The organism is Ancalomicrobiaceae bacterium S20 (genome assembly GCA_040269895.1).
Classification (GTDB): Bacteria; Pseudomonadota; Alphaproteobacteria; order Rhizobiales; family Ancalomicrobiaceae; genus Methyloraptor; species Methyloraptor flagellatus.
Genome location: CP158568.1, coordinates 2,972,622 through 3,203,307 on the forward strand (window position 1 = coordinate 2,972,622; position 230,686 = coordinate 3,203,307).

Here is a 230,686-nt window from a genome sequence, read left to right on the forward strand (position 1 = left end):
TCGTCGCTCTCGCCGCCGATCCGACCGGCACCGAGGACATTCTCGCCGCGATCGATGCGACCACCTCCTGCGTCGTCGTGCAGTCGCCGTCGGTGTTCGGCCGGCTGATCGACCTGAAGCCGATCGCCGAGAAGGCGCATGCCGTCGGCGCGCTGCTGATCGCGGTGTTCACCGAAGTGGTGTCGCTCGGCGCGATCGAGCCGCCGGGCGCTCAAGGAGCGGACATCGTCGTCGGCGAGGGCCAGTCGCTCGGCAACCCGCTGACCTTCGGCGGCCCCTATGTCGGGCTGTTCGCGACCCGGTCGAAGTATGTCCGGCAGATGCCGGGCCGGCTCTGCGGCGAGACGGTCGATGCCGAGGGCCGGCGCGGCTTCGTGCTGACGCTCTCGACCCGCGAGCAACACATCCGGCGCGAGAAGGCGACGTCGAACATCTGCACCAATTCCGGGCTCTGCGCGCTCGCCTTCACGATCCACGCGACGCTGCTCGGCGAGGCGGGACTGACCCGGCTCGCGGCGCTGAACCATGAGGCGGCGGTGAAACTCGCCGACCGCCTCGCGGCCGTGCCGGGGGTCGGCGTTCTCAACGACACGTTCTTTAACGAGTTCACGATCCGGGTGCCGGGCGATGCGGCGGCGATCGTCGAGCGGCTCGCGGCGCGCGGCGTGCTCGGCGGCGTGCCGGTGTCGCGGCTCGCGCCGACCGCCGGTCTCGACGACCTGATCATCGTCGCGGCGACGGAAATCAACACGGACGACGACCGCGCGGCCTATGCGACGGCGCTGAAGGAGGTGCTCTCATGCTGAACAATCAGGGACGCCCGACCACGCCCGCCAACGACGCCGCGCCGGTCGATGCAGGCCGTGCCACCTTCACCGGCAATCGCGGCCTCGATCTCGAGGAGGCACTCCTGTTCGAGATCGGCCGCCGCGAAGTGACCGGCGTCGATCTGCCCGAGCCGGAAGGCGTGAAATCGCGGCTCGGCGCGCATGCGCGAAAAACCGCGATCGACCTGCCCGGGCTCTCCGAGCCGGAGACGATGCGCCATTACGTGCGGCTGTCGCGGCAGAACTACGCGATCGACAGCGGGCTCTACCCGCTCGGCTCCTGCACGATGAAACACAACCCGCGGCTGAACGAGAAGGCCGCGCGGCTCGCCGGCTTCGCCGACGTGCATCCGCTGCAGCCGGTCTCGACCGTCCCCGGCGCGATCGAGCTGATCGGCGAACTCGGCGACTGGCTGATCGAGCTGACCGGCATGAAGGCCGTGGCGATGAGCCCGAAGGCCGGCGCGCACGGCGAGCTCTGCGGCATGATGGCGATAAAGGCCGCGATCAAGGCACGCGGCGAGGCCCGCGACGTGGTGCTGGTGCCGGAATCGGCGCATGGCACCAATCCGGCGACCGCCGCGCTGATCGGCTTCAAGGTGAAGACGATCCCGGCGCGCGCCGACGGCACGGTCGATGTCGAGGCGGTCAAGGCCCTGCTCGGCCCGGACGTCGCCGCGATCATGCTGACCAACCCGAACACCTGCGGCATCTTCGAGCCGGAGGTGGCGGCGATCGCCGAGGCCGTGCATGCGGCCGGGGCCTACTTCTATGCCGACGGCGCCAATTTCAACGCGATCGTCGGCAAGGTCCGGCCCGGCGATCTCGGCGTCGATGCCATGCACATCAACCTGCACAAGACCTTCTCGACCCCGCATGGCGGCGGCGGTCCGGGCGCCGGCCCGGTCGTGCTGTCGGAACGGCTCGCCGCCTTCGCGCCGGTGCCGTTCGTGCGCAAGGGCGAGACGGGCTTCGAGCTGGTCGAGGGCTCGGATGCGGATGCGGCGGCGCAGCCGTTCGGCCGCATGACGGCGTTCCATGGCCAGATGGGCATGTTCGTGCGCGCGCTCGCCTTCATCCTCAGCCATGGCGCGGACGGATTGAAGCTCGCGTCGGAGACGGCCGTGCTTTCGGCGAACTACGTGCGTGCCGGCTTGCAGGATCTGATGTCGCTGCCGTTCCCGGATCACCCGTCGATGCACGAAGTGCTGTTCGACGATTCGTTCCTGGAGGGCACGGGTGTGACCACGCTCGACTTCGCCAAGGCGATGATCGACGAGGGCTATCATCCGATGACGATGTATTTCCCGCTCGTCGTCCACGGTGCGCTGCTGATCGAGCCGACCGAGTCGGAATCCAAGGCCTCGCTCGACCTGTTCGTGGCGACGCTGCGCGATCTGGTTCTCGCGGCCAAGCGCGGCGACCTCGCCCGCTTCCAGGACGCCCCGCGCTTCGCCCCGCGCCGCCGCCTCGACGAGACCCGCGCGGCCCGCGCGCCGGTCCTGAAGTGGGAGCGGCCGGAGCCGGCGGTGGCGCAGGCGGCGGAGTGAAGGTGATCGCCTGACCCGGACTTCAAGTGAAAACGCCGAGGTGGAGTTGATCCACCTCGGCGTTTTAGTCGCGTCGCCGATCGGCGGCGGCGGATCTCACTGGAACGCCACTTCCTCAAAGCTCCTGAGCTTGCGGGAGTGCAGCTTCTCGTTCGGCATGGCCCGGAGCTTTTCCATCGCGCGGATGCCGATCTGCAGGTGCTGATTGACCTGGCGGCGATAGAACTCGCTCGCCATGCCCGGCAGCTTCAACTCGCCATGCAACGGCTTGTCGGAGACGCAGAGCAGCGTGCCGTAGGGCACGCGGAACCGGAACCCGTTGGCGGCGATCGTCGCGCTCTCCATGTCGAGCGCGATGGCGCGCGACTGCGAGAAGCGCTGCACCGGCTCGCGATGGTCGCGCAGTTCCCAGTTGCGGTTGTCGATGGTGGCGACCGTGCCGGTGCGCATCACCGTCTTCAGTTCCCAACCCGACAGGCCCGTCACTTCGGCGACCGCCTCCTCCATCGCGACCTGCACCTCGGCAAGCGCCGGGATCGGCACCCAGAGCGGCAGGTCGGCGTCGAGCACGTGGTCCTCGCGGACATAGGCGTGGGCGAGCACGTAGTCGCCGAGCTTCTGCGTGTTCCTGAGGCCGGCGCAGTGGCCGAGCATCAGCCAGGCGTGCGGGCGCAGCACCGCGATGTGGTCGGTGATGGTCTTGGCGTTCGAGGGCCCGACGCCGATGTTGACCATGGTGATGCCGGAATGGCCCGGCCGGACCAGATGGTAGGCCGGCATCTGCGGCAGGCGCACCGGCGGCGTGCCGGAGACCGGCTCATGGGCGCCGCGCGGCAGGACGACGTTGCCGGGCTCGACGAAGGCCTCGTACTCGCTCGACGGATCCTGCATCTCGCGGCGGGCGAGTGCGATGAACTCGTCGATGTAGAACTGGTAGTTGGTGAAGAGCACGAAGTTCTGGAAATGCTCGGGCCGGGTCGCCGTATAGTGCGACAGGCGATGCAGCGAATAGTCGACGCGCGGCGCCGTGAAGGGCGCGAGCGGCTGCGGCTGGCCGGGAACCGCGATGAAGTCGCCGTTGGCGATCGCATCGTCGGTGACGGCCAGATCCGGCACGTCGAAGACGTCGCGCAACGGACGCCCGAGCCGCTCGTTGATGTCGAAGGCGAGGCTGACGTCATTCGACAGCGCGAAATGCAGCGGGATCGGCGCGCGGGATTCGCCGATCGAGACCGCGACGCCGTGATTGCGCATCAGGAGCTTCAGCTGCTCGGCGAGATAGTTGCGGAACAGATCCGGGCGCGTGACCGTGGTCGTGTAGGTGCCCGGACCCGGCACGAAGCCGTAGGCGAGGCGCGAATCGAGCCGCGCGTGGGTGTCGGAGGCGACGCGGATCTCCGGATAGAAGGCGCGGATCCGGCCCGCCGGCTTGGCGCCGTCGACGAGCGCCCGGAAGCGCTCGGTCAGATAACGGGTGTTGCGCTCGTAGATCTCGACGAGGCGCGCGACCGCCGCGGTCGCATCGGTGAATTCCTCGGCGGCGATCGGGGGCGGCGTCTCTTCGATCTGCGACATGATCCACTCTGCTTCTTCGTCTTTGGTCGAACGCAAGGTCGTCGCTCGCCCCCTCCGGGTCAAGGGCGGGAGCGGCAGCGCAGATACGGACGGGTTCGAAGAGCCGGAGCCGGCCGGGTCGAGGCCGGCGGTGCGGGGGATCAGGCCGCGATGCCGACCAGATAGTGGTCGACGACCTCCTCGGCATGGGCCGCGATCCAGGCGGCATCGGGCGGCGCCAGGATGCCGAGCGAGATCGCGATCACCGGCCGGTCGACCAGCATCGCGTAGAACCGGTCGGCGAGGCGGCTCGGGTCGCCGGCCCGGAACACGCCGGCCTTCTGCCGGCGGCCGATGTAGTCGGCGAGCAGTGCCGAGGCGGGACCGGGGCCGGCCTGCCAGAACCGGCGGCCGATCTCTGGAAAGCGAGGCGTCTCGGCGACCGCCAGACGGTAGAGCGCGGCGAGATCGGCGGTCAGGATCGAGGCGGCGGCGGTCCTGGCATAGGCGAGCAGCGCCTCGCGCGGCGGCAGCGTCTCGTCGAGTTGCACGGTGCCGGCGTTGTCGGCGATCTCGCGGTTGACCGAACCGATCAGGGCCTCGAACAGGCCCTCCTTGCTGCCGAAGGCGCGATAGACCGTCGCCTTCGAGCCGCCGGCGCGCGCGACGATCTCGTCGACGCTGACGGCGTCGAAGCCGCGCTCGACGAAGAGGTCGCGCGCGGCTTCGAGAATGGCAAGCTGCCGGCGCTCACCGCGCGGCGTCGACTTCACCAAGGCACAGGACCTCTTGCCTACGCGGGTCGGCCGCTGCGGTGTCCGCGACGGGAACACCTGACCGGAACACCTGGATCGCAAAGGCGATCATGCCGAGAAAGACGCCGATCGATCCGATGCCGGCGAGCGGTTCGCCCCGCCCCTGCCCGCCAGTCGTGATCAGCGCGATCCCGAGCGCCATTACAGTAACGGAAATAGCCCAGAACATCACCTGAAGGAAGGCGAAACGCCCCCGGTCGAGCATCGGGTTGAATCGGTAGAAGGCACCGAAGGCGAACAGGGACAGCCAGCCGAGCAGCAGGAGATGCGCATGGGCCGGCGCGACCGCGTGATCGTGCGAGATTCCCATGTAGAGCCCGACGCCGAAACCGGCGAGGGCGAGCAGAACGGCAATACGAAAGGCGAGCGTGGAAGCGGTCATGGCAATCATCCTCAGGGCCGCAAAGGGCGGTCGTGTGTCGAAGTGAAACGGAAACAGCGATGACGAAGACCCTGCTCCGCCAGCACGCGCCACGCCCGATCGGCAGGATCGGCTCGCGTGAGCGATTATGTTCTGTACCGTACAGTACATTTTGAAGCTCGTCAACGGGCCGCTTTGATGATGGCGAAGGGCCGGGTCGCCCCAGGCGGGCTCGCGTGTGCCCTGCCCGACCGGAGACTGCGGCGAGCGCCTCGGCCATACCCGGCGCGACGTCGAACGTCTCCTCGCCGAACCTGGTATCGCGGATGTGCTCCGCCCGCCCTGCCGGGGCGCGACCTGCCGACGACCGAGCAACGGGGAACGCTAAGTAGCAACCCCGAACGGCGGCGACCATTTACCGCTCGTTCAGCACGTCATCTGTAATTTCTGATTGACCCATCGATGTGTCACCGACGGCGACGTCGATGGAGGTCTGCGACATCCGTCGAAGCGGCAAGGCCGCCGAGACCGCGGGCCACCCGAGCCGGTCCCGCGTCCGATCCGAAGAGGTCAGCCGCATGCTTCGCTTTTCCGATCTGCGCATATCGACCAAGATTCTGGCGGTCGTGGTGGTGCTGTCCACGATCGCCGGCGCCATCGCCTTCACCGGCATCCGTTCGCTGCAGGGCATGAACGAGGCGGCCACGCGCATGAACCGCGCCTCGGATCTGTCGGTCACGGCAATCCGCCTCAACACCCCGATCCTGGCGATCGGTTCGGCCTTGTTCCGGGCGTTGTCCGAGCCGTCCGCCGACGTGCGGGCCGACTCGCTGAAGATCATCGCGGAGGAGAGCGATCTCTTCCGGAAACGGTCCGGCGATGTGTTGGCGGCCTCCACCGGCGAGTTGCGGGCGCGGGTCGCCGAGGTCCGGTCCCAGTTCGACACCTACGCCGATCTCGCCGCCACGCTGGCGCAGAAGGCCGAGGCGACGGCGAAGACCGGCAGCGAGGCCGAGCGCGCGGCGTTCCGTCATCAGGCGACCGCGGCCTACGAGGTGCAGCGCAAGCTGCGGCTCGCCAACCGCGAGGTGCTCGCCGCCTTCGCCAAGGCGGTCGACGCGGCCAATACCGAGGCGACCGAGATTTACGAGGCGAACGCGCGGACCATGACCGTCGTCGCGATCGCCGGCATCCTGTTCGGCCTCGGGCTGGGCGGCGCGATCGGGCATTTCGGCATTTCGAAGCCGACGCGCGCGATGGTCGAGGTGCTGCAGCGGCTCGCCGGCGGCGACTACACCACCGCGATCGCGCATGGCGACCGCAGGGACGAGATCGGCGACGTCGCCCGCGCCGCGGCGGTGTTCAAGGACAATCTGTTGCGCACCCGCGAACTGGAGGCCGAGGCGCAGCGCGCCAAGGCGGCGTCCGAAGAGCAGCGCCGGCAGATGATGCTCGATCTCGCCGACGAATTCGAAAAGGCGGTCGGCAGCATCGTCCAGATGGTCTCGGCCGCGGCGACCGAGATGCAGGCGACCGCCTCGCAGCTGTCGGCCTCGGCGCAGGCGACCTCCGAGAAGGCGACGTCGGTCTCATCGGCCGCCGAGGAGGCCGGCACGAGCGTGACCTCGGTCGCCAGTTCGACCGAGGAGCTCGGCGCATCGGTCGACGAGATCGGCCGGCAGGTCGAGCATACGGCGGGTCGGTCGACCGCGGCGGTCGCCGAGACCGAGGCCACGGTCCGGATCGTCGGCGAGCTCGATCATGCCGCCGGCCGGATCAGCGCGATCGTGCAGCTGATTTCCGATATCGCGTCGCAGACCAATCTGCTCGCGCTCAACGCCACCATCGAGGCGGCGCGGGCCGGCGAAGCCGGTCGCGGCTTCGCGGTCGTGGCGGCCGAGGTCAAGGGCCTCGCCGACCAGACCGCGCGCGCCACCGCCGAGATCGGCCAGCAGGTCGCCGAGATCCAGGCCTCGACCAACCGCGCGGTCGCGTCGATCTCGGGCATTTCGGGCACGATCCGGGCGATCGACGAGACGACCACCGCAATCTCCGATTCGATCCGGCAGCAGGCGGTCGCGACCTCCGACATCGTCCAGGCGGTGACGCAGGCCTCGCTCGGCACGCAGGAGGTGACCACCAACATCACCCATGTCGCGCGCTCGGCCGAGGAGACCGGCAGCGCGGCCTCGCAGGTGCTGGAGGCATCCGGCGAACTCGCCAAACAGGCCGAGACCCTGCGCCGTCAGGTCGAGGGCTTTCTGGTCACGGTCCGGGCGGCGTGAGGGGCGAGGCCGCATGAGGGCGGTACGGACCCGGCGCCGACGCGGATCGCTGCCGGCGCGGCGTGGCTGCCTGAACCGAGAAAGAACGGGCCGCCTCGAGGGCGGCCCGCAGCATCACTTCTTCGCCTTGCCCTTGCCCTTGGCGGGGCCGAGATCCTTGGCGTCCTTGCCGTCGAGGCCGGCGTAGATGGTGACGTCGCCGGAGCCGAGCACCGGGATCGTCACCTGATCGTCGATGATCGACCAGTTCGCCGCGTAGTCCGGCGCGTTGACCGGCACGGCGACGGTCGTGACCTTCGAATAGAGCACCTGTTCGCCGCGGACGGCGGCGATACGGACCGGCACCGACACCGTGCCGGTCGCGCCCTTCGGACCGGCCAGCACGCGGCCGGCGACACCGACGCGGGCGATCACCTTGTCGCCGACCACGTCGCAGTCGCGCGCGACCTTCTGCACCGTCAGCTGGAAGCGCAGTGCCGTCGGGTCGCCCTGCTTGCCGCCCTCGAACAGCGGCAGCATCTCGGAGCCGTAGCGGACCTCGGCGATCGGGCAGGTCGGCGTCTTGGCGATCTCGGCCGGGTCGATGCCCTTCGGCTCCTCGGCCGTGCCGCGCAGCAGGGCGTTGCCGATACCGTCGGACACGCTGCCGCAGCCGGCGAGCGACAGGCCGGCCAGAACCAGCCCCGTCACGGCGGCGATACGAGCGGCGGAGCGGGCGGTCGCGGGCGAGGTCGACATCGGAAAGGCCATGGGCGTGACACTCGGGAACTGGAGCGTTCCGCCCTCGACGAGGCCGGAACGCGGGACGGTCGGATCGGGCGGCCAAGGCCGCCGCTCGTGAACTGCCTGGCGGCCTGGAGCCACCGCGGCCGCCTTCTATAGCAGCGCTGCCACGGCATCGCCATGTTTCATGGCGGCAGCATGGCGGAGGCGCGGGGCGGCATCCGGATTTGCGATGGCTCTCGCACCGGGCATCGGCCGCGACGCCTTGACAGCCCACGCCCCCGCGCCTCATTTCGGGCGGGACGGTCCGGGACGATGCGACCGCCCGCGAGACCTGTCGCCAGGCCTCGCGCCGCGGGCTTCGATCCGTGGCCGGATCGTCCGCCCTTTCCGCCCGCCGCCGGCGGCCGTTTCGAACGCCCGGAACCCATGTCCGAGAAGCCTGCCCTCGAGATCCTGCTCGCCGCGCCGCGCGGCTTCTGCGCCGGCGTCGACCGCGCGATCCAGATCGTCGAACTGGCTCTCGCCAAGTTCGGCGCGCCGGTCTACGTGCGCCACGAGATCGTCCACAATCGCTTCGTGGTCGAAAGCCTGCGTCGCAAGGGCGCGGTGTTCGTCGAGGAGCTCGACGAGATCCCGGACACCGAGCAGCCGGTGGTGTTCTCCGCCCACGGCGTGCCGAAGTCGGTGCCGGCCGCCGCCGCCGCGCGCAACCTGTTCCACCTCGACGCCACCTGCCCGCTCGTCACCAAGGTGCATCGCGAGGCGGAGATCCATCACCGCAAGGGCCGCCACGTGATCCTGATCGGCCATGCCGGCCATCCGGAGGTGATCGGCACCATGGGGCAACTGCCCGAGGGCGCGGTCACACTGGTCGAGACCGCGGCGGACGTCGATCGCCTGACGCCGCCCGAGGGCGTGGCGCTCTCCTACACGACGCAGACCACCCTCTCGGTCGACGACACGCGCGGCATCATCGCCGCGCTGGAGCGTCGCTTCCCCGGCATCGTCGGGCCGCACAAGGAAGACATCTGCTACGCGACCACCAACCGCCAGGAGGCGGTCAAGGGCATCGCGCCGCGGGTCGATGCGCTGCTGGTGGTCGGCGCGCCGAACTCGTCGAACTCTCAGCGCCTGCGCGAGGTCGCCGAGCGCGAGGGCTGCACCAAGGCCGCGCTGATCCAGCGGGCGAGCGAGATCGACTGGTCGCTGTTCGGCAACATCCAGCGCCTCGGCGTCACCGCCGGCGCCTCGGCGCCGGAGGTGCTGGTCGAGGAGGTCATCGCCGCCTTCGCGGAGCGCTACGAGGTCACGGTCGAGACCGTGCGCACCGCCGACGAATCGATCACCTTCAACCTGCCTCGCGAGCTGCGCGGCGACGCCGCAGCGGAGTGAGGCGATGGCGGTCTACACGGAAGTCTCCGACGACGCGCTCGTCAGGTTCGTCGCCGGCTACGACATCGGCACGGTCCTGTCCTCGAAGGGCATCGCCGAAGGCGTCGAGAACTCGAACTATCTGCTGCACACCGATCGCGGCAACTACATCCTGACCCTCTACGAGAAGCGGGTCGATCCCGGTGACCTGCCGTTCTTCCTCGGCCTGATGGAGCATCTGGCCAGTCGCGGCATCACCTGCCCGCTGCCGGTCAAGAACCGCGCCGGCGAGGCGCTCGGCGAGCTCGCCGGACGGCCGGCGGCGATTATCTCGTTCCTGGACGGCATGTGGGTGCGCCGGCCGACCGCGGCGCATTGCGCGGAAGTCGGCGAGGCGCTGGCGCGCTTCCATCTCGCCGGCGCGGATTTCCCGATCCGGCGCCCGAACGCGCTGACACTGCCGTCGTGGCGACCACTGTTCGAGCGCTCGCGGGCGCGCGCCGATGAGGTCGCGCCGGGGCTGTCGGCCGACATCCTCGCCGAGCTCGATCACCTGGAAGCGGCGTGGCCGAGCGATCTGCCGGCGGGCGTGATCCATGCCGATCTCTTCCCCGACAACGTGTTCTTCATCGGCCAGGACCTGTCCGGGCTGATCGACTTCTACTTCGCCTGCAACGACTTCCTCGCCTTCGACATCGCGACCTGCCTCAATTCCTGGTGCTTCGAGCCCGATCTCGCCTTCAACATCACCAAGGGCCGGGCGATACTCTCGGCCTATGAGCGGGTGCGGCCGCTGACCGACCGGGAACGGACGAGCCTGCCGCTGCTCTGCCGCGGCTCGGCGCTGCGCTTCCTGCTGACGCGGCTCTACGACTGGCTGAACGTGCCGCCGGGCGCGCTCGTCAAGCCGAAGGATCCGATCGAGTATCTGCGCAAGCTGCGCTTCCACCGCACGATCGCCGATGCGAGCGGCTACGGGCTCGCGCTCGACGCGCCGCCCTCCGCCGGGGTGGTCCCCGCCGGGGCGGCCTCGTGAGCGAAACCCCGACGACGGTCCGCGTCTACACGGACGGCGCCTGCTCGGGCAATCCGGGCCCGGGCGGCTGGGGCGCACTGCTCCACTGGAACGAGCACGTCAAGGAACTGAAGGGCGGCGAGGCCGACACCACCAACAATCGCATGGAGCTGATGGCGGCGATTTCGGCGCTGGAGGCGCTGAAACGCCCGTGCGTGGTCGAGATCTTCACCGATTCGAATTATGTGAAGGGCGGAATCACCGGCTGGATCCACGGCTGGAAGCGCAACGGCTGGAAGACCGCCGACAAGAAGCCGGTCAAGAACGCCGACCTGTGGCAAAGGCTGGAAGACGCGCGCAATCGTCACCAGGTGACCTGGCACTGGGTCAAGGGCCACGCCGGCCACCCGGAGAACGAACGCGCCGACGAACTCGCCCGCGAGGGCATGGCCCCGTTCAAGGCCTCCCGGAGACCCGCATGAGCCTCGCCCTCCGCATGTCCGACGAGAACGCCTTCGATCCCTCCACCGTCCGCTCCGTGACCCTGCTGGTCAATCCGGCCGCCGGCGGTTTCCGGATGAAGACGATCCAGGCGCTGGCCGAGGCGCTGCGCGGCCGCGGCCTGTCGGTCGAGATCCGGATGAGCACGGCGCCGGGACATCTCGCCGAACTGGCCGCGACCGTCGAGACCGACGTGATCGCGGTCGCCGGCGGCGACGGCTCGGTCAACGAGGTGGTCGGCGCGCTGATGGCGCGGCCCGCGCCCGTGCCGACGCTGGCGGTGGTGCCGCAGGGCACGGCGAACGTGCTCGCACACGAGATCGCCCTGCCCTCCGATCCGCAGCGGCTCGCTGCGGTGATCGCGACCGGACGCCGGCGCGATCTGCACATCGGCCTCGCCAACGGCCGGCCGTTCTTCCTGATGGCCTCCGCCGGTTTCGACGCCGAGATCGTCCACGCGGTCGAGACCGGGCCGCGGCCGCGCTTCAAGAAGCTCGCCTTCGTCCACAACGCGCTGACACGCGCGCTCGGCCACGGCGGACCGGACCTTACCATCGAAGCCGACGGGCGGCGCCACACCGCGCGGATCGCGGTCGTCGCCAAAGCCAAACACTATGGCGGGCCGTTCGTGCTGGCGCGCGAGGCCTCGGCGGTGGCGCCAGGGCTCGTGCTGGTGGCGCTGAAGTCGGATCGGCCGTGGGCGCTGATGCGCGCCGCGGCCGCACTCGCGACCGGGCGACTCGGGCCGAGCGCCAATGTGATCGTCGAGCCGGTCCGGCGCGTCCGGATCACCTCTGAAACGCCGGTCGCGACCCAAATCGACGGCGAGGCGATGGCGACGACGCCGCTCGACGTGGTGGCGGCCGAACGCACGCTGCCGGTGCTGGTGCCATAAAGTACGCGATCAGCGCTTCAGATACGACGAAGCCGCCGGAACGGGCGTTCCGACGGCTTCGCTTTCGATGAGGTCAGATCAGAGCTGTTCGAGGATCTTGGCCGCGCCGGAGGCGACCGCCGTGCCGGGGGTGTCCTCGATGTTCAGCGACTTGACGACGCCGTCCTCGACGATCGCCGAATAGCGCTTCGAGCGGATGCCCATGCCGAAGGCGTTGAGGTCGATCTCCAGACCGACGGCCTTGGTGAACACGTCCGAGCCGTCGGCGATGAAGCCGAGCTTGCCGAGGCTGCCGGTGTGGGTCGCCCAGGCCTTCATGACCGAGGCGTCGTTGACGGCGAGGCAGATGACCTCGTCGACGCCCTTGGCCTTGATCGCGTCGAGGTTGTCCAGGTAGCCGGGCAGATGGTTGCCGGAGCACACGCCGGTGAAGGCACCGGGGACGCCGAAGAGCACGACCTTCTTGCCGCCGAAGACGTCGGCGGTCGACTTGTCGACGGGGCCGTCCGCCGTCACCACCTTGAGCGTCAGGTCCGGAAGCTTGTCGCCGATGCCGATCGTCATGGCTTTCCCTCTTGGTTCGCGCCGCGCCTGCCGGCATGTCGCCAGCGGCCTTGCGGACGCCCTTGTTTTCGCGCGGGCGGCTGCCCGCTCATTGCTTTTCCGCGCGGGCGGCTACCCGCGCACTGCGACGCCAGAGATAGGCCGCGCCCGCGCATCCGTCGAGGCGGGCAGACGTGAAATTGCGTAATTTCCCGTAACATGACCAACCATGCCCCGAGCCGCGTCTCAAGGCAGGCGGAGCGTCTGCTCGACGCCGCGGCCGGCGGTCACGACGGTGAAGCGCAGGTCCGCACCCGCGGCCTTGGCGCCGGTCGGCAGACCGTCGAGGGCGAAGCGAAAGCTCGCGAGCCCGCCGCGATCCGCCTCGCGGGCGGGCAAGGGCAGCGCCCAGCCCTCGGGACCTTCGACGAACAGGTCGAGCCCTTGGGCGCCGGCCGGCACGCGCACGGTGGCGATCACGCTCTCCGGCGTCGTCTTGGCGTCGCGCTCGATCGCGGCGACCGACAGCGGCGCGGTCGTGCCCGCCGGCAGCGGCTCGGGCACTCGCGCGAAGGCGGCGTCGAGCGCGGGGTCGGCCGGGGCGGTCGGCGCGAGCGGCAGCGACAGCTTCGTCTGCGCGGGCAGGCAGATGTCCTTGCAGATGCCCGCGAGCACGGTGACGTCGAGGCGCGCCGGCTTCGAGGGATCCGCGAGCGTCACCTCGATCGGCAGGATCACCGGGGCGGTGTAGCCGATCGACTCGAGGCCGTCGGTGCCGAAGCGGATCGGCGCCGGAAACCGCACCGCGACCGCCTTGACGTTCTCCGAGCCCTGCCAGTCGATCACCGGCGGGATACCCGCATCGCCGGGATAGCGCCAGTAGGTCTTCCAGTGCGGCGCGAGCGCGATCGAGACACCGGCTTTCTGCACGGCGCCATCGCGGGGCCCGGCGAGCAGCGAGAGCTCCACGCCTTCGAACCGCTCGACTTCCGCTGCGGTCGCCGCTCTCGGGACGGCGAGCGGGGCCAGCGGGAGCGTCACCCCCAAGAACAAGGCGGCGGAAACCCGTGCAAAACGTATTGGAGCGCGCACTTTCTCTCGGATCCTCTCGGACAGGGGCGTCGATTTCGTCGCCCCTTCTCTCATGGCCGCCGTTCGGCTGCCGCTCATTTCGACGTGAACGGTCGAGAGCGGGGTTAGCCGCGACATTATTCCTTGGAGAATATTGCAAAGAGAAATTGCCGCTTTACTCTTCTCGTCACAGGATCGGCACGATCGGGCGCGACGGTCGGAGCGGGTGGCGCCAGTGGTTCGGGGAAGACCGGGGCTCAGGCCGGTTTTGGCCGAACCGCCGATCTCTGGGGCGATCGGTGATCTCGGCGTCGACCGGGCGGACCGACAGCGGGAGCAGGATCGGAGTCCCCGACACGGAGACGATGATGGGAAGCGCCGACATCAAGGAGACGGGTTATCTGGACGGGCAGATCCTGATCGCCATGCCGAGCATGGAGGATCAGCGATTCTCGCGAGCGCTGATCTACGTCTGCGCCCATTCGGCCGAGGGCGCGATGGGCATCATCATCAACCAGCTCGCGCCGCAGATGTCGTTCGGCGAACTGCTCGTCCAGCTCGACGTGATCCCCAAGGCCGAACAGATCCAGCTGCCGCCGCTCGCCAAGCGCATGCGCGTGCACCATGGCGGCCCGGTCGAGAGCGGCCGCGGCTTCGTGCTGCACTCCTCGGACTATTTCATCGAGAACGCCACGCTGCCGATCGACCGGCAGGTGTCGCTGACCACGACGCTCGAGGTGCTGAAGGCGATCGCCGAGGGCCGCGGGCCGGAGAACGCCATCCTGGCGCTCGGCTATGCCGGCTGGGCGCCCGGCCAGCTCGAGAACGAGATCCAGTGGAACGGCTGGCTCAACTGCCCGGCCGATCCGTCGCTGCTCTTCGATCCCGATCTCGATTCGAAATACGACCGCGCCATGCGCAGCCTCGGCATCGAGATCGGCCTTCTGTCGCGCGACGCCGGCCACGCGTGAGCGGACGGCGGGGTCGTCCGACGTCCCGCATTTTTCGGTTCTCCCATGACTTGCCGCTCGGACGCGCGGCGACTACGGTCGCGTTCCTCCGGGGCGGCGCGGTGTTGTCGCGCGCAGCCGGCCCGAGCCGTCCTGACGTCGAGGTTCGATCCCGTGCAATACGTGTCCACCCGTGGCGAGGCGCCGGTCCTCGGCTTCTCCGATGTCCTTCTCGCCGGTCTCGCCCGTGACGGCGGCCTCTACGTCCCCGAGAGCTGGCCGCGTCTCCTGCCGAGCGAGATCGCGGCGCTCGCCGGCAAGTCCTACGCCGAGGTGGCGTTCCGGGTGATCGCGCCCTTCGTCGGCGATGCGATCGCCGAGGCGGATCTGAAGCGCATGATCGGCGAGGCCTATGCCACGTTCCGGCATCCGGCCGTGACACCGCTCGTCCAGCTCGACCACGACCACTTCGTGCTCGAGCTGTTCCACGGCCCGACGCTGGCGTTCAAGGACGTTGCCATGCAGCTGATCGGCCGGCTGATGGACCATGTCCTGACCGAGCGCAATCAGCGCGCGACGATCGTCGGCGCCACTTCGGGCGACACCGGCGGCGCGGCGATCGCGGCGTTCCAGGGCCGCGACCGCACCGACATGTTCATCATGTTCCCGCACGGCCGGGTGTCGGCGGTGCAGCAGCGCCAGATGACCACCGTCGCCGATCCGAACGTCCACGCGATCGCGCTCGAAGGCACGTTCGACGACGCGCAGGCGATCCTGAAGGGGATGTTCAACCACTTCTCGTTCCGCGACCGGGTGAACCTGTCGGGCGTCAACTCGATCAACTGGGCGCGCGTGGTCGCGCAGGTGGTCTATTATTTCTATTCGGCCGTCGCGCTCGGCAGCCCGCACCGCAAGGTGTCGTTCACGGTACCGACCGGCAATTTCGGCGACATCTTCGCCGCCTTCGTCGCCGAGCGCATGGGCCTGCCGATCGAGAAGCTGGTGGTCGCGACCAACGTCAACGACATCCTGCACCGGACGATCGCAACCGGCCTCTACGAGGTGCGCGGCGTGGTGCCCTCCTCGGCGCCGTCGATGGACATCCAGGTGTCGTCGAACTTCGAACGGCTGCTTTTTGAAGCCTATGGCCGCGACGCCGGCGCGATTCGCGGCCTGATGGCGCGGCTGACGCAGGCCAAGTCCTTCACCGTCGCCGACGAGCCGCTCGCGGAAATGCGCAAGCTGTTCGCCTCCGGCCGCGCCGACGAGGCGACCACGGCGGCGACCATCCGCGATACGCTGGAGGCGAGCGGCTACCTGCTCGATCCGCATACCGCGATCGGCTACGCGGTCGCCAAGGCGCATGTGACGCCGGGCGTGCCGATGGTGACGCTGGCGACCGCGCATCCGGCCAAGTTCCCGGACTCGGTCGAAGCGGCCTGCGGCATCCGCCCTGCGCTGCCGGCGTGGCTCTCGGATCTGATGACCAGGCCGGAATTGTACGACGTCGTTGCAAATGATCAGCTGATCGTCGAACGTTTCGTCGAAGAGCGGAGCCGATCGGTCAAGGTCGGCGGCTAACAAGAATCGGGAGGACGTCGAATGGGAGTCGAGGTGACGACGCTCGGCAACGGGCTGACCATCGCCACCGAGACCATGCCGCAGCTCGAAAGTGCGTCGGTCGGGGTCTGGGTGAATGCAGGGGCTCGTTCCGAGGCCGCCGAGGAACACGGCATCTCGCACCTGCTCGAACACATGGCCTTCAAGGGCACGCAGCGGCGCACGGCCCGGCAGATCGCCGAGGAGATCGAGGCGGTCGGCGGCGAGATCAACGCCGCGACCAGCGTCGAGCACACCAACTACTACGCCCGCGTGCTCAAGGACGACATCCCGCTCGCGCTCGACATCCTGTCCGACATCCTGACCGACTCGGTGTTCGACGCCGATGAGCTCCAGCGCGAGCAGCACGTCATCCTGCAGGAGATCGGCGCCGCGCATGACACGCCCGAGGACCATGTCTTCGACCTGCTGCAGGAGAGCGCCTTCCCCGGCCAGCCGATCGGCCGACCGATCCTCGGCACGCCCGAGACCGTGTCGTCGTTCGGGCCGGACGCGATCCGCGCCTATCTGAACCGGCACTATCGCGGCCCCAACATGGTCGTCGCGGCAGCCGGCAAGCTCGAGCATGCCGAGATCGTCGCGCTCGCCGAGGCGCGGTTCTCGGGCCTCGCCGGCGACCGGATCGCGACGCCCGAGCCCGCGCGATACGCCGGCGGCGAGAGCCGCGAGGAGCGCGAGCTCCAGGAGGCGCAGATCACGCTCGCCTTCGAGGGCCGTGCCCATGGCTCGGCCGACCAGTACGGCGCGCAGGTCCTGTCGGCCGCGCTCGGCGGCGGCATGTCCTCGCGGCTGTTCCAGGAGGTGCGCGAGAAGCTCGGGCTCTGCTACTCGATCTCGGCGTTCCACTGGGGCTACCGCGAGACCGGCCTGTTCGGCATTCATGCCGCGACCGGCGAGGCCGATGTCGACCGGCTGGTGCCGGTGATGATCGACGAGATCGAACGCATCGGCCGCGACCTCGACGAGGCCGAGGTCGCGCGCGCCAAGGCGCAGATGCGCGCCGGCCTGCTGATGAGCCTGGAGAGCCCGACGGCGCGCGCCAGCCAGATCGCGCGCCAGATCCTGATCTACGGCCGGCCGCTCACCGTCGACGAGATCACCGCCAAGATCGCCGCGGTGTCGGTGCGCGACGTGCGCCGGCTCGCGGGCGAGATCTTCCGCGACAGCGCCCCGACGGTGGCGCTGATCGGCCCGGTCGCCGGCGCGCCCGGTGCCGGCGAGGTCGCCCGGCGGCTCACCCAGGCCAAGCCTGCGGCCTGAGACGGAGGCGGCGATGGCATTCCTGAGGTCCGTCGCCTTCGATCCGCTGCCGATCCTGCGCGGCGACGGCCTCTATCTGCGCACGCCGGTGATGACCGACCATCCGGCTTGGGCGGAGCTGCGCGATCGCTCGCGCGGCTTCCTCGCGCCGTGGGAGCCGATCTGGCCGGCCGACGATCTCGATCGCACCGCGTTCCGTCGCCGGCTCAAGCGCTACGGCCAGGAGATCCGCAACGACACCGGCTACCCGTTCTTCCTGTTTCGCGCCGAGGATCACCAGCTCCTCGGCGGACTGACGCTCAGCCACGTCCGGCGTGGCGTGACGCAGGCCTGTTCGCTCGGCTACTGGATGGGCGAACCCTTCGCCGGGCGTGGCCACATGAGCGAAGCGGTCAGGACCGTGCTCGGCTTCGCCTTCGCCACGCTCAGGCTGCACCGGGTCGAGGCCGCCTGCCTGCCGCACAATGCGGCCTCGCTCAATCTCCTCGAAAAGGTCGGATTCACCCGCGAAGGCTACGCGCGCCGCTATCTTTGCATCAATGGGAGCTGGCAGGACCATGTCCTCTACGCGATCCTCGCGGAGGATCCGGTCCTGCGCTCGGCACGCCATCCGCCCAGAATCGCCTGACGGCCGCCCCTGGAGCGCATCCGGAAGCGCGGCCGGACCCTGGTCAGCCCGATCTTACGCAGCGCCCGCCGCCTGCTCGGGCTCGTCCGCGCTTGTGAGCGCGTCGGCGAACCGGTAACTCTGTCCGTCGCGCCACGCCCGCGCCACGAGGGATTCGGACTCTTGGATTTTCTGCGCTCCTTTCTCGTTTCGATCCTCGCCGGGTTCGCGATCCTCGCGGGCGTCGTCGCCGGGGCGAGCGTGGCCGCGGGTCCCGCACGGGCGGCCGAGACGATCACCGTGCCGCTCGACGTGCCGGCACTCGACCTCACCAATGTGGTCGAGCCGCATTTCAACGTCGGCGACAAGCTGCAGGTGTCGAGCGCGCCGGGCCCGGACGGCATCGTCCGGCGCATCGAGGTGCGCGCGACCCGGCCGGGCAGCTCGGACTGGATCGTCTTCACGCTGAAGAACAACACCGACGAGCAGATCGACCGCCTGCTGGTCGCGCCCTATTTCCGGCTCGCGGGCTCCGGCCTGATCAATCCGGACCTCGGCGCGACGCGCATCGTGGCGATCTCGACCTCGCAGGGTTTTGCGCCGGAACGGCAGGCGAGCCAGGAGGCCGACGTCTTCCTGATCACGCTCGATCCGCGCACGGTCGTCACCTTCGTGGTCGAGCTGCAATCGAGCAAGCTGCCGCAGCTCTTGCTCTGGGAGCCGGAGGCCTACAAGGACAGCGTCAACGCCTACACGCTCTATCGCGGCATCATCCTCGGCATCTCCGGCCTGCTCGCGCTGTTCCTGACCATCCTGTTCGTGGTCAAGGGCACGATGATGTTCCCGGCGACCGCGGCGATGGCCTGGTCGGTACTGGCCTATCTGTGCATCGATTTCGGCTTCTGGAACAAGGTTTTCATGGTCCAGGCCGGCAACGATCAGGTGTATCGCGCCGGCGTCGAGGTCATGCTCGCGACCACGCTCGTGCTGTTCCTCTATTCCTACCTCAACCTCAACCGCTGGCACGTCAGCTACAGCCATGTCGCGGTCGCGACCGTGGTCGTGCTGCTCGGCCTGCTCGGCGTCGCGGTGATCGATCCGACCACGGCGGCCGGCATCGCGCGGATCTCGCTCGCGGTGCTCGCCGTCGTCGGCGCCGGCCTGCTCGCCTATCTCGCCGCGCATGGCTACGACCGCGCGATCATGCTGGTGCCGACCTGGCTCCTGCTGATCGCCTGGCTGATCGCCGGCGGGCTGACGGTCTCCGGCGGTCTCGTCAACGATCTCGTCCAGCCGGCGCTCGCCGGCGGGCTCGTGCTGATCGTCATGCTGATCGGCTTCACGGTCATGCAGCACGCCTTCGCCGGCGGCACGGTCAGCCAGGGCGCGATCGGCGACATGGAGCGGCGCGCGCTCGCCGTGATCGGCTCCGGCGACGTGATCTGGGACTGGGACGTCGCGCGCGACGCGATCTGGACCAGCCCGGAGGCCGAGGACATGCTCGGGCTCGAGGCCGGCTCGCTCGAGGGCGCGGCGCGCGACTGGCTCGAATTCATCCATCCGCAGGACAAGGATCCGTTCCGCTCGACGCTCGACGCCGTGGTCGAACAGCGGCGCGGCCGCGTATCCCTGACCTTCCGGCTCCGCGCCGCCGACGGGCATTATCGCTGGTTCCAGCTCCGCGCCCGGCCCGTCCTCGGCTCGGACGGCGAGGTGGTGCGCTGCGCCGGCACGCTGCTCGACGTCACCGACGCCAAGACGGCCGAGGAGCGCATGCTCCACGATGCCGTGCACGACAATCTGACCGGCCTGCCGAACCGCGAGCTGTTCCTCGACCGCATCGCCTCGGCGCTGACCCGCACCCGCGCCGACGGCACCGGCAAGCCGTCGATCGTGCTGATCGACATCGACCGGTTCAAGCAGGTCAACGACAGCCTCGGCCTGTCGGTCGGCGACTCGATGCTGCTCACCGTCGCCCGTCGCCTGGCGCGCCAGATCAAGCCGCAGGACACGCTGGCGCGTATCAGCGGCGACCAGTTCGGCGTGCTGGTGATCTCCGAGCAGGAGCCCGAACGGGTCGCGGCCTTCGCCGACGTCATGCGCCGCGCGCTCCGGGCGCCGATCACCTTCGGCGACCGCGAGGTGTTTTTGACCGCCTCGATCGGCGTCGCGCTCTACGACGGATCCGGCAAGAAGGAAGACGACTTCGTCAAGGACGCCGAGATCGCGATGTACCACGCCAAGCGGCTCGGCGGCGATCGCATCGAGGCGTTCCGGCCGTCGCTGCGCGCGCATTCCGAGGACATGCTGGCGCTCGAATCCGATCTCCGGCGCGCGCTGGAGCGCGAGGAGATCAAGGTTCTCTATCAGCCGATCATCCGGCTCGCCGACGACACGGTCGCCGGCTTCGAGGCGCTGCTGCGCTGGGACCACCCGCGCCGCGGCCGGCTGCCGGCGGGCGAGTTCATCCCGCTTGCCGAGCGCACCGGCCTGATCATCCCGCTCGGCCTGTTCGTGCTCGAACGCGCCGCGCGCCAGCTCGCGCAATGGCAGGAGGAGCTGGGCTCCGAGCCGCCGATCTTCGTCTCGGTCAACGTGTCGAGCCGCCAGCTGATCCGGCATGATCTGATCAACGACGTGAAGGCCGTGCTGTCGCGCGTCGACATCGCGCGCGGCACGCTCAAGATCGAGATCACCGAGAGCCTGGTGATGGAGAACCCGGAATACGCCGCCAAGGTTCTGACGCGGATCAAGGAGCTCGGCGCCAGCCTCGCCCTCGACGACTTCGGCACCGGCTATTCCTCGCTCGCCTATCTGCAGCGCTTCCCGTTCGACAGCATCAAGATCGACCGCCAGTTCGTGCACGGCGACGGCAAGGAGCGCCCGGTGCTGCTGCGTTCGATCGTGTCGCTCGCCCATGACCTCGGCATGGAGGTCATCGCCGAGGGCGCCGAGAGCGATGCCGACGTCCACGAGCTGCGCGGCCTGAAGGCGGAGTACGCCCAGGGCTTCCACTACGGCCAGCCGATGACCACCGACGAGGCGCGCAAGCTGCTCGCCCGCAAGCTGCGGCAGGCGGCGCAGTAAGCGCCCTGCCCTTCAGCGACTGCCCGAGCGCCAGACCATGCGGCCGGCACAAGGCCGGATAGCTCAGCCGCGGCTCGCGGCCCGGATCGCCGACGCGGCAATCGCCAGCCGCACGCGGCCGCGCAAGAACAGCACGAACACCGCGAGAGCGCAGAGCGCCAGGCCCCACCAGGTGATCACGTAGCCGAGATGGCGGTTCTCGAAGCTGACCAGGGTCTCGCCGGCCTGCGGCAGGCCGCCGGGCGGCGTCGCAGCCGTGCCGGCATCGATCGTGTAGGGCGCGACCTTGCTCGCCGGCAGGCCGAGCGTGGCGGCCATGACGGCCGGGTCGCGCACGAACCAGATGTTCTTCGCCGGCGTATCGGCGGGCGTGAACCACGAGCGCGGTTCCGGGCGGCGCAGGAGGCCGGTAATCGTGACCGGCCCCTCGATCTGGCCTTCGGCGCGGGTCTTGATATCGATCCGGTCGGCCGGCACGAAGCCCCGGTTGACCAGCACGATCGCGCCGTCATCGCCCACAAGCGGCGTCACGATCCAGTAGCCCTGCCCCGAGAAGCGCCCGCGCGCTTCGCCGAGCACGGCGTAGACATGCAACTCCTTCGCATGGTCGAAGCGGCCGGAGGCGGTCACGGCGCGATAGTCCCAGGCGTCGGCGTCGAAATCGCCCCACGCCGACGGGCCGGGCGCGGCGACCGGCGGCGCCACGGTGCGCGCGGTCACGGCCTCGATCAGCGCCGTCTTCCACGACAGGCGATGGAGCTGCCAGGCGCCGAGCGCGACCAGCGCGGCGAAGACCGGCAGGAAGGCCAGCGTCGGCCAGAACACGGCGCGGCGGATCTCGGCCGACAGAGAGCCGGGCGTCGGAGCAGACATCTGGGCTGGGGCGGCCATCGCTTCCACCATTGAACGCGGATCAGGAATTTTCGGCGCGGGGCCGGCAGTGCAAAGCAGGCCGCGTTCGTCGACCGCTTCCGAAGGCAGGAAACGAGCCTGCAAAACCCATCAAGGCGGTGGCGCGCCACGGCGCTCGCGCGTCTGCCGCCCCGCCGGCGTCGCTCACTCGCGCGGATCGTCGAGTACGCCCTCGTTGGCCTTGTTCTGATACTGCAAGCCGATCATGGCGCCTTTGAGCGGCCGCAACAGGCCGAGCGACAGGCCTAGGATCAGCGGCAGCCACAGCACGGCGTGCAGCCACATCGGCGGCTGGTACTTCACTTCCGTGTAGAGCGCCGCGCCGACGACGATGAAGCCGACGATCAGGATCACGAACACCGCCGGGCCGTCGCCACTGTCGATGAACTTGAAATCCAGCCCGCAGACCTCGCAACGCGGCGCCGTGTTCAGGAAGCCGGACAGGAGCCGCCCTTCGCCGCAGCGCGGACAGCGGCCGCGCAGGGCGGCGGCGACCGGCGACGGCGTCTCGAACCAATGGTCGTGGCCCTGCGGCGCGGGATCGGTCATGGCGGCTTCCTCTTGCAAGACGGGTTCGCGGCGGTCCGGCCGGGTTCATGCCAGACCGGCACGGCCTTTCCAAACGAAAACGCCCGGGCTTTGGGCCCGGGCGTATTCTGCTTTCGCAGTGGCTCAGTGCGGGATCGCCGCGCCCCGGCCCCAGACATAGATCGAGGCGAACAGGAACAGCCAGACCACGTCGACGAAGTGCCAGTACCAGGCCGCGGCTTCGAAGCCGAAGTGCTGCTTGGCGGTGAAATGGCCGAGGTAGGCGCGGATCAGGCAGACGGCGAGGAAGATGGTGCCGACGATCACGTGGAAGCCGTGGAAGCCGGTCGCCATGAAGAAGGTCGCGCCGTAGATGTTGCCCGAGTAGGCGAAGTGCGCGTGGCTGTACTCATAGGCCTGGCAGATCGTGAAGATCACGCCGAGGATCACGGTGAGCCAGAGGCCCTTCTTGAGACCGTCGCGGTCGCCGTGCAGCAGCGCATGGTGCGCCCAGGTCACGGTGGTGCCCGAGGTCAGCAGGATCAGCGTGTTGAGCAGCGGCAGGTGCCAGGGGTTGAACGTCTCGATGCCGTGCGGCGGCCACACGCCGCCGGTCGCGGCGACGCGGGCGTACTGCTTGGCCTCGTGCACGAACAGCGCGCTGTCGAAATAGGCCCAGAACCACGCCACGAAGAACATCACCTCCGAGGCGATGAACATGATCATGCCGTAGCGCAGGTGCAGGCCGACCACGCGGGTGTGATAGCCCGCATGGGCCTCGCGCACGACGTCGCGCCACCAGGCAAACATCGTGTAGAGCACGATGGCGAGGCCGAGCACGAACAGCCACGGGGTGGCGATATTCAGGCCGGCGAGCACGACCGCCTCGCCCTTCAGCCAGCGGAACAGGCCGATCGCGCCGATCGCCATGATCAGGGCGCCGAGCGAGGCCGTGAACGGCCACGGGCTCGGATCGACGAGATGATAATCGTGGTTGGGCTTGCTGTGGGCTCCGGCCATGGTGGTCCCCCGGTTTGATATCCTGAACCCTGACGGGTCGTCTTTGTTGGCGAGGCTCGTTGCACGCCGACCCAGGGCCGGCGACGCAGGCGCCTCAGAGCTTGTCGGGCGCCTTGGTGCCGTCGACCGCCGCGAGCGGCTTGGTCGGGGTCTTGGCGGCGAAGAAAGTGTAGGAGAGCGTGATCGTCTTGGCGCCGCGCAGATCCTTGACCTCGTCGATCGACGAATCGACGAAGAAGGTCACCGGAACCCGGATCTTCTCGTGCGGCTTCAATGTCTGCTCCGAGAAGCAGAAGCACACGAGCTTGGTGAAGTAGTAGCCGGCGAGGCCCGGCGTCACATTATAGCCGGCGGTCGCCGAGAGCTCCTTGTCGGACAGGTTCTCGATCTCGTATTCGACCGTCTTCACCTCGCCGACGTGAACGTTGACCGACTTCTCGACCGGCGTGAAGCGCCAGGGCAGGCCGGCGAAGACGTTACTGTCGAACCGGATCTCGAACTCGCGCTCGCCGACCACGTTCGGCGCCGACGTCGCGACGTTGGTGGTGCCGTCGTAGCCGGTGGCCCGGCAGAACCAGTCGTAGAAAGGCACCGCCGCGAAGGCGAGGCCGAGCATGCTGAAGGTCATCGCCGTGCAGATCAGCGCGACGTTGCGCAGCTTCTTCGGGTCCGGCGGCACGGCCACGGTAATGGCCGCCGCGGAGGTCTGCTCGTCGGTCGGCTCGTCGGTCGCGATCGGAGTGGTGCGGTCGGTCATGGCGTCACCCGTGCGCGAGGTTGGGCGCCATCTTGACGATGGTGATCGCATAGAACAGCACCACGAGCCCGACGAGCACCACGGCGATCGCCGCGTTGCGACTGCGGCGGCGCTTCGCCTCCGTCTCGGTCAGTCGGACACCTTCGTCTTCGGTCATCACATCACCGTTCATCGTCGAGCCCCCGCCCGCCCCGTCACAGGTTGAGGAGACGCTCGCCCAGGAGGACGGCGTAGAGAAGGAAGAGATAGAGGATCGAGAAGCCGAACAGCCGCGCGGCCGCCTTGCGCGCCGGCTGGCCGTCGCGCTTGCGCCAGACCTCGAAGGCGAGCGCGAGGAACACCGCGGCGCCGCCGGCCGACACCACGCCATAGGCGAGATGGCCGAAGCCGAGCACATAGGGCGCCACGCAGACCGGCGTCATCAGCACCGAATAGAGCAGGATCTGGTTGCGCGTGGCCGTCTCGCCGGCGACCACGGGCAGCATCGGCACACCGGCACGCTGATAGTCGTCGGACTTCAGGAGCGCCAGCGCCCAGAAGTGCGGCGGCGTCCACATGAAGATGATCAGGAACAGCACGATCGACTCGACGCTGACCGTATTCGTCACCGCCGCCCAGGCGATCATCGGCGGGAAGGCGCCGGCGGCGCCGCCGATCACGATGTTCTGCGGCGTGCGCCGCTTCAGCCACATGGTGTAGATGACCACGTAGAAGAAGATGGTGAAGGCGAGCAGGCCGGCCGACAGCCAGTTGACCGCCAGTCCGAGGATCGCGACCGAGCCGGCCGACAGGGTCAGGCCGAAGGCGAGCGCCTCCTCGGGGCGCACGCGGCCGGCCGGGATCGGGCGGCCCTTGGTGCGCGACATCAGCCGGTCGATATCGGCGTCGTACCACATGTTGAGAGCGCCGGAGGCGCCGGCACCGACCGCGATACAGAGGATCGCGACCGCGCCGAGGACAGGATGGATGCCCGCCGGCGCGATCATCAGACCGACCAGCGCCGTGAAGACGACGAGCGACATCACGCGCGGCTTGAGGAGCGCGATATAGTCCGCGGGCTCCGCGTTCGACACGCTCGCGCGCGTCAGGTCGGCAGCGACCTCGGAAGCGGCACTCGACAGATCTGTCATTCCTCACCTCGAGCGGCCGTCGTTCACGACGGCTCGTGCTTGCATCACGCCCGGACGGCCCCTCCCGCCGGCCGGTCCCGTCCATCCGGAGCGGCACCGCGGCGTGCGGTGCCGTTCGAGATCGGCGGGGTCGAAGAACCGCGGATCGCTCCGCGGGTGGACCGGGCGGCGCCGACGAGGCGCCGCCCGAAATGCACTCAGTGGAGGTCGCCCTTGATGCGGGGCAGCGTCTCGAACTGATGGAACGGCGGCGGCGACGACAGGGTCCACTCGAGCGTGGTCGCCCCCTCGCCCCACGGATTGGCCGGGGCCTTCTCCTTGCGGACGAAGGCGTAGACCACACCCGCGAAGAAGATCAGCATGCCGAGGAACGAGATGTACGAGCCGATCGACGACACGAAGTTCCAGCCCGCGAAGGCGTCCGGATAGTCCGCGTAGCGGCGCGGCATGCCGGCGAGGCCGAGGAAGTGCTGCGGGAAGAACACCATGTTGACGCCGACGAACATGGTCCAGAAGTGCAGCTTGCCGATCGTCTCGGAGTACATGTAGCCGAACATCTTCGGGAACCAGTAGTACCAGCCGCCGAAGATCGCGAACACGGCGCCGAGCGACAGCACGTAGTGGAAGTGGGCCACCACGAAATAGGTGTCGTGCAGCACGCGGTCGAAACCGGCGTTGGAGAGCTGGACGCCGGTGACGCCGCCGAGCGTGAACAGGAAGATGAAGCCGATCGCGAACAGCATCGGCGTGCGGAACTCGATCGAGCCGCCCCACATCGTCGCGATCCACGAGAAGATCTTCACGCCGGTCGGCACCGCGATGACCATGGTGGCCGCCACGAAGTAGGCCTGCGTGTCGACCGACAGGCCGACCGTGTACATGTGGTGCGCCCACACGATGAAGCCGACGACGCCGATCGCGACCATGGCGTAGGCCATGCCGAGATAGCCGAACACGGGCTTGCGCGAGAAGGTCGACACGATGTGGCTGACGATGCCGAAGCCCGGCAGGATCAGGATGTACACTTCCGGGTGGCCGAAGAACCAGAACAGGTGCTGGAACAGGATCGGGTCACCGCCGCCTTCCGGCTTGAAGAAGGTGGTGCCGAAGTTGCGGTCGGTCAGCAGCATGGTGATGCCGCCGGCGAGCACGGGCAGCGACAGGAGCAGCAGGAACGCCGTCACCAACACGGACCAGGCGAACAGCGGCATCTTGTGCAGCGTCATGCCGGGCGCGCGCATGTTGAAGATCGTGGTGATGAAGTTGATCGCGCCGAGGATCGACGAGGCGCCCGAGATGTGCAGCGCCAGGATCGCGAAGTCCATCGCCGGACCGGGCTGGCCGGTCGACGACAGCGGCGGATAGATCGTCCAGCCGCCGCCGACGCCGTTGGCGCCCGGGGGGCCTTCGACGAACATCGACAGGAGCAGCAGGATGAAGGCCGGCGGCAGCAGCCAGAACGAGATGTTGTTCATGCGCGGGAACGCCATGTCCGGCGCGCCGATCATGATCGGCACGAACCAGTTGGCGAAGCCGCCGATCAGCGCCGGCATGACCATGAAGAAGATCATGATCAGGCCGTGTGCGGTCGTGAACACGTTGAACTGGTGCGGATCCGAGAAGATCTGCAGGCCGGGCTGCTGCAGCTCCATGCGGATGCCGATCGACAGCGACGCACCGATCAGGCCCGCGAACATGGCGAAGAACAGGTACAGCGTACCGATGTCCTTGTGGTTCGTCGAATAGACGTAGCGGCGCCACCCGGTCGGGTGATCGTGGTGAGCCGCGTCGGCGGCTGCGGAATGAGCCATGTCCTGCTCCCTTGGGTCTCGGCTCGGCGGGCATCCCGAGTGTCGGACATCACATGTCGGACGTCACGGGCGCCTCGGCCGCCGGATGGAATGTGCGGTTCGTCGGGGCCGTCAGTTGGCGGCCACGTTGGTCTTCTTGCCGTCGCGTTCGACCATCTCGGCGAGCACCTTGCCGGCGTTCTTGAGGTCGGTCTTCGCCGCCTCGGACCACGCCTTGTACTGCTCGTCGGTGACGACCTGGATCGCGATCGGCATGAAGGCGTGATCGCGTCCGCAGAGCTCGGAGCACTGGCCGTAGTACATGCCGACGTTGCGGGCCTTGAACCAGGTCTCGTTCAGGCGGCCCGGATTGGCGTCCATCTTCACGCCGAAGGACGGCATCGCCCAGGAGTGGATCACGTCGGCGCCGGTGACCTGCACGCGCACGATCTTGCCGACCGGGACGATCAGGTTGTTGTCGACCGAGAGCAGACGCGGCTGCTTCGCCGGGTCCTTGCGGTCCTCGTCGGCGAGCATGATGCTGTCGAAGGAGACCGGCTTCTGCTTGGCGTCGACGAGGTCCGGGTACTCGTAGCCCCAGTACCACTGATAGCCGGTGACCTTGATGGTCATGTCGGCCGGCGGCACCACCATCTCTTCATAGAGCAGGCGGAACGACGGGATCGCGATCATGACCAGGATCATGATCGGCGCGACGGTCCAGATCACCTCGATCAGGGTGTTGTGCGACGTCTTCGACGGGGTCGGGTTCGCCTTGGCGTTGAACTTGACCATCACGTAGATGAGCAGCCCGAGCACGAACAGCGTGATCACGGCCATGATCCACATGGTGAAGTCGGCGAACCAGTGGATGTGCTCGTGCACATCGGTGTTCGCCGGCTGCAAATAGACCTGCCACGGCTGCGGCTGCGTCGCACCGGCGACGCCGAGGGTCGAGATGAAGGCGACCGCGAGGACGGCCATGACCGCCAGTCCACGCGCCATCGGACGCTTCTTCGTCGGGATCACTGCTTTTGGCTCCCTTGCTCGCCGCGGCCGCGAGGCACGGCCGGCGCGCTCGTCGTTTTTATTCCGTCGTCGTCGTCCCGGAGATCCGCCCCTCGGGCCGGATCCGGGCCAACGTATCGGGCCCGTCCACGGCTCTGTGGTCGCGGCCCGGACTCGACGCACCCTTCTACTAGGCGCTTTTCCTTACGCAATGCTGCGCTGCGGCAAAAAGCGTCCTTCGATTTGATCGAGATCAAAGTCGAGGGATTCAAAAGCACAGCCCGCGCGTTGCCGCAACGGGTGCTCCACCCATCTCGTGCGGCATTTTTGCAGGGCGAGGCAATTTGGTCGCTGATCCGCCATGATCGGAGGCAACTCCTCGGACCCGTTCATGGCCGATGCCGCGCAGGGTCCACGCCTCTGGCGCCGCGGCCGGCCATGGGGCAACGTCAAGATCGCGCGCCGAGACCGATTCGCGCGACCGGGACCGCGCTGCGGCGCGCCGGCGTGGGTCCGGCGCCTCGCTGTTTCGGCAGCCCGCCGTCGGGCGGACCCTGTCTCGGCGGCTCTGGAGGTTTGAGATTTGAACGGCACGCGCGCCTTGGTCGTCGCGCTGATCGCCCTGGTGGTGGTCATCATCGGCGCTCTGATCGCATTCATGATGTTCGGCGGCCCCAGCCGTCCGGCCGGGTCGGGCGCGGACAGCGCGCAGACCGATCCGCGTCCGGCCGCCCAAGGCGGCGGACAAGCCGGCACGGCGGCGGTCGTCAACCAGGCCGACCGGCCCGGTCTCGGCCCGGTCAAGTCGCAGCACGGCGACTGGCAGATCCGCTGCAACACGCCGCCGGGCGCCCGCGCCGAGCAGTGCGCGCTGATCCAGAACGTCACAGCCGAGGACCGGCCGAACGTCGGCCTGTCGGTGATCGTGTTGAAGACGTCAGACAAGAAGACGCGCATCCTGCGCGTGCTGGCGCCGCTCGGCGTGCTGATCCCGTCGGGCCTCGGCCTGAAGATCGACGCCGCCGACATTGGCCGCACGCCGTTCGTGCGCTGCCTGCCGAACGGCTGCATCGCCGAAGTGGTGATCGACGACACGCTGATGGGCCAGCTCCGCACCGGCACCACGGCGACCTTCTCGATCTTCCAGACGCCGGAGGAAGGCATCGGCATCCCGATCAGCCTGGCGAGCTTCGGCGAAGGCTTCGACAAGCTGCCCTGATCTGCGCGCGCCGCGGCTGGTGCACACCCGCTGCGGCAGCCTAATCTCCCCTCGCCCGACGAGAGGCACACGAGGGGAAGCATGACCAGGGTGACGGATCTTGAGGCGCTGCGCGCGCTTTACGGCACTGTCCGCGAGCGCTCGCGGCGCAAGCAGCTCGACCGGCTCGATCCCCACGCCAAGCACATCATTTCGCTCGCCCCCTTCGTCGTGATCGCGACCGCAGGCCGGGACGGGCTCGGCGATGCAACCCCGCGCGGCGATGCGCCGGGCTTCGTCACCGTCGAAGACGACCGCACGCTCCTCCTGCCCGACCGGCCGGGCAACAACCGTCTCGACACGCTGCAGAACCTGATCGAGCGGCCCGGCATCGGGCTCCTGTTCCTGATCCCCGGCATGGACGAGACGCTGCGCGTCAACGGCACGGCCGAGATCCTGGCCGACCCGGCGCTCAATGCGCGCTTCGCGGTCGACGGCAAGCTGCCGAAGACGGTGCTGCGGATCACGGTGCGCGAGGTCTACATCCATTGCGCCAAGGCGCTGATGCGCTCGCGGCTCTGGGATCCCGCCGCGCAGATCGACCGATCGATCTTCCCGTCCATGGGCGAAATGATGCGCGACCAGATCGGCGTCGTCGAAGGGGTAAAGACCGAGACGCAGTCCGAGATGGTCGAACGCTACAAGCAGACGCTCTACTGATGGCGCCGCTCCTCGACCCGATCACGATCGCGATCATCCTGGGCGCGGCCGCCGCCGGCTTCGTGCAGGGGCTCTCGGGCTTCGCCTTCGCCATGGTGTCGAGCGCGATCTGGGTATGGGTGCTGCCGCCGCAGCTCTCGTCGCCGCTCGTGGTGTTCGGTTCGCTGGTCGGCCAGATCCTGGCGATCCCGGCGACGCGCAAGGGCTTCAGCGCGCGCCGCGCGGCGCCCCTGGTGGTCGGCGGGCTTCTCGGCGTGCCGATCGGCGTCGCGATCCTGCCGCACGTCGAGCCGGCCTGGTTCAAGGCCGGGCTCGGGCTTCTGCTGGTCGTCTATTGTCCGGCGATGCTGTTCTCGACGCGGCTGCCGCATCTCAAGATCTCCGGACCCGCGGGCGACGGCGCGGTCGGCTTCCTCGGCGGCGTGCTCGGCGGCATCGGCGGCATCACCGGCGTTTTGCCGACGCTCTGGTGCACGCTCAACGGCTGGGACAAGGTCACACAGCGCTCGGTACTGCAGGCCTTCAACCTGACCATGCACGCCACCACACTGACGCTCTATCTCGTCGCCGGCCGGATCACCTGGACGTCGGCATCGATGTTTCCGATCGTGCTGCCGGCCATGCTGGTGCCGACGCTGATCGGGCTCCGGCTCTACGCCCGGATCAGCGAGATGGCGTTCCGCCGCGTGGTGCTCGGGCTCCTGTTCCTGACCGGCATCGCGCTGCTGGTCGCGGCCGCGCCGGTGCTCGTCGGCAAGCTCGGCGGCTGAGAACGCCGCGGGGCGGAACCGGCAGGTTCGTGAACGCACGATCGGGAACTCGAGAACTCGACGGTTGATCGGGGCCGGCGCGGGTGCGAACCTGCGCGACGATCCCCATGTTGAGAGGAGCCGCCTTTCCCGCTCCCTCTCCTCGCGCGGCCGCCGCTCCGGCGCCCTCCGCGCCCATCAGGACGAACCGATGACCTCTCCCGCCGCCGACCTTTTCGCCGCCACCGGCCTCGACCTCGAAACCGCCCGCCGCATCACGGCCGAGGCGACGGCAGGCGCCGACGACGGCGAGCTCTTTCTTGAATATCGCCAGTCCGAAGGGCTCGTGTTCGACAACGGCCGGCTGAAGTCCGGCTCGTTCGACACGACACAGGGTTTTGGCCTGCGCGCGGTCGCCGGCGAGGCGGCCGGCTACGCGCATGCGGGCGAGATCTCGGAAAGCGCGCTGCGGCGCGCCTCGGATGCCGTGCGCGCGGTCACCGCCGGCCATTCTGGCACCTATGCCGCCGCGCCGGCGCGCACCAACGTCAAGCTCTACGGCGAGGAGAACCCGCTCGGCCTGCCGTCGTTCGAGGACAAGGCCAAGCTGCTCGCGGAGATCGACGCCTATGCCCGCCGCGACGAGCGCGTCCGGCAGGTCACGGTGTCGCTCGCCGGCACCTGGCAGGTGGTCGAGATCCTGCGCGCGGACGGCCACCGGGTGCGGGACGTCCGGCCGCTGGTGCGCTTCAACGTCTCGGTGGTCGCCGGCCACGGCGACCGGCAGGAGACCGGCAGCTACGGCATTGGCGGTCGCGAGGGCTTCGAGCGTTTCGTGACGCCGGACATGTGGCGCCACGGCGTCGACGAGGCGATCCGGCAGGCGGCGGTCAATCTCGAAGCGGTGCCCGCCCCGGCCGGCACCTTCGACGTCGTGCTCGGCCCGGGCTGGCCGGGCGTGCTGCTGCACGAGGCGGTCGGCCACGGGCTCGAGGGCGACTTCAATCGCAAGAAGACCTCCGCCTTCGCCGGCCTGCTCGGCCAGCGGGTCGCAGCACCCGGCGTCACCATCGTCGATGACGGCACGATCGCCGCGAAGCGCGGCTCGATCTCGATCGACGACGAGGGCACGCCGTCGAACTGCACGACGCTGATCGAGGACGGCATCCTGGTCGGCTACATGCAGGACCGCCAGAACGCCCGCCTGATGGGCATGAAGCCGACCGGCAACGGGCGGCGCCAGTCCTTCGCGCACATACCGATGCCGCGCATGACCAACACCTACATGCTGGCGGGTCAGAGCGATCCGGGCGAGATCCTCGCCTCGGTCAAGGACGGCATCTACGCCGTGCACTTCGGTGGCGGCCAGGTCGACATCACCTCCGGCAAGTTCGTGTTCGAATGCACCGAGGCCTACCGCGTGCAGAACGGCAAGGTCGGCGCGCCGCTCAAGGGCGCGATGCTGATCGGCAACGGCGCGGATGCGCTGACGCGGGTGAAGATGATCGGCAACGACCTCGAACTCGATCTCGGCGTCGGCACCTGCGGCAAGCAGGGCCAGGGCGTTCCCGTCGGCGTCGGCCAGCCGACGCTCCGGATCGACGCGGTGACGATCGGCGGCACCGAGGCGCGCTGAGCGCGGGCGCGCCGGGCGCGGCGCGCGGATCTCCCGCACGACGCCCCCGCCCACGCGCAGGGTTCCAGGTGGGTGCGCGGCGGCCGGCGTGCGGCGATCAGGCTCGCATCATGGACTGATCATGCCGGCCGCGATCCTGATGATCGCGGCCGCGCCGAAGATCATCAAGTCGTGAGCCCGCTGACGGTCGTGCTCGGCGCGACCGGTTCGAAGCTTCGCACGGGTCGATCTTCTCCGTTTCTCACCGACATTCTTGGCATTTCCGTCGATGTCGGCGTGGCATTCCCGCGCTTCGGAACACCGACTCGCGTGCTTGCGGCTCAGCTCAAGCTAACAATTTGCTGACGATCGACTTACGTAAACGTGATCGCAACGTCATATCGAGGCAATTGTTATTGAACGACAATGGCGTCGTATGGCTTGCCTGCAAGGCGTCATTTCACGAAAATCGCGGTAAGCTCAGGTCGAGGCGCCATGGGTCGCGACCGCGAGGCCATGAGAACGGGTTGTGTCGACACGATGAGAATACTTAAGACGATTATCCTGCTCGTTATCATTGCCTCCGCTCTTCTGTGGGGTTGGCTCGGTCGCGACGTCGTCGTCGACAAGATGGCCGCCGTGCTGCCCGAAAGTGCCGTCCGCCCGGTTCGCGCCGGCATCGAGGCGGTCGGACCGACCGTCGATCCGATCGCGCAGTCCGCCGCCGCCTTCCTGGAGAAGCACCTGCCGGCCGTCGCCGCCTATCTGCCGAGCGCGCCGAAGCCGGCCGGCGACAAGGGCGCCGCGGCGCCGGATGCGAAGGTGCCCGCCGCCAAGACCGCCGCGGCTTCCGCAGGCGCGACGCCGGCCACGGCTCCCGCCGCCACGCCCCGTCGCGAGACGCCGCCAGTTCCGGTCACCACGACCAAGGTCGAGAAGAAGGCGACCCCCGTCGTGCTCGACGTGGTCGGTACCGTGCAGGCGATCGCGTCGATCCCGATCAAGTCGCGCGTCGACAGCCAGATCGACAGCGTGCAGGTCAAGGAAGGCGATCACGTCAAACAGGGCGACGTGCTGTTCACGCTCGACGCCCGCGCGCTGCAGGCGCAGCTCGCCCAGGCGCGCGCCACGCTCGCCCGCGACGAAGCCCAGCTCCAGCAATACAAGAACGATCTCAACCGCGCCGAGACGCTCGCCCGCACCAATGCCGGCTCGCAGCAGACGGCCGAAACGTCGCGCACCCAGGTCGCGACCCAGCAGGCGGTGATCGCCGCCAGCCGCGCGGCGGTCGAGAACCTCGAGGTCCAGCTCACCTACTACACGATCAAGAGCCCGATCGACGGCCGCGTCGGCTCGCTGCCGCTGAAGGCCGGCTCGGCGATCCGTTCAGCCGACTCGGCCCTGCTCGCCACCGTCAACCAGCTCGATCCGGTCTATGTCTCCTTCGCCGCGCCGCAGGCGGTGGTGCCGACGCTGGTCGACGCCATGCGCGAGGGGCCGGTCAAGGTGCGCGTGACGCTCGGCGGCACGCGCGGCAAGACGCTCGACGGCACCGTGACCTTCACCGAGAACACGCTCGACACGACCTCCGGCACGCTGACCGCCAAGGCGACCGTCGGCGGCACCGAGGAGCGGCTGCTGCCGGGCGAATTCGTGCAGGTGCGCGTGATCCTGTCGGTCGAGCCCGATGCGCTCGTCGTGCCGGATCAGGCGGTGCAGATGGGTCAGGCCGGCGCCTTCGTCTACGTGGTCAAGCCGGACCAGACGGTCGAGACGCGGCAGATCCGCGTCGCGCGCACCGTCGATCGCCAGAGCGTCGTATCGAGCGGCCTCACCGGCGGCGAGACGGTCGTGACCGAGGGCCAGCTCCGGCTGTTCCCGGGCGCGAAAATTGCTCCGGCCGCCTCGAACCCGCCGGCGGCCGACACCGCCGCGCCGAAGAGCTGATCCGACCTCAAAGCGAGCAGGAAACGAGCGACCGCATGTCGATTTCCGCGCCATTCATCAAGCGCCCGGTCGCGACCATCCTGGTGATGGTCGCCTTCCTCGCGGCCGGCCTGTTCGGCTACCGGCAGCTTCCCGTCGCCGCCGTGCCGCGCGTCGACTACCCGACCATGTCGGTCAGCGCGAGCCTGCCGGGCGCCAGTCCACAGACGATGGCGAGTTCGGTCGCCTCGGTGCTGGAGCGGCAGTTCTCCGGCATCGCCGGCCTGTCGCAGATGGCGTCGGTGTCGACCTCCGGATCGAGCACCATCACGCTGCAGTTCGATCTCGGCCGCTCGATCGACGGCGCGGCGCTCGACGTGCAGGCGGCGATCGGCGCGGCCCAGCGCCAGCTGCCGCCCGAACTGCCGGCGCCGCCGAGCTTCAGGAAGGTCAATCCGGCCGACCAGCCGATCCTGTTCGTGGCGCTGAAGTCGGACGTGCTCAGGCTCTCCGACGTCGACGACTACGCCGAGAACAACATCGCCCAGCGCCTGTCGACGCTCCCCGGCGTCGCGCAGGTGTCGGTCTATGGCGCGCAGAAATACGCGGTGCGCATCCGGGCCGATCTCGACGCGCTGTCGGCGCGCGGCCTGACCGTCGCCGATCTGCAGAGCGCGATCGTGGCGGCGAATTCCAATTCGCCGGTCGGCTCGCTCAACAGCCAGAACCGCAGCGTCACGCTCGACGCCACCGGGCCGATCCAGAAGGCCGCCGGCTACGCGCCGGTGGTGGTCGCCTATCAGAACGGCGCGCCGGTGCGCATCTCCGACGTCGCCCACGCGATCGACAGCGTCGAGAACGACAAGGTCGCGAGCTGGCTGAACGGCACCCGTGCCATCATCCTGGCGATCCAGCGCCAGCCGGACGCCAACACGGTCGCGGTCGTCGACAGCATCCGCAAGGTCTTGCCGCAGATCACCGCCGACATGCCGCCGGCGATGCAGGTCGAGATCATGAACGACCGTTCGATCTCGATCCGCGACTCGATCAATGACGTGCAGGAGACGCTCGGCATCGCGATCCTGCTCGTGATCGGCGTCATCTACCTGTTCCTGAAGTCGGCGCGCGCCACGATCATTCCGGCCCTGGCGCTGCCGGTGTCGCTGATCGGCACCTTCGGCGGCATGTATCTGTTCGGCTTCTCGATCGACAACATCTCGCTGCTCGCGATGACGCTGGCGGTCGGCTTCGTCGTCGACGACGCGATCGTGATGCTCGAGAACATCATGCGCCACGTCGAGATGGGCAAACGACCGATGCAGGCGGCCTACGAGGGCGCGGCGGAAGTCGGCTTCACCATCATGTCGATGACCATCTCGCTCTGCGCGGTGTTCATTCCGGTCCTGTTCATGGGCGGTGTCGTCGGTCGCATGTTCTTCGAGTTCGGCGTCACGATCACCATGGCGATCATGATCTCCGGCCTCGTCGCGCTGACGCTGACGCCGATGCTCGCCGGCCGCATCATCTCGGAGAAGCATCTGCACGCGCGGCCGAACATCGTGATCCGCGCCTTCGACGTGTTCTTCGCCGGCCTGACCTTCCTCTACAAATGGTCGCTGCGCGGCGTCCTGAAGCTCAAGTGGCTGATGGTGGCCGTGCTGATCGGCACGATCTGGTGGACCGTCAATCTCTACGGCTCGATCCCGAAGGGCTTCTTCCCGCTCGAGGACACCGGCCAGATCACCGCGCTGACGCAAGGGCCCGACGACGTCGCCTTCCCGGCCATGGTCGAGCGGCAGAACAAGGTCGCCGACATCATCCGCCAGGACCCGGACGTGGTGAGCGTCATGTCGACGATCGGCGGCGGCTCGGTCGGCGCCAACCAGTCGACCGGCCGGTTCTACATCACGCTGAAGCCCAAGTCGGAAGGCCGCGCCTCGGCCGACCAGATCATCGCACGGCTGCGCAAGACCACCGCGCAGGTGCCGGGCATCAACACGTTCTTCCAGTCGATCCAGAACATCAATCTCGGCGCGACCTCGTCGCGCGCGCTCTGGCAGTACACGCTGCAGTCCTCGGACTTCGACGAGCTGGTCGCGATCGGTCCGAAGATGGAGAGCGCGATCCGGCAGATCGGCGGCGTCGTCGACGTCAACTCGGATCTGCAGATCCGCGGCCGTCAGGCCATGGTCGACATCGACCGCGACAAGGCCTCCAAGCTCGGCCTGACCGTCGACAAGGTGCGCAGCCAGCTCTACTCGGCCTACGGCAGCCGGCAGGTGTCGACCATCTTCACCGACACCGCCAGCTATCAGGTGATCCTGGAGGCGGCGAACCACTACACGACCGGCCCGGACCAGCTGCGCAAGCTCTCGATCAAGACGCCGTCCGGCCAGATCGTGCCGCTCGACGCGGTCGCGACCGTGACCGAGCGCGCGGCGCCGACGCTGGTCACCCACAAGGGCCAGCTGCCGGCCGTGACGATCTCGTTCAACCTCGCGCCCGGCAACTCGCTGTCGACCGCGGTGGATGCGATCAAGAAGATCGAGCAGGATATGAAGCTGCCGCAGACGGTGATCACCAGCTTCTCCGGCACGGCGCAGTTCTATCAGGATGCGGTCGCCGGTCAGGGACTGCTCGTGTTCGCCGCGGTGCTGGTCATCTACATCGTGCTCGGCATTCTCTACGAGAGCTTCATCCATCCGATCACGATCCTGTCGGGCCTGCCGGCCGCCGGCATCGGCGCGCTCCTGACCCTGCAGGGCTTCTCGATGGACCTGTCGGTCATCGCGATGATCGGCGTGATCATGCTGATCGGCATCGTGAAGAAGAACGCGATCATGATCGTCGACTTCGCGGTCGAGCGCCGGCACGCAGGTCTCGGGGCGCGCGAGGCGGTCGAGGAGGCGTGCCTCCTGCGCTTCCGGCCGATCATGATGACCACCTTCGCCGCGATCCTCGGCACGTTGCCGATCGCGCTCGGCGTCGGCGCCGGTGCCGAACTGCGCCAGCCGCTCGGCGTGGCGGTCGTCGGCGGCCTGATCGTCAGCCAGATCCTGACGCTCTACATGACGCCGGTGGTCTATCTGCTGCTCGACCGCTTCGTGTCCTCGGAGATGGCCGAGGAGGAGGACGATCAGTCGCACGCCCCGGCGCACAGCGACCAGATCGTCGCCGACGCACCGGCGGCCGAGGTGGTGGTCGCGTCCGTCGCGGCACCCTCGCAACAGGAGCCGCGGCCGCCGCTCTCGCACGCACCGGCACGGGCGCTCACCCCGACCGCGCCACAGAGCGCGCCGGCAAACGACATTGCGCCGATCGCCGTCAGCGCGCCCTCGCCCGCACCGGCCCAGGCCAAGAACGACGCGCACGAAGGCGACAAGCCCGCGGAATCTACCATCCGGCAGGCGGCCGAATAGCCTTCGGAGGTTCTGCAATCGAATGATCGCGAGCGCGCGGACGGCACCGTCCGCGCGCTCGGTCTTTTCAGCGCTCCGGGTCGCTTAACGTCGGTCGCGCCCTCCTCCGTGTCATTTCTGCCGAGGCGCTGAAATCTTCGCTGCGTTGCCTTGACCACGCCGCTTTCACATAACATCTGGCGACTGTCGGTGGCCCCGCGCCATCGCGCCGCTTTCCCCGGCCCGCCGGATCCGTCACCATTTCGATGCACCCGTCCCGACGCTTTGCGCATGCCTTTGCGTGAGCGACTGCGGTCCGGTTTTGTTTGGTCGCAGCCCGTTCGCCGGGCTCGCGACGCCCAGCCATGTTTCGAGGGAGCCCGCCCCATGGCCGTCGACGCCGCTTCGCCTGCCGTCGCCTTCCTGCAGCCGCTGATCCTGATCGGAGCGGCGGTGATCATGGTGCCGGTGTTCCGGCGGCTCGGGCTCGGGTCGATCCTCGGCTATCTGGCGGCGGGTATCGCGATCGGGCCTTCGGCGCTCAAGCTGTTCGGCTTCGGCGGCGAGATCATGCATGTCGCCGAGCTCGGCATCGTGATGTTCCTGTTCCTGATCGGGCTCGAGCTGAAGCCGTCGCGGCTGTGGTCGCTGCGCCATGTGATCTTCGGCCTCGGCGGCGCGCAGATCCTGGCGACCGCGGCGCTCGGCACGCTGGTCGGCGTGTTCGGCTTCAACGCGCCCTGGCGCGGCGCGCTGATCGTCGCCTTCGGCATGGCCCTGTCCTCGACCGCGCTCGCCATGCAGACGCTCGAGGAAAAGGGCGAGGTGCGCACCGACTACGGCGAGAAGGCCTTCGGCATCCTGCTCATGCAGGACCTCGCCATCGTGCCGCTGCTCGCGCTCGTCACCCTGCTCTCCCCTGTCGAAAAGCCCGGCGGCGACGGCATCCTGCTCGCGATCGCCGAAATGGTGGTCGCGGTCGGCGGCATCGTCGTGGCCGGCCGCTATCTGCTCAATCCGCTGTTCCGCGTGCTCGCCTCGGCCGGCGCGCGCGAGATCATGACGGCAGCGGCGCTGTTCGTGGTGATCGGCGCGGCGAGCCTCGTCGCGCTGGCCGGGCTGTCGATGGCGACCGGCGCGTTCCTCGCCGGCGTGCTGCTGGCGGAATCGAACTTCCGCCACCAGCTCGAGGCCGACATCGAGCCGTTCCGCGGCCTGCTGATGGGCCTGTTCTTCATGTCGGTCGGCATGACGGTCGATCCCAACGTCATCGTCGACCAATGGGCGCGCGTGCTCGCGGGCGTCATCGCCGTCGTCGGCATCAAGGTCGCCGTGACCTATGCGCTGATGCGCGCCACCCGCAACGACCACGACGACGCGATCCGGGTCGCGCTCCTGCTCGCGCAGGGCGGCGAATTCGGCTTCGTGCTCTACGCCAACGGCGTCGCGGCCGACATCATCAAGGACACCGACGCCTCGCTGCTCGTCGCCGTCGTGACGCTGTCGATGGCGGTGACGCCGCTCCTGGTCGCGCTGGCGCCGCGGCTGATGAAGCGACAGGCCGAAGAGGAGATCCAGGAGGATTTCACCGAGGCGCAGGGCTCCGTGCTGATGATCGGCTTCGGCCGTTTCGGTCAGGTCGTGTCGCAGCTTCTCAACGCCGAGGGCATCGACGTCACCGCGATCGACAACGACCCGGAGATGATCCGCGCCGCAGGCCGGTTCGGCTTCAAGGTCTATTACGGCGACGGCACGCGGCTCGACGTGCTGCGCGCCGCCGGCGCGGAGAACGCCAAGCTGATAGCGATCACCACCGACAAGAGCGACACGACAAACCGCGTCGTCGACCTGATCAAGAGCGAGTTCCCGCTCGCCAAGGTCTACGCGCGCTCGTTCGACCGCCGGCACACGCTGGAATTGCTCGGCCGCAACGTCGACTACCAGATCCGCGAGACCTACGAATCCGCCATCGCCTTCGGCCGCGCCTCGCTCGAGGAGCTCGGCCTGTCGCCGGAGCGTACCGCGGAGATCGAGGACGACGTCCGGCGCCGCGACATGACCCGGCTCACGCTGCAGCAGGCCGAGGGCATCATGGCCGGCACGCCGATCCTGCAGCGGCCGACGCCGAAGGCGCCGACGCCGGAGCCGCTCACCCAGCCGAAGCGCTCGCCCAAGGCGCTCAACCGCGAGAGCGAGGACCTGACCAAGGTCGTCGACTGAGCCATGCCGTGACCGAGACCCCGCGTTGTGGAGAACGGCGCGGCGGGGTTATCGCAGACGTTTTCTGTTGCCGGAGGGCAACAATGTCAGCTCCGGCACAGGTTTTCTGCGCCCTGCGAGCTCCCGAGGCCGGAGAATGGCGGAAACGCGGCCGCATCGTGATAGAGTCTGATTCGTCTAGCCTTTTGGGGGATTACGACATGAAGATCGTTCGCATTGCTCTCGTCGCCGTCGTCGCCGCCGCCGGTCTCTCGGTCGCTGGTTGCGCGAAGGCCCCGGCTCCGGCGCCGGCGGTCGTGAAGGGCTGATTGGATCAGACCTTCTACCGACCGAAAGTCGGGTGTATTTGAGTTCGAACGGCATCGACGCCTCGTCGATGCCGTTTCGCTTTTCAGGCCGGCCCGCCGCGAGGCGTGCGCCGGCCGATCGATGCCCCCCGGAGCGGATCCCATGTCGACGCCGACGAAAAACGGCCCCGCCGGCCTCGCGCCGCTGACGACGGGCTCGGTCATGCGCCATGTCATCGTCATGTCGGCGACCGGCTGGATCGGGCTCGTCGCGATTTTCGTGGTCGATTTCCTGAACCTGTTCTACATCGCCCAGCTCGGGCAGCAGGAACTGGCGGCCGCGATCGGCTATTCCGGCGCGATTCTGTTCTTCCTGCTGTCCTTCGCGATCGGCATCACCATCGCCGGGACCGCCCTGGTCGCGCGTGCGCTCGGCGCCGGCAGGCCCGACGACGCGTGCCGGCTGGCGGCCTCGAGCCTCGTCTACATGGGCGGCTTCATCGGCGTGATCACGCTCTTGCTGTGGCCGTTGCTCGGTGAGGCGCTGACGCTGCTCGGCGCGACCGGCATCACCCACGGCATCGCGATGGACTTCCTGCGCATCGTGCTGCCGGCGATGCCGCTGCTCGCGGTCGGCATGGCGCTGTCGGGCGTGCTGCGCGCGGCCGGCGACGCCCGCCGCGCCATGCACGTGACGCTCGCCGGCGGGCTCACCACGGCGGTGCTCGATCCGCTGTTCATCTTCGGCTTCGGTCTCGGCATCACCGGCGCGGCGATCGCGACGATCCTGTCGCGGGTGGTGCTGTTCTGGGTCGGCTGGCACGGCGCGGTCACGGTCCACAAGCTGGTCGCCCGGCCGCGGCTAGCGGATCTCATCACCGACGCCAGGCCGCTGTCGGCGATCGCGGTCCCGGCGATCCTGACCAATGTGGCGACGCCGGTCGCCAATGCGGTCGTGACCGCGGCGATCGCGCGCTTCGGCGACAGCGCGGTCGCCGGCTATGCGGTGATCGACCGGCTGATCCCGCTCGCCTTCGGCGGCCTCTTCGCGCTCTCCGGCGCGGTCGGGCCGATCCTCGGCCAGAACCTCGGCGCCCGGCTCTACGACCGGGTCCGCCGCACGCTGACCGACTGCCTGATCGTCACGACGATCTATACGATCGCGGTCTGGGCCGGGCTGTTCCTGCTCGCCGACCATGTCGCGGCCGTGTTCGGCGTCACCGGTGAAGGCGCGGAACTGGTCCGGTTCTTCTGCCGGATCTCGGCTGGCAGCTTCATCTTCGTCGGTGCGCTGTTCGTCGCCAACGCCTCGTTCAACAATCTCGGCTTCCCGATGATGTCGACGGTGTTCAACTGGGGCCGTGCGACGATCGGCACCATGCCGTTCGTCTGGATCGGGGCGGCGCATGCCGGCGCGATCGGTGCAGCGGGCGGCTTCGCGCTCGGCTCGGTCGTCTTCGGCGCGCTGGCCGTGGTCTACGCCTATCGGGTGGTCGGCCGGATCGGCGCTCCCGCCGCGACGACGTCGCAGCGCGGCGGCTGATCGGCGCGGGGGCAACCCGGATCTGGCGCAAGCGGCCGCCGGGGTCTACATTGGCCGGATAACACGGGAACACCTGACATCTCATGATGAACCGCTACGAAAACCCGCGCTCCGGTGGCGAGGCGCGCATCCGCTATCTCGACGGCGACTATCAGATCCTCTCGCCGGGCGCCTTCGTGCGCTGCGCCGTCACCGGTCTGCCGATCGCGGTCGACGAGCTCAAATACTGGAGCGTCGAGCGCCAGGAGGCCTATATCGACGCCGCCTCGTCGCTGAAGCGCCATCAGGAAGCGCTGCGCGGGTTCTGATCCGGGCTTTTTTCGGCAAGCGCGGCGAGCCGCGACCTTATCGGCGCCTCATCGGCAAATACGAGATCGACGGCGAAAACCGCGCTCGCCGCCTTCAGGCGCGCGAGCGGGCCATCGGCGGCATGCGCGAGCCGCGCGGCGTCCTTCTCGGTCGTGACGATCGCCAAGCCTTCACGCTCGGCCAGGGCGAGGATCGAGGCGGCTTCGGCGTCGCGCATGGCCATGTGATCGGCATAGGCGCGGAAGTGCACCACCTCGGCGCCGGCGCGGGCGAGCGAGGCGGCGAATTTCTCCGGTCGGCCGATGCCGGCGAAGGCCAGCACGCGCCGCCCGGCGACCTGTTCCGGCGCGCGCGGCTCGAGGCGCGCCGAGACGACGGAGAGGCCCCGATCGCTCGCCATGCGGCGCAGCGCGGCGGACCGGTCGGTCTCGCCGTCGCCGCCGTCGAGATCGACGATCAGGCCGGCGCGGTCGAGCTGGACAGCGAGCGGTGCCCGGAGCGGACCGGCGGGCAGCGTCAGGCCGTTGCCGATCCCGTAGGCACGATCGACCACCAGCACGGCGAGATCGGTGCCGATGCGATTGCTCTGGAACCCATCGTCGAGCAGCGCGAGGTCCGTGCCGGCCGCGACCGCGGCCGCGACGCCGGCGGGGCGGTCCTTGGCGACGAAGACCGGCGCATCGCGGGCAAGCAGCAGCGGCTCGTCGCCGACCTCGTGAGCGCCGTGCAACGCCGGGTCGACCTCGACCGGACCGGCGAGCCGGCCGCCGTAGCCGCGCGAAACGACGGCCGGGCGGGCGCCGAGCTCTTTCGCGATCCGGACCAGCGCGCGCACGGTCGGCGTCTTGCCGGCGCCGCCGGCGGTCAGGTTGCCGACCACGACGGTCGGCACCGGAGCCCGAAAGTCCGGCACCCGCCGCAGCCGCGCGGCGGCGACCGCGCCATAGAGCGCGGCGACCGGCCGGAGCCATGCCGCCCATCCCCCGCGCTCGGTCCAGAATGCGGGGGCGCGGCTCATGGTCCGGCTCCCGGCCCTGCGCCTGACCTTGCGCCTGACCTTGCTCCGGGCAGAATGCCGGGCTGGGCGACCACCGATGCCGCATCGGCGGCCAAGGCGCGCACGATCAGCGGATCGAGACTGGCGAGGGTCCGATCCAGCACACCGGCCGAGCGTTCGACCACCGCATGGGCGCGGTTGGCGATCGCCGCCGCCTCGACCGGATCGGCGAGCAGGCGTCCGATCGCCTCGGCGAGTTCGGCCGGGTCCTGCACCATCACGGAGGCGTCGGCTTCGCGCAGCCCGTCGTAGATCTCGGTCGCGTTGCCGACGTTCGGACCGTGCACGATGGCGACGCCGACGAGGCCGGGCTCGATCGGATTATGACCGCCGATCGGTGCCAGCGAACCGCCGAGGAAGGTGACGGCCGCGAGCCGGAACACCAGGCCCATCTCGCCGATCGTGTCGCAGAGATAGACGTCGGTCTCCGGCCCGGGCGTCTCGCCGGCCGAACGCAGCGCGACGCGCAGGCCGCGGGCGCGGAATTCGGTCAGGATCTCGTCGCGCCGGCCGGGATGGCGCGGCGCGACGATGGTCAGTAGACCGGGGAACCGCTCGGCGAGCCGCAAGTGCGCGTCCGCCGCCGCCGCCTCCTCGCGGGCATGGGTGCTCGCGGCGACCCAGCGCGGGCGGTCGCCGATCTGGGCTGCGAGCGTGTCCAGTTCGGCGCGGTCGACCGACAGCAGCCGGCCGTCGAACTTCAGATTGCCGGCGGTGAACACCGGCCGGGCGCCGAGGCCGCGCAGGCGCTCGGCGTCGGCCTCCGATTGGGCCAGCACCAGCGCGAGCCGGCCGAAGATCGATCGCGCGAACGACGGCAGGTGGCCCCAGCGCCGGGCCGAGCGCTCCGACATGCGCGCGTTGACCAGCACCTGCGGGATGCCGCGCTCGCAGAGTTCGAGCACGGTGACCGGCCAGATCTCCGACTCGACGAAAACCGCCAGCGACGGCCGCCAATGGTCGAGGAAGCGCGAGACGTAAGGCGCGAGATCGACCGGCACATACTGATGGATCGCGCGGTTCGGCAGGCGTGCGGCGGCAATCTCGGCCGAGGCGACCGTGCCGGAGGTCATGACCACGACGAAGCCGCGCGCGATCAGCCGCTCGACCAGCGTGATCACCGACATGGTCTCGCCGACGCTCGCCGCGTGGACCCAGGCGATCGGCTCGTCAGGACGCGCGAGCGGCGAACGGCCGAGCCGCTCGGAGCCGCGGCGGGCATCCTCCTTGCCGCGCCTGAGACGCGCGCCGAGGACCAGCCGGGCGGCGGGGGCGAGCACGAACCCGAGGCGGCGCCAAAGGCGCAGGGCGGCTTCCGCCGTGCGATCACCCATCGCGGCGCTCCGCGATGGCATAGGCACGCGCCGTAACCCGATTGAGCCCATCCTCGACCGCCTTGCGCGCCGCCTCGGTGGCGGCGGAATCGGCATCGGCCGGGACCGAGATCGGATCGCCGAACACGATCGCGACCCGGCCGAACGGCAGGTTGACGACCGACTTGTCCCAGGTGCTCTCCAGCCGGATATAGCGACCGGTCGCGATGGCGACCGGCACGATCGGACGGCCGGACTTCTTGGCGATCAGCATGATGCCGTCGCTGGCGACGCGCGGACGGCCCTTCGGCACGTCGGCAGTCAGGGCGACGAAGCGGCCTTCCTGCACCGCGGAGATCGCGGCGAGCGCGCCCTTGATGCCGCCGCGCCGGAGCGTGTTGCCATTATCGTGGCGATCGGCCCGCGCGGTGTCCTCGCGCGCGCCCTTGGAGCCCCCCGAAGCGCGGATCGCCGAGATGCCGAGCTTCTCGGCCAGCACCGCAGCGAAATCGCCGTCGCCGGAACGCGAGATCATGGCGGTGACGTCCATGTTCTCGCGGTTCACGAAGGGCATCATGAAATGCTCGCCGTGCCACATGGCGATCACCACGCCGGGGCCGAGACGACGCAGCCGGTCGTAGGCGTCGGCGGGCTCGACGATCTTCGGCCCGGTCGCGTGGACGAGCCGGTAGTAGCCGGCGGCGATCTCGGCCAGGAAGCGGCGGAAGCCGCGCGAGCGCGTGATGCGCTTCAGGAGCCCCATCAGACGCCCTCCGCCGTGGCTGCAGCGCCCGCGCCGGCATCGCCATCGTCGAACTGGCTGGCGTAGAGCCGCGCGTAGACGCCGCCCCGGTCGACCAGATCCTGATGCCGGCCGATTTCGACGATGCGGCCGGCGTCGAGCACGACGATGAGGTCGGCCTTCTTCACGGTCGACAGCCGATGCGCGATCACGATCACCGTGCGGCCGACGAGCGAGGTGTCGAGCGCCTCCTGGATCTTGGCCTCGCTCTCGGCGTCGAGGGCGCTGGTCGGCTCGTCGAGCAGCAGGATCGGCGCGCCGCGCAGCATGGCACGGGCGAAGGCGATGCGCTGCTTCTGGCCGCCGGAGAGGAGCCCGCCGCCCTCGCCGACCTGCGTCTGATAGCCGTTGGGCAGGGCCATGATGAAGTCATGCGCCGCAGCCGCCTTGGCCGCCGCGATCACCGCCGCCTCGGACGCGTCCTCGGACCCGTAGCGGATATTGCCGATGACCGTGTCGTCGAACAGCACCGGATCCTGGGTCAGCAGCGCCGAGGCACGGCGCGTCGAGGCGATCGTCGCCTCGCGGATGTCCTGGCCGTCGATCAGCACGCGGCCGGCATCCGGATCGAAGAAGCGCAGGATCAGGTTCATCACCGTCGACTTGCCCGAGCCCGAAGGTCCGACCAGCGCGACGCGCGATCCCGCGGGGATGTCGAGCGAGAAGTCGTCCAGCACCGGCTTGCCGGGCTCGTAGGCGAAGCTCACGGCTTCGAAGCGGATCGCGCCGAGGCCGGGCTTCAGCGGCACGGCACCGGGCAGCTCGGTGATCTTCTGCTCGTGATCGAGCACGGCGAAGACGCGCGCGGCGGCGGTCGCGCCTTCGATCAATTGATTATGCAGGCTCGCGAGCGCCTTGACCGGCTGGTAGAGCAGCATCGCGGCGGTCATGAAACCCATGAAGCTGCCGAGTGTCAGCGATCCGTGGATGCCCTGCCAGCCGCCGTAGAAGATCGCGGCGGCGATGGCGATGCCGCCGAGGCCTTCGGTGATCGGACCGGTCGCCGCGCGGTTCTTCACCGTGGTCATCATATGGGCGAGCGTCGCCTCGATCTCGCGCCGGGCCCGCGCTGCCTCCTCGGCCTCGCGATTGTAGGACTTCACCACGCGGATCGCCTGCAGCGTCTCGGCCATCATGGCGCCGAGACGGCCGACGCCTTTCAGCGTGTCGTCGACCGCGCGATGCGCCTTGCGCTTCTGCTTGCGGAGCGCGACCGTGCCGACCGGCAGCGCGGCGGTCACGATGGTCGCCAGGATCGGGTCCATCCAGAACATGGCGACGACCAGGCCGATCACCTGAAGGCCGTTCTGGACCATGCCGGTCAGCGACTGGGTGGCGGCGAGGTTCACCACGCTCACGTCGTTCTGCACGATGGAGACGAAACGGCCGGAATGGGCCGATTGCAGGAAGCCGATATCGGCGAAGGCGAGGCGCTCGTAGAGTTCGCCGCGCAGGTCGGCGACGACGCGGTTCGACAGATAGCCCTGCGCGATGCGGGCGAAGTACTCCGCGACCGAGCGGAGGCCCATCACCACGACGATCAGCGGCGGCAGCAGCCAGAGCAGTTGCTCGTCCTTGCCGTTGAAGATCCGGTCGGCGGCGGCCTGCATCAGGAACGGCAGGGCGCCCGTGGTGCCGGCCACGACGGCCATCGCGACGACGGCGCCGGCGATCAACCGCCAGCGCGGCGCGACATAGCCGCGGATCAACCGCCGCATGATCGCGCCCACGGCCGGTTCGGCCGGCGCAAAGGCGCCGGTATCGCGCCCGCGCGCCCCGCGCGAGCGGTCGTCTGAGATGGAATCGGTCATGCAGTCCTGTGGTCCCGGCCCCGGCGTCGGCGCGTTTTAGCGCCGAACGCCGCGGACGTCACCACATCCGCGACCATTCTGGAGAAGTTCCAACCACTCAGCTCTTCGACGGGTGATCCGGATCGAGCAGCCGATGCAAGTGGACGATGAAATAGCGCATGTGCGCGTTGTCGACCGTCGCCTGCGCCTTGCCCTTCCAGGCGGCATGGGCGCTCGCATAGTTCGGATAGATGCCGACGAGGTCGAGCTTGTCGAGGTCGCGGAACTCGACGCCGTGCAGGTCGACGAGTTCACCGCCGAAGACGAGGTGCAGAAGCTGCTTGTCGGTCATGGATATCCGGCTCTTGCGTTCGATGCGGGTCGGGGGCGCGACACGATTATGGCAGCAGACCGTCAAGGTCCAGCCACGACCGTGCGCAGATCATGAAGCGGCGGGCGTTCATTCACGAAACGGACCAACCGGGCGTTTTGCGAACGAGCGGATCAGCTCGCCGTCAGGGTGTGATCGGTCTCGGCGACGCGCGCCAGAAGCTCGGTCGCGGTGTCGACCAGGCCCGGCACGGCGGCGACCAGCGGCGGATGCCGCGGCACCACGGCGTTGTAGCGCACCGGCTGGCCCTCGAAGCGTGGTCAGCGTGCCGCCCGCCTCGTGCACCAGCAGGTCGGCGGCGGCGAGATCCCAGTCGTTGGCGAAGCTCGAGCCGAAGGCGACATCGAGTCGGCCATCGGCGACATAGGCGAGCCTCAGCGCCAGCGACGGCACGAAGGGCCGCGGCTCCAGGCCATGGCGATGCATCTCGGGATGTTTCAGGTAGCGGCGCGGGCCGGTGACGCGGGCGCCGTCGAGGCTTTCGCGCGCGGTGGCCTCCAGGCCGACGTTGCCGCGGCGGGCGCCGAGGCCGAGCGCGGACACCCACAGGTCGTCGGTCACGGGCTGATAGAGCGCCGCCGCGATCGGCCGGCCGTCCTCGACGACCGCGGCCGAGACGGCCCATTCCTTGTCGCCGGCGATGAAGGCGCGGGTGCCGTCGATCGGATCGACGACGAAGACGCGCCGGCGCTGCAGGCGATCCGGCGTGTCGGCGCTCTCCTCCGAGAGCCAGCCGTAATCGGGACGCGCGGCCATCAGATGCTCGCGCAGGAAATTGTCGGCCGCGATGTCGGCCTCGGAGACCGGCGAGTTGCCTTCCTTGGTCCAGACTTCCGGATCGCGGCCGAAATAGGCGAGCGCCAGCCGGCCGGCCGCGCGTGCGGCCTCGGCGAGCAGGCGGGCATCCTCCGCCGGCTCGGGCAGCAGCGCCTCGGGCAGCAGCGTCTCCGCGCGTTTTCCGGAAAGATCAGCGTCCGGCAAGCGTCATCCCCTCGATCATGACGGTCGGCGCGTTGATCCCGAAGCGGTATTCGAGATCGTCGGCGGGCACGAGCCGTCGATACATGTCCTTCAAATTGCCGGCGACCGTGATTTCGCTGACCGCGTGGGTCAATTCGCCGTTCTCGATCCAGAAGCCGGACGCGCCGCGGCTGTAATCGCCCGTGACGCCGTTCACACCCGAGCCGATCATGTCGGTGACATAAAGTCCGCTGCGAATGGAACGGATCATATCATCGCGCGAAACGCGGCCCGCGCGAAGCGTCACGTTGGTCGATCCGGGGTGGGGCGACCCCGTGCCGCGGCTGGCGCGGCCGTTGGTGGTGAGGTCGAGCTCGCGCGCGGTGGCGCTGTCGAGCAGCCAGGAGGTCAGCACGCCGTCGGAGACGAGCTCGATCGGGTCGCCGACAATGCCCTCGCCGTCGAACGGGCGCGAGCCGAGGCCGCGCGGGCGGAACGGATCGTCGACGATCGAAACACCCGGCGCGAACACCGGCTTGCCGAGGTCGTGGCGCAGGAAGGAAGTCTTGCGCGCGATCGAGGATCCATTGACCGCCGACAGGAGATGGCCGACGAGGCTCGTGGCCGCGCGCGGTTCCCAGACGACCGGGACGGTCGTGGTCGGCATCTGGCGCGGCGCCAGACGCGCGACCGCACGGTGGCCGGCGTTGCGGCCGATCGTCTCCGGATCGAGAAGGTCGGCGCCGTAGATCTTCGACGAGGCCTCCCAATCACGCTGCATGCCGGTGCCCTCGCCGGCGACGGCCGTCGTCGACAGCGAATGACGCGAGCCGAGATAAGCGCCGCGGAAGCCGTGGGACGTGACCAGCACGAGCCCACCGAGCGACCAGGACGCCGAGGCGCCGCCGGAATTGGTGACGCCGGGCACCGCGCGCGCGGCATCTTCGGCCGCCAGCGCCCGCGCGGTCAGCGTCGCCGCATCGGGGGTCGAGGGATCGAGCAGGTCGAGATCCGGGAAGGCGGTCGCCAGCAGGCGCTCGTCGGCGAGGCCGGCGTAACGGTCCTCGGGCGAGACCCGCGCCATGGCGACGGCGCGCTGCGCCAGCGCATCGGGATCGGAGAAGGCATTGGCGGAGACCGTCGCATGGCGGCGGCCGACGAAGACGCGCAGGCCGAAGTCGTCGCCCTCCGAGCGCTCGCTCTCCTCGACCTTGCCGAGGCGCACCGTCACCGACAGCGCGATGCCGCGCACCGCCACGGCATCCGCCGCATCGGCGCCCGCGCGCTTCGCCGCCTCGACGAGACGCTGGGCGTTGGCTTCGAGCGCGGACTGGTCGAGGACGTCTGACATGGAAGGGCCTTTTTCAAACAACGGGCGGCCGCGGCGCGGCGCTGGAGGTGATCGCCGGATCGCTGCGCCACGCCGGGCGGCGACAATCCCGGCTGGGATCTCGTCGTAGCACGTCACTGGTTTCCCGCCGATTTATGCCGGGAACCCGCCTGAACAAGGGCGGCGGTCGCGCTGACTGGGAGGCATGCGCGCAGCGTCGGAATTTTAGCGTCGTCGCATTCGATGAGAATCTCTCAAGAATTACGAAAGAATTCCTTACGTCGAGGGTCACTACTCGCTAACCCTCCGCCAATCATCAAAAATTTAACCAGCCTTTTTAAGCCGGACCGAAGATCGATTTGGCAATCTGCCTTCAATTCGCGAGGTCTTCCACGAACACAACAGGACCCGCAGGAGGCTTACCTTGTGGTGTCAAACAGCACTTACCGCGGCGAATGATCCGATGACTCGGATCGAGCCGAGCGTGTCTGTCCGGCTCGACCCGTTCAAGTTGCCGCACCGGTTCCGCTATCACACCGGTCTCGACGGCGAAGCCGGCGAGGCGTCGGTCGTGATCGAGCGCGAGACGGTCAGCGTCTGCCGGCGGCTGCCCTCGGGCGTGCCGGCCGCGCTGCGTCTGCCGATGGCGGCTTTCGAGGGCGTCGCGGTGCGCAACACCGTGCATCTGGCGAGCGACACGCCGCTGATGGTGATCGAGCTCCTGCATCAGGATCCGCAACTGTCGATCCCGCTCGCCGTGCTCGACGACGACATCGACGTGGTCGCGGACTGGAAGGCCTGGAGCCGCGTGCTCGGCCTGCCGATGATCCATGTCGGCGGCGATGGCGCCGTGCGGCCGATCGAGGAGCGGCTCGGGCGCCTGCCCGTCCGCCCGACCAAGCCGCGCCGGCGTCGCTCGGTGCTGGCGGGCCGCCGGCCGCGCTTTCTGGTCCGGCGTCAGCCCGGCTCGGCGGATCGGATCGTGATGGTCGCGGTCGAACGCGAAATCTGCGGCTGGGAGTGACCGGCGCGCGTCGCGACCTCGAAAAGCCCTTTTCCGGAGAGCCGTGCGACCAGCGCGGCTCTCCGCATTTTTGCATAGGTCGCGACGCGGGGGCCGGCTGGCGTCAGGCCAAAAAAAAGGCCGCCTATCGGCGGCCCAAGTCTAGGGAGGAAACGCCCAAGGAGGGCAGCAACGAAGCGCGGAGCGCCTCGTCACGAAACCTATGTAGCCTATTCAAAGAGATACCGCAATGCGGCAAACACGCCGTGAGCGCCGACCAGCTATGACGAATAGGACAAGCTAGCACCGCATTCGGTACGGGAGCGGTCAGATCAGCCCGCCAATGCCGTCGGGTACCTGGTGGTGAGCGATGCAATTATGTCATCGATCGGCGCCGGACGGGCATAGAGATAGCCCTGCCCGGCCGTGCATCCCATGGCGGTCAACATCACGGCCTGATCGGAGGTCTCGACGCCTTCGGCCGTGGTCTCGATGCCGAGATCGTGGCCGAGACCGACCACCGCGCGGACGATCGCGGCGGAGTCGGTGCTGTCGACGAGATCCGCCACGAAGGACCGGTCGATCTTGATCTTGTCGATCGGGAAGCTGCGCAGATAGCTCAGCGACGAGTAGCCGGTCCCGAAATCGTCGAGCGAGATGCGGATGCCGAGATCGCGGAGCTGGCCGAGCGCGGCGAGGATCGAGCCATCCTGGTTGAGCAGCGCCGTCTCGGTGATCTCGAATTCGAGGCGTTCCGGCGACAGGCCCGAATCGCCGAGCGCATGGATCACGCCGAGCGTGAAGCCGGGGCGTTTCAGCTGGATCGGCGACAGGTTGATCGCGACCGTCATGTGCCGGGGCAGCTTGCGCGCCGCGGTCACCGCCTCCTGGATCACCCAGTCGCCGATCGGATCGATCAGGCCGCATTCCTCGGCGACCGGAATGAACTCCGCCGGCGAGATCAGGCCACGACGCGGATGGAACCAGCGGATCAACGCCTCGACGCCGCGGACGCCACCGGTCGCGAGATCGACGAAGGGCTGGTAATGCAACGCGAATTCGCCCCGGCTCAACGCGCGCCGCAGATCCTCCTCGAGCAGACGCCGCGAGCGGCTCTGCTCGGCCATCGCGTCGACGAAGAAGCGATAGGTGCCGCGGCCGCTCCGCTTGGCCGCGTAGAGCGCCAGATCGGCTTTCTTGAGGAGCTCGTCCATGTCGCGGCCGTCGAGCGGCGCGCGCGCGATGCCGATCGAGGCGCGCAGCTGCACGGTATGGCCGTCGATGTCGAGCGGCCCGGACAGTTGCCTCAGGAGTTTCTGCGCAAGCCCGGTCACATCGCCCGGCCGCGAGATGTTCTTCTGCAGGACGGCGAACTCGTCGCCGCCGAGACGCCCGACGGTCGCATGTTCGTCGACGGTGGCCCGCAGCCGATCCGCCACGATCTCGAGCAGGCAGTCGCCGATCGGATGACCGAGTGTGTCGTTGACGCCCTTGAAGTCGTCGAGGTCGATGCAGTGGATCGCGAGCGCTCCGTCATCGGTGAGATCGGCGAGCGCCTGAGCCATCTCGTGGCGAAACGACGTGCGATTGGGCAGACCGGTCAGCGGATCGAGATAGGCGAGCCGCCGGATCCGCGCCTGCTGATCGTCGCTGTCGATCGCGATGGCGGCGAGATGGCACGAGGCGGCGACGATCTGCCGTTCCATGTCGGACGGACCGCGCGGCGACGCGTAGTAGAATGCGAAAGTGCCGACGACCTTGTCGTCATGCGCCATGATCGGTGTCGACCAGCAGGCCCTCAAGTCGCATTGAAGCGCGAAGTCACGATAGTCGTCCCAGAGCGGATCGTGCGCGATGTCGATCACCTCGACCGGGCGGCCGTACCAGGCGGCGGTGCCGCAGGAACCGACCGTGGGTCCGATCCGGAGACCGTCGACGGCGTGGGTATAGGCCGTCGGTAGGCTCGGCGAGGCGATGTTGAACAGACGGCCGCCATCGAGCCGCAGCATCGAGCAGCGCACGCCGGTCACCAGTTGTTCGACGCCCAGGCACAGACGCTCCGCGACCTCGCGGAGACGTTCGCCGCGGGCGACGCGTTCCAGAATCTCAGCCTGCAAGGCGCTCATCGCGGTCGGCGCCGAGCCGGATCCGATCTCGACCAGTTCGACGGCTGCGAGCATCTGCGTGTCGTAGACGATCCGCCGCACGTCGACCAGGACCGGCTCGGTCTCTCCGATCACGTTCAACGCGCGAACCGACTGCCGGACCCGACCGACATCGCCGAGACGGGTCCACAGCGCCGTCCAGGCACAGGGTTGGAAACCCAGGCGCTGGGCATCGACCGCGACCACAGCCTCAGCGGAGGTGGAAAACCCCAGCCGCCGGGCGAAAGCCGCGCTGCATCCCAGCAAAGCGCCATTCTCGTCGAACCAGCCGAACATCAGGTTCGCCTGTTCGAAGGTCGCCGAGATGAATTTCTCTAGCAGCACGTGCTATTCCCCAAAAATCCGGGGGTAACACTAGCACCCGTGACTTAGCGATCGATTAAATGGGCCGCGAATTCCAATCGCCGAATGGGAGCTAAAAGCCGCTGCGGCGCTCGAGGTGCCCGGTCAGAATCGGCCAGAGCCGCTATCGGCCGCCCAGGCGGCTTGGTCAAAGTTCACGATCATTTACGAATACATCTAGTATTTTAGATGGATTGAGAATCCCGCACGGATCGAGACTGCGCTTGATATCCCGCATCAGGGCGAGCGCGACCGGATCCTTGACCTCGGCGAGCAGGTGCTTCTTGAGCCGACCGATGCCGTGTTCGGCCGAGATCGAGCCGCCGTGGGCGAGCACCACCGCGTGGACGGCGCGGTTCAGCTCGTCCCAGCGATCGAGATAAGCCTGCTTGTCGGCGCCGACCGGCTGGCTGAAGTTGAAATGGATGTTGCCGTCGCCGAGATGGCCGAACGGCACGGGCCGAATGCCGGGGATCAGCGCCTCGGCGGCGGCGATGCCCTCGGCGAGCACGGCGGGGATCGCGGCGAGCGGCACGGAGACGTCGTGCTTGATCGAACCGCCCTCCTTGCCCTGCACTTCCGACATGGCCTCGCGCAGCCGCCAGAAATCGGTGCGCTGATCGAGCGAGGCGGCAATGGCGGCGTCCTCGGCCTCGCCGGCCTCCAGCGCGGCGCCCAGGATCGCCTCGGCAAGCGGCTCGAGACTGTCCTCCTTGGGCGAGGTCAGTTCGATCAGCACGTACCAGCGATGCACGCGCTCGAGCGGATCGCGGGCGCCCGGCAGGTGGCGCAGCACCAGTTCCACCCGAAGCGCGGCATCAGTTCGAAGGTGGTCAGCGCGGCGCCGGCTTCCGCCTTGGCGCGCGCGAGCAGGGCGAGGGCCGCGATCGGCGAGGCGAGACCGACGAAGGCCGTCGTGGTCGCCCGGACCGGCGGATAGAGCTTCAGCACCGCCGCCGTTATGATGCCGAGCGTGCCTTCCGAGCCGATGAACAGCTGCTTCAGGTCGTAGCCGGTGTTGTCCTTGCGCAGCTTGCCGAGGCTGTTCAGCACGCGGCCGTCGGCGAGCACGACCTCGATGCCGAGCACGAGGTCGCGGGCGTTGCCATAGGCGAGCACGGCGGTGCCGCCGGCATTGGTCGAGAGATTGCCGCCGATCGTGCAGGTGCCTTCCGAGGCGAGCGACAGCGGGAACATCCGGTCCTCCCGCTCGGCCGCGGCATGGGCGGCGGCGAGCGTGACGCCCGCCTCGAGCGTCATCGTGTCGGAGAGCGGATCGACCTCGCGCACCCGGTTCATGCGCTGCAGCGACAGCACGATCTCGCCGTCGAACGGGATCTGGCCGCCGACGAGGCCCGTGTTCCCGCCCTGCGGGACCACTGCGGTGCCGGTCTCGGTCGCGAGCTTCATCACGGCGGCGACTTCCGCCGTCGAGCCGGGGCGGACCACCGCGCGCGTGCGGCCGTGATAGAGCCCGCGCCATTCCACGAGATAGGGCGCGACATCCGCCTGCGCGGTCAGCACGTTGGCCGGACCGACGATCGCGCGCAGCCGATCGACCAGCGAGGCCGCGGACGACGCCGGCGCGGCGGCGGCAGCGGGGACGGGAGGCGGGGCGGGCGGCGAAGCGGTCATGGGGCGCGCGGGTCTCCGAGACGGCGGACACCCACCGTTAGGCGTCAGCGCGAGCGCCGGCAAGCGGGGCGGCCTGCAATGCCGCTCCGCACGCGTCCCGTTCGCTCGCGCGGCGGCAGCGACGGACCACCTGCTCGACGTCAGCCCTGCCGCTCGCGCTCGACCGCGCGCCAACCGATATCGCGGCGGCAGAAACCGCCCGGCCAGTCGATCGCATCGACCGCGGCATAGGCATGGGCCTGCGCCTCGGCGACCGTCGCGCCCGTGGCGGTGACGGCGAGCACGCAGCCGCCGGCGGCGACCAGCCGATCGCCATCCTGCTTGGTGCCGGCATGGAAGACCTTGGTGCCGGGGAGTGCCGCGGCGCGATCGAGGCCGCGGATCTCGGTGCCCTTCTCGACCGCGCCCGGGTAGCCCTTGGCGGCCATGACGACGGTCAGCGCGACCTCGTCGCGCCAGCGGCAATCGACGCGGTCGAGCACGCCGTCGCGCGCCGCCTTCAGGAGCAGGAGCAGGTCCGACTTCAGGCGCATCATCAGCACCTGCGTCTCCGGATCGCCGAAGCGGACATTGTATTCGATCAGCTTCGGACCGGTCGCGGTGATCATCAGGCCGGCGAACAGCACGCCCTTGAACGGCGAGCCCTCGGCGGCGAGCGCGGCGACCGTCGGGCGGATGATCTCGGCCATCACCTGCTCGGTGATCGCCGGCGTCATCACCGAGGCCGGCGAATAGGCGCCCATGCCGCCGGTGTTCGGGCCGAGATCGCCGTCGAAGACGCGCTTGTGGTCCTGCGCCGAGGTCAGCGCCAGCGCATGCACGCCGTCGGAGAGCGCGAAGAAGCTCGCCTCCTCCCCTTCGAGAAACTCTTCCACGACCACCTCGGCGCCGGCCGCGCCGAAGGCGCCGGCGAAGCAATCCTCGACGGCAGCGATCGCCTCGTCGAGCGTCATCGCCACCGTGACGCCTTTGCCGGCGGCGAGACCGTCGGCCTTGACCACGATCGGCGCCCCCTTCTCGCGCACGAAAGCGAGCGCGGCATCGCGGTTGTCGAACCGGCCATAGGCTGCGGTCGGGATATCGTGGCGCGCGCAGAGATCCTTGGTGAAGCCCTTCGAGCCTTCGAGCCGGGCGGCGGCGGCGCTCGGCCCGAAAGCGGCGATGCCGGCGGCCTCCAGATCGTCGACGAGGCCTGCGACCAGCGGCGCCTCGGGGCCGACGACGACGAAATCGATGCCGGTCGTCTGACAGAACCCGATCACGGTGCGATGGTCGGCGACGTCGAGCGCCACGCAGTCCGCCGCCTCGGCGATGCCGGGATTGCCCGGCGCGGCATAGAGCCTGGTCAGCACCGGCGAGGCGGCGAGCGCGTAGGCGAGAGCGTGTTCGCGGCCGCCGGAGCCGATGAGCAGGACCTTCATGAGCGACCTCGTGGAACCGCGCGAGCGCGCGCCGGGATTGGGGATTGGGGATTGGGGATTGCCGCGGGTGTAGCAGCGACGGCTGGGGCGTCAAGTCGCCAGCGCGGCCGAAAGCGGCGGCGGGCGCGAGCCGGCACCCGGCCCTTGACCGGCCGGGCGTTCCGCGCGACCACCGGGGCCACGGTTTCTCATTACGGCAGCGCGACCATGCCCGATTCCTCCGAGCCCGCTGACACTGCCACCGTCGCCGATGCCGTGCGCGGGCATTGGGCCGACCGTTGGCTGCCGGCGGCCGCGCGGCCCTATGCCCGGCTCTGCCGGCTCGAACGACCGATCGGCTGGTGGCTGCTCCTGTGGCCGTGCTGGTGGTCGACCGCGCTCGCGGCGGTGGCGGCCGGCGCGCGCTGGCCGAACCCCTGGCATCTCGTGCTGTTCATGATCGGCGCCATCGCCATGCGCGGCGCCGGCTGCACCTACAACGACATCGTCGACCGCGACATCGACGCGGCGGTCGCGCGCACGCGCTCGCGACCGATCCCGGCGGGGCAGGTCACGGTCCGGCAGGCCAAGATCTTCCTGCTCGTCCAGGCGCTGGTCGGCCTCATCGTGCTTCTGCAGTTCAACGGCTTCGCGATCGTCGCCGGTATCGCTTCACTCGGCGTGGTGGCGATCTATCCGTTCATGAAGCGGATCACGAACTGGCCGCAGGCCGTGCTCGGCCTCGCCTTCTCCTGGGGCGCGCTGATGGGCTGGGCGGTGACCTTCGGCCGGATCGAGCCACCGGCGATCGCGCTCTATGCCGCGTCGATCCTGTGGACGATCGGCTACGACACGATCTACGCCCATCAGGACAAGGAGGACGACGCGGTCGTCGGCGTGCGCTCCACCGCACTGCTGTTCGGCCGGCACACCCGGCTCGCACTGACGATCCTCTACGGTGCGGCGGTCCTCGCCATGGCCGTCGCGCTCGGCATGGTCGGCGTCGGCTGGCCGGCGAAGCTCGGGCTCGCCGCCTTCGCCGCGCATCTCGCCTGGCAGATCGCTGCGATCGACATCGACGATCCGGATGGCTGCCTGAAGCTGTTCCGCTCCAACCGCGACGCCGGCTGGCTCCTGTTCGCGGGTCTCGTCGCCGAGGCCTTTTTGCGGGGCGCATGAGCTCCAGGCGCGGTTGTTCTCGCGCCCCGGCTCGGCGATCCTCGTACCCCGCATCACCAGAGGACGCCGCCATGGACCTGCCCGATCTCTTCCCCGGCTTCTCGTCGACCACGGTCCGAACCGACGGCGCCAAGATCTTCGCGCGGATCGGCGGGCCGGAGGACGCACCGCCGGTCGTGCTGGTGCATGGCTATCCGCAGACCGGCGCCATGTGGCACGCAATCGCGCCGGCGCTCGCCAGGAGCCATCGCGTGATCGTCCCCGACCTGCGCGGCTACGGCTGGTCGTCGGTGCCGGAGGCGCAGGCCGACCATGCCCAGATGTCGAAGCGCGCCATGGCCGCCGACATCGTCCGCGTGATGGAGGAGCTCGGCCACGTCCGCTTCGCCTATGTGGGCCACGATCGTGGGGCGCGGGCGGGCTACCGGCTGGCGCTCGATCATCCGGGGCGGCTCGAAAAGCTGATCCTGCTCGACATCGTGCCGACCTTCGCGATGTGGGAGGGCATGAACGCCCAGCTCGCGATGAAGGTCTACCACTGGCTGTTCCTCGCCCAGCCGGCACCGTTTCCAGAGCGCATGATCGGCGCGAACGCCCTCGCCTATCTCGAACACACGCTGGCGAGTTGGACGGCATCGAAATCGCTCGATGCCTTCGATGCCGGCGCGCTCGCGCATTATCGCGCCTCGTTCACGGTGCCGGAGCGGATCGCCGCGACCTGCGAGGACTATCGCGCCGGCGCCACGATCGATCTCGAGCACGACCGCGCCGCGCGGGCGGCGGGCGCCCGGTTCGACGTGCCGACGCTGGTGCTCTACGGCGCGAGCGGCATTCCGGCCGACGGCGCGCGCGGCGACGTCGAGGCCGGGCCGGAGGCGGCGTGGGCGCCTTGGGCGAGCCGGCTCGACGTCCGGGCGATCGACGCCGGGCATTTCGTCGCCGAGGAAGCGCCCGAGGCGACGCTCGCGGCGATCCGCGGCTTTCTCGGTTGAGCGGCGCGCCGCGAATTCCCGAAGTTGGGGTGACTTCGCGCGAGCGCCGCAATTGAGCGGCATAATGGGAGATTGTTCCAACCGTTACTTCCGCAATCGCTACTCCCAAGGGACGTCATGTCGGATCCGAAGATCGGCCTCGTGCTCGGCGGCGGCGGCGCACGCGGGCTCGGGCACATTCCCGTCATCGAGGCGCTCGACGAACTGGGCCTTTCGGTCACCGCGATTGCCGGCACCTCGATCGGCGCGATCATGGGGGCGGCGCGGGCCGGCGGGCTCTCGGGCGCGGAGATCCGCGAGCGCACGGTCGAAACCTTCGGCAACCGGACGGCCGCGCTCGCCCGATTGTGGTCGCTGCGACCGAAGCGGTTCGGCGATCTGTTCGCTGGCGGCTTCGGCCTCGGCCAGATCGATCCGGAGAAGATCCTCGAGACCTTCGTCGGCGACGCGCTGCCGCCGCGTTTCGCCGACTGCCGGGTGCCCTTCGCGGTCGTGGCAACCGACTTCTACGGCGGCAAGGAGGTCGTGCTCCGCGACGGCGACCTGCGTCCCGCCGTCGCGGCCTCGATCGCGCTGCCGACCATCTTCAAGCCGGTGATCCTCGATGGCGCGGCGCTGATCGACGGCGGCGTGATCAATCCCGTGCCGGTCGATGCGCTGCCGGTGCCGGTCGACATCGTGATCGCGGTCGATGTCGTGTCGTTCCCCGAGCCGTCGGACGGCAAGGTCGCGCCGGGCGCGATGGAGGCCATCGTCGGTGCGACGCAGCTCCTGATGCAACAGGTCGCGGCGGCGAAATTCGAGAAGCGGCCGCCGGACATCCTGATCCGGCCGCCGGTCAACGCCTTCCACGTGCTCGACTTCCTCAAGGCCCGCCAGATCCTGGCCGCGACCGAGCCGGCCAAGGACGAGGTCAAGCGCAAGCTCGCCCGCATGATCGAGGCGCATCCGCTCGAGCCCGTGGCCGAGCTCCCGGCCCCGCCGCAGCCCATGGCGCTGCCGAAGCGGCCCCGGCGGCGGCTGATCGGCCGGGCGAAGGAGACGAACTAGAGCAAGGCCCGATCGGAGTGATTCACGCCGATCGGAACAGGCTTGCGTTGACAAGTCGGCTGGAGCGGCATCCGATCCAATCTGATCGGATGCCGCTCTAGCCGCGCCGGTCGCGGAAGAAATCCCTGAGCAGCGCTGCCGCTTCGGTCTCCGCGATGCCTGAATAGACCTCCGGCGCATGATGGCAGGTCGGCGCGGCGTAGAGGCGCACGCCGTGCTCGACCGCGCCGCCCTTCGGGTCGCCGGCGCCGAAATAGAGCCGGCGAATGCGCGCGAAGGAGATCGCCGCCGCGCACATCGGGCAGGGCTCCAACGTCACATGCAGATCGGCGCCGATCAGGCGCTCCGAGCCGAGCGCGGCGGCAGCGGCGCGGATCGCCAGGATCTCGGCGTGCGCGGTCGGATCGCGGAGTTCCAGCGTGCGGTTGCCGGCCGCGGCGATGATGCGGCCGTCGTGCACGATCACGGCGCCGACGGGTACCTCGCCCCGCGCCGCCGCCGCCCGCGCCTCGTCGAGCGCCACCTCCATCGGTCGTCGCTCCGACGACATGGCCGCCATTCGCGCATTCCCCGTCGCAAAATCGCACGAGCCGGCTCGCGGGCCGGCATCCGCTCTGTTAGTAAGGCGCCATGACCGAGACACAAGACAAAACACCACCGCCCCGGCCAAGGCCGCGGCGGAGAGCGGCGAGCGCATCGCCAAGATCATGGCCCGCGTCGGCCTCTGCTCGCGCCGCGAGGCCGAGGCCTGGATCGCGGAAGGCCGCGTCAGCGTCAACGGCAAGGTGCTCGACACCCCCGCCGTGACGATCGGCCCGAAGGACCGCGTCAGCGTCGACGGCAAGCCGCTGCCGATCCGCGAACGCACCCGGCTGTGGCTGTTCCACAAGCCGCGCGGGCTCGTCACCACGACAAGCGACCCCGAAGGCCGGCCGACCGTGTTCGACGCACTGCCGCCGGAGATGCCGCGCGTGGTGACCGTCGGTCGCCTCGACATCAACACCGAAGGCATGCTGCTGCTCACCAACGACGGCGGCCTCGCGCGCGTGCTCGAGCTGCCGGCGACCGGCTGGCTGCGCCGCTACCGCGTCCGCGCCTATGGCGAGGTCACCGACGAGGCGCTGAACGAGATCCGCGAAGGCATCACCCTCGACGGCATCTCCTACGGGCCGATGGAAGCCGAGATCGACCGTCAGCAGGGCTCCAATGTCTGGCTGGTTCTCGGCCTGCGCGAAGGCAAGAACCGCGAAGTGAAGCGCGTGCTCGCCCATCTCGGCCTGTCGGTGAACCGGCTGATCCGCATCTCGTTCGGCCCGTTCCAGCTCGCCGACCTCGTCGAAGGCGACGTGCGCGAGATCCGCGGCCGCGTGCTGCGCGACCAGCTCGGCGCGCGGCTCATCCAGGAATCTGGCGCCGATCTCGACGCGCCGATCCTGACCCATATCCCCGGCGAAGGCGAAGAGCCGCCGAAGGGGCGCAAGGGCAAGGACGCCGACGGCAAGGGCAAGTCCGGCGCGAAGACGGCGGGGCCGAAGGGCCGCACCAAGCGCACCGAGATGGAGTTCGTCGGCACCGGCTCGGCCGGCCGCGCCGAGGCGGAGCGCAAGTCGCGCGGGCCCCGGAGCGCCAGGCCGGACGGCGCCGGCCCGCGCGGCCGTGACCGAGACGAGCGCGGTGAAGGCGAACGTTCGGGTGGCGGCTTCCGCTCGGAGGGTTTCCGCAGCCAGGAGGGCAAGAGCCGCGCGGCGGGCTTCCGCTCGCGGCCCGAGGGTTCGCTCGGCGGGCGCGATCGCGCCGAAGGGCGCCCCGATCGGCAGGACCGCGACGGCCCGCGCGCGGGCTGGACGCCTGAGGCCGGCCGCGGCCGCTACCGCGACGAGGAGGCGGGCGAAGGCCGGCGCGGACCGCGTCCGCCCCGGCGCGACGGCGACGCGCCGCGTCAACAATTCCGCGACGGCGACGGTCCCCGTCCGCCGCGCGCCGGCGGGTTCCGTGACCGCCCCGAAGGCGGCTTCCGTGACCGTCCCGAGGGCGGCGACCGTGGCGGCTACAAGTCCCAGGGCTGGCGTGGTCGGCCGGATCGGCTCCGCGAGGCCGGGCTCGATGGCGCGGCGGATCTCGCCGAGGGCCGCGGCCCGCGGTCGCGCGGGCCGGCCGAGAGCGCGGGCGATCGGCCGCGTTCGGGCGGTTTCCGGGATCGGCCCGAGGGCGGGCGATCGGAAGGATTCCGGGGCGGCCGCGCGAGGATCGTCCTGAGGGCGACCGCCCCGTTCGGGTGGCTTCCGCGATCGGCCCGAGGGTGGGCGCCCGGAAGGTTTCCGCGGACGGCCGCGCGAGGATCGTCCCGAGGGCGACCGGCCGCGTGCGGGCGGCTTCCGTGACCGGCCCGAGGGCGGGCGCTCGGAGGGCTTCCGGGGACGGCCGCGTGCCGATGGTGCGGAGGGTGGCGCGCCGAAGCGGCCGTTCTTCCGGCCGCGCCGCGACGATCAGGGCGCCGGTGGCGAGGGTGCCGAAGGCGGCCGTCCGTTCAAGCCGCGCGGCGGCAAGCCCGGCGGCTTCAAGGCCGGGGGCGCTAAGCCCGGTGGCGGCAAGCCGGGTGGGTTCAAGGGCGGCGGCAAGCCCGGCGGCGCGCGCTTCGGCGGCCCGAAGGGCGGTGCCGGCGGTCGTGGTGGCAAGCCCGGCGGGCGACCGCCGCGCGAGCGCTGATCGACGTCGCGCGCCATGCGCATCGTCGGCGGCAAGCACCGCGGCACGGCGCTCGCGGGCCCCAAGAGCATGGCGATCCGTCCGACGACGGATCGCCTGCGCGAGACGCTGTTCAACATCCTCGCTCATGCCTACGCCGACCCGATCGGCGAGGCGCGGGTGCTCGACCTCTTCTCCGGAACGGGCGCGCTCGGGCTCGAGGCCCTGTCGCGCGGCGCGCGCTTCTGCCTGTTCGTCGAGGAGAGCGCCGAGGCACGCGGGCTGATCCGCCGCAATGTCGAGACGCTCGCCCAGACCGGCGCGACCAAGATCTGGCGGCGCGACGCCACGCAGATCGGTCCGTGTTCGCCGATGGAGCCGTTCTCGCTCGTCTTCCTCGACCCGCCCTACGGCAAGGGCTTCGCCGAGAAGGCACTCGCGGCCTGCCGCGCCGGCGGCTGGCTCGCTCCGGACGCGCTGTGCGTGGTCGAGGAGGCCACCGAGGCCGGCTTCGTCGCCCCGGACGGTTTCGAGGAACTCGACCGGCGCGACTACGGCGAAAGTCAGTTGGTATTTTTGCGATACTGTTAAGAAGGTCTTGCGAATTCCGGGTTCGCGGCGCGATTTTTTGTGTGTTATTCCGTAGGTCTCAAGCGGATATCAACCTTCGCTCGACAGACTGGCATTTGGGGACACGATGTCGATCCGAGGGCATGAGCCTGCGGCAGCATCGTTGTTCGGCGGAGATTGTCCGATGGGCCGTGCCGGCCCGTTCGCGATCGATCTCCAGCGGGGACGGATCGCATGGCCGCAGTCGGCATGGCCGCAGCTGGTACGGCGCCGGAGGGCATCGTTCGACGGGAACTGCCGTCGAACGATCCTGCGCCGTTTCATGGCGCCGCGACGAGCCCGATCCGCCTGCTCCAGCACGATCCCAGGGTGCTCGAAGCCGCGTTCTCGGCTGCCAAGCTCGGCGTCTGGGAATGTACGCTGCCGGATGAGCGTCTGCAGTGGTCCGACGCGGTGCGCGACATCTTCGAAGTGCCGCGCGGCATAGCGTTGAGCCGGGACGCGATCGTGTCCTGCTACGCGCCGGAGGCCTCCTCCGAGCTCGGTCGACTGCGCAGCGAGGCGATCGCGCGCGGCGTAGGCTTCGAATTCGACGCCGAGATCGTCACCCTGCGCGGCACGCGCAAATGGATCCGCATCACGGCGAGCGTCGAGGTCGTCGACGGCACGCCGGTGCGGATCTTCGGCATCAAGCGCGACATCACAGAAGAACGCCGGCTGTTCGAGCGGCTGCGCTATCTCGCCGAATGCGACACGCTGACCGGCCTCGCCAATCGCGCCTCCTTCAATGCCGCGCTCGCCGACCTCCGTGCCGCTGCCCGCCACGGAACGGGCGACGTCGCGCTGCTGCTGATGGATCTCGACGGGTTCAAGAGCATCAACGACACCCACGGCCATCACTGCGGCGACGACGTGCTGCAGGTCACGGCGCGCCGGCTCGAGCGGGCCTGTCCGAAGGCGCGGCTGGTCGCGCGCATCGGCGGCGACGAATTCGCCGTGCTGATCGAGGCCGATCGCGCCGCCGCGGCGACCATCGCGGCACGGATCGTCGCGGCCGTCGCCGAGCCGATCGACGACGGCGAGGCCACCTACCGGGTCGGCGCCTCGATCGGCATCGCCTTCCTCGGCGCCTCCGGACCGGATCGCTTCGTCCGCGACGCCGACGCCGCGCTCTATGCCGCGAAGGCGGCAGGGCGCAACACGTTCCGGATGTTCGACGCCGAACATCTGCGCTCGCTCGCGGCCGCCGCCGGCGCGCGAGGGGTGGACGCGTCCGAATTCGGCACCCCCGGTCTGGGAACACCAGGGCTGGGAACACCGGGTTTGGGAACACCCGAGAGCGGCCCCGCGCTGCGCAAGCTGCGCAGCTGATCCGGTCCCAACGAGCGCCCGACCGGCGGTCGGGCGTTCAGCGCCGTCCGAACAGGCGTTCGATATCGCCGAGCTTCAGCTCGACCCAGGTCGGCCGGCCGTGGTTGCACTGGCCGGAATTGGGCGTCGCCTCCATCTCGCGCAGCAGCGCATCCATTTCCTCGGGCCGGAGCCTGCGGCCGGTGCGCACCGAGCCGTGACAGGCCATGGTCGAGAGGATGCGGTGCAGCCGCTCCTCCAGCCGCGAGGAGCGGTCCCACTCGGCGAGATCATCGGCGAGATCGCGGATCAGGCCGCGCAGGTCGATCGGACCGAGCATCGACGGCGCCTCGCGGATCGCGACCGCGGTCGGGCCGAAGCCCTCCAGCACCAGCCCGGCCTCGGCGAAGGCCGCCGCCTCGGCGACCAGACGCTCGACGTCCTCTTCCGGCAGTTCGACGATCTCCGGAATCAGCAGGATCTGCCGGGCGACGCCCTTGGCGGCGAGCGCGGCCTTCAACCGCTCGTAATTGAGCCGCTCATGCGCGGCATGGGCATCGACGATGACGATCCCGTCCTCGGTCTGCGACACGATGTAATTGGCATGGAGCTGCGCGCGCGCCGCGCCGAGCGGCCGGTGCACGCGCTCCTCGTCGAGCGGTGTCGCGTGGCCGCGCGTGTCGCCCGAGGGCTCTGCCAGCACGGAGAGGGCGATCGCTGCCGCCGACGGCAACTCCGGCGTGACGCCGTCCTCGTGGAAGGCTGCGTCATTGGCCGCGATATCGGCCGGGCTCCAGGCCGCTCCGCCCGTGCCGTCCGCCGGGCGGAACGGCGAGGCGCGCCAGTCGAAGCCGATGTCGCGCGCGGCCGGCACGGCGTCGTTCCAGGCCGCGGGACGGCCGGAATGGACGCGGAAGCCGGCGCTCTCCTCCATGGCCGGTCCGGAGGCCCCGCCTGACCGCCGGCCGGCGCCGCACCGGCCCAACTGCCCGGTCGCCAACCGGCGCCCTGCCAAGCGGCCCCCTGTGCTCCGCCGAGCCCCGGCCGCAGCGCGGCCAGCGTGGCGGAGCCGCCGGTCGTCGACGAGCGGTGCCCTGCGCGCGCCAAGGCCTCGCGGATCGCGCCGACCAGCAGGCCGCGCACGAGACCGCCTTCGCGGAAGCGCACGTCGGCCTTGGTCGGGTGGACGTTGACGTCGACCTCGTGCGGATCGAGCCTGAGGTCGAGCACCAGCACCGGATGGCGATCGCCGGCCATGACATCGGCATAGGCGCCGCGGATCGCGCCCATGAGAAGCTTGTCGCGCACGGGACGGCCGTTGACCATCAGGTACTGCTGGGTCGAGGCGGCGCGATGGAACGTCGGCAGGCCGACATGGCCGACGAGCCGGACGCCCTCGCGCTCGGCATCGACGGGCACGGAATTCTCGGCGAAGTCGGCGCCGATCACCGCCGCGATACGGGCGATCCAGGCGTCGTCGCCGGTCTGCGCCGAGAGTTCCAGCGCGCTGCGATCGGCGCCGGCGAGCGAGAAGCGCACGTCGGGGCGCGACAGTGCCAGACGCTTGACGATCTCGGTGATCGCGGCGGCTTCGGCGCGCTCGGTCTTCAGGAACTTCAGCCGCGCCGGCGTGGCGAAGAACAGGTCGCGCACCTCGACACGGGTGCCGCGGCTCAGCGCCGCCGGGCGCGGCTCGATCTTGTCACCGCCTTCGATCGCGATCTCCCAGCCGTGCGGCTCGCTCGCATGGCGGGTCGCGATCGCGAGCCGCGCGATGGCGCCGATCGAGGGCAGCGCCTCGCCCCTGAATCCGAGCGTCTCGATCGTCAGCAGGTCGTCGTCGGCGAGCTTGGAGGTGCAATGGCGTTCGACGGCGAGGTCGAGATCCTCGCGCGTCATGCCCGAGCCGTCGTCCGTGACGCGGATCAGCGTCTTGCCGCCGCCCGCGGTGACGATCTCGATGCGCGCGGCGCCGGCATCGAGGGCGTTCTCGACCAGTTCCTTGACGACGCTCGCCGGCCGCTCGACGACCTCGCCGGCCGCGATGCGGTTGATCGTCACTTCGGAGAGCTGGCGGACGGGCATTCTCGGTTCCTCGTGCGGGCCGGCATTCTCGCGGATTCGCCCGCCCGCGTCACGCCGAACCGAATGGAGCCGGATCGCGGCGGGATGCGGCCATCTCCCCGCCTCCATTGCGGAACCGCGCCGCGACCGCTACTGATCCGGCGCCTTTGCGAGCAACACGAGATCCGAGCCCGATGACCTTCACGCCCGCCCCGCCGCCGCTGATCGCCGGCCTCTCCGAGATCGCTTCCGGCTATTCCGCGCTGATCTGCGACGTCTGGGGCGTCATCCACAATGGCGTCGCGGCGTTTCCGGGCGCGATCGAGGCCTTGACGGCGTTCCGGCGCGGCGGCGGCCGGGTCTGCCTCGTCACCAACGCGCCGCGGCCGAATGCGCCGATCCACGAACAGCTCGCGCAGTTCGGCGTGCCGCGCGACGCCTACGACGACATCGTGACTTCCGGCGATGTCACGCGCCACCTGCTCGCCACGCGCGGCGAGCGGTCGCTCGTCCATATCGGCCCGGAGCGCGATCTCGGCCTCTATGACGGCCTGCACCTCGAACTCACGGCGGACGATGCCGGCGAGATCATCTGCGTGACCGGGCTCAATGACGATACAGTCGAGACCCCCGAGGATTACCGCGACCGGCTCGCGGCGCTCGCGGCGCGCGGCCTGACGCTCGTCTGCGCCAATCCCGACATCGTGGTCGAGCGCGGCCACCAGCTGATCTGGTGCGCCGGCGCGCTGGCGAAGCTCTACGAGGAACTCGGCGGCCGGGTCGAGATGCTCGGCAAGCCGTTCTCGCCGATCTATGCCGAGGCGCTGACCCGTCTGGAGCTCGCGGCCGACCGCGTCGTGGCGAAGTCGGAGATCCTGGCGATCGGCGACGGCCTGCCGACCGATGTCCGCGGCGGCGTCGCGCAGGGCATCGACGTGCTGTTCGTCACCGCCGGCATCCACGCGGCCGACTTCGGCGCGCCCGAGACGCCCGACATGACCAAGGTCGCCGCGCGTCTCGCCCGCGAAGGGCTGGCCGCCCGCGCGGCGATCCCGCGGCTGGCGTGGTGAGCCGATGGGCCGAGGCGCCGCGCTGAAGCGCCGGCTCAGCTCGCGCTCGGACCGACGGTCACGAAGGTGACCGGGTTCGACAGGATGCGCTTGGCCACGCGCTTCACGTCGGCGAGCGTCACGGCGGAGATCTGGTCGTTGCGCTTGTCGATGTAGTCGATGCCGAGATCGTCGATCTGGATCGCCAGCAGCTGGCCGGCGATCTTGTCCGAGGTGTCGAAGCGCAGCGCGTAGGAGCCGATGATGTACTCCTTCGCCTTGTCGAGCTCCTCCTGCGTCGGGCCCTGCTCGGCCATCCGCTTCAGCTGTTCCTTGATGATGCCGATCGTCTCGCCGACCTTGTCGGCCCGCGTCCCCACGCCGCCGACGAACAGGCCGGCGTGCTCGAACGGCGCGAGGCCGGTCGAGATCGTATAGGCGAGGCCGCGCTTCTCGCGCACCTCGGTGTAGAGCCAGGACGAGAAAGTGCCGCCGCCGAGGATGTGGTTCATCACGTAAGCCGCCTGGAAGTCGGCATCGCGGCGCTTCAGTCCCTCGGTGCCGAAGCGTACGGTCGCCTGGGGGATCGCCATGGTATCGGCGACGGTGGCGCCGAGCGCGAGCTTGGCTTCCGGAACCTCCTTCAGCGAGCCCTTGTCCGGCAGGCCCGCGAACAGCTTGTCGAGCAGCGGCGCCAGCGTCTTGGCATCGATCGCGCCAACCACGGCGACCTTCAGACCGTCGCGGGCGAAGGTGTTCCTGTGGAAGCTGCGAACATCGTCGGCGGTAATCGCCTGGATCGACTGTTCCGAACCGCTCGACAGCCGGCCATAGGGATGGTTGCCGAACACGGTGCGGCCGAACAGATGGCCGGCGACGGCATCCGGATCCTTCAGCTCGCGCCGCGCGCCGGCGATCGCCTGCCGGCGCATGCGCTCGATCGCGTCGGCGTCGAAGCGCGGCTTGTTCAGCGACAGGGCGAGCAGGTCGAAGGCCTTGTCCTTGGTCTCGGCCATCATCTTCATCTGGCCGTAGAACCGGTCGCGGCCGTCCTCGAAGCTCATCTCGGCCGAGATGTCGTCGAGTGCGGTCTGGAACTGCTGGCCGGTCATGTCGCCGGCGCCCTCGTCCATCAGGGTCGAGACCAGGTTGGCGACGCCCTCCTTGCCGTCCGGATCCTGCGACGAGCCGCCCTTGAAGGCGAAGTTCAGCGCGATCAGCGGCACGGTGTGCTCTTCGACGAGCCAGGCTTCGATGCCGCCGGGGCTGACCACACGCTGGATGGTGGTCGCTGCGGCCGGAGCGGCGCTGACGCCGGTCAGCACGCCGACGGCAAGCACGGCGGCGACGAGTGCGCGGGGGGGACGAGTGAAGATCGAATGAAACGTCATGGCGCTCGGATCTCCCGGGCTTGTCTTCGGAGGGCCGGCGGCAAAGGGGCCGCCCGGCTCGAAACGGCTCAATCTCAAGCGCGGCACGAACGGGGCCGTGCCGGAACACGCGACCGCGGCACCAACCGCGGGGAGAGCACCGTCAGTCGATCGCGGTGCCCAGGCCGCCCGACAGGAGCCCCGGCTCGCCGTAGCGGATCGGGCCGCCCATCGGCATGCCGGCGAAGGGCGCGCGGGCGCCGAGCTTGCGGCCGGTCGGCGGGGCGCTCTGCAGGTAACCCGTGACGCTGCGCTCGGCGAGCAGATACTTGGTCGCCGCCGCCTTCACGGCTTCCTTGTCGACGGCATAGATGCGGCTCGGCCAGGACTGGATCTGCTGGACGCTGAGGCCGGTCGCGAGACCGGCGCCGAAGATCCGCGCCAGCGTCGCCTGATTGTCCTGGGCACGCACGGCCTCGGCGACGATCTTCTTCTTCGAGCGGGCGATCTCCTCGTCGGAGAGGCCGTTCTTGATGACGTCGGCGAGCACGGCGTCGATCGCCGCGCGCAACTCGTCGAGCGAGACGCCGTCGCGCGGCGTCGCGTAGACCATCAGCTTGTTGTCGTCGTAGGAGGTCGACAGGTACCAGGCACCGGCGGAGCTGGCGACGCCCTTCTCGACCACCAGTTCGCGGTAGAGCCGGCTGGTCGAGCCGGAGCCGAGCACGTCGGCGAGCACATCGAGCGCCTCGGATTCACCCGGCGCCGCGGTGCGGGTCGAGGGCACCAGATAGGCCCGGCGCAGGCTCGGCTGGCTGACGCGCTCGTCGGCGAGCGTCACCGAGCGGGCGGCGTCAGGCTCCGGATCCTGCGGCCGCTCGCGCACGCCCGGCTCGGCGCGGCGCGCGACCTTGCCGTAGGTGTCCTCGGCGAGCTTCTTCACTTCGGCCGCGTCGACGTCGCCGGCGACGACCAGGATCGCGTTGTTCGGCGTGTACCAGCGATTGTAGAAGGCGAGCGCCTCCTTGTAGTTCATCTTCTCCATCTCATGCCGCCAGCCGATCACCGGCACGCGGTACGGATGGTTCGGATGCAGCATCGCATCCATCTGCTCGGAGAGCAGCGCCGACGGGTCGTTGTCGGTGCGCATCGAGCGTTCCTCGAGCACGACCTGCAACTCCGGGCGGGCGATCTCGTCGCTGAGCACGAGATTGGCCATCCGGTCGGCCTCGAGCTTCATGACGAGGCCGAGGCGCTCCTTGGCGACGCGCTGGAAATAGGCGGTGTAGTCGTTGGAGGTGAAGGCGTTTTCCTGACCGCCGACCGAGGCGACGATCTTGGAGAAGGCGCCGATCGGGTAGTCCTTGGTGCCCTTGAACATCAGGTGTTCGAGGTAGTGCGCGATGCCGCTCTTGCCCGGCTGCTCGTCGGAGGCGCCGACCTTGTACCAGACCATGTGGGTCACGACCGGCGCGCGGCGGTCGGGGATGACCACGACGGTCATGCCGTTCGCCAGCGTGAAGCTCTCGACCTTCGATCCGATGGTCGGCGCCCCCGGCAGCGTCGTGCCGGTCGGCGCGGTCGCACCGGGGCCGGTTTCGGCCTGTCCCGGCACACCCAGAAGGGCGACGCCGGCGAAGAGGACCGCCGCGAAGCTCACGGTTCGACGGCTGAGGAACGACGGGCGGGACTGACGGGCCGGGGCGGTCGGGATCACGGACGGGCGTCCTCCTGGGTGCGACGCGTCGCCCGTGGCGGCCGGCGGCGTCGAAAGGCTGATTGCTCACATGTGAGGTGAGCCTTCAGGCGAAATATGGGCACCGAATCGGCCGCGTCGACACCCCCGCCTCACCTTCGCGTGAAGGAAACCGCTGCGGCAAGGGCGCGGGTCGCGTCAGAACGCGTCTGGGCATCCGTTCGAGCGGACGCACGGCCGTGTAAACGTCGATGAGAACAAGGTCCGCGGCGGGGCCTCAGAAGGGCCACCAGGACGACTTCTGCTCCGGCGGCAGCTCCACCGGCGCGTTGGCCGAGGGCTTGCGGTACTCGACCGGCGGCTCGATCAGCGTCTGGCGCTGGCCCGGGTTCTCGGCGCGCTTGATCGCCTCGGCGGTGGCGACGCTCTGGCCGCGCATCTCGTCCGGCGTCAGCGGGCGGCCGACCTCGCGGTCGTTCACCGGCCGGCCTTCGGCCTGACCGGCACCCTTGATGCGGTACTTGGCGAGTTCGTCCGGCGTCCAGGCCTTGGACGGGTCCTTCTCGTTCTTCATCGCCTCCTGACGGCGCTCCTCGGCGACGTCTTCCGGATTGCGCGGGAAGGCGCCGGAGACCGTGCCCGACTGCGGCGACGGCAGGTCGCGCTTCGGCGGCACCACCAGGGTCGCACGCGGCTTGTAATCGATCGGCTTCTCGTGCGGGTCGATGGCGCCGAGCGAGGTCATGATCGACTTGACGGCATTCTGCTCGAGCGACCGGTCGTTGGAGCCCTCTTCCTCGAACTGCGGACCGCTGGCGCAGCCGCCGAGGCCGAGCACGACACCGAAGGCGGCGATGGGAACGAAGCGACGGGCCGTGCGGCTCAGGGCGTCAGACTTGATCGTCACGAGACTTCCACTCCCAACCGGCCCAACGGCCGCACTCCACCGACATCGTCGCCGCGCTCTCGTCCGAGGGCGGTCGCGCCCGAGTCCGAACGTCGGCAGCCGCGCGCAAAAGACGCGGCTTCACAAACGTCAGGAAGACCCCGACTTTGTGGCGCCGTCATGGCTCGGCGCGACGGAGTCATACAGGAGGCCGATCACCCCGGCAACGATCCACACATCGGCGAGATTGAAGACGTACCAGGAGATCGAGCGGTCCGGCAGGAACAGGTGCACGAAATCCACGACCGCGCCGGCCCAGGCGCGATCGATCGCGTTGCCGATCGCCCCGCCGATGATCAGGCCGAGCGAGACGACGACGAGCTTCGAATGCGAGCGGACCAGCCAGACCGCCATCAGGACCGCGGCCACCACGGAGAGCACCACCAGCAGCCAGCGGCCGATATCGGTGCTCTGCTGCAAGAGGCCGTAGGAGATGCCGTAGTTCCAGACCAGCCGCAGCTCGGCGAAGGGCGCGATCGCGATCGGGCCGTGTTCGCCGAAATCGACGCCGTAGAGCAGCCAGAGCTTCGAGGCCTGATCGGTCACGAGGCCGAGGAAGGCCACGGCGAAGCCGAGGGCGGCGAACCGCCCTCGCGCCTGATCCGACCCCGGCACTTGCGCTTGCGGCGTCATGCTGTCGCTCATGCGGCGCGCGCCTTGGCGGCGTCCCATTCGCGCAGCGCGGCCGCGTCGCGCGGGGTCACGTCCGGATAGTCGGGATCGGTGCCGACCTCGGGCGAGATCTTCCACGAGCGGGCGCACTTGGTGCCCTCGGCCTTGCGGAACGATACCCGCACGGCGGCATCCTCGGCCGGCTCGACGAGGTCGGTACCCGGGAAGCCGTCGCCGAGCACGAAGCCCGAGGTGATGCAGACCTCGGCCATGTCGACGCCGGCGAGCGCGGCGGCGAGTTCCGGCGCGGCCGGGTCGAGGTAGACGACGGGCGCGGCCTCGAGCGAGGAGCCGATCACCTTCTCCGCGCGCTTCAGCTCGAGCGCGGCGGTGACCGCCTTGCGCACGCGGCGCACGGTCTCCCACTTGGCGGCGAGCGCCTCGTCGCGCCATTCGGCCGGGATCTCCGGGAACTGCTCCAGATGCACCGAGCCGGCATCCGAGCCGGTGCGAACGGTCCAGGCCTCTTCGGTCGTGAACGGCAGCATCGGCGCGAGCCAGATGGTCAGGCAGTGGAACAACCGATCGACCACCTGCAAGGCCGAACGCCGGCGCACCGACGAGATCGGATCGCAGTAGAGCGCATCCTTGCGGACGTCGAAGTAGAACGCCGACAGGTCGACGACCATGAAGTTTATCAGGGCCGCGACCACGCGCTTGAAGTCGTAAGATCCGTAGCCGGCGCGCACCGTCTCGTCGAGCTCGGCGAGCTTGTGCAGCATGAGCCGGTCGAGCTCCGGCATCTGGGCAAGCGCGACCGGCGCGGCGGGATCGAAATGCGCGAGCGTGCCGAGCATCCAGCGCAGCGTGTTACGGAGCTTTCGATAGGCCTCGACGTTGGTCTTCAGGATCTCCGGGCCGATGCGCATGTCGTCGGAATAGTCCGACGACATGACCCACAGGCGCAGGATGTCCGCGCCGGACTGCTTGATGACGTCCTGCGGCGTCACGGTGTTGCCGAGCGACTTCGACATCTTGCGGCCCTCCTCGTCCATGACGAAGCCATGGGTGAGCAGGCTGTCGTATGGCGCGCGGCCGCGCGTGCCGCAGGACTCGATCAGCGAGGAATGGAACCAGCCGCGATGCTGGTCCGAGCCCTCGAGATACATGTCCGCCGGCCATTTCAGATCCGGCCGCTTCTCCAGCACGAAGGCGTGGGTCGAGCCCGAATCGAACCAGACGTCGAGGATGTCGCGGACCTGCTCCCACTCGGACGGCTCGGCGACCAGATCGTCGAGGAAGCGCTTCTTGGCGTCGTCCTCGAACCAGGCGTCGGCGCCCTCGGCGACGAAGGCCCAGTAGATCCGGTCGGTCAGCGCCTCGTTGCGGGCGAAGGTCGGTCCCGGCGCGAGTTCGCCGGTCTTCACATTGCGGAACACCGCGATCGGCACGCCCCAGGCGCGCTGGCGCGAGATCACCCAGTCGGGCTTGGCCTCGATCATACCGCGCAGGCGGTTCTTGCCCTGCGGCGGATAGAAGGTGGTCGCCTCGATCGCCTTCAGCGCACGGTCGCGCAAGGTGTCGCCGACGCCGTCGAGGTCACGGTCCATGTGGATGAACCACTGCGGCGTGTTGCGGAAGATGACCGGCTTCTTGGAGCGCCAGGAGTGCGGATACTGGTGTTTCAGCCGGCCGCGCGCCATCAGCGCCTTGGCCGCGGCCAGCGCCTCGATCACGGCACCATTGGCGTCGCCCTTCTCGCCCTTGTCGGTGATCACGCGTCGGCCGACGAAGCCGGGCGCGTCCTCGGTCAGGAAGCCGTCGTCGTCGACGGTGAAGGGGATGGCCGGATCGATACCGCGCGCGACCAGATGGCGCGCGTTGGCGGTCCAGATCTCGAAGTCCTCGCGGCCGTGGCCCGGCGCGGTGTGGACGAAGCCGGTGCCGGCGTCGTCGGAGACATGGTCGCCGTCGAGCATCGGCACCTTGAAGCCGTAGCCCGCCTCGCTCAGCGGATGCGCGAGCACGACCGTCTCGAGCACGCGCGCCGGCACGTCGCGGACGCGTTCGAAGGCCTCCACCTTGGCGGCCTTCATCACATCGGCCGCAAGCCGATCGGCGAGCACGACGCGGTCGCCGACCGCGGCCCAGTTGCCCTCCGGCGCCGCGGTCACCGCGTAGAGGCCGTAGGCCACCTTCGAGGAATAGCTGACCGCGCGGTTGCCGGGGATGGTCCAGGGCGTGGTGGTCCAGATCACGACGCTCGCGTCGAGCAAGTCCGCGACATGGTCCTCGACCTCGCCCTCGGCATGCATGACTGGGAACTTCGCGAAGATCGTGTCCGACTGATAGTCGTGGTACTCGATCTCGGCCTCGGCCAGCGCGGTCTTCTCGACCACCGACCACATCACCGGCTTGGAACCGCGATAGAGCTGGCCGGAAAGCGCGAATTTCTGCAGTTCGCGCGCGATCACCGCCTCGGCCTCATAGGCCATGGTCGTGTAGGGATGCGCGAAGTCGCCGATCACGCCGAGGCGCTGGAACTCGGCCGACTGCACGCCGATCCAGTGTTCGGCGAACTGGCGGCACTCCTTGCGGAACTCGACGACCGGCACCTCGTCCTTGTTCTTGCCCTTGGCGCGATACTGTTCCTCGATCTTCCATTCGATCGGCAGGCCGTGGCAGTCCCAGCCCGGCACGTAGTTCGAATCGAAGCCCTGCATCTGCTTCAGGCGCGTGATCACATCCTTGAGGATCTTGTTCAGCGCGTGGCCGAGGTGCAGGTTGCCGTTGGCGTAGGGCGGGCCGTCGTGCAGCACGAACTTCGGTCGGCCGGCGGCGCTCGCGCGCAGGCGCTGGTAGAGGCCCTGGGCCTCCCAGCGCGCGACGATCTGCGGCTCCTTCTCGGGCAGGCCGGCGCGCATCGCAAAATCGGTCTTCGGCAGGAACAGCGTCTCGGAATAGTCGCGCGCCGTCTTGTCGGTGGTGTCGGTCATGGCTCGATCTTCAGCTGGAACGCGTGCGGCGCGATCAGCCGGCACGCGAGGATGAAAAGAGGATAGGGATCGCTGGCGAAGCGCGAGGCCGATGCGGGTGATCGGCCGTCGGCGGAAAGAGACGTCCCGGACCTCCGGGGCGCGCGTGCGTCAGGCCGCGCGGCCCATCTCGGAGGCCGGGCCCGTAATTCGCCCCGTGGTGCGCATCGTCTCCGGGGCCCCTATCAGGGCCGCAACGTCTCGCCGATCGGTCATGGCGCCGGTTCTAACAGGTCGCCCCCGGTCGGGGAAGAGCGGGAAACGCCGCGCAGAGACGCATCGGCGCCTGATGCCGGGCCAAAGCGAGGCCGGGGCTCAGGGAGCCTTCCGCACCCGTTCGCGATGGACGATGTAGAGGCCGGAGCCGACGATCAGCGCGATGCCGATCCAGGTCGTCCAGGCCGGGACGTCGTGGAAGATCAGGTAGCCGGCGATCGAGCCGACGACGATCTCCAGATAGCCGAACGGCGCCAGCACCGTGACCGGCGCGCGCTCGAAGGCCATCAGGATGAAGCCGTGCGACACGAAGGACAGGACACCCATGCCGAGCAGCAGCATCAGCTCGAAGGCCCCCGGCACGATCGCGACCTGATTGGCGATCCCGAGCGTCGAGGTGATCGCCAGCACCACGCCGATGAACAGTGTGCCTGACAGGCCGGTCACGAACTGCGCGCCGATCATGGTGCCGAAGCCGGCGAGGACGCGCGTCATCACGTGATAGAGCGCGAAGCTGCAAGCCGAGCCGAGCGGGAACAACGCCGCCCAGCCGAAGATCTGGAAGCTCGGGCGCACGATGATCAGCGAGCCGAGGAAGCCGACGCCGCAGGCGGTCCAGCGCCGCCAGCCGACCTTCTCGCCGAACAGCGGCACCGACAGCGCGGTCAGGATCATCGGCTCGACGAAGGCGATCGCCAGCGCGTCGGTGATCGGCATCACCTTGAGGCCGGTGAAGAACAGGATCGACGACATCGCCAGGAACGCGCCGCGCGCGAAATGGTGGCCGAGGCGCGGCGGCACAAGCTCGCGCAGGCGCCCGAGCGCGACGGCGACGATCAGAACGACGACCATCTGGGCGACGAAACGACCGAAGGCGACCTCGATCGTCGGCAGCGTCGCGGCGAGGTATTTCGCCACGACGTCCATCATCGGGGCGAACACCATGCCGCCGACCATGAAGGCCATGCCGGCGCCGATCGCCGGATGGCTATGGCCTGCGCTCGTCTTGCTGCCGTCGGCGGGCGTGCTGGTCACGGCAGGTCGGCGAGCGCGCGGTCGAGCGCCGTCCCCGGATCGAGCGTGGCGAGCAGCGTGCGCGCCTCGGCCTTGTCGAGTTCCATCTGGGCGACGAGCGCATCGACCGACGGGAAACGGGCCTCCGGCCGGAGATAGGAGACGAAGCCGACGCGGGCGGTCTTGCCGTAGAGGTCGCCGCGGAAATCGAACAGGTAGGTCTCGAGCAGCGGCGGGCCGTCGTCGAACTGCGGGCGGCGGCCGTAGTTGGCGACGCCGTGGTGCGTCACGCCGTCGACCGAGAAGGTCACGGCATAGACGCCATGGGCGAGCCGGCAATCGGCGTCGAGCCGCATGTTGGCGGTCGGAAAGCCGAGGTCGCGGCCGCGCTTGTCGCCATGGATCACCTCGGCCTCGACGAACCAGCGATAGCCGAGCAGGCCGTTGGCGAGACCGAGCTCGCGGCCGGCGAGCGCGTCGCGGATACGGCTCGACGAGACGGTCGCGCCGCCCTCGTCGGAGAAGGCCTCGACGATCTGCACGGGGAAGCCGTTGATGAGCCCGGCCTCCGACAGATAGATCGGCGAGCCGCCGCGGCCCTTGCCGAAGTGGAAGTCCCAGCCGACCACCGCACCCGCGATGCCGAGCCGCTCGACCAGGATCTCGGCGACGAAGGTCTCGGCCGTCTTCTCCGCGAAGGTGCGGTCGAAGGGCACCACGACGATGCCGTCGAGACCGAGCGCGCGCATGAGCCGGGCCTTGGCGTGTGGCGGCGTCAGGCGGAAGATGTGGCTGTCGGGCCGGAATACCGAGCGCGGATGCGGCTCGAAGGTCATGGCATAGGCCGGAAGGCCCTTGTCATGCGCATGATCGCGCGCGGCGGCGAGAACGGCCTGATGACCGCGATGGGCACCATCGAAATTGCCGATCGCGACGATGCCGCCGCTGAGCGCGGCGGGGAAGTCCTCCAGCCGCTCGACGACGTGGAAGGGGCGAACGGCGGACGGCTCGGCGGGAATCATGTCGCGGCGGATCTCGGAGGCGGATCTCGGGGAGCTATGGCAAGGCCCGGTGACGCGACGCTGACGCGCGGCCCCCGAGCGCGCGGACCCTGCCCCGCCGGCCGGGTCCGGTCAAGATCGCGCAGCGCAGGATGATCCGATGCACGGGTTCGGGATCGCCGAGGAGAGATCCGGCCACCTCGACGCAACCGGCCGACGGAGCGCCGGTCGTGATCCGCGCTACGTTCAGGCCGCCTCGGTCTTCGCGGGCTGGCCGGGGGCCGGTTCGGGCGCGCGCTCCTTCGGGCGGCCCGGCACCATGACCGTCGCCTCGCCGTCGAGCACGACCTGGCCGTCGACGCTCGCCTCGCAGTGGAGACGGCAGCGGCGGCCCTTCTCGACCAGCTCGACGACCTCGACCGACACGACAACGACATCGCCGATCTTGACCGGCGCCTTGAAGCTCAGCGTTTGCGACATGTAGACGGCGCCGGGACCGGGCAGCCGGGTGCCGAGCACGGCCGAGATCAGGCTCGCGGTATAGAGCCCGTGCGCGATGCGCTGGCCGAAGCGGGTCTTGGCCGCATAGACGTCGCAGAGATGGATCGGGTTGTCGTCGCCCGAGACCTGCGCGAAGCCGACCACGTCGGATTCCATCACGGTCTTCATGATGGTCTCGCGCATGCCGAGCGCGAGATCTTCGAAGAAATAGGACGTCAGCACCGGCATCGCCATCGGCGGCCTCTCTTTCCCGGCGCGGGCCGGACCGGAACCGCGGTTCACTCGCCGGCCGTCGGCGCTCGCGCCAATTCATGATCTCTTGCGGATCGGGCGCGTCGGATGCGCCGGTCTCGACAAGTCCGGCCATTGCTCCCGAGCCGATCCGCATCGTGGAACCAAGCTGACCATCGCTTCATCCCGCTGGCAAGCGCACCTTCGTCTAGGGCGGCGCGACCAAAAGAAGCGCTCGTCGTGCGGGCGAAACGGAAGCGCCGGTCCCGCCTGCCGCGCGAACCAGCGAGCCCGATCAGAGCGGATCCACTGGATTTCCGGGCAAGAAACGACGCAACGGGAGGCCGCGAAACAAGACGTTCCGCCATTAACGAAAATTTTTGAAGCTCCAGTCTATGTTGGTCTACGGGCAAGGGAGTGACGTCGATGGGACGGTCGTCTCACGCCTCCAGTTGAGTTCGGACGCGACATCGCCAGGGTACGTCGCAGCCTAGTTCGGAGTAGACCTGATGGCGCTCGATCTTTCGATGCCGATTCTCGTGGTCGACGACTACAAGACCATGATCCGCATCATTCGGAATCTTCTGAAGCAGCTCGGTTTCGAGGACGTCGACGAGGCCTCTGATGGCACCGAGGCGCTCGGCAAGATGAAGGACCGTCGCTACGGTCTCGTCATCTCGGACTGGAACATGGAGCCGATGACCGGCTACGAGCTCCTCAAGCACGTGCGCGCCGATCCGGGCCTGACCAAGACGCCGTTCATCATGGTGACGGCCGAATCCAAGACCGAGAACGTGATCGCCGCCAAGAAGGCCGGCGTGAACAACTACATCGTCAAGCCGTTCAACGCGCAGACGCTGAAGGGCAAGATCGAAGCCGTGTTCAGCGACTGAACCGGCCACGACGCGACCACCGGAGCCGATCTCGGCTCCGGCACTGGCGCGGAGATCCGATCGCAAGGCAGCCGGCGCGCCCTCTCCCTTTCTTCGACGGTCGCGCGCCCGCACTCCGCCGACGCGCGGAGATCGGCCGACGCCGATCGGAACCGAAGAACACCTCCGCCAAAACCCCGGGAGAGATCCGATGGCTCAGCCCAACGCCGAGCAGCTTTCGCACATCGTCGAGTTCCTCAAGCGCGAGCGGCATGACATGTCGCTGCAGGACGTGATGGAACTCGCCGAGAAGATGGCGCTGACCCTCGACGAGTCGGTCTCGACCGTCGACACTCTCCTCCATGACGAACTGAAGTCGATCGCCGGCGAGATCGCCAATCTCAAGCACGAGATCGGCACGATCCGGCCCGACCACGTCCGCTTCGACAAGATCCCCGAGGCCGGGCTCGAACTCGACGCCGTGGTCGAGGCGACCGAGAGCGCGACCCATACGATCATGGAATCGGCCGAGAAGATCATGGCGGCCGACGCCGCCGATCCGGTCGCCTACAAGACCATGGTCGACCAGGAGATCATCACGATCTTCGAGGCCTGCACCTTCCAGGACATCACCGGCCAGCGCATCCGCAAGGTCGTGCGCACGCTGTCGTGGATCGAGGATCGCGTCGCGATGCTCGCCCAGAAGCTCAAGATGGCCGGTGCCAAGATCGAAGACGAGCCGGCCGAGGAGACCGAGGACGAGCGGCGCATGCGCGAGCTCATCCTGCACGGTCCGCAGCTCGCCGGCGAAGGCGTCAGCCAGAATTTCGTCGATGACGTGTTCTCGTCGTCGGATCAGGACGACATCGACAAGCTGTTCTCCTGACCGCATCCGATCAGGCCGAAGAATAAAAAGGCGGGCGCGCGAGCGGCCCGCCTTTTTCGTTCGGCTCTCGCCGATCGTGCGGAATACGCGGTCAGCGCGTCCCGGCCGGTCGCAGCGACGCGCGGCGGCCCTCACCGCCGCCGGGCGCCTTCAGCGACGGACGGGCGTCGCCGCGCCCGCTGTCGCCCCGACCGGTCTCGGCCCGCCCGCTCTCGGCCCGACCAGCGTCGGCCTTCGGGCCTCGCCCCGACCGGCATCCCCACGCCCACCCTCGCCCCTGGCGGGAGCCGAGATCTCTGGCGGACGCGTGCCCGGCTCGGGCAGGCCGGCGCCGAAAGTCTCCGGGCGCACGGGGCGCGGCGGCGAGAACAGGAAGCCCTGGCCGTAGCCGATGCCGAAATCGAGGATGTCGACGACCTGGCTCTCGGTCTCGACGTGATCGGCGATCAGGTCGATCCCGAAGCGCTGGAAATAGTTGGCGAGATCGGCCGGGTGAATGTCGGTGCCGAGCTCCTCCGAGCGGGTCAGCAGCCGATCCGAGCTGATCTTGGCATAGCGGAAGCCACGCTCGAACAGGTTCTGGAAGCTGATCTTCAGGTCGGTGATCTGGTCGAGCGAGAAGCGGAAGCCAAGATCGTAGAGCCCTTTGAGCGCCTCGAACTCGATCGGCCCCATGGAGCGGACCGAGCGCTGGGCGAACTCGAAGATCAGCATGTCGGCGAGGTTGCGGTTCTGCTCCAGGAAACCGACGAAGTCCTTGAAGAAGGAGGCGTCGGCGAGGCTGGTCGTCGACAGATTGACGAAGATGCCGATGTCGCGCGTGCGCTGCGACAGGCGCCGCAGCAGCTGCACCGAGCGCAGCAGGATCTGATTGTCGAGCGGCGCGACGAGGCCGCTCATCTCGGCGAGCGGCAGATAGTCGGACGGGTAGATCGTCTCGCCGTCTTCGGCGCGGAGCCGTGTCAGCGCCTCGTAGAAGCGCACCTTGCGCTGCGGCAGCGTCACGATCGGCTGCAGGTGCACATCGATGCGGTTCTGATCGATCGCGCGGCGGACCAAATCGAGGAAGGCGCGCTCGTCGAGGTGGGTGAAGCGCTTCGGCACCAGATTTTCGCGCGGCGCCGCAGCCGGCGCGACCTGTGGCGCCAGCGGCACCGCCGCGGCACCGATCGCGTCGGCGCGCCGCGGCGGCTGCACGGCGGGCGCCGCCTGCGGCTGGCCGACATAGCCGTCCGGCGCGAACACCAGCGGCGCCGAGGCCGGCGCCGGCACCCAGCCCTGTTGCGGCGGCGGCGCGAAGGCCGGCTGCGCGATCGGCTGAGGCACGGGCTGGGGCACGGGTTGCGGCATCGGCGCGGGCTGTGGCGCGTATTGCGGCGCATAGGCCTGCGGGACCGGCCGCGCGGTGATGTCGCCGAGACGCATCTCCAGATCCGCAACCGTCTCGACGACCTGCTTGACCAGCCCGCCGATCACCTCGACCTCGGCCGCCAGCGGCTCGATCTCGTCGCGGGCCCGGCGCGGCATGCCGTTTTCGCCGGCCGAGACACGGCGCTCGAGCGCGATGACATCCTCGCTCAGACGCTGGAGATATTCGCCGATGCGCGTGACCTCCTGGGCCAGTTCGTCGCGCTGGCGCCGCCGCGAGGTCTCGCGGTGGATCAGGTAGAGCACCCCGACCAGCGCCGCGATCGACAGCACCGTCCCGACCATCGACGCGTCGAATTGCAGGCGCAGGATGACGCCCAGCGAAATCGCCACGACGAGGATGCACAGGAAGATGAAGACGTCGGCGAAGCGGCGCATCTAGCGGGTCCGTGACCGGGTCCCCACGCGCCCGGCCGTCTCGAAGGTGCCCGCACTATGCGTGATTCACCGATTCGAGGCCAAGGGCGGCAAAGCGTAAACTCCGGGTAAATCGCTCCGCCCTCGTGTTTTTCCGTGGATCACCGCGCGAGGTGCCAGCGGGTGGCGACCGCGATCCGCGGCGGACGCGAGACGGCCATCTGGCTTTTTGCGTGGTTGACGCCGCCTGCGGCCCCATATGCTCTGACGACGACCGAACGGCGGGGCGGACGAAGCCGCCGCCCCCGCAAGGACCGAGACGAGGAGAGGCCGATGATCGCGATCGATGTCGAAGGCATGACCTGCATGGGCTGCGTGAAGAGCGTCAAGAACGCGCTCGCCAAGGCCGATCCCGCCGCCACCGTCGGCGTGAATCTCGAGACCGGGCGTGTCGAGATCGAGAGCGCCGTGCCGCGCGCGGCGCTGGTCGAGGCGATCGAGAACGCCGGCTACGACGTGAAAGCCTGATCGGCGCAGCGCTCCGGACCGCGACGCATCCCGATTGCCTTCCGCTACGGCGGAGCTTAATCGATGAGCGTCGTCGTCGCCGGAGCCCGCGCGTCCCATGTCCTTCTTCCGCGTCTATTGGCGCACCATCGGCCTGGTCGGCCCCGACAGGCCGCTCGCGATCGGGCTCGCCGTCGCCTCCGTCGTGCTCGCGGGCCTGCAGTTCGCCGAGCCGGTGCTGTTCGGCCGCGTCGTCGATGCGCTGTCGAAGGACCGGCCGGCGCTGGCGCTGGTCGCGCTCTGGGCCGGTTTCGGCTTCGCGGCGATCGCGGCCAACATCTTCGTGGCGATGTACGCGGATCGCATGGCGCATCGCCGCCGGCTCGCCGTGATGAAGATGTTCTTCGAGCATGTCGTCGAGCTGCCGGCCGCCTTTCACAGCGAGGCGCAGTCCGGCCGACTGATCGGCATCATGCTGCGCGGCACCGACCGGCTGTTCTCGATCCTGCTGTCGGTGTTCCGCGAGCACCTGACCGCAGTGCTGATGCTGGTGGTGATGCTGCCGGTGTCGGTCTGGATCAACTGGAAGATGGGCCTGCTGCTCGTCGGCCTGATGGTTGTCTACACGAGCCTCAGCGCGATCGTCGTGCGCAAGACCCGGCGCGGCCAGGAGGTCGCGGAGGGCTACCATTCCGAGCTCTCCGGCCGGGTGGTCGACGTGATCGGCAACATCGGCGTCGTGCAGAGCTTCGTGCGGCTCAAGGACGAGACGCGCGCGCTGCAGGCCGTGATGTCAAAGCTGATGGCAGCGCAGTTCCCGGTCTTGACCTGGTGGGCGGTCACCACCGTGCTGACGCGCGCCGCCGCGACCGTGACGATCGTGTCGCTGTTCGGGCTCGGCGCGGCGCTGCACGACAAGGGCGAGATCTCGGTCGGCGAGATCGTCAGCTTCGTCGGCTTCGCCGGCCTGCTGATCGGTCGGCTCGACCAGCTCACCTATTTTCTCGCCGACCTCGTCAAGGAAGCCGCCGCGATGCGGCAGTTCTTCGATGTGCTCGACCAGCGCTCGACCCTGCCGGAGAAACCGGGCGCGCCGGCGCTCGCGGTCGCGGCCGGACGTGTCGTGTTCGAGGACGTATCGTTTCGCTATCCGAACGCCTCGGCGGGCATCTTCGACGTCTCCTTCGTCGCCGAACCCGGGCAGACGGTCGCGATCGTCGGGCCGACCGGGTCTGGCAAGTCGACCACCATCGCGCTCCTGCAGCGGGCGCGCGATCCGGACGCCGGGCGCATCACCATCGACGGGCAGGACCTGCGCGACGTGTCGCTCGACTCCATCCGCCAAGCGATCGGCGTGGTGTTCCAGGATCCGGGCCTGTTCGATCGCTCGATCGCGGAGAACCTGCGCATCGGCAAGCCGGACGCGACCGAGGACGAGGTCCGCGACGCCGCCCGGCTCGCCGAAGCCGACGGTTTCGTCGCCGAGAAGCGCGGCGGCTATGATACCCGCGCCGGCGAACGCGGCCGGGCGCTCTCCGGCGGCGAGCGCCAACGGCTCGCCATCGCGCGCGCGATCCTCAAGAACGCGCCGATCCTGATCCTCGACGAGGCGACCAGCGCGCTCGACACCGAAACCGAGGCGCGGATCAAGATCGCGCTCGACCGGCTGTCGCAAGGCCGCACGACCTTCGTGATCGCGCATCGGCTGTCGACCGTGCGCTCGGCCGACCAGATCCTGTTCATGGAGGCCGGCCGGATCGTCGAGCGCGGCCGCTTCGAGGATCTCGTCCGTCGCGGCGGCCGCTTCGCGGCCCTGGTCGAGGCCGGCACCTTTACGGTCGAAGAGAAAAACGGCGAAATTTCACCGGGTTGAGCGCGATCCATCGGATTTTAGCGAAATCCGCAAGCGCGTTTTCAGAGCCGGATGTCAGGATGCGGTCATCCGAGCCGCGCAAGGACTGCCGCGGCGTGACGAACCGGGAGCCCGCATGTCGGACATCGCCTTCGCCGAAGTCGCCACCGTCCTCGCCGCCGCACGGCCCGCCATCGCGGGCGGATTCGGCGGCGCCGCACCGAGCGGCTTCGTGCTGGCACCCGACACGCGTTCGGACTGGCGCGCCGCGCCGATCGAGCCGAGCTGGATCCGCGCCGGTACGCCGGAAGCCGCCTATATCCCGCTCGCCGGCGGCGCGGACGGCTGGTCGACCGTGACGCTGTGGTCCTGCACGGAAGGCTCCTTCTCGTGGCAGTTCGTCTGGGAAGAGACCGTGCACATCCTGGAAGGCGAGGTCGACGTCGTCCTGCCGTCCGGCGAGACCCACAAGCTCGTCGAAGGCTCGGTCGCGTTCTTCCCCGCGCATTCCACCGCGGTCTGGACCGTGGTCCGCCCGGTGCGCAAGCTCGCGATCTGCCGGCGCGCCGTGCCGGGCAAGCTCGCGCGCCTCATCAAGGCCGTGAGCCACGCCCGCAAGATGCTCGGCTTCGCCTGAGCTGAGCCACCTGCCATCCGCTCTCGACCCGGTCGGACCACCGCATGCCGAACGCCCGCGCGTCTGCGTTTTCCAAACGCCGGCGGCGACTCCGTCGCATTCCTGTCGGCTTTCGATGCGATTGAAGCGCCGGCGTTAACTGAGCCGCAGCCGTTCGACGCCCAAACACCTGCACAGGCTTGACATCCCGCCCCTCCCCGGCCTATTGCAGCCGCGGTGTTAGCACTCACTTTTGGTGAGTGCTAACCGACCAGGATTTCCACTCCAGGGACTTCCCCCAAGGATTTCCAACGCGCCCGCCGGCCGCGCCATCGGCGCCGGAGACCGGCGGAGCCGCCTCCAGAGGACCAGTTCTCATGGCCAAGACCTCCTTCCGCCCGCTCCACGACCGCGTCGTCGTCAAGCGCATCGAAGCCGAGCAGAAGACCGCCGGCGGCATCATCATCCCGGACACCGCCAAGGAAAAGCCCCAGGAGGGCGAGGTGATCGCGGTCGGCCCGGGCTCGCGTGACGAGAACGGCAAGCTCGTCGCTCTCGACGTCAAGGCCGGCGACAAGGTGCTGTTCGGCAAGTGGTCGGGCACCGAGGTCAAGATCGACGGCCAGGATCTCCTCATCATGAAGGAGAGCGACATCCTGGGCGTGATCGCCTGATCACCCGATCGCCCGACCGTCGGGCGGCGCATTGAGCCCATTCCATCGGCCCCGCAGGCGTGATCGCCGCGGGGCTCGTACCCCGATACCCGAGGAGCAATTCCCATGGCTGCCAAGGACGTTCGTTTTTCCACCGACGCGCGCGACAAGATGCTGCGCGGCGTCGACATCCTCGCCAACGCGGTGAAGGTCACGCTCGGCCCGAAGGGCCGCAACGTCGTGATCGAGAAGTCGTTCGGCGCTCCGCGCATCACCAAGGACGGCGTCACCGTCGCCAAGGAGATCGAGCTGGAGGACAAGTTCGAGAACATGGGCGCCCAGATGGTGCGCGAAGTGGCCTCGAAGACCGCCGACCTCGCCGGTGACGGCACCACCACCGCGACCGTGCTCGCCCAGGCCATCGTCCGCGAGGGCGCCAAGGCCGTGGCCGCCGGCATGAACCCGATGGATCTGAAGCGCGGCGTCGAGCTCGCCGTCGTCGAGGCCCTGAAGGATCTCGAGAAGCGCGCCAAGAAGATCAAGACCTCGGCCGAGGTAGCGCAGGTCGGCACGATCTCCGCGAACGGCGAGAAGGCGATCGGCGAGATGATCGCCGAGGCGATGCAGAAGGTCGGCAACGAGGGCGTCATCACGGTCGAAGAGGCCAAGACCGCCGAGACCGAACTCGACGTCGTCGAGGGCATGCAGTTCGACCGCGGCTACCTGTCGCCCTACTTCATCACCAACGCCGACAAGATGATCGCGGACCTCGAGGATCCCTACATCCTCATCCACGAGAAGAAGCTGTCGTCGCTGCAGGCGCTGCTGCCGATCCTCGAGGCGGTCGTCCAGTCGTCGAAGCCGCTCCTCATCATCGCCGAGGACGTCGAGGGCGAGGCTCTGGCCACGCTCGTCGTCAACAAGCTCCGTGGCGGTCTGAAGATCGCGGCCGTCAAGGCGCCGGGCTTCGGTGATCGCCGCAAGGCCATGCTCGAGGACATCGCGATCCTGACCAACGGCCAGGTGATCTCGGAAGACCTCGGCATCAAGCTCGAGAACGTCTCGATCGACATGCTCGGCCGCGCCAAGAAGGTCACGATCGCCAAGGAAAACACCACGATCGTCGACGGCGCCGGCAAGAAGAAGGAAATCGAGGCCCGCGTCGCCCAGATCAAGGCCCAGATCGAAGAGACCACCTCGGACTACGATCGCGAGAAGCTCCAGGAGCGTCTCGCCAAGCTCGCGGGCGGCGTCGCGGTGATCCGCGTCGGCGGCGCGACCGAGATCGAGGTCAAGGAGAAGAAGGACCGCGTTGACGACGCGCTCGCCGCGACCCGCGCTGCGGTCGAGGAAGGCATCGTCCCGGGCGGCGGCGTCGCGCTGCTGCGCGCCAAGAAGGCGGTCGAGAAGGTCAAGTCTGACGTCGCCGACGTCCAGGCCGGCATCAACATCGTCCTGAAGGCGCTCGAGGCCCCGATCCGTCAGATCGCCGAGAACGCCGGCGTCGAAGGCTCGATCGTGGTCGGCAAGCTGCTCGAGGCCAAGGAGGCCAACGCCGGCTTCGACGCCCAGACCGAGACCTACGTCGACATGGTCACCGCGGGCATCATCGACCCGGCCAAGGTCGTGCGCACCGCGCTGCAGGACGCGGCTTCGGTCGCCGGCCTGCTGATCACCACCGAGGCGATGATCGCCGAGCTCCCGAAGGACAAGCCGGCGATGCCGGCCCCCGGCGGCGGCATGGGCGGCATGGACTTCTGATCCCAAAGGGATCGAAATGGTCTCATGAAATTGAAAGGGCGCGGCGCGAGCCGCGCCCTTTTCGTTTATCGGCGTCAGAGAGACGCTAATCTCGACCACAGGCTGAACGGGCCTCCCGGCATCCCCGGTTGCCGTTTTGAAAAAAGCCGCTAGCGTTGATCAAAACCCGTGTCGCGGTGCCGCGCCTCCAAGGGTCGCGATGAGAGGCGCTCAGGACACCCTGGGCGCTTCATTGCTTCAGCGAGGCTGTTACGGCGGGCAGACGCTTCCGCGACCTATCGACCCGCTCGCCGGGCCCTCCGAGTGCTCCCCCGCCCCGCTCTCGGCACAATCGCGGTGTCCTTCTCCGGCGAAGGATGCTAACCCGCATCAGGCCAAGCTTCGCCGTGTCGCCGGATCACGCCATCGATGTCCACGTCCCGGATCACGTCCTTCCGCCCGACCCGCCGATCGCTGATCCTCGGCGCCGCTGCGCTCGCCACGCCGGCGATGCTCTCGCCGGATACCGCCTTCGCGCAGGAGGCCGAGCCCGCGCTCGATCCGCGCTTCGTCGGCGAGACGGTGTCGTTCCCCGCCAAGCGCTGGACCATGAAGGGCTGGCTGGTGCGCACCCGCAGCGGCGGGCGACGACCGGGCGTGCTGGTGCTGCCGGATCAGCGCGGCTCGACGCCGAGCTTTCGCAACATCGCGCGTCGGCTCGCGGCCGAGGGGTTCGTCGCCTTCGTGCCGGATCTCGGCGCGCCGTTCGGGCTCGAGGGCGGCGGCGACGACGCCCGCATCGCGATCGCCAAGCTGACCACGGCCGAGGTCGTGCAACTGTTCGACGCCTCGCTCGACACGCTGGCGCGCCAGCAGGACTGCAACGGTTCGGTCGGCGGGCTCGGCTATATCTGGGGCGGCTCGTTCGTGCTGCAGCTCGCCATGGCGACGCCCTCGAAGCTCAAATGCGGCGTCGCTTACTACACGCTGCCGCCGAGCCCGGACAAGGCGCAGACGATCAAAGTGCCGATGCAGTTCCACTATGCCGAACAGGACGCGCGCACCGGGCCGGTGATCGACGCCTTCGAGAAGCAGCTGATCGGCCACAGCAAGGTCTACGAGCAATATATCTACGACGGCGTCGGTGCGTCCTTCGCCAACGAGACCATGACGCGCGCCTTCAATCGCGAGGCGACCGAGCTCGCCTGGGAGCGCACGATCGCATTCTTCAGGAAGACGCTCGCGACGGCCTGAGGCCGCGCGGTCGCTCATTTCAGGAAGACGCTCGCGACGGCCTGAGTCCCTCAGCGCTTCGGTGCCGGGCCGTCCGGGCCGAGCACGGCGCCCTTCGGGCCGCTCAGCCGATAGAGCGCATAGGTCTCGATCACGCGGCCGCCGGCGGTGCGATCGAGATCGGCGAGCCGCTCGACGGTCTCGAACCGATCGGCGAAGTCGGCGATGCGGTCGCGGTTGGCGCGCACGACGAACAGCGCAGGGCCGGCGATCCGCGCCGGATCGGGCGGGGCCAGGAAGCCGTAGCGCGCGCGTTCGTCGAGCTGCGCCACAGCATCGATGCCGAGATGCAGCATGAGCTGGCCGGTCAGCGCGTAGGTCGGCGTCGCGATCCAGCTCGCGCCGGCCTCTGCGCGGCGCTTTTCGACCGCCTGCGCAAAACCGTCCCAGCCGCGCATCTGCGAGGTCGGATCGCGCGCCGGCGGCAGGATCAGCAGCGGGAACGAGACGTGCAGATAGAGCAGCGCGGTGACGATCGCGCCGAGCGGCAGCACCGCGCGGGCGAGATTGTGAACAGCCGCCGACCGCGATCGCCGAGCCGGCCGATCCGGTCGAGCGGCAGCACGGCGAGCAGGATCGCCGCCGGATAGAGCGGCGCCGGCCAATTCGCCTCGACGCTGCCGTGGAAGGCGTGGAACACGAGGTAGGCAGCAAAGGGCAGCGAGGTCGCGAGCGGCAGCAGGCGGCACGGCCGACCGGATCGTCAGCCCTGGCACGGAACGCGATGCGCGCGCCCCAGACCGCGAAGGGCGCGGTCGCGAGCCCGAGCAGCGCCCATTGCGCGCCGAGGAGTTCGAAGATTGGCGCGATCGTGAAGCCATGCGGCACGGCGCGGCCGAACTGCTTCTCGAACGAGATCCACTGATGCGCCGCGTTCCAGGCGACCACAGGCGCGAACAGGGCGAGCGCGAGCGCGCCGCCGGCCCAGAGCTGCCAGGCGCGGAACCAGACCCGGTTCTCCGGCCGCCAGACGAGCCAGAGCACGATCCCGGCGCCGAGGAACAGGCAGGAATATTTCGACAGGAGCCCGAGACCGGCGAACAGGCCGACCGCGAGCCACCAGTTGGCGTTGCGCGACCGATCGAGCTCGGCCAGCGCCCAGAGCGTCGCGCCCCAGAAGAACACCGAAGGTGTATCCGGCGTCACCAGCACGGCACCGGCGCCGATCAGGATCGCAGCGTTGAACCACGCGACCGCGATGCTCGCCCGCGCCCGATCATAGAGCAGCGCCGCGGTGCGCCAGAGCATGAGCGAGCCGGCGAACACCAGGAGCGGCGCGAACAGCCGGACGCCGAGGCTGGTATCGCCGGCAATCGCCCGGCCGGCGCGGATCATCCAGGCGACGAAGGGCGCGTGATCGTAGTAACCGAAGGCGAGCGACAGCGACCAGAGCCGGTAATAGGCCTCGTCGTCGACCAGGCCGGTCCAACCGGCGACGATCAGGCGCAGCAGCGTCAGAGCAACGAGCGCGCCGAGCAGGCGCGGCGGCGGCAAGACCGGCAGGCGGCGTGAAGCCGCCGAGCCGGCGAGCGGGGCAGACGTCTCGGTCATGGCGCAACAGTCTCGGGCGGCACGCGCGTCACTTGTCGCGCCAGGTCAGGACCGAGCTCGCGGCGTAATTGAACACCGCCCCCATGATCGCTCCGGCGATGCCGGCGACCCAGAGGCTCGCCTTGAAGCCGTAGAGCCAGCTCGCGACGCCGACGTTGGCGAGCGTGCCGAACGAGCAGACCAGATAGAAGGTCAGGAGGCCGACGATGAACTGCAGGCCCTTCAGACGGCGATCGCGATAGGTGAGCTGGTTGTTGAGTACGAAGTTCCAGGTCATCGCGATCATGGTCGCGGCGAACTGAACGACCGAGAAATGCCCCCTCACCCAGCTGACGTCCATCGTCATGGCCGCGAGCTTGATCATAGCCAGGTGCACGATGATGCCGGAGACGCCGACGGCGGCGAACATCAGGAAGCGCACCGGCAGGATGCCGCCCGAGATCTTCGAGAACAGCAGGCCGAGGTATTCGGCGGTGACGAGCGAATCGAGCTTCGATTCGCCCATCTGCCGCTCGCGGAACGAATAGGGCAGTTCGACCGTCTTCAACGGCTCCGGCGTGGAGGCGACGATGTCGAGCAGGATCTTGAAACCCTCGCGCGACAACTCGCCCGCGATCGCCTCGACCCGTTCGCGGCGGATCATGAAGAAGCCGCTCATCGGATCGCTGAGTTCGACCTTCAGGAACCGGCGCGCCAGCGCCGTCGCGGTCTCGCTGCCCCAGCGGCGGATCGACGAGAAGCCGTCGTCCATCGAGCCGCCCTCGACATAGCGGCTGCCGACCGCGAGATCGGCGCCGGCGCGGATCTCGTCGAGCATGCGCGGCAGCAGCGTCTCGTCATGCTGGAGGTCGGCGTCCATCACGGCGACGACCGGCGCGGCGCTCGAAAGAATGCCCTCGATACAGGCGCCGGCGAGACCGCGGCGGCCGACCCGGCGGATGCAGCGCACGCGCGCATCCTCGCGCGCGAGATCCTTGGCGACCCGCGCCGTGCCATCCGGGCTGTTGTCGTCGACGAAAATGACTTCCCAGACGATGCCGGTCAGCGCGCGATCGAGCAGCGAAACCAGCGCCTGGACGTTCTGGGCTTCCTTGTAGGTCGGGACGACGATCGAGAGCTCAGGCGACGAGGGGACCATTGGTACCACGTTGACGCGGGGCTCCATCGCCTCTGCCTTTCCATCCACCAAACGCATTTTATTGTTCTGGCCTGCGTTACTCGCGCGATCACCGTGCTCGAAATCGCGGCAAAACACAATTCGCCGCATTGCAATATGCAGCGGTTCTCAAGGGGGTGTGACCTGCCCGACGACGCGAGTGGCGCGGCATATGTTCCACGACCACGGCCGAATTTCGGCGGCGACGCCGCTCCTCCCCAGCCGCCCGGCACAGCCCGGCATCACGACTGACGCATGCGGACCCTTTCGAGCGGGCAAAACGACAGCCGTACGTAGCGTCATAAAGGCGGATACAGGATATCAACGAGCGAAAAACAACCCAGAACGCAGCACATGCAATAAAACAACCAGACAAACCTGCAATTCATTCCGCAACTCAATTACTTTGCACCGCAACATTGAAAACGTCAGACCCCATGACGAATTCGCATCGCGGAATTCGATATTCGAAACGTTACGATACAATTTCATGAGGGAAATATACTATTTTTTAATATATGAAAATCTAAGCTAATCTCCTGAAAGAAGAGATGCGATTGCGTCGTCAGTCGCATTGAGAACAGGGCAGCGGACATGCGCGGCCGCCATTTCATCAGGGGCGTCATCTCCATCGAAGATCCCGTTCGCTTCGAAGTCGGAGGCACCACGCTCGCGCGCACCACCCATTGTCTCGAGGTGGTCGAGGCCGACGAACCCGTCAGCTTCTATGTACCCTCGACCGATGTGGATCGTCGGCATCTCGTTCCCTCCGGCGCGGTGCTGGTCTGCGAGGAACGCGGCGCGGCGGAGATGTTCGACATCGTCGTCGACAATCTGCGGCTCAAGCGGGCCGCGTGGATCTATCCCATGCCGCGCCAGGCCTATGCCGATCTGCATGACCACATCGGCTTCGACGGCCGTCATGTGGCGCTGATCAACGAGGCGCCTGCGCGGCGCGTGCCGTTCCCGACCAAGACCCGCCGCGACGCGTGAACCGACGGGCAACGCTCATCGCGGGTCGCCACGAGCGCGGCCGGCTTGCCCGCGCCCCATCATTCGTCTACGAACCCCCTGCCCGGTCATAAGGCCGGAAAATCGAGGGCATCCGCCCGTTTGCGATCAGGGTTCAAGACAATGGCGTCCGTCGACAGGCTCAAGGCTCGGCTTCCACGCGGCTTCGTGGATCGCGCGCCGCACGAGATCAAGACGGCCGAGAAGATGCTCGCCGTCATCCGCGAGACCTACGAGCTCTACGGCTTCGAGCCGGTCGAGACGCCGCTCGTCGAATATACCGACGCGCTCGGCAAGTTCCTGCCCGATCAGGATCGCCCGAACGAGGGCGTGTTCTCGTTCCAGGACGACGACGAGCAGTGGCTCTCCTTACGCTACGACCTGACCGCGCCGCTCGCCCGCTACGTGGCGGAGAACTACGAGCGGCTGCCGAAGCCCTATCGCAGCTATCGCGCCGGCTGGGTATTCCGCAACGAGAAGCCCGGCCCGGGCCGCTTCCGCCAGTTCATGCAGTTCGACGCCGATACGGTCGGCGCACCGTCGGTCGCCGCCGATGCCGAGATCTGCATGATGGCCGCCGACACGCTTGAAAAACTCGGGCTGAAGCGCGGCGACTTCGTCGTCAAGGTGAACAATCGCAAGGTGCTCGACGGACTGATGGAGGCGATCGGTCTGGGCGGTGACGAGCACGCCAAAACGCGGCTAGCTGTGTTCCGAGCCATCGACAAGCTCGACAAGTTCGGCACAGACGGTGTGTTCAAGCTGCTGCGCGAGGGTCGCCTGGACGAGTCGGGCGATTTCACCAAAGGCGCGGGGTTGTCCGACGACGCGGCCAACAAGGTATTGTCGTTCGTCGGCGGCGTTGGCGAGGCTTGGTCTTCTCGGAAGAACCCTGACGCGCCGGGCGATGATGAGTTCATTGGATACCACGATCCACAACGCCTCGCAGCGCCCGTGTCGTGGAACCCTCCCGGGGCGGTCATGTACTACGACACGGACCTTCTCCTTGATAATTGGGAGGCGATCGTTGGCTCCACTCAAGCCGGGCGCGAAGGGATTTCGGAACTCAGGGATATCGTTCGACTGACCAGAGCGTCCGGATATGGCTCAAAGCGCATCCGAATTTCGGCAGAAACCATTCGTGGCCTCGAATACTACACCGGCCCGGTCTACGAGGCGGAGCTGACCTTCGAGGTGCCGAACGAGGACGGCCAGATCGTGCGCTTCGGCTCGGTCGCGGGCGGCGGACGCTACGACGGGCTCGTGTCGCGTTTCCTCGGCGAGAGCGTGCCGGCGACGGGCTTCTCGATCGGCGTGTCGCGGCTGCTCTCGGCCTTGAAGCTCAAGGGCCTGCTCGGCGCCTCGGAAGAGGTCGGTCCGGTCGTCGTGCTCGTCATGGACAAGTCCGAGATCGGCCGTTACCAGGCCATGGTCGCGACACTCCGCGCCGCCGGCATCCGCTCGGAACTCTATCTCGGCGGCTCCGGCATGAAGGCGCAGATGAAATACGCCGACCGGCGCAATGCGCCCTGCGTGATCATCCAGGGTTCGGACGAGCGCACCCAGGGCGTGGTCCAGCTGAAGGACCTGATCGAGGGCAAGCGGCTCGCGGCCGGCATCACCGACAACAAGGAATGGCGCGAGAGCCGCCCGGCGCAGGTGACCGTGCCGGAGATGGAGCTGGTCGCCGCCGTGACCGAGATCCTCGGCCGGCACCGCTGAGCGGCCGGGCACAGGGCGAACCCGTCTCGATCGTTGGGGTGAGGGGCTGACATGGCCAAGAAGAGCATGACCGGACCGATGGCGGGGGGCTCGCGCCTCCTCGGCCGCCATCCGCTCGCCGACCGTTTCGCCGAGATCCTGACCGGCGCCGGCATCGAGACCGCGGAGCACCTCGAAGCCATGCTCGGCATCGGCGAGGCCGGTGAGGCCGACGCCGATCCGGCGGCGCAGTTGCTCGGCCTGTTCGAGGAAGAGGCCGAGGCGGAGATGGTCGAGCCGGCGATCCTGCTGCCGGCCGAGCTGTTCCTCGACACCGCCGGTGAGGACATCCGCCGGCGCCTGTTCGTGACCGCGGACGCCGAAGGCCGCGAGATGTGCCTCCGGCCTGATTTCACCATTCCGGTCTGCCGGCATTATCTGGCGCAGGGCGAGGCCGGCCGGGTGGCGAACCTCGCCTATTTCGGCCCTGTCTTTCGCCAGCGGCCCGGCGAGACCGGCGAATTCCTGCAAGCCGGCATCGAGATGTTCGGCAATGACGATCCGGCCGCGGCGGATGCCGATGCGCTCCGGCTCGCGGTCGAGGCAGTCGCGCTGTTCGGCGTCGACGACCCGCAGGTGCGGCTCGGCGACGAGGGTCTGTTCACCGCCGTGATGGAAGGGCTCGACCTGCCGCTGCCGTGGCGGCGGCGCCTGCGCGCCGTGTTCGGCGACCGGGCGCGCATGGATCAGGCGATCGCCCGGCTCGCCGGTAGTGGCGCCGGCTCCGAGCTCGTGCAGCATGCCGGCTTCCTCGGCGCGATCGCGGGCGCGAACCGCGAGGCCGCGCAGGCCGTGGTCGAGGATCTGCTGGCGATCGCCGGCATCAAGGCGGTCGGCGCGCGCACCGCGCACGAGATCGCGGAACGCTTCCTCGATCAGGCCACGCTCGGCGGCGGCGGCGGGCTCTCGGCCGAGAAGGCCGGGGTGCTGACCCGCTTCCTCGACATCGCGGGTGCGCCGGACGTCGCGGCCGATCATCTGGAGCGGTTCGCGCGCGAGGCGGGGCTCACGATCGATCCCGCGATCGACCTGTTCGTACGCCGCAACGAGGCGCTGATCGACAGCGGCATCGACCTGCGTTCGCTCGGCTTCGCCGCCGATTTCGGCCGGCACCTTGACTACTACTCCGGCTTCATCTTCGAGATCCGCGATCCCGAGCGCGGCGACGACAAGCCGGTCGTCGGCGGCGGCCGCTACGACGGCCTGCTCGAACGGCTCGGCGCCGGGCAGCCGATCCCGGCGCTCGGCTTCTCCATGTGGCTCGATCGCCTCGGCGTCGAGGGCTACGGCCGCGAAGGAGGCCGCTCGTGAGCGAGACCAACCTCGTCATCGGAATTCCGTCCAAGGGCCGGCTGCAGGAGAACACCAACGAGTTCTTCAAGCGCGCCGGCCTGCCGGTGCTGCAGCCCGGCGGCGCCCGCAACTATCGCGGCCAGCTGGGGGGCCTGCCGGGCGTCGAAGTCGCGTTCCTGTCGGCCTCCGAGATCACCAAGGAGATCGCCAGCGGCAACGTGCATTTCGGCGTCACCGGCCTCGATCTCGTGCAGGAGACGATCCCGGGCTTCGCCGAAAAGGTGCATCTGGTCACCGAACTCGGCTTCGGCTTCGCCGACGTGGTCGTTGCCGTGCCGATGGCCTGGATCGACACGGCGGCCATGGCCGACGTCGCCGACATCGCGGCCGAATTCCGCCGCCGCCACGGTCACCAGCTCCGGGTCGCAACCAAATACGTCAACCTGACCCGACGCTTCTTCGCCGAGCACGGCATCTCCGACTACCGGATCGTCGAGAGCCTCGGGGCGACCGAGGGCGCGCCGGCCTCGGGCGCGGCGGAGGCGATCGTCGACATCACCACGACCGGCTCGACGCTCGCCGCCAACAACCTGAAGATCATCGCCGACGGCGTGATCCTGAAGAGCCAGGCGCATCTGGTCGCCGGCCTCGCCGCCGACTGGAGCGCGACGGCGCGGGCACAGGCGCGGGCGATCCTCGACCGCGTCGCCGCCGAGGCGACCGCCCGGTCGATCCGCGAGGTGCGCGCGCATGTGCCCGACCGATCGAAGGCGGCCGCCGCGGCGGCGCGGTTCGGCACAGTGTCGCCGTTCGGATCGAGCGACGGCGCCGGCATGCTGACGCTGCATGTGCCGACGAAGCTCGTCGCCGATGTCGCGACCGCGCTGCGCGCCGAAGGCGCGCCGGTGGTGGCGGTCCGGACGCTCGAATACGTGTTCCAGGACCAGAACCGGCTCGCCGACGCGCTCGAGGCTCGGCTCGCACCCGGTCTCTGAACCGCTCGCAGCGCGCAAAAAAGAGGCCGCTTCCTCCCGGAAGCGGCCCTTGAAGCTGAACGGCCGATCGGGGCGGACCGTCAGGACGTCGTCCGGGCGCCGCTCGAAGGCGGACAAGGTGCCCGGTAACCATCGATCATATTACGTTGCGGCATATGCGCCGGATCAGCGCTTTCGGACTGATTCCAGGAACAACGCGGGCGCCCTGAAGGCGCCTTCACTTCGGCGGCGCGAAAGCCTGCTGCTCGGTCTCGCAGACCGCGCGGAACGCGCAACCCTCGACGTGGTCGTTGACGAGCCCCATCGACTGCATGAAGGCATAGACCGTCGTCGGGCCGACGAAGCTCCAGCCGCGCTTCAACAGGGCCTTGGACAGCGCGATCGACTCCGGCGTCTTGCCGAGCGTCCGCAGGGTCGCCCAGTCGCAGACCGCCGGACGCGACGCCGGATCGGGCCGATAGCGCCAGACGAAGGCGGCGAGCGAGCCGACCTCGCTCCGCAGTTCGAGAACCCGGCGGGCATTGTTGATGGTCGAGACGATCTTGCCGCGGTGGCGCACGATGCCGGCGTCGGCGACCAGCCGCTCGACGTCCGCCTCGCCGAAAGCCGCCACCGCCTCCGGCTCGAAGCCGGCGAAGGCGCGTCGGAAATTCTCCCGCTTGCGCAGGATCGTCAGCCAGGAGAGCCCGGACTGGAAACCTTCGAGGCAGAGCTTTTCATAGAGCGTGCGGTCGTCGGCGACCGGCCGGCCCCATTCGCGATCGTGATAATCACGGTAGTCCGCGAGCCCGCCGTGCCAGGCGCAGCGGCACAGGCCATCGTCTCCGCGGATCAGGCCGGGCGGCAGTTCTTCGGCAATCATCGGATGGTCCCTCCTCCCGGAGGAACCGCTTAGCACCGCGCGGTCGCGTGTGCGACCCGGTTCCGCGGCCGGCGACCCGGCCATTGGCCGGCGCGCGCCCGCATGTTCGCCGGATCAGGCGAACAGCGCGTCGATGTCGTCCTGCGAGGCGATGTTCTTGTCGGCGTCGAGCGCCGGACCGTTGAGCAGAGCCTGGTCGCCCATGCGATGTTCGAGCTCGACCTCGATGTCGCGGAAGCTGTCGACGCCGCCCCAGATGTCCATCATCTTGACGATACGCTCCTCGACGAAGCGCAGCGTATTGACGACCTTGGTGATGCGCTGGCCGGTCAGATCCTGGAAGTTGCAGGCTTCGAAGATCTGGATGATGTTTTCCTGGATGTCGGAGGCGAGACCCTGATCGTCGCCGTTGAGCTTGGCAGCGAGCGTGTTGGCGCGGTCGTCGATGATCTCGGCTGCGGAGAGAATGACTTCGGTCGCGTTTTCGGTGCCGCCGACGACGGCGTCGAGTTCGTCGGTGACGCGCGACAGTTCATGGCCGTTGCAGCCGGAGACGTGCAGCGTGGCGATCTCGCGCTTGGTGCGATTGATCGCTTCGTAGATCAGGTCCATCTCGGCCTTGATCTTCATCGCCTCCTGATGCTCGCGGCGCATCTGCTCCATGCCGCGCTCGCTGAGCTCGGAGGTCGGCGCGATCAACTGCTTGAGGGCCTTCAGTTCCGCCATGAGCTGGCGATGCCGGACATCGGCCGGATCGGCACTGACCCTGCCCTCGCCCTGAGCGATCGATTCGATGCGGAAAACTTTCCGTGAGCCCATGGGGAGACATCCGCGCCCAAAATTCTGATGTTCCAATGGTTAGCCTTGCGGCATTAACGAAGTGTTCCCGATATGCGAATGGCGGGGCACTATTATGATAGATGGCGCTAACGCAGCGTTCACCATGCTCGTGAACCCGCCGCTAACCATAACGAAACCTTTTGAGGATTGGTGAATCGGCGAGCCGCGCGCGTTCACCATTCGGTTGCCATCGCCCCGTCACTCTCGCTCCCAGACCACGCCCGGGCCAGACGACCCGTGCCGCGGCCCTCTGTTCCAGCGATCGAGCCTGTACCGATGACGATCCATCGCGCGTTTCTCGTTGTGGGCCTTCTCGGCCTCGCCCCCCTGTCCGCGGCTGCCGGCACCGTCGACGATCGCTATGCGCCGCGCCCGCCAGTGCTGCTCTCGCCGGATCTGGCGGAGCCGTGGATCATGCAGCTCCGGCCGCGCTACCGCGACAGCGTGATGGGCGCGCCCATCGCAGTGACCACGCCGCCGCCGCGCTATGTTCGCTCCGAGAGCTACTCCCGTGCCGAGGGCTATGCCCGACCGGTCGTGGTGGCGCCGTATCAGGCGCCGGCCGCGGCCGCGCCGGCCAACCCCGGCTACCAGCGCCAGGCCGCGATCGACCCGGCCGCGAGCCGCCGGTCGCAGCGCGAGCCGGATCCGAAGTTCCTGCCCACGGTGATCGACTACACCGGCCCGCAGAAGCCGGGCACGATCATCGTCAACACCGAGGAACGCTATCTCTATCTGGTCGAGGAAGGCGGCAAGGCGCGGCGCTACGGCGTCGGCGTCGGGCGGCCCGGCTTCCAGTGGGCGGGCGAACACCGCGTCACCCGCAAGGCCGAGTGGCCGGACTGGACGCCGCCGGCCGCCATGCTGAAGCGCCAGCCGCATCTGCCGCGCCACATGGACGGCGGCCCGAACAACCCGCTCGGCGCCCGTGCCCTCTACCTCGGCTCGACCGAATACCGCATCCACGGCTCCAACGAGCCCTGGACCATCGGCCAGTCGGTCTCCTCGGGCTGCATCCGCATGCGCAACGAGGACGTCACCGATCTCTACGGCCGCGTGAAGGTCGGCACCAAGGTGATCGTGATCTGAGATCCAAGAATCCGGCCGGCGCGCGGATCCACGCTCGCCGGCGTCCGCTCGGCCGTTTCGGCGACACGGTCGGGTGGTGAGCGGTTCACCGCCCCGTCCTTTCAGCCGGCCGGCCGACGGTGCAGATCCGGCGCGGCCTCGACCGGCAGCGGTGTGCCCTGCCCTTCTCCGAGCGGGCGCTGCATCAGCACGCTGTCGACCCAGCGGCCGAACTTGAAGCCGATCGCGGTCATGCGCCCGACCTCGACGAAGCCGCAGGCGGCATGCAGGCCGATCGAGGCGGCGTTGCCGCTGTCGCCAATCACCGCGATCATCTGGCGGTAGCCGAGCGCGGTGCAGTCGCTAACGAGGCGCTCGATCAGCAGGCGCCCGACGCCGCGGCCCCGCGCGGCCTCGGCGACATAGACCGAATTCTCGACCGTGAAGCGATAGGCGGGACGCGTGCGATAGGCGCTCGCATAGGCGTAGCCGAGGCATTCGTCGCCCTCGACCGCGACGATATGCGGGTAGCCGGCCGCCAGAACGGCAGCCCGGCGCCGGGCCATTTCGGCCACGCCGGGCGGATCGACTTCGAAGGAGGCGAGACCGGTCAGCACGGCCCGGTCGTAGATGGCGGCAATAGCCGGAATGTCGGCCTCGACCGACGGTCTCAATGCGATCATTCCGGCTCAAACCTCGGGCGGATCAGGATTCGACCGCCCGACGATAGACGTGCCAAGTCGCATGGCCAAGCAGCGGCAGCACGAAGAACAGGCCGAGGAACATCGGCAGGATGGCGATTGCGAGCATGGCCGCTATGAAAATCGCCCAGCCGGCCATCGGGCCGGGGCTCGCCACCACCGCGCGGATCGAGGTGATCATGGCAGTGACGAAATCGACGTCGCGGTCGATCAGCATCGGATAGGACACGCAGCTGACCGCGAACAGGACCGCGGAGATCAGCGCGCCGACCAGATTGCCGACCAGCAGGAAGGCGATGCCCTGCGGGGTGGAGACCACCGCGCTGAGAAAATCGCCGAACTCGACCGGACGGACGCCGAAGAACAGCGCGTAGATGAAGCCGGCGGCATAGACCCAGCCGATCAGGCCGAACACCGCGACCAGCGCCATGTAGCCGAGTTCACGGCCGCCGTGGTGCGGGATGGCGGCGAGCACGCGATCCCAGGTCGGCGTCTCGCCGCGCTCGAGCAGGCGGCTGACCTCGTAGAGCGCGACCGCGACGAGCGGGGCGATCAGCGCGAAGCCGGCGGCGAGCGGGTAGACCAGAAAGCCGAGATCGAGACTGGTCGCCGTCTCGAAGATGGTGATGCCGCCGACGGCATAGATGCCGCCGAAGATCAAGCCGAAGGTCGGCGCGGCACGGAAGTCTCGCATGCCCGCGGAGAGCGCGGCCGAAATGTCGTCGACAGTCAGCGCCCGGACCTTCGGCCCGGAATCAATCGATTTAACGTCTGAGTTAATCGATTTAATTCCGCGATGATCGCCGGCAAATCCAGACATGTCTTCCTCCTGATCGCCGTTGAGGTGACGACCTAGTGTTTCCTCTTATGCGGCAGAGTGACACGTTTGCTCGCTTTGGCAAGCCGGAATGTTTGCGCTCGGGGATCATCCCGATGACGTTGCAACCGTTCTCGCCCGATCGGCGGGGCTCAGCCGCGCGGATCCGGACCGCCCCAGGCCCAGTCCAGGAGTTCGACCGTGTGCAGGATCGGCGTATCCGTCCCGGTCGCGAGCTGCGTCATGCAGCCGATGTTGCCGGCCGCGATCAGATCGGGCGCGGCGCGCGCGATGTTATCGAGCTTGCGATCGCGCAGGCGGGTGGCGAGTTCGGGCTGCAGGATGTTGTAGGTGCCGGCCGAGCCGCAGCAGAGGTGCCCCTCGGGCGGATCCTTGACCACGAAACCGGCCTTGGCGAGCAGGTCCTTCGGCGCGTGGGTGATCTTCTGGCCGTGCTGCATCGAGCAGGCCGAGTGATAGGCGACCGTCAGCCCCCCGGCGATCTCGGGCGCGACCACCGGCTCCGGCAGGTCGAGGCCGGCGAGGAACTCGGTGATGTCCTTCGCCAGCGCCGAGACCGCGGCCGCCTTGTCCTTCAGCGCCGCGTCGTCGCGGAACATGAAGCCGTAGTCCTTGATCGTCGTGCCGCAGCCCGAGGCGGTGACGATGACCGCGTCGAGACCGGCGCCGCCGCCCTCGCGCGTCTCGCGCCACCAGCGTTCGATGGCATCGGCGGCGCGGGCGTGGGCGCCGTGCTCGCGACCCATGTGGTGCTCGAGCGAGCCGCAGCAGCCCTCGCCGGCGACCACGACCTCGATGCCGAGCCTCGTCAGCAGCCGGACCGTCGCCTCGTTGATCTCCGGCCGCAGCACCGGCTGGGCGCAGCCGGTCAGGAGCGCGACGCGGGCGCGCGGCTTCGCGGTCCCGGCCGGCCGGTGGCTGCCGGGCCGCTCCAACCGCGAGCGGCCGGCGAGGCGGTTCGGCGCGAGCCGCAGCATGGCGGCGAGCTTCGGGCCGATCCGCGGCACGTGTTTCAAGACCGGCGCGGCGAGCCGGCCATAGAAGGCGCCGAGCAGCGCCAGCCGGAACCGGCCGCGATGCGGCAGCACGTTGGCGAGCAGGCCTCGCATCAGCCGGTCGGCGAGCGGGCGCCGATAGGTGCGCTCGATATGGACGCGCGCATGGTCGACCAGATGCATGTAGTGCACACCTGAGGGGCAGGTCGTCATGCACGACAGGCAGGAGAGGCAGCGATCGACATGCTTGACCGTCTCGGCGTCGGCCGGCCGGTCGTTCTCGAGCATGTCCTTGATCAGGTAGATGCGACCGCGCGGGCTGTCGAGTTCGTCGCCGAGCAGCGCGAAGGTCGGGCAGGTGGCCGTGCAAAAGCCGCAATGCACGCACTTGCGCAGGATCTTCTCGGCTTCGGCGGTCGCCGGATCGGCCAGTTGCGCGAGGGAGAAAGAGGTCCGCATCGGTCGCTCAGTTGCTCGCCGCCATGCGGCCGGGATTGAGGATGGTCTCGGGATCGAAGGCTTGGCGCACGCGGGCCGACAGCGCGGCGAGCGCCGCGGACTGCGGCTCGAACACCGCCACCGTCGCCCGAACCGCGGCCGGGGCGCGGACCAACGTCGCGTGACCGCCGCCGGCCGCGCGGACCGCGGCGCGCACGATCGCGGCGCCGGCGTCCGGCGTGTCGGCCGGCACGGCGAGCCAGACGAGGCCGCCCTGCCAATCGTAGAACGCCTCCGCGCCCGGCAGCCGAGCCCGGACCGCGGCGACGGCGACAGCGCCGGCCATCGGGGCGAGCGACAGGCGCCAGAGCAAGGGCGCGGTGTCCTCGGTTGCGCCGGCCGTCGGCCAGAACGGCCGCACGTCGCGGATCGCCGTCCAGAGCCGCTTCGATGGTTCCTCGGCGAGGCGGGCGACGGTTCCGAACGGCGCGAGCAGCTTCGACAGGCGGTCGGCGCGCTCGGCGACCGAGACCGGGATGCCTTCGAGGCGCAGACAGGTCGCGGCGCGGCCGAGGCCCGCGACCTCGGCGATACCGGCCGCCGCCGGGGCCGGCAGATGCGCGGCGGCGGAAACCTCGGTCGGCGACCCCATCGCCGCGCTCATCGCCTCGGCCGCACGGGCATCGTCGAGACCGGCGACGATGATGGTCGTGCTGGTCTCGGGGCGCGGCAGGATCTTGCAGGTGATCGAGGTCAGCACGCCGAGTGTGCCATGGGCGCCGGTCAGCAGCTTGGCGAGATCGTAGCCGGTGACGTTCTTCACCACCCGGCCGCCGGACTTGAATACCTCGCCGCCGCCCGTCACCGCCGTGATGCCGAGGATGTGGTCGCGCGCGGCGCCCTTGGAGAGCCGGCGCGGGCCGGCGATGTTGACGCCGATCGCGCCGCCGAACGTGCCCTGGCCGGCGGGCAGACCATAGAGCGGGCCGTAGTCGGCCGGCTCGAAGGCGAGTTCCTGGCCATGGGCGGCGGCAAGCGCCTCGATCTCGGCGAGCGGCGTGCCGGGCCCGGCCTGCAGCACGAGTTCGTCCGGCTCGTAGAGCGCGATGCCGGCGAGCCCGGTCGTGTCGAGCACGGCTGCGGCCTGAACGGGCCGGCCGAGGCCGCGCTTGGTGCCGCGGCCGACGACTTCGAGCGGCGTGCGGGCCGCGACCGCGTCGCGGATGATGGCGCGGACCGCGTCGGTCGTCTCCGGGCGATGGTGCTCGGTCATGGTCGCCTCGCTCAGAACCGCGGCAGATCGGGGAAGCGCGTCGCGCCGGCGTGGACATGCATGCGGCCGAGTTCGGCGCAGCGATGCAGGTTCGGGAACACCTTGCCCGGATTGAGCAGGTGGTCCTGGTCGAAGGCGCATTTGAGCCGGATCTGCTGGTCGAGATCGGCTTCGGCGAACATTTCCGGCATCAGGTCGCGCTTCTCGACGCCGACGCCGTGCTCGCCGGTCAGGACGCCGCCGACCTCGACGCAGAGCCGCAGGATGTCGGCGCCGAAGGCCTCCGCCTTTTCCAACTCGCCGGGGATGTTGGCGTCGTAGAGGATCAGCGGATGCAGGTTGCCGTCACCGGCGTGGAAGACGTTGGCGCAGCCGAGGCCGTAGTGCTCCGAGAGCTCGCGCATGCGCGCCAGCACTTTCGGCAGTTCCCGGCGCGGGATCGTGCCGTCCATGCAGTAGTAGTCGGGCGAGATGCGGCCGACGGCCGGGAACGCGGCCTTGCGGCCGGCCCAGAAGGTCAGGCGCTCGGCGTCGCTGGTCGAGATCCGGCACTCGAAGGCACCGTTCTTCAGCGCGATCGCCTCGACACGCTCGATCAGGTGCGCGACCTCGACCGGCGGGCCGTCGAGCTCGACGATCATCAGCGCCTCGGCGTCGCGCGGATAGCCGGCGTGGACGAAGTCTTCTGCCGCGTGGATCGCCGGCCGGTCCATCATCTCCATGCCGCCCGGAATGATGCCGGCCGCGATGATCTCGGCGACGCACTGGCCGGCCGCCTCGCTCGAATGGAAGCCGATCAGCACCGCGCGCGCCGATTCCGGGGCGCGCAGCAGCCGGACCGTCACTTCGGTCACGACGCCGAGCAGACCCTCCGAGCCGACGATGACGCCGAGCAGGTCGTAGCCCTCGGCATCGAGATGCTTGCCGCCGAGACGGACGATCTCGCCCTCGATGGTGACGAGTTCGACGCCGAGCACGTTGTTGGCGGTCAGGCCGTATTTCAGGCAGTGCACGCCGCCGGAATTCTCCGCGACATTGCCGCCGATCGAACAGGCGATCTGCGACGAGGGATCGGGCGCGTAATAGAAGCCGGCGTGTTCGACAGCGCGGGTGATGCCGAGATTGGTGACGCCCGGCTGCACCACCGCGGCGCGGTTGGCGAAGTCGATGTCGAGCACGCGGTTGAACTTCATCATCGACAGGAGCACGCCGTCGGCGAGCGGCAGCGCGCCGCCCGACAGCGAGGTACCAGCGCCGCGCGGCACCACGCGGATGCCGTTGGCGTGGCAATACTGCAAGATCGCGGCAACCTGGGCCGTCGTCTCGGGCAGGACGACGACCATCGGCAACTGCGCATAGGCGGTCAGGCCGTCCGATTCGTAGGGCCGCATGCCGCGTTCGTCGGCAATGACGCCCTCGCCCGGCACGATCGCGCGCAAGGCGGCGACGATCTCGGCGCGGCGCGACAGCACCACGGCATTCGGCTCCGGCATGGCGAGAGTGGTCATGGCGTCTCGGCCTCGCTTCCCTGGCGATCCAAATCGCGGCCCGCGCCACGATCGGTCGTCTCGTATCGGCATGTCGACTTGCGCGGCACCCTAGCAGTGGTCCGAAATTTTTACCACATCATCCACACAGCCCGGCTGCCCTCGGGGGCCAATCACTTTTTCCGCCACCGGGCATGTTCGGAAGTGATCTTGCCGGCGTTCTCTTGCGTAGGCGACAGTAAACCGCCGTCGACGATACGGAAGCCGCCTCGGTTTTCCCTCTTCGCCGGCCGCCGCGGAGCAAGGCGAGCATGAGCGAATTCGTGGATATGGAGATCTTCGCCCGGGTCGTCGGCGCCGGATCGATGTCGGCGGCCGGGCGTGAGATGGGCCTCTCACCCGCCGTTGTGTCGAAGCGCCTGCGCCGGCTCGAGGACCGGCTCGGCACGCGCCTGCTCCAACGCACGACCCGGCAGATCTCGCTGACCGAGGCCGGCCAGGGCTTCTACGAGCGGGTGGTGGCGATTCTCGCCTCGATCGACGAGGCCGAAGCGTTCGTGTCGCGCCGCTCGGCGCTCGCCCACGGCACGCTCAAGATCTCCGCGCCGACCTCGTTCGGACGCCTGCACATCGCGCCGCATCTCGGGCCGTTCCTGAAGCAGAACCCCGACCTCGCCGTGCATCTCGATCTCGACGACGCCTTCGTCGACATTGTCGGCAATGGCTTCGATCTCGCCATCCGCATTGCCGAGCTGTCCGATTCGAGTCTGGTCGCGCGACGGCTGGCGCCGATCCACCGGGTGCTCTGCGCGACGCCGGAGTATATCGCCGAGCGCGGCGTGCCGCGCACGGTCGACGACCTCGCCGGCCACGTCTGCCTCGCCGCGGCACCGCAGGATCATTGGCGCCTCGAAGGACCGGCCGGCGCGGTGGCGTTCAGGCCGGTCGGGCCGATCCACACCAATTCGAGCGAGGTCGTGCGCGAGGCCCTGCTCTCCGGCCTCGGGATCGCGCTGCGTTCGACCTGGGACATCGGCCCGGAACTCGCGGCCGGGCGGCTGGTCGTGGTCATGCCGGGCTACCGGGCCTCGCGCCATGTCGCGGTCCACGCCGTCTACCCGACCCGACGCTTCCTGCCGGCCAAGGTGCGGGTGTTCATCGATTATCTGGCCCAGCTCTATGGCCCCCAGCCCTACTGGGACCGCGGCCTCGATCACCTTTTGTTGTCGGGGAACAACGAGCAATCCACCGCCGCCGAATAGTCTAAGGTAGGGGTGCGCCCGGCTGCTGCGAATTGTCGCGTGGGTCGGGCGGGCTCCGTTTTCGTGCTATCTAGCGATCGCGTGAGAACAGGGACGTCGGGCGAAACAACAACGTCCCATCCGTCAACGCCTACGGGAGTGAACTATGAAGAAGGTTGTCGTTCTGGCCGCGCTCGGGTTCGTGGCCATGGCCGGTCAGGCTTTCGCGGCCGGCAATGCCGGCGACGGCGAGAAGGTCTTCAACAAGTGCAAGGCCTGCCATGCCGTCGGCGAAGGCGCCGCGAACAAGGTCGGTCCGGAGCTGAACGGTATCATCGGCCGCCCGAAGGCCAGCATCGCCGCCTACACCGGCTATTCGGCCGGCCTGAAGGCCAAGGGCGGTGACTGGACCGAAGCCGATCTGACCACCTGGCTGAAGAACCCGAAGGCCTATGTCGCCGACACCAAGATGTCGTTCGTGGGCCTGAACAAGGACCAGGACATCGAGGACGTGATCGCCTACCTCGGCCAGTTCGGCGCGGACGGCAAGAAGAAGTGATCTGCGCGAACGCGTGATCCGAGGAAGGCCGGGCCGCAAGCCCGGCCTTCTTGTTTCAGGAAGGGCGTTCCGGGATGCGGCCGCGCGGCCGCATCCGATCAGTGTTCGTCGCCGTGGGCGGCGCGGATACTGCGCACCACCCACCAGACCAGCAGCAGCACGACCGGGACCGCAAGGCCGGTCGCCACCAGCGGATCGAACGGCAGGTGGCCGATCTCCTTGATCGCCTTGAACAGGTAGCCGACCAGTCCGATCACGTAATAGCTGATCGCCGCGACCGAGAGCCCCTCGACGGTCTGCTGCAGGCGGAGCTGCTGGCGGGCGCGGCGGTTCATCGATTCGAGCAGGTCGCGGTTCTGCTGTTCGAGATCGATGTCGACGCGGGTGCGCAGCAGCTGCGCGGCGCGGGCGAGCTTCTCCGACAGATCCTCCATGCGGTCGCCGGTCATGCGCACCGTGCGCATGGCCGGACCGGTGCGGCGATCGAGGAAGCTCGACCAGGTGCCGTAGCCGGGGACGTGCCCCTCGTGGATCGCCTTCAGGCGGTCGTGGACGATTTCGTCATAGGCGCGCGAGGCGCCGAACCGATACGAGGTCTCGGCCGCGACGGCGCCGAGGTCGGCGGTCAGCTTCGAGATGTCGTCGAGCAGCTTGCGATTGGCCTCGAGCCCATTCGAGGCACGGATCTGACCGTTGATGTCGACCAGATCGCGCTCGATGCGACGCACCTCCGGCCCGACGCGCTGCGCCTCGGGCAGGCCGAGCAGTGCCAGCGTCCGATAGGTCTCGATCTCGAGCAGCCGCTGCACCAGCGCACCCGCCTGCTGGGCATTGAGCCCGCGGTCGAGCACGAGAATGCGCGTCCGGCCGTCGCCGTCCTGGCGGAAGTCGGTGATCGCGATCGCGCTCTCGCCGTAGCAATGCGCCACGCACAGGCTGGTCGGATCGAACAGCGCGACCGCCTCGGCGAGGTCGCCCGGATGCGGCACGAGGTCGAGCCGCACGGCGACGAGCAGCGGCCCCGGCGGCACGAATTCCGCGCCGAACGGATGGCCGATCGGCTCCTGACCGAGCACGGAGAGGCCGGGGCCCCGCCCGCCCTCGCCAGCCGCGGCCGCGAGCGGACCATCCCAGGAATAGGTCGTGAACTCGGCGTGGCGCTCCCACTTCAGCGTGCCCGGACCGAAGCCGATCACGTGATGGCGCGCCGAGGGCCCCGGCCCGGCCTGGCCCTGCGCGCGACACAGGCCGTCGAAGAACACGCGATCCGGCTTGGAAGCGCCGCGCACGACCTCGAAGGCATAATGCAGGAACACGCGCGGCGGCGAGACGAGCCGGAACGGCCGGGCATGGATCTCGCCGAGCACCGCGCCGCGAAGCGGATGCGGCTCGAAGGCGCGCGAACCGGGAGGCGGAGCAGCGGTCTGGTCCATGAAGGTCGGGTCTCCGGATCGGCGACGACAGCGTCGCCCGAGCATGGCGACATGCATAATGGGTTTCGCGCCGAAGCGGAATCGCGCTGTCGTCGGCGAAAGGTCGCGAGCACGGGCCCGGCCGGGGCGATGGTGGGCCATTGCGCGGGCGCACCCGAGCGATCGACACCTGAGTGGCCAAGAAATTTGACCACCGGCGACGGCACGCCTATCGTCGCGCGGTCCGAGAGCGGTGGTGACGACGTTCCGTCCCGCTCCGCCCGCGGCCCGAGGCAATCGCCGACCCTCAGGTGTGCCGTCCGATGGTGTTCGAGAAGATCAGCCACAGCCGCACCGCCGACGCGGTCGTCGACCGGCTCGAGGTGCTGATCCTGCAAGGGATCCTCAGACCCGGCGATCGGCTGCCGCCCGAGCGCGATCTCGCCGCCGATCTCGACGTGTCGCGGCCGATCCTGCGCGAGGCCCTGTCGGTGCTCGAAGGCCGGGGGCTGATCGTGTCACGCCACGGCGAAGGCACCTTCCTCGCCGATGTCGCCGGCACGGTGTTCTCCGAACCGTTGGTCGATCTGATCCAGCGCCACGGCCAGGCGGTCGCCGACTATTTCGAGTTCCGCCGCGAGATCGAGGGCTGGTCGGCGCGGCTCGCGGCCGAGCGCGCCACCGACAGCGACCGTGAGATCCTGCGCCGGGCGATCGAGGCCATGGTCGAGGCGCACCAGCGCGGCGATGCGGAGGCGGAAGCCGAACTCGATCTCGACCTGCACATGCGGATCGGCGAGGCCGCGCACAACATCGTGCTGCTCCATACGCTGCGGTCCTGCTATCGGCTGATCGCCGACGGCGTCTTCACCCACCGCGCGCGGATGTTCGACCGCCCGAACGTGCGCGAGGCGCTGCTCGACCAGCATCGCGCCATCGCCGAGGCGATCCTCGCCGGCGACGGCGACCGCGCCGAGGCCGCAGCCCATGCCCATATCGACTATGTCGAGCGCACCGGCCGCGAGGTCGAGCGCACCGAGGATCGTGCCCATACGGCCGCGCTCCGGCTCGAACTGATCGACCGCCCGCGCACCCGCCCCGGCGAGCGCCGGCCGCCGCCCCCCTCATCTCCCGAACCGAATCAGACACGCCATGACCGGCCCGACCGCCGACCCGCTCTCCGCCCCCGCCTCAGTTCAGCGCCCGCGCGTGGCGCTGTTCGTGACCTGCCTCGTCGACCTGTTCCGGCCGACGGTCGGCTTCGCCGCGGTGAAGCTGCTTCGAGGACGCCGGCTGCGACGTCGAGGTGCCGCCGGCGCAGACCTGCTGCGGCCAGCCGGCGTTCAATTCCGGCGACCGGCGCGATGCGCGCGGGCTCGCCGAGGACGTGATCCGGCTGTTCGAGGGCTACGATTACTTCGTCGTGCCGTCCGGATCCTGCGGCGGCATGATCAAGAAGCACTTTCCCGAGCTGTTCCCCGCCGGCGACCCCTGGGCGCCCCGCGCCGAAGCGCTGTCGGCCAAGACCTTCGAGCTCGTGAGCTTCCTCGCCGACGTGCTCGGCCGGGCCCCGAAGAATGCGCGCTTCGCCGGCTCCGTCACCTATCACGACAGCTGCTCGGGCCTGCGCGAACTCGGCATCGCCGAGCAGCCGCGCCGGCTGCTCGGCGCGGTCGAGGGGCTGACGCTCAAGGAGATGAAGGACGCCGACGTCTGCTGCGGCTTCGGCGGCACGTTCTGCGTCAAGTATCCCGACATCTCGAACGCGATCGTCGAGAAGAAGATCGCCAACGTGCGCGACAGCGGCGCGGGCACGCTTCTCGCCGGCGATCTCGGCTGCCTGATGAACATGGCCGGCAAGCTCAAGCGCGCCGGCAGCGCCGTCGAGGTCCGCCATGTCGCGGAAGTCCTCGCCGGCATGACCGACGGCCCGGCGATCGGCGAGGCGCGGAAATGACCCGCGGCGACCGCCCCTTCCCCTGCGCGACCGAGGCCCCCTGACCCATGCGGATCACCTCCCCGGCCTTCAAGGACAACGCCGCCCACGCGCTCGTCGATGCGAACCTGCAGAAGGCGCTCCGCAACGTCGAGCGCGGCTTCATCGACAAGCGGCAGATCGCGGCCGCGGCGCTGCCCGAATTCGAGGCGCTGCGCGACCGCGCGCGCGACATCAAGGACCACACGCTCGCCCATCTCGACCTCTACCTGGAGGCCTACGAGCGCAAGGTCGTCGCGAGCGGCGGCCATGTCCACTGGACCGAGACGGCCGAGGATGCCCGCCGTATCGTGCTCGACATCTGCCGCTCGCTCGGCGCGCGCACCGTGACCAAAGGCAAGACGATGATCGCCGAGGAGATCGGCCTCAACGACTTCCTCGAGGAGAACGCGATCCAGCCGGTTGAGACCGATCTCGGCGAATACATCATCCAGATCCGCAACGAGGGGCCGAGCCACATCATCGCCCCGGCCGTGCATGTGACGCGCGAGCAGGTCGAAGCCGACTTCCGGCGCGTCCACACGCATCTCGATCCGAGCCGCAATCTCGACGAAGCCGTGACCATGCTCGGCGAGGCGCGGACTGTGCTGCGGGAGAAGTTCATCGCGGCGGATGTCGGGATCACCGGCGCGAATTATCTGGTCGCGGAGACCGGCACCTCGATCATCGTCACCAACGAGGGCAACGGCGATCTCACCCAGACGCTGCCGAAGGCGCATATCGTGCTGGCGTCGCTCGAGAAGATCGTGCCGACGCTCGAGGACGTGACGCAGATCCTGCGCGTGCTCGCCCGCTCGGCGACCGGCCAGGAGATGTCGGTCTACACGACCTTCTCGACCGGCCCGCGGCGCGCCGACGACCCGGACGGGCCGGGCGAATACCACGTCGTGATCCTCGACAACGGCCGCTCGGCCATGCTCGGCACCGAATTCCAGGACATGCTGCGCTGCATCCGCTGCGGCGCCTGCATGAACCATTGCCCGGTCTATCATTCGGTCGGCGGCCATGCCTATGGCTGGGTCTACCCCGGACCGATGGGCGCGGTGCTGACGCCGACGCTGATCGGCATCGACAAGGCCGGGCATCTGCCGAACGCTTCGACCTTCTGCGGCCGCTGCGAAAGCGTCTGCCCGATGCGCATCCCGCTGCCGCGGATGATGCGCGCCTGGCGCGAGCGCGAGTTCGAACGGCATCTGAACCCGGCCGTGCAGCGCTGGGGGCTCAAGGCCTGGGCCTTCCTCGCCCGACGCCCGGCGCTCTACCGGCTGGCGAGTTCGGTCGCCGCCAAGGCGATCGGCTGGCTTTCGGGCGGCAAGGGCCGGCTCGCGCGCCTGCCGCTCGCCGGAGGCTGGACCCGCCATCGCGACTTGCCCGCGCCCGAGGGCAAGACGTTTCAGGAGCTCTGGCGCGCGCGCCGACCGGCGTGATTGTGCCGGTCTACCGCTCACCGCCTGACCGAACACCGTCCCGGATCCCTCTCCAACCGGATCGTCCGATGACCGCCCGCGACAGCATCCTTGCAAAAATCCGCCGCTCGCTCGGAACCACGGGCGACGACATCGGTCGGCGCGCGGCCGTCTCGGACCGGTTGATCCGGGCGCCGCGCGGGCTCGTGCCCGAACGCGGGCAATTGGACGGCGAGGCGCGCATCGCGCTGTTCTCGACCATGGCGGAGAAGGCGAACGCGACGGTCGAGCGGGTCGCCGACCTCGCCGACGTGCCCTCGGCGGTCGCGGCCTACCTGCGCGCCAAAAACCTGCCGGCGCGGGTCCGGCGCGGCACGGATGAGCGGCTCGCCGCCCTGCCCTGGGCGCGCGAGCCCGCGGTTGATGTTTCGGTCGGCCGGTCGCACGGGGAGGATCTGGTCGGCCTGTCGGCGGCCTTCGCCGGCGTCGCCGAGACCGGCACGGTGGTGCTGGTCTCGGGCGAGGACAATCCGACCACGCTCAACCTCCTGCCCGAACACCATCTGGTCGTCGTGCCGGCCGAGGCGATCGCCGGTGATTACGAGACGGTGTGGGATGCGCTGCGCGCCGTCTACGGCAAGGGCGCCATGCCGCGCACGGTCAACTGGATCACCGGCCCGTCGCGTTCGGGCGACATCGAGCAGAAGCTGCTGCTCGGCGCGCACGGACCGCGCAGCGTGCATCTGATCGTGGTCGGCTGAACGGCGCAGCCTCGCGCGGTGCTGCGACGCCGCGGAAGCCTCATGACATCGTGGTGATTTCACAATTCCGCCTCGACTTGGGGCGGGCGCGCATTATCCTTTGTTCGAACGGTCATCGTCGTGCCACGGAAGCGGCGTGTCATGACCGTCGGAAGGATCGAAACCCGCGATCGAAGATCCGCAATTGTCGAGCGGAGGCCATCGGAGTTCAGCATGATGCGATGGCTTTTGGCGTTGATGGGTGGAAGACGCAGACGCGATCCGGTGATCCGGCCGATCGCCCGCGCCCCCGCGACGGGTGATGTGGCCGCACCGGCGCCGACGCCGGTCTCCGATTCGACCGTCGCCGCCGCGGCAGCCGCCGCCGGCGCGGCCGTCGTCCTCGGACCGGTGGTGGTCGAAGCGATCGAGGCGCGGCAGGCGCTCGATCCCACGCCAGATGCGATCAACGCATCGGCCACGCCGACGGGAGGCGACCATGGCACGGGAGAGCAGACGACGAAGCCTGATCCCGACCCGGGATCTGAGGCAGACGACACAGCAGAGGCCGATTCGAGCGACGGAGCCGGCTCAGGATCGGGCGACGCCGCAAGCCAGTCAGGACACGGCGCGGGCGGAGATGCCGCAGGCGCCAACGGGTCGACCCATGACGGATCGGGCCATGACGGATCGGGCCATCACGGAGCGGTCGACCATGCATCCGCCGGCGACATCGGCGCCCACGGAGCCGCCTCGCACGGAAACGGCTCGCATGGGGCCGGTTCGGACGGAGGCAGCTACGGCGGCTACATCGACGGCGGCCGTGTCGCGAGCGACGGCGGACAGGCCGGCGTCGACTTCGGATCGTCCGGGGATGGCGGCTGGTCGGGCGACGCCTCGGCTTCCACCGACTGAACTCGTCCCGCCCGCGGCGGCGGAACGACCGCTGTCGAACCGGGTCGACCCGTTCGGCCGCATCTTCGCGCGCCCGCGCGCGGCCTGTTCATGGGCAATCGCGGCGGCCGGCTGCACGATCCGGCGACGCAGACCCTCGGGTCCCGCCGCTGGGTCTCGAAGTCCTGGATCTGCTGCGAGACCAGCTTCAAGGAGCGGCGACGCGAAGTCTGGGCGGAGAGCTATACGGAGCTCTTCTTCCTCGACGAAGTGACCGCGCTCGCGGCCGGGCACCGGCCCTGTTTCGAATGCCGGCGGCGTGCGGCGGAAGCCTTCGCCGCCGCCTTCGCGCAAGGCAACGGCCTCGGCTCGCCGCCGCACGCCGCCGCGATCGACAAGGTGCTGCACGCCGAACGGCTGGCGCGCACGACCGCCGATCGGCCCGGCGATCTCGATCCGGAGGCGCAGGGTCCGGACGCGAAGCAGATCTATGTCGCCTTCATCGACACGCTGCCGGACGGCGCCATGATCACCTGCGACGGGCCGGAGCGCCGCGCCTATGCGGTTCGCGGCGCCTACGTCCTGCCCTGGGCGCCGGAGGGTTACGGCACGCCGATCGTGCGGCCGCGCGCGCGGCTCGTATCGCTGCTGACGCCGCCGTCGATCGTCACCACGCTGCAGGCGGGCTATCAGCCGGTCTGGCATCCGAGCGCCACGCTCGAGACCGATCGGAACCATCACGGAGATTGATCGTCCGATCACCAAGTATCGCTGGACGCCGCCCGTCAAAATACCGATGGTGCGGCCTTCGGCGCGCCGGGACGCGCGGTCCGCCCCGGACCGCCAGCGCGTGCCGGCGGGATCGGCATATGTCGCGGACCATGGTCGAAACGGCGCCCTCGCCGATGCGGAGCGCCGATCGCGCGGGCCGTTTCGGCCTCTTCGAATTCGGCCTCTACGCCATCACCGTGTTCGCGTGGTCGACGAGCTGGATCGCGCTCAAGGTCCAGCTCGGCGTGGTCGCGCCCGAGGTGTCGCTGGTCTGGCGCTTCTCGCTGTCGGCGCTGTTCATGTGGGTGTGGGTGATCGTCGCCCGCCTGCCCTGGCGGTTCCCGCCGATGGTGCATCTGCGCTTCGTCGCGCTCGGCGCGCTGATCTTCTCGACCAATTTCGCGCTGTTCTACTACGGCGGACAGGAGCTCGCCTCCGGGCTTCTGTCCGTCGTCTTTTCGCTCGCCTCGATCTTCAACCTCATTCTCGGCGCGCTCCTGTTCCGCACCCGGATCGAGGGCCGCGTGCTTGTCGGCGGCGTGCTCGGCTTCGCCGGCGTCGCGCTGATGTTCTGGCCGATCATCCACGGTGCCGATTTCAACGGTCGTGCGGCGCTCGGGCTCGGCTATTGCGTCGCCGGTACGCTGTCGTTCTGCCTCGGCAACATGGTCTCGGGCGCCAACCAGCGCGTCGGCATCCCGGTGCTCTCGGCCAACGCCTGGGGCATGGTCTATGGCACGATCCTGCTCGCCATCACGGCGGCGGCGAAGGGCGAGACCTTCATGATCGAGCCGACCGCGCGCTATCTCGGCTCGCTCGCCTGGCTCTCCTTCGTCTCGTCGGGCCTCGCCTTCTGGGCCTATCTGACGCTGCTCGGCCGCATCGGCGCGAGCCGCGCGGGCTACACGACCGTCATGTTCCCGGTGTTCGCGCTGATGATCTCGACGGCTTTCGAAGGCTATCAATGGAGCCTCGCCGCGATCCTCGGTCTCGGCTTCGTGCTCGCCGGCAACCTGTTCGTGCTGCGCCGGGGCGCGTAACGGCACGCCGCCCGGCGCAACCCCTGGGCCGCCCGCCACGCCCGAACAATTTTGTTTGCGAGCGTTGCCAAGGGCATCGCCATTCCCGGCTCCCGTTTCAGCACCTGACGGATTGACAGGCACGGGGATCCGCGCTGACATTCTGCCGTTACGTCGGTTTGCCGCCACGTGGACGCTCGCAGACCCGCCCCGCCATTTTGTACGGCGGGTACGCGCAAACGCATTTTGATCATCAGCATCCTGTCGCCGGCGGGTTCGCCGGCCCCCCTCCATTTCATGCGGGAGCTCGGTCATGCGGGCGCTTCTCGGCATCGCCGTCGTCGGTTTCGCTGCCATCTCCGGTCCGCAGGCGAGCGGGCAATCCCAGATCGCGCCGGCCCATATCGCGCAGAACCAGCCGAGGCTCCAGAAGCTCGCGCCACCGGACCCGAAGGCACCCACGGCGCCCGCGGCGAAGTTCGTCGATCTCGGCGAGGCGCTGCCGCCGAACCTGACGGTCGCGACCGCCTTCTCGGCCCCGCAACCGCGCAAGATGCTGTGTCTCGGCGTGGCACGGGCCAAGGACGCCATCGGCATCCGCAACGAGGCCGGCGGCATCGTGTTGCGCGTCCGCTGCGAACACGCCGAGATCGACGGCAAGGTCGTGCCGGGCAAGCCCGCGCAGATCGCGACCTTCGCGCTCAGGAGCTTCGGCAATGCCAAGCTCGGCGCCCGTCGGTCGCAAGCCGCGACCGCCTGTTTCACGGCCTTCGAGACCTATCGCAAGGATCCGAAGACCTACGGCTTCGTGATCGAGCAGCGTGCCATGTCGCTGCACTGCCGGGCGCTGGCAATCGCGTCGCTGCACCAGTTCCGACCGCCGCACGCGCAGGATCTGGCCGCCCCGAACGCGATGAGCCCGGCAGCCAGCAAGGCCGCGAGCCAGATCGCGCTGCCGGGCGTTCCGGTCGCGGACTTCTTCCAGTCGCGGGATCCGAACGGCGAGCTCTACTACGAGGTCAACAAGAAGCTCTGGCGCAAGGTCGGCTCGCGCGAAGCGACGCTCGGCTTCTTCACGCTGGCGAAGGCGCCGACGACCACCGCGCTGATCCAGGTGTTCGACAAGCCGCCGGTCGACCCGAATCCGAGTTGCGCGACCTGGGACAAGACGCCCGGCGTCCTCGCGACCTTCGGGGCGACGCTCACCTCCGCACCGGCGACGACGATCGCGCGCAAGGCGGCTGCCGAGGTCGGAATCCCGGTCGGCCCGACCGCCTTCTTCAACCAGGTGACCGTCCCTGCCCAATCCTGGGCAGGCATCAAGGCGAAGCTCGCACCGAACGACCTGACAGCGAACCTGCGCATCGTCGTGGTTTCCGGCACGAACGGTCCAGCCGGTCCGAGCTTCAAATGCGCGCTACCGCCGACCGCGCCGATCGAACTCGACTTCGGGACGTCGCCGACCGAACAGAACACCAAGGCCGTCGTCGAGGCGATCACCGCGAGCCAGAAGGCGAAGGAGGAGCAGAAGAAGGCCTACGAGGACGCGCGCGCGCAGTTCCTCGCCTCGCACGGCAACGCCAATCTGGCGCCGCTGCTGGTCACCGTGGTCGGCTACGAACCGCCGTTCGGGCGCGGAGGGATCCTCCAATCGACCGTCTACAACCACCCGATCACCCAGGAAAAATACGAGACCTACAGCCTGAACGCCAAGGTGCAGGGCCCGTTCGGCAAGGGCGACGGCTTCCCTTGGCCCGCCTCGCGCAAGCAGAACTGGGGCGGCAACTGCCATTACGACCCGAACATGATGCTGCGCGCGGTCGAGGAAAACCAGCAGGAGAAGTCCAAGTGGCCCGACAGCCTGATGGACCAGATCGTGTTCATCGTCGACTTCCTGGCCATTACGTGGGACGCTTTCAAGGATATCGCCGTCCAGGCGGTCGCTTATGCGACGACCGCCGGCGAGTGCCCGTTCTCGCCGAAGATCGCCGGCCCGCAGGCGCTCGAGACCAAGCAACCGAAGGCCTGCGAAATCTACAAGTCCGCGGTCGGCACCGGCCTCAACGTCGCCATGTCGAGCGTCGGCCTACCGCCGACGCTGCCGTCGGCGAGCGCCCTGCTCGACAACGGCATCGAATACGCCTCGTCCGTCGCGGTGCAGTACGCGGCCGGCCAGATCGGTGCGTCGGCGGCGGGCGGAGCGGTCGCCGAGAGCGCGCAGGCGACGATCGGCGAGGCCGCTTGGGACCAGCTCAGCGAAGCCGCCAAGGACAAGGTGCGCGAGAGCCTCAAGGATGAACTGCACAAGCAGATCGTCATCCACTCCTGCGTCCGCACCAAGGACGACGTGCTGGACAGCTCCGGCTGTACGCTGAAGCCAACGAGCCCGCTCAACTACAGCCGCATCGTGGCCTTCATGGAGGGACATCCCGAGCATGCGGTCGTCTGGCTGAAGATCGCGCCAAACCCGAAGGCGCTGCGCGACGGCGCCGGCAAGCTGGTCACGCCGAGGATGAACGTCGCCGTCACAGCACCGGTCCGGCAGTTCCCGGACCAGAGCCAGTTCGTCTTCAAGGACGTCACCGGCAAGGGGCTGTTCGACCCGAGTCAGCTCCGGCTGTTCGCACCGGCGAGCGTCACGCTCGACGCCACGACGGTCGACAAGAACGGCTACTTCATGCCGGTCATGCTGCCGTTCGAACAGATCTCGGCTTGGCTCAACGCCGCGCAGCGCACCCGCCAGTGCCCGGTCGACGCGTTCCAGCCGGGCTGCGAGGCCGGGCTCGCCAAGGCGGCGTTCGGCCACACGCTGGAGCTCGGCACGGTCGGCCTCACCGTCGGCTCACGCTGGCAGTGGACCGCCGATCCGGCGCTGCTCGCCGCCTGCAAGGCTGGAGGCGGCTACAACTGCGGCCAGATGGAGACGGCGCTCATGCCGGAGCGGGTCATCAATGCGAACCGCCTGATCCCGGATCTCCAATACGGCGTCATGCAGATCAGCGGTCCGAATGCGGTCAAGGCCTGTCCTGGCTTCAAGTATCTGCCGGACCAGGACACTGGCCTGCCGGTGCTGTCGCTCGATTTCGATCCGCGCAAGGCGGACTTCACCACAGACTGAACCGCGCCGCTCACTCCGCCGCGAGGCTCATCGACAGGTTGTCGAGGGAGGAGACGATGTGGCCGACCAGCGCGTCGATCAGCGCGGAGTTCTGGCCCCAGGCGCGCAGCAGGCCGATCTCGACCGAGGGCAGCCGCGGGAAGCCATCGGCCTCCGAGAGCACGCGCATGCCGGGACGCAGCGCCGATTCCGGCAGGACCGAGATCGCCAGCCCCGCCATCACCGCCGCGCCGACCGCGGTCGAGTTCCAGCTCGAATAGAGGATGCGGTAGCGCCGGCCGACCGCCTCCAGGCCCTCGAGCGCGGTGCGCCGCCAGTTGCAGGTGGGGCGGCCGAGCGCGAGCGGCAGCGGGTCTTCCTCGTGGGCGCAGTGGCGCGCCGAAGTGACCCAGAGCAGCGGCTCGCGCCGGATCACGTCGGCGGGCCCCTTCTCGCGCACATGAGTGATGATCGCGATGTCGAGATCGCCGCCGCGCAGCGTCTCGATCAGCATCGGCGTCGGCGCGCAGACGACCGTCACCTCGGCGCGCGGATTGGAGCGCGAGAAGCGCGCCAGGATCTCGGGCAGGAACCGGTCGGCATAATCGTCGGGCGTGCCGAGCCGCACGCGCCCGGAGAGCTCGGCCTCGTCGAAGGCGGCGAGCGTCTCGTCGTTGAGCCGCATCAGCCGGCGCGCGTAGGCGAGCAGCCGCTCGCCGTCCTCGGTCAGCTTCGACATGCGGCCGTCGCGGGCGAAAATCGGCTTGCCGACCCGCTCCTCCAGCCGACGCATCTGCATCGACACCGCCGACTGCGTCTTGTGCACCGTCTCGGCGGCGCGCGTGAAGCTGCCGCATTCGGCGATCGCCACGAAGGTCTTCAACTGGTCGAGATCGAGAACGGCACCCATGGCGGAGCCTCATCAATTTTCGTGAATGGTATCATTCGAAACATTCGCTGGATCGATCGAAGAATGCAAGGCATCCTTCTCATGTCTTCAGCACTACGCTGCAACCCGTAACTCGCCGCCAAAGGAGGGCTTTCGCGAGAACGGTCGACCCATGCCTTTTTGAAGGAGAGATCCGATGTTCACGACCACCACGTCTCATTCCCGCACCTCCGCTGCTGCTGTTGCCGCGGTGATCCGCGTGGCGACGAAGGCCGTGAACACGATCGCGGCCTATTGGAACGCCCATATGCGCCGCCGCGAGGTTCGGGAACTGCTCGGCTGGAACGACCACATGCTGAAGGACATCGGCATCACGCGCGGCGACGTCGCCTCGGCCTATGCCTCGCCCTATCCGGTCGATCCGACCGCGCGGCTCAAGATCATGGCGGTCGAGCGGCGCGCAGCGGCCCGGGAGCAGGCGCGCGAGCGGCTGCGGGCCGCGGATGAGCGGCCGTCGCAGGCGAACTCGTCCGCGTCGGATCGCTCGAGCGATCTGACCGCGGCCTGAGCCCGGTCGGCCACAGCTTCAATCCTTGACGGGCGGCGTCTCCACCGGAGCGCCGCCCGTTTTGCCGTATCGGTCGAGGATGTCCTCGATCGCGCGGACATGGCTCTCCTGCGCGTCGCGGCCGGCCTCGAACAGGCGGGCGACGATCAGGCCGAAATCGCCTTCCTCCTGTTCGCGCGTCGGCGGCTCGCCGGGCACCGGCCCGGCATTGTTGTAGCCGCGCCAGAACTCGCCGAAGAGGTCGCCGACCGGCGTCTTCGGTCCGACCGGATTGGGGATCCGCGCCAGCCATTCGGCCGGCGTCTTCGGCGCGTCGGCTCCGAACAGGAGCCGACCAGACCGGTCGCGCCGGCGCTTGCCGCACCGCCGCCGAACATCGCCCCGAACAGGTCGGCAAAGCCGTTGGCCGCCCCGCCTCGGGCTTGCCGCCGAACAGCGCGCCCGGCGGCGTGGCCGCGAGCGCCTCCGAGAGCCCGCCCATCAGCATGGCGGTGACCACCGGCATCATCGCCTCGAGCGCCTGGTTGGTCAGGCCGCTGACGCGCGCGACATGGTCCGAGATCGCCTTGGCGCCCTCGGGCGAGCCGAACAGCGAGCCCATCAGCTTCTCGCCCTCGTCGCGCGTCGTCGGCGAGAAGGCCCTCACACCGTCCTGAAACGCCGCCTGCAAGCCGGCCTGCGCGGAGAGAAAGGCGAACAGCCGCTGCATCGTCTCCGGCTCGGCCATCTGCCGACGGATCGCCGCGGCATAGGCCGGCATCATCGCCCCGACCGCCTTCTCGATGTCCTCCCGCGGCAGGCCGAACTGGCGCGACAGGTTCGCCAACGCCTCGCCGCCCTGCGCCTGCATCAGAATGTCGTTCAGGTTGAACATCGGCGCCTCCGGGCTCTCGATCGGCGAGGCTTCAGGCCGCCGGCCGTGACGCGCTGTCGATCCGGCGCGATTGTCCGCCCGGCCCGGGCCGGCGTCAAATTCGGCCCGACACGCATGAGCTTACCGCGACGCCCGGTCGCGGCACCTCAGCCGCAACTCAGGGTACGACCCCCTCCGGCAGCGCCAGCGCATGATTCGCCACCGCGCCGGACGTGGTCAGCCAGACACGGTCGCCGGCATTGTCGACGACATGGCGCAGCGCGCGTGCGAGGTGGCGGAAGCGGTGCGGCCAGCCGACCAGATAGGCATGCAGCGCGATGCCCATGACCAAGGGCCGCTCGGCCGCTTCCTCGCGCATCACCTCGAAGGCATCGACGATCATGTCGGCGAATTCGTCGCCCTCGCGCTTGCGCCCGACGATCTGCGGAATGTCATTCAATTCCTGCGGATAGGGCACCGACAGGATGCGGCCGCGCCGGGTCTTCATGAACACCGGCTGGTCGTCGTGACACCAGTCGAGCAGGTAGTCGTAGCCGGCCTCGTGCAGGAGATCGGGCGTCACCCGGCTCTGAGAGATCCAGGGACCGAGCCAGCCCTTCGGCGCCCGGCCCTCGTGACGGGCGATGGTGGCGGTCGCCTCGGCGATCAGCGCCCGTTCGTCGTCTTCCGCCAAGACGCCCTGGCGCTCGGCATTGGTGCGGCCATGGCCGAGGATCTCGTCGCCGCGCGCCCGGAACGGCGCGATCGCCGCGGGGGCGTGGGCGTACATGTCCGAATTGACCAGCAGGCTGACCGGCAGCTTCAGGTATTCGAACAGCGACAGCATGCGGAAGACGCCGACGCGGTTGCCGTAATCGCGCCAGGCATAGTTCAGCACATCGGGCTGCGGACCGCCGGGGGCGAGTTCGGCGCCGAGGCCCTCGCCGAAGGAAAAACATTCCAGGTTGAGCGCCACATAGACGGCGAGGCGCCGGCCGCCCGGCCAGTCGTAGACCGGGCGGGAGACGATCGGAGAATAAGGGTAGCGGCCGTGGTTCTGCATGGTCGGGTCGTCCTCCACGCGAAGAGGTAGCGTTTCGCGGCGGAGGATTCCTGCGGAAAATTTTCGCACGTGACGGTGCGGATCGTTCAAGCTGACGCAGGCGACCCTTCACGAAATCGCGTTTGTACCGTCATGGTCGGGCCGCTATGGTTCGCGCCCGAATTCAAGGAGGCCGCATGGCGCGCGATACCACCGATGCCCGCCCGATCGAAAGCCGCGATGAACTGGTCGCGTGGATCGCGGAAGGCGCCAAACCGCGCGAAAAATGGCGGCTCGGCACCGAGCACGAGAAGTTCGGCTTCCGCAAGGCGGATCACGCGCCGGTCCCCTATGAGGGCCCGCGCGGCATCCGCGCCGTGCTCGACGGCATGGAAGGCCTGCTCGGCTGGGAGCCGATCCACGACGAGGACAACATCATCGGCCTCGCCGACCCGGTCGGCGGCGGCGCGATCAGCCTCGAGCCCGGCGGCCAGTTCGAGCTCTCCGGCGCGCCGGTCGAGACGCTGCACCAGACCTGTTCGGAGACCTTCGCCCATCTCGCCCAGGTGCGCGAGATCGCCGAGCCGCTCGGCCTCGGCTTCCTCGGCCTCGGCGCCAGCCCGAAGTGGACGCGCGCCGAGACGCCGGTGATGCCGAAGTCGCGCTACCGGATCATGGCGAACTACATGCCGAAGGTCGGGACCAAGGGGCTCGACATGATGTTCCGCACCTCGACGGTGCAGGTGAACCTCGACTTCGGCTCCGAGGCCGACATGGTCAAGAAGATGCGCGTCAGCCTGGCGCTGCAGCCGGTCGCGACGGCGCTGTTCGCCAATTCGCCGTTCCTGGAAGGCAAGCCGAACGGCTTCCTGTCGTTCCGCTCGGAAGTCTGGCGCGACACCGATCGGGCGCGCACCGGCATGCTGCCCTTCGCCTTCGAGGCGGGCTTCGGCTACGAGGCCTATGTCGACTGGGCGCTCGACATCCCGATGTATTTCGTCAAGCGCGGCGCGACCTATCACGACGCCACGCATGTGACGTTCCGTCAGTTCCTCGACGGTGCGCTCAAGAACGAGATCCCCGGCGTCGAGCCGGAGATCGGCGACTGGACCAACCACCTCGGCACGCTGTTCCCGGAGGTCCGGCTCAAGCGCTACATCGAGCAGCGCGGCGCCGATGCCGGCCCGTGGCGGCGGCTGCTCGCGCTGCCGGCGCTCTGGGTCGGGCTGCTCTATGACGAAGGCGTGCTCGACGAGGCGTGGGAGCTGGTCAAGGGCTGGAGCGCCGAGGAGCGCCAGGCGATGCGCGACGGCGTGCCCCGCCAGGCGCTGAAGACGCCATTCCGCGATGGCACCGTCCTCGACGTCGCGCGCGACGTCGTCGCGCTCGCCAAGAAGGGCCTCGCCCGCCGCAACATGTTCGCGACCTGTGGCGCCGCGCCGCTCGCCGAAAACGAGACCGTCTATCTCGCCCCGCTCGAGGAGATCGTCGCGACCGGCGAGACGCTCGCCGAGGTGCTGCTGCGCAAGTTCCACGGCGAATGGGGCGGCAACATCGAACCGGTGTTCGAGGAATACGCGTATTGAGGCGGTGGCGCGGCCGGCCGGGCCGCGTCTAGTCCCTTGCGATCCCGCCCCTCACCAATCCCCCAGCACCGCCTGCACCACCGCGAGCGCCGCGACAGCGGCGGTGTCGGCACGCAGGATGCGGGGGCCGAGCGGGATCGCGGTCACATAGGGCTTCGAGCGCAGGATCAGACGCTCCTCCTCCGAGAAGCCGCCTTCCGGACCGATCAGCACCGCGAGCGGGCCGGGCGTCAGCTTGGCGAGCGTCGTCAGCGGGTTGGCACCCTCGTCACCCTCGTCGCAGAAGATCAGCCGGCGCGCCTGGTCGCCCGAGACCGGCCACGTATCGAGTAGATGGCGAAGCGTGGTCGGATCGGCGACCTTCGGCACGGCGAGGATGCCGCATTGCTCGGCCGCCTCGATGACATTCGCCTCCATGCGCTCGGTGTTGACGCGCGTCGCCTGGGTGTGGGCGGTGATCACCGGCCGGATCACGCCGGCGCCCATCTCGACCGCTTTTTGAACCATGTAGTCGAGCCGCGCATGCTTCAGCGGTGCGAAGAGATAGTGCAGGTCGGGAGCGGGCGTCTGCGGACGGGTCTGCTCGACGATGCCGAGTTTCGCGCCGCGGCGCGTCACCTCGGCGAGTTCGGCGAGCCATTCGCCGTCATGGCCGTTGAATACGAGCACCCGCGCGCCCTGCTCCATGCGCAGCACGTTAACGAGGTAGTTCGCCTGCTCGCGCGACAACTCGACGAGCGCGCCCTTGATCAGCGGGTTGCGCAGGAACAGGCGTTGGAGACGGAATTCGTAGCGGGCCATGGGCCATGCTTCGGTGAAGATGGTTAACGGGATATTACCGGTGAGCATCGCCGCAGCAGACTTGTCCGAGCGACCTTGACGCGTCCGGGCAAGCAGACCAGCCTTCGGCCCCGCGCGGGAGATTCTGCCTTGTCCGAAACCCTGGTCAACACGCCCGAATTCACCGTCTCCGAACTGTCCCAGGCCGTCAAACGGACGATCGAGGACGGGTTCGGCTATGTGCGCGTGCGTGGCGAGATTTCGGGCTATCGCGGGCAGCATTCGTCGGGGCACGCCTATTTCAGCCTCAAGGACGAGGGCGCGCGCATCGATGCGGTCGTCTGGCGCGGCTCGTTCGGCAAGCTCCGGTTCAAGCCCGAGGAGGGCGTGGAGGTCATCGCCATCGGGCGGCTGACCACCTTCCCCGGCAAATCGTCCTATCAGATCGTGATCGAGAGCCTCGAGCCGGCCGGCGTCGGCGCGCTGATGGCGCTGCTCGAGGAGCGCAAGAAGAAGCTCGCGGCCGAGGGCCTGTTCGATCCGGCACGCAAGCGCCGGCTGCCTTACCTGCCGCGCGTGATCGGCGTCGTCACCTCGCCGACCGGCGCGGTGATCCGCGACATCCTGCACCGGATCTCGGACCGGTTCCCTGTTCATGTCGTGGTCTGGCCGGTGCGCGTGCAGGGCGAGACGTCCGCACGGGAGGTCGCGGACGCGATCCGCGGCTTCAACGCCCTGCCCGAGGCCGGACATCGCGGCATCCCCAAGCCCGACGTGATCATCGTAGCGCGTGGCGGCGGCAGCCTGGAGGACCTCTGGAGCTTCAACGAGGAGATCGTCGTGCGTGCGGCCGCCGAGAGCGCGATCCCGCTCGTCTCGGCCGTCGGCCACGAGACCGACTGGACGCTGATCGACCATGCCGCCGACCTCAGGGCGCCGACGCCGACGGGTGCGGCCGAGATGGTGGTGCCGGTCAAGGCCGACCTGATCGAGGCGGTCGATCGGCTGGGCGTGCGCCTCTCCGGCGCGGTCCGGCGCGGCGTCGAGCGGCGGCGTGTCGAGCTGCGCTCGGCCGCCCGCGCGCTGCCGGATCTGCGCAACCTCTTGGGCGTGCCGCGCCAGCGGCTCGACATCGCGGGCAACCGGCTCGGTCAGGCGCTGGTCGCCGCCGCGCGGCTGAAGGGCACCGCGCTCGCCCGCATCGCCGGGCGTCTGACCCCGCAGACGCTGGTGCGGGCGCTCGGTATCGGCCGCGAGCGGCTGGTCCGGCTGACGGAACGGCGCGACCGGGCAATCGGGGTAGCGATTGCCCGGCGGCGTGACCGACTGGAAGGACTGGCGCCGCTGCTGCACGCTCTCCTATCAGAGTGTGCTCGGCCGCGGCTTTGCGCTCGTGCGCGATGACGAAGGGCGGCCGATCCGCAGCGCCTCGGCAATCGCGGCCGGCGCCCGGCTGGGGATCGAGTTCGCCGACGGACGGATCGCGGCTGTCGCGGGCGATGCCGTCGATCCTCTGCCGGAGCCGATCACGTCGGCGCCGGCGCCCGCGCCGGACCGGCCGCCGGCGACACCGCGACCGCGCAAGCGCGCCACGCCGCCGGCCGATCAGGGCTCGCTGTTCTGACAAGTGAACGCCGCCCGCCGGCGGCGCGACGGGTTTCGATGCCGCGATGCCTGACGGGCATCGGGAATGCGAAATCGGCATTCGGAATCCGGGCGCGGCTTTCTATGATCCGGCACCGTTCGCTCGGCCGGACATCGGCATACGATCAGAGGGAAAATCCATGGATCTCGGACTGAAGGGGCGCCGCGCGCTCGTCTGCGCGGCCTCGAAGGGGCTCGGCAAGGGCTGCGCCATGGCGCTGGCGGCCGAAGGCGTCGAGGTGATGATCACCGCGCGCGGGGCCGAGCAGCTGGAGGCGACCGCGGCGGAGATCCGCGCCGCGACCGGCGCGACCGTCCATACGCTCGCCGGCGACGTCACCACCAAGCACGGCCGCGACGCCATCCTCGCCGCCTGGCCCGAGACCGACATCCTGATCAACAACGCCGGCGGCCCGCCGACCGGCGACTTCCGCGACTGGGACGAGGAGGCCTGGCACAAGGCGGTCGAAGCCAACATGATCACGCCGATCATGCTGATGAAGGCCTATGTCGACGGCATGATCGCGCGCGGCTTCGGCCGGGTCGTCAACATCACCTCCGGCGCGGTCAAGGCGCCGATCGCGGTGCTCGGCCTCTCCAACGGCGCGCGCACGGGCCTGACCGGCTTCGTCGCCGGCCTCGCCCGGCAGGTCGCGCCGCATGGCGTGACCATCAACAACCTGCTGCCGGGCCAGTTCGAGACCGACCGGCTCGCCGGCACCATGGCGGCCGAGGCCAAGCGCTCCGGCAAGACGCTCGACGAAGCCCGCGCCGGCGCGCTCGCCACGATCCCCGCACGGCGCTTCGGCCGGGCCGAGGAATTCGGCAAGACCTGCGCGTTCCTGTGCTCGGATGCCGCCGGCTTCATCGTCGGCCAGAACGTGCTGATCGACGGCGGCAAGTTCCCGGGCACCATGTGATCGGCCCGACGCGGCCGGTGATCCCGATATGGCGACGCGCGCGTCCTCGCGGGCGTCGGATCGTCGGCCATGGACTGAACAAGGCGCGTGGGTCGAATCGCCCCCTCGTCTTGCGCAGGATCAAGGCCGGTTCTCACGCCGTTTCATAGTCTGATCCCAACCTCTCACCGAGGAGTGCTGACCATGAAACCGAAGAAGACCTGGGTCGTGGTGGCCGACGGCGCACGGGCGCGCCTATTCGCGAACGAACATCCCGGCGCGGGGCTGCAGCCCCTCGCCGACGGTGTCCTGGAAGGGAGCCGGGCGCTCGACAGCGAGCTCGGCACCGACGAGCCCGGCCGCAGCTTCGAGAGCGTCGGCGGCCACCGCCACGCGACCGAGCCGCGGAACTCGCCCCATGAGGCCGCGGAGGTGGCGTTCCTGAAAACCGTGGCCGAGCGGCTGGAGGCGGGCCTTGCGGCCCATGCCTTCGACCGCGCCGTCGTCGTCGCGGCGCCGAAGGCGCTCGGCACCTTGCGCGAGGTCGTCTCGCCCGCGTTGGCGGCCGTGATCGCCGACACGGTTCCGAAGGATCTGACCCGCGCGCCGCTCGACCAGATCGAGCGGGAAATCGGCGCGATCATCGATCTTTGAAGACTGGCATTCCGAACTGCCGAGCCCCCGCTCGCGTTTCCTTGTCGCCGCCGTAGACCGGCGTGTTGATGGGAATCAAGGACGCGGCCGGACGGCTGACGGAAAGTCGCGACCAACCAGGCGCGAGCTCGAGCCGACCGGTCCCGGTCGGCGCGAGACAATGCGCGAGAGAGGGGCAATTCACATGGCTATCAAGGACATCCTGGTTCTGCTCGACCTCGTCCGCTCGTCGAGCCCATCTGCCGAGGCTGCCGTCGATCTGGCGGCGCGGTTCGGTGCCCACCTGACCGGTCTCGGCCTCGCGGTCGATCCGGTCGTACCCGGCTTCGTCGTCGCGCCGCTGCCGGTCGAGCTGATCGAATCGGCCCGCGCCGACGCGCTAAAGGCCGCGCAGGACTCGGTCTCGGCCTTCGAGGAATCGACCCGCCGCCAGGGCGTGGCGAGCGAATCGCGCATCGTCGAGATCCTGATGGGCGGCGCGCCCGACAGTTTCGTGGTCAACTGCCGGCTGACCGACCTGATCGTGATCGGCCAGGATGATCCCGATCATCCCGAGCCGATGCGCGAGGCGATGATCGAGGCGGCGCTGTTCGAAGGCACCGCGCCGCTGCTGATCGTGCCGCATATCCAGCGCGGCCCGGTCAAGTTCGACCGCATCATGCTCGGTTGGGACGGCAGCCGCACGGCGGCGCGCGCCGTCCATGCCGCCCTGCCGATCATCGAACACGCCCGCACGGTCTCGATCGTTGTGGTCGGCTCGCTCGACAGCGCCGGTCAGGCCGGCGCCGACGTGGCGACCTGGCTCGCCCGCCATGGCGTGACGGTCGAGATCGAGGAAGTGGTGGCGCCGGACATCGGCGTCGGCGACGCGATCCTCAACCACGCCGCCGACAAGGGCTTCGACCTGCTCGTGATGGGCGGCTACGGCCATTCGCGACTGCGCGAGTTCCTGCTCGGCGGGGCGACCCGCAGCCTGCTCGGCAGCATGACGCTGCCGGTGCTGATGGCGCACTGATCAGCCGGGCGGACAATCCGGGCAGGCCGGGGCGCGGTGCAGGCGCCGCACTGGACCTGCCCACCCCCGGCCCCCTCTCCTCCCGACCGGCAGCGCCCGAGCCTGGAGCCCCGCATGACGCTTCGCAATCTCGACGGTCTGTTCCAACCGCGTTCGGTGATCCTCGTCGGCCCGGACCGGCTCGGGCCGGGGGCGTTGGCGGTGCTGATCCGCAATCTCGCGACCGGCGGATTCAACGGGCCGATCACCTGCGTCGGGCTCGATCCGGCCGCCGTGCTGCCGTTCCGGACGGTCGGGCAGCTCGACGACATCGACAGGGCGGAACTGGCGATCGTGCTGTCCGGCTCGGAGGAGCCGGCGGCGCTGGTCGAGCGGCTCGGGCCGAAGGGCGTCAAGGTCGTGGTGTTCCTCGCCCGCGGCTATGACGAATGGTCGCCGGACCTCGTCACGGCGACGCTCGAGGCGGCGCGGCGCTATACGATCCGGATCATCGGGCCGGGCAGTCTCGGCGTGTCGATGCCGCATATCGGGTTGGAGGCCTCGCTCGCGGTGAAGCCGGCCGCCAAGGGCGATCTCGCGCTCGTGTCGCGCTCGGCGGCGGTGATCAACTCCACCCTCGCCTGGGCGGCGGCGCATGGCGTCGGCTTTTCGTCGGTGATCTCGCTCGGCCAGAAGGTCGACGTCGATATCGGCGACCTGCTCGATCAGTTCACCGCCGACTACCGCACGCGCGCCGTGCTCGTGCACCTGGAAAGCATCTGGACGCCGGTCAAGTTCATGTCGGCGGCGCGCGCGGCGGCGCGCACCAAGCCGGTGGTGGTGATCCGCTCCGGCGCGAGCCGCGACCGGCGCATGGAAGGCGCCACCCATTCCAGCCGTCTCGCGTCCACGGACGCGGTCTACGACGCCGCCTTCAAGCGCGCCGGCCTGCTCCGCGTCGATTCGATCGACGAGCTGTTCGACGCGGTGGAAACGATCACCCGCGTGAAGCCGCAGCCGTGCCGGAACGTCGCCTTGGTCGCCAACGGGCGCAGTCTGGCGACGGTCGCGGCCGACCATCTGGAACAGCGCGGCGGCGCGGTCGGCATGCTGTCGGCCGACACGATCGAACGCCTGCGGCCGCTGGTGCGCGAAGGCAAGCTGCCGACCAACCCGATCGCGCTCGCCGACGATGCGAGCCCGGAAACCTTCGCCGGCGCGATCCGGGCCGCGCTCGAAGACCCGAATATCGACGCGGTGATCGCGATCCATGCGCCGAATGCCTTCGTCGACGAGACCGCCGTCGCCGAGGCGGTTGCCGAAATCGGCCGTGCGCAACAGAAGAAGCTCGGCCGCAAGAAGCCGATCATCACCTCCTTCCTCGACGAACGCCCGGAGACGCCCGGCATCCTGCATGCGGCGGGCATCCCGTGCCATCCGACGCCGGAGGAGGCGGTCGGCTCCTACGGCCACCTGGTTCGGTACGTCGGCGCGCAGGAGCGGCTGATGGCGACGCCGCCGAGCCTGCCGCGCGAATTCACGCCGCAGCCCGATGTCGCGCGCGCCATCGTCGCCGACACCATCGCCGACGGGCGGGAATGGCTGACGCCGGTCGACGTGCGCCGGCTGCTCGAAGCCTATGACATCGCGGTCGTCCCGACCGCGCTCGCGCGCGACCCCGACGAGGCGGCGGCGCTGGCGAAGCCTCATCTCGCCAATGGCGGCCGGGTCGCGGTGAAGATCGCGGCGCGCAACATCGCCTTCAAGTCGGATGTCGGCGGCGTCCGTCTCGGCCTCGCCGACATCGACGACGTCAGGCTCGAGGCGGCCGAGATGATGGAGCGGATCGCAGAGACGCATCCGAATGCCGAGATCGACGGTGTCGTCGTCATGCCGATGATCGAACGCCGCTTCGGGGTCGAGCTCCTGTGCGGCATCGCCGACGATTTCGTGTTCGGACCGGTGGTCGTGTTCGGCCGTGGCGGCACGGCGGCCGAGGTGATAGCCGACCGGGCGCTCGATCTCGTGCCGCTCGACCTCAATCTGGCGCGTTCGATGATCGCCGAGACGCGCGTGTCGCGCCTGCTCGCCGGCTATCGCAACCGGCCGCCGGCCGATCGCGACGCGATCGCGCTGACGCTGGTCAAGCTCAGCCAGCTCGCCGCCGACATCCCGGAGGTGCGCGAACTCGACCTCAATCCGATCCTCGCCGACCAGACCGGCGTCGTCGTGCTCGATGCGCGCATCCGCGTGCGACCGCTCTCCGGCCGCGCAGGGCGGATCGGCAACCCGCGGCTGGCGATCCGGCCCTATCCGAAGGAATGGGAACGCGAACTGACCCTGAAGGACGGCCGCAAGGCGCTCGCCCGGCCGGTGCGTCCCGAGGACGAGGCGCTCTATCCGGACTTCTTCACCGAGGTCACGCCGCAGGACCTGCGGCTCCGGTTCTTCGCGCCGATCAAGGACTTCAGCCACGCCTTTCTGGCGCGGCTGACGCAGCTCGACTATGCCCGCGCCATCGCCTTCGCGGCGATCGAGGAGACCAGCGGCAAGATGCTCGGCGCGGTGCGGCTGCACGCGGATCCCGACCACCGGACCGGCGAATATGCGATCCTGCTCCGATCGAACCTCAAGGGTCAGGGCCTCGGCTGGCAACTCATGCGGCTGATCATCGAATGGGCGCGTGCGGACGGCATCGAGACGATCAAGGGCGAGGTGCTGCGCGAGAACTCGACCATGCTCGAGATGTGTCGGGCGCTCGGCTTCTCGGTGAAGTCGTCGCCGGACGACGAGAGCATCGCGGTCGTGACTCTGCCGGTCGCGGAAGCAGCGGCTTCAGCGGGGCGCGCCGCCGAGTAACGGTCGGCGCGGACGGCGATATCGCAAGCCTTACGCAACTGTATGACTATTGGGAGCCGCGCGGGGCCGGAACGCCACAGCCTGACAAGACCGACAGCATAGAGGAAACAGCGCATTTCATTGTTTCCGGCCTATTACGTCGAGCTTGGAATAGCTCTACACGAGGCATTGCACGTTAAAAAAGTTCGCTTGATTTCCCTTACGGCCTTGTTTAGGTCAATCCATCTCGATCAGGGAGATCTTTTCTATGCGTAAGTTCATGTTCGCCTCCGCCCTCATGTTCGGCTCGCTGGTCGCGGGCAATGCTTTCGCCGCCGAAGCCAAGCAGGATTTCACGCTGGTGAACAAGACCGGCTACGAGATCAAGAGCGTTTTCGTTTCGCCGTCCAAGTCGAACGACTGGGAAGAGGACGTTCTCGGCCGTGACACCTTCGCCGACGGCGATTCCTGGGACATCAAGTTCCATCGCGCGGCCAAGACCTGCAAGTGGGATCTGAAGGTCGTCTATTCGGACGACGATTCGGACGCGGTGTGGGACAACATCGACCTCTGCTCGGTGTCGAAGATCACCATCAAGTACGACCGCAAGAAGAACGTCACCAGCGCGATCTTCGATTGATCGGGTTTTCGGGCGCGGCGTAAGCCGCAGCCCCTCGACCACCAGAGACCCCGTCGGCTCCGCCGACGGGGTTTTTCATTGGGCGACGGCCAACGGTGGCATCATTGGGTCGGAACGCATTCCGCCACGCGATCGGTCGTCTGTTCGCGGATCGGCAGCTTCGGGGCCTCCAGCTCCACCACCGCATCGGGCGGCGGGTCGAAACCTTCGTGCAGCGCTTCGAGCAAGTTGCGAGCTATGGCGTCGAAGCCGATCTCGGCGAGCACGAATATCTTGCCGTAATTCTGCTGCGGATCATCGGCCTCGAAGCCGAGTCGAGCGATCCGCTCGACCTGCGCCGGCGTGTGCAGCACGATCCGCGGCTCGCCCGGCTTCGTCGCATAGGCGCCGGAGCTCAGCTCACAGTAGAGCCGCGTGTCGACGTCGATGAACATGCACTGCACATAGGCCTGAAACATGTCCCGTGCGGCGACCACCATGAAGCGGTCGCGGCTGTTCTCGGGTTCGGGAACCGCGTGCAAAAGCTCGAGCGTGGTCCGGACCGCGCATACGTTACGGGCAACGAACGTCCGGCGTGGATCCGCGGCCTCGGCGACAACGGGCCACAGAGTCAGCACCACCGCGACCATCCGCATGACCCACATTCGATTGCACCCATTCCATCCGCCACACAACGGAGGATAGGCCAAGAATGCAGCCGCACCGAATCGATTTTCGCGGACTGATTGTAATTCTTCAGCACCACGGTGGCATGGACCCCGGCGGGGCTCACCGCCCCGCCAGCGCCTTCTCGCGGATCTTGTCGATCGTGGTGGTCGGCGTGATCGCCTGCGGGTCGATCTTCACATGGACCAGCGCCGGGCGGCCGGCGGCCAGCGCCGCGTCGATCGCCGGGGCGAGTTCGGCCGTGGTCTCGACCGTGAAGCCGGCGCCGCCATAGGCGCGGGCGAAGGCGGCGAAGTCGGGGTTCTGCAGGGCGGTCCCATGCACGCGTGCCGGGAACTCGCGCTCCTGATGCATGCGGATCGTGCCGTACATGCCGTTGTCGACCACGACGACCACGATGTTGGCGCCGTACTGCACCGCCGTGCCGAACTCCTGCAAGGTCATCTGGAAACAGCCGTCGCCGGCGAAGCAGAGGACCGGGCGGTCCGGGAACTGCAGCTTGGCGGCGACCGCGGCCGGCAGGCCGTAGCCCATGGAGCCCGACACCGGCGCCGCCTGGGTCGCGAAACGGCGGAAGCGCCAGAAGCGGTGCACCCAGGTCGCGTAGTTGCCCGCGCCATTGGTGAAGATCGCATCGGCCGGCAGGGTCGCGCGCAGATGCGCGATCAGCGAGGCCATCTGCACCGGGCCGGGGATGGCCGGCAGGTCGTCGGTCCAGGCGCGATAATCGGCATGGGCGGCGCGGGTCCAGTCGCGCCAGGCGATCTCGCCATGCGGCGGCTGCAGGCTCTCGAGCGCGGCGGCGAAGGCGGCCGGGCTCGCATGGATCGCCAGATCCGGCCGATAGACGCGGCCGAGTTCCTCGGCGCCCGGATGCACGTGCACGAGCGTCTGCGCCGGGTTCGGAATGTCGAGGAGCGTATAGCTCTGGCTCGGCATCTCGGCGAGGCGGCCGCCGACCAGCAGGATCAGGTCGGACTCCTTGATGCGCGCCTCGAGCTTCGGATTGATGCCGATGCCGACATCGCCGGCATAGTGCGGGTCGAGGTGGTCGAACAGCATCTGGCGCCGGAACGAGCAGGCGACCGGCAGGTCGAACGCGTCGGCGAAGCGGGCGAACTGGCGCACCGCCTTCTCCGACCATTTCGAGCCGCCGAGAATCGCGATCGGCCGCTTGGCCGCCCACAGGCGCTTCTGCAGATCCCACATCTGGTTGAGGCCGGGATAGGTCTCGACCTCAGTCGCGGGTTTCACCGGCGCCGGGTTCGCGACCGTCTCGACCAGCATGTCCTCGGGCAGGACCAGCACGACCGGACCCGGTCGGCCGGCGGTCGCGGTCGCGAAGGCGCGGCCGACCATCTCGGTGACGCGATCGGCCGAGTCGATCTCGGCGACCCACTTGGCGACCGAGCCGAATACCTTGCGATAATCCCACTCCTGGAAGGCGCCGCGCTCGCGGAAGCCGGCTTCGATCTGGCCGATGAACAGGATCATCGGCGTGCCGTCGTGCTCGGCGACATGCAGGCCGGCCGAGGCATTGGAAGCGCCGGGCGCGCGGGTGACGAAGGCAATGCCGGGCTTGCCGGTCAGCTTGCCGACCGCGTCGGCCATGAAGGTCGCGCCCGATTCCTGGCGCGCGACGACCGTCTCGATCTTCGAGACCGACAGCGCGTCGAGCACCGCGAGATAGCTCTCGCCCGGCACGCAGAACACGCGCTCGACACCGTTCGCCTCGAGCGTTTCCACGAGCAGTTCGGCGCCGGTCTTGGTCGTCTCGGTCATTGTCGTTATCCGTCGATGTCCAGTCGGTGCCACGGCTTTCGCACGTTCCCGCGCCGGGGCCAAGCTCCGGATTCGCCGGGGACCGTTGCGCAGGGCGGGCCCCGGCGGCGCGAGCGGACAAGCCGCCCCAAAAAGAAAAGGACCACTCCGGTCAGCGGGGCGGCCCTTGAGTTTCGGATGGGAATGACACCATCCGGGAGGAAAACCGATACGGGGTGCGGACCCGTGGGATGGACTGTTTCATCGAACCGCGCGCACCTCATTGACGGAGATCAACGCGCGGTGCGATCCGCCACGCTCAGACGTCGTCTACGGTGGCGACCTGGAACGTGTTCATCTCGCCGTCCTCGTCGCGGATCGAGACATATTCCCCGACCGTGAAGGCATGCGTGCCGAACCGGTAGCCTGCCTCCGGATCGTCATCACCGGAGATGTCGTAGCGAAATGCCCAGGAGCCGCCGGGGCGATGCACGAGATGGCCGAGTTCCTCGGTCGCGCCGCCCCAGAACCGGCGCACGCGGCAACGGTCGCGGTGGAGCTTCCAGGCGCCGGCGTCGATATGGCCGGCCGCGTCGAGCGGAGCGACGAATTCATAGCCGTGCCGGGCGGAGCCGTTCGGATGCTCCTTGGTGCGCGCGAGATTGAGCCGGATCTTCTTCAAGCCGCCGTCGTCCATGGACGCGGACCTCCCTCTTGGTGTTGATGCACTCACCACTTCGGACCGTTCGCGGCGCCCCGACATTGACCTCCGTCAACGTGGGCGAGACGAGCGTTCGGCACAGTGAAGCGAACCGATCGGGAGACGGCGCCATGGACCGGGCAGCTTTGGAAGCCTTCCTCGCCGATCCGGCGAGCCATGGCGTCGAGGGGCCGGTCGGCCGCATCGAGACGCATGCGGCGATCGTATTCCTCGCCGGGCCGCGCGCCTACAAGATCAAGAAGCCGGTCCGCTTTCCCTTCCTCGACTTCTCGACGCTCGACCGGCGCCACGACGCGCTGGCGCGGGAGCTCGAGATCAACCGGCGCAACGCCCCCAGCCTCTATCGGCGCCTGCGCCCGATCGTGCGGCGCCCGGATGGTCGCCTCCTGTTCGGGCCGCTCGACGAGGACGGCAGCGCGGACGAGATCGTCGAATGGGCGCTCGAGATGGCGCGCTTCGACGAGACGCGCACACTCGATCGCATCCTGACGCAAGGCCCGCCGTCGCCGGAGCTTGTCGGGCAACTGGCCGATATGGCGGCGGCCGTCGCGGCGTGCGCGCCCCGCACCGACGCGACCGCCTGGATCGCCGATCTCGGCCATTATCTCGATCAGAACCGGGCGGCGTTCCGGGCCATGCCGGATCTCTATCCGGACGCGCGCGTCGAGGCGCTCGATCGTGCCGCGCGCGCGGCCTACGCCCGGATCCACGGGCTCCTCGAACAGCGCGGGCGGCTCGGCCTCGTGCGTATCGGGCACGGCGATCTCCATGCCGGCAACATCGCGATCATCGACGACCGTCCGGTCGCCTTCGATGCCATCGAGTTCGACGACGTGATCGCAACCGGCGACGTGCTCTACGATGCCGGCTTCCTGGTCATGGATCTCGACGAGCGCGGCCATCGCGCGGCGGCGAACGCGTTTCTCGGCCGTCTGGTCGTCCTGCTCGCCGCGGATCGGTGCCGCGAGGCACCGGGCGCGACGCTGGAGACCGCGCTCGACCAGGAGATCCAAGGGCTCGCGGCGCTGCCGTTCTTCCTGTCGATGCGGGCGGCGATCCGCTCGAAGGTCACGGCGGCGCGCATCGCCGATGCCCCCGCGCCGGAGCGCGACCGGCTCGCCGCCGAGGCGCTCGCCTATTTCGCCGCTGCGGAACGCTACCTCGAACCATGCCCGCCCGCGCTCGTGGTCGTCGCCGGATTGTCGGGGACGGGCAAGACCACGCTGGCCCGCGCACTCGCGCCGCGCTTCGGCGCCGCGCCCGGTGCGCTGCACCTGCGCTCGGACGTGCTCCGGAAGGTCGCGGCCGGTGTGGCGGAGACCGAGCGCCTGCCGCCCACGGCCTACACACCGAGGCTTCAGCCGAAGTCTACCGCCTGATCGGCACGAGCGCCGCGGCGGCGCTGGCGGCCGGGCGATCGGTGATCGTGGATGCGGTTGCCGCAAGGGCCAGCGAGCGCAACGCATTCGAGGCGATCGCGCGCGCGGCGGAAGCCGGCTTCGTCGGGCTCTGGCTCGCGGCGCCGATCGACTGCCGTACGGCGCGGGTCGAGGCGCGCGTCGGTGACGCGTCGGATGCCGATGCCGCCGTCGTGCGGAAACAGGCTGGCTACGATACGGCGACGATGCGCTGGCCGACCATCGATGCATCCGGAACACTGGAGACCGTGCTCGGCCAGGCCGAGACGCTGCTGCCCGGCGCGGGGCTCCGGCTCGACGGGGATGTCAGCCGGCCTTCGTGACCGCGGCGCCGGCGTCGGTCGGCAGCAGGATCTCGAAACGCGTGCCGATGCCGGTCTTGCTGGTCACTTCGAGGCGCCCGCCGTGCAGGGTGATCAGACGGTCGATCAGCGACAGCATCAGTCCGGCGCCGGGGTTGCTGTCGGCGGCGGCGAAGGGCTGGTGGATCCGGCGCAGCTGCTCGGCCGTCATGCCGGACCCGGTGTCCGAGACGACGATGCGCACCGCATCCTGCTGATGCCGCGAGGCGGAGATCTCGACGATGCCACCGTCCTGATTGAAGCGGATCGCATTGTCGAGCAGCTTGTTCATGATCTTGCGCAGGCTCGCCGCATGCGCGCTCACCGGCTCCAGCCCGTCCTCGACCGAATAGGCGAGCAGGATGTTCATCGCCTGCGCGCGCGGACCGAGATCGCGCGCGAGTTCGCCGAGCAGGTCGCGCAGGTCGATCCGGGTCCGGCGCGGCAGCGCGTGCGCCGTGACCACGTCGGCGAACTCGACCAGCGTGGACAGGCGGCGCGCGAGCTGGGCGGAGCGCTCGCGCGCGGTTTCGATCGCCGCCTCGATGGTATCGAAGTCCTGCTCGACGCGGATGCGGCGTTCGAGATCCGCCAGATCCCGGATCGGCGCCTCGAAGGCGCCGTGCAGCATGCGCAGCATGGCCTCGCGCGGCCGCGCCGGTGCGACGAGCAGCGGCAGGGCGTTGTTGACCTGGTCGGCGACCAGGTTGACCTCCTCGGCGGTGATCTTCAGCTCGTCTTCCTCGTGCTCCAGCGCGCGCAGCCGGGTCGGCGGCATCGGTGCCGGATCCTCCGCCGCATCGAGACCGCGCCGGGCTCGGCGGAAGGCGTTGCGGAAGCGCTCGACCGAGTGGTTGTAGTCGCGCGCCATCCGGGCGATCTCGCCTTCGCGCAGGTCGACCAGTTCGGCAAGATCGGCGGTCGCGCGGTAGAGACCGATGCGGCCGAGCAGGATCGCCATGTCCGAGCGAAAGCCGAACACGGCCGAATTGAAGCCGCGCTGTTCGATCTCCGGCGAGATCCTCAGGCCGCCACCGCGCCGGAACGCATAGGCGAGGCCAGCGACCGCCACGAACGAAAACGCCGCCACGATCGCGGCGCCCCCGAGTTCGACCAGCAGCCGGGCCTCGGGGCCCTGCGCATCCCGGGCGAGCGGGCCATGCGCGGTCAGCGCGAGCTGCACCGCGCCCCAGATGGCCGGGCCGATGTGGATCTGGACGATGCCGAGGCTGTCATCGATCTTGAGCGAGGCGAGCAGGCGGCGAACCCCGACCGCAAAGGCAGCGCCGATCAGCCCCGACAGGATCGCCACCGACGGCGAGGCGACTTCGCTGAGCAGAGCGGCGAGCAGGCCGCTGGCGACCGCACCGTTGATGGCGTCCTTGATGATGACGACCGGCCGGCGCCGCGTGAGCAGGAACGACAAGACCAGGCCGGCCGCTGCGGCGGCGAGCAGGACATGGATCACCAGTTCGGCGATCCGGATGCCGTCGCCGGCGAACGCGACAGCCCGGAGACCGAGCCAGCCGAGGAACAGCATGACGGTGCCGACGCCGAGCATCGGCGGGGCGAAGGTCGGCACCGAGAAGGGATCGCCACCAAATGCCCCCTGGCGCGGACCGGCGACGAGCACCAGGCCCAGTCCGCCGAAGCCGATCACCAGATGCATGGTCAGGAGGCCGGCCGGATCCACAAAGCCCGCGCGCGCGAGAAAGCCGGAGCCGGTCCAATAGCCGGCTAGCGGCAGGACCAAGCCGCCGATCATCAGCGCAACCGCCGGCGCGACGAAGCGCTGGAGCCGCTCGAAGGATGTCGCGACAACGCTCGCCGCAGCCAAGGCCGAGAGCGCGGCGCCGAAAACGAAGAAAGCCGGCTCGCCGGTGCGGCCGCTATACGTGAGCGACGAAGGAAACGGCAGGAACCCGATCTCGTCCTGGCTGGTCAGGATCGACCAGCCCGAGATCCAGAACGAGAAGATCGCGGCCAGTACCGCGATGAAGAGCGCGGCGACAGCCTCGGCGTTGTTCTTGGATCGAACATAGGCGCCGGCTCGAAGTTGAAGACCGACCAAGATCAGCATGCCAAACGCGGCACATCCCAGCAGCCAGTTCGAATCTAATCCCGCCGATTGGATCACTGCACTACCGCTCTGGTCGACGACCCGGCCGCATTCTGCCCCGGATGGCAACGATTGAACGGCAGATTGGTATGCATTCGATTAAAATGCTGCTCTTGCATCAGAAATTCCAGAATGTCCTAGGTTTCATCCAAGCAACATTCGTGGAATTTTTGAGATGCCGCGACCATTTAGACGCGGCACCTCCGAGAGGCGCGGGCGAGCTGCGCTCACTGCGCCAGCAGGTCGAGCAACGCCAGTGCCACAACCTTCGTCGCGCGGCGCAGATCCTCGATCGGCAGGCGCTCGTCGGCGCGGTGGGCATTGGCCTCGGTGATCGTCCGCGGCCCGGCGCCGTAGAGCACGATCGGGATGCCCGCAGCAGCGTAATGGCGCGCGTCGGTATAGAGCGGCACGCCCTTGGTCTCGACCCGTTCGCCCATGATGTCACCCGCGTGGCGGACCAGCGCCTCGGCCAGCCGCTCCGAACCCGGCAGCGGCACCAGCGGGCGAGCGAGCAGGATGCGGTTCACGGTCAGCCTGATGCCGGGATAGGCCTTGGCCGCGCCTTCCATGACCGCACGCAGTTCCGCCTCGACCTCGGCCGGGTTCTCCTCCGGGATCATGCGGCGGTCCATGCGGATCGTGACGCGATCCGGAACGACATTGGTGTTGATGCCGCCCTTGATCAGGCCGAGGGTGAGCTGCGGCGAGCCGATGCCGGTGATCTCGGAGACCTTGGTCGCCAGCGACCGGCGGAACGCATAGAGCGCCGACATGATGCCGTTGGCGGCCTCGAGCGCGTCGATGCCGGTGAACGGGATCGCGGCATGCGCCGACTTGCCGTCGATCACGGCTTCGAGGTGCAGCACGCCGTTGTGGGCCGTCACCACCGAATAGGAGAAGCCGGCGGCGATGGCGAGGTCGGGCCTCGAAATACCCTGCTCGATCAGCCAGCGCGGACCGATGTCGCCGCCGACCTCCTCGTCGTAGGTGCCGTGGATCTCGATGCCGCCCTTGAGCGGCACGCCGGCCTGCTCGAGCGCCAGCGTCGCGAAGGCATAGGTCGCGAAGTCCGACTTCGACACCGCCGCGCCGCGGCCGTACATCCAGCCGTCGCGGATCTCGGCGCCGTAAGGGTCGGCCGTCCAGCCCTCGCCGGGCGGCACGACGTCGCCATGGGCATTGAGCGCGATGACCGGGCCGGCCCGATAGATCCAATAACGCGCACCGCGACCTTCTTTTATTTCTCTGTAATCAAGGCCACACTGTGCAGCAATTTGTTTTGCATAGGTGCGAACGGATACATCATCCAGACCAGCGGCGGTCATCTCCGATGCTGTCGCCCCTTGAGGGCGGACCAGCATCTCGAGAATTTTGTATTGCTTAGTGTCTAGGCCGCGGAGAATAGATGCAAACTCACGAGCGTCAACGGCCCCATAGGCCCGGCGCGCGACCAGGTTGGTCGCGGTGATCATGCCGGCGGCCTCGACAGTCGCCTGCGGCACCACGTGACGCTCGACCGCGAAGCCGAGGCCTTCCATCAGCTTGGCCGTGCCTTCGGCATGGGCTGCGCAATCGCCGGGCGGATTGTCCGAGGGCATCTTGACCAACTCGGCCAGGAACCGCACCTCCTCGTCGAAACGGGCGTCGATGTAGTCGATGATGCGGCGGCGCGCCTCGGCGGTCATGGCGGATCCTGCTCTTCGAGATTGTATACGATTCCGATTAGGCCGCCGGGTTCCACGCGTCAACGCGAAACTTTGGGCAGCTCGAGCCGACCGGGCTCACTCGATCAGCACGGCGCGGAAATCGTTGACGTTGGTCAGCGTCGGGCCGGTGACGAGTTGATCGCCCAACGCCTCGAAGAAGCCGTGACCGTCATTGTCGGCGAAGCGGGCGAGCGTGTCGACGCCGGCCGCGCGCGCGCGTTCCAGCGTGCCCGGATCGACGAAGGCGCCGGCGATCTCCTCCAGGCCATCGACGCCGTCGGTGTCGCCGGCGACGGCATGGACGCCGTCGAGCCCGCGCAGCGCCACGGCGAGCGCCAGCAGGAACTCGACGTTGCGGCCGCCCCGGCCCTTGCCGCGCACGGTGACGGTGGTCTCGCCGCCGGAGATCAGCACCGCCGGCGCCGGGATCGGCGTGCCGTATTGCTTCACCGCGCGAGCCATGCCGGCCATCACGCGCGCGACCTCGCGGCTCTCGCCCTCGATGCAGTCGGAGAGGATCAGCGGCGTGATGCCGGCCTCGCGCGCGACGGCGGCGGCAGCTTCGAGCGACATCTGCGGCGTCGCCATCATCACCACGTCGTTGCGCGCAAAGATCGGATCGCCCGGCTTCGGCGTCTCGTCCTCGGCGCGGTCGAGATGCGCGATCACGGCCTCGGGACCGTCGATGCCGTAGCGGGCGAGGATCGCGCGCGCCTCGGCAAAGGTGGTCGGATCCGGCACGGTCGGGCCGGAGGCGATGACGCCCGGATCATCGCCGGGCACGTCCGAGATCAGCAGCGTGACGACGCGGGCGGGCGCGGCGAGCGCGGCGAGCCGACCGCCCTTCACCGCCGAGAGATGCTTGCGGACGCAGTTCATCTCGCCGATGTCGGCGCCGGACTTGAGCAGCCGGCGATTGATCTCCTGCTTGTCCTCGAGCGACAGGCCCTCGGCCGGCGCGGCGAGAAGGGCCGAGCCGCCGCCCGAGATCAGAGCCACGACGAGGTCGTCCTCGGTCAGGCCGCGCACCTTGTCCATGATGCGCAGCGCCGCCGCCCGGCCGGCGGCGTCCGGTACCGGATGCGAGGCCTCGACGATCTCGATGCGGTCGCAGGGCACGCCATGGCCATAGCGGGTGACGACGAGGCCTTCGAGCGGACCGTCCCAGGCGGTCTCGAAGGCACGAGCCATGGCGGCCGAAGCCTTGCCGGCACCGATCACGATCGTGCGGCCCTTCGGCTTCGCCGGCAGATGTTGCGGCACCAGCAGAGCCGGATCGGCGGCGGCGACCGCGGTACGGAACAGGCGGTCGAGCAGGGTACGGGTCGGAGGCGTCAAGCGCAGGCCCTTCGGTTGGTCGGTTTCCCCCGGCGGCGCGTCCGGCACGGGAGGATCCCTCTCCCCGCCCCGGCGCGAGCCGCCGCAATTGCGACGCCGCCCTTGCGTCGCCGCGGGCGGTTCTCGTCTCTCGGCCCGAGTGTGCGACGACAGGGCCGCCGGACCATGGGTCATACCGCCGCAAGTCGTCCATGCCGCAGGCGGTGCGAGGTTCCGACGAGACCACCTTCGGCGCGGACCGACAAGGGAGGGGCGACCAAAGAGAGGTCCGTGGCTCAGCCGAACACGCCCAGTTCGACGAGGCCGCGCAAGGTGACGATAGCGCCGATCACGAAGATCAGCCCGGCCGACAGATAGGGCAGCCGGCCCGCCAGCCGATCAAACTGCGGCATCCGGGCCGCGGCGACCCGTGTGCCCCAGGCGGCGACGAGACCGACCGAGACCAGCGTCACGGCGAGGCCGACGCTGAAGGCCGCGACCATGCCGATGCCGAGCGCGAACTGCTTCAGCTGCAGGCAGATGAACAGCACCGCGATCGCCGCCGGGCACGGCAGCAGGCCGCCGGTGAAGCCGAACCACGCGATGTCGATATTGGTCACCCGCCGGCCGCGTATGCTGGTCTCGATCGCGCGGGCGTGCGCGGCGGCGTGGGGATCCAGGCCCGCCGGCGCGGCGGCATGGGCATGATCGTGGCCGTGATGATGATGGTGGTCGTGGTGATGCGCATGGTCATGAGGATGATCGTGGTCATGCTCGTCAGCATGTTCGTGATCGTGCTCATGCCCATGCACCAGACTCAGCACGCGCCACGCCAGACCCATGACCATGAGGCCGCTGACCAGCACCAGCCAGGGCTCGGCGCGGTCGAGGATCAGGCGGTCGCCGAGCCACAGGCCGACGATCGCGAGCGCCCAGACGACGATGGTGTGCCCCACCGCGGCGCTGACGCCGAGCAGCACCGCCTGCGCCGGCGTGCCGCGCACGGCGACGATGAAGGCGGCCATCATCGATTTCGAGTGTCCGGGCTCGAGTGCATGCAGCGCACCGAGCAGCACGGCGGCCGGAAGATAGATCCAGGGATTGGCGGCGCCCGCCTGGATCAGGGCGACAATGTCCGGCATGGCCCGTCCTCAAAGAGACTTGGTGATCGACCGATACCCGATCCTATCTAGTGCGCCGCCGTGCCCCGCCACACCGCGCCCGCGACATAGGTCGCGGCGATACAGCGGTCGTCGCCGGTGATCATCATCGCGAACAGCCGGTCCTCGATCGAGGCCGACAGCGCATCGCGCGCGGCGAGAACGGGGGTCGCCTCCGGGTCGAGCACGACCAGATCGGCGAAGCGGCCGGGCGTCAGGCTGCCGATCTCGTCGGCCATCCGGAGGAGACGCGCATTGCCGAGCGTCGCGAGATAGAAGGCGCGCAGCGCCGACAGGCGGCGCCCCTTCAGCATCGCGACCTTATAGGCCTCGCCCATGGTCTCGATCATCGAATAGCTGGTGCCGCCGCCGACGTCGGTCGCGAGACCAACGCCGACCGGGCGGCGCGGATCGCCGACATGGTCGATGTCGAACAGGCCCGAGCCGAGGAAATTGTTCGAGGTCGGGCAATGCACCACCGCCGCGCCGGCCTCGGCGAGCCTTGCACATTCGCTCTCGGAGAGATGGATGCCGTGGGCGAACAGGCCGGTCGGGCCGACCAGACCGAAGCGCTCGTACACGGCCGTGTAGTCAGGATCGTTCGGAAACAGCGCCTTGACGGTCTCGATCTCGCGCAGGCTCTCGGAGAGATGCGTCTGCATCAGGCAGTCGGGGTTGTCGCGCAGCAGCTCGCCGGCGACGGCGAGCTGCGCCTCGGTCGAGGTGATCGCGAAGCGCGGGCTGATGCAGTAGCGCGCGCGACCGCGGCGGTGCCACTTGGCGATCAGCGCGCGGCTGTCGACGCCGCTCGCCTCGGCCTCGTCGAGACAGCCCGGAGCGGCGTTGCGGTCCATCATGGTCTTGCCGGTCGCGAGCGCCATGCCGCGCCGTTCGGCCGCCGCGAACAGGGCATCGGCGGCGACCAGATGGCTCGACGAGAAGGCGAGCGCGGTCGTCGTGCCGTTGGCGAGCAGGCGGTCGAGAAAGATCTCGGCCGCCGCCTCGGCATGGGGGCGCTCGGCGTACTGGCTCTCCTCGGGAAAGGTGAAGCGTTCCAGCCAGTCGAGCAGGTCGCGGCCGGGCGCGGCGAGCATGCGGTATTGCGGGAAATGGATATGGGCGTCGACGAAGCCGGCCGTGATGATCTTGGCCCCGTGCTCGTCGCGCGGCAGGGCGCGGGCGTCCTCGGGCAGGTCGGCGAGTGCGCCCGCCCAGACGATCCGGCCGTCCGGGCCGATCTGGACCGCGCCATGCTCCTCGTAGCGCACCGCCGCATCGGCCTCGATCGCGGGATCGCCGAGGAAGCTCAGCGTGCGGCCGATCACGACGCGGGAGCGGTCGGCAACTGGTGCGGCAGCGATCTCGGTCATGCGCGATGCGTCTCCGCGAGCTTCTCGACGAAGCGGACCATGGCCTCGACGGCGAGGCCGATGTCGCTCGGGCTCGAGTATTCGGCCGGATTGTGGCTGATGCCGGCCTTCGAGCGCACGAACAGCATGGCGGAGGGGAAACTCCGCGCCATCGCCATGGCGTCATGGCCGGCGCCTGATGGCAGCCGCCGGTTCGCCTCGCCGAGCGAGGCGACGCTCGCGGCGAGCAGATCCTGCAGACTGTCGTCCATCGGACAGGTCGGCGCGTCGGCGAAGCGCTCGAAGCGGATCGTCACGCCGCGGCGCCCGGCGATCCGTTCGGCCTCATGGCGGATGCGATCGATGGCGGCGAGGCGCGGCGCATCCGCGCCGGCACGGATGTCGAGCGTCGCCTCGACCGACGCCGGAATGACATTGACCGCGCCCGGCTTCAGCTCGATCCGGCCGATGGTCGCGACCAGATTGCCGGTACCCTCGCGCGCCAGACGCTCGATCGCGACCGCCAGTTCGGCGAAAGCGGCGAAGGCGTCGCGCCGGAGCGGCATCGGCACGGTGCCGGCATGGCCCGCCTCACCCGCAACCGAGATGCGAAACCGCGACTGGCCGGCGATCGAGCTCACCACGCCGAGCGCATCGCCCTTGTGCTCCAGCACCGGGCCCTGCTCGATGTGCAGTTCGACGTAACCGATCACGCTGTCCTTCGGGATCGCGGCCTCGCGGATGCGCGACGGATCGCCGCCGAAATCGGCGATCGCCTTGCGCAGCGAGACACCGTCGCGATCGGCCATGTCGAGCCATTCCGGCCGATAGGTGCCGCTCACCGCCGCCGAGGACGACAGCGAGGTCGGGAAGCGCACGCCCTCCTCGTCGCCGAAGGCGAGCACTTCGAGGCCAAACGGCAGCTTCGTGCCGCGTCGCGCCAGTTCTTCGACCACGAGCAAGCCTGCGACCACGCCGAGGTTGCCGTCGTAGCGGCCGGCGTCGATCACCGTATCGATGTGCGAGCCGATCAGCAGGCGCTTGTTGGCGCTGGGGCCGGCCTCGTCGGGCGCGCGGGCACCGCGCACCGTGCCGATCGCGTCCTCGACCACCGACAGGCCGCGCTCGCGCATCCATTCGGCCATGCGGTCGGCGGCGCGACGGTGCGCCGGCGACAGGTAGAGCCGGGTGACGCGGCCCGGCTCGTCGGTGATCGCGGCCAGTTCGTCGAGCAGCGCCACGGCCCGGTTGCCGAGATCGTGGACGGCCAACATGTCGATGCTCATGGCGCCTCAGGGCCCTTCGGATGACGGCGCATCGGCCGGGGCGACCCGGTCCTCGATGCGGAAACGGAAGATGCGCGCGATCTCGGCGAGCGCGCGGGCGAATTCGACGTCGCGGTCGTTGTCGACCCGCTCGGCGAAGCTCGCCAGGATCTGGTCCTTGGTAGCGCCCTTGACCGCCAGAATGAAGGGGAAGCCGAAGCGATCGCGGTAGCGCTCGTTGAGCATCTGGAAGCGGGCGAATTCCTCCGACGTCAGCCGATCGAGCCCGGCGCTCGATTGCTCCTTCTTCGAATCGTCGGCCATGGTGCCGGCGACGGCGGCGCGACCGGCGAGGTCGGGATGGGCGCGGATCAGCGCCAGCCGATCGTCGAGCGGGCTCGCGGCAACGGCGGCGACGAAGGCCTCGTGCATGGCGTCGCGCGACGCATAGGGCCGGGCCTCGGCGGCCCGCGCCGCGACCCAGGGCGAATGCTCGGCGACATCGCCGAAGCGGGCGACGAAATCGGTCAAGGACAGGCCGTTCACCGCGGCGAGCGAAAGCGCCATCACTGCCTCGCGATCCAGGCGCCGAGCTTGTCGCGCTCGGCCGTGGTGATGCCGGTCTCGTTGCCGAGCGGCATCGCGTCGGACTTGACCGCCTGCTGCTCGATCAGAGCCGCATAGCGGCGGATGTCCTCGATCTTCTGAAGGGTCACGCCCTTGGGCGCCTCCGCGAAGCCGTCATGGCTCGGCTTCGCCGCATGGCACATGGTGCAATGCCTCGCGGTCAGGGCGAGGATGTCGGCATCCGACACGGTGACACCGGCGAGCGCGGGATTGGTACGCGGCGCAGTCAGGATCAGCGCGGCGACGAGGCCGAGCGCGGCGACGCCCGGCGCCCACAGGATCTTCGCGGTCGGATCGCCGGCCTCGTGGCGAACCCAGAAGTGCCGCGCCGTGCCGCCGACGACCAGGATCAACGCCACCAGCAGCCAGGACTGCGGATGGTTGGTCAGCATCGGATAATGGTTCGACACCATCATCAAGAGCACGGGCAGCGTCAGATAGGTGTTGTGCACCGAGCGCTGCTTGCCGATCGCGCCGAGGCGCGGGTCGGGCGCCTCGCCCTTGAGCAGGCTCGCGACGATCTTGCGCTGGTTCGGGATGATCACGCGGAAGACGTTCGCTGCCATGATCGTGCCGACGAAGGCGCCGACATGGATCAGCGCGCCGCGGCCCGAAAACACGTGGGTGAACAGATAGGCGGCGCCGACGATCAGCGCGAAGACCACGACCGCAAGCACCGGCGTGTTCCGGCCGAGCGCCGAGCGGCACAGGCCGTCATAGGCGAACCAGCCGGCGGCGAGGCTCGCCACCGAGATCAGGATCGCCTCCGCCGGCGTCATCGCCAGTACGTTCGGATCGATCAGATAGGCGCGCGCATTGAAATAGTATTGGACGATCAGCAGCGCGAAGCCAGTCAGGAAGGTCAGATAGGCTTCCCATTTGTACCAGATCAGATCGTCCGGCAGATGCTTCGGCGCCACCATGTATTTCTCGACATGGTAGAAGCCGCCGCCGTGGACTTCCCAGGCCGTGCCGTAGACACCCTCGTTCATCTTCTCGCGCTTCTTCAGCGAGACGTCGAGGGCGATGAAATAGAACGAGGCGCCGATCCAGCCGATGCCCGCGATCATGTGGGACCAGCGGATCAGAAGATTGAGCCAGTCGGCGATATAGGCCTGCATCGTGGGCAACGTCCGTCGTTCAGGGCCGCGCCGGAGGATGCCGGCGCGGCGTGTCGCTACGAGATGCAAGGTTCATGCACATGCGGGCGGGCCGATGAACGGCAGGCTCGGAACGCATGCGGCCCGTGCAGAGCCTGCTCAGGAAAGCCCGATGCCTTCCCGGCGAAACGCGCCTGCGGCGCCCCTCGCGAGGCGCCGCGGCCGTCGCATCACTGCGGCAGCTTGTCGTCGATGCCCTTCACGTACCAGTTCATCGACAGGATCGCGCCGTCGTCGAGATCCTTGACCGTGGTGCCGTCCTGCTTGGTGATGGTGCCGCCGAAGGGCTTCAGCGTGCCGGCCTTGATCTTGGCGGCGGTCTCCTCGGCCATCTTCTTGACGTCGTCCGGCACGTTGGCGATCGGCGGCAGCACGACCATGCCTTCCTTCATGCCGTCCCAGGTGTCCTTGGACTTCCAGGTGCCGTCGAGCACGGCCTTGACGCGGTCGATGTAGTAGCCGTCCCAGTCGTCGGTGATGGCGGTGATCTGCGCCTTCGGAGCGAACTTGGCCATATCGGAGGACTGGCCGAAGCCGAGGATGTTCTTCTCCTGCGCGACCTGCAGCGGCGCGGTCGAGTCGGTGTGCTGGACCATGATGTCCGCGCCCTGGGAGATTAGCACCTTGGCGGCGTCGGCTTCCTTGCCCGGGTCGTACCAGGAGTTCACCCAGACGATCTTGACCTTGATGTTCGGGTTGACCGACTGCGCGCCGAGCATGAAGGCGTTGATGCCCGAGACGACTTCCGGGATCGGGAACGACACGATGTAGCCGACCGTGTTGGTCTTGCTCATCTTGCCGGCGATCTGGCCGATCACGTAGCGGCCTTCATAGAAGCGGGCCGAATAGGTCGCGACGTTGTCGGCGCGCTTGTAGCCGGTGGCGTGCTCGAACTTCACGTCCGGGTACTTCTTGGCGACCTTGATGGTCGGGTCCATGAAGCCGAAGGAAGTGGTGAAGATGATCTTGTTGCCGTCGCGGGCGAGGCGCTCGATCGCGCGCTCGGCGTCCGGGCCTTCCGGCACGTTCTCGACGTAGGTGGTCTGCACCTTGTCGCCGAGCGCCTTCTCGACCGCCTTGCGGCCGAGGTCGTGCTGGTAGGAATAGCCGAAGTCGCCGACCGGGCCGACATAGACCCAGGCCGCCTTCAACTTGTCGGCCGCGTGCGCGGCGCCGGACATCAGGCCGACCGCGAGCGCGGCGGCGAGAGTGGCGAGTTTCTTCATCGGTCGAAAACCTCCGTCTGACGCTGCGGCACCGTCGTATTCGTTGGTCGGCCGCCCGCGCGGGACCGCGCGCGCGGGGGCCTGGTATTCGATGGCCGGCGGCCTCATGCGAACCGCCGGGGATCGGGATCGCTGCTCAGCGGTCCGGAACGAAGGGCTGGCCGAGGCAGGCGGGCGTGTTCGCCCGCATGACCAGCCGATTGCGCGAGATCACCACCAGCGCGCCGATGGTGACAAGATAGGGAAGCGCCGAAAGGAACTGCGCCGGGATGCCGATGCCGACGCCCTGGACGTAGAAGCCGAGGATCGTCACCGCGCCGAACAGATAGGCGCCCGCGACCACGCGGCCCGGCAGCCAGGACGAGAACACCACCAGCGCCAGCGCGATCCAGCCGCGGCCGGCGGTCATGTTCTCGACCCACTGCGGCGTATAGGCGAGGCTCAGATAGCCACCCGACAGGCCGGCGCAGGCGCCGCCGAACATGACACAGCCGTAGCGCACCGCGATCACCCGATAGCCGAGCGCATGCGCGGAGCCGTGGTTGTCGCCGACCGCGCGGATGATCAGGCCGAGGCGGGTGCGGAACAGCACGTGCCCGACCGCCAGCACCAGCGCGAAGGAGACATAGACGAGCAGATCCTGGCCGAACAGGATCGGGCCGACGAAGGGCAGATCGGTCAGACCCGGGATGTCGAGCTTCGGCAGCCGCACGCCCGGCTGGCCGACGAAGCGCTCGCCGGCGAGGCCCGACAGGCCGAGACCGAGCAGCGTCAGCGCGAGGCCGGTCGCGACCTGGTTGGCGACCAGCGACAGCGTCAGCACCGCGAACAGCACCGAGAGCAAAGCCCCGCCGCGGCAGCGGCGACGATGCTCGATCAGCGGCGAGCCGGTGGTCAGCGCCGCGCCGAAGCCGGCGACGGCGCCCATCACCATCATGCCTTCGACGCCGAGGTTCAGCACGCCGGAACGCTCGACCACCAGTTCGCCGATCGCGGCGAGCAGGAGCGGCGTCGAGGCGGTGATGATGGTCAGGATCAGTGCCTGGAGCGCGAGCGCGGTCACGTGCGGGCCTCCGCCGGTTCACGGCCGGCGACGAGCCGGATGCGGTAGAGAATGAGCGTGTCGCAGGCGAGCACGTAGAAGAGCAGGATGCCCTGGAACACGCGCGCCACCTTGTCGGAGATGCCGAGGCCGACCTGCGCCGCCTCGCCGCCGAGGTAGGAGATCGCGAGCAGCAACGCCGCGAACACCACGCCGATCGGATTGAGCCGGCCGAGGAAGGCGACGATGATCGCGGTGAAGCCGTAGCCCGGCGAGATGCCCGGCTGCAGCTGGCCGACCGTCGCCATCACCTCCATGATGCCGGCAAGGCCCGCGAGGCCGCCGGAGAGCGCGAAGGCGAACAGCACGTTCTTCTCGGCCGAGAACCCTGCGAACCGGCCGGCGCGCGGCGCCTGGCCCATGACGCGGATCTCGAAGCCCTTCAGCATGCGCGTCATCATGATCGCGAGCGCGACCGCGACGACGAGCGCGACCAGTGCGCCCATATGGACCCGGCCACCGCCGAGCAACGGCAGCGTCTGCCAGTCCTCGAAGGCGACCGACTTCGGGAAGTTGAAGCCCTTCGGATCGCGCCAGGGGCCGCGCACGAGCCAATCGAGCAGCAGCTGCGAGACATAGACCAGCATCAGGCTGGTCAGGATCTCGTTGGCGCCGGCCTTGACCTTGAGCAGCGCCGGAATGAGGCCCCAGACGACGCCGCCGAGGATGCCGAGCACCAGCATCGCGACCAGCGTCAGCGGCGATTGCCAGCCGTTCGCCAGGATCGGGATCGCCGAGCCGACCAGCGCGCCGATCGTGAACTGACCCTCGGCGCCGATGTTCCAGACGTTTGCGCGGTAGGCGACCGAGAGCCCGACGCCGATCAGCGCGAGCGGCGTCGCCTTGACGATCAGTTCCTCGATCGACCAGAGCGTGGTCAGCGGTTCGACGAAGTAGACGTAGAGCCCCTTCAGCGGCGGCACGCCGGCGGCCGCGAAGATCAGACCGCCCGTCACGAGCGTCAGCGCGATCGCCAGAATCGGCGAGGCGATGGCCATGGTCGAGGAGCGCTCGGCGCGCTTTTCGAGCTCAATGCGCATGGCCGTCCGCCTCCCGGAGCCTGTTGGCGACATCGACCTTGTCCGAACTGCCGTGGGCGCCGCCCATCAGCAAGCCGATCTTCTCGAGCGTCAGCACATGGGCGTCGTAGGCCGGCGACAGGTGGCCGCGCGAGATGACCGCGATGCGATCGGCGATCTCGAAGATCTCGTCGAGATCCTGGCTGATCACCAGCACCGCCGCCCCCTCCGCCGCCAAATCGACCAGCGCCTGCCGGATCAGCGCCGCCGCGCCCGCGTCGACGCCCCAGGTCGGCTGGTTGACGACGAAGATCCCCGGCTTGCGATCGAGCTCGCGGCCGACGACGAATTTCTGCAGGTTGCCGCCGGAGAGCGCGCGCGCCTCCGGATCGGGCTTGCCCTTGCGCACGTCATAGGCGGAGGAGACGCGCGCGGCCGTGCCGTTCGCCTCGCCGAAATCGATGAAGCCGCCGGTCGAGGCGCCGCCGCCCGAACCGGTCGCATGGCGGGTCAGGATGACGTTTTCGGAGAGCTTGAAGCCCGGCACGGCGCCGTGGCCGAGCCGTTCCTCGGGGACAAAGGCCGCGCCGAGCGCGCGCCGGCCGGTCACGTCGAGATGGCCGACCTCGCGGCCGTCGAGCTTCACGGCGCCGACCCGATCGGCGGTGCGCTCGCCGGAGATCACGTCGAAGAGCTCGGACTGGCCGTTACCGGCGACGCCGGCAATCGCCAGCACCTCGCCGGCGCGCACCTCGAAGCGAGACCTTCTCCAACGCGACCGCGAAGGGGCCGTTGGCCGGCAGGTCGCATTTGTCGAGCACGAGCCGCGGCTTGCCCTCGCTGCGCGCCCGCTTCGGCCTGATGGCATGGACGTCGGCGCCGACCATCAGGCGGGCGAGGCTCGCGGCGGTCTCGTTGCGCGGATCGACGCGGCCGACCACCTTGCCGTGACGCAGGATGGTCGAGGCGTGGCAGAGGCGTTTCACCTCTTCCAGACGGTGCGAGATGTAGAGGATCGCGCAGCCTTCGCTGGCGAGCCGTTCGAGCGTCAGGAACAGCTGATCCGCCTCCTGCGGCGTCAGCACCGCGGTCGGCTCGTCCATGATCAGGAGCTTCGGTTCCTGGAGCAGGCAGCGCACGATCTCGATGCGCTGACGCTCGCCGACCGACAGATCCGCGACCGTCGCGCTCGGCACCAGGGGTAGGCCGTATTCGGCCGAGACGCGCGCGATCGTGGCCGAAAGCTTCTTCAGGTCGAACGGGCCTGGCAGCGCGAGCGCGATGTTCTCGGCGACGGTCAGCGCCTCGAACAGCGAGAAGTGCTGGAACACCATGCCGACGCCGAGCTTGCGGGCGACGTTCGGCGAGGCCATCACGACCGGCTCGCCCTTCCAGCGGAACTCGCCCTCGGTCGGCTGCAGCGAGCCGTAGATCATCTTGACCAGCGTCGACTTGCCGGCGCCGTTCTCGCCGAGCAGTGCATGGATCTCGCCGGGCATGACCTTGAGGTCGACGTGGTCGTTGGCCGTCAGCGTGCCGAAGCGCTTGACGATGCCGCGCGCCTCGATCAGCGGCACGGCCGGGGCTGCGGCCGTGCCCGGCGTCGGGGTATCCATCTCCGCCACGCTCATGCGCGCCTCCGAACCATGCCGCCGCGCGTTGGGATCGGCCGCTCCGCGTCGGCGGGCCCGGCGCCGGCGCCATCGGCGCCCGAAACCGCGCTCGCCGTCTCGTCGGCGACCAGCAGCTCGACCGCGACCGAGGCCGCGATGGCGGCCGGCAGCTTGGAGACCGGGCCGCCGGCACCGATCGGGCAGACCATGGCGGCCACCGCCTCCGGGCCGTGGCCCGTCTCGGCCAGACGTTTGGAGAAGCGCGCGCGTTTCGTCGCCGAGCCGATCACGCCGACATAAGGAAAGACGTCGCGGCGGAGTGCCGCGTCGACGAGCGCGAGATCGAGGGCATGAGAATGGGTCATGACCAGAACCAGTGCACCGGGCGCCGCTGCGGCGACCGCGGCGACGGGATCATCGGGACGGACGAGCGTGACGTTGCCTGGGACATGAGCAGGAAAGGCTTCGGGTCTCGGATCAATCCAGAGCACGCGGAACGGCAGTGGCGCAAGAGCGAGCACGAGCGCGCGTCCGACATGTCCTGCACCGAAAATGAGCACGGTACGGCCAACCGCGCCGAAACGCTCCGTCATCTGCCGATCCGAGCCCGTCGCGAGCGTGGCCGATGGGGGCAGCTCGGGCGTGGCCGCGAGGCTGTCCGCGGCGACGATCGCGCGCCGGAGCGTGCCTGTGCCGCCGGCCGGTCGCTGCGACCGGGTCACGAAGCCGCCGGCCGCCTCGCGTGATTCGTAGTCGGCGACCTCGGAGAGCCGGCTCGCGTCGAAATATTCGAAGCCGACGATCACCCGGCCGCCGCAGCACTGGCCGAGATCGGGGCCGAGCGCATAGCTCGTCTCGCTCCATCCCGCGACGCCACGGTGGAGGCCGGCCTGCGCCTCGGCGAGCGCCTGCCATTCGAGCGTGCCGCCGCCGATCGTGCCGTGAAAACTGCCGTCGACGTGGACGATCATGCGTGCGCCCGGCTCGCGGGGCGAGGATCCGAGCGCCTCGACGATCGTGACGGCGGCGACGCGGCCGTCACGATCGAGAGCGCGGCGGATCTTCGCCCAGTGGCTCATGGCGCCAGCCCTCCGCGCGTCGCGCGCGCCTTCACGGCGGCGCAGGCCTTGAGGATCGCCTCCGGCGTCGCCGGCGCGGAGAGCGGCGGCACGATACCGGGCGCAAGGCTCGCCACCGCGTGGGTGATCGCCGAGAACACCGAGATGCCGAGCATCACCGGCGGCTCGCCGACCGCCTTCGACCGGTAGATCGTATCCTCGCGCGCTCCGCCGGACTCGAACAGCGCGACGCGGAAATCGGCCGGCACGTCGGAGGCGGTCGGGATCTTGTAGGTCGACGGCGCATGGGTGCGGAGCCGGCCCTCGGCGTCGAACACCAGTTCTTCCGTGGTCAGCCAGCCCATGCCCTGCACGAAGCCGCCCTCGATCTGACCGATATCGATCGCCGGATTGAGCGATCTGCCGACGTCGTGGAGGATGTCGACGCGGTCGATCCGCATCTCGCCGGTCAGCGTGTCGATGGTGACTTCCGAGCACGACGCGCCATAGGCGAAGTAGAAGAACGGCCGGCCTTTCACCGCCGCGCGATCCCAGTGGATCTCCGGCGTACGGTAGAAGCCGGCGTGGCTCAGCTGGATGCGCGCGAGGTGGCAGGATTTCGCCAGTTCCCCGAAGCTCATCGACTTGTTGGCGCCGAAGACGCGACCGTCGCGGAAGCGGATTTCGGCGGGCACGCAATCCCAGAGCGCGGCGGCGTGCGCCGCCATGCGCTCGCGGATCGCGCCGGCGGCGATCCTGGCCGCCATGCCGTTGAGATCGGTGCCCGACGAGGCCGCGGTCGGCGCGGTGTTCGGCACCTTGGCGGTCGTGGTCGCGGTGATGCGCACCTGATCGAGGCCGACGCCGAATTCCTCGGCGACCACTTGCGCCACCTTGGTGTGGAGCCCCTGCCCCATCTCGGTGCCGCCGTGATTGGCCATGATCGAGCCGTCCGAATAGACGTGCACGAGCGCGCCGGCCTGGTTCAGATGGATCAGCGTGAACGAGATGCCGAATTTCACCGGCGTCAGCGCGATGCCCTTCTTCAGGATGCGGCTCTTCGCGTTGAAGGCATCGATCTCGGCCTTGCGGCGCGCGTAGTCCGACGTCCGCTCGAGCTCGGCGACGAGCTCGTGGATGATGTTGTCGGTGACCGGCATGCCGTAGGGCGTCGTATCGGTCGGGTCCTTGTAGAAATTGCGCTTTCTGAGCTCGAGCGGATCGAGGCCGAGCGTGATGGCGATCGCATCCATCATCCGCTCGGCGAAGACCATGCCCTGCGGACCGCCGAAGCCGCGGAAGGCGGTGTTGGAGACCGTATCGGTCAGGAGCCGGCGCGAGTGGATGCGCGCGTGCGGGTAGAGATAGGCGTTGTCGGAGTGGAACATCGCCCGGTCGTTGACGCCGAGCGACAGGTCGGCCGAGTAGCCGCAGCGCGAATAGAGCTTGCTGTCGACGGCAAGGATCCGGCCCGTCTCGTCGAAGCCCGCCGCCCAGTCGACGCGCATGTCGTGGCGCTTGCCGGTCATGATCATGTCGTCGTCGCGGTCGAGCCGGATCTTGGCCGGGCGGCCGGTCACGCGCGCGGCGATGGCGGCGATGACCGCCCATTGCGTCGCCTGGCTCTCCTTGCCGCCGAAGCCGCCGCCCATGCGGCGGCATTCGCAGACGATCGCCGCATCCGGCAGGCCGAGCACGCGCGCGGCGACGTGCTGGACCTCGGTCGGATGCTGCGTCGAGGAGTGGATCAGGATATCGCCGTCCTCCTGGGGGATGGCGAGCGCGGCCTGGCCTTCGAGATAGAAGTGCTCCTGGCCGCCGATCCGGAACGTCTCCGACAGGCTGAGCGGAGCCGCGGCGATCGCAGCATCCGGATCGCCTTTCAGGAACTCGTAGGGCGGCAGCACATCGGTGTTGCGGTCGAGCGCATCGTCGGCGGTGACCGCCGGCTTGGCGGCATCGACGGCGATCTTCGCGAGCCGCGCGGCCCGGCGGGCGGCATCGCGCGTCTCGGCGACCACCGCGAAAACGACCTGACCGTGGAACAGGATCTCGTCTTCGGCGAAGACCGGATCGCCGCCGATCGACGGCGAACAGTCGTTGAGCGCGGGCACGTCCCTGGCGGTCAGAACCTTGACCACGCCCGGATAGGCTTCGACGTCGGCGAGATCGATCGAGACGATCCGGCCGCGCGCCGCGCTGCGGGCATGACCGGGCGCGACATGCAGTGTGCCGGCGGGCTCGCGGATGTCGTCGATATAGGTCGCGGCGCCGGCGACGTGCTTCGGGGCGCTGTCATGGGGATGCGGCTTGGAGACGACCGCGAGGCCGTCGAAGCCGTTCGGATCAGGCGACGCGTTCAAGGCCGGCCTCCCTGTGTCCGATCACCCGGGTCTCGGCCGTGGGACGGCCGGCGATCTCGATCAATCCCTTCGTCAGCAGCCCGCGCGCGGCGGTCGCCCGATAGGTTGCGCTCGCGCGCATGTCGCCGATCGGCTGGAAGTCGACGCTCAGTGCATCGAGCGCCGGCAGCCACGCCGCCTCGTCGTCGATGCTGACGCCGACCAGCGCCGCCTCGGTGGCGCTCGCGCGCTTCGGCGTCGCCGCCATGCCGCCGAAGGCGATCCGCGCCGCGGTGATTGTGCGGCCGTCGAGGGTCAGCCGCATCGCCGCCATCACGGCGGAAATGTCCTGATCGAACCGCTTCGACAGCTTGAACGCGCGGAACGCATCGTTGGTGCCCGGCCGCGGCACCAGGATGCGGCGCAGGAATTCGCCCGGCCGGCGGTCCTGCTTGCCATAGGCGATGAAGAAATCCTCGATGGGCAGCCGGCGGATTTCGGTTCCGAACTGCAGCTCGATGGTCGCGCCGAGCGCGATCAGGGCCGGCGGGGTATCGCCGATCGGCGAGCCGTTCGCGACATTGCCGCCGACCGTGCCGGAGGCGCGCACCTGGGTCGAGCCGATCCGGCGCAGCAGTTCGCCGAGGTCTGGGTCGAGCGCGGCGATCGCAGCCTCAGCCGCCGCATAGGTCGCGGTCGCGCCGATCGACAGGCCCTCGGCCGTCGTCTCGATCGCGTCGAGACCGGCAACGCGGCCGAGATGGACGATCTTCGGCAGGCTGCGCAGTTGCTTGGTCACCCAGAGGCCGACGTCGGTGCCGCCGGCGAGAATGGTCGCATCCGGATGGGCCAGCAGCAGGTTTGCCAAGCTATCGATGCTCGCGGGCGCGGCGAAGAAGCTCTGCTCGGTCCCGACGAAGAGGTCGATGCCGTCGGCGAGCCCGGCGAGGGCGCGTGCGGTCTCGGCCCGCGCCGCGCCGAAGGCATCAGCCGGGGCCGCCTCAGGGCGCGCGCCGCAGGCGTCGAGCGCGGCGTCGACGATCGGGCGATAGCCGGTGCAGCGGCAGAGATTGCCGGCGAGCCGGTCGAGCACGGCGGCGCGGCTCGCCTCGCCCTCTTCCTGATAGAGCGTGAAGAGGCTCATCACGATGCCGGGCGTGCAGAAGCCGCATTGGCTGCCGTGGTGGCGCACCATCGCGTCCTGAACCGGGTGCAGGGCGCCGTCCGGGCCGGTGAGATCCTCGACCGTGACGATCTCGGCGCCGTCGATCTGACCGAGCAGCTGGATGCAGGCATTGACCGGGCGATAGACCACGCGGCCGGCTTCGAGGCGGCCGATCGCGACCGTGCAGGCGCCGCAGTCGCCCTCGCCGCAGCCTTCCTTGGTGCCGAGGCGCTTGCGCTCCAGGCGCAGATGATCGAGCAGCGTGGTCGTCGGCGCGAAACCGGCGACCTCGACGATCTGACCGCGCGAGAAATAGCGGATGCGATCACGCATGGCTCAGCTCCCCCGGTAGGTCGAATAGCTGTAGGGCGAGACGAGCAGCGGCACATGGTAGTGCGCGGCCGGATCGGCGACGCCGAAGCGCAGCGGCACCACATCGAGGAAGGCCGGCTCGGCCAGCGTCACACCGATGGCGCGGAAATAGTCGCCGACCGCGAATTCGAGCTCGTAGGTGCCGGCCGCGAAGGCGGCGCCCTCGAGCAGCGGGCCGTCGATGCGGCCGTCGGCGTTGGTCAGCACCTGCTTCAGAAGACGGCGTCCGCTCCCACCGTCCAAGGCGAAGAGCGCCACGGCCAGCCCGTGGGCCGGGCGGCCTGTCGCGGTGTCGAGTACATGCGTCGTCAGGCGCCCCATCCGCAACGTCCCTTTGCACCCGTCGTCCGCCCGCAGGCGACGATCGGTGCTTCGCATTTCACCGGATGCTATCATGCGCTGATGTCGATTGCTCGAAAAAGCGCAGAATTTCGACGGAATGGATCGAACAATTAGATCGATTCGGCCATCGCTCAGCCTTGCGGCAGCCTATTGCCCATAGGGCAGGCATTTCAGACCCGGGACGCGGTGGCCTCGGCCGTCGCGCCGTCGCCGGAGCGAGCCGTGCTCCAGACCTCCTCGAGGAAATCGGCGAAGGCGGCGAGCGCCAGGCTCGGCGTCCGCGCCTTGAGCCGGATCACCACCAGCCGGTCGAGCGCGACGTCGGCGTCCTCGATGGGCAGAAGAGCGAGGCTGCCCGCGGCGAGTTCGCGCTCGATGCCGACCGGGGTGTGGAAAGCGACGGCGACGCCGTCGCGGGCGAGCGTCGACATCAGCCGCAGCGAATCGGCCTCGACGCGGACCGTCAGCGTACCGGCGTGGCGCGCGAGCGCCGGGTCGAGCGCCTCGCGCAAGCTGAGGCCCTTCGCCGGCACGGCCAGCGGTTCGCCCGCGAGGTCGGCGATGGCGATGCCGGAGCGCGTCGCAAGCCGGTGGCCGGGCGCGACCAGCGCGCCGATACGATGCGCCTCGGCAAAGACCGCCTCGAAGGCCTCGTCCTCGCGCGGGTTGAAGGTGAAGCCGATGTCGACGTCGCCGGCCTCGACCATGCGCTCGACCGCCTCCGAGCCGGCGACCGCGATCGCGATCTCGATGCCGGGATAGCGTTGCCAGAAGGCGGCGAGCAGCCGCGGCAGGCGCTCGACCGAAACGCTTTCGACCGTCGCGATGCGCACCCGGCCACGCTTCAGCCCGCGCAGGGCATCGAGTTCGGCAACGGCGTCGCCGACGTGGACGAGCGTGGCGCGGAGCTGGCGCACCAAGACCTGACCGGCTTCGGACAGGCGCAAGCCCCGGCCGACGCGATCGAACAGGCGAATGCCGAGCTGATCCTCGAGCAGCAGGATCTGCCGGTTCACCGCCGATGAGACGATGTTGAGCTCGCGGGCTGCAGCCCGGATCGATCCGGCCTCGGCCACGGCAAGAAAATATCGGTACGCGTTCGAGAGAACCGCCGCTTCCTGCCGCATACCCCCTCCGCGGCCACTCCGCACACCGGGTCGGCCGTCCCTGACGATGCGACTGTGGCAAGATCACCCGGGCCTGGCAATCGGCTGGAGCGCGGGCCGCGGAAAGCCTGACGAGGTGGCGCCAGCGCCTTGGCGCATAGCCAAATCACATCGCTTTTGTTCAATGTTTCGTAAAATCCGCCGCAATGTCATTTTGTAATGCTTCTGTTCTTTATACGTCCATTAATATCGGATCGTATATATTTTCGTGCATAACCTTGCGGAACACATCATGAACTACAGGACGGATTGCTCAGAGCGATAGATCCTGCGTCGAGATTTGCTTCGGAACCGTCATCACTCGGCTCGCGATCGCCGGCGCGCCTCGAGCAGGACCAGCAGCAGCAGATTGATCCAGGCGCCAGCCGAGGTGGCGGCAGCGAGGCCGACGACATCATAGCGCTCGGTCAGGAGCAGCTTCAAAACCACATTGGCGCCGATCGCAACGAAGGCGACGAACATCGGTGTCGTGGTGTCGCCGCGGGCGTGAAAGCCCGAGACGACCGATCGCAACAGCACGATCGCCATCAGTCCGAACGCATAGGCCTGCAAGGTCAGCCCGGCGCGGTCGGCGGCATCGGCATGGAAGGCGCCGCGTTCGAAGGCGAGCGCGACCAGCAGCTTCGGCACGAACAGGAAGGCCAGCACGAAGGGCAGCGTCAGCACCGCGCTCCAGAACACCGCGCGGCCCTGGGCGCGGCGCGCGCCGGCCTCGTCGTCGGCCGCGATGCGCCGCGCCAGTTCCGGCAGCAATACGGTGCCGACCGCGACACCGATCACCCCGATCGGTAGCTGGTACAGCCGGTCCGCATAGTAGAGCGCCGAGACCGCGCCGACCGGCAGGCTCGCGGCGACGATCGTGTCGACGAACATGGCGATCTGCGACGCCCCCGAACCGATCACCGCCGGACCGAGCCGCTTCAGGAACGTCCGGAACGCCGGATCCAGCGTCGGCATGCGCAGGCGCAGGTCGAGCCCGGCGCGGCCGAGCGCGAGCACCAGGAGCAGGATCTCGGCGAAGCCCGCGACCGTCACGCCGATCGCCGCCGCATAGGCCGGCACCTCGCCCTTGGCGACGCCGAGCGCCGCGACCAGGCCGAGCGCGACCACCACGCCGAGATTGAACAGGATCGGTGCGGCCGCCGCCGCCGCGAAACGCTGATGCGCGTTGAGCACCGCACCCATCACGGTCACGGCGGTGACGCAGGTCAGATAGGGGAAGGTGATGCGGGTCAGCGCCACCGTCAGGTCGCCGAGCACCGGATCCTTGCCGAAGTCGGGCGTCAACAGCACCAGGAACGGCCGCGTCCAGATCTCGGCGGCGATGAGGAGGATCGCCATGATCGCGGTCAGCGCCCCGGCGATGCGTCCGGCCGAGATCAGCGCCGCCTGCTGGCCGACGCGTTCGAGCTGGCCGGCATAGGTCGGCACGAAGGCCGAGTTGAACGCGCCCTCGGCGAAGATGGCGCGGAAATGATTGGGCAGCCTGAGCGCGATGAAGAAGGCGTCCGCGAGCGGCCCGGCGCCGAGCACGGCCGCGAGCACGACGTCGCGCAGGAAGCCGGAGGCGCGCGACAGCATCGTGAAGCCGGAGACGGTGCCCGCCCGCTTCAGGAAGGCGGCGGCAGCGCCGGTCGGCACGAAGCGGGGCATGAAGGATCTCGCCAAGCGGAGGAGAGGGAAGGAATCGCAGCAGCGATAGGGCCCGACCGCTAGGCAAGGATCAAGGCGCAGGCGTGGCCATGCAGGCGACCTTCGCGAAAGGCGACGTCGCGGATCCGGCCCCGGCCGAGGCGTCGGGCAAAAAGGGGAGTTCGCCCGACCATTAAGGCCGAGGCGGCGCCATCGTCCGCGCCGCCCCGATCGCGACCCGAACGATCAGCCGCCGGCGCGGGTCACGGCCATGCGGGTGACCGGCGCCTCGACGGCCGCCTCGGTCTCCGCCGCGTCGACCGGGCCGGAGAGCGGCAGGCCGAGGCGGGTCCAGACGTCGACCAGCGCGATCTTCAGCGCCCCGATCAGCGCCTCGTCGTGGAACGGCGTCGGCGTGATGCGCAGGCGCTCGGTGCCGCGCGGCACGGTCGGGTAGTTGATCGGCTGGATGTAGATGCCGTGCACCTCGAGCAGCAGGTCCGAGGCCTTCTTGCAGAGGTCGGCATCGGCAACCAGCACCGGCACGATGTGGGTCTCGCTCGGCATCACCGGCAGGCCGGCGGCGGCGAGCACGTCCTTGGTGCGCTGCGCCTGCGCCTGATGGCGTTCGCGCTCGGCGCCCGAGGCCTTCAGATGGCGGATCGAGGCGGTCGCCGCGGCGGCGATCGACGGTGGCAGCGCGGTCGTGAAGATGAAGCCCGGCGCATAGGAGCGCACGGCATCGATCACGGCCTTGGAGCCGGTGATGTAGCCGCCAAGCGTGCCGAACGCCTTGGCGAGCGTGCCCTCGATGACATCGATCCGGTGCATCAGGCCTTCGCGGTCGCAGATGCCGCCGCCACGCGGGCCGTACATGCCGACCGCATGGACCTCGTCGATGTAGGTCATGGCGCCGTACTTGTCGGCGAGATCCGCGATCGCCGCGATCGGCGCGATGTCGCCGTCCATCGAATAGACCGACTCGAAGGCGATCAGCTTGGCCCGGTCCGGGCCGGCCGCGACGAGCAGTTCCTCGAGATGGGCGAGGTCGTTGTGGCGGAACACCTTCTTGTCGCAACCCGAGCGGCGGATACCCTCGATCATCGAGGCGTGGTTCAGCTCGTCGGAGAGGATCAGGCAGTCGGGCAGCAGGCGCGCGATGGTCGAGATCGCCGCCTCGTTGGAGACGAAGCCCGAGGTGAAGGTCAGCGCGGCTTCCTTGCCGTGCAAGTCGGCGAGCTCGGCCTCGAGCTCGACCAGCGGATGATTGGTGCCGGAGATATTGCGCGTGCCGCCCGCGCCCGCGCCCATGCGCTGGACCGCGTCGATCATCGCGCCGGTGACGGAGGGATGCTGGCCCATGCCGAGATAGTCGTTGGAGCACCACACGACGATTTCACGCTCGGCGCCGTCGCGGCGCCAGACCGCGCGCGGGAAGCGGCCGGAGATTCGTTCCAGATCGGCGAAGACGCGATAGCGCTTCTCGGTCTTGAGGGCCGAGAGCGCGGATTCGAAAATCGCGGAATAGTCCATGTCCGTCCTCGAGCTTGTCGGCCGCTTTCCCCCGGCGTCGAGCCCCTTCCGGGTTCTCGCCGCCGCGCCCCTCCTGGCCGCACCGCCGGACCCGTCCCGAGCCGGCAACACGTCGTTTAAGTTAGGCTACTTCTAAACACCTTGACGGAAATCAACCAGAGGGGCGGATCGTCGCCTGCGCATGGCGGCAGTGCGACGCCGGGACGCGGGGAAACGCCGAAAACGGCCCGGATCGGCGCGGGTCCTTCTCCGGCAACCGGTTCTTCACGTTTTCCGGAGCAGAATGCCGGAACGGAGGGTACTCGTGAACCTCGATCTGGCATCGCTGACATTTCTCGTCGTCGAGGACAGTGCCTACATGCGCACGATCCTGCGCACGATGCTGCAGGGCTTCGGCGCGCGACGCATTGTCGAGGCCGAAGACGGCGCGTCCGGGCTCGAGGCGATGGACCGCGCCAACCCGGACATCCTGATCCTGGATTGGGTCATGCCGATCCTCGACGGCGCCGACATGGTGCGGATGATCCGCAACCCGCAGAACCCGTTCGCCTATGTGCCCGTCATCATGGTGACGGCGCATACAGAGCGCTCGCGCATCCTGGAGGCGCGCAAGCTCGGCATCCATGAACTGCTGTGCAAGCCGATCTCGGCCAAGGCGCTCTACCAGCGCGTGGCGAGCGTCATCCTGCATCCGCGCGAATTCGTTCGCACGCCGACCTATTTCGGCCCGGCACCGCGCGCGATCCGCAACCGGCAGAAGATCTGGGAATCGAAGCCGCAGGTCATCGGGGCCAAGAGCGACGCGGCGGCCTGAGCGGCGCAGCTCGCCGCCGGACGGTTGTCATCGTCCTTCCGACACGATATCCCGGCTCGATCGAGAACCCGGCCACCCGCGCATGATCACGCAGAAAGCCCGCTACGCCTTCAAAGCCCTGATCGCGCTCGCCCGCGCCGGCGAGACGGGTCTGGCGGCGCGCGACGTCGCGGCGCGGGAGCAGATCCCGCAGGCCTTCCTCGAGCAGATCCTGCTCGATCTGAAGCGCGCCGGGCTGGTCGGCAGCCGGCGCGGCCGCGAGGGCGGTTATTTCCTGGCCCGACCGGCGACGGACATCACCATCGGCAACGTGTTGCGCCTGGTCGACGGCCCGGTCGCGCCGCTGCCCTGCCTGTCGCGCAACTCCTACCGCCCCTGCGCCGACTGCAGCGACGAGGCGACCTGCGCGGTCCGCCACGTGTTCGCCGAGGCCTATGACGCCACTGTCGCCGTGCTCGACCGCACGACCCTCGCCGACAGTCTCGTCACCGCCGGTACGGGCGATATGGCCGCGCTCGGCGCCTGAACGCGTCCCTCTTCCATCCTCGCGTTCCCCCTCCGGCCGAGATCGGCCCGGAACGACCAGACACGTCCGTTAAGGTTCGGGTAACTCTTAGAACCATCTTGCGTATGAGGACTTCGGGCCGGATCGGGAAAAAATGTGATTTCGCGCCAACGCCCTTTTGTGAAACGATCCTATCGTGGTCGCCGAAACTCTGGAATTGACTAAGGCGACCTCCCAAGTCGACATTAGCGTCAGACAAAGGCCTCTTCAGGAGACCCCACCATGACCACGGCTCGGGACGCTACCGCATTCACCTCGCACCGGATCGCGCCGCGCCTGACCCGGCGCGTCGTCTGGCGCACGCTGCGCGACGTCGCGCTCGTCGCGGCCGCCTTCGGCTTCGTTGCCGCGACCACGATCGGCGCGCATGCACAGACGCAGCTGCTCAACGTCTCCTACGATCCGACCCGCGAGCTCTACAAGGAGATCAACGCCGCCTTCGCCTCCGACTGGAAGGCGAAGACCGGCGAGACCGTCACCGTGCGCGCCTCGCACGGCGGCTCGGGCGCGCAGGCGCGCGCCGTGATCGACGGGCTCGATGCCGACGTCGTGACGCTGGCGCTCGGCGGCGACATCGACGCGATCGCGGCGAAGACCGGCAAGATCCCGGCCGATTGGCAGAAGAAGCTGCCGAACAACGCCTCGCCCTACACGTCAACGATCGTGCTGCTCGTCCGCAAGGGCAACCCGAAGGGCATCAAGGACTGGGACGATCTCGCCAAGCCGGGCGTCGCGGTGATCACGCCGAACCCGAAGACCTCGGGCGGCGCGCGCTGGAACTACCTCGGCGCCTGGGCCTACGCGGCCAAGAAGTTCGGCGGCGACGAGGCCAAGATCCGGGCGTTCGTCGCCGCGATCTACAAGAACGTGCCCGTGCTCGACACCGGCGCCCGCGGTGCGACCACCTCCTTCGCCCAGCGTGGTCTCGGCGACGTGCTGATCGCCTGGGAGAACGAGGCCTATCTGGTCGGCGACGAGTTCGGCGCCGACAAGTTCGAGATCGTCGTCCCGAGCCTGTCGATCCTGGCCGAGCCGCCGGTCGCGGTCGTCGACGGCAACATCGACAAGAAGGGCACGCGCAAGCAGGCCGAGGCCTATCTCGCCTACCTCTACACCGACGCGGCGCAGAAGATCATCGCCAAGCACCACTACCGGCCGTCGAAGCCGGAGGCGGTCGACAAGGCGCTGGTCGATGCCTTCCCGAAGCTCGAACTCGTCACCATCGACGGTGCGTTCGGCGGCTGGGCCAAGGCGCAGCCGACCCACTTCGGCGACGGCGGCGTGTTCGACCAGATCTACAAGCCGACCAAGTGATCTGACGCTCGGGCCTTTCAGACGGCCCGGACGGGAGACGCGGGCCCCACGGAGATATGGGATTGAGCGCGACGACCACCCTCACCGCCCCCGCGCGGGCCCGCTTCAAGCTCGAGAGCCCGGGGCTTCTCCCGGGCTTCGGCCTGTCGCTCGGCTTCACGATCGCCTACCTGACGCTGATCGTGCTGATCCCGCTCGCTGCGCTGTTCCTGCGCGCGAGCGGCCTCGGGCTTTCCGGCCTATGGGCGATCGCCACCGATGCGCGCGTGATCGCCTCGCTGCAGGTGTCGTTCGGCATCGCCTTCGCGGCGGCGCTGATCAATGCGGTGTTCGGGCTCCTGACTGCCTGGGTGCTGGTGCGTTACGATTTTCCCGGAAAATCGCTGGTCGACGCGGCGGTCGACCTGCCATTCGCGCTGCCGACCGCGGTCGCGGGCATTGCGCTCGCGACCCTCTACGCGCCGGCGTCGGGCAATGCCGCCAACAACTGGGTCGGCGCGTTCCTTGATACGCATTTCGGCGTCAAGGTCGCCAACACGCCGCTCGGCATTCTGGTCGCGCTCGTGTTCGTCGGCCTGCCCTTCGTCGTGCGCACCGTGCAGCCGATCCTGGCCGAGCTCGACCGCGAGGTCGAGGAAGCGGCGGCGACCATGGGCGCCTCGCGGCTCGCCACGATCCGGCGCGTGATCCTGCCGGCGCTGTTGCCGGCCGTGCTGACCGGTTTCGCGCTCGCCTTCGCCAGAGGGGTGGGCGAATACGGCTCGGTGATCTTCATCGCCGGCAACATGCCGTTCATCTCCGAGATCACGCCGCTGCTGATCGTCATCAAGCTCGAAGGCTTCGACTACACCGGAGCGACCGGCCTCGCGCTCGTCATGCTGGTGATCTCCTTCGCGCTCCTGCTCCTCGTCAACCTGCTCCAGGCCTGGACCCGCGGGAGGATCGGCTGATGACGGACACGTCCTTGCGCGACGCGCCGGCGCGGCCGCTGTTCGACGCCCGCGCCGCGGTGACCGAGACGCCGGTCGCGCGCTGGCTGCTGACCGCGATCGTGCTCGGCTTCCTGGCGCTGTTTCTGGTGCTGCCGCTCGGCGTCGTGCTGGCGGAAGCGTTCCGGAAAGGCGCCGGTGCCTATTTCGCCGCCTTCGAGGATCCGGACGCGGTCGCCGCGATCCGGCTGACGCTGCTCGTCGCCGCGATCGCGGTGCCGGCGAACCTCGTGTTCGGCGTCGCCGCGGCCTGGGCGATCACGCGCTATCGGTTTCCGGGCAAGAGCCTGCTCGTCACCCTGATCGACCTGCCGTTCTCGGTGTCGCCGGTGGTGTCCGGTCTCGTCTACGTGCTCCTGTTCGGCGCGCAGGGCTATTTCGGCCCCTGGCTCTCGGCGCATGGGGTCAAGATTATCTTCGCGCTGCCGGGACTGGTGCTCGCCACCGTGTTCGTGACGTTCCCGTTCGTGGCGCGCGAGCTGATCCCGCTGATGCAGGAGCAGGGCTCGGCCGACGAGGAGGCCGCGCTGACGCTCGGGGCGAGCGGCTTCACGATCTTCCGGCGCGTGACGCTGCCGAACATCAAGTGGGGCCTGCTCTACGGTGTGCTGCTCTGCAATGCCCGGGCGATGGGCGAATTCGGCGCCGTCTCGGTGGTCTCGGGCAAGATCCGCGGCCTGACCAGCACGATGCCGCTGCATGTCGAGATTCTCTACAACGACTACGACAGCGTCGCCGCCTTTGCGATGGCCTCGGTGCTCGCGGGCCTCGCGCTCGTGACGCTGGCCGTCAAGACCTTCCTCGAATGGCGTTTCGGCGATGAAATCGCCGCCGGCCGTCGACACTGAGAGCTTCGGAGCACCTCATGGAGATCCGCATCCGCGACCTCGCCAAGAGCTTCGACGGCTTCCGTGCGCTGCACGGCGTCGATCTCGACATCGCATCCGGCGAACTCGTCGCCCTGCTCGGTCCGTCCGGGTCCGGCAAGACCACGCTGCTGCGCGTCATCGCGGGCCTGGAGGCGGCAACCGGCGGCCACGTCTACTTCGGCGACGAGGACGCGACCACCATCCCGGTGCGCGAGCGCGGCGTCGGCTTCGTGTTCCAGCACTATGCGCTGTTCCGCCACATGACCGTCGCCGATAACATCGCCTTCGGCCTCAGCGTGCGCCCCCGCGCGACCCGGCCGCCCAAGGTCGAGATCGACAAGCGCGTCGGCGAATTGCTCGACCTCGTGCAGCTGACCGGGCTCGAGAAGCGCTACCCGACCCAGCTCTCCGGCGGCCAGCGCCAGCGCGTCGCGCTCGCCCGTGCGCTCGCCACCGAACCGAAGGTGCTGCTGCTCGACGAGCCGTTCGGCGCGCTCGACGCCAAGGTACGCAAGGAACTGCGCAAGTGGCTGCGCGAGATCCACGACCGGACCGGCAACACCACCCTGTTCGTCACCCACGACCAGGAAGAGGCGCTCGAACTCGCCGACCGCGTCGTGGTGCTCGACAAGGGCCACATCCAGCAGATCGGCACCCCGGATCAGATCTACGACGAGCCGGCGACGCCGTTCGTGTTCGACTTCATCGGCGACGCCTCCGTGCTGCCGGTCAACGTCGATCAGGGCAAGGCGTTCTTCTACGACCGCCGGATCGGGCTCGGCGTCGATGTGCTCGGCCATGGACCGGCGAAGCTCTACGTGCGGCCGCATCATTGGGACGTCGGCGCGGCCGGCGGCGGCGCGGGCGGGCTCGAGCTGGTCGGCACGGTCGTGACGCTGCGTCGCCACGGCGCGGCGCGGCGGGCCGAGATCGAGATCGGCAAGGGGCATCTGGTCGAGATCGAGATCGATGCCGCCGAGGAGGTCGCGATCGGCGACCGAATCGGCCTGAAGCCGCGGCGCTGGCGGCTGTTCTTCGCCGACGGCCACTCGATCGGCTCCAGCCCCGCGCGCACGGCGGCGGCGCGGCGCGGCTGACGCCGGCTCAGTCCTTCTTCGCCGGCGACGGCAGGTCGTCGTCGGAGAGGATGCGCCACTTGGCGCCCTCGAGATCGTCGTACTGGCCGGCCTTCAGCGTCCACATGAAGCCGAACAGGCCGACGAGGCCGAGGCCGATCGCGATCGGGATCAGGTAGATCAGCACGTCCACGGCGGTGATCCTTCCGTTCTAGTGGCGCCGGGCTTGGTGACGCCCGGCGCGCTCAGGCGCGCTTCAGGCGCAGGCGCAGCGCGTTGAGGGTCACGATGATCGACGATCCCGACATTGCCAAGGCGGCGATCAACGGCGTCACCAGGCCGACGACCGCGACCGGCACGGCGATCAAGTTGTAGATCACGGATATCCAGAGGTTCTCGACCATCGCGGCCCGGGCGGCGCGGGCGATCTTCAGGCTCGCCGCGACCGGGGCGAGCCGGTCGCCGAGGAACACCGCGTCGGCGGCTGCCTGCGACAGATGCACGGCGGTGACCGGAGACAGCGAGACATGCGCGGCGGCGAGCGCGGGCGCGTCGTTGAGGCCGTCGCCGACCATCAGCACGCGGTGGCCCTCGGCCTTCAACGCATCGAGCCGGGCGATCTTGTCGGCGGGCTTCAATCCCGCGCGCCAGTCGGCGACGCCGAGCGCGGCGGCGGCCTCGGCGACGGCTTCCTCGCGGTCGCCCGACAGGATCTCGATCCGGTAGCCGGCCGCCTTCAGCCGGCCGACCACTTCGACGGCGTCGGCGCGCAGACCCTGCTCGAAGGCGAGCAGCACCGGCTCGGCCGTGCCATGACGGAAGGCGACGAAGGAGGCATTCGGACGGCGTTCGACCATGGCCTCGACCGCGGCCGGATCGACGCCGCAGAAGGCGGGCGAGCCGAGCCGCGCCATTTCGCCGTCGAGCATCGCCTCGACGCCCTGGCCGGGGATCTCGCGCGCATCTTCGGGTGGCGCGGCGGCGTGCGTCGCCTCGGCCAATGCGAGCCCGAGCGGATGCCGGCTCGCGCGCGCCAGCCGGCCGGCGGCCTTCAGCACCGGCGTCGGGATCGCGGCGCCGTCGAGCAGCGCGGGGGCGGGCAGCGTCAGCGTGCCGGTCTTGTCGAACACGACGGTGTCGACCGCCGCGAGCCGCTCGATCGCATCGCCCGAATGCAGCAGCACGCCGCGCTTGAACAAGAGGCCCGAGACCACGACCTGCACGGCCGGGATCGCCAGCGCCAGCGCGCAGGGGCAGGTGATGATCAGCACGGAGACGGCGACGACCAGCGCATCGGCGACCGGTAATCCCTTGACCACCGTCCAGCCGAGGAAGGTCAGGAGCGCCGCGGTGTGGACGACCGGCGCGTAGGCCCGCGCCGCGCGGTCGGCGAGGCGCATGTAGCGCGACTTCGCCTGCGCGGCCGCCTCCAGGAGCCTATTGACCTCGTCGAGCAGCGTGCCCTCGGTCGCGGCGGTGACGCGGACCCGGAGCGCGCCGGAAACGTTGAGCGTGCCGGCGTAGACGCGGGCGCCCTTGGCGACCGGCACATGCGTGGTCTCGCCCGTCACCAGGCTCTGGTCGATCTCGGAGCCGCCGTCCTCGACGACGCCGTCGACCGCGACGCGCTCGCCGGGACGCACCAGCACCAGGGCGCCCGGATCGATCTTCGACAGCGGCACCTCGCGCACCGCACCGTCGGGCAGGATGCGGCTCGCGGTCTCGGCCCTGAGCGCCGCGACATTCTCCGCGACCGAACGCGTCCGACGGCGCATGTTCTGGTCGAGGAAGCGGCCGGTCAGCAGGAAGAACAGAAGCATCACGACCGAGTCGAAATAGGCCTCCGGCGCATGGCGCATGGTCTCGAAGATCGACAGGCCGAGCGTCAGCGTGATGCCGATCGAGATCGGCACGTCCATGTTGGTGCGATAGGCCCGGAGCGCCCGCAGCGCCGAGCGGAAGAACGGCCGACCGGAGTAGAACACCGCCGGCACCGCGATCAGCGCCGAGACCCAATGGAACAGGTCGCGCGTCGGGCCGTCGATGTCGGTGGCGTTGCCGGCCCAGACCGAGACCGACAGCAGCATGATGTTCATGGTCGCGAAGCCGGCCGCGCCCATGCAGCGCATCAGCTCGCGCGTCTCGGCCTCCTCCTCGGCCGAGCGGCGGCCGGGATCGAACGGATGGGCGCGATAGCCGAGTTCCTCGAGCCGGCGCACGACCTGGCCCGCATCGACGGCGGCGGGCGTCCAGTCGACGGCGAGGCGATGCGTGGTCAGGTTCAGCCGGGCGGCAGTCACGCCGGGCAGCGCCTTCAGCCCGTGCTCGATCGTCGACATGCAGGCGGCGCAGGTGATGCCCTCGACCGCGAGGTCCATGTGCGTGGAACCATCCGGACGCGGGGTCGCGAAAGCGTTCCAGTCGCGACCGCCGTCACGGACGGAAGCGGCGACCGGCTTCAGAGCGACCGGGGCGGCGGACGACGCCGAGATGGGCGACGAGGGCGAGTTCATCGGCGAATTCATCGACGGAGTTCCTGCTCGCGGGGTCGCGCCCGGCTCCGACCGGCCTCGCCGAACCGGCGAGGCGCGAAGCGGCGGAGCGCGTCCCGGCCGGCTCAGTTCAGGACGAGACGATTCTCGGAGAGGAACAGACGGCCCTGGGGTCCGTCGCCCTCGACGACCAGATGCCACTGGCCGGCGGCGACGCCCTCGGTCAGGCCCTGGAACACGCCCTCCCGACCCGGAACGGCGCCGAGCGCCACGACGCGGTCCTCGCGCCGGTCGGTCGGGCGCTGCAACGTCGCCTTGAAGGCAATGCCGGTGAGCGGCTTGCCGGCCGCGTCGCGGGCCTCGATGCGCACCACCGCGTGGCCGTCGGCCGAGCGCTCGGTATGGGTGGCGACCTTCCAGCCGCGCTCGGCCTGCGCGCGCGCAGCGGCGATCTCGGCATTGAAGCGCTGGCTGTCGCGATAGGAGCTGTCGGTCACGGTGCCGGGGAAGCTGCCGATCGCGAAATAGATCATCGCGCCGTTCACCGCGAAGATGAAACCGAAGAAGCCGATCAGCATGGCCAGAACGTGCCAGCCGGTCAGCCGCTTCTCTTGCCTATCCATCGTCATCGACATCATGCCCCTCCGCATGTGTTGGTCCTTCGATGCGCCATTCATGCGAGGATCCGGATCGTCCGTCCTTGACCAGGATCATTCCGAATGGACAGCCGGCGGTCACGAAGACGCGACCGCCGGTCTCTGTTGTCCTCGGCCCGCCCCATTCCGGAGTCGGGGCCGGAGCCGGGGCCGTGCGCCCGCTCAGGGCGCCTTGAAGAAGTCAGCCGCCTTGGCGCTTTCGCCGCCGTTGGCGTCGATCACGCGGAAGACGATGTCGGTCGACTTGTCGAGCTTGCGGCCCGGCGGCACATGCACGTTGACGCGCAGTTCGCGGGTCTGGTCGGCACCGATCGTCACGATCGGCTTGCCGTCCTTCTTAGCCTCGATGCCGATCGCGTCGACCGTCGTCCCCTCGGGCAGGCCTTCGACCGCGAGGACATAGTCGCGGGCCTCGGTCGCCTTGTTGAGCACACGGATCGTGTAACCGTTGCGGACCGAGCCGTCGGAATTGGCGACGAACTGCGGATTGCGGTCGTGCAGAACGTTGACGCCGAGCGTCGCGCGGGTCAGCAGGACGAACAGCATCAAGCCGAGGATGCCGCCGATCATCACGACATAGATGATCGTGCGGGCGCGGACCAGTTTGAAGATCGGCGGCTTGCCGTGCTCGCGGCGCTCGATGTTGATGTCGGTGTCGTAGGCGATCAGGCCGCGCGGCCGGTTCACCTTGTCCATGACGTTGTTGCAGGCGTCGATGCACAGGCCGCACTGGATGCAGGAGAGCTGCGTGCCGAGCCGAATATCCGTGCCGGTCGGGCAGACCACGACACACTGATTGCAGTCGATGCAGTCGCCGGCCGCCTCGCCGGCCGCGCGAGCCTTCTCGGCCGCCTTCAGCGACGTCCGCGGCTCGCCGCGATCGACGCGGTAGGCGACGTTGAGCGCCCATTCGTCGGTCAGCGCCGCCTGGATGCGCGGCCACGGGCACATGTAGATGCAGACCTGCTCGCGCATGAAGCCGGCGAGCGCATAGGTCGTGAAGGTCAGGATGCCGATCCAGGCATAGGCGACGAACGGCGCCTGCAGCGTCGCGAGATCCTTCACCAGCGTCGGCGCATCGGCGAAGTAGAGCACCCAGGCGCCACCGGTCCACCAGGCGATCATCAGCCAGGAGGCGTGCTTGGCGACCTTCTTGGCCACTTTCGACAGGGACCAGGGCTGGGCGTCGAGCTTCATGCGATCGCGGCGATCGCCCTCGATCACGCGCTCGACCGCCAGGAACAGGTCGGTCCAGACCGTCTGCGGACAGAGATAGCCGCACCAGACGCGGCCGGCGACGGCGTTCATCAGGAACAGCGTCAGCGCCGCGACGATCAGGAGGCCGGTGATGAAGTAGAACTCCTGCGGCCAGATCTCGATGAAGAAGAAGTAGAAGCGGCGGCCGGGGAAGTCGATCAGCACGGCCTGCGAGGGATGATCCGGGCCGCGATCCCAGCGGATGAACGGCGTCAGATAATAGATGCCGAGCGTGACGATCAGGATCGCCCACTTGATCCGGCGGAACGTGCCCTGCACGGCCGCGGAGTAGATCTTCTTGTGTTCGGCATAAAGCGTGTCGTTGGCGACACCGGCACCGGAGGCTTCGGCTTCCGCTCGCATGGCTGATCCTGACATTCGGCGCTGCGCCCGTCGCGCCGCACCCCGGTGCGGGCCCCTCCCACACCACGGCCGAACTTATACCGAGGAGCCGGTTTCCCCTGCTTGAGCTACGTCAAGCGCGATGCCGGTTTATATGTCGGGCCTGACATGCGAGACGAGTTGCGGTGAGTGCGTAGGACGGAATGTGGTTTCGGGCGGATGAAGATCACGAGCGGCGTCAACGCCCGCCGAGCCGGCCGATCAGCGCCTCGGCCGCGGCCGGATTGCGCACCTTGGTGCCGGAGATGAAGAAGGCGAACACGTCGCCGGCTGCGCTCCAGGCTTTGGCGCGCTCCGCATAGGCGTCGAGTTCGGCGTCCGAGAAGCCGGCCGCCTCGTCGCGGCTGCCCATCAGGCGGGCGTAGGTGAAGCCGACCGGCGCGGGCGCGATGGTCGGGTATTCGGCGCCCTCGGCATGGACGATCGCGACGCCGTGCTCGGCGCAGAGCGCGCGGAACGCGTCGCAGTCGAACGAGGCATGGCGTACCTCGACCGCATGGCGCAGCCGGACCCCGTCGCGCTCGTTCGGCAGCAGCGCGAGGAAGGCGCCGAAATCGGCGGCATCGAACTGCTTGGTCGGCATGAACTGCCAGTTGATCGGTCCGAGCTTTGCTCCGAGCAGGGTCATGCCCTGGCCGAGGAATTTCGCCACGCTCTCACCCGCTTCGGCGAGAACGCGGCGGTTGGTCGAGAAGCGCGAGGCCTTGACCGTGAAGACGAAATCGTCGGGCGTCTCGTCGCGCCACTTGCTCCAGCTGTCCGGCTTGAAGGTCGAATAGTAGGTGCCGTTGATCTCGATCGCGGTGAGGCGGCGCGAGGCGAATTCCAGTTCGCGCTTCTGGGCGAGGCCGTCCGGATAGAACACGCCGCGCCACGGTTCAAAAGTCCAGCCGCCGATGCCGATCCGGATACTGCCGGGCATGTCGTCCTCCGCCGTGCTGTGCTTGGGCAGGCGACCATGGCACGGGCCGGTGCGGCGCGCGACCCGTTCCGCCACGACGCGGCGCCGGTCGTGCACAACTGGCGTCACAGATCCGGTCGGGCAGAAGAAAAACGGCGGGGATCGCTCCCCGCCGTTCGAAGTCGTCACGCCTCATCGGCGTCGGATCACTTACCGCCACCCAGCGAGTGGATGTAGACGGCCAGCGACTTGATGGTGATCGGGTCGAGGCGGCCTTCCCAGGCCGGCATGACGCCGTGCTGGGGATTGGTCACCTGGGCGACGATCGCCGCCTTGGTGCCGCCGTAGAGCCAGATCTTGTCGGTCAGGTTCGGCGCGCCGAGCTCCTGATTGCCCTTGCCTGCGTCGCCGTGGCAGGCGGCGCAGTTGTCGGCGAAGATCTGCTTGCCCTTGTCGGCACCCTTGACCGCCGGATCGGACAGCGACAGCACGAAGTCCGCCACCTGCTCGATCTCGTCCTTCTTCAGGACGCCGTCCTTGCCGAAGGCCGGCATCTGGCTCGTCCGGGTATCGCTCGGGGTCGAGCGAATGCCGAAGCGGATCGTCTGGTAGATGTCGTCCAGCTTGCCGCCCCACAGCCAATCGTCGTCCTGCAGGCTCGGGAAGCCCGGGCCGCCGGTCGCGCCGGAACCGTGGCACGGCGAGCAGTTGTCGCCGAAGGCCGCCTTGCCGTTCGCCATGGCGAACTCGAGCAGCTTCGGATCGGCCTTGATCTGCGCGACCGTGGCGTCGGCGAGACCCGTCGCGTTGGCGAGACGGGCCTTGGCGCCGGCCGCCGTTACGTCGAGCGCCTCGAGACGCTGCGAGTGGTTGAGCAGACCGGTCGTGTAGCTCTGCACCAGCGGCCAGGACGGATAGAAGAAGTAATATCCGACGGACCAGATGATGCAGGCGTAGAAGAGATACAACCACCACTTCGGCAGCGGGTTGTTCAGCTCCTTCAGGCCGTCCCACTCGTGTCCGGTGGTCTCGACCCCGGAAACGCGATCCAGTTCCTTATGTGCCATGATCAATCCTCCCGCAGGGGGATGTGCGCGGCCTTGTCGAAGGTCCGGCTGTTGGAGGGCCAGACCGCATAGGCGACGACGCCAAGGAAGACGACGAAGAAGTAGACGAGACCCCAGGTCTGAGCGAAGTGGGCGACGTCAGCATAAGTAGACATTATCCCCCTCCTCTCAGCGCGCGTTGGCCTTTTCGTCGTACTGCTTGAAGTCGACCAGCGTGCCGAGCATCTGGAGGTAAGCGATCAGAGCGTCCGCCTCCGAGACCTTGGCAACATCGCCGTCGAAGTCACGCGAGACCGACTTCGGATAGCGCTTCAGCATCGCATCGGCGCCCTTGTCGTCCGGGTTGGCCTGAGCCACCAGGTCGGCCTTGGCATTGGCGATCTGATCGTCGGTGTAGGGCACGCCGACGGTGCGGTTCGCCTTCATGAGTTCGACGACGTGGGCGTAGTCGAGCTCGGTCTTGGCCAGGAACGGATAGCCCGGCATGACCGATTCCGGCACCACCGACCGCGGGTCGCGCAGATGTTCGCGCTGCCACTGGTCGGAGTACTTGTTGCCGACGCGGGCCAGGTCCGGGCCAGTGCGCTTGGAGCCCCACTGGAACGGGTGGTCGTACATCGACTCCGCGGCGAGGCTGAAGTGGCCGTAGCGTTCGATCTCGTCGCGCATCGGACGGATCATCTGGCTGTGGCAGAGATAGCAGCCTTCACGGATGTAGATGTTGCGGCCGGCGAGCTCGAGCGGGGTGTACGGGCGCATGCCCTCCACCTTCTCGATCGTGCTCTTCAGGTAGAAGAGCGGCAGGATCTCGACGATACCGCCGATCGCGATCACGAGGATGATGCCGACGAGAAGAAGGATCGAGTTCTTCTCGAAGATGACGTGCTTGTCGAAGAGAGACATGTGTCAGGCCTCCTTCACTCTGCGGGGGCCAGGGCCGGACGGGCGGCAGGGGCGCTCTCTTCGCGCTCGCCGTACATCACGGTCATGTACAGGTTGTAGGCCATGATCAGGGCACCGACGAGGAACAGGCCACCGCCGAGGGCACGGATCACGTAGTAGGGATGCATCGCCGCCACGGTCTCGATGAACGAGTATTCGAGGAAGCCGAGCCTGTCGTAGGCGCGCCACATCAGGCCCTGCATGATGCCCGACACCCACATGGCGCAGATGTAGAACACGATGCCGATCGTGGCGGTCCAGAAGTGCCAGTTCACCAGCTTGAGCGAATACAGGCCCTTCTTGTTCCACAGCCAGGGGAACAGGCAGTAGAGCGCGCCGAAGGACACGAAGCCGACCCAACCCAGAGCACCGGAGTGCACGTGACCGATGGTCCAGTCCGTGTAGTGCGACAGCGAGTTCACGGCCTTCACCGACATCAGCGGACCTTCGAAGGTCGACATGCCGTAGAAGGCGACCGACACGACCAGCATGCGCAGGACCGGATCGGTGCGGAGCTTGTCCCAGGCGCCCGAGAGCGTCATCAGGCCGTTGATCATGCCGCCCCAGGACGGCATCCACAGCATGATCGAGAAGGTCATGCCGAGGGTCGAGGCCCATTCGGGCAGCGCGGTGTAGTGCAGATGGTGCGGGCCGGCCCAGATGTAGAGGAAGATCAGGGCCCAGAAGTGCACGATCGACAGGCGATAGCTGTAGACCGGACGCTCGGCGCGCTTCGGCACGAAGTAGTACATGATGGCGAGGAAGCCGGCGGTCAGGAAGAAGCCGACCGCGTTATGGCCGTACCACCACTGAACCATCGCATCCTGGACACCCGAGAACACCTGGACCGACTTCGAGGAGTAGATCGAGATCGGCAGGGATTCGTTGTTGCCGAGGTGCAGCACCGCGATCGTGACGATGAAGGCCAGATAGAACCAGTTCGCCACGTAGATGTGCGGCTCCTTGCGGCGCCAGATCGTGCCGAGGAACGCGAGCAGGTAGACCACCCACACGATCGTCAGCCACAGGTCGGAGTACCACTCCGGCTCGGCGTATTCCTTGCCCTGCGTGACGCCGAGCAGGTAGCCCGTACCGGCGATCACGATGAAGGCGTTGTAGCCGAGGATGATGAACCACGGCGTCACGAGGCCCGGCATGCGCGCCTGCGAGGTGCGCTGGACCACGTAGAACGACGTCGCCAGCAGCACGTTGCCGCCGAAGGCGAAGATCACCGCCGAGGTGTGCAGCGGGCGCAGACGGCCGAAGTTGAACCAGGGCAGATCCCAGTTCAGCAGCGGGAAGGCCAGCTCGAGCGCGATGTAGAGCCCGACCAGGAAGCCGGCGATGCCCCAGAACATCGCCGCAACCGAAGCGAACTTGATCGGTCCGAGGTTGTAGTTGGGCTTGCCGTCGATCTCGAGCGGCGGATTCTCCGCCCGATTCGTGTAGCCCTTGAAGATGAGAAAGATGCCGGCCGCCGCCATCACGGCGCCGAGACCGGCGTGAATCGCCATTGCCTGATCCCAGGCCTTACCCGAGATGATCAGACAGGCGACGGCGAGAAGGACGAGGAAGACGGTATAACCGAACTCCTCGGCCGTGAAAGCCTTTGCCCCGACTGGTCGAGCCATCGTTCGCCCCGTTTTTCGTATTCGAACGTCCCCGAACGCCCGGCGGCCGGTCAGCTGGATCCTGGATCCTCGACGCGACCGCGCTTGCGTCCCCTTCGAACGGCCCCTCGACGCCATCGGACGATCCGGACCGGCGGGAGGGCCGGACCTGACGATCCTCCTTCAGAATCTCGGGAGGGGTATCGAGGGCGACCCTAGTCCGCGCCTCCTCCCGCGACCTTGATTCAGGTCAACCGACCCGAGATCGCGGGATTGCGCGGCTTTTCGGCCACCCCATGGCCGCGGACCATAGGGGTAACGGGCGCGTGACTGCAGAGAGTCGTAATGCGTATCCACGGGGAAGCATTCCGCGCCCCGGATCGCTTCGATCAATCAGCGCGCGAGCGCTGGTCGAGAGATGCCTCTTTCCAGCGCGCCCCTGCAAAGGCCAGCCGTCCGATCACCGAGGGCAGCACGAGCACCATGCCGACGAAACGGAACACCTGGTGGGTGGCGACATAAGCCGGATCGGCGCCGAGCATGAAGGAGAGCGCGGTCATGGCCTCCAGGCCGCCCGGCGCGAAGGCGAGCGCTGCGGCGTCGAAGCCGATGTCGGTCGTCATGAGAACGGCCACGACGCCGAGGCCCGCCACACCGGCCGAGATCAGAAAGGCGCCGACCGAGGCGGCGAGCGACCCGAGCAACAAATCGCGGTCGGTGCCGAGAAAGCGCGTGCCGATGACGATGCCGACGGTCAGGAAGCACGGAATCAGCACCGGCTGCGGCAGATTGCCGTGAGCGAGACCGGCGCCGTGGACGACCGCGCTCGCCAGGAAGGCGCCGGTCAAGAGCCCGGCCGGCACGCCGGCGCGCTCGGCGGCGATCGCCCCGATGATCCCGACCGGCAGCAGGATCGCCAGCTCACGCAAGCCCGCGACCGGCCAGACCGGTACCTGCAGCGGACCGGAGAGGCCCGAACCGACGATCACCACCGGCAGGACCACCACCAGCACCATGATGCGGAACGTCTGGGCAATGGCGACGCGCCGGAGATCGGCCGGGCTCTCGACCGCCATGGCGAGCACATAGGACATGGCGCCGGGGATCGCCGCATAGAAGGCGGTCGCCTTGTCCCAGCCAGCGACGCGGTGAAGGAACAGGTAGACACCCGCGATCACGCCGGCGACCGCCATGAACAACAACGCCAGGCTGACCGGCCAGTGCGGCAGTCGCGCGATCGTCTCCGGCGTGACGCCGGCGCCCATCGAGATGCCGAGGAATACGAAGACGACGTCGCGGACGCGATTCGAGAGCCGCAAGTCGGCGCCGGCCATGGTGAACAGTGCGACCGAGATGGTCGCGCCGGATACCCAGGCGGCCGGGACGCCGAACCAGTCGAAGGCGATACCGCCTGCCGCGGCGACAACGAAGGCCGCGATCGTGCGCCCGATCACGGTGCCGATCGCCTTCCAGTCCCATGCCCGCATGCCGTCGCCGTCCGCCGTCGAGAAATCCCTGTCCGTCTTTAGCGGCTGGCGCGCGCAGGGGAAACGGCCCGCGGCGGCGGGCCGCCATGCGGCATGCCGCGATCGCGACAGCGTCTTTCGAAAGTTTGACGGCGATCAAGGAGAGCCGGCCGCGTCCGGGCCAAAGTGCGGGCATGACAACATCGCTCGAAGCTCGCTACGCGACCCGCAACGTCCCGCGCTACACCAGCTATCCGACCGCGCCGCATTTCGACGGCGAGGTCGGGGCGGAGGTTTACGCCCAATGGCTCGGCCGGCTCGATCCGGCCGTGCCGGTGTCGATCTATCTGCACGTGCCCTATTGCCGCGCAATCTGCCACTATTGCGGCTGCCATACCAAGGCGGCGCTGCGCGACGATCCTGTCGTCGACTATGCCGAGACGCTGATCGAGGAGATCGCGCTCGTGCGGCATACGATGGGCATCCAGACGGGCGGCGAGGCAGACGGCATCAAGCCGAAGGTCGCACATATCCATTGGGGCGGCGGCACGCCGAGCCTGCTGCCGCGCCAGCAGTTTCTCGCCGTCACCGCCGCGCTGAAGAGCGCCTTCGACGTGCTGCCCGACGCCGAGCACGCGATCGAACTCGATCCGCGCACCGTGACACCGGTGCTCGCCATGACGCTGAAGCAGGCCGGCATCACGCGGGCGAGCCTCGGCGTGCAGGACTTCGATCCGACCGTGCAGGCCGCGATCGGCCGTGTGCAGCCCTACGAGCGCGTGGCCGACGCGGTCGCCGCGCTGCGCGGCGCCGGCATCGAGGCGCTCAACTTCGATCTGATGTACGGCCTGCCGCACCAGACCGCCGAGACGATCCGCCACACGGTCGAACTGGCCCATGGGCTGGAGCCGAGCCGCATCGCGCTGTTCGGTTATGCGCATGTGCCCTGGTTCAAGAAGCACCAGCGGCTGATCGACGAGGCGGCGCTGCCCGGCGCGACCGCGCGCATCGCTCTGGAGCGCACCGCGCGCGAGGCGCTGGCCCAGCGTGGCTACTTGCCCGTCGGCCTCGACCACTTCGCGCGGCCGCACGATCCGATGGCGATCGCGGCCGCGGACGGCGCGCTCCGGCGCAATTTTCAGGGCTACACCACCGACACGGCCGACACGCTGATCGGCCTCGGCGCCTCGTCGATCGGCCGCATGCCGGAGGGCTTCGCGCAGAACGCACCCGACGTCGGCCACTGGCGCAAGGCAATCGAGGCCGGCCGGCTGCCGGTCGTGCGTGGCAAGGTGCTCGACCGCGACGACCGGCTGCGCGCCGCCGTGATCGAGAAGCTCATGTGCGACTATCGCGTCGATCTCGCCGCGGTGGCGGCGCAGTTCGGCGAACCGGTCGAAGCGCTGGCGGATGGCGAGGAGCGGCTCGGCGAGCTGGTCCGCGACGGGGTCGTCACGCTCCGGGATCATGTCGTCACGGTGACCGAGGCCGGCCGGCCGTTCGTCCGGGTCGCCGCGGCGGCATTCGACACCTATCTGGCCGCGGCCGCGGCTCGCCATTCGGTCGCGGTCTGAACCGCCGCGCCCGAGGCGAGGCCGGGGCCCGCGGTCAGTCGACCGCGATCCGCGCGAGAATCGCACCGAGCGTCGAGACCAGAAGGTCCGGCCGGACCTTGATCTCGACCCCCGGCGCCCGCCCGACACATGGGCGAAGGCGCGCGTCGCGAGGCTCTCGTCGGCCACCACGGGCAGCGGACGCTTGGTTCCGAACGGACTGATGCCGCCGAGCACATAGCCGGTCAGCCGCTGCGCGTCGTCGGGCTTGGCCATGTCGGCGCGTTTCCAGCCGAGCGCGCGGGCGGCCTCCGACAGCGACAGCCGCCGCGCGGTCGGCACCAGGGCCAGCGCCCAGCGCTTGCCCTCGTCCCAGACCACCAGTGTCTTGAACACGTCGGCCGGATCGAGCCCGAGCTTCTGCACGGCCTCAAGCCCATAGGCCTCGGCGCGCGGATCATGCGCATATTCGAGCAGATCGAACGGGATCTTGGCGCGTTTCAGGGCGGTGGTGGCAGGGGTCTCGGGCACGGAAACTCTCGGGGCGGGGCCGTAGTGCCCTCTTCTTACGGCAAGCGTTCGACCCGGCAAAGCCGATGCGCACGCAATGCTCAACTCCGGCGGGACCGGTTGAACCGGCAGAAAAACGCCGTGCCACGAGGGCACGGCGTGAGTTGGCAAGAGGAGGAGATGCTCGGGAGGAAATCCGCGTCGATCACGAAGGACTGAAGATGGAGCCGGTCCACCGCTCGATCAGAATTCGCTGTCTCGTCTTGCCGGATCGAGTGTCCCGCAAGCGGTGTCGGCTTGCACGGGCCAAAGTGTCGCGACCCCGCCGGTCCCGTCGCCCGATGCAAGCCGGCAACAGACCGGACAGGCGGAGGACGGCCTCGCTTCCGTGCCGTTCGAGAGAAAACAATCCCCGCGCGGCACCGAACGCGCGTCAGTGCGCGCCGGTCAGGTGGCAGATGGCGCAGACGTTGTTGATGCGGATGCGATCCTGCTTCTCGATCGCGATCACGCCGCGGCGCTTGAGATCGGAGATCACCCGGCTCACCGTCTCGATGGTGAGGCCGAGGTAGTCCGCGATCTCCTGACGGGTCATGGTCAGCAGGACGACTGCGTCGTCCTTGGCCCCCTCGCGCGGGCCGAGGCAATCGGCGACGCCGCGATTCGGCACGAAGCGCATCAGGAAGCTCGCAACCCGCTCGAAGGCCGACTTGCGACCGAGCAGCACGGTGTGTTCGTGCAGGGTCTCGATCTGCGACAGCAGGCAGCGGGAGATGTGCCCCTGCAGGTCGGCCGAGCCCTCGGCGTCGCGCCGGTCGATCGAACGGACGACGGCCGGGGTCAACGTCTCGGCGTTGCAGTCGTAGATCTTGCCGGCGACGACGCCGAACAACGACTGCGGTCCCAGGATCTCGACCACCTGGCGGCGGCCGTCCGGCAGCAGCTTGTAGAGCATGATCGCGCCCTCGATCAGCTCGTAGACGCGGTCGGCGGCGTCGCCCTCGTAGAAGACGACATCGTGCTCGCCGAAGCGCAGCGTCTTGGCGCGCGGCGACCGGACATAGTCCTGCCAAACCTGCGACGGACCCGGACGCAGGTCCGGGATCTTGCCGCCACTCGCGCCGATGCGATCGGAATAGGCCATGGTTCCCTCCTCGTCGGTTCCGTCCACGCGCATCGGCTCGAGCCGATGTCCGTCCGCGTCTCGGGAACGAGTGTCGCCGTCCGGCGACTGAAACCGGTCGATCAGCCGCCACGCCGGGCCGCCAATTCCTCTGCCGATTTCGAGGGTGAGGCTAAGAAGACGGACCAAATCTCACAATCCCGTCAGCCTACTTACGGCCAAGTACCTAAGACTTGCGGCCGAAGCGCCAGCCATCGCCGTCGTGGCACCCGATCGGGCGCGCGACAGCCGAGATCACGGCGGCAACGCTGCGTCAGAGTGGGCTTCAGCAGAGGAGCAGTGGAACGCGCTTTAGCGGCCAAGGGCCGCCGGGTGCGAGGGCCATCGGGCGCGAACGTCGCTTTTTTCGCGGGACGGCGCCGATGATGCGGCGCTTCTGCGCGTTCCGCGGCAGGCGGACGCGGGCGGGCCTCGATCAGGGCGAGCGCCCGGAACGGCAGGGATCGCGGCGGCAGGGATCGTGGCGGCAGGGATCGTACCGGCCGGGCGCCGAAGCGTCCGGCGGTGGTTTCAGAGCACGGCGACCAGACGCTCGCCGGACAGCGGCTTCCTGAGCAAGTGGTGCGGGCCGACGATGTCACGCATCTCGTCGTCGATCGCCTTCTGGGACTGGCCCGTAATGGCGATCACCCGCGGCGGCTCGCGCAGGCTGGTTATCCAGCGGATGGTCTGCGCCCCACTGATGCCGGGCAGGCCCAGATCGACGATCACCACGTCCTGCGGACGCGGCGGCGGGTTCTCGAAGAAACTCTCGGCATCCGGATGCAGCCTCACCTCGTAGCCGAGGGCCTGCAGCAGAAAGCGAAGCGAGTCCGAGACGCCGGGATCGTCTTCCAGAACATGCACGGCGCCCGGGGACGACGCCGAAAGATCGATCATGAAATGACTCACCGATCTGGTCACGGGATCACAAGCTCACATTATCCGACCGCGCCGAGACTTCGTCGTCCGTATTGCTTCGTATGTGCGCGCGTCGGAGTACTCGGGAGATGGCACGTCACCAAGGATGTTCCCGCCCGTCGCGTGACGGGATCATTGGTCGCGACCATCGACTTCGACGGCAAGTCGACCGGCTCCACTCGCCTCGAGGGAGACCGCGTAACGAGCTTCTACTGCCGTCGATTGCTCCATTTGAGCCTGCCACAAGGGAAGCACAAGTGAGGGGGCGTCCGGACGATACATTTCCGATCCGGTCTCGGGAGTACGCAAAACCTCTCGAAAACGGCGACGGGCCCCTCTCGGGGCCCGTTTGACTACGATCACGAATGCGTGTGGATCGCACATGGGGCCGCGAAGACACGCCCCCATCAACCACAGATCATCAGGCCTGCGCGTCACCGGTCAGTACGATGCGGACGAGGTCCGCGGCGTTGCGGGCGCCGAGCTTCTCCATGATGCGGGCGCGATGCACCTCGATCGTGCGCGGGCTGATGCCGAGATGGCGGCCGGCCTCCTTGTTGGAGGCGCCGGCGGTGATCTGGGTCAGCACTTCGAGTTCGCGCGGCGTCAGCAGGTCGCGGCCCGGGAAATCGGACGTCGAGGGCTTGCTGCCGTCCTCGCGGCGACGCTCGCCCGCTTCGATCGCCTCGCGCACGCGCTGGACGACGGTGTCGGCGTCGAACGGCTTCTCGATGAAGTCGAAGGCGCCGAACTTGATGGCGTTGACCGCCATCGGGATGTCACCCTGGCCGGAGATGATGAAGATCGGCGCCGGATAGTGATCGGCGTTGAGCGTCTTCAGGATATCGAGGCCCGAGCGGCCGGGCATGTGGACGTCGAGGATCACGCAGGCCGGCGGCTGGCGCCGGGCCGCGTCGAGGAAGGCGTCGCCCGAGTCGTAGCTCGACACAGAAAAACCCTCGAGATCGAAGATCACCGAAAGCGCATCGCGAACCGCCGGATCGTCATCCACGATGTAGATCAGCGTCTCGGTCTTCTGCGTGCGGAGCATGAACCACCTCGTTCGTTCGCCCGCTCCGGGCCTTTGTTGTCGCCCGTATCGGGCTGTTCTTTCCCCCTACGGGGCGGCGTCGTCTCGTATCTGGTGATGAGGCGGCGAAACTTTTACGCCGCCTCCATATCGGGTCTCATGGCCCCGATGATCCGGTGCCCCGCTTACTCGCTGGGCAAGGACCGCCGCGGGGCCGAAATCGGCAGGCTCAACACGAACTTGGCGCCCCTGCCACCGCCGCCGGGCGACACGGTCAGCTCACCACCATGGTTTTGCGCGATGGATCGGGAAATCGCAAGGCCGAGACCCAATCCCGTCTTCTTGGAACTGGAGAAGGCCTTGAATAGATTACGGACGACTTCCTTCGGAATGCCATTCCCGGAATCCTCTATTTCCACCAGCACGGACAGATCTTCGCGCCTGATGCCGATCCCGATCCAGCGTCCGGTCTCGAGCGTCTTGACCGCCTCGAGCGCGTTGCGGATCAGGTTCACCATCACCTGCTGGATCTGCACCGGGTCGACATCGACCGGCGGCACGTCCTCGTCCTGGTCGCGCCGGATCTCGACATCCGGCACGCTGGAGCCGAGTAGCGTCAGTTCCAGCGCCTCGTCCATGAGCTTTCTCAAATCGACGCCCTGACGCGCCGGTTCGCGCTTTTCGACGAATTGCCGCATGCGCTGGATGATGCTGCCGGCGCGCTCGGCCTCGCGCACGGCCTTGCCCAGGATGTCGACGATCGGCCGGTTGGCCGGATCTTCGGTCGCGGCGGTGCCCATCTTCCGCAGAATTGCCTGCAGATAGAGAATCACGGCCGTCAGCGGCTGGTTGAGCTCGTGGGCGATCGCGGCGCCCATCTCGTCCATGGCATTGACGCGCGCCATGTGGACGAGCTGCGCCTGCAGATGGTTGATCCGGCTCTCGACCGCCTTGCGCTGGCGCAGATCGCGGATGATGCCGATGAACTGCCGGCCCGCCGGCGTGCCGGCCTCGCCGACCGACAGCTCGATCGGGAACACGGTGCCGTCCTTGTGCCGGCCCTTCACCTCGCGGCCGATGCCGATGATCCGCTTCTCGCCGGTGTCGAGATAGTGGTTCACGTAGGCGTCGTGCTCGAGCGAATACTCGGGCGGCATCAGGATCTTGACGTTCTCGCCGATCACCTCGGCCGCTTCATAGCCGAACAGCGCCTCGCAGGCCTTGTTGAACAAGAGCATCCGCGCACGGTCGTCGATCACGATGATGCCGTCGACGGCCGTGTCCAAGACGCTCAGAAGCTGCGCCTCGGAAACGGTCCGGCTGATCGGTGGTAAGTCTGGGGGCGCCTGCCGCATCAACTCGATCCGCTCCCCCGGCAGTCCGCCGGCCGGATCCCCCGTCCGTTCGTGCGCGCCGAGTGGTTATACCTATTTGGATCGTAATCCGTCACGAATCTCAAGCCATTTCACGAGTCTTCGCGCCACTTCCGATAGGCTGTCCGGTCCGCGCGCGAAGCATAGGCGCAGAAACCCTTGGCCTGCTGCGCCGAAAGCGGTGCCGGGCGCAAGCCCGACATTAGCCTCATCCACCAGCCTGAGACCGAGTTTCGACGTATCCGTCTCCCCGTCTACGGAAAAGAACAGATAAAATGCTCCGGGGTCGGCAAAGCGAACCTTCCCTGTTGCGCGGAGCGCATCGACGATGATCTTGCGGCTCGCGCCGGCCCGATCGATCTGATGAGCGATGAATTCGTCGCCGTGATCGAGCGCGGCAACGGCGGCGCGCTGCATGAACACCGCGACGCCCGAGCTGGAATACTGAATCAGATTCTCGATCACGGGACCGAGACTCGGGTCCGCCTCGATCCAGCCGATGCGCCAACCGGTCATCGCCCAGTTCTTCGAGAATGTGTTGACGTAGATGACGCGGTCCTCCGCCGTCGCCACGTCGTGGAAGGACGGCGCGCGGAACGCGCCGTCGTAGACGAATCGGGTGTAGACCTCGTCGGCGACGATCCACAGGCCGTGGCGGCGGGCGAGCGCGAGCATCGCCTCCAGATCCGCGCGCGTGGCGGTCCAGCCCGTGGGGTTGCAGGGCGAGTTCAGGAACAGGACCCTGGTCGCCGGCGTCACCGCGGCCGCGAGACGGTCGAAGTCGAGCGACCAGCCGGCATTGCCGAAGTTCATCGGCACCTCGACCACCCGGGCGCCGCGCAGGCCGCTCGCCGCGGCGAAGTTCGGCCAGGCCGGCGTCGGCACGATCACCTCGTCGCCGGGACCGGCGAGCGCGGTCAGCACGGTCTGGATCGCGTGCATGCCCGAGCCGGTGACGTAGAATCGCTCCGGGTCGAAGGACTGGCCGAACAGACGCTCGTGGTAGCGCGCCAACGCGGTCCGGAGCTCCGGAATGCCGCGCTGCCAGGTGTAAAAGGTCTCGCCGGCCGCGAGCGAGCGGGTCGCCGCATCGGCGATGAAGCGCGGGGTCGGCAGATCGCCCTCGCCGGCCCAGAGCGGGATCAGCCCCTCGCGCGTGCGGCCATAATTCATCACCTCGACGATGCCGCTCGGCGGGGCGCCGAGCGCTTCGGGGCGGAGCGAGGCGAGAAAATCGGCAGACATCACACGACCTTCGGTTTCCGGGTGGATCGGAAGCCGGAGATTAGCCGAACCGATCGGTCGACGGCATGAATTCCTCTGATCCGACCGATCGGTTTCGTTGAAGTCGAATTGACGCGCGCTCCACTCACTTCGCCTTGAGGAGATCGCGGATCTCGGTCAGCAGCAGCTCGGTCCTGGTCGGCTCCGGCGGCGCCGACGGGGCGGCCGCCTCGGCCTTCTTCAGGCGGTTCATGCCCTTCACGGCCAGGAACAGGATGAAGGCGATGATGATGAAGTTGATCGCGACCGTGATGAACTGGCCGTAGCCGAGCGTCGCGCCGACCTCCTTGGCCTTGGCATAGGTCTGCGGCGCCGCGGCGGTCGAGCCCTTCAGCAGCACGAAGTAGTTGGAGAAGTCGAGGCCGCCGGTCAGCGCGCCGATGATCGGCATGAAGACGTCGCCGACCAGACTGTCGACGATCTTGCCGAAGGCCGCGCCGATGATCACGCCGATCGCGAGATCGACCACGTTGCCCTTGAGCGCGAATTCACGGAACTCTTTCAGCATTGCGGCTCTCCCCTGCCCGCAGACGCGGCCGGCCTCGTGTCGAGGATCCCGCCGCCTGCCTACGCCCCCCGAGATTACAGTCCCCGACGTCAGGTTCAATCCATCCTGCGCGTCGCCCGAGCACGCCCCGGCGTTCGCCGCGATAGACACGGTCGGAGCGTTGTGCTCCGATCCGCGGCAAAGAATACGCGAAAAGAGAGCCGCGCAGCATGCTTCAGGCCTGGGTCGTCGTCGCAGTCGCCTTCGCCTATATCGGCCTCCTGTTCGCCGTGGCGCATTTCGGCGACCGGGCCGTCAAGCCCGGCGCGCAGAGCCGACGACCGATCATCTACGTCCTGTCGCTCGGGGTCTATTGCACATCCTGGACGTTCTTCGGCTCGGTCGGGCTCGCCGCCAACCGCGGCTTCGACTTCCTGACCATCTACATCGGCCCCGCGCTGATGCTGACGGTCGGCATGCCGATGCTGAGACGGATCGTGCGGCTCGCCAAGTCCGAGCGCATCACCTCGATCGCCGACTTCATGGCCGCCCGCTACGGCAAGAGCCAGGCGGTCGCGGCCGTCGTGACGGGCATCGCGATCGTCGGCATCGTTCCCTACATCGCCTTGCAGCTGAAAGCGGTTTCGCAGTCGGTGACGACCTTCGTCGGCCATGACTACCGGCCCGACATTCCGTTCATCGTGTCGATCACCATGGCGACCTTCGCCTGCCTGTTCGGTACCCGCCATATCGACGCGACCGAGCACCAGCGCGGGCTGATGCTCGCGATCGCCGCGGAATCGATCATCAAGCTGATCACCTTCGTCGCGGTCGGTGCCTGGGCGGTGTTCGTGCTCTACGACGGGCCGAGCGACCTCCTGCACCGCGCCGAGGCGCTGCCGAATTTCTCGGCGCTGTTCGAGCGGGATCTCTCCGGCGGCAACTGGATCGTGATGTCGCTGCTGTCGTTCCTGGCGATCCTGCTGTTGCCGCGCATGTTCCATGTGCTCGTGGTCGAAAACAACGACCCGGCCGACCTCAAGTCCGCGCCCAGGCTGTTCATCGGCTATCTGATCGCGATCAACATCTTCGTCATTCCGATCGCGCTCGCCGGGCTGGTGCGGTTCGGCACCGCCGTCGACGCCGATACCTACGTGCTGCGCCTGCCGCTCGACGCCGGCAACGAGTTCATCACGCTCGCCGCTTTCGTCGGCGGGCTGTCGGCGGCGACCGCGATGGTCATCGTCGCGTCGGTGGCGCTCGGCATCATGGTGTCGAACGAGATCGTCATGCCGATCCTGATCCGCCGGCGCGGCCTCGCCTCCGACGGTTCGGACATGGGCGGCACGCTGATCATGGTCCGGCGGACCGTGATCTTCGCGATCCTGCTGACCTCCTACGGCTACTACCGCATGGTGCCGGCACCGTCGCAACTGGCCGAATTCGGCCTGCTCGCCTTCGCGGCGATCGCGCAGTTCGCGCCGGCCTTCTTCGGCGGGCTGATCTGGCGGCGCGCGACCGCGCGCGGCGCCATCGCCGGCATGACGGTCGGCTTTGCGGTCTGGTGCTACACGCTCTTGCTGCCGAGCGTGCTCGACCAGACCACGGGGCTCGGTTCGCTGCTGACCAACGGACCGTTCGGGCTCTGGATGTTCCGGCCGCAGGCGCTGTTCTCGCTCGCCTTCGATCCGCTCGCCCACGGCGTGTTCTGGAGCCTCGTGTTCAACACAGCGGCCTATGTGGTCGGTTCGCTGTGGCGCCAGCCGGAGCCGGTCGAGCGGCTGCAGGCCAATGTGTTCGTGCCGAGCGACCTCGCCCCGGCTCCGGCGCTGCGGCTCTGGCGCACGGCCGTGACGCTCGACGATCTCAAGAACGCCATCGCCCCCTATCTCGGCGAGGAGCGGACGCGGCAGTCCTTCGACGAGTTCCAGGCGGCGCGGCACATGTCGACCGCCGGCACGCAGGCGGCCGACCTCAACCTGTTGCGCTTCGCCGAGCAGCTGCTCGCCTCGGCGATCGGCGCGGCGTCGTCGCGGCTCGTGCTGTCGCTGCTGGTCAAGCGGCGTGATCCCTCCGCCAAGGCGGCGATGAAACTGCTCGACGATGCCTCGGCGGCGATCCAGTACAACCGCGACCTGTTGCAGACCGCGCTCGATCAGGTGCGGCAGGGTATCTCGGTGTTCGACCGCGAACTGCGGCTGATCTGCTGGAACCGGCAGTTCCGGCAGATCCTCGACCTGCCGCCCGACATGGCGCAGGGCGGCGTCTCGCTGCAGGCGATCGTGCGCGACTGCGCCGAGCGTGGCGAATTCGGCCACGGCAACCCGGAGCGGATCGTCAAGGACCGCATCGACAAGCTGGTCCGGCGTATGGAGACCTACCACGAGCGACTGATCTCGTCGGACACGGTGATCGAGGTGCGCACCAGTCCGATGCCGGACGGCGGCGTCGTGACCACCTGGACCGACATCACCGAGCGCGTGGCGACGGCGGAAGCGCTCGCCCGCGCCAACGAGACCCTCGAACGCCGCGTGCGCGAGCGGACCGAGGAACTCGTGCGGCTGAACGAGGAGCTGTCGGCCGCCAAGGCGCAGGCCGAGGAGGCCAATGCCGGCAAGACGCGCTTCCTCGCCGCCGCCGGCCACGACATCCTGCAGCCGCTCAACGCCGCGCGGCTCTATGTGACGAGCCTGGTCGAGAAATCGAGCGGCACGCCGCTCGCCGATCACGCCTCCAACATCGACCAGTCGCTCGACGCGGTCGAGGAGATCATCGGGGCGCTGCTTGACATCTCGCGGCTCGACGCGGGTGCCTTGAAGCCGGAATTCTCGGTGTTCCGGGTCGACGAAGTCCTGAAGTCGGTCAAGGTCGAGTTCGAGCCGATCGCGGCCGAGAAGGGGCTCGATCTCGTCGTGGTCGCCTCGTCGCTCTGGGTGCGTTCCGATCGGCGGCTCTTGCGGCGGCTGGTGCAGAATCTCGTCTCGAACGCGATCAAGTATACGCCCAGCGGCCGCGTGCTGGTCGGCTGCCGGCGGCGGCGGGGCCGGGTCTCGATCGAGGTGCTCGATACCGGGCTCGGCGTGCCGGAGACCAAGCAGAAGGTGATCTTCCAGGAGTTCCAGCGCCTTGATCAGGGCGCGCGGGTCGCGCGCGGCCTCGGGCTCGGCCTGTCGATCGTCGAACGCATCGGCCGCGTGCTCACGCATCCGATCGGCATCACCTCGTCGCCCGGCCACGGCTCGCGCTTCTTCGTCGAGGTGCCGACCGCCGCGCCGATGCCGGTCGAGATCGGCGACGCCGGCACGCCGAAGCCGTCGCCGGCGCGGCTCGACGGCATGATCGTGCTCTGCCTCGACAACGAGGAGAGCATTCTCGACGGCATGGAGACGCTGCTCAAGGGCTGGGGCTGCGTCGTCGTCAAGGCACGCGACGTCAAGGAGGCCTCGGGCCAGCTCGGCCAGGTGATGAAGGACCATGGCCGGGGGGCGGATGCGCTGCTGGTCGACTATCACCTCGACGAAGGCAACGGCATCGACGCGGTCACGCACCTGCGCTGGCGCTTCGGCGCCGACCTGCCGGCCGTGCTGATCACCGCCGACCGGACCCCGGAAGTGCGCGAGGCGGCGCGCGAGAAATCGATCGTTCTGCTGAACAAGCCGCTGAAGCCCGCCGCGCTCCGCGCGACGATCGCGCAATGGCGGGTTACGCAGTCGGCGGCGGAGTGAGGGTGCGGGCAGCCAGGCTATGCTGGGGCCGACGGGGTTCCTTCCCGCCGCTCACACCCCTAACGACTGCCATTGCCCGGCCTCGATCTTCGAGGCGGCGATGACGGCCTGGGTGCGGCTCTCGACGCCGAGCTTCTGCAGGATCGCCGAGACATGCGCCTTGACGGTCGCCTCCGAGACGCTGAGCTCGTAGGCGATCTGCTTGTTGAGCAGGCCCTCGCTCAGCATCATCAGCACGCGCACCTGCTGCGGCGTCAGCGTCGACAGGCGCTGCACGAGCTTGCCCGTCTCGTCGGCCGGCACGGCCGAGAGATCGATGTCGGGCGGCGTCCAGGTGCCGCCTTCCATGACGGTCGACAGCGCCAGACGGATCGAATCGGTGCCGAGCGACTTCGGCACGAAGCCGGCGGCGCCGAACTCCATGCAGCGACGGATCGCCAGCGCCTCCTCGTTGGCCGAGACCACGACCACCGGCACCGACGGATACTGCGCGCGCAGGTACATCAGCCCCGAGAAGCCGCGCACGCCCGGCATGTTGAGATCGAGCAGCACGAGATCGACGTCGTCGCCCTGCTCGAGGATCTCGGTCACGGCATCGAGCGAGCCCGCTTCCGAGATCGCGACGCCCTCGAACATGCTCTCGAGCGTCTGGCGTAGCGCGCCGCGAAACAGCGGGTGATCGTCGGCGATGATGAACCGGTAGGCCGCGGTCGAACTCAAGCGATTTCCCCCCTCGCCCCGCTTCCGCTTCGATCAGCGGTTGACCCCGCGGCCTGGCTTCGCCCGGTCGGGTGGGCGGCCGATTGACGGTGGTCGAGCCTGCGCGGGATGCAAGCCGATACGGCGATTATTGTTTTTGCGTCTTCATCACGCAAGCACCTCCGCGTTTTCGCGCAGGGATCCTTGCGGAAGACCGCCGTTTCGGTTGCGGCGCGGGTCGGCGAATGTGCCGCCGCCGCGCCGATCGCAGCCGGACGATGGCGAGCCAAGTGCTTGATGAGCCGAGCGTTCGGCGCATGGCTGCACCAAATGGCGCCATCGCGGTCGATCCCCGACCGCGACTTGGGCTAAGTTGGCGCCGATCCGCCGCCACGCGCGGCAGGACGGATCGACGCCGTCGGCCTCGCCCGACGCCCACAAGGAAAAGCCTTCATGACCGCCACGTCGCGCCGCACCATGTTCCCGCCGATCGAGCCCTACGCCACCTACCGGCTGAAGGTGTCCGATCTGCACGAGATCCACGTCGAGGAGTGCGGCAACCCGAAGGGCAAGCCGGTGATCATGGTCCACGGCGGCCCGGGCGGCGGCGTCAATCCGGCGATGCGGCGCATGCACGATCCCGCCGCCTACCGGATCATCCTGTTCGACCAGCGCGGCTGCGGAAAGTCGACGCCGCACGCCGAGCTCCGCGAGAACACCACCTGGGATCTCGTCGCCGACATGGAGAAGATCCGCGAGCATTGCGGCGTCGAGCGCTGGCAGCTGTTCGGCGGCTCCTGGGGCTCGACGCTCTGCCTCGCCTATGCCGAAACGCATCCCGAGCGGGTCAGCGAGCTGGTGCTGCGCGGCATCTTCACGCTGCGGCGCAAGGAACTGCTGTGGTTCTATCAGGAAGGCGCGAGCCTGATCTTCCCCGATCTGTTCGAGCCGTTCCGCGAGCATATCCCGGAGGCCGAGCGCCATGACCTGATCGCGGCCTACCATCGCCGGCTGGTCGATCCGGATCCGCAGGTTCGACAGGAGGCCGCGCGACGCTGGAGCGTCTGGGAGGGTTCGACGCTGTCGCTCTTCCCCGATCCGGCGCGCGTCGCCTCTTTCGCCGACGACCACTACGCGATCGCCTTCGCGCGCATCGAATGCCACTACTTCGTCAACAAGGGCTTCTTCGACGCCGACGATCAGCTCCTGCGCGACGCGCACCGGATCGCCGACATTCCCGGCGTGATCGTCCACGGCCGCTATGACATGTGCACGCCGTTCTTCAACGCCTGGGATCTCAAGAAGGTCTGGCCGAAGGGCGAACTCCGCATCGTGCAGGACGGCGGCCATGCGCTGTCCGAGCCCGGCATCGTCGACGAACTGATCGGTGCGACCGAAGCCTACAAGTCGCACAAGGCCTGATTCGATAGCCGCGCCGGCGTCCCTCGCGGGCGCCGGCCAGCCGGCCCGCTATCTCTTGAATGCGCCGGCCAGCCGGCCCGCTATCTCTTGAATGCGCCGGCCAGCCGGCGCAGGCGCCACACCACCCAGGCGGCGGTGGCCAGATTGCCGAGCGTGAGGATCGCCAACGCCACGGGGGCCGCGATCAGCAGCCGGCGCTCGACCAGAAAGACCAGCGCGATCGCGAAGAAGAAGCCGGCATAGAGGTCGAGCAGCGTCACGATTCCCCAGGGATCGGCGACGATGCGCGCGAAGCTGTCGCCGATCGGCAGCAGCGTGATCGCCCAGACGATCGCGACGCCGAGCGCCGCCGCGAGCATCAGGCCCGCCGTCGTCGCCGCGACCGCCGCGCGCCGAAGCGGCGGTCGACGCGCGGGACCATCGAACGGGACTGGATCGAACCGGACCGGATCGGTTTCCTTGGCCATCCCGAACCTCCATCCGTATCACCACGAAGCGTTTACGGCAGACGGAGGCGAACGGTTCAGACCACCCTTGAAGATGGGCGATTGCGGCGGGAACGGATCAGGTGCCGAGATAATGCAGTGTCAGCCGGCGCGGGTGGCCGCGCAGGCGGTGCTCGACCACGAACAATCCCTGCCAGGTGCCGAAATCCATGCGGCCGCCGACGACCGGAATCGCGACCGAGACCGAGGTCAGCGCGGTCTTGATATGGGCCGGCATGTCGTCCAGGCCTTCGAGATCGTGGCGATAGGGCATGTTGACCGGCGCCAGCCGGTCGAGCGCGTCGACCAGATCGTGGCGGACGTCCGGATCGGTGTTCTCGGTCACGACAAGCGACGCGGAGGTGTGCCGGATGAACACCGTCAACAACCCGTCCGCGGCTCCGGCCTGTGTCAGCCATTGATCGACGCGTGACGTAATGTCCTGCGTGCCTCGGCCCGTGGTGTCGACAGTGATCCGAGTCATCGCCTGGCGCAGGCCGGCAAACGTCGCCACATCCCTCGGGATCGACTGCATTCTGCGAAATCGCCCTCTGACCGTTCTTATGAGCTTCCGAAAAATTACACCCTGTCGACGGCGGTTGCCAGCGCAAGCTCACGTCCTTGTGACGAAACACACCCCTTTTTCTCCGGCACGGCCGAAATTTGCCAGTATCGACGCGGTCGGCCATGATCCGTGCGGTCGAGGCTGCGTCTTTCCACCGATGGAGAGGTGCGGCAACGCACCGAGGTTCGCCGGAGACGTCCCTTGCAGTGGCTCGAATCACCCGTGGTGCAGATCCTCCTCGTCGTGCTGGCCTTTGCGATCGGCGCGGTGATCCTCGTCGTCGCCGTCGCGGCGTCGAGGCGACGGCGCCGCGATGCCGGAGCCGCACCGGCGCCGGCCTCTCCCCGAGCTCCCATGATCCCGGCGGGCCGCCGGCGCTCGCGGTGCTTTCGAGTTCGACGGCGAGCCCGGCGTCGTCAGCGTGCGAAGCGCGCGTCTGGTGATCGGCCGGCATTCCGACGACGATCTGCGCATCGGCGACGTCACCGTGTCGCGCCATCACGCGTTGCTTTCGCGCGGAGCCGACGGCACCTTCGAGATCCTGAACCAGACCGCCGACCGGCCCGAGCCGAACCAGTTGCTCGTCAACGGCATTCACCGGGCCCGCGCCACACTCGCCGACGGCGACATCGTCACCGTCGGCGCCGTGTCCTTCCGCTTCCGCGGCCCCAGCGGATCGCGGCGCGGCGTGACCCCGCCCCATCGACCGGAGCAAGCCATGGCCGAGGACGACGACATCCCGCCGACCACCCAGATCGTCCGGCACCTGCGCAAGGACGATGCGGCGGCCGAGACGGAAACCGACACCGACGACGTCGCCACCCAAGTGGTGTTCGCGCGTTCGGAGCGGCCGATCGCGCGTGTCGTCGTCATGGGCGGGCATGGCGCCGGGCAGGTTCGGCTGGTCTATCGCGGCACCAACGCGATCGGCCGCGAGCGGGCGAACCGCATCGCGCTCGATTTCGGCGACCCGACCGTGTCGCGGCGCGACCACGCCATTCTGGTCGCCGACGGGCCGAACGGGCCGTTCCGGCTGATCGACGGCGGCAAGGTCAATCCGGTCGTGGTCAACGGCCGGCTGCTGCGCGGCGAGGCGGAGCTGAAGATCGGCGACACGATCGAGGTCGGCACCACCACGCTGCTCCTGCAGGGGATCTGAACGCCGATCGATTCCGTTCTCACCTCCCAGGCTCGTCGACAGTCCGCCCTCGGCGGAGCGTCACCGGCTGTTCCCCCCTCGACATTCCCGCCAAGATCGCGACCGGAGTTCTTCCGATGATTTCACTCGACCCCGCCCTGTTCGCCCCCGAGGCGATCTCGGAGGAGACGGCGAAGCTCAACGCCAATGTCGTCGCATTGCTCGAACGGCTGCCGGACATGTGGAGCCTCGAGCCGCGGGTGATCCGCGAGCGCCGCGCCAAGGGGCTCGGCCCCTTCCCGCTCGCACCGAAATCGCCGCGCGCCGAGACGGTCACGATCGAGGGCCGGCACGGTCCGATCGCCTTGCGCATCATTCCGCCGGCGAACGGCACGCCGCGCGGCGCCTACCTGCACATCCACGGCGGCGGCTGGGTGCTCGGCTCGGCCGACCAGCAGGACACGCGGCTCGAACGGATCGCCGACAACACCGGGCTCGCCGCCATTTCGGTCGACTACCGGCTCGCGCCCGAGAACCCCTACCCGCAGGGGCCGGACGATTGCGAGGCGGCGGCGCTCTGGCTAGTCCGCGAGGGCGAGGCGCGCTTCGGCTCCAACCTGTTCGCGATCGGCGGCGAGTCCGCCGGCGCGCATCTGTCGGTCGTCACCCTGCTGCGTCTGCGCGATCGCCACGGGCTCTCGCCCTTCGCGGGCGCCAATCTGGTCGCCGGCTGTTTCGATCTCGGCCTCACGCCGAGCGCACGCGCCTGGGGAACCGAGAAGCTGGTGCTCAACACGCGCGACATCGAGATGTTCGTGCGCCACTTCCTGCTCCACGGCGGCTCGACCGAGGATCCGGACGTGTCGCCGCTCAAGGCCGATCTGCGCGGCCTGCCGCCGGCGCTGTTCTCGATCGGCACGCGCGACTGCCTGCTCGACGATTCGCTGTTCATGGCGAGCCGCTGGCTGGCGGCGGGCAACGCGGGCGAGCTCGCGGTCTATCCGGGCGGGGCGCATGTGTTCCAGAGCTTCCCCTCGGCGCTCGCCGAGGAGAGCCTGGCGCGCATGGACGCGTTCCTGCTCGGGCTCGGCTGAGCCCATGACCGGAGGCAGGCACATGGGCTTCGTCGATACCTATCTCGGCTTCGTCGACATGTGGGAATGCGACGAGAACCAGCACATGAACGTGCGGTTCTACTGGTCGAAATTCGAGGCCGCCGACCGACAGTTCCGCCGCATCGCCGGGCTCGATGGACGGCTGCCGCACCGGCTGACGCGGCATGTGCGCTATCACGCCGAGCTCGCCGGCGGTATGCCGGTCGGCATCCGCTCGGCACGCATCGAGAGCGCACCCGGCACGATCGCGATCGTCCACGAGATGCGGCCGCTCGGATCGGAGGCGATCTCGGCGACCGCACTCGACCGCTATCTGGTCGACCGGCCGGACGACCTCGGCCCCGCCGCCGTGCCGATGCCGGCCTCGGCCGTGCCGCGCGGCCTCGACATCGCACCCGCGGCGCTCGATCTCTCCACCGAAGCCGCGATCGAGGCCGGCGGCGCGATGACCGCGATGACCCGCGTCACGGTTGCCGAAGCGGACGTCGACGGCGTCATCGAGGACTACGTCCACATCGCGCGCGCCTCCGACGCCGCGCCGCATGCCTGGGCGCGGCTCGGTATGACAAGGGCATGGCTCGCCGAGCGCGGGCTCGGCCGGGTCGCGGTCGAGATGAAGCTCACCTATGGCGAGCGGCTCCGCGCCGGCGACCTCGTCCATCTGGTCTCGACCGTCGGGCCGGTGTCGCGCCGCACCCTGGTGCAGACCCACCGCTATTTCGAGAGCCGCAGCGGCCGGCCGGCGGCGGTCTGCGAGGTGGTCGCGCTGGCGATGGACATGGCGACCCGCCGCGCGGTCACCATTCCGGCCGAAATCCTGGAAAGATACGGCTGATCGCCGCTGCCGGGCGGATGGCCGGCCGGCCGCCACCGTGTCGCCGCAAAGCGCCGCCACACACGCCGCGGGCTGCGGGAAGCCCGTGGCCCGCGCGGCGAAAGCCGATCTCGCCCATTGAACGAACCGGGCGCGGCTTGTATGAACGCGAGGCGCGCGCGGGCGTGTCCTGCGGCGGGGATTGCCGATCCGCGGCGCACGTCGCCCCCTTCGCGGGAAGCATCTTCGCGGGAAGCCATCACAGTGAGCCGGCGCGATCCGATCGTCCGGCGATGAACAACGAGAAGGTCGATGACGGTCATCCTCCAGGAAATCGCGCGGCGCATCGTCGTCACGTCGCTGACGGCGCTCATGTCCCTGATCGGCATGGCGTTCGGTTCCGCCCTCGCCCAGGACGCCCCGAAGCCGGCGGCCGCGGGCGCCGTGACCATCGACGGCTGGATGAAGATCTGCGGCAACGACGAGCGGCAGAAGAAGGAAATCTGCAAGACCGGCTACGACCTGCGCAGCGAAGGCGGCCAGTTCCTCGCCTCGATCTCGGTCAGCGAAATGGCCGGTGAGGCGCGCAAGATCGTCGAGCTGATCATGCCGACGGGTCTCCTGCTGCAGCCGGGCGTCAAGGTGCAGGTCGACCAGAACAAGGCCGAGGACGGCAAGTTCTCGCTGTGCATGCCGGAAGCCTGCGTCGCCGGTTTCGTCACCACCGAGGCTTTCCTCGGCAGCCTCAAGAAGGGCTCGACCCTGACCGTGACCGCGCAGGGCCAGGCCGCCAATCCGATCTCGTTCGCCTTCCCGCTCGCCAGCTTCAAGAGCGCCAACGAGGGCAAGGCGATCGACGAGGCGACGCTGAAGAAGCGTCAGGAAGCGATCGCGCAGGACATCCAGCAGAAGCAGAAGAGCATCGAGGAGCAGCTCCGCGCCGAGCAGCACAAGGCGACGCAGAGTCCCTGAGGTTCGCGACTGCCGCTCCCGAACGACCACGGGCCCCTCGCGGGGCCCGTTTTGTTTTTGGAGCATTCCTCCAGGCGAAGGCGCCCGCCGCGCGGGCCTGCCAAATCCTGCCGTCCGCCGCTTCACTTCGAGGCACGCTTTTCCGGCGCCAGACGCTGCTTCCAGCCGGAAACCGTCGTCAGCAGCCGCCGATTTGCCTCGACCGCGAAGCTGCGTGTCTCGGTGGCGGCCGTCTCCAGCGTCGCTTCAACGCGCTCCAGGGCCGCGGCGGCGGTGCTGGCCGAGCCCAGGCGACGCCGGAGCTCGTCACGCTCGGCGCGGGTGGCGGCGAGTTCGGCTTCCAGCCTCGCCTTCTCGGAGGCCAGGCCCGCGCCTTCGACCTCGCAGGCGGACGCGCTGCCGGGCGCGCTCGTGGCGGTCCCGGCGGCCGCCATGGCGGTCGTCGGGGCAACGGCGAGCACGGCGACAAGGAGCCTTCCGGCGCCGAGCGCCGCACGAGCGTCGAAGAGGCGTCTGACGGTCATGTCGCCGATCCCCGCGTTCCCCCAAAGTCCCTCGATCTTCGCCTCCCGAATACGGGAGCTGCATGCCCCGCACCGGATCACCCTGCGAGCATGCCACGAAACCGCGACGCGCTCACGTCGGAACGCATTCACGTCCGAACATGCCGACAGATGCCGGCTGATACGAGGCATTCAGGAGCGCAAGGCGGGATTGGATCGGATCGAGGCTGCGGACAAACGAGAGCCGTCAAGCGCCGTAGGCTGGCGTTGAGATGGCGGCGGCGGGGACCGCGTCCGATCCCCGCCAACCGGCGGTGGGACCGCGCTCCGAACGAGCGCTTTCCCTGCCGCGTCATCCGTACATGAACGGGCCCGGCGGCCCATGAAAGAAGGAGATAAACTAGGACTGAAGCAATGGGGACAGCGGGATCAACCCGCGGTCGCCTCTTTGGCCTTGAGCAGATCGTCGATCTCCCCGATCGTCGACTTCACTTCGTCGAGCGCCGCGTCGATGTCCTTCTTCTGCTGCTCCAGGATGCTCATCTGCTCGCGGAACTTGCGATGCGCAACGCGCAGCTGGGTCAGCTGCCCGTCGCGCAGATCGTACAGGTCGAGCATCTCCTTGATTTCGGTCAGGGAGAAACCGACCCGCTTGCCCATCAGCACGAGCTTCAAACGGGCACGGTCACGACGACCGTAGATCCGGTTCAAGCCCTCGCGACGGGGGTTCAGGAGGCCCTTGTCCTCGTAGAACCGCAAGGTCCGCAGCGTGACGTCGAATTCCTTGGCGAGATCACCGATGGTGAACCAGGCCTGCCGCGTCTCCTCCTGACCGGAGGACGAACGAAGGCCGGACTGGGCCGTCGATTGATCGAGAGCCAGTGCTTCTTTCATGGGAACAACCTCCTTCTCACACGTCGAGAAGCCGGACTGCTCCCCCGCGTCGATTCGTTGTTCTTATGCAGTCGTCGACCGACTTGAGCTTGATAAGCTGCCGCTCAGGCATGGTCAACCACCCCGCTGCTCGCATTCACGGCAACGGCATGGAAAAGTGCCATGAGAAAAGCGGCGAGATCAAGATGACGTACCGTCGACCGCAGCGAATTTGCACCGAATCCCCGTTAAGGCCGAGCTCTGGGCAGACCGATAACCGATATCGCTGCTTCCTCTGCGTCCAAATTAAGTTGAATTATTATAGATTTGCTGATTTTCGTTAAGCGTTCGCAGCTTACCGATGCGTACAGCTTCGCCCGGAATGGCTGTTCTCGACGCGGCGTCCGTGCACCGTCGCTTAACAGAAATTACGGCACCGTGACTCCGCACGCCGGTTCTTAACCATCTGTTTACCCTGTTCGCCAACTCTGTCGCCGACACACCCAGGCGTTCGACCCGGGCGAATCACGTCCGCATCGATCGTCCGAAGCCGTCCATCGAACGGCGAAACGATCTGCGGGCCACAGGGGGCCGAGATGGTCAGGACTCTGCGGGACAACGACGACGACATGTCGGACCGGATCGCCGACGCGGTTCGACGGGCCGGCGTTTCGGTCGACGATGTCGTGCGCTCCGTTCTGACCGACGGGCGCCGGGCCCGTGCGACGTCGAAATCCCGCGACGACGACAGCGCCGGCCGCGATTCGTGGCGGGGCGAGCGCTCGCGCGAAGATGAGCTGAACGAGATCGGTGCCGCCGTGCGGCGGCTTTCCGAGGTCGGGGGCCGCGGCGGCGAGACGCGCGGCCGCGACAACCGGCGCGCCGATGCCATTCTCGACACGCTCGACGCCCTCGATCGCCGTATCCGCACTCTTGCCGAGGAACGCGACCCGCAGGCGCGCCGGCCGGCCCGCCAGACGAGTTCGGCCCGCGCCGCCGGCATCGGCGGCTCGCCCGACTATCTCAGACGCGCCATCGCCGAGATCTCCGACCGTCAGAGCGCACTCGACGACACACCGGCACGTCCGGCGACGCGGCGCATGGCGGTCGATCGCGACGACGCCGACGACCGCTATGCGGAACGCAGCACGGCGCGGCGCGGCGGCGCGCGCCGAAACCCGGTCTCGCTCGCATGACGAGCCGCGCTCCCGCAGCAGCTACGACGAGCCGCGCTCGAGTGGCTTCCAGCAGATGGAGCCGCATTTCCGCGCGCTCGCCGAGAAGATCGACCAGATCCGCAAGCGCGACGAGGACGGGCTCATCCGGCCGGTCATCGACGAGATCCGCTCGCTGCGCGAGACGGTCGAGAGCCGCGGCAAGGATGCCGACGTCGATGTGGGCGGCGAGCTGAAGCGTCTCGGCCGGCTGGTCGAGCGCACGGCCGAGGCGCATGGCGCCGGATCTGTGTCGATCGAACCGCTCGTCGCGGAGATCGGCCGGCTGCGCGAGGTGGTGCTGCAGTCGAACGTCGAGGGCTCGCTGCGCTCGCTCGAGGCCGGCTACGGCCATATCGTCGAGCGTCTCGACGAGATGCGCCGCGGCACGCTCGACACGCGCGGCATCGACCAGCTCGGGGCCGAGATCGCCAAGATCCGCGACGCGCTCGGCTCGGTGCCGAAGGTCAACCAGATCAGCGCGCTCGAACGCAACCTCGCCGATATCGGCCGCATGCTGGTGCGCGATCACGCCAGCGTCGATCCGCGCATCGACGACGTCTCGAACCGCATCGACGACCTGAAGCGTGCGCTCGGCGAGGCCAACCCGTCGCCGGCGCTGCGCTCGCTCGAAGAACGGCTCGACCTCCTGACCGGCAAGCTCGACTCCGTCGAGCGCTCCGCGCGCGGACCGGTGTCGCCCGAGCGGATGGCGGGTCTCGTCGACGAGCTCAGGATCATCGCGGCCGGCAGCCGCACCGCCGACGAACTCCGTGGCCTCGAACGGCGCGTCGCCGAGATCGGCGAGCGGATCGCCGACCTCGGCCGGCGACCGGGCGGCCCCGTCGGCGACGCGGGCGCGCTCGCCAGCCGGCTCGACGAACTGTCGGCCAAGATCGATCGCATCCAGCCGCCGTCGGCCGACCACCAGCTCTCGCTCGCCGCCCTCGATGCCACGATCGACAAGGTCGACCGGCTGATCGGCCGCTCGCGTGACGGCTCGATCACCGCCGTGATCGAGGATCGGCTCGCCCAACTCATCGGCACGCTCGACCGGGTCGAGCGCGATCACGTCGGCACCAATGCCGACGTCGATGCGCTCGCCCGCGAAGTCGCGGCCATGCGGCGCGAGATGGTCACGGCGACCGAAACGCCGATGCGCGCCATGGAAGCGCAGATGCAGACGCTCGCCGAACGGCTGGAGCGCTCCCTCGCCGATGCCGACGACGATCGCGCGCTCGAACAGATCGAGGACCAGCTTCACCGGATCACCCAGCATCTGGAGCAGACCCAGGACCGTCTCGGCGACATGGGCGCGATGGAACGCGCGATCATGCGCCTGGAGGAGCGGCTGGAGCGGCGCTCCGACGACGTGGCGGCGATCGCGCGCGAAGTCGCCGAGGAAATGCTGCGCCAGCGCGGCGGAGATCACGGTACGGATCGTGGCGACGATCCGACGCTGACGGCGCTGCAGGCCGATCTGAAGATGCTTCAGAACGCGGCGCGCACCAACGAGAACCGCACGATCGATACCCTGCAGTCGCTGCATGGCGCGCTCGTCGGTATCGCCGACCGCCTGAACGCGATCGAAACCGGCCAGAACCTGTTCGGCCAGCGCGGCACCGCCGAGCCGCGGCCGCGCTTCACGAACGAGCCGGAACCGGCGGTCGCCGCCGCACCGCGGCGTCCCGAGCCGGTGGCGGTTCCGACCGAGGATCACCGGCCGCTCGAGCCCGGCTCCGGCAAGCCGGCCTTCACCGTGGCCGACGTCGAGCCGCCGAAGGAAGCCCCGCCGAACCGGCTTCGCCGGCCGCCCGCAAGGCCGATTTCATCGCCGCCGCCCGCCGCGCCGCCCAGGCTGCGGCGGCTGCGAGCTCCGAGCCGGTGATCACGGCGAAGGCCGACGAGCGCATGGCGGCGCCGGCCGGCGATGCGCCCGCGGCCGAGAGCAAGGGCCGCCTCGGCGTGCTCGCGCAGGTCGGCGACGTGCTGCGCCGCCGGCGGCCGCTCGTGCTCGCCACCGCCGCGCTCGTGCTGACCCTGATCGCCGTGCGGTTCCTGCCGGGCGGCGGTGAGGAGCCGCCGCGGCCGGCACCGCAGCAGCAGAGCGAGCGCGTCCAGCCGAAGCCGGACAAGACCTCGGCCGCGGATCCGAAGGCGGGCGCCCAGATCGTCACCGGCGCGATCGCGCCGTCCTGGACGAGCCTCAATTCGTCGACCTCGATGAGCGCCTATTCGGACCTCACCAAGGGGGCGCCGGATTCCTCCCTGATGGCCGGGCCGACCACGACCGGCTCGGTTCCGGGCACGGCCGCCACGATGGCGATGCCGGGCGGCAATGCGCTCGGCCAGGCCGGTGTCACCAGCCAGTCCGCGACCGTGCCGCAGGCTGCCGTCCCCAGGCCGCTCCGGCCAATTCGGTCCGGCAGGTCGGGGCCGGCAGCGTCCCTCGCGCGCCGGAGGCGACCGGGTCGATCGATGCCGGGACCGCCAGCCCCTCGGCGGGCGCTCCTGCGGCGGAGCCGGCGCAACAGCCGATCGCGCCTTCGACGACGGTCGCCTCGATCGCGCCCGCCGGTGCAGCCGCACCGGCGCCGAGCGCGGCCACGGCCGATCCGGCCTCGCGCGCCTCGGTGCTGCCGGACAAGATCGGCAGCGACAAGCTCCGTTCGGCGGCGCTGCGCGGCGACCCCAAGGCCGCTCTCGAAGTCGGCCTGCGCTATGCCGAGGGGCGTGGCGTTCCGACCGATCCGAAAGAGGCCGCCCGCTGGTTCCAGGCCGCCGCCGAGAAGGGCCTCGCCACGGCGCAGTACCGCATGGGCAGCGTGCTCGAGAAGGGCATCGGCGTGACCCGCGACCTCGCGGCTGCCAAGGTGTGGTACCAGAAAGCGGCCGAGAACGGGAACGTTCGGGCGATGCACAATCTCGGCGTGCTCTACGCCAACGATCGCGACATGCCGAACGCCATCACCTGGTTCCAGCGCGCCGCCGACCACGGCTTGCCGGACAGCCAGTTCAACCTCGGCATCATCAATGCGCTCGGCTCGGGCGTCCGCCAGGATCTTGCGGTCTCCTACAAGTGGTTCGGTCTCGCGGCGCGCTCGGGTGATCGCGAGGCGGAGAAGAAGCGCGACGACGTCGCCGCCCATCTCGACAAGAACACGCTCGCCGCCGCCAAGATGGCCGTACAGACCTGGCAGCAGAAGCCGGTCAATCGCGAGGCGAACGAGGAGACGGCACTGTGGGTCGAGCCGGCCGGGGCGACGGGGGCCGAGAGCGCCAGCGCGATGCCGGCCGGCGCCGATGCGGTCAAGGCCGCGCAGCAGGCGCTGCAGCAGCGCGGCGTCTATGCCGGTCCGATCGACGGCGACATGAACAGCCGCACCAAGCAGGCGATCCGGACGTTCCAGAAGAAGATGGGCGTCAAGCAGACCGGCGAGATCGATGCCGCGACGCTGAAGCTGCTCGGCGGCAAGGCGCTCTGAGGCCCGGCCGCGACGGACATTCTCCTTCGGACGGCGGGCGCGTGCCCGCCGTTTCGCGTTGCGGCCATGCTCCGGCGTGATCGGTCGCGCTGATCCGCCGGCCGGCCGACACGCTATATAGGGTCATGGCCCTCGCGATCGTCCACAACCCCGCCTACGACGCCGAATTCCCGGCCGATCACCGCTTTCCGATGCTGAAGTTCAAGCGGCTCGCGGAAGTGCTGGTCGAAGAGGGCCTGGTGGCGCCGGGCGGCTATCACACGCCGGAGCCGGCACCGGCCGACTGGGTCGCGCTCGCCCATGACCGCGGCTATGTCGAGGGCGTGTTCGCGGCCGACGTGGCGAAGGCGGTCGCGCGCGAGATCGGCTTCGAGATCTCCGAGAAGGTCGCCCGCCGGTCGCGCATGGCCTCCGCCGGCACGCTGCTCACCGCCCGGCTGGCGCTCGCCCGGGGCATCGCCTGCAACACGGCCGGCGGCAGCCATCATGCCCGGCACCTGCAGGGCGCCGGCTTCTGCGTCTTCAACGACGTCGCGGTGGCGATCCGGGTGTTGCAGGCCGAAGGCGCGATCGAGCGGGCGTTGGTGATCGACCTCGATGTCCATCAGGGCGACGGCACCGCCGATATCTTCATCGGCGACAGCTCCGTCTTCACCTTCTCCATGCATGCGGAACGCAATTATCCGGTACGCAAGATCCCGTCTTCGCTCGATATCGGGCTCGCGGACGCGACCGGCGACGCGGCCTATCTCGCGACGGTGCGGGACATCGTGCCGGATCTGATCGCGCGGCATCGACCCGACATCGTGTTCTACAATGCCGGTGTCGATCCGCATGCGGAGGACCGGCTCGGCCGGCTCGCGCTCAGCGACGAAGGCCTTTTCGCGCGCGACCGCTTCGTGATCGAGACGGTGCGGGAAGCCGGGTTGCCGCTCGCCGGCGTCATCGGCGGCGGCTACATGACCGACATCGACCGCCTCGCCCGGCGCCACGCGACGCTGCATCGGGTCGCGGCACAATTCGTTTGAGCCTCGCGGCCCCAGCCGCGACTGCCTTTTGCGCTGGGCGCGGCCTCGGCCGCGGTTGCCTTGGCATTTGACGCGGCCTCAGCCGCGGTCGTCTGGACGTTTGACGCGGCCTCAGCCGCGTCGGCCGTACGACAGCAGGCGTGCGATCAGCCAGATCGGGATCACGACCACCGCGCCATAGATGAAATAGCGCACGACGTTGCCGACGAGGTCGGAGCCGAAATGCAGCACGTAGTCGACGAAGCGGCCGAAGTCGGCGAACACCCGATGGACCAGCGTGACCGGATCGAGGCCGATCGTCGCCAGCACGAAGCCGATCACGACCGAGAGCACGACGAGCCAGAGCAGCGTCCTCACCGGCGGCCCACCGAAGAAGCGATCGAGCGAATTCGAAGCCATGACGAGGCGCCTCGCTGTTGATGACGTTCGGGATATCACGCGAGCGGCGATGCGGTCGAGCCGTCAGCCGAGCATGACCTCCAGCGTTTCCAGCCGGTCAGCCTCGATCGGCGGCTTGTCCCAGCGGATGCGGGAGATGCGCGGGAAGCGCATGGCGAGACCGGACTTGTGCCGGGTCGAGCGCGCCAAGCCCTCGAAGGCGACCTCCAGCACCAGCCCCTGCGCCGGTCCATGTACGACCTCGCGCACCGGGCCGAAGCGGTTGACCGTGTTGCGGCGGATGAAGCGATCGAGTTCGACCAGTTCCTCGTCGGTGAAGCCGAAATAGGCCTTGCCGACCGGCACCAGTTCCTCAGCGCCCTCTGCTCCGCGCCAGACGCCGAAGGTGAAGTCGGAATAGAACGACGAGCGCTTGCCGTGGCCACGCTGGGCGTACATCAGCACGGCATCGACCACGCGCGGATCGCGCTTCCACTTGTACCAGAGCCCCTTCGGCCGGCCGGGCACGTAAGGTGCGTCGCGGCGCTTCAGCATCACGCCCTCGACCGCCTCGGCATCGGCGCCCGCACCGGCCGCCGCCGGATCGGCGCGGGCTTCGGCGAGCGCATCCCAGCTCGGGAACGGCACCAACGGCGACAGATCGAGCCGCGGATTGTCGAGCCGCGCGACAAAGGCTTCCAGCCGGGCCCGGCGCGCCTCGAACGGCAGTCCGCGCAGGTCCTCGCCGGCCTCGACGAGCAGGTCATAGACGCGGACATGCGCGGGATGCTCGGCGAGCAGCTTCGCCGTGACGGTCTTGCGATTGAGCCGCTGCTGCAGAACGTTGAAGGACTGCACACGGCCTTCGACCAGTACCAGCAACTCGCCGTCGATCGCCGCGTCGAAATCGAGCGCGTCCAAGAGGTCCGGGAAGGCCGCGCCGATGTCCTCGCCGGTGCGCGAATAGAGCCGGCGCCGGTCGTGCCCGCCCGCGCGACCGGCGACCGCCTGGACGCGGATGCCGTCCCATTTCCATTCGGCCAGGAAGGCGGCCGGATCGAGCTTGTCGAAATCGGCATCCTCGATCGGGTGCGCGAGCATCGGTGGCCGGAACGGCACGGCCCCGGCGCTCTCCGGCCGGGGGCCGTGACCCTCGACCCAGGCGAACAGCGGCTCGTAGGGCGGGCTGACGCCGTGCCAGACCTCCTCGACGTCGTCGGGCGCGACCGTGCCCAGTGCGGCGACCGCGGTCTTGGCGAGCCTTGCGGAGACGCCGACGCGCAGTGCGCCGGTGATCAGCTTCAGGAGCGCCCAGCGACCGGCCTCGTCGAGCGCATCGAGCCAACCGGCCAGGATGCGCGGCAACGCGGTCTTGCCCGCGGTCGCCAGGGTCTCGACCACGGTGGCGAGGCTCGGCGTGTCGTTGCGGAGCCGTGTCTCGGCAGATGAGCCCGGCGCGTGTCGCTCGGGGCCGGGCCACATCAGCGCGACGGTCTCCGAAAGATCGCCGACGAAGTCATAGGAGAGCGCGAACAGCACCGGGTCGGTGCGCTCGGCAATCAGCGCGCGGACGAGGCCGGGCTTGGCGTGCTGGAACGACAGGCCGCCGGTCAGCGCCGCGAGCGCGAAGCCGCGCTCAGGATCGGGCGTGCGGCGGAAATAGTCGGTCATCAACGCGAGCTTGGCGTTGCGGCGCGGCTCGTAGGCAAGGCGGTCGAGCAGTTCGGCGAAGCGGTTCATGCGCCCTGCCCTTCCACCGGCGGGCCGCCGTCCGCGGCGGCGACCGTGGTGTCGGCCGCGGCCGTCGCCGGGCTGGCGGCCTCGGGCTCAGCCTCGCCCTCGTCGCCATAGCCGAGCAGGTGCAGCGGCCGCGCCGCGAGCCCTTGCGTCCGGCACCAATGCACCAGCGCGTCCTCGGCGCCATGGGTGACCCAGACTTCGCCGGCGCCGGTCTCGGCGATGGTGACGAGCAGGTCGTCCCAGTCGGCATGATCGGAGATCACCAGCGGCAGTTCGACGCCGCGCTGGCGGGCGCGGGCGCGGATGCGCATCCAGCCGCTGGCGAAGGCCGTGACCGGATCGCCCATGCGGCGCGACCAGAGATCCGACATCGAGCCCGGCGGGCAGATCACGATCGCGCCTTCGAGCTCCTTGGCGGTCTTTCCGCGCACCGGCTCCAGCGGACCGATCGCGATGCCCTGCTCCTCATAGAAGTGGGAGATCTTCTCCAGCGCGCCGTGGATATGGATCGGCCGGTCCCAGCCCGCCTCCCGCAACAGCACCATCACGCGCTGCGCCTTGCCGAGCGAATAGGCGCCGAGGAGATGCGGCCGGTCGGGGAACAGCCGGATCGAGGCGATGAGCTTGTCGATTTCCTGCCGCGCGTCCGGATGCCGGAACACCGGCAGGCCGAAGGTCGCCTCGGTGACGAAGACGTCGCAGGGGACCAGTTCGAACGGCGCGCAGGTCGGGTCGAACTGGCGTTTGTAGTCGCCGGAGACGACGATCCGGCAGGCGCCGCGCGTCACCGCGATCTGCGCCGAGCCGAGCACATGGCCGGCCGGATGGAACGCGACATCGACCTCGCCGATCCGGCGCGTCCCGCCGAGCGGGATCGCCTCGGTCGTGCCGGCGAAATTCGCGCCGTAACGCAAGCCCATGATCGCGAGCGTCTCGGCCGTCGCCATGACAGCGCCGTGGCCGGCGCGGGCATGATCGGAATGGCCATGGGTGATCAGCGCCCGGTCGACGGCGCGGACCGGATCGATATGGAAGCCGCCGAGCGGGCAATAGAGCCCGGCGGGGGTCTGACAGAGGATATCGGCGGCGAGGCTCATCGATCGGGAATGTAGGGTCGCGGGCGGGCGCCGTCACCGGGCACGGGAAACAGAACGGTGTCGCGACCGGGGGGTCTCCGATCGCACGACGCCCTCGACCGCGGTGCCGCACCTGCGCTAAGCACGCGGACCACCAGCGAGCGCCACGATGCAGCCGACCTTCCTGTCCTCCGGAGACCTGATCGCCGACCGGCGCGCCGACTATGCGGCGGCGTTGATGGAAAGCGGCGACGCGAGCGCGGCGGCGGATCTGCTCGAACAGGCGCTCGACCTCGCGCCCGGCTGGGCGCCGGGCTGGTTCCGGCTCGGCGAGGCGCGCGAGGCGGCGGGCCACATCGAGGGTGCGGCCGCGGCCTATCTCCGCGCGACCGAGCTCGATCCGTCGGACCGGCTCGGCGCCGGGCTCAGGCTCGCGCGGCTCAACGGCGCGCCGGCCCCAGACGCGCCGCCGCCGGCCTATGTCCGCGACCTGTTCGACGCCTATGCCGACCGGTTCGAGCAGCATCTGGTCGAGGCGCTCGGCTATCGCGCCCCACAGGCGATCGCCGCCGTGCTCGCGCGCCATGGCGCGACCGGGCCGTTCGGCACCGTCGTCGATCTCGGCTGCGGCACAGGCCTGATGGGACCGCTGCTCCGGCCGATCACCGGCAAGCTGATCGGCATCGATCTCTCCGAGCGCATGCTGGCGGTCGCGGCGGCGAAGCAGCTCTACGACCGGCTCGAGGCGGCCGACGTGGTCGCCGCGCTGGAGGCGCTGCCGGCCGGCTCGGTCGAGCTCGTCACGGCGGCCGACGTGTTCTGCTACCTCGGCGATCTCGCGCCGGTGCTGACGGCGGCGGCCCACGCGCTCGCACCGCGCGGGCGCCTCGCCTTCACCGTCGAGACCGATCCTGCGGTCGGCACCGGCTTCACGCTGCGCGACAGCCTGCGCTATGCCCATGCGCCGGCGAGCCTGATGGCGCTCGCCGGCACGCTCGGCTTCCGGGTCGAGGCGATGGAAACGCTCGATCTGCGCCAGGATCGCGGCGCACCGGTCACCGGCCTCGCAGCACTCTTCACGCGTTCGTGATCTCCTGACATTTCGCTGAACGATTTCTGAACGCCGCGCTCAGCGTCGATGCATGGGCGCGGGCGCATTCTCCTCAGCATCGAAGCCGGCCAACGAGCCGGCCCCCCCTGAGAAGAAGCAGATCCAACCATTCGAACCGAAGGAGATTGCATCATGAAAAAGATCGCCACCGCCGCCGTCGCTTTCGCGACCCTCGCCACCGTCGCCGTCGGCAGCGCGACCCAGGCCGAGGCCCATCATTGGCACCGCCACGGCTACGGATACGGCGGCGGCGCCGTCGCGGCCGGCCTGGTCGGCGGCCTGATCCTCGGCGGCGTCATCACCCAGGCGTCGGCCCCGCGCCGCTGCTACACCCGCGTCGTCGGCTACGACCGGTGGGGCAACGAGGTCGTCCGCCGCTCCTGCCGCTACTGATCATCCCGGCCACCCGGCCGTCATCGCGATTGCGAACCGACCGTTTCGACCGGGACTTTTCGACCAGACCTTTCAGAAGAGCTTTTCATGACCCCGAGGGCGCCGGAGCCGATCCGGCGCCCTCGGCATTTCGGGGCAGCTTCAGCCTCGTCCATGCGTGGCTATCGCAACGTCGTGATGCGCTGGATGGAACGGTTTTCAGGCACGCGCCGTTCTTGTTGCCGAAGCGGCGGGCGCGATGAACTCGGGATGAACACGTCACTCAGCCTTGGTGCAGTCGCGTTCCGCCATGATCTCAACATTGAGCTTCCGGGGTGCGCTCCGGAACCGTCACGGGAGTAGACCCATGAACAAGACCTTCGCCGCACTGATGACGGGCGCCGTCCTGGTCTCGTCGCTGGCCGTGACCAGCACCGCCGAGGCCCAGTACTGGCGCCATCACGGCTATCACGGCGGCTATCGCCACCATGGCGGTGCCGGCGTCGGCGCGGGCGTCGCGGCCGGCCTGATCGGCGGCGCGCTGATCGGCGGCGCGATCGCCTCGCAGCAGAACCGCACCTACTACTACGACGACGGCTACGTCGACGCCCCGGCCGGCGCGACCGTCTACGAGGAAGCCCCCGTCGTGCGCCGCCGCGTGGTGCGCGAAGTCCCCGGCTCCAACTGCACCGAGTACACAAAGTACGACATGTACGGGAAGCCGTACCTCTGGAAGGACTGCAACTGACCCCACAGGCGTCCGGCAAAGCGTGACCGGCTGACCCCCGATCCTCACCGCGCCGCCCGCCTGAACCGCTCCCATGATCCGCCGGGTTCCCCCTGACCGGCCGGATCGAAGTCCCCCGCGCGGGCCGCAAGGCCCGCAATCCCCTGAAGCCCGGCTCCCGCCCCTGGAGCCGGGCTTTTTTTTCACTCGCACATCCGAAGCGCCCGCCTCGACGAACGGACCGGGAACGGATAGGGTCGACCCGTGAGCGCACCGCAGGACTTCCCCGATCCTGAACTGTTGTTGCCTGCCGCTTTCGCCGGCTGGTTCGCCGCGCGCGGCTGGAGCCCGCGGCCGCATCAGGTCGCGCTGCTCGACAAGGCGCGCCAGGGCCGTTCCGTGCTGCTGGTGGCGCCGACCGGCGCCGGCAAGACACTCGCCGGCTTCCTGCCGAGCCTCGTCGATCTCACCGCGGACAAAGGCGAGCGCCGGCTCATGGCGAGCGGCCGGGGCGTCGCCCGGCGCGGCATCCACACGCTCTACATCTCGCCCCTGAAGGCGCTCGCCGTCGACGTCGCCCGCAACGTCGAGCGACCGATCGCCGAGATGGGCCTCGACATCCGCGTCGAGACCCGCACCGGCGACACGCCCGCGCACAAGCGCCAGCGCCAGAAGACCGTGCCGCCCGACATCCTGATGACCACGCCCGAGCAGGTCGAGTTGCTGATCGCCTCGCGGGAGGCCGAGGACCTGTTCGGCGATCTCTCCTGCGTGGTGTTCGACGAGCTGCATGCGCTCGTGACCTCCAAACGCGGCGACCTGCTCGCGCTCGGGCTCGCGCGGCTCCGGCAGCTCGCGCCGAAGCTGCGCGCCGTCGGCCTGTCGGCGACGGTCTCCAATCCGGAGGAACTGGCCGCCTGGCTGGTGCCGCAGGTGCCGGGCGAAACTCATGTCGCCGATGTCGTGACCATCACCGGCGGCGCGGCGCCCGATATCCGGATCCTGGAGGCGGCCGAGCGCATTCCCTGGGCCGGCCATTCGGCGCGCTGGGCGATGGGGGCGGTCTATGCGGCGATCAAGACCGCCAAGACCGCGCTGATCTTCGTCAACACGCGCAGCCAGGCCGAGATGGTGTTCCAGGAGCTCTGGACCATCAACGACGACAATCTGCGCATCGCGCTGCACCACGGCTCGCTCGACGTCGGCCAGCGGCGCCGGGTCGAGGCGGCGATGGCCGAGGGCTCGCTCGATGCGGTCGTCGCGACCTCGACGCTCGATCTCGGCATCGACTGGGGCGACGTCGACCTCGTCATCCATGTCGGTGCGCCGAAGGGCGCGAGCCGGCTCGCGCAGCGCATCGGCCGCGCCAATCACCGGATGGACGAGCCGAGCCGCGCGCTGCTGGTGCCGGCGAACCGCTTCGAGGTGCTCGAGTGCCGCGCCGCGCTCGACGCCAACTATCTCGGCGACCAGGACACGCCGCCGATCCGCCCCGGCGCTCTCGACGTGCTCGCCCAGCACATCCTCGGCATGGCGGTCGCGAAACCCTTCGCCGAGGACGGCCTTTTTGCCGAGGTCATCTCGGCCTATCCCTATCGCGCGCTCGACCGCGCGCTGTTCGATCAGGCCGTCCGCTATGTCGCGACCGGTGGCTACGCGCTCAAGGTCTACGAGCGCTATGCCAAGATCCGCCGCACGAAGGAAGGGCTCTGGCGCGTCGCCAACCCGCAGATCGCCCAGACGTGGCGGCTCAACGTCGGTACCATCGTCGAGATGCCGATGCTGAAAGTCCGGCTGGTCGCCAAGGTCTCGGGCGGTACGCCGTCGCGCGGCGGCCGGGTGCTCGGCGAGATGGAGGAGTATTTCTTCGAGACGCTGGCCAAGGGCGACACGTTCCTGTTCGGCGGCGAGGTGCTGCGCTTCGAGACCATCCGCGACAACGAGGCGCTGGTCACCCGCACCCGCGACGAGAGCCCGCGCATCCCGGCCTATGCGGGCGGCAAATTCCCGCTCTCGACCTATCTCGCCGACAAGGTGCGCGCGATGCTCGCCGCGCCCGAGGACTGGGGCAAGCTGCCGGAGCAGGTTTCCGACTGGCTCAAGGTTCAAAAACTGCGCTCGATCCTGCCGAAGCGCGAGGAACTGCTGGTCGAGACGTTCCCGCGCGCCGGCAAGCACTACATGGTCGCCTATCCGTTCGAGGGGCGGCTCGCGCACCAGACGCTCGGCATGCTCCTGACCCGCCGGCTCGAACGGTTCAAGGCGCGACCGATCGGCTTCGTGGCGACCGACTACTCGATCGGCGTCTGGGCGCTCGACGATCTCGGCGCCTTGTTCAAAAAGGGTCGGCCCTCGCTCGATCAGCTGTTCGACGAGGACATGCTCGGCGACGACCTCGACGCCTGGATGGCGGACAGCTATCTCCTGAAACGCACGTTCCGCACCTGCGCCGTGATCGCCGGCCTGATCGAGCGCCGGCATCCGGGGCAGGAAAAGACCGGCCGGCAGATCACGGTCTCGACCGATCTCGTCTATGACGTGCTCAGAAGCCACGAGCCCGACCACCTGCTCCTCAAGGCGACCTGGGCTGACGCATCCGCAGGCTTGCTCGACATCGGCCGCCTGTCGCAGATGCTGGCGCGGATCCGACACCGAATCGTGCTGAAATGCCTCGATCACATTTCGCCGCTGGCGGTGCCGATCATGCTGGAGATCGGCAAGGAGCGGGTGGCCGGCGAGGCGGACGAGACGCTGCTGGCAGAAGAGGCGGACGCATTGGTGCGTGAGGCGATGGAATGACGGGCGTGAAGCAACCGGAACAGCGCGAGCCGCGCATGGTGCCCGAGCTCGAGGTCACCGACCTCGACCGGTCGCTCGCCTTCTATGTCGATGTCGTCGGCTTCCGCGTCCGCTACGATCGCCCGGAGGATCGCTTCGCCTATCTCGCCATCGACGACCTGCATCTGATGCTCGAGCAGATCTCGTTCGGGGAGCGACAGTTTCACACGGCGCCGCGGGAGTACCCGTTCGGGCGTGGCATGAACCTCCAGATGGAGATCGACGACGTCGATCCGGTCTATGAGCGCGTGCTCGCCTGCGGCGCGCCGATCGTGATCCCGATCGAGGAGCGCTGGTATCGGCGCGATGCGGTCGAACTCGGCAATCGGCAGTTCGTGGTTGCCGACCCGGACGGGTATCGGCTGCGGTTCTTCACCGATCTCGGGGAGAGGAGCGTCACGCCGTGAGCCCGTTCGCCGCCCGTGTCGCCGCTGCCGCGCCGACGCCCGACGCCTTCGAGGTCGGTGTCGCGGTCGCCGGCGCGTGGCTGACGCTGCTGCCCGAGGGCGTCGCCTGGTGGGCGGATGAACGGGCGCTGCTGGTCGCGGATCTGCATCTCGAACATGGCTCGTCGCTCGCCCGGCGCGGCATGCTGGTGCCGCCCTACGACACGACGGCGACGCTCGGCCGGCTCGCCCGCGCGATCGACCGGCTCGATCCGAAGCTGGTGATCGCGCTCGGCGACAGTTTTCACGATCGCTTCGGCGTCGAACGGCTCGACGAGACGGCGCTCGCACTCGTCGCGCGGCTGCAGGCCGGGCGCGATTGGGTCTGGATCGCCGGCAATCACGATCCGGATCTCGGCGTCGCCGGCCGCACCGCGCTCGGCGGCATCCATGCCGAGGAGATCGCGATCGGCACGCTGGCGTTCCGGCACGAACCGCGGCTCGACGGCTGTTCCGAGGCGGTCGGCGAGATCGCCGGCCACCTGCATCCGGCGGCGCGCGTGGCGCTCAAGGCGAAGTCGGTGCGGCGGCGCTGCTTCGCGACCGACGGGCGCCGTCTCATGCTGCCGGCCTTCGGCGCCTATACCGGCGGGCTCAATGTGCTCGATCGCGCCTATCGCGGCCTGTTCGAGCCGCCGCGGCTGACCGCCTGCCTGCTCGGCGAGGGGCGCGTCTACGCCTTCCCGGCGTCCCGACTGCTGCCGGACTGACGCGCGTCGGAACCTCCGATCCGCTTCAGAGCGTCACGGCCGCATAGCCCGCGACCACTGCGAAGATGCCTGTCACCACGATGGTGAGCCGCTTGCGCAGCCGGCCATACCAAGCCGGCAATTCGCCGCGATGGGCGGCGCCGACGTCCCAGAGCCCCTGGATAGCAAAGGCCGCCGTGAAAAGGCTGGTGGCCCAGAAGAACGGCACCAGCAGCGCGAACCAGCCGGCAAGCGCCGGCAAGACCGCGAGCGCGAATTCATGTTCGCGCGCATGGGCATCGGCGATGCGCAGCGCATTGCCCCAGCGCACGCCGCCGAGGAAGGACAGGATCGCCGCGCCATAGCCGAGCAGGGCCTTGGCGGCGGCGAGTTCCGCCGGCGAGCCGGCCGGCCACAGCACGACGCCGGCGGCGGCGAGGCCAAACGGCACCAGTCCGAGCACGCCGAGCACGGCGGCCTCGCGCGGGATGGGATCGGTCGAATAGGGGTCGGCGAGGGTCATGATCGCTTCGCGGGTGGTTCTTCTTGATGATGCGCCCGAGTGCGGACGGTTGTGTGGCGAGAGCCGGGTCGGGAACCGAAACCGTCAATCGCGGCGGAACACCACACCGGCGATCCAGCCGGTGAACAGGGCGACGATCACCGCGCCGATGCCGTAGACGAGCGGGAAATGGCTCGACAGGTCGGCCATCTCCTGTTCGAAGCCAGCCTTGACCACCTCGAGCTCCATCGCCGTCTCGGTCAGCGGCGCGCCGGCCGAGAGCAGCGCGACGCGCAAGTGATAGCGGCCGACCGGCACGTTGGCCGGGATCGGCACCACGGCGCGGAACAGGTTCGAGGCGATGAACTTGGTGCCGCCCGCATAGTCGGTATAGAGCCCGGCGCGGGTCTTCAGGCGCAGGAATGCGGTACGAAACTCGTCGTCGTCCGCCACCGGCTCGGTCCCACCGGCGACGCGCTCGACGAAGCGGAGGTTCGGCGTGCCGATCTGCAGCCGTTTCAACACGGCCGCGTCGGCCAGCTCGGCGAAGGGCACGGTCGTTAGCGCGGCGTAGAAGCTCGGCACGCCCGGATAGGTCCGGTTGGCACGGTTGACCCAGATGCCGAGCGAGCGCTCCTTGCGGCGGGTGACGACCGTCTCCGCCGGCCCGGTCAGCACGATGGCGACGTCATAGCCGCGCGCCCGCGACACGGTCGCGGTGTCGCGCTCGATCGTGCCGAACACGGTGATGTCGGTGCCGGTGAAGTTCGAGTTGATCGTGACCGTGTTGGTCGAGGTCGCCGTGACCAGCGTCTCGGCCTCGGCCGGCGCGGCGAGGCTCGCGAGCGCGAGCAGGCCGCCCACCACGCGCGAGCGCAACCGGCCGGAGCCCCACGCGGCGGTTTCGGCCCCCGTCATGGCCCCCCCGCGATCGTGTGGAACGAGTAGAGCTCCGACGGCGTGATCACCAGATCGATCAGGAAGCGCACGCCGACCGACAGGATCAGAAGCCCGAGCAGCGCGCGCAAGTGCTCGCCGCGCAGGCGCATGCCGACCTGCGCGCCGAACTGCGCGCCGATGACGCCGCCGACCATCAGGATCATCGCCAGCACGATATCGACGGTATGGTTGGTCACCGCCTGCAGCACGGTCGCGAAGGCCATGGTTGCGACCATCTGCACGAGCGAGGTGCCGATCACGACATTGGTCGGCACCTTGAGCAGATAGATCAGCGCCGGCACGATCAGGAAGCCGCCGCCGATGCCGAGCAGGGTGCCGAGGAAGCCGATCACGGTGCCGAGCGCCACCACCGGCACGGCCGATATATAGAGCCGCGACTTCTGGAAGCGCAGCTTGAACGGCAGCTTATGCACCCAGCCGTGCTGGCGGAGCTTCTTCAGCGGCGGCGGCGTGGTCCGCTTCAGCCGCCAGATCGCGCCGATGGCCTCGATCAGCATCAGCGCGCCGACCGCGCCCAGGAAGACGACGTAGCAAATGCCGATCACCAGATCGAGCTGGCCGAGCTGACGCAGCCGGCCGAACACCAGGACGCCGAGGAGCGAGCCAAGAAGGCCGCCGACGACCAGCACGGCCGCGAGCTTCCAGTCGATCGACTTCTTGCGCCAGTAGGTCAGCGTTCCGGAGGCCGACGAGGCGACGAGCTGGCTCGAGACACTGGCGACCGCGACTGCCGGCGAGATGCCGGAGAACACGAGCAGCGGCGTCAGCAGAAAGCCGCCGCCGACGCCGAACATGCCCGAGAGGAACCCGACCGCCGCCCCCATGCCGAACAGCACGAAGATGTTGACCGGCAGCTCGGCGATCGGAAGGTAGAGCAGCATCGGGCTTAGTCCGGTTGGCTCGGATCCGGCGGAACGAACGGACCTTATCGGTTAAACCCGTGGCAAACCAAGGCCTATCCGCGGCTTTCCGCGCCGCCGTGGCAATCGGGTGACGCGGCGCCGCCCGATTGGACGCCCGCCGAGTGGACACCCGTCAGGGCGTCGCGGTCGCCCAGCTGTCGACCGCGGTGCCGACCACTTCGCGGATCGACGCGACGCCTTCGCGCGCCAGGCGGCGCGACAGATGGCCGAGGATGCGGCCGGGCAGGCCCGGACCGGCATAGACCATGCCCGAATAGAGCTGCACGAGATCGGCGCCCGCCGCAATCTTGGTGAAGGCGGCCTCGCCGGAATCGATGCCGCCGACGCCGACGATCGGCAGGCGCGCGCCGACGCGCTTGCGCATCTTGGCGAGCACGATGGTCGAGCGGCGGAACAGCGGCCGGCCGGAGAGCCCGCCGGCTTCCTTCGCCCGGGAGACGTCGCGCAGGCCGTCGCGCGACAGCGTGGTGTTGGAGACGATCAGACCGTCGACGGCCCGGTCGAGCGCTTCGGCGGCGATGTCGTCGAGGCCGCCGTCGTCGATGTCGGGCGCGATCTTGAGCAGGACCGGCACGCGCCGGCCGCCGCTCGCGGCGATCGCATCACGTTCGGCGAGCACGCGGCCGAGCAAATCGGCGAGCGCCGCCCGCGCCTGCAGGTCGCGCAGGCCCGGCGTGTTGGGCGAGGAGACGTTGACGGTGAAATAGGCGGCGAGATCGGCGAAGGCGCGGATGCCGGCGACATAGTCGGCGATGCGGTCGTCGCTGTCCTTGTTGGCGCCGATGTTGACGCCGACGATGCCGGGCCGGCCGCGGCGGGCGACGAGACGCTCCCGCAGCGCGGCGTGGCCGGCGTTGTTGAAGCCGAGCCGGTTGATGACGCCCTGATCGGCGACGAGCCGGAACATGCGCGGCTTCGGGTTGCCGTCCTGCGGCCTCGGCGTCACGGTGCCGACCTCGGTGAAGCCGAAGCCGAGCCGCAGCACGTCGTCCGGCACCTCGCCGTTCTTGTCGTAGCCGGCGGCGAGCCTGACCGGGTTCGGGAACGTGAGGCCGAACAGCTCGACACGCAGGCGCGGGTCGGCATCGGCCGGGCAGGTCGGCACCAGACCGGCCGCAAGCGCGCGGACCGAGGCGCCATGCGCCTTCTCCGGATCGAGCGAGAAGATGAAGGGCCGGGCGAGGCCGTAGAGATCGATCACTGGGCGAACTCCGGAAACACGTGACGACCGTCGGGCCCGAGCGGCAGATCGACGACCGAGACCACCGCGCCGAGCGGCAGGGGCGCGTAGAGATGCGGGAACAGCGCGCCGCCGCGCGACACCTCCCACTTCAGCGCCTCGCCGAGGGCGGCCGCGTCGACCGCGACCAGCACGAGGTCGGTCTCACCGGCGAAGTGCTTGGCCGCCGTCTCGATCGCCTGCTCGGCGGTGGAGAAGTGGATGTAGCCGTCGGCGTGATCGACCGGTGCGCCGTCGAACACGCCGCGCGCTTCCGCGACCTGCCACAGGGTCCGCGGTGCGATCTTGTAGATGAGCCGGGCCATGCCAACCTCCTCGCCTGCGCGGCCACCCTTAACGGCGGCGACGCGCGGCGGCAAGCGGCCACGTCCGATCGGCAACGCAAGTGGTCCGGGCGCAACCGAAGCTTGCGCTTTGTGTCGGAGCTTGGTCAGAATGCCGCGCCGGCGGAGACGATATTCGCCCGGCGACGGCGTCCTGGAGGAAAGCGTGGCCAACGACCGCACGAGCGCGGATCATGCGAGAGTCTGGGCGACGATCGACGCGATCGCCGCCCGCCACGGTCTCACGCCGTCCGCCCTCGCGCGACGCGCCGGGCTCGACTCGACCACGTTCAACAAGTCCAAGCGCCGCACCTCCGACGGCCGCCTGCGCTGGCCGTCGACACCCTCGATCCTCAAGGTCCTCGATGCGATCGGCGGCAGCTTCGGCTTCTATCTGGGCGAAATCCGTCCCGAGACGGCGCGGCCGAAGATGCTCGTGCCACATCATGACGGCTTCGCCGAGGATGGCCTGGCGGGCATGCTGCCGCCGCCGGCCGCTTTCCTGTCGGACACGGCACGCGCGCCGCTCTACGCGATCGCGGTCGAAACCGACGCGCTGCGACCGTTCTACCGCCAGGGGGACACGCTGATCGTCGCGCCGCAGCTGTCGCCCTGTCATGGCGACCGCGTGCTGGTGCTGACCGCGGACGGCGCGCTGGCGGCCTACGCCTTCATCCGGCGCGACGCCAAGACCGCCGAAGTCGAGCCGATCGGCGAGGATGGGCCGCGTCACACGATCGACATGCGCGAGGTGGTCTGGATGGCGCGCATCGTCTGGGCCAGCCAATGAGCCTCGGTACGGGTTGACCCGTCCGCCGCCGCCCGTCAGGCTCCCGACATCGAGAGACGAATCGGAGCCCCTTGTCGATGCTGGGTCGGATCGGCCGGCTGGCCGCGACGGTTTTTGGCGCAGCCGCCGTCGTGATCGCCGCGATGGTGATCGCGGACGTCTGGCGCCACGGCCTGCCGGAGATTTCCGTCGCCTCCCTGCTCAGAATTCTGCGGGGCGGCGAACCCGGGCCGGCGATCGAACGATCGACGGCGCGGGCGTTCGGCGCGACGGCTGCGGCAGCGCCCGGTCCGATCGCCGCGGCCTCCGAGCCCCTGGTGCCGAGACCCACGGCCGCATCGCCTGCATCGGCGGCCGATACCCCGCCCGCGGAAGACTTGTCGGAGGTACCGGGTCCGCTGCGTGCAGCTGCCGCCGTCCCAACAGGCGGTGCGCACGCCGTGTCGGAAGCACCGCCGGCCGCGGAGCCGCCGCCCGTGCCCTTCCCAGCACTGGCCAATGTCGCCGTCTCGAGCGCACCCGGCGCCGGTCCGGCCCCCGCCCACGGCGGTCGGCGCCCGGAGGCAGCCGCTTCGCCAGCAGCAGCGAAAGCGCCCGCCCCGGCGACCGTGACACCTGCATCCGCGCCGGTGATCGCGGCTGCGCAGGCCGCCAGCGGCACGGTCGGCCCCTCCGCCGGAGCGAACGCCAGGCCGAGCCCATCACCATCACCTTCCCCGCGCCCTCCTCGACGCCTTCCTCAGTGCCTTCGTCAGCCGCCGCCCCGGCACCCGCCCCGGTGGCGGTCGTCCGCGATGTGACCGCGCCGGGCATGACCCGTCTCGTCCAGCCGACCGGCCCCTTGGTGCGCATCGATCCGCCGAAGCCCGCAAGCGCGGCAGGCGCGGCCGAGACAGCGCCGGCGAAGCGTCGCGATCCGGAGGTGCCGCACGTGTTACGGCTCGCGATCGTCGAGGACGGCGTAACGCTGCGCAGCGGCGCCTTGCGTGTCAAACTCGCCGGGCTCCGGCCGATCGACACCGACCAGACCTGTCGGACCGCCGCGGGCGTCGAATGGCCCTGCGGCCGTCAGGCGACAGTCGCGCTGCGGCTCCTGATGCGCGGCCGCTCGCCGGCGTGCGTGCTCCCCGACGGGATCAAGGACGGCACCACGGTCGGGCTCTGCCGGTTGGGTGCCCAGGATGTCTCGGAGTGGATGGTCCGGCAGGGCTGGGCCTATGCCGGGACGCCTGATCTCGCCGAGGCCGAGGCCGATGCACGCGAACACAGGCGCGGCGCCTTCGCGCTCGACGTGCCTTCGGTCGCACCGCAGACCAGCGCCGGCGTGGTCGCGCCGATGCCCGGCCTGCCGCTCGATGGCGTGACCGAACAACCGTGGGAGCCGGCCCCTCGCTGGCGAGCCGGGACGCCGCGGCACCGAAACCGACGGTCACGCCGTAGCGCGTGATCCGATCGGACGACCGGATCACGCTTTGCCTTTTGACAGGGCCATTCACGCGCTGGCCGACCGCCCTGCCGGACGGACGGCTCAGGCCGCGGCGAGGCGGCCGGCAAGCGCTTCGGCGATCAGCGCGCGCGTCTCGGCGATGCCGTAGAGCGCCACGAAGGAGCCGAACCGCGGACCACGTTCCTGGCCGAGCAGGATCTGATAGAGGGCGGCGAAGAACTCTTGGGCGACGCCCGGACGGCCATCGGGGCCGAGCTTCTTCGTGTCGGGCACATGGGTGCGGCCGACATCGTAGACCACCGTCTGGATCTCGTCCGACGCGGCATTGGCGGGAAGCCCGCCGAGGGCGGCATCGAGAGCGACCAGCGCCGCGCGCTCGACCTCGGTCGGGGCGCGGAAGGTCTTGTTCGGCTTCACGAAGTCACGGAAGTAGCGGATCGCGTAGCCGACCAGCCGGTCGAGATGCGGGTGCGTCTCGGCATTGGCGCCCGGCGCGTAGCGCGACAGGAAGCCCCAGAGCACCGCCGGGTTCTCGGCGTTCGAGGCCGAGACCAGATTGAGCAGCATCGAGAAGGGCACGGCCTGGCCGGCGACCTTCTCGACCTTCGGCGGCTCGCCGCCGTGGATGTGCCAGACCGGGTTGCCGAGCTGCTGCTCGACCGGCTGGCGATCGAAGGCGTCGAGGAACTGGTCGTATTCGTCGACGTTGCGCGGGATCACGTCGAAATAGAGCTTCTTGGCCGCCTTCGGCTCGCGGAACATGAACAGCGCCAGGCTCTCCGGCGAGGCATAGGTCAGCCATTCGTCGATGGTCAGGCCGTTGCCCTTCGACTTGGAGATCTTCTGGCCGTTCTCGTCGAGGAACAGTTCGTAATTGAAGCCTTCCGGCGGGCGGCCGCCGATGATCGCACAGATCTTGCTCGACAGCTTGACCGAGTCGATCAGGTCCTTGCCGGCCATCTCGTAGTCGACGCCGAGCGCGGCCCAGCGCATGCCCCAATCCGGCTTCCACTGCAGCTTGGCGCCGCCGCCGGTCACCGGCGTCTCGAAGCGCTCGCCCGTCGCCGGGTCGCGCCAGACGATCGTGCCGGCGGCGAGGTTGCGCTCCTCGACCGCGACCTGCATCACCACGCCGGTCTTCGGGTGGATCGGCAGGAACGGCGAATAGGTCGCCCGACGCTCCTCGCCGAGCGTCGGCAGCATCACCGCCATCACCTGCTCGAAGCGCTCCAGCACAGTGAGCAGCGTCGCGTCGAAACGGCCCGAGGTGTAGTACTCGGTCGCCGAGGCGAATTCGTAGTCGAAGCCGAAGGCGTCCAGGAAGCGGCGCAGCCGGGCATTGTTGTGATGGGCGAAGCTCGGATATTCGTTCGAGAACGGGTCCGGCACGCGGGTCAACGGCTTGCCGAGATGCGAGGTCATCATCTCGCGGTTCGGCACATTGTCCGGCACCTTGCGCAGCCCGTCCATGTCGTCGGAGAAGCACAGGAGCTTGGTCTTGACCGTGTCGCCCGTCAGGACGCGGAAGGCATGGCGCACCATCGAGGTGCGCGCGACCTCGCCGAAGGTGCCGATGTGCGGCAGGCCCGAGGGGCCGTAGCCGGTCTCGAACAAAACCTCGTCCTTCGGCGTCTTCTCAAGCCGGGCCACGAGCTTGCGCGCCTCCTCGAAAGGCCAGGCTTTCGACTTGCCCGCAGCCTCGATCAGCGCGGGGGCGAGGTCGAGAGCTTGGGGTACGCGCGCAGTCATCGAATGAGGTCCTTCGTTGGCAATGATCGAGGCCGTCGGGGGCGATCCCGCGCGACGGTTGCTCGCGGCGCCGGACACTAGTGCGGTAATCGCCGGAGGAAAAGCGGAATCGGCCGGAGATCGCGCGGACCGCCCCTGCCATGGCGACACCGGAAGGCTCAAGCCGGTACGGGCTTGCCTCGCGCGCTGCAAATGCCTAGGTCAAGGATCTCGAAACGCGCCTGCCGCTTCGGCAGCCGCACCCCGCCCGTACCACCGAAGTCGGTCTCCGCCGGCACGCCTTCCCCCTTCCACAACCGAGGTCACCGATGCCGAAGTCGTTCACGCCGCATGAAGCGCTGATCCACCTGATGGTGACGGTCTCGGTGGCCGATCGGGCGATGACCGACATCGAGCTCGAGGCGATCGGCCATCTGGTCGACAAGGCGCCGGTGTTCGAAGGCTTCGATCGCAAGGGGCTGCCGGCGGTCGCGACCCGCACCGCGGAGCTGCTGCGCGGCACCGACGGGATCGACCAGATCCTGGCGGCCGCCAAGGCGGCGCTGCCCGAGCGCCTGCTCGAGACCGCCTACGCGCTGGTGGTCGAGGTGGCGGCGGCCGATACCGTCGCGGAGCAGGAGGAACTCCGGTTTCTCGAAGAGATACGCGACGCCTTCAACCTCGATCCGCTGGTCACGGCGGCGATCGAGCGCAGCGCCCGCGTGCGCTATCGGCGCCTCTGACAAGCAGCCGCGATCAGTTGACGACGCGCCGTACATCCGGCGTGTCGAGCGAAAAAGCCGGAATCGCGACCTCGAAAAAGGCGCCGTCCTCGCCCTGCATCCGATAGCTGCCGACCATGAAGCCGGACGGCGTGCCGAGCGGGCAACCGGAGGTGTATTCGAACGTGGCGCCGGACGCGATGCGCGGCTCTTCGCCGACCACGCCCGGCCCGCGAACCTCCTGGACCCGCCCGAGGCCGTCCGTGATCACCCAGTGCCGCGACCGAAGCGTTATGGCTTCGGGGCGGAAGTTGGTGATCTCGACCCGATAGGACCAGAACCAGCGCGAATCCTCGGGTTCCGACTTCTCCATCACGAAGGTCGGCGTAACGACGACACGGACGGCGTGAGTGACCGATTCGTACATGGGTTCTTTCGCGGGTGGAGTGCGAAGCGACATCGCCAGCTCGTCGAAGCAAACCTCGGGAGCGGGGACGAGGAGGTGATCGTTGGGCGTCGATTATCGTCCGGTGGCCTTCACCTCAAGCATCTCCTGCGCGGAATGTGTCCTGATCAGTATCGCTCATATTCGGTCGTTCTGCCAACCGATCTCCGCCCACTCTCGACAATGGTATGCACCGAGGGACCGCTATCCACATGCGAGTGGATTGTCATAGCTGCCAATATCGCGCCTTCGGAGCGCCGTCGATCCGCGCTAACACAGGGTTGACTGCATTGAAATCGAAAACGCGCTAAAATTGCATGAACCCTCGCAACGGCCGCTCGACGCTTCCGTGGCGAAGGCTCATGGCGGGCACGAAGGTCGCCGACCGGGGCCCCCCGATCGGCGCCATAAGGTTCTACTCGGCGGCGCGCGCCGGCGTGGCGCGCTCGAGCGCGCCGGTGAGATCGTCGATCAGGTCGAGACCGTCCTCGAGGCCGACCGAAAGGCGCAGCAGGCCGTCGGAGATGCCGAGTTCGGCGCGCTGCTCCGGCTTCAGCCGCTGATGCGTGGTGGTGGCCGGATGCGTGATCAGGCTCTTGGCATCGCCGAGGTTGTTCGAGATCCGGATCACCTCGAGGCCATTGGCGACCGCGAAGGCGCCGGCCTTGCCGCCGGCGACCTCGAAGGCGATCAGGCTCGAGCCGCCGCGCATCTGGCGGGCGACGATCTCGGCCTGCGGGTGGTCGGCGCGGCCCGGATAGATGACGCGGGTCACGGCCGGATGGCCGGCGATCGCATCGGCAAGGCGGGCGGCGTTCTCGGCCTGGCGCGTGACGCGCAGTTCGAGCGTCTCCAGGCCCTTCAGCATGACCCAGGCGTTGAACGGGCTCAGCGACGGGCCGGTCTGGCGGATGAACACCTGCAGATGGCGTTCGAGGAAATCCTGCGAGCAGCAGACGACGCCACCGAGACAGCGGCCCTGGCCATCGATGTGCTTGGTCGCCGAGTAGACAACCACATCGGCGCCGAGCGCGAGCGGCGACTGGAAGATCGGCGTCGCGAAGACATTGTCGACCACGAGCTTGGCGCCGGCGTCATGGGCGATCGCGGCGATCGCGGCGATGTCGTAGACCTCGAGCGTCGGGTTGGTCGGGCTTTCGAGGAAGAAGGCCTTGGTGTTGTCGCGCACAGCGGCGCGCCACTGTTCGAGATCGGCGCCGTCGACCAGCGTCGCGGCGATGCCGAAACGCGGACACAGATCCTCGACGATGTAGCGGCAGGAGCCGAACAGCGCCTTGGCCGCGACCACATGATCACCCGCCGAGAGCTGGCTCATGATCGCCGCCGTCACCGCCGCCATGCCGGTCGCGGTCGCCCGCGCCACTTCCGAACCCTCGAGCAGCGCCATGCGCTCCTCGAACATGGTCACGGTCGGGTTCGAGAAGCGCGAGTACTGGTAGCCCGGCGAGGTGTTGTTGAAGCGCGCCTCGGCCTCTTCCGCCGAGGCGTAGACATAGCCTTGGGTCAGGAACAGCGCTTCCGACGTCTCGGCGAACTGGGAACGGAGCGTCCCGCCGTGCACGAGTTCGGTGGCGAGGCGGCGGGTCTTGCGGGCGGTCATGACAGTCTCCGACGGCAGGCCCGTCGCCCGTCCGCGGGCCAGGGCCGATCCTGACGACCGGGCGTCTCGCAACACGCGGGCGCCCGGCAACAAAAAACCCGGCCGGCAAAGAGGCGCCGAGCCGGGTTCACCCGTCTCCGGCCTCTTTAGCAACTTGTTTAACGTGGCTGCAAGCCGGCCGGCTCAAATGACCACGGAATGAAATCGTCCGATAAACCTGCCCGGCGCACCTGTCAATCAGGCGGCGCGCTCGGCTGCCTTGAACAAGGCGCGCGCCACATCCGGGCCGACCAGCAGATCGAGCCGGTCGGCGGGAATGCAGAGCATCTTGGTGAAGGGCTTCAGCGTGCCCGGCTCGGTCTCGAGCCGCGCGGTCGCCAGATGCTCCGGCGCGATGCCGCGGACCGCATGGGTGACGTTGACGCCGCCATTCGGCTGCAGGTGCAGCCCGCAGACCCGGCAGAGGTCGGCCACCAGAAGCCAGCGCAGGCCCTCGGCGTCGAACGAGCGCACCGAGCCCCCGGCGCAGACCTCGGTCCGGATGCGCGTGGCGACGATGGCGTCTTCGATCGACCGTCGTCCGGTCGCTCGCTTGGGCAACATGATCTCTCCCCGTCGGTGCATCGTCTCCGCCAGCGGACGGCCTCGGCCCCGGCTGACGGATCGTGTTCAGCGGACGGCGCCCGACGACGACGCGGCGGGCGGTCCTCCGCCGGTCGGCGGCGGGCGCGCGGCAAGCCGGCGCGCTCGCTTTCTAAGCCTTGAAGCCGGGAGCGCAACCCCGAAATCCGCGGGCCCGGCATCGCCAAGGCCGAGCCGCGGCGAGGCTCGAGCGGCGCAGGCGCGGTTTTCCGCGCTTCTGTCGCGACAATGCTCTCCCGCCCCGCCGAAATCTTCCGCACGCCTCCGGAATGGGCTAGGAAGCATGCGCGGGCCGTTCGGGCCCGATCGGGGGCGACGACGAGATGGCGACGACAATGCCGGGGGCCGTGCCGGGCATTCTGGCGGTTCAGCAGATCAAGGCCTTGGCCGAGGCCGGCGGCATCAGCGCCGAACGCGCCTTCGACGCCGACCAGATCCAGCCGGCGAGCGTCGACCTGCGCCTCGGCCGGGTCGCCTATCGCGTGCGGGCGAGCTTCCTGCCCGGTCCGGGCCTGTCGGTCGCCGACAAGGTCCGCGACCTGACGCTGCACGAGATCGATCTCTCGACCGGTGCCGTGCTGGAGACGGGCTGCGTCTACATCGTGCCGGTGCTGGAGAGCCTCGCCCTGCCCGCCGGCATGTCGGCCTCGGCCAATCCGAAGAGCTCGACCGGGCGGCTCGACGTGTTCACGCGCGTCATCGTCGACAAGGCGCGCGCCTTCGACACGATTCCGGCCGGCTACCACGGCCCGCTCTATATCGAGATCAGCCCGCGCACCTTCCCCGTGCTGGTTCGCGCCGGCTCGCGGCTGTCGCAGATCCGGTTCCGCTGCGGCGACGCCCGGCTCGACGACGTCGCGCTGTCGGCGCTGCATGCGCGCGAGGCGATCGTCGACGGCGTGCCGGTGCTGCACGACGGCCTGTCGCTGTCGATCGATCTCGAAGGCGTCGACGGGCTGGTCGGCTACCGGGCCAAGCGCCACACCGCCGTGGTCGACGTCGACCGCAAGGCCGGGCTCGACGTGCTCGACTTCTGGGAGCCGATCGACGGTCGCGGTCGGCGCAGCCTGATCCTCGATCCGGACGAGTTCTATATCCTGGTCAGCCGCGAGGCCGTGCACGTGCCGCCCGACTACGCGGCCGAGATGGTGCCGTTCGACCCGCTGGTCGGCGAGTTCCGCGTCCACTACGCCGGCTTCTTCGATCCCGGCTTCGGCCATTCGGCCGCCGGCGGCGCCGGTTCACGCGCGGTACTGGAAGTGCGCAGCCACGAGGTCCCGTTCATCCTCGATCACGGCCAGATCATCGGCCGGCTGGTCTACGAGGCGATGTCCGAACGCCCGGAACGGCTTTACGGCCAGGATATCGGCTCGAACTATCAGGCGCAGGGCCTGAAGCTCTCGAAGCATTTTCGGAACGCGATCTGACATTCAACTGACAAAAATCGCCTCGGCAACCTTGATCGCGGCTGTTTTCGCGCGCGATCGGCGCTTCGTCTTGTTTCCGTCACAGCGGCAACCCACCTTTCCGATCGCGCGCTCATCTTCGCGCGCGGTTCAGGAACGATCGTCATGACGCCAGAGGAAGCCAAGATCATCCGCGACGTGTTCGAGCGGCTGAAGGCCATGGGCCCGCCGCCGCGCGACCCGGACGCGCAGCGCGCGGTCGAGACGGAACTGAAGGACAATCCCGACGCCGGGCTCGGTCTGGTGCGCGCCATCGTGGCGCTCGACCAGGAGCGGACCGCGCTGATGCAGGACCGCGGCGAGCGCGAGAAGCGCATCGCCGAGCTCGAACAGCAGCTCGCCGACCGGAACCGGTCCGGCGGCCTGTTCGGCCCAGGTCCGGGGCAGGCGCCTGCACAGGGCTATGCGCCGGCCGGCTCGGTGCCGCCGATCCCGCAGGGCGGCTACGGCCAACAGGGCTACGCGCCGCCCCAGCCGCAGCGCGGCCCGTGGGGATCGGCACCGCAGCAGGACCCCGGCTATGGCCAGATGCCGAGCCAGGGTATGCCGAACCAGGGCCAGGGCGGCGGCTTCTTCGGCGGCGGCCAGGGTCAGGGCGGTTCCTTCCTCGGCAGTGCCATGCGCACCGCGGCCGGCGTCGCGGGCGGCATGTTCGCCTTCGAGGCGGTGAAGGGCCTGTTCGGCGGTCACTCCGGCGGCATGTTCGGCGGCTCGGCGATGGCCGCGCCGGTCGTGCAGGAGACGATCATCGAGCATATTCCGGTCTATGACCGGGCCGATCCGGGCTCGGGACCGTTCGGCCTCGCCGACAGCCGCGGCGGCCAGGGCGGCTTCGACACCGGCGGCAGCATTTCCGACAGCGGCTACGATGTCGCGTCGGACGATTTCGGCGGCGGCGACGACGACGACTTCGCCTGACAGGCACCGGTCTCCATGCAGTTTCGCCTGAAGCGGCGTCGGCGAGAGCCGGCGCCGCCTTTGTTTGGGCTCAAGCGCAGATCTCGGGCTGGACGGCAGCGGATCGCATTTACGTCCGTTGCACCGCACACAAGTCACTCTAGCTCATTCATCACGAAATACATTTCACACCAGACTATAATTTTCGCCACATTCACGTTTTCGCGAGCCCTTTCAGTGCCGCATTGCCGACCTACTGTCGGAACATCCCCACGGTTTCCACGTTCTTTGTAGCCTGATCGGGGAACCGACCAATGGAGGCTCAAGATGGCAACCGACTATACGTTCGGTATCGAGGAAGAATTTTTCGTGGTCGACCGGATCACGATGAATTCCACCCGTTCGCTTCCGCCGACGTTCCTCGCGGAAGCGCGTGATCGGCTGGGCGAGCGCGTCTCGCTCGAGCTGCTCCAGTCGCAGATCGAGACACAGACCGAGCCGCATACCAAGGCCGGCGATGCGCTCGACGAACTGGTCGAACTGCGCTCCGGCGTCGTCGCGACGGCGGAGCGGTTCAATCTCGGCATCGCGGCCGCCGGCACGCACCCTTTTGCGATCTGGCACGGCCAGCGCCATACCGAGCGGGCGCGCTACCGGATGCTGATGAACGATCTCCGGATGCTCGCCACGCGCAATCTGGTCTGCGGGCTCCACGTCCATGTCGGCGTTCCGGACGAGCGCAAGCGCGTCGCGCTGATGACGCGAACGATCCCGTTTCTGCCGCTGTTCCTCGCGCTGTCGTCGAGCTCGCCGTTCTGGCAGGGCCACGCGACCGGGCTCGTGGCCTATCGGCCCTCGGCCTATGACGAGCTGCCGCGCACCGGCCTGCCGCCGGCCTTCGCCGACGACGAGGAATATCAGGCCTATGTCCAGGCGCTGGTCGCCGGCGGCGCCATTCCGGACGAGAGCTACATCTGGTGGGCGATCCGCCCCTCGATGGCGCATCCGACGCTCGAACTGCGCATTGCCGACAGCGTCACGCGCGTCGAGGACGCCGTCGCGATCGCCATGCTGTTCCGCGCGCTCGTGCATCGGCTCGATCGCGACCCGGACTACGGTGTGGCCGTCGACACGGTGGTGCGCACCATCGCGGAAGAAAACCGCTGGCGGGTCCAGCGCGAAGGTCTCGACGCCCGCATCGTCGACGTCCGGACGCGGCGCGGCACCATGGTCCGCCATGCGATCCGCCGGCTGATGCGCGATCTCGCGCCCGACGCGGCGATGCTCGGCCGCGCCGAAGACCTCGACGGCGTCAAGCACATCCTCGACTTCGGCACCAGCGCGACCGGCCAGCTCGAGGTCTTCGCCACCGCGCGCGCCGGCGATCACACGCGCGAGGAAGCGCTGAAGGGCGTCGTACGCTGGCTGTTGCGGGAGACCGCCGAGCGCCCGCACGGCCGGGTGCGCCAGCGGACCAGCACCACGGATGAAGCGCGACCGGCCGTCTGAGGCGTCGGATGTGATGCCGCAAACACGGCCAAGACCACGGAGCTCGGGCCGACGCCCGGGCTTCGCCACGTCAAGGAGCACGGGGCGCGCGAAAACGGCTTCGGCGGCGATAACGGTCGGATGGGCTGGAAACATTGGAGCGGGCGATGGGATTCGAACCCACGACCCACGGCTTGGGAAGCCGTAGCTCTACCACTGAGCTACACCCGCTCGATGGGGTGAGAGATAGCGTCTCTCCGACGTTCCGCGCAAGGGGTTTCGCGCGGCACCGGCCCGACGCCCACAGCAGCAGGCCCAGCCCGGCTCACGCCAATCGGCGCAGAAAGGTCGCGGTCAGTTGGGCCGCATGCAGGATGTTGCCCTTCAGCGTCGCCGGCGACTGGCCGCGCGGGCCGAAATCGTGGCTGCCGTCCTCGATGTATTCGATCGTGACGCCAGACGGGATCGCATAGCCTTCGACCTCGGCGCGCGCGCCGAACTCGTCGCGCTCGCCCTGCAGAACCAGCGCCGGCAGGCGCAGGCCCTCGAGCGGTGCGAGGCGCAGTTCGTCCGGCTGTCCCGGCGGATGGAACGGGTAGCCATAGGCGACGACGCCGGCCACGCGCTCGGGCAGCTCGGTGCCGCCGACCATGGCCGAGACGCGGCCGCCCATCGACTTGCCGCCGATCAGCAGCCGACCGACGCAGCGCGGATCGGCGAGCACCGCCTCGATGGTGGCGCGAAAGCCGTCGACGAGGGTTTCGGCCTTGGGCGGCGGCCGGCGGCGGCCGTCTTTGCGGCGGAGCGCCATGTAGGGGAATTCGAAGCGCGCGACGCTCAGCCCCTCGCCCGCCAAAGCGGCGGCGAGCTTTTCCAGGAAGGGCGAGTCCATCGCGGCGCCGGAGCCGTGGGCGAGAAGCATGGTGCCGATCGGGTCGGCGGCCTCGGTCCAGAGGAAGTCGTTCACGGGGATCTTTCAGTAATAGCCGAGCGGGAAGTAGCGCAGGTAGAGTTCGCCGAGCGTGCCGTCCTCGGCGAGACGCTGCAACGCGTAGTCGAGCGCACGGCGCAGGCGACGGTTGCCCTTGGCGACGCCGATCCGGAAACCCTCGCCGAAATAGGCCTGCTCGAGGAACGGGCCGCCGGCATAGGCGCAGCACGCATGGCTCGCCTCGCCGGTCAGCCAGAACGACAGGCTCATCGCGTCACCGAAGTGCATGTCGACCGTGCCGTCGCGCAGCGCATCGCGCGCGGCGGTCTCGGTCGGGTAGGCCGCGACCCGCGCCTTGGGGAAATTCTCCAGCACGAAGGCCTCGTGCCGGCTCTTCGAGACGACCGAGATCCAGCGCCCGTCCAGCCCCTCGGGCGTCGCGGCGAGGCGGACGCCCTTGCGCGCCACGAAACGGCCCGGCGTGGTCAGATAGGCCTCGCCCAGTTCGACCTTCTCGCGCAGCGCCGGGGTGGCGGCGAGGCCGGCGATCACCACGTCCGCGCGCCGCTCCGTCAAGGCGTTCACCAGTTCGTCGAACGGGCGCATCTGGATCGTGCAGGGGACCTTCAGTTCCTGGCAGATCTCGCGGGCGAGATCGACATTGTAGCCGGTCAGCCGGCCGCCGGAATCGAGAAAGTCGAACGGCGGGAAATCGCCGCTGGTCGCGAAGCGGATCGCACCGAATTCGACATTCGGCTTGTCCGGTCGGCGCTTCGGATCCCAGAAGTTCGGAAAGAACGGACGCGCCTCGGCCTTGGGCGCATCCGCAGCCGGGCCCTCGGCGGCCGGCACCGGCCGGCCCGCGAGCAGCAGGCTCGCGCTCAAGGCGAGTGCGCCGATCATACGCGTTATTTCAGCACGCATCCGATTATTCCGAGTGACAACCAGACCGCGAAGATGGCACCATCACGGTTGTCGTTCCATAACGTCATGCCTCTTTAGCGCGGAGACTCGACCGAGGCCGGGCGACAATAGGCGAGCCGGGCGCGGGGAGAAAGAGCGATCGTTCCAGGCGGCGACCACGACGACCGCAGCGAGGCTCCGGAACGCCGGTTTCGGAACGAGGATTCCGCTTTTTCTGCACGCTTCGGCCGCCGCCTGCGGGGCGGCCGCGTGAGCGACAGCGGCGAAGCGAGCGCGACGGATCGCAACACTATCGAACAATGGAGCGCCGAAGGGTCGGGCGCCGACCGCACGGGTGCCGACCGCACGGGTGCCGATCGTGCGGGCGCCGATCGTGCGGGCGCCGATCGTGCGGACGATGCCGACGC

General features: G+C 68.8%; 196 protein-coding genes, 1 tRNA gene, 8 pseudogenes and 1 riboswitch (2 of these 206 only partly in view). Of the genes and pseudogenes, 93 read left to right on the forward strand and 112 right to left on the reverse strand.

Annotated features, from left to right (window positions below):
- Positions 1 to 806 carry the 3' portion of an aminomethyl-transferring glycine dehydrogenase subunit GcvPA gene (gene gcvPA, locus ABS361_13570; GenBank protein XBY43129.1) on the forward strand. It extends 541 nt beyond the left edge of the window, so only the last 806 of its 1,347 coding nucleotides appear in the window; its start codon lies beyond the left edge, outside the window; its stop codon occupies positions 804 to 806.
- Positions 800 to 2,377, forward strand: a complete 1,578-nt coding sequence (gene gcvPB, locus ABS361_13575) for an aminomethyl-transferring glycine dehydrogenase subunit GcvPB (GenBank protein ID XBY43130.1) — start codon at positions 800 to 802, stop codon at positions 2,375 to 2,377. Before gcvPA ends, gcvPB begins: the two co-directional genes overlap by 7 nt.
- Positions 2,378 to 2,473: 96 nt before the next feature.
- On the opposite strand, the gene ABS361_13580 is transcribed toward gcvPB, so the two are convergent.
- From ABS361_13580 to ABS361_13590, 3 genes are all read right to left on the reverse strand, one after another.
- Complete coding sequence (locus ABS361_13580) at positions 2,474 to 3,952, reverse strand: AMP nucleosidase (GenBank protein ID XBY43131.1); 1,479 nt, start codon at positions 3,950 to 3,952, stop codon at positions 2,474 to 2,476.
- Between the two features lie 140 nt (positions 3,953 to 4,092).
- The gene (locus ABS361_13585) at positions 4,093 to 4,704 is read right to left on the reverse strand and encodes a TetR/AcrR family transcriptional regulator (GenBank protein XBY46897.1); all 612 of its coding nucleotides are present in this window, start codon (positions 4,702 to 4,704) and stop codon (positions 4,093 to 4,095) included.
- Positions 4,682 to 5,128, reverse strand: coding sequence for a hypothetical protein (locus tag ABS361_13590; protein XBY43132.1), 447 nt, complete (start codon positions 5,126 to 5,128; stop codon positions 4,682 to 4,684). Before ABS361_13590 ends, ABS361_13585 begins: the two co-directional genes overlap by 23 nt.
- A 557-nt stretch (positions 5,129 to 5,685) precedes the next feature.
- On the opposite strand from ABS361_13590, the gene ABS361_13595 reads away from it, so the two are divergent.
- On the forward strand, positions 5,686 to 7,392 hold the full coding sequence (locus ABS361_13595; protein XBY43133.1) for a methyl-accepting chemotaxis protein: 1,707 nt from the start codon (positions 5,686 to 5,688) through the stop codon (positions 7,390 to 7,392).
- A gap of 114 nt (positions 7,393 to 7,506) precedes the next feature.
- On the opposite strand, the gene ABS361_13600 is transcribed toward ABS361_13595, so the two are convergent.
- The gene (locus ABS361_13600) at positions 7,507 to 8,142 is read right to left on the reverse strand and encodes a hypothetical protein (protein ID XBY43134.1); all 636 of its coding nucleotides are present in this window, start codon (positions 8,140 to 8,142) and stop codon (positions 7,507 to 7,509) included.
- A 402-nt stretch (positions 8,143 to 8,544) separates the two neighbouring features.
- Here ABS361_13600 and ispH point away from each other — a divergent pair, with 402 nt between their 5' ends.
- Genes ispH through ABS361_13620 form a run of 4 tightly spaced genes read left to right on the forward strand, consistent with a single transcriptional unit; the run spans position 8,545 to position 11,900 of the window.
- Positions 8,545 to 9,510, forward strand: coding sequence for a 4-hydroxy-3-methylbut-2-enyl diphosphate reductase (gene ispH / locus ABS361_13605; GenBank protein ID XBY43135.1), 966 nt, complete (start codon positions 8,545 to 8,547; stop codon positions 9,508 to 9,510).
- Between the two features lie 4 nt (positions 9,511 to 9,514).
- Positions 9,515 to 10,525: a homoserine kinase gene (locus tag ABS361_13610; protein ID XBY43136.1), complete on the forward strand. Its 1,011-nt coding sequence runs from the start codon at positions 9,515 to 9,517 to the stop codon at positions 10,523 to 10,525.
- Positions 10,522 to 10,986: a ribonuclease HI gene (rnhA, locus tag ABS361_13615; protein ID XBY43137.1), complete on the forward strand. Its 465-nt coding sequence runs from the start codon at positions 10,522 to 10,524 to the stop codon at positions 10,984 to 10,986. Before ABS361_13610 ends, rnhA begins: the two co-directional genes overlap by 4 nt.
- The gene (locus ABS361_13620) at positions 10,983 to 11,900 is read left to right on the forward strand and encodes a diacylglycerol kinase family protein (GenBank protein ID XBY43138.1); all 918 of its coding nucleotides are present in this window, start codon (positions 10,983 to 10,985) and stop codon (positions 11,898 to 11,900) included. The genes rnhA and ABS361_13620 overlap by 4 nt, the downstream gene beginning before the upstream one ends.
- A 78-nt stretch (positions 11,901 to 11,978) precedes the next feature.
- On the opposite strand, the gene ABS361_13625 is transcribed toward ABS361_13620, so the two are convergent.
- Both ABS361_13625 and ABS361_13630 read right to left on the reverse strand, forming a co-directional pair.
- Positions 11,979 to 12,464, reverse strand: a complete 486-nt coding sequence (locus ABS361_13625) for a peroxiredoxin (protein ID XBY43139.1) — start codon at positions 12,462 to 12,464, stop codon at positions 11,979 to 11,981.
- Between the two features lie 225 nt (positions 12,465 to 12,689).
- Positions 12,690 to 13,373 (reverse strand): protein-disulfide reductase DsbD domain-containing protein, encoded by a 684-nt coding sequence (locus tag ABS361_13630; GenBank protein XBY43140.1) that lies wholly within the window; start codon positions 13,371 to 13,373, stop codon positions 12,690 to 12,692.
- A 509-nt stretch (positions 13,374 to 13,882) separates the two neighbouring features.
- Here ABS361_13630 and ABS361_13635 point away from each other — a divergent pair.
- The 5 genes from ABS361_13635 (at position 13,883) to ABS361_13655 (ending at position 21,038) form a co-directional block, all read left to right on the forward strand.
- A complete protein-coding gene (locus ABS361_13635) occupies positions 13,883 to 14,485 on the forward strand; it encodes a YqgE/AlgH family protein (GenBank protein ID XBY43141.1) in 603 nt (200 codons plus the stop codon).
- 153 nt (positions 14,486 to 14,638) lie between these two features.
- Positions 14,639 to 16,045 (forward strand): threonine synthase, encoded by a 1,407-nt coding sequence (gene thrC / locus ABS361_13640; GenBank protein ID XBY43142.1) that lies wholly within the window; start codon positions 14,639 to 14,641, stop codon positions 16,043 to 16,045.
- 21 nt (positions 16,046 to 16,066) lie between these two features.
- Positions 16,067 to 17,344 carry a pitrilysin family protein gene (locus ABS361_13645; GenBank protein ID XBY43143.1) on the forward strand — a complete coding sequence of 426 codons (1,278 nt, stop codon included), beginning with the start codon at positions 16,067 to 16,069 and terminating at the stop codon, positions 17,342 to 17,344.
- Positions 17,345 to 17,357: 13 nt separating this feature from the next.
- Positions 17,358 to 17,972: a GNAT family protein gene (locus ABS361_13650; GenBank protein XBY43144.1), complete on the forward strand. Its 615-nt coding sequence runs from the start codon at positions 17,358 to 17,360 to the stop codon at positions 17,970 to 17,972.
- Positions 17,973 to 18,212: 240 nt separating this feature from the next.
- Entirely contained in the window at positions 18,213 to 21,038 is a 2,826-nt protein-coding gene (locus ABS361_13655; protein XBY46898.1) for an EAL domain-containing protein, read from the forward strand.
- A gap of 63 nt (positions 21,039 to 21,101) precedes the next feature.
- Here ABS361_13655 and ABS361_13660 read toward each other — a convergent pair whose 3' ends face one another.
- The 8 genes from ABS361_13660 to coxB form a co-directional block, all read right to left on the reverse strand.
- Positions 21,102 to 21,929 (reverse strand): SURF1 family protein, encoded by an 828-nt coding sequence (locus tag ABS361_13660; GenBank protein ID XBY43145.1) that lies wholly within the window; start codon positions 21,927 to 21,929, stop codon positions 21,102 to 21,104.
- 165 nt (positions 21,930 to 22,094) lie between these two features.
- On the reverse strand, positions 22,095 to 22,499 hold the full coding sequence (locus ABS361_13665; GenBank protein ID XBY43146.1) for a DUF983 domain-containing protein: 405 nt from the start codon (positions 22,497 to 22,499) through the stop codon (positions 22,095 to 22,097).
- A 123-nt stretch (positions 22,500 to 22,622) separates the two neighbouring features.
- Entirely contained in the window at positions 22,623 to 23,498 is an 876-nt protein-coding gene (locus ABS361_13670) for a cytochrome c oxidase subunit 3 (protein XBY43147.1), read from the reverse strand.
- A 94-nt stretch (positions 23,499 to 23,592) separates the two neighbouring features.
- Complete coding sequence (locus ABS361_13675) at positions 23,593 to 24,255, reverse strand: cytochrome c oxidase assembly protein (protein XBY43148.1); 663 nt, start codon at positions 24,253 to 24,255, stop codon at positions 23,593 to 23,595.
- A gap of 4 nt (positions 24,256 to 24,259) precedes the next feature.
- Positions 24,260 to 24,412: a hypothetical protein gene (locus ABS361_13680; protein ID XBY43149.1), complete on the reverse strand. Its 153-nt coding sequence runs from the start codon at positions 24,410 to 24,412 to the stop codon at positions 24,260 to 24,262.
- 37 nt (positions 24,413 to 24,449) lie between these two features.
- Entirely contained in the window at positions 24,450 to 25,385 is a 936-nt protein-coding gene (locus tag ABS361_13685; GenBank protein ID XBY43150.1) for a heme o synthase, read from the reverse strand.
- A 197-nt stretch (positions 25,386 to 25,582) separates the two neighbouring features.
- Positions 25,583 to 27,196, reverse strand: a complete 1,614-nt coding sequence (gene ctaD / locus ABS361_13690) for a cytochrome c oxidase subunit I (protein ID XBY43151.1) — start codon at positions 27,194 to 27,196, stop codon at positions 25,583 to 25,585.
- Between the two features lie 111 nt (positions 27,197 to 27,307).
- Positions 27,308 to 28,180, reverse strand: coding sequence for a cytochrome c oxidase subunit II (gene coxB / locus ABS361_13695; GenBank protein XBY43152.1), 873 nt, complete (start codon positions 28,178 to 28,180; stop codon positions 27,308 to 27,310).
- Between the two features lie 586 nt (positions 28,181 to 28,766).
- Here coxB and ABS361_13700 point away from each other — a divergent pair.
- From ABS361_13700 to ABS361_13745, 10 genes are all read left to right on the forward strand, one after another.
- The gene (locus ABS361_13700) at positions 28,767 to 29,402 is read left to right on the forward strand and encodes an invasion associated locus B family protein (protein XBY43153.1); all 636 of its coding nucleotides are present in this window, start codon (positions 28,767 to 28,769) and stop codon (positions 29,400 to 29,402) included.
- 81 nt (positions 29,403 to 29,483) lie between these two features.
- Positions 29,484 to 30,101 carry a pyridoxamine 5'-phosphate oxidase family protein gene (locus ABS361_13705; protein ID XBY43154.1) on the forward strand — a complete coding sequence of 206 codons (618 nt, stop codon included), beginning with the start codon at positions 29,484 to 29,486 and terminating at the stop codon, positions 30,099 to 30,101.
- Positions 30,101 to 30,871 (forward strand): sulfite exporter TauE/SafE family protein, encoded by a 771-nt coding sequence (locus ABS361_13710; GenBank protein ID XBY43155.1) that lies wholly within the window; start codon positions 30,101 to 30,103, stop codon positions 30,869 to 30,871. The genes ABS361_13705 and ABS361_13710 overlap by 1 nt, the downstream gene beginning before the upstream one ends.
- 190 nt (positions 30,872 to 31,061) lie before the next feature.
- Positions 31,062 to 32,486 carry a metalloprotease TldD gene (gene tldD / locus ABS361_13715; GenBank protein ID XBY43156.1) on the forward strand — a complete coding sequence of 475 codons (1,425 nt, stop codon included), beginning with the start codon at positions 31,062 to 31,064 and terminating at the stop codon, positions 32,484 to 32,486.
- A gap of 171 nt (positions 32,487 to 32,657) precedes the next feature.
- Positions 32,658 to 32,831 carry a hypothetical protein gene (locus ABS361_13720; protein XBY43157.1) on the forward strand — a complete coding sequence of 58 codons (174 nt, stop codon included), beginning with the start codon at positions 32,658 to 32,660 and terminating at the stop codon, positions 32,829 to 32,831.
- A gap of 273 nt (positions 32,832 to 33,104) precedes the next feature.
- A complete protein-coding gene (locus ABS361_13725) occupies positions 33,105 to 34,412 on the forward strand; it encodes an efflux RND transporter periplasmic adaptor subunit (GenBank protein ID XBY43158.1) in 1,308 nt (435 codons plus the stop codon).
- Between the two features lie 35 nt (positions 34,413 to 34,447).
- On the forward strand, positions 34,448 to 37,810 hold the full coding sequence (locus ABS361_13730) for an efflux RND transporter permease subunit (GenBank protein XBY43159.1): 3,363 nt from the start codon (positions 34,448 to 34,450) through the stop codon (positions 37,808 to 37,810).
- A gap of 366 nt (positions 37,811 to 38,176) precedes the next feature.
- The gene (locus ABS361_13735) at positions 38,177 to 40,009 is read left to right on the forward strand and encodes a monovalent cation:proton antiporter-2 (CPA2) family protein (GenBank protein ID XBY43160.1); all 1,833 of its coding nucleotides are present in this window, start codon (positions 38,177 to 38,179) and stop codon (positions 40,007 to 40,009) included.
- Between the two features lie 450 nt (positions 40,010 to 40,459).
- Complete coding sequence (locus ABS361_13740) at positions 40,460 to 41,839, forward strand: MATE family efflux transporter (protein ID XBY43161.1); 1,380 nt, start codon at positions 40,460 to 40,462, stop codon at positions 41,837 to 41,839.
- A gap of 83 nt (positions 41,840 to 41,922) precedes the next feature.
- Positions 41,923 to 42,147 carry a DUF2093 domain-containing protein gene (locus ABS361_13745; GenBank protein XBY43162.1) on the forward strand — a complete coding sequence of 75 codons (225 nt, stop codon included), beginning with the start codon at positions 41,923 to 41,925 and terminating at the stop codon, positions 42,145 to 42,147.
- Here the strand turns inward: ABS361_13745 and lpxK are convergent.
- From lpxK to ABS361_13780, 7 genes are all read right to left on the reverse strand, one after another.
- Entirely contained in the window at positions 42,123 to 43,166 is a 1,044-nt protein-coding gene (gene lpxK, locus ABS361_13750; protein ID XBY43163.1) for a tetraacyldisaccharide 4'-kinase, read from the reverse strand. The genes ABS361_13745 and lpxK overlap by 25 nt on opposite strands.
- Complete coding sequence (locus tag ABS361_13755; GenBank protein XBY43164.1) at positions 43,163 to 44,539, reverse strand: 3-deoxy-D-manno-octulosonic acid transferase; 1,377 nt, start codon at positions 44,537 to 44,539, stop codon at positions 43,163 to 43,165. Before ABS361_13755 ends, lpxK begins: the two co-directional genes overlap by 4 nt.
- The gene (locus ABS361_13760; protein ID XBY43165.1) at positions 44,532 to 45,281 is read right to left on the reverse strand and encodes a lysophospholipid acyltransferase family protein; all 750 of its coding nucleotides are present in this window, start codon (positions 45,279 to 45,281) and stop codon (positions 44,532 to 44,534) included. The genes ABS361_13755 and ABS361_13760 overlap by 8 nt, the downstream gene beginning before the upstream one ends.
- Entirely contained in the window at positions 45,281 to 47,131 is a 1,851-nt protein-coding gene (locus ABS361_13765; protein XBY43166.1) for an ABC transporter transmembrane domain-containing protein, read from the reverse strand. Before ABS361_13765 ends, ABS361_13760 begins: the two co-directional genes overlap by 1 nt.
- Before the next feature lie 97 nt (positions 47,132 to 47,228).
- Positions 47,229 to 47,462, reverse strand: coding sequence for a DUF4170 domain-containing protein (locus ABS361_13770; protein XBY43167.1), 234 nt, complete (start codon positions 47,460 to 47,462; stop codon positions 47,229 to 47,231).
- Between the two features lie 108 nt (positions 47,463 to 47,570).
- Positions 47,571 to 48,482: a 3'(2'),5'-bisphosphate nucleotidase CysQ gene (locus tag ABS361_13775; GenBank protein ID XBY43168.1), complete on the reverse strand. Its 912-nt coding sequence runs from the start codon at positions 48,480 to 48,482 to the stop codon at positions 47,571 to 47,573.
- The gene (locus tag ABS361_13780; GenBank protein ID XBY43169.1) at positions 48,469 to 49,812 is read right to left on the reverse strand and encodes a metallopeptidase TldD-related protein; all 1,344 of its coding nucleotides are present in this window, start codon (positions 49,810 to 49,812) and stop codon (positions 48,469 to 48,471) included. Before ABS361_13780 ends, ABS361_13775 begins: the two co-directional genes overlap by 14 nt.
- Positions 49,813 to 50,254: 442 nt before the next feature.
- Between ABS361_13780 and ABS361_13785 the strand changes: the two genes are divergently transcribed.
- Entirely contained in the window at positions 50,255 to 50,815 is a 561-nt protein-coding gene (locus ABS361_13785; GenBank protein ID XBY43170.1) for a DUF6101 family protein, read from the forward strand.
- 311 nt (positions 50,816 to 51,126) lie between these two features.
- On the opposite strand, the gene ABS361_13790 is transcribed toward ABS361_13785, so the two are convergent.
- From ABS361_13790 to purD, 3 genes and pseudogenes are all read right to left on the reverse strand, one after another.
- Entirely contained in the window at positions 51,127 to 53,283 is a 2,157-nt protein-coding gene (locus ABS361_13790) for an EAL domain-containing protein (protein XBY43171.1), read from the reverse strand.
- Positions 53,284 to 53,449: 166 nt separating this feature from the next.
- Positions 53,450 to 54,936 (reverse strand): annotated as a pseudogene (locus tag ABS361_13795) (FAD-binding oxidoreductase).
- Between the two features lie 140 nt (positions 54,937 to 55,076).
- A complete protein-coding gene (gene purD / locus ABS361_13800) occupies positions 55,077 to 56,357 on the reverse strand; it encodes a phosphoribosylamine--glycine ligase (protein ID XBY43172.1) in 1,281 nt (426 codons plus the stop codon).
- Positions 56,358 to 56,564: 207 nt separating this feature from the next.
- On the opposite strand from purD, the gene ubiA reads away from it, so the two are divergent.
- From ubiA to ABS361_13815, 3 genes are all read left to right on the forward strand, one after another.
- The gene (ubiA, locus tag ABS361_13805; protein XBY43173.1) at positions 56,565 to 57,515 is read left to right on the forward strand and encodes a 4-hydroxybenzoate octaprenyltransferase; all 951 of its coding nucleotides are present in this window, start codon (positions 56,565 to 56,567) and stop codon (positions 57,513 to 57,515) included.
- Positions 57,516 to 57,586: 71 nt separating this feature from the next.
- Positions 57,587 to 58,507 carry an alpha/beta hydrolase gene (locus ABS361_13810; GenBank protein ID XBY43174.1) on the forward strand — a complete coding sequence of 307 codons (921 nt, stop codon included), beginning with the start codon at positions 57,587 to 57,589 and terminating at the stop codon, positions 58,505 to 58,507.
- A 117-nt stretch (positions 58,508 to 58,624) separates the two neighbouring features.
- Complete coding sequence (locus tag ABS361_13815) at positions 58,625 to 59,557, forward strand: patatin-like phospholipase family protein (protein ID XBY43175.1); 933 nt, start codon at positions 58,625 to 58,627, stop codon at positions 59,555 to 59,557.
- A 97-nt stretch (positions 59,558 to 59,654) separates the two neighbouring features.
- Here ABS361_13815 and ABS361_13820 read toward each other — a convergent pair whose 3' ends face one another.
- Positions 59,655 to 60,107, reverse strand: coding sequence for a nucleoside deaminase (locus tag ABS361_13820; GenBank protein XBY46899.1), 453 nt, complete (start codon positions 60,105 to 60,107; stop codon positions 59,655 to 59,657).
- Between ABS361_13820 and ABS361_13825 the strand changes: the two genes are divergently transcribed.
- From ABS361_13825 to ABS361_13835, 3 genes are all read left to right on the forward strand, one after another.
- Positions 60,106 to 61,938: a pseudouridine synthase gene (locus ABS361_13825; GenBank protein XBY43176.1), complete on the forward strand. Its 1,833-nt coding sequence runs from the start codon at positions 60,106 to 60,108 to the stop codon at positions 61,936 to 61,938. The two genes, ABS361_13820 and ABS361_13825, sit on opposite strands and share 2 nt — an antisense overlap.
- A 340-nt stretch (positions 61,939 to 62,278) precedes the next feature.
- Complete coding sequence (gene rsmD / locus ABS361_13830) at positions 62,279 to 62,833, forward strand: 16S rRNA (guanine(966)-N(2))-methyltransferase RsmD (GenBank protein ID XBY43177.1); 555 nt, start codon at positions 62,279 to 62,281, stop codon at positions 62,831 to 62,833.
- A 213-nt stretch (positions 62,834 to 63,046) separates the two neighbouring features.
- Positions 63,047 to 64,183: a diguanylate cyclase gene (locus ABS361_13835; GenBank protein XBY43178.1), complete on the forward strand. Its 1,137-nt coding sequence runs from the start codon at positions 63,047 to 63,049 to the stop codon at positions 64,181 to 64,183.
- Between the two features lie 37 nt (positions 64,184 to 64,220).
- Here ABS361_13835 and ABS361_13840 read toward each other — a convergent pair whose 3' ends face one another.
- Positions 64,221 to 64,754 (reverse strand): hypothetical protein, encoded by a 534-nt coding sequence (locus ABS361_13840; protein XBY43179.1) that lies wholly within the window; start codon positions 64,752 to 64,754, stop codon positions 64,221 to 64,223.
- On the reverse strand, positions 64,679 to 66,247 hold the full coding sequence (mutL, locus tag ABS361_13845; protein XBY43180.1) for a DNA mismatch repair endonuclease MutL: 1,569 nt from the start codon (positions 66,245 to 66,247) through the stop codon (positions 64,679 to 64,681). The genes ABS361_13840 and mutL overlap by 76 nt, the downstream gene beginning before the upstream one ends.
- 173 nt (positions 66,248 to 66,420) lie before the next feature.
- Between mutL and ABS361_13850 the strand changes: the two genes are divergently transcribed.
- Entirely contained in the window at positions 66,421 to 67,296 is an 876-nt protein-coding gene (locus tag ABS361_13850) for a TIGR01459 family HAD-type hydrolase (protein XBY43181.1), read from the forward strand.
- Between the two features lie 35 nt (positions 67,297 to 67,331).
- Here the strand turns inward: ABS361_13850 and ABS361_13855 are convergent, their stop codons facing one another.
- From ABS361_13855 to ABS361_13890, 8 genes are all read right to left on the reverse strand, one after another.
- Positions 67,332 to 68,666 carry a pitrilysin family protein gene (locus ABS361_13855; GenBank protein XBY43182.1) on the reverse strand — a complete coding sequence of 445 codons (1,335 nt, stop codon included), beginning with the start codon at positions 68,664 to 68,666 and terminating at the stop codon, positions 67,332 to 67,334.
- Between the two features lie 142 nt (positions 68,667 to 68,808).
- The gene (locus ABS361_13860) at positions 68,809 to 70,362 is read right to left on the reverse strand and encodes a pitrilysin family protein (protein XBY43183.1); all 1,554 of its coding nucleotides are present in this window, start codon (positions 70,360 to 70,362) and stop codon (positions 68,809 to 68,811) included.
- Between the two features lie 256 nt (positions 70,363 to 70,618).
- Positions 70,619 to 71,248 carry a hypothetical protein gene (locus ABS361_13865; protein XBY43184.1) on the reverse strand — a complete coding sequence of 210 codons (630 nt, stop codon included), beginning with the start codon at positions 71,246 to 71,248 and terminating at the stop codon, positions 70,619 to 70,621.
- Positions 71,249 to 71,377: 129 nt separating this feature from the next.
- Complete coding sequence (gene lspA, locus ABS361_13870; GenBank protein XBY43185.1) at positions 71,378 to 71,932, reverse strand: signal peptidase II; 555 nt, start codon at positions 71,930 to 71,932, stop codon at positions 71,378 to 71,380.
- The gene (gene ileS / locus ABS361_13875) at positions 71,929 to 74,895 is read right to left on the reverse strand and encodes an isoleucine--tRNA ligase (GenBank protein XBY43186.1); all 2,967 of its coding nucleotides are present in this window, start codon (positions 74,893 to 74,895) and stop codon (positions 71,929 to 71,931) included. Before ileS ends, lspA begins: the two co-directional genes overlap by 4 nt.
- Before the next feature lie 354 nt (positions 74,896 to 75,249).
- Positions 75,250 to 76,185: a DMT family transporter gene (locus ABS361_13880; GenBank protein ID XBY43187.1), complete on the reverse strand. Its 936-nt coding sequence runs from the start codon at positions 76,183 to 76,185 to the stop codon at positions 75,250 to 75,252.
- The gene (locus ABS361_13885; GenBank protein ID XBY43188.1) at positions 76,182 to 77,186 is read right to left on the reverse strand and encodes a bifunctional riboflavin kinase/FAD synthetase; all 1,005 of its coding nucleotides are present in this window, start codon (positions 77,184 to 77,186) and stop codon (positions 76,182 to 76,184) included. The genes ABS361_13880 and ABS361_13885 overlap by 4 nt, the downstream gene beginning before the upstream one ends.
- A 225-nt stretch (positions 77,187 to 77,411) precedes the next feature.
- The gene (locus ABS361_13890; GenBank protein XBY43189.1) at positions 77,412 to 77,900 is read right to left on the reverse strand and encodes a MaoC family dehydratase; all 489 of its coding nucleotides are present in this window, start codon (positions 77,898 to 77,900) and stop codon (positions 77,412 to 77,414) included.
- Between the two features lie 506 nt (positions 77,901 to 78,406).
- Here ABS361_13890 and ABS361_13895 point away from each other — a divergent pair.
- Both ABS361_13895 and ABS361_13900 read left to right on the forward strand, forming a co-directional pair.
- Positions 78,407 to 78,790 carry a response regulator gene (locus tag ABS361_13895; GenBank protein XBY43190.1) on the forward strand — a complete coding sequence of 128 codons (384 nt, stop codon included), beginning with the start codon at positions 78,407 to 78,409 and terminating at the stop codon, positions 78,788 to 78,790.
- A gap of 190 nt (positions 78,791 to 78,980) precedes the next feature.
- On the forward strand, positions 78,981 to 79,655 hold the full coding sequence (locus ABS361_13900; GenBank protein XBY43191.1) for a protein phosphatase CheZ: 675 nt from the start codon (positions 78,981 to 78,983) through the stop codon (positions 79,653 to 79,655).
- Between the two features lie 150 nt (positions 79,656 to 79,805).
- Here ABS361_13900 and ABS361_13905 read toward each other — a convergent pair whose 3' ends face one another.
- Entirely contained in the window at positions 79,806 to 81,461 is a 1,656-nt protein-coding gene (locus ABS361_13905) for an EAL domain-containing protein (GenBank protein ID XBY43192.1), read from the reverse strand.
- A gap of 312 nt (positions 81,462 to 81,773) precedes the next feature.
- Here ABS361_13905 and ABS361_13910 point away from each other — a divergent pair, with 312 nt between their 5' ends.
- The 6 genes from ABS361_13910 to ABS361_13935 all read left to right on the forward strand — a co-directional run bounded on the left by ABS361_13910 (position 81,774) and on the right by ABS361_13935 (position 88,062).
- Entirely contained in the window at positions 81,774 to 81,968 is a 195-nt protein-coding gene (locus tag ABS361_13910; GenBank protein XBY43193.1) for a cation transporter, read from the forward strand.
- Positions 81,969 to 82,065: 97 nt separating this feature from the next.
- Positions 82,066 to 83,820, forward strand: a complete 1,755-nt coding sequence (locus ABS361_13915; GenBank protein ID XBY43194.1) for a glucan ABC transporter ATP-binding protein/ permease — start codon at positions 82,066 to 82,068, stop codon at positions 83,818 to 83,820.
- A 115-nt stretch (positions 83,821 to 83,935) separates the two neighbouring features.
- Complete coding sequence (locus ABS361_13920) at positions 83,936 to 84,436, forward strand: cupin domain-containing protein (GenBank protein XBY43195.1); 501 nt, start codon at positions 83,936 to 83,938, stop codon at positions 84,434 to 84,436.
- Between the two features lie 356 nt (positions 84,437 to 84,792).
- Positions 84,793 to 85,089, forward strand: coding sequence for a co-chaperone GroES (gene groES, locus ABS361_13925; protein ID XBY43196.1), 297 nt, complete (start codon positions 84,793 to 84,795; stop codon positions 85,087 to 85,089).
- Positions 85,090 to 85,194: 105 nt separating this feature from the next.
- Positions 85,195 to 86,829 carry a chaperonin GroEL gene (gene groL, locus ABS361_13930; protein ID XBY43197.1) on the forward strand — a complete coding sequence of 545 codons (1,635 nt, stop codon included), beginning with the start codon at positions 85,195 to 85,197 and terminating at the stop codon, positions 86,827 to 86,829.
- Positions 86,830 to 87,237: 408 nt separating this feature from the next.
- Positions 87,238 to 88,062, forward strand: coding sequence for a dienelactone hydrolase family protein (locus tag ABS361_13935; GenBank protein ID XBY43198.1), 825 nt, complete (start codon positions 87,238 to 87,240; stop codon positions 88,060 to 88,062).
- A 50-nt stretch (positions 88,063 to 88,112) separates the two neighbouring features.
- Here the strand turns inward: ABS361_13935 and ABS361_13940 are convergent, their stop codons facing one another.
- From ABS361_13940 to ABS361_13950, 3 genes and pseudogenes are all read right to left on the reverse strand, one after another.
- Positions 88,113 to 88,595, reverse strand: a complete 483-nt coding sequence (locus ABS361_13940) for a hypothetical protein (GenBank protein ID XBY43199.1) — start codon at positions 88,593 to 88,595, stop codon at positions 88,113 to 88,115.
- A 442-nt stretch (positions 88,596 to 89,037) separates the two neighbouring features.
- Positions 89,038 to 89,652: pseudogene (locus ABS361_13945) on the reverse strand (glycosyltransferase family 39 protein).
- A gap of 28 nt (positions 89,653 to 89,680) precedes the next feature.
- Entirely contained in the window at positions 89,681 to 90,790 is a 1,110-nt protein-coding gene (locus ABS361_13950; protein ID XBY43200.1) for a glycosyltransferase family 2 protein, read from the reverse strand.
- 612 nt (positions 90,791 to 91,402) lie between these two features.
- Here ABS361_13950 and ABS361_13955 point away from each other — a divergent pair.
- The 4 genes from ABS361_13955 to hisG all read left to right on the forward strand — a co-directional run bounded on the left by ABS361_13955 (position 91,403) and on the right by hisG (position 95,868).
- Positions 91,403 to 91,801: a DUF427 domain-containing protein gene (locus ABS361_13955; protein XBY43201.1), complete on the forward strand. Its 399-nt coding sequence runs from the start codon at positions 91,403 to 91,405 to the stop codon at positions 91,799 to 91,801.
- 141 nt (positions 91,802 to 91,942) lie between these two features.
- Positions 91,943 to 93,541: a histidine--tRNA ligase gene (gene hisS / locus ABS361_13960; protein XBY43202.1), complete on the forward strand. Its 1,599-nt coding sequence runs from the start codon at positions 91,943 to 91,945 to the stop codon at positions 93,539 to 93,541.
- 51 nt (positions 93,542 to 93,592) lie between these two features.
- On the forward strand, positions 93,593 to 94,891 hold the full coding sequence (locus ABS361_13965) for an ATP phosphoribosyltransferase regulatory subunit (GenBank protein XBY43203.1): 1,299 nt from the start codon (positions 93,593 to 93,595) through the stop codon (positions 94,889 to 94,891).
- The gene (hisG, locus tag ABS361_13970; protein ID XBY43204.1) at positions 94,888 to 95,868 is read left to right on the forward strand and encodes an ATP phosphoribosyltransferase; all 981 of its coding nucleotides are present in this window, start codon (positions 94,888 to 94,890) and stop codon (positions 95,866 to 95,868) included. Before ABS361_13965 ends, hisG begins: the two co-directional genes overlap by 4 nt.
- A gap of 217 nt (positions 95,869 to 96,085) precedes the next feature.
- Here hisG and ABS361_13975 read toward each other — a convergent pair whose 3' ends face one another.
- Both ABS361_13975 and ABS361_13980 read right to left on the reverse strand, forming a co-directional pair.
- A complete protein-coding gene (locus ABS361_13975; protein ID XBY43205.1) occupies positions 96,086 to 96,730 on the reverse strand; it encodes a DNA-3-methyladenine glycosylase I in 645 nt (214 codons plus the stop codon).
- A 114-nt stretch (positions 96,731 to 96,844) separates the two neighbouring features.
- The gene (locus ABS361_13980) at positions 96,845 to 97,549 is read right to left on the reverse strand and encodes a protein phosphatase CheZ (protein XBY43206.1); all 705 of its coding nucleotides are present in this window, start codon (positions 97,547 to 97,549) and stop codon (positions 96,845 to 96,847) included.
- A 297-nt stretch (positions 97,550 to 97,846) separates the two neighbouring features.
- Between ABS361_13980 and ABS361_13985 the strand changes: the two genes are divergently transcribed.
- Complete coding sequence (locus ABS361_13985) at positions 97,847 to 98,659, forward strand: L,D-transpeptidase (protein XBY43207.1); 813 nt, start codon at positions 97,847 to 97,849, stop codon at positions 98,657 to 98,659.
- A 101-nt stretch (positions 98,660 to 98,760) separates the two neighbouring features.
- On the opposite strand, the gene ABS361_13990 is transcribed toward ABS361_13985, so the two are convergent.
- From ABS361_13990 to ABS361_14010, 5 genes are all read right to left on the reverse strand, one after another.
- Positions 98,761 to 99,321 carry an N-acetyltransferase family protein gene (locus tag ABS361_13990; protein ID XBY43208.1) on the reverse strand — a complete coding sequence of 187 codons (561 nt, stop codon included), beginning with the start codon at positions 99,319 to 99,321 and terminating at the stop codon, positions 98,761 to 98,763.
- 22 nt (positions 99,322 to 99,343) lie between these two features.
- Positions 99,344 to 100,159: a DUF2189 domain-containing protein gene (locus ABS361_13995; GenBank protein ID XBY43209.1), complete on the reverse strand. Its 816-nt coding sequence runs from the start codon at positions 100,157 to 100,159 to the stop codon at positions 99,344 to 99,346.
- Between the two features lie 149 nt (positions 100,160 to 100,308).
- On the reverse strand, positions 100,309 to 101,631 hold the full coding sequence (gene glcF / locus ABS361_14000; protein ID XBY43210.1) for a glycolate oxidase subunit GlcF: 1,323 nt from the start codon (positions 101,629 to 101,631) through the stop codon (positions 100,309 to 100,311).
- Between the two features lie 7 nt (positions 101,632 to 101,638).
- Complete coding sequence (locus tag ABS361_14005; protein XBY43211.1) at positions 101,639 to 102,883, reverse strand: FAD-binding protein; 1,245 nt, start codon at positions 102,881 to 102,883, stop codon at positions 101,639 to 101,641.
- 11 nt (positions 102,884 to 102,894) lie between these two features.
- Positions 102,895 to 104,391, reverse strand: coding sequence for an FAD-linked oxidase C-terminal domain-containing protein (locus tag ABS361_14010; GenBank protein XBY43212.1), 1,497 nt, complete (start codon positions 104,389 to 104,391; stop codon positions 102,895 to 102,897).
- 290 nt (positions 104,392 to 104,681) lie between these two features.
- Between ABS361_14010 and ABS361_14015 the strand changes: the two genes are divergently transcribed.
- Together ABS361_14015 and ABS361_14020 are read left to right on the forward strand one after the other, a co-directional pair.
- A complete protein-coding gene (locus ABS361_14015; GenBank protein XBY43213.1) occupies positions 104,682 to 105,632 on the forward strand; it encodes a LysR family transcriptional regulator in 951 nt (316 codons plus the stop codon).
- Positions 105,633 to 105,777: 145 nt separating this feature from the next.
- Positions 105,778 to 106,170, forward strand: a complete 393-nt coding sequence (locus tag ABS361_14020; protein ID XBY43214.1) for a cytochrome c family protein — start codon at positions 105,778 to 105,780, stop codon at positions 106,168 to 106,170.
- A gap of 98 nt (positions 106,171 to 106,268) precedes the next feature.
- On the opposite strand, the gene ABS361_14025 is transcribed toward ABS361_14020, so the two are convergent.
- Positions 106,269 to 107,603: a DUF3422 domain-containing protein gene (locus ABS361_14025; GenBank protein XBY43215.1), complete on the reverse strand. Its 1,335-nt coding sequence runs from the start codon at positions 107,601 to 107,603 to the stop codon at positions 106,269 to 106,271.
- 302 nt (positions 107,604 to 107,905) lie between these two features.
- Between ABS361_14025 and ABS361_14030 the strand changes: the two are divergent.
- From ABS361_14030 to ABS361_14065, 8 genes and pseudogenes are all read left to right on the forward strand, one after another.
- Positions 107,906 to 108,571: pseudogene (locus ABS361_14030) on the forward strand (FadR/GntR family transcriptional regulator).
- Between the two features lie 163 nt (positions 108,572 to 108,734).
- A pseudogene (locus ABS361_14035) lies at positions 108,735 to 109,539 on the forward strand ((Fe-S)-binding protein).
- A gap of 47 nt (positions 109,540 to 109,586) precedes the next feature.
- Positions 109,587 to 111,005: a LutB/LldF family L-lactate oxidation iron-sulfur protein gene (locus ABS361_14040; GenBank protein XBY43216.1), complete on the forward strand. Its 1,419-nt coding sequence runs from the start codon at positions 109,587 to 109,589 to the stop codon at positions 111,003 to 111,005.
- Between the two features lie 68 nt (positions 111,006 to 111,073).
- Positions 111,074 to 111,745 (forward strand): lactate utilization protein, encoded by a 672-nt coding sequence (locus tag ABS361_14045; GenBank protein ID XBY43217.1) that lies wholly within the window; start codon positions 111,074 to 111,076, stop codon positions 111,743 to 111,745.
- Positions 111,746 to 111,886: 141 nt separating this feature from the next.
- Positions 111,887 to 112,639 (forward strand): hypothetical protein, encoded by a 753-nt coding sequence (locus tag ABS361_14050; protein XBY43218.1) that lies wholly within the window; start codon positions 111,887 to 111,889, stop codon positions 112,637 to 112,639.
- A gap of 90 nt (positions 112,640 to 112,729) precedes the next feature.
- Entirely contained in the window at positions 112,730 to 113,368 is a 639-nt protein-coding gene (locus tag ABS361_14055; GenBank protein XBY43219.1) for a hypothetical protein, read from the forward strand.
- A gap of 119 nt (positions 113,369 to 113,487) precedes the next feature.
- Positions 113,488 to 114,429 (forward strand): DMT family transporter, encoded by a 942-nt coding sequence (locus ABS361_14060; GenBank protein ID XBY43220.1) that lies wholly within the window; start codon positions 113,488 to 113,490, stop codon positions 114,427 to 114,429.
- 292 nt (positions 114,430 to 114,721) lie between these two features.
- Positions 114,722 to 117,526 (forward strand): hypothetical protein, encoded by a 2,805-nt coding sequence (locus tag ABS361_14065; GenBank protein XBY43221.1) that lies wholly within the window; start codon positions 114,722 to 114,724, stop codon positions 117,524 to 117,526.
- 10 nt (positions 117,527 to 117,536) lie between these two features.
- Here ABS361_14065 and ABS361_14070 read toward each other — a convergent pair whose 3' ends face one another.
- Positions 117,537 to 118,415 (reverse strand): LysR substrate-binding domain-containing protein, encoded by an 879-nt coding sequence (locus ABS361_14070; protein ID XBY43222.1) that lies wholly within the window; start codon positions 118,413 to 118,415, stop codon positions 117,537 to 117,539.
- Positions 118,416 to 118,590: 175 nt separating this feature from the next.
- On the opposite strand from ABS361_14070, the gene ABS361_14075 reads away from it, so the two are divergent.
- On the forward strand, positions 118,591 to 118,962 hold the full coding sequence (locus ABS361_14075; GenBank protein ID XBY43223.1) for a DUF1127 domain-containing protein: 372 nt from the start codon (positions 118,591 to 118,593) through the stop codon (positions 118,960 to 118,962).
- 18 nt (positions 118,963 to 118,980) lie between these two features.
- Here ABS361_14075 and ABS361_14080 read toward each other — a convergent pair whose 3' ends face one another.
- The 3 genes and pseudogenes from ABS361_14080 to ABS361_14090 form a co-directional block, all read right to left on the reverse strand.
- Complete coding sequence (locus tag ABS361_14080; protein ID XBY47002.1) at positions 118,981 to 119,160, reverse strand: hypothetical protein; 180 nt, start codon at positions 119,158 to 119,160, stop codon at positions 118,981 to 118,983.
- A gap of 328 nt (positions 119,161 to 119,488) precedes the next feature.
- Positions 119,489 to 119,836, reverse strand: a pseudogene (locus ABS361_14085) (DUF937 domain-containing protein).
- A 157-nt stretch (positions 119,837 to 119,993) separates the two neighbouring features.
- Complete coding sequence (locus ABS361_14090; GenBank protein ID XBY43224.1) at positions 119,994 to 120,878, reverse strand: polysaccharide deacetylase family protein; 885 nt, start codon at positions 120,876 to 120,878, stop codon at positions 119,994 to 119,996.
- 176 nt (positions 120,879 to 121,054) lie between these two features.
- Between ABS361_14090 and ABS361_14095 the strand changes: the two genes are divergently transcribed.
- Positions 121,055 to 122,443 (forward strand): glutamate--cysteine ligase, encoded by a 1,389-nt coding sequence (locus ABS361_14095; protein ID XBY43225.1) that lies wholly within the window; start codon positions 121,055 to 121,057, stop codon positions 122,441 to 122,443.
- Between the two features lie 51 nt (positions 122,444 to 122,494).
- Here the strand turns inward: ABS361_14095 and ABS361_14100 are convergent, their stop codons facing one another.
- Positions 122,495 to 123,244, reverse strand: coding sequence for a 16S rRNA (uracil(1498)-N(3))-methyltransferase (locus ABS361_14100; GenBank protein XBY43226.1), 750 nt, complete (start codon positions 123,242 to 123,244; stop codon positions 122,495 to 122,497).
- 129 nt (positions 123,245 to 123,373) lie between these two features.
- On the opposite strand from ABS361_14100, the pseudogene xseA reads away from it, so the two are divergent.
- The 6 genes and pseudogenes from xseA to ABS361_14130 all read left to right on the forward strand — a co-directional run bounded on the left by xseA (position 123,374) and on the right by ABS361_14130 (position 130,892).
- Positions 123,374 to 124,847: pseudogene (gene xseA, locus ABS361_14105) on the forward strand (exodeoxyribonuclease VII large subunit).
- 160 nt (positions 124,848 to 125,007) lie between these two features.
- Positions 125,008 to 125,787 (forward strand): SDR family oxidoreductase, encoded by a 780-nt coding sequence (locus tag ABS361_14110; GenBank protein ID XBY43227.1) that lies wholly within the window; start codon positions 125,008 to 125,010, stop codon positions 125,785 to 125,787.
- A 207-nt stretch (positions 125,788 to 125,994) separates the two neighbouring features.
- Entirely contained in the window at positions 125,995 to 126,420 is a 426-nt protein-coding gene (locus ABS361_14115; GenBank protein XBY43228.1) for a host attachment protein, read from the forward strand.
- A gap of 184 nt (positions 126,421 to 126,604) precedes the next feature.
- Entirely contained in the window at positions 126,605 to 127,435 is an 831-nt protein-coding gene (locus ABS361_14120) for a universal stress protein (GenBank protein ID XBY43229.1), read from the forward strand.
- Positions 127,436 to 127,549: 114 nt separating this feature from the next.
- A complete protein-coding gene (locus ABS361_14125; protein XBY43230.1) occupies positions 127,550 to 130,273 on the forward strand; it encodes a bifunctional acetate--CoA ligase family protein/GNAT family N-acetyltransferase in 2,724 nt (907 codons plus the stop codon).
- 247 nt (positions 130,274 to 130,520) lie between these two features.
- Entirely contained in the window at positions 130,521 to 130,892 is a 372-nt protein-coding gene (locus ABS361_14130; GenBank protein ID XBY43231.1) for a hypothetical protein, read from the forward strand.
- Between the two features lie 101 nt (positions 130,893 to 130,993).
- On the opposite strand, the gene ABS361_14135 is transcribed toward ABS361_14130, so the two are convergent.
- From ABS361_14135 to ABS361_14145, 3 genes are all read right to left on the reverse strand, one after another.
- Positions 130,994 to 131,527, reverse strand: a complete 534-nt coding sequence (locus ABS361_14135) for a hypothetical protein (GenBank protein XBY43232.1) — start codon at positions 131,525 to 131,527, stop codon at positions 130,994 to 130,996.
- Between the two features lie 133 nt (positions 131,528 to 131,660).
- Positions 131,661 to 133,340 (reverse strand): thiamine pyrophosphate-binding protein, encoded by a 1,680-nt coding sequence (locus tag ABS361_14140; GenBank protein ID XBY43233.1) that lies wholly within the window; start codon positions 133,338 to 133,340, stop codon positions 131,661 to 131,663.
- 298 nt (positions 133,341 to 133,638) lie between these two features.
- Entirely contained in the window at positions 133,639 to 134,016 is a 378-nt protein-coding gene (locus ABS361_14145; protein XBY43234.1) for a hypothetical protein, read from the reverse strand.
- Between the two features lie 134 nt (positions 134,017 to 134,150).
- Here ABS361_14145 and ABS361_14150 point away from each other — a divergent pair, with 134 nt between their 5' ends.
- Positions 134,151 to 135,419 carry a phosphotransferase gene (locus ABS361_14150; protein XBY43235.1) on the forward strand — a complete coding sequence of 423 codons (1,269 nt, stop codon included), beginning with the start codon at positions 134,151 to 134,153 and terminating at the stop codon, positions 135,417 to 135,419.
- 23 nt (positions 135,420 to 135,442) lie between these two features.
- Positions 135,443 to 135,781 carry an AAA family ATPase gene (locus ABS361_14155; GenBank protein ID XBY46900.1) on the forward strand — a complete coding sequence of 113 codons (339 nt, stop codon included), beginning with the start codon at positions 135,443 to 135,445 and terminating at the stop codon, positions 135,779 to 135,781.
- Here the strand turns inward: ABS361_14155 and ABS361_14160 are convergent.
- The 19 genes and pseudogenes from ABS361_14160 to hemA all read right to left on the reverse strand — a co-directional run bounded on the left by ABS361_14160 (position 135,765) and on the right by hemA (position 161,075).
- Positions 135,765 to 137,936 carry an ATP-binding protein gene (locus ABS361_14160; protein ID XBY43236.1) on the reverse strand — a complete coding sequence of 724 codons (2,172 nt, stop codon included), beginning with the start codon at positions 137,934 to 137,936 and terminating at the stop codon, positions 135,765 to 135,767. The two genes, ABS361_14155 and ABS361_14160, sit on opposite strands and share 17 nt — an antisense overlap.
- Before the next feature lie 209 nt (positions 137,937 to 138,145).
- A complete protein-coding gene (locus ABS361_14165; protein ID XBY43237.1) occupies positions 138,146 to 139,606 on the reverse strand; it encodes a M20/M25/M40 family metallo-hydrolase in 1,461 nt (486 codons plus the stop codon).
- A 96-nt stretch (positions 139,607 to 139,702) separates the two neighbouring features.
- Positions 139,703 to 140,965, reverse strand: coding sequence for a glycerate kinase (locus tag ABS361_14170; protein XBY43238.1), 1,263 nt, complete (start codon positions 140,963 to 140,965; stop codon positions 139,703 to 139,705).
- Between the two features lie 275 nt (positions 140,966 to 141,240).
- Positions 141,241 to 142,086: a nickel/cobalt efflux transporter gene (locus ABS361_14175; GenBank protein ID XBY43239.1), complete on the reverse strand. Its 846-nt coding sequence runs from the start codon at positions 142,084 to 142,086 to the stop codon at positions 141,241 to 141,243.
- 47 nt (positions 142,087 to 142,133) lie between these two features.
- Positions 142,134 to 143,474, reverse strand: a complete 1,341-nt coding sequence (guaD, locus tag ABS361_14180; protein XBY43240.1) for a guanine deaminase — start codon at positions 143,472 to 143,474, stop codon at positions 142,134 to 142,136.
- Entirely contained in the window at positions 143,471 to 144,739 is a 1,269-nt protein-coding gene (locus tag ABS361_14185) for an allantoate amidohydrolase (protein ID XBY43241.1), read from the reverse strand. The genes guaD and ABS361_14185 overlap by 4 nt, the downstream gene beginning before the upstream one ends.
- 6 nt (positions 144,740 to 144,745) lie before the next feature.
- Positions 144,746 to 145,285, reverse strand: coding sequence for a 2-oxo-4-hydroxy-4-carboxy-5-ureidoimidazoline decarboxylase (gene uraD, locus ABS361_14190; protein XBY43242.1), 540 nt, complete (start codon positions 145,283 to 145,285; stop codon positions 144,746 to 144,748).
- Positions 145,285 to 146,466 carry a urate hydroxylase PuuD gene (locus tag ABS361_14195; GenBank protein ID XBY43243.1) on the reverse strand — a complete coding sequence of 394 codons (1,182 nt, stop codon included), beginning with the start codon at positions 146,464 to 146,466 and terminating at the stop codon, positions 145,285 to 145,287. The genes uraD and ABS361_14195 overlap by 1 nt, the downstream gene beginning before the upstream one ends.
- Before the next feature lie 209 nt (positions 146,467 to 146,675).
- Entirely contained in the window at positions 146,676 to 147,731 is a 1,056-nt protein-coding gene (locus tag ABS361_14200; GenBank protein ID XBY43244.1) for a BMP family ABC transporter substrate-binding protein, read from the reverse strand.
- Positions 147,732 to 147,867: 136 nt separating this feature from the next.
- The gene (locus ABS361_14205) at positions 147,868 to 148,794 is read right to left on the reverse strand and encodes an ABC transporter permease (protein ID XBY43245.1); all 927 of its coding nucleotides are present in this window, start codon (positions 148,792 to 148,794) and stop codon (positions 147,868 to 147,870) included.
- Positions 148,791 to 149,873 carry an ABC transporter permease gene (locus tag ABS361_14210; protein ID XBY43246.1) on the reverse strand — a complete coding sequence of 361 codons (1,083 nt, stop codon included), beginning with the start codon at positions 149,871 to 149,873 and terminating at the stop codon, positions 148,791 to 148,793. Before ABS361_14210 ends, ABS361_14205 begins: the two co-directional genes overlap by 4 nt.
- Positions 149,863 to 151,468, reverse strand: a pseudogene (locus tag ABS361_14215) (ABC transporter ATP-binding protein). Before ABS361_14215 ends, ABS361_14210 begins: the two are co-directional and overlap by 11 nt.
- Before the next feature lie 11 nt (positions 151,469 to 151,479).
- Positions 151,480 to 152,544: a xanthine dehydrogenase accessory protein XdhC gene (gene xdhC, locus ABS361_14220; GenBank protein XBY43247.1), complete on the reverse strand. Its 1,065-nt coding sequence runs from the start codon at positions 152,542 to 152,544 to the stop codon at positions 151,480 to 151,482.
- The gene (gene xdhB / locus ABS361_14225; protein ID XBY43248.1) at positions 152,541 to 154,886 is read right to left on the reverse strand and encodes a xanthine dehydrogenase molybdopterin binding subunit; all 2,346 of its coding nucleotides are present in this window, start codon (positions 154,884 to 154,886) and stop codon (positions 152,541 to 152,543) included. The genes xdhC and xdhB overlap by 4 nt, the downstream gene beginning before the upstream one ends.
- Complete coding sequence (gene xdhA, locus ABS361_14230; GenBank protein ID XBY43249.1) at positions 154,870 to 156,363, reverse strand: xanthine dehydrogenase small subunit; 1,494 nt, start codon at positions 156,361 to 156,363, stop codon at positions 154,870 to 154,872. The genes xdhB and xdhA overlap by 17 nt, the downstream gene beginning before the upstream one ends.
- 3 nt (positions 156,364 to 156,366) lie before the next feature.
- Positions 156,367 to 156,723 carry a hydroxyisourate hydrolase gene (gene uraH / locus ABS361_14235; GenBank protein ID XBY43250.1) on the reverse strand — a complete coding sequence of 119 codons (357 nt, stop codon included), beginning with the start codon at positions 156,721 to 156,723 and terminating at the stop codon, positions 156,367 to 156,369.
- Between the two features lie 191 nt (positions 156,724 to 156,914).
- Positions 156,915 to 157,871, reverse strand: a complete 957-nt coding sequence (locus tag ABS361_14240) for a LysR family transcriptional regulator (GenBank protein ID XBY43251.1) — start codon at positions 157,869 to 157,871, stop codon at positions 156,915 to 156,917.
- A gap of 336 nt (positions 157,872 to 158,207) precedes the next feature.
- A complete protein-coding gene (gene murJ / locus ABS361_14245; GenBank protein ID XBY43252.1) occupies positions 158,208 to 159,563 on the reverse strand; it encodes a murein biosynthesis integral membrane protein MurJ in 1,356 nt (451 codons plus the stop codon).
- A 225-nt stretch (positions 159,564 to 159,788) separates the two neighbouring features.
- Positions 159,789 to 161,075: a 5-aminolevulinate synthase gene (gene hemA / locus ABS361_14250; GenBank protein XBY43253.1), complete on the reverse strand. Its 1,287-nt coding sequence runs from the start codon at positions 161,073 to 161,075 to the stop codon at positions 159,789 to 159,791.
- Positions 161,076 to 161,358: 283 nt separating this feature from the next.
- Here hemA and ABS361_14255 point away from each other — a divergent pair, with 283 nt between their 5' ends.
- The 6 genes from ABS361_14255 (at position 161,359) to ABS361_14280 (ending at position 166,723) form a co-directional block, all read left to right on the forward strand.
- Positions 161,359 to 161,889 (forward strand): response regulator, encoded by a 531-nt coding sequence (locus ABS361_14255; protein XBY43254.1) that lies wholly within the window; start codon positions 161,359 to 161,361, stop codon positions 161,887 to 161,889.
- Between the two features lie 82 nt (positions 161,890 to 161,971).
- On the forward strand, positions 161,972 to 162,415 hold the full coding sequence (locus ABS361_14260; GenBank protein ID XBY43255.1) for an Rrf2 family transcriptional regulator: 444 nt from the start codon (positions 161,972 to 161,974) through the stop codon (positions 162,413 to 162,415).
- A gap of 261 nt (positions 162,416 to 162,676) precedes the next feature.
- A complete protein-coding gene (locus ABS361_14265; protein XBY43256.1) occupies positions 162,677 to 163,768 on the forward strand; it encodes a sulfate ABC transporter substrate-binding protein in 1,092 nt (363 codons plus the stop codon).
- Between the two features lie 56 nt (positions 163,769 to 163,824).
- Positions 163,825 to 164,718 (forward strand): sulfate ABC transporter permease subunit CysT, encoded by an 894-nt coding sequence (cysT, locus tag ABS361_14270; protein ID XBY43257.1) that lies wholly within the window; start codon positions 163,825 to 163,827, stop codon positions 164,716 to 164,718.
- Positions 164,718 to 165,605, forward strand: a complete 888-nt coding sequence (cysW, locus tag ABS361_14275; GenBank protein XBY43258.1) for a sulfate ABC transporter permease subunit CysW — start codon at positions 164,718 to 164,720, stop codon at positions 165,603 to 165,605. The genes cysT and cysW overlap by 1 nt, the downstream gene beginning before the upstream one ends.
- Positions 165,606 to 165,622: 17 nt before the next feature.
- Positions 165,623 to 166,723 carry a sulfate/molybdate ABC transporter ATP-binding protein gene (locus ABS361_14280; GenBank protein ID XBY43259.1) on the forward strand — a complete coding sequence of 367 codons (1,101 nt, stop codon included), beginning with the start codon at positions 165,623 to 165,625 and terminating at the stop codon, positions 166,721 to 166,723.
- A gap of 7 nt (positions 166,724 to 166,730) precedes the next feature.
- Here the strand turns inward: ABS361_14280 and ccoS are convergent, their stop codons facing one another.
- The 10 genes from ccoS to ABS361_14330 all read right to left on the reverse strand — a co-directional run bounded on the left by ccoS (position 166,731) and on the right by ABS361_14330 (position 177,516).
- Complete coding sequence (ccoS, locus tag ABS361_14285) at positions 166,731 to 166,895, reverse strand: cbb3-type cytochrome oxidase assembly protein CcoS (protein ID XBY43260.1); 165 nt, start codon at positions 166,893 to 166,895, stop codon at positions 166,731 to 166,733.
- A gap of 52 nt (positions 166,896 to 166,947) precedes the next feature.
- Complete coding sequence (locus tag ABS361_14290; protein ID XBY46901.1) at positions 166,948 to 169,080, reverse strand: heavy metal translocating P-type ATPase; 2,133 nt, start codon at positions 169,078 to 169,080, stop codon at positions 166,948 to 166,950.
- A gap of 239 nt (positions 169,081 to 169,319) precedes the next feature.
- Entirely contained in the window at positions 169,320 to 169,829 is a 510-nt protein-coding gene (locus ABS361_14295) for a FixH family protein (protein ID XBY43261.1), read from the reverse strand.
- Between the two features lie 183 nt (positions 169,830 to 170,012).
- Positions 170,013 to 171,470 (reverse strand): cytochrome c oxidase accessory protein CcoG, encoded by a 1,458-nt coding sequence (ccoG, locus tag ABS361_14300; protein ID XBY43262.1) that lies wholly within the window; start codon positions 171,468 to 171,470, stop codon positions 170,013 to 170,015.
- Positions 171,471 to 171,687: 217 nt separating this feature from the next.
- Entirely contained in the window at positions 171,688 to 172,431 is a 744-nt protein-coding gene (locus ABS361_14305; protein ID XBY43263.1) for a DUF72 domain-containing protein, read from the reverse strand.
- A 185-nt stretch (positions 172,432 to 172,616) separates the two neighbouring features.
- Entirely contained in the window at positions 172,617 to 173,480 is an 864-nt protein-coding gene (gene ccoP, locus ABS361_14310; GenBank protein ID XBY46902.1) for a cytochrome-c oxidase, cbb3-type subunit III, read from the reverse strand.
- Positions 173,480 to 173,632, reverse strand: coding sequence for a cbb3-type cytochrome c oxidase subunit 3 (locus ABS361_14315; protein ID XBY43264.1), 153 nt, complete (start codon positions 173,630 to 173,632; stop codon positions 173,480 to 173,482). Before ABS361_14315 ends, ccoP begins: the two co-directional genes overlap by 1 nt.
- A gap of 13 nt (positions 173,633 to 173,645) precedes the next feature.
- On the reverse strand, positions 173,646 to 174,380 hold the full coding sequence (gene ccoO, locus ABS361_14320; GenBank protein XBY43265.1) for a cytochrome-c oxidase, cbb3-type subunit II: 735 nt from the start codon (positions 174,378 to 174,380) through the stop codon (positions 173,646 to 173,648).
- Between the two features lie 14 nt (positions 174,381 to 174,394).
- Positions 174,395 to 176,050 (reverse strand): cytochrome-c oxidase, cbb3-type subunit I, encoded by a 1,656-nt coding sequence (gene ccoN / locus ABS361_14325; GenBank protein XBY43266.1) that lies wholly within the window; start codon positions 176,048 to 176,050, stop codon positions 174,395 to 174,397.
- 368 nt (positions 176,051 to 176,418) lie between these two features.
- Positions 176,419 to 177,516, reverse strand: a complete 1,098-nt coding sequence (locus ABS361_14330; GenBank protein ID XBY43267.1) for an AbrB family transcriptional regulator — start codon at positions 177,514 to 177,516, stop codon at positions 176,419 to 176,421.
- A gap of 173 nt (positions 177,517 to 177,689) precedes the next feature.
- On the opposite strand from ABS361_14330, the gene hemN reads away from it, so the two are divergent.
- A complete protein-coding gene (gene hemN, locus ABS361_14335) occupies positions 177,690 to 179,069 on the forward strand; it encodes an oxygen-independent coproporphyrinogen III oxidase (protein XBY43268.1) in 1,380 nt (459 codons plus the stop codon).
- A 165-nt stretch (positions 179,070 to 179,234) separates the two neighbouring features.
- On the opposite strand, the pseudogene ABS361_14340 reads toward hemN, so the two are convergent.
- The 7 genes and pseudogenes from ABS361_14340 to mscL all read right to left on the reverse strand — a co-directional run bounded on the left by ABS361_14340 (position 179,235) and on the right by mscL (position 185,836).
- Positions 179,235 to 179,714 (reverse strand): annotated as a pseudogene (locus ABS361_14340) (aminoacyl-tRNA deacylase).
- Between the two features lie 277 nt (positions 179,715 to 179,991).
- On the reverse strand, positions 179,992 to 180,702 hold the full coding sequence (locus tag ABS361_14345) for a helix-turn-helix domain-containing protein (GenBank protein XBY43269.1): 711 nt from the start codon (positions 180,700 to 180,702) through the stop codon (positions 179,992 to 179,994).
- A gap of 549 nt (positions 180,703 to 181,251) precedes the next feature.
- Complete coding sequence (locus tag ABS361_14350; GenBank protein XBY43270.1) at positions 181,252 to 181,620, reverse strand: response regulator; 369 nt, start codon at positions 181,618 to 181,620, stop codon at positions 181,252 to 181,254.
- 442 nt (positions 181,621 to 182,062) lie between these two features.
- Entirely contained in the window at positions 182,063 to 182,692 is a 630-nt protein-coding gene (locus ABS361_14355) for a response regulator (protein ID XBY43271.1), read from the reverse strand.
- Positions 182,693 to 182,856: 164 nt separating this feature from the next.
- A complete protein-coding gene (locus tag ABS361_14360) occupies positions 182,857 to 184,026 on the reverse strand; it encodes a PAS domain S-box protein (GenBank protein ID XBY43272.1) in 1,170 nt (389 codons plus the stop codon).
- A 72-nt stretch (positions 184,027 to 184,098) separates the two neighbouring features.
- On the reverse strand, positions 184,099 to 185,289 hold the full coding sequence (locus ABS361_14365; GenBank protein ID XBY43273.1) for a pyridoxal phosphate-dependent aminotransferase: 1,191 nt from the start codon (positions 185,287 to 185,289) through the stop codon (positions 184,099 to 184,101).
- 124 nt (positions 185,290 to 185,413) lie between these two features.
- On the reverse strand, positions 185,414 to 185,836 hold the full coding sequence (mscL, locus tag ABS361_14370; GenBank protein XBY43274.1) for a large conductance mechanosensitive channel protein MscL: 423 nt from the start codon (positions 185,834 to 185,836) through the stop codon (positions 185,414 to 185,416).
- Between the two features lie 209 nt (positions 185,837 to 186,045).
- Here mscL and ABS361_14375 point away from each other — a divergent pair, with 209 nt between their 5' ends.
- Positions 186,046 to 189,540, forward strand: a complete 3,495-nt coding sequence (locus ABS361_14375; protein XBY43275.1) for a NahK/ErcS family hybrid sensor histidine kinase/response regulator — start codon at positions 186,046 to 186,048, stop codon at positions 189,538 to 189,540.
- 51 nt (positions 189,541 to 189,591) lie between these two features.
- Here ABS361_14375 and ABS361_14380 read toward each other — a convergent pair whose 3' ends face one another.
- Positions 189,592 to 190,260 carry a response regulator transcription factor gene (locus ABS361_14380; protein ID XBY43276.1) on the reverse strand — a complete coding sequence of 223 codons (669 nt, stop codon included), beginning with the start codon at positions 190,258 to 190,260 and terminating at the stop codon, positions 189,592 to 189,594.
- Positions 190,261 to 190,692: 432 nt separating this feature from the next.
- Here ABS361_14380 and pip point away from each other — a divergent pair, with 432 nt between their 5' ends.
- A complete protein-coding gene (pip, locus tag ABS361_14385) occupies positions 190,693 to 191,661 on the forward strand; it encodes a prolyl aminopeptidase (GenBank protein ID XBY43277.1) in 969 nt (322 codons plus the stop codon).
- Between the two features lie 80 nt (positions 191,662 to 191,741).
- Here pip and ABS361_14390 read toward each other — a convergent pair whose 3' ends face one another.
- Both ABS361_14390 and ABS361_14395 read right to left on the reverse strand, forming a co-directional pair.
- Positions 191,742 to 192,128 carry a hypothetical protein gene (locus tag ABS361_14390; protein ID XBY43278.1) on the reverse strand — a complete coding sequence of 129 codons (387 nt, stop codon included), beginning with the start codon at positions 192,126 to 192,128 and terminating at the stop codon, positions 191,742 to 191,744.
- Positions 192,129 to 192,225: 97 nt separating this feature from the next.
- Positions 192,226 to 192,681: a secondary thiamine-phosphate synthase enzyme YjbQ gene (locus ABS361_14395; GenBank protein ID XBY43279.1), complete on the reverse strand. Its 456-nt coding sequence runs from the start codon at positions 192,679 to 192,681 to the stop codon at positions 192,226 to 192,228.
- Positions 192,682 to 193,132: 451 nt separating this feature from the next.
- Between ABS361_14395 and ABS361_14400 the strand changes: the two genes are divergently transcribed.
- The 4 genes from ABS361_14400 to ABS361_14415 all read left to right on the forward strand — a co-directional run bounded on the left by ABS361_14400 (position 193,133) and on the right by ABS361_14415 (position 196,750).
- On the forward strand, positions 193,133 to 193,870 hold the full coding sequence (locus ABS361_14400; protein XBY43280.1) for an FHA domain-containing protein: 738 nt from the start codon (positions 193,133 to 193,135) through the stop codon (positions 193,868 to 193,870).
- Between the two features lie 116 nt (positions 193,871 to 193,986).
- Positions 193,987 to 194,943, forward strand: a complete 957-nt coding sequence (locus ABS361_14405) for an alpha/beta hydrolase (protein ID XBY43281.1) — start codon at positions 193,987 to 193,989, stop codon at positions 194,941 to 194,943.
- 22 nt (positions 194,944 to 194,965) lie between these two features.
- On the forward strand, positions 194,966 to 195,799 hold the full coding sequence (locus tag ABS361_14410; protein ID XBY43282.1) for a thioesterase family protein: 834 nt from the start codon (positions 194,966 to 194,968) through the stop codon (positions 195,797 to 195,799).
- A gap of 291 nt (positions 195,800 to 196,090) precedes the next feature.
- Positions 196,091 to 196,750: an invasion associated locus B family protein gene (locus tag ABS361_14415; GenBank protein XBY43283.1), complete on the forward strand. Its 660-nt coding sequence runs from the start codon at positions 196,091 to 196,093 to the stop codon at positions 196,748 to 196,750.
- A gap of 122 nt (positions 196,751 to 196,872) precedes the next feature.
- Here the strand turns inward: ABS361_14415 and ABS361_14420 are convergent, their stop codons facing one another.
- Positions 196,873 to 197,274: a hypothetical protein gene (locus tag ABS361_14420; protein XBY43284.1), complete on the reverse strand. Its 402-nt coding sequence runs from the start codon at positions 197,272 to 197,274 to the stop codon at positions 196,873 to 196,875.
- Positions 197,275 to 197,682: 408 nt separating this feature from the next.
- On the reverse strand, positions 197,683 to 198,147 hold the full coding sequence (locus ABS361_14425; GenBank protein ID XBY43285.1) for a MerR family DNA-binding transcriptional regulator: 465 nt from the start codon (positions 198,145 to 198,147) through the stop codon (positions 197,683 to 197,685).
- A gap of 575 nt (positions 198,148 to 198,722) precedes the next feature.
- Here ABS361_14425 and ABS361_14430 point away from each other — a divergent pair.
- Together ABS361_14430 and ABS361_14435 are read left to right on the forward strand one after the other, a co-directional pair.
- Positions 198,723 to 199,322, forward strand: coding sequence for a hypothetical protein (locus ABS361_14430; protein XBY43286.1), 600 nt, complete (start codon positions 198,723 to 198,725; stop codon positions 199,320 to 199,322).
- On the forward strand, positions 199,261 to 201,228 hold the full coding sequence (locus tag ABS361_14435) for a hypothetical protein (protein XBY43287.1): 1,968 nt from the start codon (positions 199,261 to 199,263) through the stop codon (positions 201,226 to 201,228). Before ABS361_14430 ends, ABS361_14435 begins: the two co-directional genes overlap by 62 nt.
- 471 nt (positions 201,229 to 201,699) lie before the next feature.
- Here the strand turns inward: ABS361_14435 and ABS361_14440 are convergent, their stop codons facing one another.
- Positions 201,700 to 201,987: a hypothetical protein gene (locus ABS361_14440; protein ID XBY43288.1), complete on the reverse strand. Its 288-nt coding sequence runs from the start codon at positions 201,985 to 201,987 to the stop codon at positions 201,700 to 201,702.
- On the opposite strand from ABS361_14440, the gene ABS361_14445 reads away from it, so the two are divergent.
- Both ABS361_14445 and ABS361_14450 read left to right on the forward strand, forming a co-directional pair.
- Positions 201,974 to 202,825, forward strand: coding sequence for an SEL1-like repeat protein (locus ABS361_14445; GenBank protein ID XBY43289.1), 852 nt, complete (start codon positions 201,974 to 201,976; stop codon positions 202,823 to 202,825). The genes ABS361_14440 and ABS361_14445 overlap by 14 nt on opposite strands.
- Before the next feature lie 125 nt (positions 202,826 to 202,950).
- Positions 202,951 to 203,853: a histone deacetylase gene (locus ABS361_14450; protein XBY43290.1), complete on the forward strand. Its 903-nt coding sequence runs from the start codon at positions 202,951 to 202,953 to the stop codon at positions 203,851 to 203,853.
- Between the two features lie 111 nt (positions 203,854 to 203,964).
- On the opposite strand, the gene ABS361_14455 is transcribed toward ABS361_14450, so the two are convergent.
- From ABS361_14455 to ABS361_14465, 3 genes are all read right to left on the reverse strand, one after another.
- Positions 203,965 to 204,252 (reverse strand): DUF6460 domain-containing protein, encoded by a 288-nt coding sequence (locus tag ABS361_14455; GenBank protein ID XBY43291.1) that lies wholly within the window; start codon positions 204,250 to 204,252, stop codon positions 203,965 to 203,967.
- A 63-nt stretch (positions 204,253 to 204,315) separates the two neighbouring features.
- Positions 204,316 to 205,971, reverse strand: a complete 1,656-nt coding sequence (locus ABS361_14460; protein ID XBY43292.1) for a cisplatin damage response ATP-dependent DNA ligase — start codon at positions 205,969 to 205,971, stop codon at positions 204,316 to 204,318.
- The gene (locus ABS361_14465) at positions 205,968 to 207,068 is read right to left on the reverse strand and encodes a ligase-associated DNA damage response exonuclease (GenBank protein ID XBY43293.1); all 1,101 of its coding nucleotides are present in this window, start codon (positions 207,066 to 207,068) and stop codon (positions 205,968 to 205,970) included. The genes ABS361_14460 and ABS361_14465 overlap by 4 nt, the downstream gene beginning before the upstream one ends.
- Before the next feature lie 148 nt (positions 207,069 to 207,216).
- Here ABS361_14465 and ABS361_14470 point away from each other — a divergent pair, with 148 nt between their 5' ends.
- The 6 genes from ABS361_14470 to pdeM all read left to right on the forward strand — a co-directional run bounded on the left by ABS361_14470 (position 207,217) and on the right by pdeM (position 213,251).
- On the forward strand, positions 207,217 to 208,137 hold the full coding sequence (locus ABS361_14470; GenBank protein ID XBY43294.1) for a methyltransferase domain-containing protein: 921 nt from the start codon (positions 207,217 to 207,219) through the stop codon (positions 208,135 to 208,137).
- 153 nt (positions 208,138 to 208,290) lie between these two features.
- On the forward strand, positions 208,291 to 208,551 hold the full coding sequence (locus ABS361_14475) for a hypothetical protein (protein ID XBY43295.1): 261 nt from the start codon (positions 208,291 to 208,293) through the stop codon (positions 208,549 to 208,551).
- 346 nt (positions 208,552 to 208,897) lie between these two features.
- Positions 208,898 to 209,278 (forward strand): hypothetical protein, encoded by a 381-nt coding sequence (locus ABS361_14480; GenBank protein ID XBY43296.1) that lies wholly within the window; start codon positions 208,898 to 208,900, stop codon positions 209,276 to 209,278.
- A gap of 243 nt (positions 209,279 to 209,521) precedes the next feature.
- Complete coding sequence (locus ABS361_14485; GenBank protein ID XBY43297.1) at positions 209,522 to 212,056, forward strand: ligase-associated DNA damage response DEXH box helicase; 2,535 nt, start codon at positions 209,522 to 209,524, stop codon at positions 212,054 to 212,056.
- A 5-nt stretch (positions 212,057 to 212,061) separates the two neighbouring features.
- On the forward strand, positions 212,062 to 212,502 hold the full coding sequence (locus tag ABS361_14490; protein XBY43298.1) for a VOC family protein: 441 nt from the start codon (positions 212,062 to 212,064) through the stop codon (positions 212,500 to 212,502).
- Positions 212,499 to 213,251 carry a ligase-associated DNA damage response endonuclease PdeM gene (pdeM, locus tag ABS361_14495; protein ID XBY43299.1) on the forward strand — a complete coding sequence of 251 codons (753 nt, stop codon included), beginning with the start codon at positions 212,499 to 212,501 and terminating at the stop codon, positions 213,249 to 213,251. The genes ABS361_14490 and pdeM overlap by 4 nt, the downstream gene beginning before the upstream one ends.
- 25 nt (positions 213,252 to 213,276) lie before the next feature.
- Here pdeM and ABS361_14500 read toward each other — a convergent pair whose 3' ends face one another.
- The 5 genes from ABS361_14500 to ABS361_14520 form a co-directional block, all read right to left on the reverse strand.
- Complete coding sequence (locus ABS361_14500; protein XBY43300.1) at positions 213,277 to 213,753, reverse strand: DUF3429 domain-containing protein; 477 nt, start codon at positions 213,751 to 213,753, stop codon at positions 213,277 to 213,279.
- A gap of 84 nt (positions 213,754 to 213,837) precedes the next feature.
- Positions 213,838 to 214,650 carry a TIGR02186 family protein gene (locus ABS361_14505; GenBank protein ID XBY43301.1) on the reverse strand — a complete coding sequence of 271 codons (813 nt, stop codon included), beginning with the start codon at positions 214,648 to 214,650 and terminating at the stop codon, positions 213,838 to 213,840.
- A complete protein-coding gene (locus ABS361_14510) occupies positions 214,647 to 215,573 on the reverse strand; it encodes a sulfite exporter TauE/SafE family protein (GenBank protein XBY43302.1) in 927 nt (308 codons plus the stop codon). Before ABS361_14510 ends, ABS361_14505 begins: the two co-directional genes overlap by 4 nt.
- 154 nt (positions 215,574 to 215,727) lie before the next feature.
- The gene (locus ABS361_14515) at positions 215,728 to 216,816 is read right to left on the reverse strand and encodes a quinone-dependent dihydroorotate dehydrogenase (GenBank protein ID XBY43303.1); all 1,089 of its coding nucleotides are present in this window, start codon (positions 216,814 to 216,816) and stop codon (positions 215,728 to 215,730) included.
- Positions 216,813 to 217,160, reverse strand: a complete 348-nt coding sequence (locus tag ABS361_14520; protein ID XBY43304.1) for a DUF952 domain-containing protein — start codon at positions 217,158 to 217,160, stop codon at positions 216,813 to 216,815. Before ABS361_14520 ends, ABS361_14515 begins: the two co-directional genes overlap by 4 nt.
- A 184-nt stretch (positions 217,161 to 217,344) precedes the next feature.
- Here ABS361_14520 and ABS361_14525 point away from each other — a divergent pair, with 184 nt between their 5' ends.
- Both ABS361_14525 and ABS361_14530 read left to right on the forward strand, forming a co-directional pair.
- Complete coding sequence (locus ABS361_14525; GenBank protein ID XBY43305.1) at positions 217,345 to 217,968, forward strand: S24 family peptidase; 624 nt, start codon at positions 217,345 to 217,347, stop codon at positions 217,966 to 217,968.
- 811 nt (positions 217,969 to 218,779) lie between these two features.
- The gene (locus tag ABS361_14530; protein ID XBY43306.1) at positions 218,780 to 219,415 is read left to right on the forward strand and encodes a thermonuclease family protein; all 636 of its coding nucleotides are present in this window, start codon (positions 218,780 to 218,782) and stop codon (positions 219,413 to 219,415) included.
- An 81-nt stretch (positions 219,416 to 219,496) separates the two neighbouring features.
- On the opposite strand, the gene ABS361_14535 is transcribed toward ABS361_14530, so the two are convergent.
- On the reverse strand, positions 219,497 to 221,164 hold the full coding sequence (locus tag ABS361_14535; GenBank protein XBY43307.1) for a lysine--tRNA ligase: 1,668 nt from the start codon (positions 221,162 to 221,164) through the stop codon (positions 219,497 to 219,499).
- Between the two features lie 308 nt (positions 221,165 to 221,472).
- Between ABS361_14535 and ABS361_14540 the strand changes: the two genes are divergently transcribed.
- A complete protein-coding gene (locus tag ABS361_14540) occupies positions 221,473 to 221,886 on the forward strand; it encodes a tellurite resistance TerB family protein (GenBank protein ID XBY43308.1) in 414 nt (137 codons plus the stop codon).
- Positions 221,887 to 221,899: 13 nt separating this feature from the next.
- Here ABS361_14540 and apaG read toward each other — a convergent pair whose 3' ends face one another.
- The 3 genes from apaG to ABS361_14555 form a co-directional block, all read right to left on the reverse strand.
- Entirely contained in the window at positions 221,900 to 222,292 is a 393-nt protein-coding gene (apaG, locus tag ABS361_14545) for a Co2+/Mg2+ efflux protein ApaG (GenBank protein ID XBY43309.1), read from the reverse strand.
- Between the two features lie 433 nt (positions 222,293 to 222,725).
- Positions 222,726 to 223,931, reverse strand: coding sequence for an O-succinylhomoserine sulfhydrylase (locus ABS361_14550; GenBank protein XBY43310.1), 1,206 nt, complete (start codon positions 223,929 to 223,931; stop codon positions 222,726 to 222,728).
- 125 nt (positions 223,932 to 224,056) lie between these two features.
- Positions 224,057 to 224,136: riboswitch (SAM riboswitch) on the reverse strand.
- A 32-nt stretch (positions 224,137 to 224,168) separates the two neighbouring features.
- Complete coding sequence (locus tag ABS361_14555; GenBank protein ID XBY43311.1) at positions 224,169 to 224,534, reverse strand: hypothetical protein; 366 nt, start codon at positions 224,532 to 224,534, stop codon at positions 224,169 to 224,171.
- A gap of 362 nt (positions 224,535 to 224,896) precedes the next feature.
- Here ABS361_14555 and ABS361_14560 point away from each other — a divergent pair, with 362 nt between their 5' ends.
- The 3 genes from ABS361_14560 (at position 224,897) to ABS361_14570 (ending at position 228,445) form a co-directional block, all read left to right on the forward strand.
- Positions 224,897 to 226,000: a 2'-deoxycytidine 5'-triphosphate deaminase gene (locus ABS361_14560; GenBank protein XBY43312.1), complete on the forward strand. Its 1,104-nt coding sequence runs from the start codon at positions 224,897 to 224,899 to the stop codon at positions 225,998 to 226,000.
- A 144-nt stretch (positions 226,001 to 226,144) separates the two neighbouring features.
- Positions 226,145 to 226,957, forward strand: a complete 813-nt coding sequence (locus ABS361_14565; protein XBY43313.1) for a DUF2076 domain-containing protein — start codon at positions 226,145 to 226,147, stop codon at positions 226,955 to 226,957.
- A 306-nt stretch (positions 226,958 to 227,263) separates the two neighbouring features.
- Entirely contained in the window at positions 227,264 to 228,445 is a 1,182-nt protein-coding gene (locus ABS361_14570) for a carboxylate-amine ligase (protein XBY43314.1), read from the forward strand.
- 135 nt (positions 228,446 to 228,580) lie between these two features.
- Here the strand turns inward: ABS361_14570 and ABS361_14575 are convergent.
- The 3 genes from ABS361_14575 to ABS361_14585 form a co-directional block, all read right to left on the reverse strand.
- A tRNA-Gly gene (locus ABS361_14575) sits at positions 228,581 to 228,655 on the reverse strand.
- Positions 228,656 to 228,749: 94 nt separating this feature from the next.
- Positions 228,750 to 229,391 (reverse strand): alpha/beta family hydrolase, encoded by a 642-nt coding sequence (locus tag ABS361_14580; protein XBY43315.1) that lies wholly within the window; start codon positions 229,389 to 229,391, stop codon positions 228,750 to 228,752.
- A gap of 9 nt (positions 229,392 to 229,400) precedes the next feature.
- Positions 229,401 to 230,279: a transporter substrate-binding domain-containing protein gene (locus tag ABS361_14585; protein XBY43316.1), complete on the reverse strand. Its 879-nt coding sequence runs from the start codon at positions 230,277 to 230,279 to the stop codon at positions 229,401 to 229,403.
- A gap of 249 nt (positions 230,280 to 230,528) precedes the next feature.
- Here ABS361_14585 and ABS361_14590 point away from each other — a divergent pair, with 249 nt between their 5' ends.
- A protein-coding gene (locus ABS361_14590; protein ID XBY43317.1) for a glycosyltransferase crosses the window boundary here: on the forward strand, positions 230,529 to 230,686 show its beginning. The gene runs 1,969 nt beyond the window's last position; only the first 158 of its 2,127 coding nucleotides appear in the window; its start codon is at positions 230,529 to 230,531; its stop codon lies off the right edge, out of view.

Coding starts and splice junctions, on each gene's coding strand:
- ABS361_13705 (XBY43154.1), top strand. CDS start 29,484: ATGACCAGGGTGACGGATCTTGAGGCGCTGCGCGCGCTTTACGGCACT.
- ABS361_14010 (XBY43212.1), bottom strand. CDS start 104,391: ATGACCACTCTCGCCATGCCGGAGCCGAATGCCGTGGTGCTGTCGCGC.
- ABS361_13910 (XBY43193.1), top strand. CDS start 81,774: ATGATCGCGATCGATGTCGAAGGCATGACCTGCATGGGCTGCGTGAAG.
- apaG (XBY43309.1), bottom strand. CDS start 222,292: ATGTACGAATCGGTCACTCACGCCGTCCGTGTCGTCGTTACGCCGACC.
- ABS361_13890 (XBY43189.1), bottom strand. CDS start 77,900: ATGGCGATGCCGGTGCTGACGTCCTATTTCTTCGAAGATCTCGCGCTC.
- ABS361_14410 (XBY43282.1), top strand. CDS start 194,966: ATGGGCTTCGTCGATACCTATCTCGGCTTCGTCGACATGTGGGAATGC.
- ABS361_13895 (XBY43190.1), top strand. CDS start 78,407: ATGGCGCTCGATCTTTCGATGCCGATTCTCGTGGTCGACGACTACAAG.
- ABS361_14185 (XBY43241.1), bottom strand. CDS start 144,739: ATGAGCATCGACATGTTGGCCGTCCACGATCTCGGCAACCGGGCCGTG.
- ABS361_13620 (XBY43138.1), top strand. CDS start 10,983: ATGAGCCTCGCCCTCCGCATGTCCGACGAGAACGCCTTCGATCCCTCC.
- ABS361_14005 (XBY43211.1), bottom strand. CDS start 102,883: ATGACCGAGCACCATCGCCCGGAGACGACCGACGCGGTCCGCGCCATC.
- ABS361_13755 (XBY43164.1), bottom strand. CDS start 44,539: ATGGGTGATCGCACGGCGGAAGCCGCCCTGCGCCTTTGGCGCCGCCTC.
- ABS361_13785 (XBY43170.1), top strand. CDS start 50,255: ATGACTCGGATCGAGCCGAGCGTGTCTGTCCGGCTCGACCCGTTCAAG.
- ABS361_14040 (XBY43216.1), top strand. CDS start 109,587: ATGCGGATCACCTCCCCGGCCTTCAAGGACAACGCCGCCCACGCGCTC.
- ubiA (XBY43173.1), top strand. CDS start 56,565: ATGCCCGATTCCTCCGAGCCCGCTGACACTGCCACCGTCGCCGATGCC.
- ABS361_14020 (XBY43214.1), top strand. CDS start 105,778: ATGAAGAAGGTTGTCGTTCTGGCCGCGCTCGGGTTCGTGGCCATGGCC.
- ABS361_13710 (XBY43155.1), top strand. CDS start 30,101: ATGGCGCCGCTCCTCGACCCGATCACGATCGCGATCATCCTGGGCGCG.
- coxB (XBY43152.1), bottom strand. CDS start 28,180: ATGGCGCGTGGACTGGCGGTCATGGCCGTCCTCGCGGTCGCCTTCATC.
- ABS361_13935 (XBY43198.1), top strand. CDS start 87,238: ATGTCCACGTCCCGGATCACGTCCTTCCGCCCGACCCGCCGATCGCTG.
- ABS361_14570 (XBY43314.1), top strand. CDS start 227,264: ATGGCAACCGACTATACGTTCGGTATCGAGGAAGAATTTTTCGTGGTC.
- ABS361_14265 (XBY43256.1), top strand. CDS start 162,677: ATGACCACGGCTCGGGACGCTACCGCATTCACCTCGCACCGGATCGCG.
- lspA (XBY43185.1), bottom strand. CDS start 71,932: ATGAGCGACAGCATGACGCCGCAAGCGCAAGTGCCGGGGTCGGATCAG.
- hemN (XBY43268.1), top strand. CDS start 177,690: ATGACAACATCGCTCGAAGCTCGCTACGCGACCCGCAACGTCCCGCGC.
- ABS361_14375 (XBY43275.1), top strand. CDS start 186,046: ATGCTTCAGGCCTGGGTCGTCGTCGCAGTCGCCTTCGCCTATATCGGC.
- ABS361_14015 (XBY43213.1), top strand. CDS start 104,682: ATGAGCGAATTCGTGGATATGGAGATCTTCGCCCGGGTCGTCGGCGCC.
- ABS361_13610 (XBY43136.1), top strand. CDS start 9,515: ATGGCGGTCTACACGGAAGTCTCCGACGACGCGCTCGTCAGGTTCGTC.
- ABS361_14130 (XBY43231.1), top strand. CDS start 130,521: ATGCGTAAGTTCATGTTCGCCTCCGCCCTCATGTTCGGCTCGCTGGTC.
- ABS361_14305 (XBY43263.1), bottom strand. CDS start 172,431: ATGCCCGGCAGTATCCGGATCGGCATCGGCGGCTGGACTTTTGAACCG.
- ABS361_14345 (XBY43269.1), bottom strand. CDS start 180,702: ATGGCCTATTCCGATCGCATCGGCGCGAGTGGCGGCAAGATCCCGGAC.
- uraD (XBY43242.1), bottom strand. CDS start 145,285: ATGGCGCTTTCGCTCGCCGCGGTGAACGGCCTGTCCTTGACCGATTTC.
- ABS361_14480 (XBY43296.1), top strand. CDS start 208,898: ATGAACAAGACCTTCGCCGCACTGATGACGGGCGCCGTCCTGGTCTCG.
- guaD (XBY43240.1), bottom strand. CDS start 143,474: ATGACCGAGATCGCTGCCGCACCAGTTGCCGACCGCTCCCGCGTCGTG.
- ABS361_13765 (XBY43166.1), bottom strand. CDS start 47,131: ATGACCGATTCCATCTCAGACGACCGCTCGCGCGGGGCGCGCGGGCGC.
- ABS361_14290 (XBY46901.1), bottom strand. CDS start 169,080: ATGGACCTCGCGGTCGAGGGCATCACCTGCGCCGCCTGCATGTCGACG.
- ABS361_13665 (XBY43146.1), bottom strand. CDS start 22,499: ATGACCGATCCCGCGCCGCAGGGCCACGACCATTGGTTCGAGACGCCG.
- ABS361_13835 (XBY43178.1), top strand. CDS start 63,047: ATGGCCGCAGTCGGCATGGCCGCAGCTGGTACGGCGCCGGAGGGCATC.
- ABS361_13745 (XBY43162.1), top strand. CDS start 41,923: ATGATGAACCGCTACGAAAACCCGCGCTCCGGTGGCGAGGCGCGCATC.
- ABS361_13770 (XBY43167.1), bottom strand. CDS start 47,462: ATGACCGACAAGCAGCTTCTGCACCTCGTCTTCGGCGGTGAACTCGTC.
- cysW (XBY43258.1), top strand. CDS start 164,718: ATGACGGACACGTCCTTGCGCGACGCGCCGGCGCGGCCGCTGTTCGAC.
- ABS361_14050 (XBY43218.1), top strand. CDS start 111,887: ATGACCGTCGGAAGGATCGAAACCCGCGATCGAAGATCCGCAATTGTC.
- ABS361_14065 (XBY43221.1), top strand. CDS start 114,722: ATGCGGGCGCTTCTCGGCATCGCCGTCGTCGGTTTCGCTGCCATCTCC.
- ABS361_14210 (XBY43246.1), bottom strand. CDS start 149,873: ATGCGCATTGAGCTCGAAAAGCGCGCCGAGCGCTCCTCGACCATGGCC.
- ABS361_14425 (XBY43285.1), bottom strand. CDS start 198,147: ATGAAAGAAGCACTGGCTCTCGATCAATCGACGGCCCAGTCCGGCCTT.
- mutL (XBY43180.1), bottom strand. CDS start 66,247: ATGCCCGTCCGCCAGCTCTCCGAAGTGACGATCAACCGCATCGCGGCC.
- ABS361_14090 (XBY43224.1), bottom strand. CDS start 120,878: ATGCAGAACCACGGCCGCTACCCTTATTCTCCGATCGTCTCCCGCCCG.
- ABS361_14175 (XBY43239.1), bottom strand. CDS start 142,086: ATGCCGGACATTGTCGCCCTGATCCAGGCGGGCGCCGCCAATCCCTGG.
- ABS361_13980 (XBY43206.1), bottom strand. CDS start 97,549: ATGGGCTCACGGAAAGTTTTCCGCATCGAATCGATCGCTCAGGGCGAG.
- purD (XBY43172.1), bottom strand. CDS start 56,357: ATGAAGGTCCTGCTCATCGGCTCCGGCGGCCGCGAACACGCTCTCGCC.
- ABS361_13645 (XBY43143.1), top strand. CDS start 16,067: ATGGGAGTCGAGGTGACGACGCTCGGCAACGGGCTGACCATCGCCACC.
- ABS361_14450 (XBY43290.1), top strand. CDS start 202,951: ATGGCCCTCGCGATCGTCCACAACCCCGCCTACGACGCCGAATTCCCG.
- ABS361_14505 (XBY43301.1), bottom strand. CDS start 214,650: ATGACGGGGGCCGAAACCGCCGCGTGGGGCTCCGGCCGGTTGCGCTCG.
- ABS361_14100 (XBY43226.1), bottom strand. CDS start 123,244: ATGGCCCGCTACGAATTCCGTCTCCAACGCCTGTTCCTGCGCAACCCG.
- xdhC (XBY43247.1), bottom strand. CDS start 152,544: ATGAGCCACTGGGCGAAGATCCGCCGCGCTCTCGATCGTGACGGCCGC.
- ABS361_13810 (XBY43174.1), top strand. CDS start 57,587: ATGGACCTGCCCGATCTCTTCCCCGGCTTCTCGTCGACCACGGTCCGA.
- ABS361_14510 (XBY43302.1), bottom strand. CDS start 215,573: ATGCTGCTCTACCTTCCGATCGCCGAGCTGCCGGTCAACATCTTCGTG.
- ABS361_13675 (XBY43148.1), bottom strand. CDS start 24,255: ATGACCGACCGCACCACTCCGATCGCGACCGACGAGCCGACCGACGAG.
- glcF (XBY43210.1), bottom strand. CDS start 101,631: ATGCGGACCTCTTTCTCCCTCGCGCAACTGGCCGATCCGGCGACCGCC.
- ABS361_14135 (XBY43232.1), bottom strand. CDS start 131,527: ATGCGGATGGTCGCGGTGGTGCTGACTCTGTGGCCCGTTGTCGCCGAG.
- ctaD (XBY43151.1), bottom strand. CDS start 27,196: ATGGCTCATTCCGCAGCCGCCGACGCGGCTCACCACGATCACCCGACC.
- ABS361_14460 (XBY43292.1), bottom strand. CDS start 205,971: ATGAACCGCTTCGCCGAACTGCTCGACCGCCTTGCCTACGAGCCGCGC.
- ABS361_14145 (XBY43234.1), bottom strand. CDS start 134,016: ATGGACGACGGCGGCTTGAAGAAGATCCGGCTCAATCTCGCGCGCACC.
- ABS361_13975 (XBY43205.1), bottom strand. CDS start 96,730: ATGATTGCCGAAGAACTGCCGCCCGGCCTGATCCGCGGAGACGATGGC.
- ABS361_14470 (XBY43294.1), top strand. CDS start 207,217: ATGCAGCCGACCTTCCTGTCCTCCGGAGACCTGATCGCCGACCGGCGC.
- ABS361_14565 (XBY43313.1), top strand. CDS start 226,145: ATGACGCCAGAGGAAGCCAAGATCATCCGCGACGTGTTCGAGCGGCTG.
- ABS361_14075 (XBY43223.1), top strand. CDS start 118,591: ATGTTCACGACCACCACGTCTCATTCCCGCACCTCCGCTGCTGCTGTT.
- ABS361_14350 (XBY43270.1), bottom strand. CDS start 181,620: ATGATCGATCTTTCGGCGTCGTCCCCGGGCGCCGTGCATGTTCTGGAA.
- ABS361_13920 (XBY43195.1), top strand. CDS start 83,936: ATGTCGGACATCGCCTTCGCCGAAGTCGCCACCGTCCTCGCCGCCGCA.
- ABS361_13740 (XBY43161.1), top strand. CDS start 40,460: ATGTCGACGCCGACGAAAAACGGCCCCGCCGGCCTCGCGCCGCTGACG.
- ccoG (XBY43262.1), bottom strand. CDS start 171,470: ATGCGAGCGGAAGCCGAAGCCTCCGGTGCCGGTGTCGCCAACGACACG.
- ABS361_13685 (XBY43150.1), bottom strand. CDS start 25,385: ATGACAGATCTGTCGAGTGCCGCTTCCGAGGTCGCTGCCGACCTGACG.
- ABS361_13950 (XBY43200.1), bottom strand. CDS start 90,790: ATGGTCCCCTCGTCGCCTGAGCTCTCGATCGTCGTCCCGACCTACAAG.
- ABS361_13590 (XBY43132.1), bottom strand. CDS start 5,128: ATGACCGCTTCCACGCTCGCCTTTCGTATTGCCGTTCTGCTCGCCCTC.
- ABS361_13900 (XBY43191.1), top strand. CDS start 78,981: ATGGCTCAGCCCAACGCCGAGCAGCTTTCGCACATCGTCGAGTTCCTC.
- ABS361_14095 (XBY43225.1), top strand. CDS start 121,055: ATGGCGCGCGATACCACCGATGCCCGCCCGATCGAAAGCCGCGATGAA.
- ABS361_14365 (XBY43273.1), bottom strand. CDS start 185,289: ATGTCTGCCGATTTTCTCGCCTCGCTCCGCCCCGAAGCGCTCGGCGCC.
- ABS361_14585 (XBY43316.1), bottom strand. CDS start 230,279: ATGCGTGCTGAAATAACGCGTATGATCGGCGCACTCGCCTTGAGCGCG.
- uraH (XBY43250.1), bottom strand. CDS start 156,723: ATGGGGCGCCTGACGACGCATGTACTCGACACCGCGACAGGCCGCCCG.
- ABS361_14540 (XBY43308.1), top strand. CDS start 221,473: ATGCCGAAGTCGTTCACGCCGCATGAAGCGCTGATCCACCTGATGGTG.
- ABS361_13595 (XBY43133.1), top strand. CDS start 5,686: ATGCTTCGCTTTTCCGATCTGCGCATATCGACCAAGATTCTGGCGGTC.
- hisS (XBY43202.1), top strand. CDS start 91,943: ATGGCGTCCGTCGACAGGCTCAAGGCTCGGCTTCCACGCGGCTTCGTG.
- ABS361_14560 (XBY43312.1), top strand. CDS start 224,897: ATGGCGACGACAATGCCGGGGGCCGTGCCGGGCATTCTGGCGGTTCAG.
- ABS361_13995 (XBY43209.1), bottom strand. CDS start 100,159: ATGTCTGGATTTGCCGGCGATCATCGCGGAATTAAATCGATTAACTCA.
- ABS361_13985 (XBY43207.1), top strand. CDS start 97,847: ATGACGATCCATCGCGCGTTTCTCGTTGTGGGCCTTCTCGGCCTCGCC.
- ABS361_14140 (XBY43233.1), bottom strand. CDS start 133,340: ATGACCGAGACGACCAAGACCGGCGCCGAACTGCTCGTGGAAACGCTC.
- ABS361_14420 (XBY43284.1), bottom strand. CDS start 197,274: ATGACCGTCAGACGCCTCTTCGACGCTCGTGCGGCGCTCGGCGCCGGA.
- ABS361_14435 (XBY43287.1), top strand. CDS start 199,261: ATGCGGAACGCAGCACGGCGCGGCGCGGCGGCGCGCGCCGAAACCCGG.
- ABS361_13600 (XBY43134.1), bottom strand. CDS start 8,142: ATGGCCTTTCCGATGTCGACCTCGCCCGCGACCGCCCGCTCCGCCGCT.
- ABS361_13635 (XBY43141.1), top strand. CDS start 13,883: ATGGGAAGCGCCGACATCAAGGAGACGGGTTATCTGGACGGGCAGATC.
- ABS361_14110 (XBY43227.1), top strand. CDS start 125,008: ATGGATCTCGGACTGAAGGGGCGCCGCGCGCTCGTCTGCGCGGCCTCG.
- ABS361_14530 (XBY43306.1), top strand. CDS start 218,780: ATGACCCGTCTCGTCCAGCCGACCGGCCCCTTGGTGCGCATCGATCCG.
- ABS361_13650 (XBY43144.1), top strand. CDS start 17,358: ATGGCATTCCTGAGGTCCGTCGCCTTCGATCCGCTGCCGATCCTGCGC.
- ABS361_13965 (XBY43203.1), top strand. CDS start 93,593: ATGGCCAAGAAGAGCATGACCGGACCGATGGCGGGGGGCTCGCGCCTC.
- ABS361_14120 (XBY43229.1), top strand. CDS start 126,605: ATGGCTATCAAGGACATCCTGGTTCTGCTCGACCTCGTCCGCTCGTCG.
- rsmD (XBY43177.1), top strand. CDS start 62,279: ATGCGCATCGTCGGCGGCAAGCACCGCGGCACGGCGCTCGCGGGCCCC.
- ABS361_14070 (XBY43222.1), bottom strand. CDS start 118,415: ATGGGTGCCGTTCTCGATCTCGACCAGTTGAAGACCTTCGTGGCGATC.
- ABS361_14535 (XBY43307.1), bottom strand. CDS start 221,164: ATGACTGCGCGCGTACCCCAAGCTCTCGACCTCGCCCCCGCGCTGATC.
- ABS361_14045 (XBY43217.1), top strand. CDS start 111,074: ATGACCGCCCGCGACAGCATCCTTGCAAAAATCCGCCGCTCGCTCGGA.
- ABS361_13820 (XBY46899.1), bottom strand. CDS start 60,107: ATGTCGTCGGAGCGACGACCGATGGAGGTGGCGCTCGACGAGGCGCGG.
- ABS361_14555 (XBY43311.1), bottom strand. CDS start 224,534: ATGTTGCCCAAGCGAGCGACCGGACGACGGTCGATCGAAGACGCCATC.
- ABS361_14025 (XBY43215.1), bottom strand. CDS start 107,603: ATGGACCAGACCGCTGCTCCGCCTCCCGGTTCGCGCGCCTTCGAGCCG.
- ABS361_13855 (XBY43182.1), bottom strand. CDS start 68,666: ATGACGTTTCATTCGATCTTCACTCGTCCCCCCCGCGCACTCGTCGCC.
- ABS361_14260 (XBY43255.1), top strand. CDS start 161,972: ATGATCACGCAGAAAGCCCGCTACGCCTTCAAAGCCCTGATCGCGCTC.
- ABS361_14405 (XBY43281.1), top strand. CDS start 193,987: ATGATTTCACTCGACCCCGCCCTGTTCGCCCCCGAGGCGATCTCGGAG.
- ABS361_13625 (XBY43139.1), bottom strand. CDS start 12,464: ATGACGATCGGCATCGGCGACAAGCTTCCGGACCTGACGCTCAAGGTG.
- ABS361_14165 (XBY43237.1), bottom strand. CDS start 139,606: ATGACCGCCGAGGCGCGCCGCCGCATCATCGACTACATCGACGCCCGT.
- ABS361_13670 (XBY43147.1), bottom strand. CDS start 23,498: ATGGCCGGAGCCCACAGCAAGCCCAACCACGATTATCATCTCGTCGAT.
- ABS361_14500 (XBY43300.1), bottom strand. CDS start 213,753: ATGACCCTCGCCGACCCCTATTCGACCGATCCCATCCCGCGCGAGGCC.
- ABS361_13730 (XBY43159.1), top strand. CDS start 34,448: ATGTCGATTTCCGCGCCATTCATCAAGCGCCCGGTCGCGACCATCCTG.
- ccoO (XBY43265.1), bottom strand. CDS start 174,380: ATGTCTCTCTTCGACAAGCACGTCATCTTCGAGAAGAACTCGATCCTT.
- ispH (XBY43135.1), top strand. CDS start 8,545: ATGTCCGAGAAGCCTGCCCTCGAGATCCTGCTCGCCGCGCCGCGCGGC.
- ABS361_14360 (XBY43272.1), bottom strand. CDS start 184,026: ATGCGGCAGGCGCCCCCAGACTTACCACCGATCAGCCGGACCGTTTCC.
- ABS361_14455 (XBY43291.1), bottom strand. CDS start 204,252: ATGGCTTCGAATTCGCTCGATCGCTTCTTCGGTGGGCCGCCGGTGAGG.
- lpxK (XBY43163.1), bottom strand. CDS start 43,166: ATGAGCCGCGCCCCCGCATTCTGGACCGAGCGCGGGGGATGGGCGGCA.
- ABS361_13990 (XBY43208.1), bottom strand. CDS start 99,321: ATGATCGCATTGAGACCGTCGGTCGAGGCCGACATTCCGGCTATTGCC.
- groES (XBY43196.1), top strand. CDS start 84,793: ATGGCCAAGACCTCCTTCCGCCCGCTCCACGACCGCGTCGTCGTCAAG.
- ABS361_14295 (XBY43261.1), bottom strand. CDS start 169,829: ATGTCGATGACGATGGATAGGCAAGAGAAGCGGCTGACCGGCTGGCAC.
- ABS361_13850 (XBY43181.1), top strand. CDS start 66,421: ATGACCTTCACGCCCGCCCCGCCGCCGCTGATCGCCGGCCTCTCCGAG.
- ABS361_13660 (XBY43145.1), bottom strand. CDS start 21,929: ATGGCCGCCCCAGCCCAGATGTCTGCTCCGACGCCCGGCTCTCTGTCG.
- ABS361_14055 (XBY43219.1), top strand. CDS start 112,730: ATGGGCAATCGCGGCGGCCGGCTGCACGATCCGGCGACGCAGACCCTC.
- ABS361_13580 (XBY43131.1), bottom strand. CDS start 3,952: ATGTCGCAGATCGAAGAGACGCCGCCCCCGATCGCCGCCGAGGAATTC.
- ABS361_14150 (XBY43235.1), top strand. CDS start 134,151: ATGGACCGGGCAGCTTTGGAAGCCTTCCTCGCCGATCCGGCGAGCCAT.
- tldD (XBY43156.1), top strand. CDS start 31,062: ATGACCTCTCCCGCCGCCGACCTTTTCGCCGCCACCGGCCTCGACCTC.
- mscL (XBY43274.1), bottom strand. CDS start 185,836: ATGCTGAAAGAGTTCCGTGAATTCGCGCTCAAGGGCAACGTGGTCGAT.
- ABS361_14200 (XBY43244.1), bottom strand. CDS start 147,731: ATGAAGAAACTCGCCACTCTCGCCGCCGCGCTCGCGGTCGGCCTGATG.
- ABS361_13905 (XBY43192.1), bottom strand. CDS start 81,461: ATGCGCCGCTTCGCCGACGTCTTCATCTTCCTGTGCATCCTCGTCGTG.
- pip (XBY43277.1), top strand. CDS start 190,693: ATGACCGCCACGTCGCGCCGCACCATGTTCCCGCCGATCGAGCCCTAC.
- ABS361_13780 (XBY43169.1), bottom strand. CDS start 49,812: ATGTCAGACGTCCTCGACCAGTCCGCGCTCGAAGCCAACGCCCAGCGT.
- ABS361_14395 (XBY43279.1), bottom strand. CDS start 192,681: ATGCAGTCGATCCCGAGGGATGTGGCGACGTTTGCCGGCCTGCGCCAG.
- ABS361_14355 (XBY43271.1), bottom strand. CDS start 182,692: ATGCTCCGCACGCAGAAGACCGAGACGCTGATCTACATCGTGGATGAC.
- ABS361_14550 (XBY43310.1), bottom strand. CDS start 223,931: ATGACCGCCCGCAAGACCCGCCGCCTCGCCACCGAACTCGTGCACGGC.
- ABS361_14060 (XBY43220.1), top strand. CDS start 113,488: ATGTCGCGGACCATGGTCGAAACGGCGCCCTCGCCGATGCGGAGCGCC.
- ccoN (XBY43266.1), bottom strand. CDS start 176,050: ATGGCTCGACCAGTCGGGGCAAAGGCTTTCACGGCCGAGGAGTTCGGT.
- ABS361_13825 (XBY43176.1), top strand. CDS start 60,106: ATGGCCGCCATTCGCGCATTCCCCGTCGCAAAATCGCACGAGCCGGCT.
- ABS361_14280 (XBY43259.1), top strand. CDS start 165,623: ATGGAGATCCGCATCCGCGACCTCGCCAAGAGCTTCGACGGCTTCCGT.
- ABS361_14415 (XBY43283.1), top strand. CDS start 196,091: ATGACGGTCATCCTCCAGGAAATCGCGCGGCGCATCGTCGTCACGTCG.
- ABS361_13815 (XBY43175.1), top strand. CDS start 58,625: ATGTCGGATCCGAAGATCGGCCTCGTGCTCGGCGGCGGCGGCGCACGC.
- ABS361_13735 (XBY43160.1), top strand. CDS start 38,177: ATGGCCGTCGACGCCGCTTCGCCTGCCGTCGCCTTCCTGCAGCCGCTG.
- murJ (XBY43252.1), bottom strand. CDS start 159,563: ATGCCCCGCTTCGTGCCGACCGGCGCTGCCGCCGCCTTCCTGAAGCGG.
- groL (XBY43197.1), top strand. CDS start 85,195: ATGGCTGCCAAGGACGTTCGTTTTTCCACCGACGCGCGCGACAAGATG.
- gcvPB (XBY43130.1), top strand. CDS start 800: ATGCTGAACAATCAGGGACGCCCGACCACGCCCGCCAACGACGCCGCG.
- ABS361_14255 (XBY43254.1), top strand. CDS start 161,359: ATGCCGGAACGGAGGGTACTCGTGAACCTCGATCTGGCATCGCTGACA.
- ABS361_14430 (XBY43286.1), top strand. CDS start 198,723: ATGGTCAGGACTCTGCGGGACAACGACGACGACATGTCGGACCGGATC.
- ABS361_14330 (XBY43267.1), bottom strand. CDS start 177,516: ATGCGGGCATGGGACTGGAAGGCGATCGGCACCGTGATCGGGCGCACG.
- ABS361_13680 (XBY43149.1), bottom strand. CDS start 24,412: ATGACCGAAGACGAAGGTGTCCGACTGACCGAGACGGAGGCGAAGCGC.
- ABS361_14390 (XBY43278.1), bottom strand. CDS start 192,128: ATGGCCAAGGAAACCGATCCGGTCCGGTTCGATCCAGTCCCGTTCGAT.
- cysT (XBY43257.1), top strand. CDS start 163,825: ATGGGATTGAGCGCGACGACCACCCTCACCGCCCCCGCGCGGGCCCGC.
- ABS361_13885 (XBY43188.1), bottom strand. CDS start 77,186: ATGATTCCCGCCGAGCCGTCCGCCGTTCGCCCCTTCCACGTCGTCGAG.
- ABS361_14475 (XBY43295.1), top strand. CDS start 208,291: ATGAAAAAGATCGCCACCGCCGCCGTCGCTTTCGCGACCCTCGCCACC.
- ABS361_13760 (XBY43165.1), bottom strand. CDS start 45,281: ATGGGGCTCCTGAAGCGCATCACGCGCTCGCGCGGCTTCCGCCGCTTC.
- ABS361_14315 (XBY43264.1), bottom strand. CDS start 173,632: ATGTCTACTTATGCTGACGTCGCCCACTTCGCTCAGACCTGGGGTCTC.
- xdhA (XBY43249.1), bottom strand. CDS start 156,363: ATGCGTGATCGCATCCGCTATTTCTCGCGCGGTCAGATCGTCGAGGTC.
- ABS361_13955 (XBY43201.1), top strand. CDS start 91,403: ATGCGCGGCCGCCATTTCATCAGGGGCGTCATCTCCATCGAAGATCCC.
- ABS361_14240 (XBY43251.1), bottom strand. CDS start 157,871: ATGCGGCAGGAAGCGGCGGTTCTCTCGAACGCGTACCGATATTTTCTT.
- ABS361_14125 (XBY43230.1), top strand. CDS start 127,550: ATGACGCTTCGCAATCTCGACGGTCTGTTCCAACCGCGTTCGGTGATC.
- ABS361_14520 (XBY43304.1), bottom strand. CDS start 217,160: ATGGCCCGGCTCATCTACAAGATCGCACCGCGGACCCTGTGGCAGGTC.
- ABS361_14195 (XBY43243.1), bottom strand. CDS start 146,466: ATGCAGGCCTATATCGCCGACTGGCTCAATCTTCTGATCCGCTGGTCC.
- ileS (XBY43186.1), bottom strand. CDS start 74,895: ATGACCGACACCACCGACAAGACGGCGCGCGACTATTCCGAGACGCTG.
- ABS361_14465 (XBY43293.1), bottom strand. CDS start 207,068: ATGAGCCTCGCCGCCGATATCCTCTGTCAGACCCCCGCCGGGCTCTAT.
- hemA (XBY43253.1), bottom strand. CDS start 161,075: ATGGACTATTCCGCGATTTTCGAATCCGCGCTCTCGGCCCTCAAGACC.
- ABS361_13915 (XBY43194.1), top strand. CDS start 82,066: ATGTCCTTCTTCCGCGTCTATTGGCGCACCATCGGCCTGGTCGGCCCC.